General features: G+C 62.3%; 223 protein-coding genes, 2 tRNA genes, 3 pseudogenes, 1 riboswitch and 1 other annotated feature (2 of these 230 only partly in view). Of the genes and pseudogenes, 99 read left to right on the top strand and 129 right to left on the bottom strand.

The features are described 5' to 3' along the window. On the bottom strand, positions 1–1062 hold the 5' portion of the coding sequence (locus tag PU133_RS09710) for a response regulator (protein ID WP_404861559.1). It extends 1953 nt beyond the left edge of the window; only the first 1062 of its 3015 coding nucleotides appear in the window; the start codon lies at positions 1060–1062; its stop codon lies off the left edge, out of view. A gap of 404 nt (positions 1063–1466) precedes the next feature. Here PU133_RS09710 and PU133_RS09705 point away from each other — a divergent pair, with 404 nt between their 5' ends. The 7 genes from PU133_RS09705 (at position 1467) to PU133_RS09675 (ending at position 8801) form a co-directional block, all read left to right on the top strand. Further along, positions 1467–2672 (top strand): glycine betaine/L-proline ABC transporter ATP-binding protein, encoded by a 1206-nt coding sequence (locus PU133_RS09705; RefSeq protein ID WP_404861558.1) that lies wholly within the window; start codon positions 1467–1469, stop codon positions 2670–2672. A gap of 40 nt (positions 2673–2712) precedes the next feature. Then, complete coding sequence (locus tag PU133_RS09700) at positions 2713–3645, top strand: ABC transporter permease (RefSeq protein WP_404861557.1); 933 nt, start codon at positions 2713–2715, stop codon at positions 3643–3645. A 96-nt stretch (positions 3646–3741) separates the two neighbouring features. Next, positions 3742–4791: a glycine betaine/L-proline ABC transporter substrate-binding protein ProX gene (gene proX, locus PU133_RS09695; RefSeq protein WP_404861556.1), complete on the top strand. Its 1050-nt coding sequence runs from the start codon at positions 3742–3744 to the stop codon at positions 4789–4791. A gap of 220 nt (positions 4792–5011) precedes the next feature. Continuing rightward, entirely contained in the window at positions 5012–5827 is an 816-nt protein-coding gene (locus PU133_RS09690; protein ID WP_404861555.1) for an ABC transporter ATP-binding protein, read from the top strand. Next, positions 5824–6528 carry an ABC transporter ATP-binding protein gene (locus PU133_RS09685; protein WP_404861554.1) on the top strand — a complete coding sequence of 235 codons (705 nt, stop codon included), beginning with the start codon at positions 5824–5826 and terminating at the stop codon, positions 6526–6528. The genes PU133_RS09690 and PU133_RS09685 overlap by 4 nt, the downstream gene beginning before the upstream one ends. A gap of 9 nt (positions 6529–6537) precedes the next feature. Continuing rightward, positions 6538–7536, top strand: a complete 999-nt coding sequence (locus tag PU133_RS09680; RefSeq protein ID WP_126009936.1) for a branched-chain amino acid ABC transporter permease — start codon at positions 6538–6540, stop codon at positions 7534–7536. Then, complete coding sequence (locus tag PU133_RS09675; protein WP_404861553.1) at positions 7536–8801, top strand: branched-chain amino acid ABC transporter permease; 1266 nt, start codon at positions 7536–7538, stop codon at positions 8799–8801. The genes PU133_RS09680 and PU133_RS09675 overlap by 1 nt, the downstream gene beginning before the upstream one ends. Before the next feature lie 13 nt (positions 8802–8814). Here the strand turns inward: PU133_RS09675 and PU133_RS09670 are convergent, their stop codons facing one another. After that, the gene (locus PU133_RS09670; protein ID WP_404861552.1) at positions 8815–11073 is read right to left on the bottom strand and encodes a putative bifunctional diguanylate cyclase/phosphodiesterase; all 2259 of its coding nucleotides are present in this window, start codon (positions 11071–11073) and stop codon (positions 8815–8817) included. Positions 11074–11253: 180 nt separating this feature from the next. Further along, a complete protein-coding gene (locus tag PU133_RS09665; protein WP_404861551.1) occupies positions 11254–12459 on the bottom strand; it encodes an ABC transporter substrate-binding protein in 1206 nt (401 codons plus the stop codon). Between the two features lie 444 nt (positions 12460–12903). Between PU133_RS09665 and PU133_RS09660 the strand changes: the two genes are divergently transcribed. Beyond that, positions 12904–14223, top strand: a complete 1320-nt coding sequence (locus tag PU133_RS09660; RefSeq protein WP_126009932.1) for a DEAD/DEAH box helicase — start codon at positions 12904–12906, stop codon at positions 14221–14223. 69 nt (positions 14224–14292) lie between these two features. Here PU133_RS09660 and PU133_RS09655 read toward each other — a convergent pair whose 3' ends face one another. Then, on the bottom strand, positions 14293–15183 hold the full coding sequence (locus PU133_RS09655; RefSeq protein WP_126009931.1) for a DMT family transporter: 891 nt from the start codon (positions 15181–15183) through the stop codon (positions 14293–14295). Positions 15184–15381: 198 nt separating this feature from the next. Here PU133_RS09655 and PU133_RS09650 point away from each other — a divergent pair, with 198 nt between their 5' ends. The 4 genes from PU133_RS09650 to PU133_RS09635 all read left to right on the top strand — a co-directional run bounded on the left by PU133_RS09650 (position 15382) and on the right by PU133_RS09635 (position 19377). Then, positions 15382–16779 (top strand): circularly permuted type 2 ATP-grasp protein, encoded by a 1398-nt coding sequence (locus tag PU133_RS09650; protein ID WP_404864496.1) that lies wholly within the window; start codon positions 15382–15384, stop codon positions 16777–16779. Positions 16780–16786: 7 nt separating this feature from the next. Next, on the top strand, positions 16787–17725 hold the full coding sequence (locus PU133_RS09645; RefSeq protein WP_126013071.1) for an alpha-E domain-containing protein: 939 nt from the start codon (positions 16787–16789) through the stop codon (positions 17723–17725). A 2-nt stretch (positions 17726–17727) separates the two neighbouring features. After that, positions 17728–18522 carry a transglutaminase family protein gene (locus PU133_RS09640; protein ID WP_126009929.1) on the top strand — a complete coding sequence of 265 codons (795 nt, stop codon included), beginning with the start codon at positions 17728–17730 and terminating at the stop codon, positions 18520–18522. A gap of 105 nt (positions 18523–18627) precedes the next feature. Then, positions 18628–19377 carry a peptidase gene (locus tag PU133_RS09635; protein ID WP_126009928.1) on the top strand — a complete coding sequence of 250 codons (750 nt, stop codon included), beginning with the start codon at positions 18628–18630 and terminating at the stop codon, positions 19375–19377. Between the two features lie 4 nt (positions 19378–19381). Here the strand turns inward: PU133_RS09635 and ureG are convergent, their stop codons facing one another. From ureG to ureC, 6 genes are all read right to left on the bottom strand, one after another. Next, entirely contained in the window at positions 19382–20017 is a 636-nt protein-coding gene (ureG, locus tag PU133_RS09630) for an urease accessory protein UreG (RefSeq protein WP_126009927.1), read from the bottom strand. Continuing rightward, positions 20014–20724 carry an urease accessory protein UreF gene (locus PU133_RS09625; protein WP_404864495.1) on the bottom strand — a complete coding sequence of 237 codons (711 nt, stop codon included), beginning with the start codon at positions 20722–20724 and terminating at the stop codon, positions 20014–20016. The genes ureG and PU133_RS09625 overlap by 4 nt, the downstream gene beginning before the upstream one ends. Next, positions 20690–21229, bottom strand: a complete 540-nt coding sequence (locus tag PU133_RS09620; protein WP_404861550.1) for an urease accessory protein UreE — start codon at positions 21227–21229, stop codon at positions 20690–20692. Before PU133_RS09620 ends, PU133_RS09625 begins: the two co-directional genes overlap by 35 nt. A gap of 38 nt (positions 21230–21267) precedes the next feature. Next, positions 21268–21678, bottom strand: a complete 411-nt coding sequence (locus PU133_RS09615; protein WP_126009925.1) for a DUF2177 family protein — start codon at positions 21676–21678, stop codon at positions 21268–21270. Positions 21679–21725: 47 nt separating this feature from the next. Continuing rightward, the gene (locus PU133_RS09610; protein WP_126009924.1) at positions 21726–22172 is read right to left on the bottom strand and encodes a host attachment family protein; all 447 of its coding nucleotides are present in this window, start codon (positions 22170–22172) and stop codon (positions 21726–21728) included. An 86-nt stretch (positions 22173–22258) separates the two neighbouring features. Continuing rightward, on the bottom strand, positions 22259–23971 hold the full coding sequence (ureC, locus tag PU133_RS09605; protein ID WP_404864494.1) for an urease subunit alpha: 1713 nt from the start codon (positions 23969–23971) through the stop codon (positions 22259–22261). A 142-nt stretch (positions 23972–24113) separates the two neighbouring features. Here ureC and PU133_RS09600 point away from each other — a divergent pair, with 142 nt between their 5' ends. Then, entirely contained in the window at positions 24114–24752 is a 639-nt protein-coding gene (locus PU133_RS09600) for a hypothetical protein (RefSeq protein ID WP_404861549.1), read from the top strand. Between the two features lie 32 nt (positions 24753–24784). Here PU133_RS09600 and PU133_RS09595 read toward each other — a convergent pair whose 3' ends face one another. The 4 genes from PU133_RS09595 to PU133_RS09580 form a co-directional block, all read right to left on the bottom strand. After that, positions 24785–25090: an urease subunit beta gene (locus PU133_RS09595; RefSeq protein ID WP_404861548.1), complete on the bottom strand. Its 306-nt coding sequence runs from the start codon at positions 25088–25090 to the stop codon at positions 24785–24787. 11 nt (positions 25091–25101) lie between these two features. Beyond that, positions 25102–25404 (bottom strand): urease subunit gamma, encoded by a 303-nt coding sequence (locus PU133_RS09590; protein ID WP_404861547.1) that lies wholly within the window; start codon positions 25402–25404, stop codon positions 25102–25104. Positions 25405–25435: 31 nt separating this feature from the next. Further along, complete coding sequence (locus PU133_RS09585) at positions 25436–26293, bottom strand: urease accessory protein UreD (RefSeq protein WP_404861546.1); 858 nt, start codon at positions 26291–26293, stop codon at positions 25436–25438. Between the two features lie 98 nt (positions 26294–26391). Further along, a complete protein-coding gene (locus tag PU133_RS09580; protein ID WP_404861545.1) occupies positions 26392–27795 on the bottom strand; it encodes an MATE family efflux transporter in 1404 nt (467 codons plus the stop codon). Between the two features lie 270 nt (positions 27796–28065). Here PU133_RS09580 and PU133_RS09575 point away from each other — a divergent pair, with 270 nt between their 5' ends. Then, entirely contained in the window at positions 28066–29361 is a 1296-nt protein-coding gene (locus tag PU133_RS09575; RefSeq protein ID WP_404861544.1) for a hemolysin family protein, read from the top strand. 27 nt (positions 29362–29388) lie between these two features. Here PU133_RS09575 and PU133_RS09570 read toward each other — a convergent pair whose 3' ends face one another. Further along, positions 29389–29655 (bottom strand): usg protein, encoded by a 267-nt coding sequence (locus PU133_RS09570; protein ID WP_404861543.1) that lies wholly within the window; start codon positions 29653–29655, stop codon positions 29389–29391. A 291-nt stretch (positions 29656–29946) separates the two neighbouring features. On the opposite strand from PU133_RS09570, the gene PU133_RS09565 reads away from it, so the two are divergent. Continuing rightward, complete coding sequence (locus PU133_RS09565) at positions 29947–30261, top strand: co-chaperone GroES (RefSeq protein WP_404861542.1); 315 nt, start codon at positions 29947–29949, stop codon at positions 30259–30261. Positions 30262–30310: 49 nt separating this feature from the next. After that, positions 30311–31939 carry a chaperonin GroEL gene (groL, locus tag PU133_RS09560; protein ID WP_404861541.1) on the top strand — a complete coding sequence of 543 codons (1629 nt, stop codon included), beginning with the start codon at positions 30311–30313 and terminating at the stop codon, positions 31937–31939. Positions 31940–32001: 62 nt separating this feature from the next. Here the strand turns inward: groL and PU133_RS09555 are convergent, their stop codons facing one another. The 3 genes and pseudogenes from PU133_RS09555 to PU133_RS09545 all read right to left on the bottom strand — a co-directional run. Then, positions 32002–32262, bottom strand: a complete 261-nt coding sequence (locus tag PU133_RS09555) for an acyl carrier protein (RefSeq protein ID WP_404861540.1) — start codon at positions 32260–32262, stop codon at positions 32002–32004. 126 nt (positions 32263–32388) lie between these two features. Continuing rightward, a complete protein-coding gene (locus PU133_RS09550; protein WP_404864493.1) occupies positions 32389–33480 on the bottom strand; it encodes a serine hydrolase domain-containing protein in 1092 nt (363 codons plus the stop codon). A 64-nt stretch (positions 33481–33544) separates the two neighbouring features. Beyond that, positions 33545–33943, bottom strand: a pseudogene (locus PU133_RS09545) (transglycosylase SLT domain-containing protein); the annotation flags it as partial. Between the two features lie 275 nt (positions 33944–34218). Between PU133_RS09545 and PU133_RS09540 the strand changes: the two are divergent. After that, positions 34219–34371: a DUF3563 family protein gene (locus PU133_RS09540; RefSeq protein WP_126009911.1), complete on the top strand. Its 153-nt coding sequence runs from the start codon at positions 34219–34221 to the stop codon at positions 34369–34371. A 112-nt stretch (positions 34372–34483) separates the two neighbouring features. On the opposite strand, the gene PU133_RS09535 is transcribed toward PU133_RS09540, so the two are convergent. From PU133_RS09535 to PU133_RS09510, 6 genes are all read right to left on the bottom strand, one after another. Beyond that, the gene (locus tag PU133_RS09535; protein WP_126009910.1) at positions 34484–35602 is read right to left on the bottom strand and encodes a branched-chain amino acid ABC transporter substrate-binding protein; all 1119 of its coding nucleotides are present in this window, start codon (positions 35600–35602) and stop codon (positions 34484–34486) included. A gap of 138 nt (positions 35603–35740) precedes the next feature. After that, positions 35741–36088, bottom strand: a complete 348-nt coding sequence (locus PU133_RS09530) for a DUF6867 family protein (protein WP_126009909.1) — start codon at positions 36086–36088, stop codon at positions 35741–35743. Beyond that, entirely contained in the window at positions 36088–36852 is a 765-nt protein-coding gene (locus tag PU133_RS09525) for an ABC transporter ATP-binding protein (RefSeq protein WP_404861539.1), read from the bottom strand. The genes PU133_RS09530 and PU133_RS09525 overlap by 1 nt, the downstream gene beginning before the upstream one ends. Beyond that, positions 36849–37922, bottom strand: coding sequence for an ABC transporter ATP-binding protein (locus PU133_RS09520; protein WP_404861538.1), 1074 nt, complete (start codon positions 37920–37922; stop codon positions 36849–36851). Before PU133_RS09520 ends, PU133_RS09525 begins: the two co-directional genes overlap by 4 nt. Before the next feature lies 1 nt (position 37923). Further along, positions 37924–39258, bottom strand: coding sequence for a high-affinity branched-chain amino acid ABC transporter permease LivM (gene livM / locus PU133_RS09515; protein ID WP_404861537.1), 1335 nt, complete (start codon positions 39256–39258; stop codon positions 37924–37926). A gap of 1 nt (position 39259) precedes the next feature. Continuing rightward, positions 39260–40183, bottom strand: coding sequence for an ABC transporter permease subunit (locus PU133_RS09510; RefSeq protein ID WP_404861536.1), 924 nt, complete (start codon positions 40181–40183; stop codon positions 39260–39262). Positions 40184–40514: 331 nt separating this feature from the next. Between PU133_RS09510 and PU133_RS09505 the strand changes: the two genes are divergently transcribed. From PU133_RS09505 to PU133_RS09480, 6 genes are all read left to right on the top strand, one after another. Further along, positions 40515–41420, top strand: a complete 906-nt coding sequence (locus PU133_RS09505; RefSeq protein ID WP_404861535.1) for a dihydrodipicolinate synthase family protein — start codon at positions 40515–40517, stop codon at positions 41418–41420. Positions 41421–41424: 4 nt separating this feature from the next. Next, the gene (locus tag PU133_RS09500) at positions 41425–42672 is read left to right on the top strand and encodes an NAD(P)/FAD-dependent oxidoreductase (protein ID WP_404861534.1); all 1248 of its coding nucleotides are present in this window, start codon (positions 41425–41427) and stop codon (positions 42670–42672) included. Positions 42673–42682: 10 nt separating this feature from the next. Then, positions 42683–43690, top strand: coding sequence for a 4-hydroxyproline epimerase (locus PU133_RS09495; RefSeq protein ID WP_404861533.1), 1008 nt, complete (start codon positions 42683–42685; stop codon positions 43688–43690). Between the two features lie 176 nt (positions 43691–43866). Then, positions 43867–44574 carry an ABC transporter permease gene (locus PU133_RS09490; RefSeq protein ID WP_404861532.1) on the top strand — a complete coding sequence of 236 codons (708 nt, stop codon included), beginning with the start codon at positions 43867–43869 and terminating at the stop codon, positions 44572–44574. Then, a complete protein-coding gene (locus PU133_RS09485; RefSeq protein WP_404861531.1) occupies positions 44567–45310 on the top strand; it encodes an ATP-binding cassette domain-containing protein in 744 nt (247 codons plus the stop codon). Before PU133_RS09490 ends, PU133_RS09485 begins: the two co-directional genes overlap by 8 nt. A 33-nt stretch (positions 45311–45343) precedes the next feature. Continuing rightward, positions 45344–46174, top strand: a complete 831-nt coding sequence (locus tag PU133_RS09480) for a substrate-binding domain-containing protein (RefSeq protein WP_404861530.1) — start codon at positions 45344–45346, stop codon at positions 46172–46174. A gap of 15 nt (positions 46175–46189) precedes the next feature. Here PU133_RS09480 and PU133_RS09475 read toward each other — a convergent pair whose 3' ends face one another. Continuing rightward, a complete protein-coding gene (locus PU133_RS09475; RefSeq protein ID WP_404864492.1) occupies positions 46190–47110 on the bottom strand; it encodes a substrate-binding domain-containing protein in 921 nt (306 codons plus the stop codon). A gap of 93 nt (positions 47111–47203) precedes the next feature. Further along, positions 47204–48253 (bottom strand): TRAP transporter substrate-binding protein, encoded by a 1050-nt coding sequence (locus PU133_RS09470; RefSeq protein WP_126009900.1) that lies wholly within the window; start codon positions 48251–48253, stop codon positions 47204–47206. Positions 48254–48471: 218 nt separating this feature from the next. Between PU133_RS09470 and PU133_RS09465 the strand changes: the two genes are divergently transcribed. The 3 genes and pseudogenes from PU133_RS09465 to cysQ all read left to right on the top strand — a co-directional run bounded on the left by PU133_RS09465 (position 48472) and on the right by cysQ (position 50380). Further along, positions 48472–48933, top strand: a complete 462-nt coding sequence (locus tag PU133_RS09465) for a MarR family winged helix-turn-helix transcriptional regulator (protein ID WP_404861529.1) — start codon at positions 48472–48474, stop codon at positions 48931–48933. Positions 48934–48960: 27 nt separating this feature from the next. Then, a pseudogene (gene cysC / locus PU133_RS09460) lies at positions 48961–49563 on the top strand (adenylyl-sulfate kinase); the annotation flags it as partial. Continuing rightward, positions 49556–50380: a 3'(2'),5'-bisphosphate nucleotidase CysQ gene (gene cysQ, locus PU133_RS09455; RefSeq protein ID WP_404861528.1), complete on the top strand. Its 825-nt coding sequence runs from the start codon at positions 49556–49558 to the stop codon at positions 50378–50380. The pseudogene cysC and the gene cysQ, both read left to right, overlap by 8 nt. 9 nt (positions 50381–50389) lie before the next feature. On the opposite strand, the gene PU133_RS09450 is transcribed toward cysQ, so the two are convergent. Then, positions 50390–50962 (bottom strand): manganese efflux pump MntP family protein, encoded by a 573-nt coding sequence (locus PU133_RS09450; protein ID WP_126009897.1) that lies wholly within the window; start codon positions 50960–50962, stop codon positions 50390–50392. A 440-nt stretch (positions 50963–51402) separates the two neighbouring features. Between PU133_RS09450 and PU133_RS09445 the strand changes: the two genes are divergently transcribed. The 5 genes from PU133_RS09445 (at position 51403) to PU133_RS09425 (ending at position 54861) form a co-directional block, all read left to right on the top strand. Continuing rightward, complete coding sequence (locus PU133_RS09445) at positions 51403–51696, top strand: ribbon-helix-helix domain-containing protein (RefSeq protein WP_126009896.1); 294 nt, start codon at positions 51403–51405, stop codon at positions 51694–51696. A gap of 89 nt (positions 51697–51785) precedes the next feature. Then, a complete protein-coding gene (locus tag PU133_RS09440; protein WP_151986202.1) occupies positions 51786–52181 on the top strand; it encodes a VOC family protein in 396 nt (131 codons plus the stop codon). A 76-nt stretch (positions 52182–52257) separates the two neighbouring features. Continuing rightward, positions 52258–52782, top strand: coding sequence for a Twin-arginine translocation pathway signal (locus tag PU133_RS09435; protein WP_404861527.1), 525 nt, complete (start codon positions 52258–52260; stop codon positions 52780–52782). A gap of 14 nt (positions 52783–52796) precedes the next feature. After that, positions 52797–54368, top strand: a complete 1572-nt coding sequence (locus tag PU133_RS09430; RefSeq protein ID WP_404861526.1) for a GMC family oxidoreductase — start codon at positions 52797–52799, stop codon at positions 54366–54368. 37 nt (positions 54369–54405) lie between these two features. Beyond that, positions 54406–54861: an Hpt domain-containing protein gene (locus PU133_RS09425; RefSeq protein ID WP_404861525.1), complete on the top strand. Its 456-nt coding sequence runs from the start codon at positions 54406–54408 to the stop codon at positions 54859–54861. Positions 54862–54874: 13 nt separating this feature from the next. Here the strand turns inward: PU133_RS09425 and mnhG are convergent, their stop codons facing one another. The 9 genes from mnhG to PU133_RS09380 form a co-directional block, all read right to left on the bottom strand. Next, the gene (gene mnhG / locus PU133_RS09420; protein ID WP_126009891.1) at positions 54875–55273 is read right to left on the bottom strand and encodes a monovalent cation/H(+) antiporter subunit G; all 399 of its coding nucleotides are present in this window, start codon (positions 55271–55273) and stop codon (positions 54875–54877) included. Further along, positions 55270–55551 (bottom strand): K+/H+ antiporter subunit F, encoded by a 282-nt coding sequence (locus PU133_RS09415; protein ID WP_404861524.1) that lies wholly within the window; start codon positions 55549–55551, stop codon positions 55270–55272. The genes mnhG and PU133_RS09415 overlap by 4 nt, the downstream gene beginning before the upstream one ends. Further along, the gene (locus PU133_RS09410; protein ID WP_404861523.1) at positions 55548–56033 is read right to left on the bottom strand and encodes a Na+/H+ antiporter subunit E; all 486 of its coding nucleotides are present in this window, start codon (positions 56031–56033) and stop codon (positions 55548–55550) included. The genes PU133_RS09415 and PU133_RS09410 overlap by 4 nt, the downstream gene beginning before the upstream one ends. Next, the gene (locus PU133_RS09405; protein WP_404861522.1) at positions 56030–57646 is read right to left on the bottom strand and encodes a monovalent cation/H+ antiporter subunit D; all 1617 of its coding nucleotides are present in this window, start codon (positions 57644–57646) and stop codon (positions 56030–56032) included. The genes PU133_RS09410 and PU133_RS09405 overlap by 4 nt, the downstream gene beginning before the upstream one ends. Next, entirely contained in the window at positions 57643–57987 is a 345-nt protein-coding gene (locus tag PU133_RS09400) for a Na+/H+ antiporter subunit C (RefSeq protein WP_126009887.1), read from the bottom strand. Before PU133_RS09400 ends, PU133_RS09405 begins: the two co-directional genes overlap by 4 nt. Then, complete coding sequence (locus PU133_RS09395; RefSeq protein WP_404861521.1) at positions 57987–60914, bottom strand: monovalent cation/H+ antiporter subunit A; 2928 nt, start codon at positions 60912–60914, stop codon at positions 57987–57989. Before PU133_RS09395 ends, PU133_RS09400 begins: the two co-directional genes overlap by 1 nt. A 173-nt stretch (positions 60915–61087) precedes the next feature. Beyond that, a complete protein-coding gene (locus PU133_RS09390; RefSeq protein ID WP_404861520.1) occupies positions 61088–61465 on the bottom strand; it encodes a hypothetical protein in 378 nt (125 codons plus the stop codon). Between the two features lie 259 nt (positions 61466–61724). Continuing rightward, the gene (locus tag PU133_RS09385) at positions 61725–63038 is read right to left on the bottom strand and encodes a four-carbon acid sugar kinase family protein (protein WP_404861519.1); all 1314 of its coding nucleotides are present in this window, start codon (positions 63036–63038) and stop codon (positions 61725–61727) included. Then, a complete protein-coding gene (locus tag PU133_RS09380; protein WP_404861518.1) occupies positions 63035–64294 on the bottom strand; it encodes a ribulose-bisphosphate carboxylase large subunit family protein in 1260 nt (419 codons plus the stop codon). The genes PU133_RS09385 and PU133_RS09380 overlap by 4 nt, the downstream gene beginning before the upstream one ends. Positions 64295–64402: 108 nt before the next feature. Between PU133_RS09380 and PU133_RS09375 the strand changes: the two genes are divergently transcribed. From PU133_RS09375 to PU133_RS09365, 3 genes are all read left to right on the top strand, one after another. Continuing rightward, complete coding sequence (locus PU133_RS09375) at positions 64403–65227, top strand: phosphogluconate dehydrogenase C-terminal domain-containing protein (protein ID WP_404861517.1); 825 nt, start codon at positions 64403–64405, stop codon at positions 65225–65227. 69 nt (positions 65228–65296) lie between these two features. Further along, positions 65297–66034 carry a transcriptional regulator NanR gene (gene nanR / locus PU133_RS09370; RefSeq protein WP_404861516.1) on the top strand — a complete coding sequence of 246 codons (738 nt, stop codon included), beginning with the start codon at positions 65297–65299 and terminating at the stop codon, positions 66032–66034. Positions 66035–66194: 160 nt separating this feature from the next. Continuing rightward, positions 66195–67652, top strand: coding sequence for an aldehyde dehydrogenase family protein (locus PU133_RS09365; protein ID WP_404861515.1), 1458 nt, complete (start codon positions 66195–66197; stop codon positions 67650–67652). Between the two features lie 77 nt (positions 67653–67729). Here PU133_RS09365 and PU133_RS09360 read toward each other — a convergent pair whose 3' ends face one another. Next, entirely contained in the window at positions 67730–68488 is a 759-nt protein-coding gene (locus PU133_RS09360) for a FadR/GntR family transcriptional regulator (protein WP_404861514.1), read from the bottom strand. A gap of 192 nt (positions 68489–68680) precedes the next feature. On the opposite strand from PU133_RS09360, the gene PU133_RS09355 reads away from it, so the two are divergent. The 9 genes from PU133_RS09355 (at position 68681) to PU133_RS09315 (ending at position 76940) form a co-directional block, all read left to right on the top strand. Then, positions 68681–69664: a TRAP transporter substrate-binding protein gene (locus PU133_RS09355; RefSeq protein WP_404864406.1), complete on the top strand. Its 984-nt coding sequence runs from the start codon at positions 68681–68683 to the stop codon at positions 69662–69664. A gap of 64 nt (positions 69665–69728) precedes the next feature. Beyond that, entirely contained in the window at positions 69729–70247 is a 519-nt protein-coding gene (locus tag PU133_RS09350) for a TRAP transporter small permease (protein ID WP_404864405.1), read from the top strand. Continuing rightward, positions 70244–71521, top strand: coding sequence for a TRAP transporter large permease (locus PU133_RS09345; RefSeq protein WP_404864404.1), 1278 nt, complete (start codon positions 70244–70246; stop codon positions 71519–71521). Before PU133_RS09350 ends, PU133_RS09345 begins: the two co-directional genes overlap by 4 nt. A 31-nt stretch (positions 71522–71552) precedes the next feature. After that, a complete protein-coding gene (locus tag PU133_RS09340) occupies positions 71553–72302 on the top strand; it encodes a glucose 1-dehydrogenase (protein WP_404864403.1) in 750 nt (249 codons plus the stop codon). A 67-nt stretch (positions 72303–72369) separates the two neighbouring features. Next, positions 72370–73356, top strand: a complete 987-nt coding sequence (gene denD / locus PU133_RS09335) for a D-erythronate dehydrogenase (RefSeq protein ID WP_404864402.1) — start codon at positions 72370–72372, stop codon at positions 73354–73356. Then, positions 73353–74255 carry an L-threonate dehydrogenase gene (gene ltnD / locus PU133_RS09330; protein WP_404864401.1) on the top strand — a complete coding sequence of 301 codons (903 nt, stop codon included), beginning with the start codon at positions 73353–73355 and terminating at the stop codon, positions 74253–74255. The genes denD and ltnD overlap by 4 nt, the downstream gene beginning before the upstream one ends. 2 nt (positions 74256–74257) lie before the next feature. Next, a complete protein-coding gene (gene otnK, locus PU133_RS09325) occupies positions 74258–75514 on the top strand; it encodes a 3-oxo-tetronate kinase (protein ID WP_404864400.1) in 1257 nt (418 codons plus the stop codon). After that, on the top strand, positions 75511–76164 hold the full coding sequence (locus PU133_RS09320; protein ID WP_404864399.1) for an aldolase: 654 nt from the start codon (positions 75511–75513) through the stop codon (positions 76162–76164). Before otnK ends, PU133_RS09320 begins: the two co-directional genes overlap by 4 nt. Positions 76165–76175: 11 nt before the next feature. Then, positions 76176–76940, top strand: a complete 765-nt coding sequence (locus tag PU133_RS09315; RefSeq protein ID WP_404864398.1) for a hydroxypyruvate isomerase family protein — start codon at positions 76176–76178, stop codon at positions 76938–76940. 37 nt (positions 76941–76977) lie between these two features. Here PU133_RS09315 and PU133_RS09310 read toward each other — a convergent pair whose 3' ends face one another. The 3 genes from PU133_RS09310 to PU133_RS09300 all read right to left on the bottom strand — a co-directional run bounded on the left by PU133_RS09310 (position 76978) and on the right by PU133_RS09300 (position 78585). Then, the gene (locus PU133_RS09310; protein WP_404864397.1) at positions 76978–77412 is read right to left on the bottom strand and encodes a pyridoxamine 5'-phosphate oxidase family protein; all 435 of its coding nucleotides are present in this window, start codon (positions 77410–77412) and stop codon (positions 76978–76980) included. 130 nt (positions 77413–77542) lie between these two features. Further along, positions 77543–77619, bottom strand: a tRNA-Arg gene (locus tag PU133_RS09305). Between the two features lie 93 nt (positions 77620–77712). After that, complete coding sequence (locus PU133_RS09300; RefSeq protein ID WP_404864396.1) at positions 77713–78585, bottom strand: D-alanyl-D-alanine carboxypeptidase family protein; 873 nt, start codon at positions 78583–78585, stop codon at positions 77713–77715. Between the two features lie 165 nt (positions 78586–78750). Here PU133_RS09300 and PU133_RS09295 point away from each other — a divergent pair, with 165 nt between their 5' ends. Both PU133_RS09295 and PU133_RS09290 read left to right on the top strand, forming a co-directional pair. Next, the gene (locus PU133_RS09295) at positions 78751–79701 is read left to right on the top strand and encodes a lytic transglycosylase domain-containing protein (protein WP_404864395.1); all 951 of its coding nucleotides are present in this window, start codon (positions 78751–78753) and stop codon (positions 79699–79701) included. An 88-nt stretch (positions 79702–79789) separates the two neighbouring features. Further along, positions 79790–80554 (top strand): SDR family NAD(P)-dependent oxidoreductase, encoded by a 765-nt coding sequence (locus tag PU133_RS09290; protein ID WP_404864394.1) that lies wholly within the window; start codon positions 79790–79792, stop codon positions 80552–80554. Positions 80555–80569: 15 nt separating this feature from the next. Here the strand turns inward: PU133_RS09290 and modC are convergent, their stop codons facing one another. The 7 genes from modC to PU133_RS09255 all read right to left on the bottom strand — a co-directional run bounded on the left by modC (position 80570) and on the right by PU133_RS09255 (position 86243). Continuing rightward, positions 80570–81682 (bottom strand): molybdenum ABC transporter ATP-binding protein, encoded by a 1113-nt coding sequence (modC, locus tag PU133_RS09285; protein WP_404864393.1) that lies wholly within the window; start codon positions 81680–81682, stop codon positions 80570–80572. Positions 81683–81684: 2 nt separating this feature from the next. Continuing rightward, a complete protein-coding gene (modB, locus tag PU133_RS09280) occupies positions 81685–82374 on the bottom strand; it encodes a molybdate ABC transporter permease subunit (protein WP_404864392.1) in 690 nt (229 codons plus the stop codon). A 6-nt stretch (positions 82375–82380) separates the two neighbouring features. Beyond that, positions 82381–83160 carry a molybdate ABC transporter substrate-binding protein gene (gene modA / locus PU133_RS09275; protein WP_404864391.1) on the bottom strand — a complete coding sequence of 260 codons (780 nt, stop codon included), beginning with the start codon at positions 83158–83160 and terminating at the stop codon, positions 82381–82383. Between the two features lie 71 nt (positions 83161–83231). Next, a complete protein-coding gene (locus PU133_RS09270; protein WP_126009769.1) occupies positions 83232–83603 on the bottom strand; it encodes a winged helix-turn-helix domain-containing protein in 372 nt (123 codons plus the stop codon). Between the two features lie 9 nt (positions 83604–83612). After that, positions 83613–84389, bottom strand: coding sequence for an SDR family NAD(P)-dependent oxidoreductase (locus PU133_RS09265; protein ID WP_126009768.1), 777 nt, complete (start codon positions 84387–84389; stop codon positions 83613–83615). Then, the gene (locus tag PU133_RS09260) at positions 84382–85422 is read right to left on the bottom strand and encodes a phosphotransferase (protein ID WP_404864390.1); all 1041 of its coding nucleotides are present in this window, start codon (positions 85420–85422) and stop codon (positions 84382–84384) included. The genes PU133_RS09265 and PU133_RS09260 overlap by 8 nt, the downstream gene beginning before the upstream one ends. After that, the gene (locus tag PU133_RS09255; protein WP_126009767.1) at positions 85422–86243 is read right to left on the bottom strand and encodes an SDR family oxidoreductase; all 822 of its coding nucleotides are present in this window, start codon (positions 86241–86243) and stop codon (positions 85422–85424) included. The genes PU133_RS09260 and PU133_RS09255 overlap by 1 nt, the downstream gene beginning before the upstream one ends. A 75-nt stretch (positions 86244–86318) precedes the next feature. Here PU133_RS09255 and PU133_RS09250 point away from each other — a divergent pair, with 75 nt between their 5' ends. The 6 genes from PU133_RS09250 to PU133_RS09225 all read left to right on the top strand — a co-directional run bounded on the left by PU133_RS09250 (position 86319) and on the right by PU133_RS09225 (position 90963). After that, on the top strand, positions 86319–87560 hold the full coding sequence (locus PU133_RS09250) for an acyl-CoA dehydrogenase family protein (RefSeq protein ID WP_126009766.1): 1242 nt from the start codon (positions 86319–86321) through the stop codon (positions 87558–87560). Then, entirely contained in the window at positions 87557–88528 is a 972-nt protein-coding gene (locus PU133_RS09245; protein ID WP_404864389.1) for an NADPH:quinone oxidoreductase family protein, read from the top strand. Before PU133_RS09250 ends, PU133_RS09245 begins: the two co-directional genes overlap by 4 nt. Before the next feature lie 87 nt (positions 88529–88615). Continuing rightward, entirely contained in the window at positions 88616–89158 is a 543-nt protein-coding gene (locus PU133_RS09240) for a hypothetical protein (RefSeq protein WP_404864388.1), read from the top strand. 54 nt (positions 89159–89212) lie between these two features. After that, positions 89213–89626 (top strand): phage holin family protein, encoded by a 414-nt coding sequence (locus PU133_RS09235; RefSeq protein WP_404864387.1) that lies wholly within the window; start codon positions 89213–89215, stop codon positions 89624–89626. Next, the gene (locus PU133_RS09230; RefSeq protein ID WP_404864386.1) at positions 89610–90605 is read left to right on the top strand and encodes a hypothetical protein; all 996 of its coding nucleotides are present in this window, start codon (positions 89610–89612) and stop codon (positions 90603–90605) included. Before PU133_RS09235 ends, PU133_RS09230 begins: the two co-directional genes overlap by 17 nt. A 160-nt stretch (positions 90606–90765) precedes the next feature. Then, a complete protein-coding gene (locus PU133_RS09225; RefSeq protein ID WP_126009761.1) occupies positions 90766–90963 on the top strand; it encodes a CsbD family protein in 198 nt (65 codons plus the stop codon). A 150-nt stretch (positions 90964–91113) separates the two neighbouring features. On the opposite strand, the gene PU133_RS09220 is transcribed toward PU133_RS09225, so the two are convergent. Then, entirely contained in the window at positions 91114–91911 is a 798-nt protein-coding gene (locus PU133_RS09220) for a response regulator (protein WP_126009760.1), read from the bottom strand. 158 nt (positions 91912–92069) lie between these two features. Here PU133_RS09220 and PU133_RS09215 point away from each other — a divergent pair, with 158 nt between their 5' ends. After that, positions 92070–92261, top strand: a complete 192-nt coding sequence (locus PU133_RS09215; protein WP_126009759.1) for a NepR family anti-sigma factor — start codon at positions 92070–92072, stop codon at positions 92259–92261. Next, positions 92254–92826 carry a sigma-70 family RNA polymerase sigma factor gene (locus PU133_RS09210; protein WP_404864385.1) on the top strand — a complete coding sequence of 191 codons (573 nt, stop codon included), beginning with the start codon at positions 92254–92256 and terminating at the stop codon, positions 92824–92826. Before PU133_RS09215 ends, PU133_RS09210 begins: the two co-directional genes overlap by 8 nt. Positions 92827–92864: 38 nt before the next feature. On the opposite strand, the gene PU133_RS09205 is transcribed toward PU133_RS09210, so the two are convergent. Then, a complete protein-coding gene (locus PU133_RS09205; protein ID WP_199864584.1) occupies positions 92865–93227 on the bottom strand; it encodes a response regulator in 363 nt (120 codons plus the stop codon). Positions 93228–93528: 301 nt separating this feature from the next. On the opposite strand from PU133_RS09205, the gene PU133_RS09200 reads away from it, so the two are divergent. Beyond that, positions 93529–94305, top strand: a complete 777-nt coding sequence (locus PU133_RS09200; protein WP_126009756.1) for a Crp/Fnr family transcriptional regulator — start codon at positions 93529–93531, stop codon at positions 94303–94305. A gap of 90 nt (positions 94306–94395) precedes the next feature. On the opposite strand, the gene PU133_RS09195 is transcribed toward PU133_RS09200, so the two are convergent. The 11 genes from PU133_RS09195 to PU133_RS09145 all read right to left on the bottom strand — a co-directional run bounded on the left by PU133_RS09195 (position 94396) and on the right by PU133_RS09145 (position 103549). Beyond that, positions 94396–94644, bottom strand: a complete 249-nt coding sequence (locus PU133_RS09195; protein WP_126009755.1) for a glycine zipper domain-containing protein — start codon at positions 94642–94644, stop codon at positions 94396–94398. A gap of 133 nt (positions 94645–94777) precedes the next feature. Then, on the bottom strand, positions 94778–95098 hold the full coding sequence (locus PU133_RS09190; RefSeq protein ID WP_126009754.1) for a hypothetical protein: 321 nt from the start codon (positions 95096–95098) through the stop codon (positions 94778–94780). Between the two features lie 116 nt (positions 95099–95214). Continuing rightward, entirely contained in the window at positions 95215–96201 is a 987-nt protein-coding gene (locus PU133_RS09185) for an ABC transporter substrate-binding protein (protein WP_126009753.1), read from the bottom strand. A 13-nt stretch (positions 96202–96214) separates the two neighbouring features. Continuing rightward, complete coding sequence (locus tag PU133_RS09180) at positions 96215–97090, bottom strand: ABC transporter permease (protein WP_404864384.1); 876 nt, start codon at positions 97088–97090, stop codon at positions 96215–96217. Next, entirely contained in the window at positions 97087–97989 is a 903-nt protein-coding gene (locus PU133_RS09175) for an ABC transporter permease (protein ID WP_404864383.1), read from the bottom strand. Before PU133_RS09175 ends, PU133_RS09180 begins: the two co-directional genes overlap by 4 nt. A 12-nt stretch (positions 97990–98001) precedes the next feature. Continuing rightward, positions 98002–98826: an ABC transporter ATP-binding protein gene (locus PU133_RS09170; protein ID WP_404864491.1), complete on the bottom strand. Its 825-nt coding sequence runs from the start codon at positions 98824–98826 to the stop codon at positions 98002–98004. An 11-nt stretch (positions 98827–98837) separates the two neighbouring features. Beyond that, complete coding sequence (gene hydA, locus PU133_RS09165; RefSeq protein WP_404864382.1) at positions 98838–100295, bottom strand: dihydropyrimidinase; 1458 nt, start codon at positions 100293–100295, stop codon at positions 98838–98840. Between the two features lie 155 nt (positions 100296–100450). Beyond that, positions 100451–100675 (bottom strand): type II toxin-antitoxin system PemK/MazF family toxin, encoded by a 225-nt coding sequence (locus PU133_RS09160; RefSeq protein ID WP_404864381.1) that lies wholly within the window; start codon positions 100673–100675, stop codon positions 100451–100453. Then, entirely contained in the window at positions 100672–100890 is a 219-nt protein-coding gene (locus PU133_RS09155) for an antitoxin MazE-like protein (RefSeq protein ID WP_404864380.1), read from the bottom strand. The genes PU133_RS09160 and PU133_RS09155 overlap by 4 nt, the downstream gene beginning before the upstream one ends. A 33-nt stretch (positions 100891–100923) precedes the next feature. Continuing rightward, complete coding sequence (locus PU133_RS09150) at positions 100924–102171, bottom strand: Zn-dependent hydrolase (RefSeq protein WP_404864379.1); 1248 nt, start codon at positions 102169–102171, stop codon at positions 100924–100926. Between the two features lie 52 nt (positions 102172–102223). Continuing rightward, the gene (locus PU133_RS09145) at positions 102224–103549 is read right to left on the bottom strand and encodes an aspartate aminotransferase family protein (RefSeq protein WP_404864378.1); all 1326 of its coding nucleotides are present in this window, start codon (positions 103547–103549) and stop codon (positions 102224–102226) included. A 298-nt stretch (positions 103550–103847) separates the two neighbouring features. On the opposite strand from PU133_RS09145, the gene PU133_RS09140 reads away from it, so the two are divergent. Further along, positions 103848–104525 (top strand): TetR family transcriptional regulator C-terminal domain-containing protein, encoded by a 678-nt coding sequence (locus PU133_RS09140; protein WP_404864377.1) that lies wholly within the window; start codon positions 103848–103850, stop codon positions 104523–104525. Between the two features lie 83 nt (positions 104526–104608). Further along, entirely contained in the window at positions 104609–104917 is a 309-nt protein-coding gene (locus PU133_RS09135) for an EthD family reductase (RefSeq protein ID WP_404864376.1), read from the top strand. On the opposite strand, the gene PU133_RS09130 is transcribed toward PU133_RS09135, so the two are convergent. The 5 genes from PU133_RS09130 to ade all read right to left on the bottom strand — a co-directional run bounded on the left by PU133_RS09130 (position 104914) and on the right by ade (position 112240). Beyond that, positions 104914–105879 (bottom strand): DMT family transporter, encoded by a 966-nt coding sequence (locus tag PU133_RS09130; protein ID WP_404864375.1) that lies wholly within the window; start codon positions 105877–105879, stop codon positions 104914–104916. The two genes, PU133_RS09135 and PU133_RS09130, sit on opposite strands and share 4 nt — an antisense overlap. A gap of 129 nt (positions 105880–106008) precedes the next feature. Beyond that, complete coding sequence (gene preA, locus PU133_RS09125; protein ID WP_126009744.1) at positions 106009–107322, bottom strand: NAD-dependent dihydropyrimidine dehydrogenase subunit PreA; 1314 nt, start codon at positions 107320–107322, stop codon at positions 106009–106011. A gap of 15 nt (positions 107323–107337) precedes the next feature. Further along, positions 107338–108696 (bottom strand): NAD(P)-dependent oxidoreductase, encoded by a 1359-nt coding sequence (locus tag PU133_RS09120; RefSeq protein ID WP_404864374.1) that lies wholly within the window; start codon positions 108694–108696, stop codon positions 107338–107340. 249 nt (positions 108697–108945) lie between these two features. Further along, a complete protein-coding gene (gndA, locus tag PU133_RS09115; RefSeq protein WP_404864373.1) occupies positions 108946–110361 on the bottom strand; it encodes an NADP-dependent phosphogluconate dehydrogenase in 1416 nt (471 codons plus the stop codon). A gap of 88 nt (positions 110362–110449) precedes the next feature. After that, complete coding sequence (gene ade, locus PU133_RS09110) at positions 110450–112240, bottom strand: adenine deaminase (RefSeq protein WP_404864372.1); 1791 nt, start codon at positions 112238–112240, stop codon at positions 110450–110452. Between the two features lie 192 nt (positions 112241–112432). Here ade and PU133_RS09105 point away from each other — a divergent pair, with 192 nt between their 5' ends. The 6 genes from PU133_RS09105 to PU133_RS09080 all read left to right on the top strand — a co-directional run bounded on the left by PU133_RS09105 (position 112433) and on the right by PU133_RS09080 (position 117858). After that, positions 112433–112717, top strand: a complete 285-nt coding sequence (locus PU133_RS09105; RefSeq protein ID WP_126009739.1) for an acyl carrier protein — start codon at positions 112433–112435, stop codon at positions 112715–112717. A gap of 132 nt (positions 112718–112849) precedes the next feature. Then, positions 112850–113353: a 3-hydroxyacyl-ACP dehydratase FabZ family protein gene (locus PU133_RS09100; RefSeq protein WP_404864371.1), complete on the top strand. Its 504-nt coding sequence runs from the start codon at positions 112850–112852 to the stop codon at positions 113351–113353. Then, complete coding sequence (locus tag PU133_RS09095) at positions 113350–114549, top strand: beta-ketoacyl-ACP synthase (RefSeq protein WP_404864370.1); 1200 nt, start codon at positions 113350–113352, stop codon at positions 114547–114549. The genes PU133_RS09100 and PU133_RS09095 overlap by 4 nt, the downstream gene beginning before the upstream one ends. Then, a complete protein-coding gene (locus PU133_RS09090; RefSeq protein ID WP_404864369.1) occupies positions 114546–115826 on the top strand; it encodes a beta-ketoacyl-ACP synthase in 1281 nt (426 codons plus the stop codon). Before PU133_RS09095 ends, PU133_RS09090 begins: the two co-directional genes overlap by 4 nt. Before the next feature lie 60 nt (positions 115827–115886). Further along, positions 115887–116915, top strand: a complete 1029-nt coding sequence (locus PU133_RS09085; RefSeq protein ID WP_126009735.1) for a zinc-binding dehydrogenase — start codon at positions 115887–115889, stop codon at positions 116913–116915. 13 nt (positions 116916–116928) lie between these two features. Then, positions 116929–117858: a lipid A biosynthesis lauroyl acyltransferase gene (locus tag PU133_RS09080; protein ID WP_404864368.1), complete on the top strand. Its 930-nt coding sequence runs from the start codon at positions 116929–116931 to the stop codon at positions 117856–117858. Here PU133_RS09080 and cbiB read toward each other — a convergent pair. Genes cbiB through cobA form a run of 4 tightly spaced genes read right to left on the bottom strand, consistent with a single transcriptional unit; the run spans position 117842 to position 122014 of the window. Next, positions 117842–118828: an adenosylcobinamide-phosphate synthase CbiB gene (gene cbiB / locus PU133_RS09075; protein WP_404864367.1), complete on the bottom strand. Its 987-nt coding sequence runs from the start codon at positions 118826–118828 to the stop codon at positions 117842–117844. The genes PU133_RS09080 and cbiB overlap by 17 nt on opposite strands. A gap of 6 nt (positions 118829–118834) precedes the next feature. Continuing rightward, entirely contained in the window at positions 118835–119860 is a 1026-nt protein-coding gene (gene cobD / locus PU133_RS09070; RefSeq protein ID WP_404864366.1) for a threonine-phosphate decarboxylase CobD, read from the bottom strand. Then, positions 119857–121158: a cobyrinate a,c-diamide synthase gene (locus tag PU133_RS09065; protein WP_404864365.1), complete on the bottom strand. Its 1302-nt coding sequence runs from the start codon at positions 121156–121158 to the stop codon at positions 119857–119859. Before PU133_RS09065 ends, cobD begins: the two co-directional genes overlap by 4 nt. Before the next feature lies 1 nt (position 121159). Beyond that, entirely contained in the window at positions 121160–122014 is an 855-nt protein-coding gene (gene cobA / locus PU133_RS09060) for a uroporphyrinogen-III C-methyltransferase (RefSeq protein WP_404864364.1), read from the bottom strand. 47 nt (positions 122015–122061) lie between these two features. Between cobA and PU133_RS09055 the strand changes: the two genes are divergently transcribed. Together PU133_RS09055 and PU133_RS09050 are read left to right on the top strand one after the other, a co-directional pair. After that, entirely contained in the window at positions 122062–123183 is a 1122-nt protein-coding gene (locus tag PU133_RS09055) for a cobalt-precorrin-5B (C(1))-methyltransferase (RefSeq protein WP_404864363.1), read from the top strand. Beyond that, entirely contained in the window at positions 123167–123934 is a 768-nt protein-coding gene (locus tag PU133_RS09050) for a cobalt-precorrin-6A reductase (protein ID WP_404864362.1), read from the top strand. The genes PU133_RS09055 and PU133_RS09050 overlap by 17 nt, the downstream gene beginning before the upstream one ends. Here PU133_RS09050 and cobM read toward each other — a convergent pair. From cobM to PU133_RS09015, 7 genes are all read right to left on the bottom strand, one after another. Continuing rightward, positions 123929–124708 carry a precorrin-4 C(11)-methyltransferase gene (gene cobM, locus PU133_RS09045; RefSeq protein WP_404864361.1) on the bottom strand — a complete coding sequence of 260 codons (780 nt, stop codon included), beginning with the start codon at positions 124706–124708 and terminating at the stop codon, positions 123929–123931. The two genes, PU133_RS09050 and cobM, sit on opposite strands and share 6 nt — an antisense overlap. After that, positions 124705–126528, bottom strand: a complete 1824-nt coding sequence (cobJ, locus tag PU133_RS09040) for a precorrin-3B C(17)-methyltransferase (RefSeq protein WP_404864360.1) — start codon at positions 126526–126528, stop codon at positions 124705–124707. The genes cobM and cobJ overlap by 4 nt, the downstream gene beginning before the upstream one ends. Next, the gene (cobI, locus tag PU133_RS09035; RefSeq protein WP_404864359.1) at positions 126525–127253 is read right to left on the bottom strand and encodes a precorrin-2 C(20)-methyltransferase; all 729 of its coding nucleotides are present in this window, start codon (positions 127251–127253) and stop codon (positions 126525–126527) included. The genes cobJ and cobI overlap by 4 nt, the downstream gene beginning before the upstream one ends. Next, positions 127250–128524: a precorrin-6y C5,15-methyltransferase (decarboxylating) subunit CbiE gene (cbiE, locus tag PU133_RS09030; protein ID WP_404864358.1), complete on the bottom strand. Its 1275-nt coding sequence runs from the start codon at positions 128522–128524 to the stop codon at positions 127250–127252. Before cbiE ends, cobI begins: the two co-directional genes overlap by 4 nt. After that, complete coding sequence (locus PU133_RS09025; RefSeq protein ID WP_404864490.1) at positions 128521–129195, bottom strand: precorrin-8X methylmutase; 675 nt, start codon at positions 129193–129195, stop codon at positions 128521–128523. The genes cbiE and PU133_RS09025 overlap by 4 nt, the downstream gene beginning before the upstream one ends. 941 nt (positions 129196–130136) lie before the next feature. Then, positions 130137–131432: a sirohydrochlorin chelatase gene (locus tag PU133_RS09020; protein WP_404864357.1), complete on the bottom strand. Its 1296-nt coding sequence runs from the start codon at positions 131430–131432 to the stop codon at positions 130137–130139. 207 nt (positions 131433–131639) lie between these two features. After that, a complete protein-coding gene (locus tag PU133_RS09015; RefSeq protein ID WP_404864356.1) occupies positions 131640–132116 on the bottom strand; it encodes a TerB family tellurite resistance protein in 477 nt (158 codons plus the stop codon). 166 nt (positions 132117–132282) lie between these two features. Between PU133_RS09015 and PU133_RS09010 the strand changes: the two genes are divergently transcribed. Beyond that, on the top strand, positions 132283–133068 hold the full coding sequence (locus PU133_RS09010) for a TSUP family transporter (protein WP_404864355.1): 786 nt from the start codon (positions 132283–132285) through the stop codon (positions 133066–133068). 58 nt (positions 133069–133126) lie between these two features. Here the strand turns inward: PU133_RS09010 and PU133_RS09005 are convergent, their stop codons facing one another. From PU133_RS09005 to PU133_RS08970, 8 genes are all read right to left on the bottom strand, one after another. Further along, on the bottom strand, positions 133127–134284 hold the full coding sequence (locus tag PU133_RS09005; protein ID WP_404864354.1) for a PQQ-dependent sugar dehydrogenase: 1158 nt from the start codon (positions 134282–134284) through the stop codon (positions 133127–133129). 108 nt (positions 134285–134392) lie between these two features. Continuing rightward, positions 134393–135031 (bottom strand): cob(I)yrinic acid a,c-diamide adenosyltransferase, encoded by a 639-nt coding sequence (cobO, locus tag PU133_RS09000; protein WP_404864353.1) that lies wholly within the window; start codon positions 135029–135031, stop codon positions 134393–134395. A gap of 6 nt (positions 135032–135037) precedes the next feature. Continuing rightward, the gene (locus PU133_RS08995) at positions 135038–135427 is read right to left on the bottom strand and encodes a GFA family protein (protein WP_404864352.1); all 390 of its coding nucleotides are present in this window, start codon (positions 135425–135427) and stop codon (positions 135038–135040) included. Further along, a complete protein-coding gene (cobN, locus tag PU133_RS08990) occupies positions 135424–139149 on the bottom strand; it encodes a cobaltochelatase subunit CobN (protein WP_404864351.1) in 3726 nt (1241 codons plus the stop codon). Before cobN ends, PU133_RS08995 begins: the two co-directional genes overlap by 4 nt. A 46-nt stretch (positions 139150–139195) precedes the next feature. Next, positions 139196–140248 (bottom strand): cobalamin biosynthesis protein CobW, encoded by a 1053-nt coding sequence (gene cobW, locus PU133_RS08985; protein WP_404864350.1) that lies wholly within the window; start codon positions 140246–140248, stop codon positions 139196–139198. Between the two features lie 5 nt (positions 140249–140253). Beyond that, positions 140254–140787: a bifunctional adenosylcobinamide kinase/adenosylcobinamide-phosphate guanylyltransferase gene (gene cobU / locus PU133_RS08980; RefSeq protein ID WP_404864349.1), complete on the bottom strand. Its 534-nt coding sequence runs from the start codon at positions 140785–140787 to the stop codon at positions 140254–140256. 4 nt (positions 140788–140791) lie between these two features. Next, positions 140792–141427 carry a HupE/UreJ family protein gene (locus PU133_RS08975; RefSeq protein WP_404864348.1) on the bottom strand — a complete coding sequence of 212 codons (636 nt, stop codon included), beginning with the start codon at positions 141425–141427 and terminating at the stop codon, positions 140792–140794. Between the two features lie 132 nt (positions 141428–141559). After that, positions 141560–141940: riboswitch (cobalamin riboswitch) on the bottom strand. Between the two features lie 47 nt (positions 141941–141987). Next, a complete protein-coding gene (locus PU133_RS08970) occupies positions 141988–143448 on the bottom strand; it encodes a cobyric acid synthase (RefSeq protein ID WP_404864347.1) in 1461 nt (486 codons plus the stop codon). A gap of 192 nt (positions 143449–143640) precedes the next feature. Here PU133_RS08970 and PU133_RS08965 point away from each other — a divergent pair, with 192 nt between their 5' ends. After that, positions 143641–143787 (top strand): hypothetical protein, encoded by a 147-nt coding sequence (locus tag PU133_RS08965; protein WP_164527833.1) that lies wholly within the window; start codon positions 143641–143643, stop codon positions 143785–143787. A 193-nt stretch (positions 143788–143980) separates the two neighbouring features. On the opposite strand, the gene fdhF is transcribed toward PU133_RS08965, so the two are convergent. The 3 genes from fdhF to PU133_RS08950 are packed head-to-tail and all read right to left on the bottom strand — an operon-like array spanning position 143981 to position 149142. Then, positions 143981–146821, bottom strand: coding sequence for a formate dehydrogenase subunit alpha (gene fdhF / locus PU133_RS08960; protein WP_404864346.1), 2841 nt, complete (start codon positions 146819–146821; stop codon positions 143981–143983). 24 nt (positions 146822–146845) lie between these two features. Beyond that, entirely contained in the window at positions 146846–147475 is a 630-nt protein-coding gene (locus PU133_RS08955) for a LysE family translocator (RefSeq protein ID WP_404864345.1), read from the bottom strand. Then, positions 147472–149142: an NADH-ubiquinone oxidoreductase-F iron-sulfur binding region domain-containing protein gene (locus tag PU133_RS08950; RefSeq protein ID WP_404864344.1), complete on the bottom strand. Its 1671-nt coding sequence runs from the start codon at positions 149140–149142 to the stop codon at positions 147472–147474. Before PU133_RS08950 ends, PU133_RS08955 begins: the two co-directional genes overlap by 4 nt. A 179-nt stretch (positions 149143–149321) precedes the next feature. Here PU133_RS08950 and PU133_RS08945 point away from each other — a divergent pair, with 179 nt between their 5' ends. Further along, complete coding sequence (locus PU133_RS08945; RefSeq protein WP_404864343.1) at positions 149322–150368, top strand: glycine betaine ABC transporter substrate-binding protein; 1047 nt, start codon at positions 149322–149324, stop codon at positions 150366–150368. An 84-nt stretch (positions 150369–150452) separates the two neighbouring features. After that, positions 150453–151472 carry a betaine--homocysteine S-methyltransferase gene (gene bmt, locus PU133_RS08940; RefSeq protein ID WP_404864342.1) on the top strand — a complete coding sequence of 340 codons (1020 nt, stop codon included), beginning with the start codon at positions 150453–150455 and terminating at the stop codon, positions 151470–151472. 284 nt (positions 151473–151756) lie between these two features. Here the strand turns inward: bmt and PU133_RS08935 are convergent, their stop codons facing one another. After that, the gene (locus PU133_RS08935; RefSeq protein ID WP_404864489.1) at positions 151757–153328 is read right to left on the bottom strand and encodes a trimethylamine methyltransferase family protein; all 1572 of its coding nucleotides are present in this window, start codon (positions 153326–153328) and stop codon (positions 151757–151759) included. Positions 153329–153634: 306 nt separating this feature from the next. On the opposite strand from PU133_RS08935, the gene PU133_RS08930 reads away from it, so the two are divergent. Continuing rightward, positions 153635–154333 carry a B12-binding domain-containing protein gene (locus PU133_RS08930; RefSeq protein WP_126009705.1) on the top strand — a complete coding sequence of 233 codons (699 nt, stop codon included), beginning with the start codon at positions 153635–153637 and terminating at the stop codon, positions 154331–154333. Between the two features lie 94 nt (positions 154334–154427). On the opposite strand, the gene PU133_RS08925 is transcribed toward PU133_RS08930, so the two are convergent. Next, positions 154428–154589 (bottom strand): entericidin, encoded by a 162-nt coding sequence (locus tag PU133_RS08925; protein ID WP_126009703.1) that lies wholly within the window; start codon positions 154587–154589, stop codon positions 154428–154430. 70 nt (positions 154590–154659) lie between these two features. Between PU133_RS08925 and PU133_RS08920 the strand changes: the two genes are divergently transcribed. From PU133_RS08920 to PU133_RS08895, 6 genes are all read left to right on the top strand, one after another. Then, positions 154660–155283, top strand: coding sequence for a DUF1638 domain-containing protein (locus PU133_RS08920; RefSeq protein ID WP_404864341.1), 624 nt, complete (start codon positions 154660–154662; stop codon positions 155281–155283). A 73-nt stretch (positions 155284–155356) separates the two neighbouring features. After that, positions 155357–155668: a virulence factor gene (locus PU133_RS08915; protein WP_404864340.1), complete on the top strand. Its 312-nt coding sequence runs from the start codon at positions 155357–155359 to the stop codon at positions 155666–155668. A gap of 40 nt (positions 155669–155708) precedes the next feature. Further along, positions 155709–156614, top strand: coding sequence for a methylenetetrahydrofolate reductase (locus PU133_RS08910; RefSeq protein WP_404864339.1), 906 nt, complete (start codon positions 155709–155711; stop codon positions 156612–156614). 49 nt (positions 156615–156663) lie between these two features. Continuing rightward, the gene (locus tag PU133_RS08905; protein WP_404864338.1) at positions 156664–157620 is read left to right on the top strand and encodes a methyltetrahydrofolate cobalamin methyltransferase; all 957 of its coding nucleotides are present in this window, start codon (positions 156664–156666) and stop codon (positions 157618–157620) included. A gap of 79 nt (positions 157621–157699) precedes the next feature. Further along, positions 157700–158071 (top strand): hypothetical protein, encoded by a 372-nt coding sequence (locus tag PU133_RS08900; protein WP_404864337.1) that lies wholly within the window; start codon positions 157700–157702, stop codon positions 158069–158071. Between the two features lie 35 nt (positions 158072–158106). After that, the gene (locus PU133_RS08895; RefSeq protein WP_404864488.1) at positions 158107–160128 is read left to right on the top strand and encodes an ASKHA domain-containing protein; all 2022 of its coding nucleotides are present in this window, start codon (positions 158107–158109) and stop codon (positions 160126–160128) included. A 6-nt stretch (positions 160129–160134) separates the two neighbouring features. Here the strand turns inward: PU133_RS08895 and PU133_RS08890 are convergent, their stop codons facing one another. Then, positions 160135–161028: a LysR substrate-binding domain-containing protein gene (locus tag PU133_RS08890; protein ID WP_404864336.1), complete on the bottom strand. Its 894-nt coding sequence runs from the start codon at positions 161026–161028 to the stop codon at positions 160135–160137. Positions 161029–161147: 119 nt separating this feature from the next. Here PU133_RS08890 and PU133_RS08885 point away from each other — a divergent pair, with 119 nt between their 5' ends. Together PU133_RS08885 and PU133_RS08880 are read left to right on the top strand one after the other, a co-directional pair. After that, positions 161148–161351 carry a hypothetical protein gene (locus PU133_RS08885; RefSeq protein ID WP_404864335.1) on the top strand — a complete coding sequence of 68 codons (204 nt, stop codon included), beginning with the start codon at positions 161148–161150 and terminating at the stop codon, positions 161349–161351. 147 nt (positions 161352–161498) lie between these two features. Beyond that, a complete protein-coding gene (locus PU133_RS08880) occupies positions 161499–162503 on the top strand; it encodes a GlxA family transcriptional regulator (protein ID WP_126009688.1) in 1005 nt (334 codons plus the stop codon). Between the two features lie 49 nt (positions 162504–162552). Here PU133_RS08880 and secD read toward each other — a convergent pair whose 3' ends face one another. The 4 genes from secD to PU133_RS08860 all read right to left on the bottom strand — a co-directional run bounded on the left by secD (position 162553) and on the right by PU133_RS08860 (position 169100). Continuing rightward, positions 162553–165060 carry a protein translocase subunit SecD gene (gene secD / locus PU133_RS08875; RefSeq protein WP_404864334.1) on the bottom strand — a complete coding sequence of 836 codons (2508 nt, stop codon included), beginning with the start codon at positions 165058–165060 and terminating at the stop codon, positions 162553–162555. Positions 165061–165133: 73 nt separating this feature from the next. After that, the gene (locus tag PU133_RS08870; RefSeq protein ID WP_404864333.1) at positions 165134–165535 is read right to left on the bottom strand and encodes a hypothetical protein; all 402 of its coding nucleotides are present in this window, start codon (positions 165533–165535) and stop codon (positions 165134–165136) included. A 73-nt stretch (positions 165536–165608) separates the two neighbouring features. Continuing rightward, the gene (locus PU133_RS08865; protein ID WP_404864332.1) at positions 165609–166505 is read right to left on the bottom strand and encodes a DUF1194 domain-containing protein; all 897 of its coding nucleotides are present in this window, start codon (positions 166503–166505) and stop codon (positions 165609–165611) included. A gap of 84 nt (positions 166506–166589) precedes the next feature. After that, positions 166590–169100 carry an FAD-dependent oxidoreductase gene (locus PU133_RS08860; RefSeq protein ID WP_404864331.1) on the bottom strand — a complete coding sequence of 837 codons (2511 nt, stop codon included), beginning with the start codon at positions 169098–169100 and terminating at the stop codon, positions 166590–166592. A gap of 574 nt (positions 169101–169674) precedes the next feature. Between PU133_RS08860 and PU133_RS08855 the strand changes: the two genes are divergently transcribed. Then, positions 169675–172200, top strand: coding sequence for a hypothetical protein (locus PU133_RS08855; RefSeq protein ID WP_404864330.1), 2526 nt, complete (start codon positions 169675–169677; stop codon positions 172198–172200). 10 nt (positions 172201–172210) lie between these two features. Here PU133_RS08855 and PU133_RS08850 read toward each other — a convergent pair whose 3' ends face one another. From PU133_RS08850 to PU133_RS08825, 6 genes are all read right to left on the bottom strand, one after another. Beyond that, positions 172211–172792, bottom strand: a complete 582-nt coding sequence (locus PU133_RS08850; protein WP_404864329.1) for a DUF924 family protein — start codon at positions 172790–172792, stop codon at positions 172211–172213. Further along, a complete protein-coding gene (locus PU133_RS08845; RefSeq protein ID WP_404864487.1) occupies positions 172789–174780 on the bottom strand; it encodes an acetyl/propionyl/methylcrotonyl-CoA carboxylase subunit alpha in 1992 nt (663 codons plus the stop codon). The genes PU133_RS08850 and PU133_RS08845 overlap by 4 nt, the downstream gene beginning before the upstream one ends. 20 nt (positions 174781–174800) lie before the next feature. Next, on the bottom strand, positions 174801–176408 hold the full coding sequence (locus PU133_RS08840) for a carboxyl transferase domain-containing protein (protein WP_404864328.1): 1608 nt from the start codon (positions 176406–176408) through the stop codon (positions 174801–174803). A 7-nt stretch (positions 176409–176415) separates the two neighbouring features. After that, a complete protein-coding gene (locus PU133_RS08835) occupies positions 176416–176793 on the bottom strand; it encodes a type II toxin-antitoxin system VapC family toxin (RefSeq protein ID WP_404864327.1) in 378 nt (125 codons plus the stop codon). Next, positions 176790–177125 carry an AbrB/MazE/SpoVT family DNA-binding domain-containing protein gene (locus PU133_RS08830; protein WP_404864326.1) on the bottom strand — a complete coding sequence of 112 codons (336 nt, stop codon included), beginning with the start codon at positions 177123–177125 and terminating at the stop codon, positions 176790–176792. Before PU133_RS08830 ends, PU133_RS08835 begins: the two co-directional genes overlap by 4 nt. 61 nt (positions 177126–177186) lie before the next feature. After that, on the bottom strand, positions 177187–178350 hold the full coding sequence (locus PU133_RS08825) for an isovaleryl-CoA dehydrogenase (protein ID WP_404864325.1): 1164 nt from the start codon (positions 178348–178350) through the stop codon (positions 177187–177189). Between the two features lie 270 nt (positions 178351–178620). Here PU133_RS08825 and PU133_RS08820 point away from each other — a divergent pair, with 270 nt between their 5' ends. Then, positions 178621–179808 (top strand): hypothetical protein, encoded by a 1188-nt coding sequence (locus PU133_RS08820; RefSeq protein ID WP_404864324.1) that lies wholly within the window; start codon positions 178621–178623, stop codon positions 179806–179808. A gap of 146 nt (positions 179809–179954) precedes the next feature. Here PU133_RS08820 and PU133_RS08815 read toward each other — a convergent pair whose 3' ends face one another. Both PU133_RS08815 and PU133_RS08810 read right to left on the bottom strand, forming a co-directional pair. Next, a complete protein-coding gene (locus PU133_RS08815; RefSeq protein WP_404864323.1) occupies positions 179955–180314 on the bottom strand; it encodes a hypothetical protein in 360 nt (119 codons plus the stop codon). A gap of 309 nt (positions 180315–180623) precedes the next feature. Then, positions 180624–181388, bottom strand: a complete 765-nt coding sequence (locus PU133_RS08810) for an IclR family transcriptional regulator (RefSeq protein WP_404864322.1) — start codon at positions 181386–181388, stop codon at positions 180624–180626. Between the two features lie 197 nt (positions 181389–181585). Here PU133_RS08810 and PU133_RS08805 point away from each other — a divergent pair, with 197 nt between their 5' ends. Together PU133_RS08805 and PU133_RS08800 are read left to right on the top strand one after the other, a co-directional pair. Further along, entirely contained in the window at positions 181586–182005 is a 420-nt protein-coding gene (locus PU133_RS08805) for a TadE/TadG family type IV pilus assembly protein (RefSeq protein ID WP_404864321.1), read from the top strand. 1 nt (position 182006) lies between these two features. Next, positions 182007–183740, top strand: a complete 1734-nt coding sequence (locus PU133_RS08800) for a pilus assembly protein TadG-related protein (RefSeq protein WP_404864320.1) — start codon at positions 182007–182009, stop codon at positions 183738–183740. Positions 183741–183743: 3 nt separating this feature from the next. Here PU133_RS08800 and PU133_RS08795 read toward each other — a convergent pair whose 3' ends face one another. The 4 genes from PU133_RS08795 to PU133_RS08780 are packed head-to-tail and all read right to left on the bottom strand — an operon-like array spanning position 183744 to position 186836. Continuing rightward, positions 183744–184535: an aldo/keto reductase gene (locus PU133_RS08795; RefSeq protein WP_404864319.1), complete on the bottom strand. Its 792-nt coding sequence runs from the start codon at positions 184533–184535 to the stop codon at positions 183744–183746. Further along, positions 184526–185728: an FAD-dependent oxidoreductase gene (locus PU133_RS08790; protein ID WP_404864318.1), complete on the bottom strand. Its 1203-nt coding sequence runs from the start codon at positions 185726–185728 to the stop codon at positions 184526–184528. The genes PU133_RS08795 and PU133_RS08790 overlap by 10 nt, the downstream gene beginning before the upstream one ends. Next, entirely contained in the window at positions 185725–186276 is a 552-nt protein-coding gene (gmhB, locus tag PU133_RS08785; protein ID WP_404864317.1) for a D-glycero-beta-D-manno-heptose 1,7-bisphosphate 7-phosphatase, read from the bottom strand. Before gmhB ends, PU133_RS08790 begins: the two co-directional genes overlap by 4 nt. Then, complete coding sequence (locus tag PU133_RS08780; RefSeq protein ID WP_404864316.1) at positions 186273–186836, bottom strand: SIS domain-containing protein; 564 nt, start codon at positions 186834–186836, stop codon at positions 186273–186275. The genes gmhB and PU133_RS08780 overlap by 4 nt, the downstream gene beginning before the upstream one ends. 171 nt (positions 186837–187007) lie before the next feature. On the opposite strand from PU133_RS08780, the gene PU133_RS08775 reads away from it, so the two are divergent. The 3 genes from PU133_RS08775 to PU133_RS08765 are packed head-to-tail and all read left to right on the top strand — an operon-like array spanning position 187008 to position 190755. Beyond that, a complete protein-coding gene (locus PU133_RS08775) occupies positions 187008–188006 on the top strand; it encodes a class I SAM-dependent methyltransferase (protein ID WP_404864315.1) in 999 nt (332 codons plus the stop codon). Then, positions 187994–189175: a glycosyltransferase family 4 protein gene (locus PU133_RS08770; protein ID WP_404864314.1), complete on the top strand. Its 1182-nt coding sequence runs from the start codon at positions 187994–187996 to the stop codon at positions 189173–189175. Before PU133_RS08775 ends, PU133_RS08770 begins: the two co-directional genes overlap by 13 nt. Continuing rightward, complete coding sequence (locus tag PU133_RS08765; protein WP_404864313.1) at positions 189172–190755, top strand: hypothetical protein; 1584 nt, start codon at positions 189172–189174, stop codon at positions 190753–190755. Before PU133_RS08770 ends, PU133_RS08765 begins: the two co-directional genes overlap by 4 nt. A gap of 7 nt (positions 190756–190762) precedes the next feature. On the opposite strand, the gene PU133_RS08760 is transcribed toward PU133_RS08765, so the two are convergent. From PU133_RS08760 to PU133_RS08750, 3 genes are all read right to left on the bottom strand, one after another. Then, complete coding sequence (locus tag PU133_RS08760) at positions 190763–190972, bottom strand: hypothetical protein (RefSeq protein WP_404864312.1); 210 nt, start codon at positions 190970–190972, stop codon at positions 190763–190765. Between the two features lie 40 nt (positions 190973–191012). Continuing rightward, a complete protein-coding gene (locus tag PU133_RS08755) occupies positions 191013–191237 on the bottom strand; it encodes a hypothetical protein (RefSeq protein WP_404864311.1) in 225 nt (74 codons plus the stop codon). Positions 191238–191324: 87 nt separating this feature from the next. Beyond that, positions 191325–192218: a LysR substrate-binding domain-containing protein gene (locus PU133_RS08750; protein WP_404864310.1), complete on the bottom strand. Its 894-nt coding sequence runs from the start codon at positions 192216–192218 to the stop codon at positions 191325–191327. A 208-nt stretch (positions 192219–192426) separates the two neighbouring features. On the opposite strand from PU133_RS08750, the gene PU133_RS08745 reads away from it, so the two are divergent. Both PU133_RS08745 and PU133_RS08740 read left to right on the top strand, forming a co-directional pair. After that, positions 192427–193644 (top strand): acyl-CoA dehydrogenase, encoded by a 1218-nt coding sequence (locus PU133_RS08745; RefSeq protein WP_404864309.1) that lies wholly within the window; start codon positions 192427–192429, stop codon positions 193642–193644. Between the two features lie 62 nt (positions 193645–193706). Beyond that, positions 193707–194837 (top strand): CaiB/BaiF CoA transferase family protein, encoded by a 1131-nt coding sequence (locus PU133_RS08740; protein ID WP_404864486.1) that lies wholly within the window; start codon positions 193707–193709, stop codon positions 194835–194837. Between the two features lie 33 nt (positions 194838–194870). On the opposite strand, the pseudogene PU133_RS08735 reads toward PU133_RS08740, so the two are convergent. Further along, positions 194871–195029 (bottom strand): annotated as a pseudogene (locus tag PU133_RS08735) (ATPase); the annotation flags it as partial. 172 nt (positions 195030–195201) lie between these two features. Between PU133_RS08735 and PU133_RS08730 the strand changes: the two are divergent. Then, positions 195202–195633: a hypothetical protein gene (locus tag PU133_RS08730; protein ID WP_404864308.1), complete on the top strand. Its 432-nt coding sequence runs from the start codon at positions 195202–195204 to the stop codon at positions 195631–195633. Positions 195634–195682: 49 nt separating this feature from the next. Here the strand turns inward: PU133_RS08730 and PU133_RS08725 are convergent, their stop codons facing one another. The 5 genes from PU133_RS08725 to PU133_RS08705 all read right to left on the bottom strand — a co-directional run bounded on the left by PU133_RS08725 (position 195683) and on the right by PU133_RS08705 (position 201645). Further along, positions 195683–195955 (bottom strand): curli assembly protein CsgF, encoded by a 273-nt coding sequence (locus tag PU133_RS08725; RefSeq protein ID WP_126009631.1) that lies wholly within the window; start codon positions 195953–195955, stop codon positions 195683–195685. Positions 195956–196009: 54 nt separating this feature from the next. Then, positions 196010–196618, bottom strand: coding sequence for a hypothetical protein (locus PU133_RS08720; protein ID WP_126009629.1), 609 nt, complete (start codon positions 196616–196618; stop codon positions 196010–196012). 24 nt (positions 196619–196642) lie between these two features. Further along, positions 196643–197047 (bottom strand): curli-like amyloid fiber formation chaperone CsgH, encoded by a 405-nt coding sequence (csgH, locus tag PU133_RS08715; RefSeq protein WP_404864307.1) that lies wholly within the window; start codon positions 197045–197047, stop codon positions 196643–196645. A gap of 65 nt (positions 197048–197112) precedes the next feature. After that, positions 197113–200763: a beta strand repeat-containing protein gene (locus PU133_RS08710; RefSeq protein WP_404864306.1), complete on the bottom strand. Its 3651-nt coding sequence runs from the start codon at positions 200761–200763 to the stop codon at positions 197113–197115. Between the two features lie 132 nt (positions 200764–200895). Continuing rightward, entirely contained in the window at positions 200896–201645 is a 750-nt protein-coding gene (locus PU133_RS08705) for a CsgG/HfaB family protein (protein WP_164527828.1), read from the bottom strand. Between the two features lie 946 nt (positions 201646–202591). Here PU133_RS08705 and PU133_RS08700 point away from each other — a divergent pair. Further along, complete coding sequence (locus PU133_RS08700) at positions 202592–203242, top strand: invasion associated locus B family protein (RefSeq protein ID WP_404864305.1); 651 nt, start codon at positions 202592–202594, stop codon at positions 203240–203242. Between the two features lie 89 nt (positions 203243–203331). On the opposite strand, the gene PU133_RS08695 is transcribed toward PU133_RS08700, so the two are convergent. Both PU133_RS08695 and PU133_RS08690 read right to left on the bottom strand, forming a co-directional pair. Further along, on the bottom strand, positions 203332–204255 hold the full coding sequence (locus PU133_RS08695) for an SRPBCC domain-containing protein (RefSeq protein ID WP_404864304.1): 924 nt from the start codon (positions 204253–204255) through the stop codon (positions 203332–203334). After that, positions 204252–204593: a helix-turn-helix transcriptional regulator gene (locus PU133_RS08690; protein ID WP_126009609.1), complete on the bottom strand. Its 342-nt coding sequence runs from the start codon at positions 204591–204593 to the stop codon at positions 204252–204254. Before PU133_RS08690 ends, PU133_RS08695 begins: the two co-directional genes overlap by 4 nt. A 1180-nt stretch (positions 204594–205773) precedes the next feature. On the opposite strand from PU133_RS08690, the gene PU133_RS08685 reads away from it, so the two are divergent. The 7 genes from PU133_RS08685 to PU133_RS08655 all read left to right on the top strand — a co-directional run bounded on the left by PU133_RS08685 (position 205774) and on the right by PU133_RS08655 (position 214852). Then, positions 205774–207024: a glycosyltransferase gene (locus PU133_RS08685; protein WP_404864303.1), complete on the top strand. Its 1251-nt coding sequence runs from the start codon at positions 205774–205776 to the stop codon at positions 207022–207024. 180 nt (positions 207025–207204) lie between these two features. Next, positions 207205–207260, top strand: a sequence feature (sul1 is cis-regulatory element that is thought to sense ions involved in sulfur or methionine metabolism; They are found in Alphaproteobacteria). Positions 207261–207338: 78 nt separating this feature from the next. Next, positions 207339–208820 (top strand): SulP family inorganic anion transporter, encoded by a 1482-nt coding sequence (locus PU133_RS08680; RefSeq protein WP_404864302.1) that lies wholly within the window; start codon positions 207339–207341, stop codon positions 208818–208820. A 95-nt stretch (positions 208821–208915) separates the two neighbouring features. Then, complete coding sequence (locus PU133_RS08675) at positions 208916–210169, top strand: DUF2254 domain-containing protein (RefSeq protein WP_404864301.1); 1254 nt, start codon at positions 208916–208918, stop codon at positions 210167–210169. A gap of 192 nt (positions 210170–210361) precedes the next feature. Beyond that, entirely contained in the window at positions 210362–210832 is a 471-nt protein-coding gene (locus tag PU133_RS08670) for a DUF421 domain-containing protein (RefSeq protein ID WP_404864300.1), read from the top strand. Positions 210833–210953: 121 nt separating this feature from the next. Then, complete coding sequence (locus tag PU133_RS08665; protein ID WP_404864299.1) at positions 210954–212297, top strand: carboxylate--amine ligase; 1344 nt, start codon at positions 210954–210956, stop codon at positions 212295–212297. A gap of 110 nt (positions 212298–212407) precedes the next feature. After that, positions 212408–214393, top strand: a complete 1986-nt coding sequence (locus tag PU133_RS08660; RefSeq protein WP_404864298.1) for a hypothetical protein — start codon at positions 212408–212410, stop codon at positions 214391–214393. A gap of 198 nt (positions 214394–214591) precedes the next feature. Beyond that, a complete protein-coding gene (locus PU133_RS08655) occupies positions 214592–214852 on the top strand; it encodes a DUF6894 family protein (protein ID WP_404864297.1) in 261 nt (86 codons plus the stop codon). 65 nt (positions 214853–214917) lie between these two features. On the opposite strand, the gene PU133_RS08650 is transcribed toward PU133_RS08655, so the two are convergent. The 6 genes from PU133_RS08650 to PU133_RS08625 all read right to left on the bottom strand — a co-directional run bounded on the left by PU133_RS08650 (position 214918) and on the right by PU133_RS08625 (position 221378). Beyond that, positions 214918–215769: a YihY/virulence factor BrkB family protein gene (locus tag PU133_RS08650; protein ID WP_404864296.1), complete on the bottom strand. Its 852-nt coding sequence runs from the start codon at positions 215767–215769 to the stop codon at positions 214918–214920. Positions 215770–215936: 167 nt separating this feature from the next. Then, positions 215937–216362 carry a universal stress protein gene (locus PU133_RS08645; protein WP_404864295.1) on the bottom strand — a complete coding sequence of 142 codons (426 nt, stop codon included), beginning with the start codon at positions 216360–216362 and terminating at the stop codon, positions 215937–215939. Positions 216363–216372: 10 nt separating this feature from the next. After that, positions 216373–219039 (bottom strand): TRAP transporter permease, encoded by a 2667-nt coding sequence (locus PU133_RS08640; protein ID WP_404864294.1) that lies wholly within the window; start codon positions 219037–219039, stop codon positions 216373–216375. Positions 219040–219124: 85 nt separating this feature from the next. After that, entirely contained in the window at positions 219125–220105 is a 981-nt protein-coding gene (locus PU133_RS08635) for a TAXI family TRAP transporter solute-binding subunit (protein ID WP_404864293.1), read from the bottom strand. 499 nt (positions 220106–220604) lie between these two features. After that, positions 220605–220982 carry a DUF1622 domain-containing protein gene (locus tag PU133_RS08630; RefSeq protein ID WP_404864292.1) on the bottom strand — a complete coding sequence of 126 codons (378 nt, stop codon included), beginning with the start codon at positions 220980–220982 and terminating at the stop codon, positions 220605–220607. A gap of 141 nt (positions 220983–221123) precedes the next feature. Beyond that, positions 221124–221378: a hypothetical protein gene (locus PU133_RS08625; protein ID WP_404864291.1), complete on the bottom strand. Its 255-nt coding sequence runs from the start codon at positions 221376–221378 to the stop codon at positions 221124–221126. Positions 221379–221467: 89 nt separating this feature from the next. On the opposite strand from PU133_RS08625, the gene PU133_RS08620 reads away from it, so the two are divergent. After that, positions 221468–221662, top strand: coding sequence for a HEPN domain-containing protein (locus PU133_RS08620; RefSeq protein ID WP_404864290.1), 195 nt, complete (start codon positions 221468–221470; stop codon positions 221660–221662). A 266-nt stretch (positions 221663–221928) separates the two neighbouring features. On the opposite strand, the gene PU133_RS08615 is transcribed toward PU133_RS08620, so the two are convergent. The 5 genes from PU133_RS08615 to PU133_RS08595 form a co-directional block, all read right to left on the bottom strand. Further along, positions 221929–222282, bottom strand: a complete 354-nt coding sequence (locus PU133_RS08615; RefSeq protein WP_404864289.1) for a hypothetical protein — start codon at positions 222280–222282, stop codon at positions 221929–221931. A gap of 24 nt (positions 222283–222306) precedes the next feature. Beyond that, positions 222307–222471 carry a hypothetical protein gene (locus PU133_RS08610; protein WP_404864288.1) on the bottom strand — a complete coding sequence of 55 codons (165 nt, stop codon included), beginning with the start codon at positions 222469–222471 and terminating at the stop codon, positions 222307–222309. 349 nt (positions 222472–222820) lie between these two features. Further along, positions 222821–222896, bottom strand: a tRNA-Lys gene (locus PU133_RS08605). Between the two features lie 68 nt (positions 222897–222964). Then, entirely contained in the window at positions 222965–223915 is a 951-nt protein-coding gene (locus PU133_RS08600) for a PhzF family phenazine biosynthesis protein (protein WP_404864287.1), read from the bottom strand. A 56-nt stretch (positions 223916–223971) separates the two neighbouring features. Further along, complete coding sequence (locus tag PU133_RS08595; protein ID WP_404864286.1) at positions 223972–224688, bottom strand: NUDIX hydrolase; 717 nt, start codon at positions 224686–224688, stop codon at positions 223972–223974. A 245-nt stretch (positions 224689–224933) separates the two neighbouring features. Here PU133_RS08595 and PU133_RS08590 point away from each other — a divergent pair, with 245 nt between their 5' ends. Together PU133_RS08590 and PU133_RS08585 are read left to right on the top strand one after the other, a co-directional pair. After that, a complete protein-coding gene (locus tag PU133_RS08590; RefSeq protein WP_126009582.1) occupies positions 224934–225386 on the top strand; it encodes a BA14K family protein in 453 nt (150 codons plus the stop codon). 69 nt (positions 225387–225455) lie between these two features. Further along, entirely contained in the window at positions 225456–225983 is a 528-nt protein-coding gene (locus PU133_RS08585) for a hypothetical protein (RefSeq protein WP_404864285.1), read from the top strand. A gap of 9 nt (positions 225984–225992) precedes the next feature. Here PU133_RS08585 and PU133_RS08580 read toward each other — a convergent pair whose 3' ends face one another. Continuing rightward, the gene (locus PU133_RS08580; RefSeq protein WP_404864284.1) at positions 225993–226667 is read right to left on the bottom strand and encodes a COG3650 family protein; all 675 of its coding nucleotides are present in this window, start codon (positions 226665–226667) and stop codon (positions 225993–225995) included. A 336-nt stretch (positions 226668–227003) separates the two neighbouring features. Between PU133_RS08580 and PU133_RS08575 the strand changes: the two genes are divergently transcribed. Further along, a protein-coding gene (locus PU133_RS08575) for a hypothetical protein (RefSeq protein ID WP_126009576.1) crosses the window boundary here: on the top strand, positions 227004–227243 show its beginning. 432 nt of this gene lie beyond the right edge of the window; 240 of the gene's 672 nt are visible here — the first part of the coding sequence; its start codon is at positions 227004–227006; its stop codon lies beyond the right edge, outside the window.

The raw sequence follows: 227243 nt of genomic DNA, 5'->3' as shown, positions 1-227243 counted from the left end.
TCCTTTGCGGGCACTCTCGAGAATGTAGGCCTTGGCCTTTTCCGCCTCCTCCCCCTCGCCGTAGTCGCCGCGCTCGGCGCAGTAATCGATTAAGACCACCCAAGGCTTGCCCGGTCCGACCAGTCCACGCGGCACATCAAGGAACTCGTAGAAGCGGTCGTTGGTAAAGAGTATCTTGTTGGCGTCGTAGATCAGCAGGCCCTGCGCCATCGCCTCCGCAGCGTCGTCGAGCAGGCGGACGGTGTCCTTGAGCTTGGCGTTGATCGCTTCGGCGCGCTCGCGATGCTTGCGCACTTCGCTGATGTCGTAATAGCCGATCATGCGGCGGCCGTTCGACAGCGGCGTCACCGAGTACATCAGCGCGACGCCATCCTGCCGCTTGAATTCTCTCGGAGCGACGGCGCCCTGCCGGATCTCGGCGGTTCTGGATGCGACGTAGCTTTCCCAGTCATCGTCGACGACGTCGTAGATCCCGTTGTCGCGGTTGAGGTCCATGAGCTTACGGAACGGGTGCCCAAGGAGAAGCACCGGCTCCAGACGCCAGATGTCGAAGAAGCGCCCGTTGATCAGTTCAATGGTGAGGTCCTGGTCGACCACGACGACTGCCATGGGCATCGCCTCAATGACCTGCCGGAGATCGTCCATTTCTCCGGACTGATCCGGCACGGGAGCCGACGCCGACCCGACATCCTGAAGCAAGGCAGTTGGATCAATCCGGGGATCGTGGCCGACGACGAATAGCGACCCGTCGGTGCATTTGATCCGCGTCAGGGTGAGCACGCGCCGAACCCCGTCCGGACAGACCATCGAGAGCCGCTGGACCTTGCCAAACACGAGGCATCGGCGCTCGGCCTCATCGCGCTCACGATCATAGCCGTCTTCACCGAAGGCTGGATCGCTGGTAGGCATTGCGGATTTGTTGATGGAGGTGAGGAAGGACTGACTGGCCGCGCGATAGCGCATCTGGCCGTCCTTGACGTAGATCAGGTGACCGATCTGCGGCACGTGCGCGATGCCGCGCTCGATCACATCCCTATCGAGATCACCCTCAACAGTCCGCACGCACCACCCCCGCCATCGCCAACCCACAATCGAGCCGGCCGCGCCAACAACCCAAGGGTGAGAATGCCGGTCCGCGCTGAACAAAGCGTTAACCATAGAACGGAACAGTGGAGACCGCAGCGGTTCGAAGCGCACGCGTCATTTTCTGGCCTGATTGCGACATCCCAGGCCGCATTCGGCACGGCGCATCCCCTCTCCTTCTGCAACATTATGTTCCTAATTGATAAAAATCGTGTCCGCCGGTTGCCAGGATGGAATAGAGGCGTTAGGTTCCGCACCAACATCTCCCCTATAGCCTCCGCCAGGCCGCGACTTGCTGATCTGCACTTCGTATCACTGCGCATTATTCGAGGTCTCACCCACTTGTATTGAAGTCCCTCACGGGAAAAGCTTTCACGGACGGTATGGCGAACAAAGTAGAAGCGAAGAATATCTTCAAGATATTTGGAAGCGAGCCCGATCGGGTCTTCGAAATGGTGAGCAAGGGCCACAGCAAGGCGGATATCCACGCCGAGACAGGCCAGACGATCGGCGTCAATGACGCAAGCTTCGAGGTTGCCGAGGGCGAGGTCTTCGTAGTGATGGGCCTCTCCGGTTCCGGAAAGTCCACGCTCGTGCGGATGATCAACGGATTGATCCCGCCGACAAGCGGCCAGATGATGATCGACGGCATCGACGTGGCGTCGTGTTCCGCCGAGACACTGCGCAAGGTGCGGCGCGAGAAGGTCGCGATGGTGTTCCAGCACTTCGCCCTCTTTCCCCACAAGACGGTCGTGGACAATGTCGCCTACGGGCTGAAGGTGAAGGGCCTGCCTGCAGCCGAAAGGCGCGAAAGGTCACTGAAGGCGCTGGCCCAGGTTGGCCTCGAGGCTTATGCGGACAGCTATCCCGAGGAGCTCTCCGGCGGCATGCAGCAGCGCGTCGGATTGGCGCGTGGTCTCGCGACCGAGCCCGAGATCCTTCTGATGGACGAGCCCTTCGGTGCGCTCGATCCCCTCATCCGCCGCGACATGCAGCTGGAACTTCTGGAACTGCAGCGCAGCCTCAAGAAGACGATCATCTTCATCACCCATGACCTGAACGAGGCGCTGATCCTGGGCGACAAGATCGCCATCATGAAGGATGGCAGCTTCGTGCAAGTAGGCACCGCGGAAGAAATCGTGGGCGAGCCAGCCGACGATTACGTCCGCGCCTTCACCCAGGACATCGACCGCTCGCGCGTGTTCGAAGTTGCCGCCATCGCACGCCCGCCGCTCTCCATCGAGATCAGCGCCTCCGTTTCGGAGACATTGGCTCGCATGGAAGCCGAGGACCTGGACGCGCTGTTCGTGACAGACAATGGTACACTGCGCGGGCAGGTCTTTTACCGCGGCCTCTCGGGCGCCTCGAATCCAGGGGCGCTCGCGCAGCACCTCGATCCGAATTTCGCGACGGTGACGCCCGATGCCCACCTGCACGAGCTCTACGGCAAGGCAGCAGCCGGCCGGCCCATTGCGGTGGTGGATGAGACGGGCGCGTTCATCGGCATCGTCGAACCGGGCGACATTTTTCACCAGCTGGTCCGCGGCGAAGAGCATGAGAGTGGTCAAAAGCGTGCAGCAACTGCCTGAGATGGATCGACTGTGCACAAGACAGTGGGAGGCTTGAAGCATGTTCAGCCCATCCGACCTTTTTGAAATCCCCTTCGGCGACTGGGTCGATTCCGCCGTCAAGGACTGGCTCGTCCCCAATTTCAGGCCGTTCTTCCGCTCCCTCCAGGCGCCGATTTCGTTCGTTCTCGATGGGTTGGACGGATTTCTGAATGCGATGCCGATGCTCGTGTTCACGGCAATCCTCGCCTTCATCGCCTGGCGTACGGCCGGCCGCGGGGTTGCCATCTTCACGGCGCTCGCGCTCGTCTTCCTCGACCTGATCGGGGTGTGGGGACAGACCATGACGACGCTCGCCATGATCGTGACGGCTGTGTTCTTCTGCGCCGTCATCGGTGTCCCGGTCGGCATCTTGGCAGCGCGCAGCAACCGGTTCCTCGCCATCCTGCGGCCGATCCTCGACGTGATGCAGACGATCCCGCCCTTCGTCTATCTCGTGCCGATCGTGATGCTGTTTGGCGTCGGCACGGTGCCGGGCGTCATCGCCACGATCATCTTTGCCCTGCCGCCGATCGTGCGCCTGACAAATCTCGGCATTCGCGGTGTGCGGGCCGACCTCGTCGAGGCGGCCTATGCATTCGGCTCCACACCCTCCCAGGTTCTGTGGGAAGTGCAGCTTCCGCTTGCCATGCGCACCATCATGGCCGGCCTCAATCAGACACTCATGATGGCGTTGTCCATGGCCGTCATTGCAGCGCTTATCGGCGCCGGCGGTCTTGGCTTGACCGTCAACACGGGTCTCGGACGGCTGGATGTCGGAACCGCGATGGAAGGCGGCATCGGCATCGTCATTCTTGCGATCATTCTGGACCGGATCACGCAATCCTTCGCCGAGCGCAAGGCGGTCGCCACGCCCTCGCTCGCACAGACGTTCCGCGGCTTTTTCAAGCCGTCGCGGATCGCGGCTCGCACGGCTGACGAAAAGCCCGCCTGACCGCCACGAAAATCGGCCGCCTTCTTGCGGGCGGCACGAAAACCCTCCGCTTGCAACAAGGGGCGGAGACCGACAAAACCCAAAGGGAGAACAAAGATGACAGCTTTCGGACGCCTGCCCCGCCTCTCTGCCAGCGTTGCGGCGGCAGCCCTCTGCTTCGCGGCGGCAACGACCGTTGCCAGCGCTCAGGATGCGCAGCCCGGTGAAGGCGTGACCATCAACATGGCACAGCCGACCTGGGACACGGGCTATTTCTACACGCAGATCTACAAGCAGATGCTCGAAGAGCTTGGCTACGAGGTCGCAGGTCCGAGCGCGCTCGACAACCCGATCTTCTACCAGTCGGTCGCCCAGGGCGACATGGACCTGTGGGTGGACGGCTGGTTCCCGCTGCACAACACCTACGAGGAGACCTTCTCGCAGGGCGCCGAAAAAGTCGGCACGGTTGCCGCTGGTGGCGCACTTGAAGGCTACCTGATCGACAAGGCCACGGCCGATGAACACGGCATCGACAATCTGGAGGATTTCAAGGATCCGGAAATCGCCGCGCTCTTCGACCGCGATGGCGACGGCAAGGCCGATCTCGTCGCCTGCCCGCCCGGCTGGGGTTGCGAAGTCGGTATTGAGCATCACCTCGACGCCTACGGCCTGCGCGATACGGTCAATCCCGTAAAGGCCGGCTACAACGCCTCCATGGCCGATGCGGTCGCCGCCTACGAGGCCGGCGAGCCGATCTTCTTCTACACATGGACGCCGAACTGGACCGTCAACGTGCTGAAGCCGGGCGAAGATGTCGTCTGGATCGAAGTGCCGGAAATCGACCTGCCGGAATCGACCAAGGGCCTCGAAGATGCAGCCACAATGGCCGGCGTCGAGGGCTGCGTGAACGATCCCTGCCAGCTCGGCTTCCCGGCCAACGATCTCGTTCCGGTGGCGAACTCCGAGTTCCTCGAAGCGAACCCGGCGGCGCGCGCGCTTCTGGAAGCGGCGTCCGTGCCGCTGGACGACGTCTTCGCGCAGAACGCCAAGATGTACGAAGGCGAAAACAGCGAAGCCGACGTCGCTCGCCATGCTGCCGAGTGGATCGAAGAGAACCGCGCGCAGGTCGACGAGTGGCTGACTGCCGCGCGCGACGCGGCGTCCTGATCTGAAAACTTCGTGAACTTAACCCGCAAGCGGGCCCTTCGGGGCCCGTTTGCACAAGATTTTGCCGCACGCGAACAGAATCTGCGGCATTTGTGCAGCCGCCCATGGTTTTCGCGGCCTTCCATTGCGAATTGCCCGATGCTAGAGGCATCGCCATCGACGTCCCGGACAGGGGACGCATCCGCGACGAGAAGCGGCCTAAGGCCGCCCACAGGGAACGATGTCAGCGATCATCGAAGTGAAAAACGTGAGCAAGCGCTTCGGCGGCTTCCACGCAGTCAACGACTGCACGCTCTCGGTCGAGAAAGGCTCCGTGACGGGCCTGATCGGCCCGAACGGCGCTGGCAAGTCGACGCTGTTCAACATGGTGGCGGGCACGCTGGAGCCGACGAGCGGGACCATCCTGTTCGACGGCGAAGACGTGACCGGCCTGCCTTCGCACGCGCTGTACAAGCGGCGCCTGTTGCGAACCTTCCAGATTGCGCACGAATTCTCCAACATGACGGTACTTGAGAACCTCATGATGGTGCCGGACAACCAGACAGGCGAAGGCCTGATCGGTGCCTGGTTCATGCCCGGCCGCGTCGGCCGCGAGGAAGAAGCGATCCGCCGCAAGGCCGAGGAAGTGCTGGACTTCCTGAAGATCACCCATGTGAAGACCGAGCTTGCCGGCAATCTTTCGGGCGGCCAGAAGAAGCTCCTGGAACTCGGCCGCACGATGATGACCGACGCCAAGGTCGTGCTGCTCGACGAGATCGCCGCCGGCGTCAACCGCACGCTCCTGAACGATCTCGCGTCCAACATCGAACGGCTGAACCGCGAACTTGGCTACACTTTCTTCGTCATCGAGCACGACATGGACCTGATCGCCAGGCTCTGCGACCCGGTCATCGTCATGGCCGCCGGTTCTGTAATGACGCAAGGCCACATCGCCGACATCCAGAACGACCCGCGCGTGATCGAGGCCTATTTCGGCGGCTCGCCGACGGGCAATGCGACCGTCGCCCACGCCAATCAGGTGGAGGCGCGTCCGTGAGCCTGCTCGAAATCCGCAATCTTCATGCCGGTTACGGCCAGATGACGATCCTCAAGGGGATCGATATGACGCTCGATGCCGGCGAGATCGGCGTGATCGTCGGTCCGAACGGAGCCGGCAAGTCGACGACGCTGAAGGCGATCTTCGGCATGCTGAACATCACCGAGGGCTCGATCCATTTCGACGGGCACGACATCACCGGCATCAGCCCGGAAATGCTCGCCGCCCACAAGATCGCGATGGTGCCGCAGGAACACAATGTCTTCGCGACGCTGACGGTGCACGAGAATCTTGAGATGGGCGCCTATACGCGGCGCGACGACTATTCCCGTGTGATGGACGAGGTCTACGAGATCTTCCCGCCGCTGAAGGACAAGCGGCGGCAGGCAGCCGGCGAATTGTCCGGTGGCCAGCGCCAGATGGTCGCCTTCGGCCGCGCGCTGATGATCGAGCCGAAGCTGATCCTGCTCGATGAGCCGACGGCGGGCCTTTCGCCCATGTACATGTCGGAAATCTTCGACCGCGTGATCGCCATCAACAAGCTCGGCGTGACCGTCGCCATGGTTGAGCAGAACGCCAAGCAGGCGCTTGCCATCGCCCACAAGGGCTTCGTGCTGGCCAACGGCCAGAATTCCTACACCGACACCGGCCGGGCGCTTCTCGACAATCCGGAAGTCGCCAAAAGCTTCCTCGGGGGATGATCGACACCAATGAATGAGCTGGTCTTCTTCATCAACAAGGGCATCCTCGCCGGTGCCATCATCGGGTCGATCTATGCGCTCGGCGCAATCGGCGTCACGCTGATCTTCGGCATTCTGCGCTTTGCCCATTTCGCCCATGGCGACATGATGACGCTCGGCGCCTTCATCGCCTACGTTCTGGCCGCAGCACTCGCCGCCGCGGGTTTCGCGGGCCCGCTGCCGATCGCCATGATGGTGCTGCCGATCGTTATGATCCTCACCGCCGGCATATCGATCGGCATCGACCGGACGTTCTACCAGCCGCTGCGCCGATCCGGTGCAAAAGGCATCGTGCTGGTCATGGCCTCGATCGGCGTGACCTTGATGCTGCAGGGCCTCATTCGCCTGTTCGCCGGCCCGAGCTCGCGTGAGCTTTATTTCAACGAGCCGAAAGACATCTTCCGCATCGAAGTGCCCGGCGCCAACCAGATGATCACGGTGACGGAGCCGCAGCTGGCGCTCTTCATCGTCACGCTGATCTCGGTGATTGCGCTGCACTACTTCCTGTCGCGCTCGCGCCTCGGCAAGGCGATGCGTGCGGTTTCCGACAACCCGTCGCTGGCGCAGGTCACCGGCATCTCCATCGAGACCGTGGTGCGTGCCACCTGGATCATCGGTGGTGGACTTGCGGCACTTGCCGGCACGATGCTCGCGCTGGACGTCTCGCTGAAGCCGGATCTCTCCTTCAACATCCTGCTGCCGATCTTCGCCGCGACGATCGTCGGCGGCATCGGCCAGCCCTATGGCGCGATCGCAGGCGGCTTCGTCGTCGGCTACGCCGAGACGCTCGCCGTGTTCAACTGGTCGGTGCTGCTGCGCCCGATCGCGCGCTGGACCGACAACGCGTTCGAAGTGCCGGCCTCGCTCGCCATCGTGCCCACGGACTACAAGCTGATGGTGCCCTTCGTCCTTCTGATCCTCATCCTGATCTACCGGCCGACCGGTATCTTCAAAGGACGGGTGCTGTGATGACCGATAACCGTCGCGACCTCCTGCTCTTCGCCGGGCTCGGCGTTCTCTTTGCCATCATCTTTGTCACCCAGGGCACAGCATATTCGCTGCGCGTGACGGTGGAAGCGCTGTGCTACGCGATGATCGCCTTCGGGCTTTCGCTGCAATGGGGCACGGCGGGGCTCTTCAATGTCGGCATCATGGGCTTCATCGCCGCCGGCGCCTTCGCCTCGCTCTTCGTGACTTTCCCCGTCAACCAGGCGTTCTGGGATTCCGAAGGCCCTGCCATGCTCGGCGATGTGCTCGTGAAGGTGGCGATCGGCGCGGCCGCCGTCTTCGCCGTGTCGTGTTCGGGCAAGATCGGCCTGCCAAAGCCGCTCGTGACCTTCCTGACGCTGGTGACGCTCGCCGTCGCCTATCTGGTGGTCTCGGCAAGCCTCGATCCCACCGCCCGCTACATCGAACGGGAAGCCGGCTTTGTCGGTGGCCTTGGCCTGCCCGTCTATTTCGGCTGGGCGGCAGCCGGCATCGTTGCCGGTGCTATCGCCTGGGTGGTCGGCAAGATCTGCCTTGGCCTGCGCTCCGATTATCTCGCGATCGCCACGCTCGGCATCGCGCAGATCATCAAGACCTTCCTCAAGAACGCCGACTGGTTGACGCGTGGGACACAGACCGTGTCGCCCCTGCCCTGGCCGGTACCGGGCGCGGCCGAAGTCGGCTTCACCGCGGCACGCGCAAGCTACCTCGTCCTGACGGCAGTGATGCTCGTCATCGTCTACATGCTGCTGCAGCGCGTCTATCACGCGCCCTGGGGCCGCATGATGCGCGCGATCCGCGACAATGAAGACGCAGCCTCCGCCATGGGCAAGGATGTGACCAAGCGCAGGCTCGAGATCTTCGTCTTCGGCTGCGTCTTGATGGGCATCGGCGGCGCGACGCTCATCCATTTCAACACGATCTTCGACCCGAACGGCTTCGTCGACCTCAACCACACCTTCCTGATCTGGGTGATGGTGATCCTCGGCGGACCCGGCAACAATCGCGGTGCGATCTTCGGGGCGCTGCTGGTCTACGTGATCTGGACGATGTCGGAACCGGTGACGCTCGTCATCTTCGACTACATCCGCACGATCGGGCGCGATCTCTTCGGCTGGCAGGCCCCTGCGGACCTGAACAGCCGGGCGCTCGCCATGCGCGTTTTCGTCATTGGCCTGACGATCACCATGGTGCTGCGCTTCGCGCCGAAAGGCGTCATTCCGGAGCGTCTGTCGCGCAAGGCCTAAGGTTGAGGACGGCTCACACCGCCTCGCGCAACTCCCGCCACGCGGCCTCGACCACGGCCGCGGGCTTTGGCCGGCTGAAGAGATAACCCTGCCCGTAATGGCAGCCATGGGCGAGCAAGGTTTCCGCCTGGGTGCCCGTCTCGACACCTTCAGCCACGACCTGTTTGCCGAGCCGCCTTGCGAGCGTCAGCACCGCCTCGACGATTGCCATGTCGGCAGGCGACGTCAGCATCGAGCGGACAAAGGACATATCCAGCTTGATGACGTCGAATTCGAGCTGGCGCAGATGGACCAGCGACGCGTAGCCCGTGCCGAAGTCATCGAACGCGATCTTGATACCGTGGTCCGACAGCCGCTTGAGGCCCGAAGCGACCGAGGTCGCGCCGGTTGACAGAAGCACGCCTTCGGTCACCTCGATCTGGATGTCACCGGGTGCGAGACTGGCATCGGCCATGCTGGAGATCAGCCGGTCGACGAAGCCGCTGCCGATGAACTGGCTCGATGAAACATTGATGGCGATGTTGCCGAAATCAAAGCCGCTGGCCCGCCAGTGCGAGGCTTGCCGGATCGCCTCGTCCATGACGAAGTCGCCGATGCGCCGCGACATCTCGCCATCTTCGAGGACGGGCAGATATTCGCCGGGCGCAGCGTAACGGCCATCCGGCTGACGCCACCGCAGCAAGGCCTCGAACCCGCTGAGACTGCGGTCCATGAGCTTGATCTTCGGCTGGTAGAACAGCGTGAACTCGCCGCGGTCGAGCGCCCTTCGCGCCTCGCTGATGATGTTGAACCGATGGAGCGCGACTTCGTGAAGATCGGAGGAGTAGGTGGCGAGGCAATTGCGCCCCGCCGCCTTCGCCTTGTAAACGGCGAGATCGGCCGATTGCACCAGTTCGAGAGCATCCTGCGTGCAGCCAGGCTCAGCAGGGGCGAGACCGATGGAGGCCGATACCTGGAACGTGATCCCCTTCCAGTCGATCGGTTGCTGGATGACGAGCCGTAAAGCTTCGAGCCGTTCCTTCAAGGTTTCCAGATCGCATTCATCGGCAATCACGAGCGCGAATTCATCACCGCCGGGCCGCACGAGAAGCCAGTCCGGACCACAATGGCTTCGCAGTCTCGTGGCAATCGCGCGCAGGCAGGCATCGCCGGCAGCGTGGCCATAGCTGTCATTGATGGCCTTGAAGCCGTCGAGATCCAGGATCGCGATACCCGTCGTCAAGTGCTTGCGATCCTTGAGATGCTGGTTCGCGGTCCGCAGAAAGTAATTGCGGTTGTAGAGACCCGTCAGCGGATCGCGATTGGCCAGATAATCCAGACGCCCAAGCAGCCGCTTCTCGCGCGTGATATCCTGCATCATGCCGAAACGGCGCACGGGCCGGCCATTCTGGTCGTACTCGAAATCGACCCGGAGGCGCACCCAACGACGGCGGCCCTTCGCCGTGCGCAGGGTGGTTTCGAATTCCAGCGTCTCACGCTTCCGCATCGCTTCGCGCACGGCAACCACGTAGCGCTTCAAGTCCTTCTTGGAATAAAAGCGCGCCATGTGGCTGAAATCGCTGGTCGGACCAATCGGCGTGTGTTCGTCAAGATCGTGGATGCGCTTCAAGATCGCGCTCCATTCGGCCTGATCGGTCAACAGATCGTGGTTGAAGGCACCCATTTCACCGAGCGCGCAGGCTTCGTCCAGCATGCGGTTTTGCAGCGTCAGTGTATGTGACTGCTCTTCGATCGTGCGGGCGGACTGCGCGAGAGACATAGAAAGACGCGCCACGCGCACCGTGTCGCGATGCTGCCTGAGCAAGGCCGTCGCAATGGTTGCCAGCCGCTCCAGCTGCGCCACTTCACGCGATGACAAGGAGCGCGTTTCGGTATCGATGAGGCAGAGCGTGCCGAGGCAGATGCCGGGATCAATCTCGAGCGGAATACCTGCATAAAAGCGCAGATAGGGTGACTGGTGGACAAGCGGATTGCTGCCGAATCTGGCGTCCAGGCTCAGATCCTGAACAATAAGCTGCCTCCCCTGAGCAAGAGTAACGTTGCAGAGCGAATGAAGCCGCGGTGTCCAGCGATCATCATAGCCGGATCGGGAAATGTTCCACTGGACATCCTCGTCTACGATGGTGACCAGTGCACCGCTGACACCAAATATCTCGCTGGCGAAGCTGGTGATGGCGTCGAGATCGGGAAAATCGGATGTGTAGGTAAGGTTGAGCGCGCGAACGGCCTCTAGCCGCTCCACTTCAACCTTGCCGACCGAGCTTATCGTCATGGTTCGCCCCCGCTGCTGTCCATAACAGCTAGCGAGGGTGCGGTTTCGAAAGCGTTACGCGCCGATGCCACAACTTAGCATTTTAGAAGATCCAAAGCTCCAGCCGAAACGAGAAGGGAGCCTGCAGCATCAGCCGCAGGCTCCCCTTCGATACGGGTCGATCCGTAAGCGAAAAATGACTTACGTGGCGGGGCCGACGACGACGAACTCGCCGTTCTCGACCGTCATTTCGTCGAACACGCCGGGCACATCGCCAGCGTCGTCGAATTCGTGGCTGCCGGAAGCGCCTTCGTAGTTGATGTCCTGACCGGCTGCGATCAGCTCGACCGCCTTCTCCCACTCGCCCGGCAGAATGACTTCGCCCGGTTCCGTCGCAATCTCGCGAAGTGCGGTGTTGAGGCCTTCCATTTCGCCGCCGTTCTTCTGCAGAGCGAGTGCGAGCAGGAATGCCGCGTCATAGGACTGCGCGGCGAAGGTTGCGCTCGGATCGAAGCCGGCTTCCTCGGCAGCAGCATCATAAGCGGCGCGGCCCGGCAGTTCCGGGGAGCCCGGACGGGTCGCGATCATGCCATCGGCGCTGGAACCGACGAGCTCGCCAAGGCGGTTGCCCACCATGCCGTCACCGCCGACGAACTGAGAGAAGTCGCCGCCTTCGACGGCCTGGCGAATAAGCGTGCCGCCCGAGCCGTCCACATAAGCGAGCACGACGAGGGCTTCGGCGCCCGTGGACGACAAAGAGCCGATTTCCGCGCGATAGTCGGCCTTGCCGTCTTCATGCGCTTCGGAGGCGAGCACCTGGCCACCGGCAGCTTCGAATGCAGCGCCGAAGGCATCGGCAAAGCCCGTGCCATAGTCGTTGTTCACGTAGGACACGGCAACGCTCGTGATGCCCTTGGCGAAAACCAGGTTGGCGAGCACTTCGCCCTGGAATGCGTCCGACGGCGCAGTACGGAAGACGAGGTCGTTGTCTTCGAGCGTCGTCAGCGACGGCGCGGTGGAGGCGGGCGAAATCATCACGACGCCGCCCGGCACGGCCGCGTTGTTGGCAGCGGCGACCGTTGCACCCGAGCACATCGCACCCACGATCGCACGGACATTCTCGACGTTGACGAGACGGTCGGCTGCGTCCGATGCGCGCGTCGCGTCAACGCAACCATCGTCGCCGATGACCAGCGAGGCCTGGCTTTCATCACCGAAGAAGCCGCCCTGCTCGTTGATCTGGGCGATGGCCAGTTCTGCGCCTGCCACGATCGGCGGCATCAGGCTTTCGATCGGGCCGGTCATGCCGCCGATGAAGCCGATCTTGAAATCCTCCGCCAAGGCTGCCGTCGTCAGGCTCGCTACAGCCACGCCGGTGGCGAGCGCCGTCTTGAATGCTGGCAACATGTAGTCACTCTCCCTGAAATCTGTCGGAGCGCATCGTTCGTGCGTCCGTCCTATCTTTGACTGTCCTTTCAGGCGTCTCTGCCCAAAAGTTGGCCGATCATAGCGATTGGCGTGCATCTGGAAAGGAGGGGTCGAGAATTTCGACTGGTGCTTCTCGCCAGAGCGCTGATCACCTCCCCCGTCTTGACTTTTGTCGAGGAAAAGACGACATGCGGTTCAGCTTTCCCTTTAGGCCGCCAGCGTGAGCGCGCCATTTCGGGTACATGACCCGATCAACAAGGTTTCATAAAGCGGCAGTTCCCAAGAACGGCGAAGTCATTCGTCGCCCTGGCGCTGAAGAAAGCATTTCCAATCCAAGTTCCCATTTCACGCGGGGTTCTTGAAGTCGCCATTCGGACCAAGACGGTTCCGCGTGCGGCTGCCCACGCCTGAAAGGCATGTATTTTGAACGATTTCACTTCGCTTGGTCTTTCCAAGCAGACACTTGCGCCGCTCGTCGCCCTCGGCTTCACCCAGCCGACGCCGATCCAGGCACAAGCCATCCCACTCGTCCTGAAAGGCCACGATCTGATCGGCCTCGCTCAGACGGGCACCGGCAAGACGGCTGCCTTCGGCCTGCCGCTGATCGAAGGCCTGCTCTCGGACGGCAAGAAGCCGGAGCCCCGCGCCACGCGTGCGCTGATTCTTGCGCCGACACGTGAACTGGTCAACCAGATCGCCGCCAATCTGAAGGCGTTCGTCAAGAACACGCCGCTCAAGATCGGTGTCGTGGTCGGTGGCGTATCGATCAACGGCCAGATGCGCATGCTCGACCGTGGCCTCGACATTCTCGTGTCCACCCCCGGCCGCCTGCTCGATCTCGTGGACCGCAAGGCTCTGAGCCTGCACCAGGTACACCGCCTCATCCTCGACGAAGCCGACCAGATGCTCGATCTCGGTTTTATCCATGATCTGCGCAAGATCGTGAAGCTCGTGCCCAAGAAGCGCCAGACGCTTTTGTTCTCGGCAACGATGCCGAAGATGATCGCGGATCTCGCCGACAGCTACCTCACCGACCCGATGCGCGTCGAAGTCTCGCCTCCCGGCAAGGCTGCCGACAAGGTCGAGCAGAGCGTGCATTTCGTCACGGACAAGTCGGCCAAGACGAACCTTCTGATCCAGTGCCTGCGCGCCAACCCGGATGGCCTTGCACTCGTCTTCGGTCGTACCAAGCACGGTTCTGAAAAGCTGATGAAGCAGCTCGTCGCTGCCGGTTTCTCGGCCGCCTCGATCCATGGCAACAAGAGCCAGAACCAGCGCGAGCGCGCCTTGAAGGAATTCAAGGACGGCAAGGTTCGGGTTCTGGTGGCAACCGACGTCGCAGCACGCGGCATCGACATCACCGGCGTCAGCCACGTCTACAATTTCGAGCTGCCGGAAGTGCCGGACGCTTACGTGCACCGGATCGGTCGTACGGCACGTGCCGGCCGCGATGGCATGGCAGTCGCCTTCTGTGCACCGGACGAAATCCGCTTGCTGCGCGACATCGAGAAGCTGATGGGCATCTCGATCGCGGTTGCCAGCGGCACGGCTCCGGCCGATCACGCCCGCCCTGCCCGCGGCAGCGGCAAGGGTCCTGGTCGCGGAAATGGCGGCGGACGTGGCAATGGTCAGCGCCCCGAGCGCACCGGCAACGGCGAGCGCCCGAGCGGCCGTTCGCATCGCCGCGTCGGCAAGGGCAAGCGCGAAGGTTCGTCGCAGGGTGGCCAGCGCCGCAGCGCCTGATCCCTGACGTACAAAGATGATTAAGGCCGTCGCTGAACCAGCGGCGGCCTTTTTCTTTGGCCGGTCGTCTCAGGTAACCGGAGCCTTCGGCTTTCGGTTCGTGAGATAGACGCCGAGCACGACCACCAATGTGCCGATGATCATCGGCAGCGGCAGCTCCTCGCCGAAATAGAGGAACGCCTGAATCGCCACGGTCGGCGGCACCAGATAGATCAGCGATGCCGCCTTCGACACCTGGCCGCGCCTGATGAGGTAGAGCAGAAGCGCAATCGCCAGCAGCGACAGCCCGAAGACGGACCATGCGAGCGCGACGAAGACTTCGAAGTTCCAGACGATCCGCATGTCTTCCAGCAGCAACACGAAAGGCGCGGTCACCACGAACGCGCCAAAATACTGCAGCGTGGCGATGGTGCGCAGGTCGCCTGTCTGGAGATAGCGCTTCTGGTAGAGCGTGCCGGCCGTGACCGCGACCATGGCGACGACGTTGACGATGAGCGGCACCGTGGCGGCTGCGATCTGTTCCGGTTCGAGCGCCATCAGATTCGGCACGATGGCGATCATGAGACCGACGAGCCCTAGACCGATGCCGAGCTTCTGGCTCCCCGACAGTCGCTCACCGACGACGAAAGGCGCGACTGTGGCCGTGAGCAAGGGTTGGAGTGCGGCGATGAGCCCGGACAGCGCGGTCGGCACGCCATGCGCGATCGCCCACCAGACACCGCCGAGATAGATCGCATGCAGGAGCACGCCCGAAAACGTTGCGTGCCACCACTGCGCGCGGGTCTGCGGCCACTGGGCCCGAACGATCATGCAGAACACCACGAAGACCGCGGCGGCGGACACATAGCGCAGGCACAGAAAGAACAGCGGATCGGCGTGCGGCGCCGCATAACGCGCCACGATCCATCCCGTGGACCAGAGCAGCACGAAAAGCGCGGGAGCGATGCGTTCGATTGTCATGGGAGGAGCGGCTCGCAGGCGGAAATTCGCGTCGACCGTTACGCGCGCTGGCGCAACCTGTCAAAGCATGATCAAAGCTTGTGCAACCACGCCTCAGCTTAAGGCATTGTTTTGCCGACGCCCGCAGCCGCTTGCAAAGCCTCCCGCTTTGCTCTTTCATGACTGAAAAGAGGGAGCTTTGATTTGCCGTTCGACGAAATGCTCGATGCCGACGACCGGCCCCGCGGGCCCTATTCGGAGTATATGTCTTGGTACGGCGAGCAGGATCACGCCAGACTGCTGACAAAGTCGCGTGACGCCGAGGCCATTTTCCGCAAGACCGGCATTACCTTCGCCGTCTACGGCAAGGAAGAAGCCGCTGAGCGCATCATTCCCTTCGATATCGTCCCCCGGGTCATCTCCGGTCGCGAATGGCGCAAACTCGCTCAGGGGATCGAACAGCGCGTCGCAGCCCTCAACGCATTTCTCGACGACATCTACCACAAGCAGGAGATCATCCGCGCCGGCCGCGTGCCGCGTCACCTGATCGAGCGCAACGTCGCCTTCCTGCCGGAAATGATCGGCATGCGCCCGCCGGGTGGTGTCTATACCCACATCATCGGCACCGACATCGTGCGCACAGGCCAGGACGAATTCTACGTTCTGGAAGACAATGCCCGCACGCCGTCCGGCGTCTCCTACATGCTGGAGAACCGGGAAACGATGATGCAGATGTTCCCGGAATTGTTTCATCGGGTGCGCGTACGCCCGGTCGAAAACTACCCGATGCTGTTGCGCCAAAGCCTGGAAGCATCCGCACCGCCCGGCTGCGCCGACAAGCCTCGCGTCGCAGTTCTGACGCCGGGGATCTATAACTCCGCCTATTACGAACACGCCTTCCTCGCCGACCAGATGGGCGTGGAACTGGTGGAAGGCCCCGACCTCAGGGTTATCGGCGGTCGCGTCGCCATGCGCACCACCCAGGGCTACAAGCCGATCGACGTGCTTTATCGCCGTGTCGACGACGACTTCCTCGATCCCCTCACCTTCCGGCCGGAATCGGCACTCGGCGTTGCCGGGATCATGGATGTCTACCGCGCCGGCAACATCACGATCGCCAATGCCCCCGGCACAGGCATCGCCGACGACAAGGCGATCTATTCCTACATGCCGGAAATCGTGGAGTTCTATACGGGGCGCAAGCCTCTGCTCGAAAACGTCCCGACTTACCGCTGCTCCGAGCCGGACACGCTGAAATACGTTCTCGACAATCTGGCCGACCTGGTTGTCAAGGAAGTGCACGGCTCCGGCGGCTACGGCATGCTCGTCGGGCCGACAGCGTCGAAAAAGGAAATCAGCGCATTCGCCGCCAAGCTCAAGTCGCGGCCGGGCAATTACATCGCCCAGCCCACCCTGTCGCTCTCTACCGTGCCGATCCTCGTCAAGAAGGGCGTGGCACCGCGCCACGTCGACCTGCGGCCCTTCGTTCTCGTATCGCCGAACCGCATCCAGATCATTCCCGGCGGGCTCACGCGCGTCGCGCTGAAGGCAGGCTCGCTCGTCGTCAACTCCAGCCAGGGCGGAGGCACCAAGGACACCTGGGTGCTGGAGGATTGATGCGATGATGCTTGGACGCACAGCCAACGGCCTGTTCTGGATGTTCCGCTACATCGAACGCGCCGAAAACACCGCCCGCCTGATCGATGCCGGCGTGCGCATGTCGCTGACCGGCACACAGGGCTCGGACGACGAATGGACATCGGTGCTGAAAAGCGCCGGTGTCGAAGCCAATTTTCTCCAGCATTACGAGAACGTGACGGGTCCCGACGCGATCGATTTCATGCTGCGCGACGAGCGCAACTCGTCGAGCGTGCTGTCGGTGATAAACAGCGCGCGCTCCAACGCCCGCATGGTGCGCACCGCCCTCACCCGTGAAGCCTGGGAAAGCACAAATGAGTGCTGGATCGACCTGACCTCGCGGCTGGCGCGGCGCGTCAAGGATGCGGACCTGCCCAGCGTGCTCGACCTGATCAAGCAGCGCACGGGACTGATCCGCGGCGCCTTTCACGGCACGATGTTGCGCAACGAAATTTTTAACTTCTCGCGCATCGGCACCTTCATCGAACGCGCCGACAACACCGCCCGCATCCTCGACGTCAAATACTACCTGCTTCTGCCGGCGGTCACCTATGTCGGATCGTCGCTCGACAACGTCCAGTGGGTGTCGATCCTGCGGTCGGTCTCGGCGCACCGATCCTACGGTTGGGTCTACGAATCCGATCTCAACCCGACGAACATCGCCGACTTCCTGATCCTGAACGGGCGCATGCCGCGTTCGCTCGCCTATTGCCACGAGAAAATCACCAACAATCTCGGCTATCTTGAAACCGAATACGGCACCCGGCACAATGCGCACGACACGGCGCTCGAAATATTAGAGACGCTGCGCAACCGCGATATCCGCGCAATCATCGACGGCGGGCTCCACCAGTTTCTGGAAGACTTCATCCGACGCAACAGCCGTCTCGGCCAAGAGATCGCGGAAGCCTACAGGTTCTATTGATCATGCAAATCCGCGTCAGCCACTCGACCGAATACAACTACAATATCCCTATCTACTACGCGCTTCAGCGCCTGCGGCTGACGCCGCGCTCCGGACGCGGACAAACGGTCGTCAACTGGCAGACCGATATCGAGGGCGCCCGCGTCGAGGTCACCTATGACGACCATTTCGGCAATCTGACGCAGCTTCTGTCGGCCGAAGGCGATCCCCACATGATCCGGATCATCGCCCATGGCGAGGTGGTGACGGAAGACGTGAACGGCGTCTCGGGCCCGCATGTGGGCTTCGCGCCGCTTTGGCTCTATCTGCGTGACACCCACCTGACACGCGCCGGCAAGCCTATCCGGGACTTGGCACGCGCGATACCGGGCAAGGACCCGCTGGAGCGGTTGCATGGCTTGATGGCGACAATCAGCGACAGGGTGGCCTACGAAATCGGCACCACGGACGCCCAGACGACCGCAGAGGAAGCGCTCGAGAACGGCAGCGGCGTTTGCCAGGACCATAGCCATATCTTCCTGAGCGCCGCGCGTTACCTCGATTTTCCATCGCGCTACGTCTCCGGCTATCTCTTGATGGACGACCGTACCGAGCAGGTGGCGACGCACGCTTGGGCCGAAGCTTTCGTCGAGGGACTGGGCTGGGTCGGCTTCGACGCGGCCAATGGCATCTCGCCGGACGAGCGCTACATCCGCATTGCCACGGGGCTCGATTTCGTCGACGTGTCTCCGGTTTCCGGTATCCGCCATGGAAATTCCACCGAGACGCTTGCCGTGGCCATTACGGTGGAGCAGTAATCCAGATCGCGAAATTCGGATGCATCTGAGTCGCGTTGCGGCGCGTATAGGGTGACGAACACGGCCGGGGGTGGCCGGCAATCTGATGGCGGGGTGAAGTAAGCGATGACCTACTGTGTCGGTCTTCGGCTCAGGCGTGGCTTGATGTTCATGTCCGATACCCGGACCAACGCCGGGGTCGACAACGTGTCTTCGTTCAAGAAGATGTACACCTGGGAGCGCAAGGGCGACCGGCTGATCACCCTGCTTTCGGCCGGCAATCTCGCAACGACGCAAACCGTCGTCAGCATGCTGGAAGAACGCCACAAGACCGCCGGCGAGCGCGATCCCGACATCTACGAAGTGCCGTCCATGTTCCAGGCGGCAAAGCTCGTTGGGGATACGGTTCGTTCCGTGATCCGCGAAATTGCGGTTGGTGGCGGCTTCAAGAGTGAATCGAGCTTCGGCGCGACCTTCATCCTCGGAGGTCAGATCGCAGGCGGCGAAAGCCGGATGTACCTGATCTATCCCGAAGGCAATTTCATCGAGGCCACCGACGACAACCCGTTCTTCCAGATCGGCGAGCACAAATACGGCAAGCCGATCCTCGTTCGCGCCTACGACCCCGACATGAGCTTCGAGGAAGCAGCCAAGCTTCTCATCGTGTCGTTCGATTCCACACTGAAATCGAACCTTTCGGTCGGGCTGCCGCTCGACATGCAGACCTATGAGACAGGCTCGCTTAAGCGGGGCGCAGAAAAGCGGCTTCTCGCTTCCGATCCCTACTACCAGGCGATTTCAGACGGATGGTCGGAGGCACTGCGGCAGGCCTTTCAGCACCTGCCGAACTATGAAGGCCTCGAACAGGCCGATTGACACGTCATTCGGCCGCTACCCGACGCGTGAGCCCACCTTCTCGCTCCAGCATGGCGATGATGTCGTCCAAGCCTTTCGCTCGACTGAGATCGGTGAAGACGTATGGTCGCTCGTTGCGACTGCGCCGGCAGTCTTCATCCATCTGCTCGAGATCAACACCCACATAGGGCGCAAGGTCGGTCTTGTTCACGATGAGCAGATCCGAGCGCGTGATCGCCGGCCCGCCCTTTCGCGGAATGTCGCCGCCCTGGCACACCGAAATGACGTAGAGCGTCAGATCCGCAAGATCGGGCGAAAAGGTCGCTGCGAGATTGTCTCCGCCGGATTCGATGAAGACCACGTCGAGATCGGGATGCCGCCGGTTGAGCTCGGCGATGGCCCGCAGGTTGATCGAGGCATCTTCGCGGATCGCCGTATGCGGGCAGCCGCCGGTCTCCACGCCGATGATGCGGTCCTCCGGCAGCGCCTGCATCCGCACCAGCGCCATGGCATCTTCGCGGGTATAGATATCGTTTGTGACGACGCCGACGGAATACTCGGCCGCCATCGCCTTGCAGAGCTTTTCGGTCAGCGTGGTCTTGCCCGAACCAACGGGGCCACCGATGCCGACGCGAAGCGGACCGTGCAGGGAGTGAGTCATGATCGAAAAAGCCTTGAATGCAGAGTTTCGTGTCTAAGTGACATGATTTCGGATCTGAACGTGCAGGAGCCGAGATCATCGAGGCCGGCCTCTGTCGCGCGTTCCGCCGTTGCGGCGATCAATGGCTCAAGCGAGGCCAGCACCCGCACGCCTTCCCGCTGACCGATCGGCGCAAGCCGGAGTGCCGCCTGAATGAGGTTGGAGACGAAGGCATGGGCGAAGGCCGTCAGCGTGTCGGCAAGCGGCACGCCTTCCCGACCGGCAACCAGACCGACAGCCACGGGATAGGCAAGATCGCCCGGCAGTTCGCCCTGATCATCAGCAGTGATCGACGCGCGTGCCCCGGCGGCGTCGAGAAAGGCATCACCCTGCGCCATGGTCTCCAGATGGCGTTCGGCAGACCCGGCCAACGCCTCGGCTAGGTCTCCGAGCTCATCGATCAGCCCGGCATCGGCACCGGACCGCCAGGCCTGTGCAACAAGCACCAAATCGTTCCAGCCGGACCCGTGCGCGACGAGATCGGACAGCCAGTTCTCAAGATGATCGCCGCTGGCGATAGCGCCGGCATCCACGGCGGATTCCAGCCCGTGACTGTAGCTGAAGCTGCCCGTTGGAAAGGCAGGCGACAGCCAAGCCATCAGCCGCATCAGACTGCGTCGCTCGTCCTGCGCCTCAGTGATGGTCATGGTCGTGATGGTGCCGATCATGCGAATGGGAATGGCCGTGGCCTGAGCCGTGCTCGTGATGGCCATGATGGTGGTCCTGCCCGGTCTCAGCGCCGTCATAGGCGCCGCCTTCCGGATCGAAGGGAGCGCTGACCTCCGTCACGACCGCGCCCAAGCCTTCGAGCATCTGCCGGATGACGTGGTCGCGCCGGATCAGGATGCGGTCGTCGAATATCTGGGACGCAAGATGGCGGTTGCCGATATGCCAGGCCAGCCGCAAGAGCGCCTGCGCCGAAGGCTCTTGGGCCCGGACCTCATAGAGCTCTTCCGGCTTGGATCGCACGACGATCACCGCACCGTCAGTCAGTTGCAGCCCATCGCCATCACGCAACAGCACCGCATGGGGTAGATCGAGCAGAAACTCCACGCCGCCGTCGCTCGCAAGCCGGAGACGCCGACGGTTCCGCGCAGTCTCGTCGAGCGTCACGCTATCTTGCGCCTCGCCCGACCATGCGCCCTTTTTGAGGACTGAACTTGCTCGTTCCATCTTCGATCCCAGTCATTGCTACCGGGACAGAAGATGCATCATCCGTGCCAAAGCGAGAAGGCGCGGACGACGAAATAGGTGACGCCGGCGGTAAAGGCACTGAGCGTGGCGCCCCACAGCGTGTCGACCACTGCGACCGTGGTATCGAAACCCTTGATGGTGGAGAGGTTCGTCGCGTCGTAAGTCATGTAGCAGAAGAGACCGAAGAGGAACGCGTTGAACACGGTCAGGCCGAAGCTCTCTGCATTGAGACCAGGCGCGATCGCGAAATAGATCAGGCCGATGACGAAGATGGCATAAAAACCCGCGGCAATGCCGAACCGGGGGCGTTCGAGCAGCAGCGATCCAAGGCGATCCTTATAGAAATCGCGCGCCACATAGCCGAGCCAGATGGCGTCGATCGTCAGAAAGACGACCGCCGCGACGAGGTAGACCCAAACGAATTTCATGACGCTTCCTCAGCCGCGGCGTTGTTGCTCTCAAAGACAGTACGCAGCTAGTGCAGAAGCAGATTTTCGATTTTGTCGATCGAGTGATTTGTCAGCGTTTTCGGGATTTCGCTGATGATGCGATCGAGCACCTCCTGATGCATCGCTTCACGCATCTCTCCGAGGACCTTGGGTGGTGCGACCAGGATCAACTTATCGAAGCGATCGGCATGGGCGTATTTGTAGAGGCGCTCTGCGATCTCCTTCGCGAACCGCTCCTTGCCCAATTGCTGCCAATCGGTTGTCTCGACGCTCGAACGGCCGGGTCCGGCCGATTCATGCACGCGACCGGGGCGATCCGTGCCCTGCTCGCGCGTGGGCGGATTGTCCTGTTCCATCTCCCGGAAAACCTGGAGGTTGGGGTGTTCCGCATCGCCCTCATTGCGCAGGAACAGCGCCTTCTCTCCGTCGGCCACGACGACCCAGCCATCGTGCTTGAGATTGATTCCGCTCATGTTCGACCTCCGTGATTGAATGGAAGGCCAACGTGATGCGGCTGATGAGGTTCCTCATTGATCGAAGTCAGGAATGCGGCATTTGGTCAGAAGAGGAAATAGCGCTGGGCCATCGGCAGCACGGTCGCGGGTTCGCAGGTCAGAAGTTCCCCGTCCGCGCGCACCTCATAGGTTTCCGGGTCCACTTCCACATGCGGCAGCGCATCGTTGAGCTTCATGGAGCGCTTCGAAATGCCACCGCGGGTGTTCTCCACGGCCAGCATGCCTTTTGTAACGCCGAGCCGGTTCTGCAGCCCGTCATCGAGCGCCGCCTGCGATACGAACGTGACCGATGAGGCTGCCGGACCGCCGCCATATCCGCCGAACATCGGCCGGTAATGCACCGGCTGCGGCGTCGGGATGGAGGCGTTGGGATCGCCCATGGGCGCGGCGGCGATCGTGCCGCCGAGCAGCACCATGGCGGGCTTCACGCCGAAGAATGCCGGATCCCAGACGACGAGATCGGCGCGCTTGCCGACCTCGATCGAGCCGATGTGCTTGCTGATGCCGTGGGCGATGGCCGGGTTGATCGTGTATTTCGCGATGTAGCGCTTCACCCGTGCATTGTCATTGTCGCCGGTTTCGCCGGCAAGCCTTCCGCGCTGCCGCTTCATCTTGTCGGCCGTCTGCCAGGTACGGATAATCACTTCACCGACGCGCCCCATCGCCTGGCTGTCCGAGGCAATGATCGAAAAGGCGCCGAGATCATGCAGAATGTCTTCGGCAGCGATCGTCTCCTTGCGGATCCGGCTTTCGGCGAAGGCCACATCTTCTGGGATGGAGGGCGAGAGATGGTGGCACACCATCAGCATGTCGAGGTGCTCGGCGATGGTGTTGACCGTGTAGGGACGTGTCGGGTTGGTCGAAGACGGGATGACGTTTTCCAGCCCGCAGACGCGGATGATGTCCGGCGCGTGGCCACCACCTGCCCCCTCGGTATGAAACGCGTGGATGGTGCGGCCTTTCAGCGCTTCGACCGTCGATTCCACAAAGCCGCTTTCGTTGAGCGTGTCGGTGTGGATCATCACCTGCACGTCGAACGCATCGGCCACCGACAGGCAGCAGTCGATCGCCGCCGGCGTTGTTCCCCAGTCTTCGTGCAGCTTTAGCGCGCAGGCGCCGCCGAGCACCATCTCCTCCAGTGCCTTGGGCAACGAGGCATTGCCCTTGCCGGAGATGCCGATATTCATCGGAAAGGCATCGAAGGACTGGATCATCCGGCCGATATGCCAGGGCCCGGGCGTGCATGTGGTGGCGAGCGTGCCGTGAGCAGGACCGGTGCCGCCGCCGAACATCGTCGTCAGCCCGGACATCAGCGCTTCCTCGATCTGCTGCGGGCAGATGAAGTGGATGTGCGAATCGAAGCCGCCTGCCGTGACGATCTTGCCCTCCCCGGCGATCACTTCCGTTCCGGGACCGACGATAATAGTGACGCCGGGCTGCGTATCGGGGTTGCCCGCCTTGCCGATGGCGGCGATCGTTCCGTTCTTCAGCCCGATGTCGGCTTTGTAGATGCCGGTATAATCGACGATGAGAGCATTCGTGATGACCGTGTCGACCGCGCCATCCGCGCGCGCAACCTGGCTTTGGCCCATCCCGTCGCGGATGACCTTGCCGCCACCGAATTTCACCTCCTCGCCATAGATCGTATGATCAGCCTCCACTTCGATGAAGAGTTCGGTGTCCGCCAGGCGCACCTTGTCGCCGACGGTCGGGCCGAACATGTCGGCGTAGGAAGCGCGGTCAATCCTGGCGGGCATGGCAATGTTTCCCTGGATGCATATTGAAAAGCGAAGCGAGAACAATCACGTTCGACATCGAACCCCGAACTGGGCTATGAGCGCGGCGAGCGCCTTCGGCGCATTTCGAATAGCCACAGCAATCTTTGTCAGGATGGAAAACGTGACCACGACGAGCAGACGAAACGCGCATGGCGGTGTCTCGCACACGGGCAGGCTTTTGGTGGCGACGGTACTCGCCGGAGCACTCGCCTTCTCTGGTCCGGTTCTGGCGCAGAGCTTTGACACCCAGGACCCGTCCGAGAGCATCGCGGACTCGGAGATCTCCGTTGAAGGCACGCGCGCTGCCGAGCGGCTCGAAGACCTGATGACGTCCATCGAGAACCTGCCTGAAAGCGTGGACCGGGTGAAGATCATCACCAACATGGAGCGCATCGACGTCGTCTATCTGAGCGACATGATTGACGGCGGCGCGCCGGCCGAACTTGAAGAGGCGGTCACGGAAAACGCCGAGCGGATCGACGAACTTCAGAACGGCCTGGAAGGCAGCGCGATCTTCTATAACGCGCTCTCCTCGCAGCGGGTGAACATCGCCGATGTCGTGTCCATTCTGCTCGATGAGCCGGATGCCACGATCTTCGTGCGCGGCGTCGCTCCGAACTCGGGCGTCAGCGACGAGACCATCGAAGACAGCGACGAAGCGCCTGCCGAAGACGACGCTGCGATGCCGGCCGAAAGCGATATGCCGGCTGATGCCGATGCGCCGGCTGACACCGAAGAACCCGCCGCTCAGCCGCAATAATCGCGGCGACGGCAACTGGAGGGCGTGGGCAATCAAAGCTTCCCCATGATCTCTTGGCGGAAGCCATAGATGGTGCGGTTGCCGGAAATCGGCACCAGCGACACATCGCGCATCTGTCCTGGCTCGAACCGCACAGCCGTTCCCGCGGCGATGTCGAGGCGCATTCCACGCGTCTTGTCCCGGTCGAACCGAAGCGCTGGATTGGCTTCGAAGAAATGATAGTGGCTGCCGACCTGGACGGGCCGGTCGCCTGTATTCGCCACCGTGATCGTGGTCGTTTCCGCACCGGCATTCAGCTCGATGTCACCTGTGGCCGTGATGATTTCACCTGGGATCATGAGCGCGGCTCCTAGCGGATGGGCTGGTGGACGGTGACGAGCTTGGTGCCGTCCGGAAACGTCGCCTCGACCTGCACGTCGTGGATCATCTCGGCGATGCCTTCCATGACCTGGTCCCGCGTGATGACGCCGGCGCCCGCTTCCATCAGCTCCGCCACGGGACGGCCGTCGCGCGCGCCCTCCACCACGAAATCCGTGATCAGCGCGATCGCTTCCGGGTAGTTGAGCTTCACGCCCCGCTCCAACCGACGGCGCGCGACAATCGCGGCCATCGAGATCAGCAATTTGTCCTTTTCGCGCGGCGTCAAATTCATGTCGATCCAATCCTCAAGCCTCGAAAGCGGCTCATGTCGTCCAAATTTTAGGCAGCCCTGCACGCCCATTGAGCAGGGCGATCAGCGGTATCAGCCGTTTGCGCAGCTCGTAGCTGTCCGGCGCGACGATACGGGCAAGAAGTTTGCCACTTCCACCAACGCGCCAGGCACTGGCTCCGCCGTCGTCGCCGATGATGGTACGCACCGCATCGAGCTGCGTCTCTACCTCGCTTCCGATGACGAGCACGGTCGCAATCGCGCGTGCCCCGTTGGTGACGGCGCGGTGGCCGAGAAGCGCTTGCACATCGCCGTCCATGGCTACGTCTTCGCTATGCACGAGCCGTCCGTCGACCCGAATGCGCCATCGATCGCGATAATGTGCCGCCAGCACGTCCTCGCCCATCGCCTGCCGGCCGAAAACGAGTGGCTCGACCACCAGGAGCCGGGCGTTCGCAGTAAGATCGGCCGACAATGAACGCTCGAAGGAAGAGCGGTCGAAGAGGATCGTTTCCTGCGGCAGGAAAGCGAGGTTGCCGTCATCGGCGATTTCGACGCGGGTTTCGACGCGTGCGGCGGGACCCGTCGTCTTGTAGATGCGTTCGCAGGCTTGCGTGGTCACACTTGCCCCGGCGCCCTGCCCGACGGAAATAGACCAGTTCATGCGGTCGCCGCCCGTCAAGCCGCCGGCGGTGTTGATCAGCACCGCTTCCAGCGGCGCTCCGGGGGCTGCCCTCGGCAACCGGATCTTGGCGCAACCATCCTGATAGAGCACCGCCAGCCGATTGATCCCGCCCGCGCTTTTCACGGCGATGCGGCCATCGCCCCGCGCGCGCTGGAGCGTGGGCACCGTATGTGCGATCGGCAAAGTGTTGGGGCTGATTTGGAGCATGCGCCGCGCAGTTTACCCAACGCTCCTCCATGCGCAACGGCGTCATGCGTAATTTCTGAGCGCAGGGGCTCACTGCATGCAAATTGTGCGCTCGGGCTTCAATCGATGAGCCCGAGCTCTACGCGTTTGCTGAAGCGCAAGGACAGGAAAACGGCGGCAACGGTAAGTCCGGCCGCAAGCCCGAACCAGATGCCCATGGCCCCGAAACCGAGCGGGAAACCGAAGACATAGGCTGCCGGTAGACCGATCACCCAGTAGCTGACGATCGCGATGATCATCGGCATGCGCGTGTCCTTCAAGCCGCGCAGATTGCCCGCTGCCACCGCCTGGATGCCATCGACGATCTGGAAGGCCGCGGCCACGTAAAGCAGCGGCACGGCAAAGGCGATTACCTCGGCGGCGTTCGGATTGGTCTCGTCCATGTAGAAGCCAACCAACACGTCCGGGATCAGCAGGAAGGTCGTCGCTGCGGCAAAGCCGATCGCGGCAGCGAGGATGACGCCCGACCATCCCGCACGCTGCAGTCCTGTCCAGTCGCGTTGGCCATGGGCGACACCGACCCTGACAGTGACCGCGCTGGAGAGCCCCAGCGGGATCATGAACGCGATGGAGGCGAGTTGCAGCGCAATGCCGTGTGCGGCGAGCGGAATGGTGCCGAGCCAGCCGACCATGATGGACGAAGCCGCAAAGAGCCCTGCCTCGGCAATGATCGTCAGCCCAATCGGCCAGCCAAGGCGCACCACGTCGAAGAAGGCCGGCCAGTCGGGACGCCAGAAACGGACGTAAAGCTCGTACTTCTTCAGCACATCCTTGCTGCTCGTGTACCAAAAGAGCCACCCGGCCCCGAACAGATTGGTACCCAGCGAAGCGACGGCCGCGCCCACGATGCCGAGCGCAGGAAAGCCGAAATTACCGAAGATGAAGAGGTAGTTCAGCCCGATATTGAGGAAGACGCCGACGAAGGTCGCCCACATCAGCACATGTGCCTTGCCGACGACGGCCAGATAGGACCGCAGGCCCATCATGATCAGCGCCGGGAACATGGCCCACTGCGCAACGCGCATGTATTCGCCTGCCAGCGCGGCGATGGCCGGCTCCTGGCCGAGCGACAGCAGGATCGCTTCCGTATGCCACAGGGGCAGCATGACGAGCGCGGCAAAGAGCATGAGCACCCAAAGCCCCATGCGCACCGATCGGCGCACGCCGCGGATGTCGCCTCGCCCTTCGGCGTTCGCCGCAACGGGCATCACGGCCTGGGCAAAGCCGACACCGAAGATGAAGACGAGGAAGAACCCCTGCGTCGCCAGCACCGTGGCGGCGAGCTCCGTCGCGCCGAGCCAGCCCACCATCACCGTGTCGCTGATGTTGATCGCCATGTGGCCGAGCTGGGCGCCGATCAGCGGCGTTGCGAGCAGCATGCTCGCGCGCGCATGTCCGAACCAGGTCAGTCCAGGACGAATGGCTGTCTGCTCGACGGCGAGCGCGTCGACGCGGGTATCCATGATAGTCTCCGATAGAAAACGGCGCGCCGGCTCTTGGCCACGGCGACGCAGGCCGCCCTCCTTAACCGAAATGCCACCGGGATGAAACGCTTCAGCGATGACAGTTGTTGATGCTTAGAGAGAGGCTTCGTGAAGTTTCGACCGCGCTTTCATGCGGCAGAGGCAGTTGCACATCACTGGCAGAACCCGTAAATCGTGAAGCGACAGCGGCGGGCCCTCTTGCCGGCAACGCTGCAAATCAGAGGAGCCGGATAGCCGGCAACCCCACCAATGTACCTGCAATTGCTGATCGTGTTCCTGTTGATCCTGCTCAACGGGTTTTTCGCGATGTCCGAAATGGCGCTCGTTTCTTCCCGCAAGATCCGCCTGGAACAGATGGCCGACAATGGCAGCAAGGGGGCCCGCCGTGCACTCAAGCTTGCCGAAGACCCAACGGGCTTCCTTTCCACCGTCCAAATCGGAATCACGCTCATAGGCATCGTCGCCGGTGCCTATAGCGGTGCGACATTCGCCGACCCGCTTGCAAATGTGCTGCGCGAAGTCTCCTTCATCGAACAAAGCGCATTCGCCATCGCGTTCACCATCGTCGTCGCGACCACCACCTATCTGTCGCTGATCGTCGGCGAACTGGTTCCCAAACGCATCGCTCTCAACCATTCCGAAGCGATCGCAAGCTTCGTCTCCGGCCCGATGACGATCCTCGCCGTGATCGCTGCCCCGATCGTCTGGTTCCTGCGCCTCTCCACCGAAGCACTGCTGAAGCTGCTCGGGATCCGGCAGAGCGAAGAAGCGACCGTAACCGAAGAGGAAGTGAAGGCGCTGATTGCCGAAGGCGCCAAGACCGGCGTTTTCGAACATGCCGAACGCGACATGATCGACGGCGTGCTGCGCCTGGCCGACCGCGACGTGCGCACCATCATGGTGCCCCGCCCCGACACCGTCTGGCTGTCAATCGAAGATCCGATCGAGACCATCATGCGGGAAATTACCGAAAGCGGCTACTCCCGCTTCCCGGTCTGCCGCGGTGACGTCGACGATGTCATGGGCATCCTGCACGTGAAGTCGCTCGTCGCGCTCGGCCGTGCGCCGACCCACGCGGAGATCGAGGCAGCCATCGCGACGCCGCTCTACGTCAACGAAACGATGAGCGTGCTGAAGCTGCAGGAGCGCTTCCGGGATTCGCCGATCCACATGGCGATCGTCATCGACGAATATGGCTCCTTCGAAGGCGTCATCACGTCGACGGATATCCTCGTTGCGATCGCAGGCGACCTGCCCGAGCGCGAGGGCGAGGATCTGCCCTACGCGGTTCAGCGTGACGACGGCTCGTGGCTGCTCGATGGCGCAATGCCGATCGACGACGTCGACCGCGTGCTCGCCGGCGTCTCCATCAACCGGGGCGATTTCGCAACGCTGGCAGGGTTCGTGCTGGAATCTTTCGGCTATATCCCGGAAGCTGGCGAGCATTTCGAAGCGCAAGGCTGGCGCTTCGAGGTGGTCGACCTCGACGGTCGACGCATCGACAAGATCCTCGCGGCCCCGATCGGCGACGCCACCGAGGCCTGAGGCTGTTCTTCCAGACGCAATCGCCGCCTAGTGCAGAATGAATTCGCCGTTGACCGTTCGCCACTCGCGCGGTGCGATCAGCTTTTGATGGCTGTATCGTACCGAGTGCAGCAGCCCTTCGAGCGTGGTCTCCCAGAATTTCAGAAAGCCGCGCATCTCGGGAAACTCGGGCGCAAGATCGTATTCCTGCCAGATATAGGTCTGGAGCACGGAAGGATGGTCTGGCAGGCGGTAGAGAATATGGGCGGTGGTCAGGCCATAACCCGCCATCTGCTTTTCGAATGCTGACTGCATGCTTGTCCTCATCATGGCTGTCATCCGATTGCAAAAGTGTGCTCTGCTTCGCGCTTCCCGTCCAGATGGGAATTTCGGCAAGGAATGCCGAAAACATCATCGATTCAGCGTGTTAGCAGCAAGTGAAAGCGAGTGCTGATTTTTTTGCGTGCCCCTCTTGAAGAGGGTTTGGCACGCCACCAAATCGCCTGCCGCGCGGCGCCTTGAAGGGCCGTGCCACGGCGGGACTGCCGACCCGGCGTCCCGACGGAGGAGCTTGAACCTGCATGTTTGTCCCAGGAGGAAAACACGATGAAGTTCCGTCCACTCCATGACCGGATCGTTGTCCGCCGCATCGAAGCCGATGAGCGCACATCCGGCGGCATCATCATTCCCGATACGGCCAAGGAAAAGCCCCAGGAGGGCGAAGTGCTGGCGGTCGGGCCGGGCGCACGCGCCGACAACGGCCAGATCCAGCCGCTCGACGTGAAGGTCGGCGACCGCGTTCTCTTCGGCAAATGGTCCGGCACCGAGATCAAGGTTGGTGGCGAAGACCTTCTGATCATGAAGGAAGCCGACATCATGGGCGTGCTGGTGGCTGAAGAAGCTGCCCGCAGGGCCGCCTGAGGGACCTGCGAATCCAAACGATCAAGGCTGTTTTTGAGGGATTGAGGAAATGGCTGCAAAAGAAGTGAAATTCCATGCCGATGCCCGCACGCGCATGCTGCGTGGCGTCGATATTCTCGCGGACGCGGTGAAGGTGACGCTCGGCCCCAAGGGGCGCAACGTCGTCATCGAAAAGTCCTTCGGCGCACCGCGCATCACCAAGGACGGCGTGTCGGTCGCCAAGGAGATCGAACTCGAAGACCGGTTCGAGAACATGGGCGCGCAGATGGTGCGCGAAGTGGCCTCCAAGACCAACGATCTGGCCGGTGACGGCACCACCACCGCCACTGTACTGGCCCAGGCCATCGTGCGCGAAGGCGCCAAGGCCGTCACGTCGGGCATGAACCCGATGGACCTGAAGCGCGGGATCGACCAGGCCGTCGACGCCGTTGTCGCCGAACTGAAGCGCAACGCCCGCAAGATCGAGAACAATTCCGAGATCGCGCAGGTCGGCACCATCTCTGCCAATGGCGACACCGAGATCGGCCAGTTCCTGGCGGAAGCCATGGAGCGGGTCGGCAATGAGGGCGTCATCACGGTCGAGGAGGCCAAGTCGCTCGACACCGAACTGGAAGTCGTCGAGGGCATGCAGTTCGACCGGGGTTATCTCTCGCCCTACTTCGTGACCAATCAGGACAAGATGCGCGCCGAGCTTGAGGATCCCTTTATCCTCATTCACGAGAAGAAGCTCTCGAACCTCCAGGCGATGCTCCCGGTACTCGAAGCCGTCGTGCAGTCGGGCAAGCCGCTCGTGATCATCGCGGAAGACGTCGAAGGCGAAGCCCTTGCGACCCTCGTCGTCAACAAGCTGCGCGGTGGCCTCAAGATCGCCGCCGTCAAGGCTCCGGGCTTCGGCGACCGCCGCAAGGCCATGCTGCAGGATATCGCGATCCTGACCGGCGGCACGGCTATTTCCGAGGATCTCGGCATCAAGCTCGAGAACGTGACGCTGGAGATGCTGGGCCGCGCCAAGAAGGTCGTCATCTCTAAGGAAGACACGACGATCGTGGACGGCGCCGGCTCGCGGACGGAGATCGACAGCCGGGTTGCGCAGATCCGCGCCCAGATCGAGGAGACCACCTCGGATTATGACCGCGAGAAGCTGCAGGAGCGACTGGCAAAGCTTGCCGGTGGCGTTGCGGTTCTCCGCGTCGGTGGTTCGACCGAGATCGAGGTGAAGGAGAAGAAGGACCGCGTCGACGACGCCCTGCACGCGACGCGCGCAGCCGTCGAGGAAGGTATCCTGCCGGGCGGCGGCGTGGCGTTGCTGCGCGCAGCCAAGGTGCTCGACACGCTTGAAGTCGCCAATCCCGACCAGAAGATGGGCGTCGACATCGTTCGCCGGGCCGTGGAAGCCCCTGCCCGCCAGATCGCAGAAAACGCCGGTGCCGAAGGTTCGATCATCGTCGGCAAGATCCGTGAACAGGCGGATTTCGGCTTCGGCTGGAACGCGCAGACTGGCGAATATGGCGATCTCTACAAGGCCGGCGTGATCGACCCGGCAAAGGTCGTGCGCACGGCGCTGCAGGATGCCGCGTCCGTCGCAGGCCTGCTCGTCACCACCGAAGCGATGATTGCCGAAAAGCCCAAGAAGGACCGCGCCCCTGCCATGCCTGCAGGCGGCGACATGGACTTCTGAGGAGAACGAAAAAATGCGGGCGCCCCTAGGGCGCCCGCATCTTCACTCACGACAGTGCGTGATCATACCGCCTTGGCGGTCAGCATGGCGCGCACGGCCGCCACGATATCGTCCACCGTCTTCAGCGAGTTCCAGGACTCCACGCTGTCGGTCTCGATCTCGATGTCGTATTTCTCTTCCAGTTCCATGACGAGCTCGGCCAACTCCAAAGAGTGGATACCGAGATCGTCCACCATCGACGACCCCGTGATGTCGTCGGCATTCGCGTCGCTGTATTCAGCAATGTGACGGATGATTTCAGTCTTCAGGGTGTCAGTCGTCATCGCGTTCCCTCGGCAAAATGTCGGCCCCCGGGGGTCATGCGACTCCGCCGCCCGCCCCACAAAGGCAAGGTGCTTCAACTGACTGTGCAATGCAACACGGCTAAAGGTTGCAACCGTTAAGACTGGTTAACTTCCACTGGCCTCCAGCACCGGACGCACGAGCCGGTCCTCCACCAGCGCATGCAGGTCGTCGCGATAACCGGAGCGCGCGGATGGCCTGTTTTCCTCCGATGTGACGACGACCGTCATCTCGAGCTCCGGCAGAATGTAGAGCATCTGGCCGCCATAGCCCCAGGCGTAGAAACAATCGACGCCCGCCATGTCCCTCAGGAACCAGCTGTAGCCATAGGCCTCGCCCGAGAAGACGGAGCTGGTGCGGCGCTCCCACGACTCGTCGATCCACTGCTGCGACACAACGCGCTCACCGTCGGGCCCGATACCGCCATTGCGGTACATCTCACCGAACGCCAGCAGCGAACGTGGCGATACGGCCATCTGGTTGCCGCCAAGCGGAATGCCCTGCGGATCGCGCTCCCAGTCGGTCACGCGGAAAGCGCCGTCCATGCCGAGCCATTCATTGGCAAGTTCCATTGTGTCAGCCTCGCCGACGCGCATCAGGATGGCGGAGAGAAGATGGGTACTGCCCGTGGAATAGAGCATCCGCCCGCCGGGATCATCGGCGAAGGGCTCCGCCAATGCGGCACGAACCCAGTCGGAGCTCGCAATCCAGCGACCATAGTTTTCGCCGGATGTGCGGCCGAGACCGGCCTGCATCGACAGGAGATGGCCGATCGTGATCTCTCTGATGCGCGGATCGGCATCATCGGGAATCTTGTCCTCGAGCAGCGGCGCGATTGGCTGATCGACGCCTTCGAGCAGGCCCTTGTCAATCGCTATGCCAACCATCGCGGACACGATCGACTTGGAAGCCGACTTGATGTTGGTCGGAGTCGTGACCGAGCGCCCCTCGAAGCCTTCTTCGATCCAGACCTCGCCATCGCGCGCGACGATCAGGGTGTGAAGACCTTCCAGCTCATCCGCCGCCTGGATAGCGGCTTCCCGCGCTTCGACAAGGGACACAATGGCGGCGGGTGCAACGGCTTCCACATCGGCCGACGGCTCGGACCCGGCATCCTGGCCATGCGCCAGCGCCGAGATGGAAAGGCATGAGAGAAGGACGACGCCGCGAAGCGCGTTCAAACGTGCAGTGTTTTTCATGGTCATGGGCATCACATATGGGAGAGAAACGGCAAGTCCATGCCTCGACCAGGAAACACTGAAATCACGAAGCGCGCAGCCCCGTCTCCACGAGAAGCCCACGGCGCTTGGCGTCGTAATAATAGCCGCGCTGATAGAGGGCGATCGCGCGATCTTCATTGCGGTCGGCGACGATATAGGCGCCGCGCAGATACTTCACCGCATAGCGAAGATTGGTGTCGGCATCGAGCAGGCCTGCGGGTTCGCCGCGATAGCCCATGGTGCGTGCCGTGTCGTGCCGGATCTGCATGAGACCGAGATTGGGGCCGTTGCGCGCTGCCGGATTGTAATTGCTCTCGCGGGCCACGACGCGCCGGATGAGCGATTCCGGCACGCCATATGCCGAAGCATGGGATGCGATGAGCCGATCGAGATCCGATTGCGGAGCGACGGCCGCAGTTTGCTTGGCGGTCTGCCGGCCGGCAGTCTCCTGCCCGCTCGTCGCGCAGGCGGTCAGTGCGCTGCCACAGAGAAGGATGATCAACATTCGTGCGGCAAGACGCATCTGATGGCTCGTCGATGAACACGCCAATGGCGCGGGAAAGCCTTTATTGCTCAATGCTTGCGGCTGAATTGTGGTGATGCTTGTGCCGCACTGCCATGTGCAGGCGCCGCATGGCTCACATGCCGCAATGTCGGTTGTGCATTGCAGCATGGAAGACTATTTCATGGTCAACAACAAGAAGAAGGAAGAAAACCATGAAGAACATGACACGCCGTTTCATCAAGCTCATCAGCGAAGATCCGTGGCGCGACCGGGAATCAGCCTATCTCAATGGCTCGACCTCGATCGTCGACTTGGAAATGCGCATGCGCGAGATCGACAGCGGCCGGTTCCGCAATCGCCTTTAAGACGAGCATGATGCTCTGACAGTCAAAAGCCCGCTGCGATCGTTCGCAGCGGGCTTTTTGTTTTATAGGCGATGGACCGGGCATAAACCTGCCCATCGCACCAATCGCAGGCTTACTGAGCAGCGGCTTCTTCGTAGTAGCCGTACTCGCCGCCGGTCCACTCATACATGACGTAGCCGGGCAGCGTCACGTCGCCCTTGTCGTCGAAGTCGAGTTCGCCGAGAACGGTCTGGAAGGTCCCTGCGTTCAGGGCTTCGACCACACCGTCGAAATCGGTCGAGCCGGCTTCTTCAACGGCAGCGGCCCAAGCCTGGATCGCAGCGTAGGTGTAGAGCGTGTAGCCTTCCGGGTTGATGCCGGCTTCTTCGAACTTCGCGACGACCGGGGCCGCTTCTTCGTTGAGGCGCGGATCCGGGGAGAAGGTCATGAGCGTGCCTTCACCGGCATCGCCCGTGATCGACCAGTATTCGTCGGTGACGAGTGCGTCGCCGGATACGAGCACCGTATCCATGCCCTGATCCGCCATCTGACGCTTCATCAGGCCGGCTTCGGTGTGGTAGCCGCCAACGTAAAGCACGTTGATGCCTTCGTTCTTCAGGCGCGTCACGAGCGCGGTGTAGTCCTGCTCACCGGCGGTGTAAGCCTGATAGAGAGCCGGCTCGCCCCCTGCCTGCTCATAAAACGCCATTGTCTGGTCTGCCAGACCCTTGCCGTATGCGGTGTTGTCGTGAATGAACGCGACCTTGGCATCCGGGAAGTTTTCCATCAGGAACTGGCCGGCAATCTCGCCCTGCTGGTCGTCACGGCCGCAAGTACGGAAAATGCCGGGACCGGGACGCTCATCCGTGAAGGCTGGGTTGGTGGAGGCCGGCGAAATCTGGATCACGCCTTCCTCGTCATAGACGGCGCTGGCCGGGATCGAAGAGCCGGAGCAGAAATGGCCGGCCACAAAGACCGCGCCTTCGCCGACAAGCTGGTTGGCGACCGAAACGGCCTGACGGGCGTCGCAGGCGTCATCACCGACTTCAAGCACGAGCTGTTCGCCGAGAACGCCGCCAGCGGCGTTGATGTCGGCCACGGCCATTTCGGCACCAGCCTGCATCTGTGCGCCGAACGACGCATACTGTCCGGTCATCGGACCAGCGGTCGCGATGACGATATCGGCCGAAGCCATACCGGCAGTTGCAAAAAGCGCGGAAGCGGCCACGCCCGTCATCAGAACTTTCTTCATTCGTTAGTCTCCCTCTGGTGTTTTGCGGCGGAGCACACGCCCCCGTTCCGCTCCCGAAACATCCCTGTGTTCCGGCTTATTTCGGATGCTATTCCCTTTGCCGGCAAAGGCAATCGGGAAAACTCCCGAAAATTTCGATCACGAACCCTGCTTCACCTTCCAGGCGAGTGGACCCGCCTGCTCATTGATCCACGTGTATTGGCGCACCATCTGCCGGGCGCGAAAAAAGCGGTGCCCGACGAGGCCGATCACAACGATGATCGCGAAGTGGATGAGGAAATAATAGAGCGTCAGCAACTCGCCGTCGTAGAGCGCGAAGTTCAGGAAGCGGACCGCGAGCGACACGAGGAAGCAATAGAAGACGAGCAGCCAGATGGGCTGCCAGGTCTTGGCCATGGCCCGCCCGGTCATCCAGGCGGCACCACCACCCAGAAACAGCGTGACGACGATGAAGGCGACGAGCGAATTGTCCCAGAGCACGTCCATCAATGCGCTCCCCCTTCCAGATAGGCAGCCTGGATTTCCGGGCTCGCCAGCAGTTCCTTGCCGGTGCCGGTGATCGAGATCTTGCCGTTGACCATGACATAGCCGCGGTGGGCGAGCTTCAGCGCATGATAGGCGTTCTGTTCGACCAGGAAGACCGTCAGTCCCTCCGACTGGTTCAGATCGCGGATGGCGTTGAAGATCTGCCGCACGATCAGCGGTGCGAGCCCGAGCGACGGTTCGTCCAGCAGAAGCAGCTTCGGTCGGCTCATCAGCGCACGCGCGATAGCCAGCATCTGCTGCTCGCCGCCCGAAAGCGTGCCGCCGCGCTGTCCCTGCCGATCCTTCAATCGCGGAAACAGCGTGTACATCCGTTCCAGATCGCTCTCGAAATGGGTCATGTCGGTAATGCCGGCACCCATTTGCAGGTTTTCCCGCACGGTCATGCGCGGAAAGATGCGGCGTCCTTCCGGCGACTGGGCGATGCCCTTGCGCATAATCTCGTGGGTGGGAACGCGGGTGATGTCCTCGCCCCGATAGATCACATTGCCATGCCGCGCCTGCGGATTTCCGCAGATCGTCATCATCAACGTGGACTTGCCGGCGCCATTGGCGCCGATAAGGCTGACGATTTCACCATCCATGATGTCGATGTCGACGCCCTTCAGGGCATGGATGGCGCCGTAATAGGTATGAACGCCACGCACGGCGAGAACCGGCTCGCTGGCGGGAACGGCCATCGGGTCGCTGACGCTTGCCATGCTCATCGGCCGTCTCCCTTCGGATCCTTGGAAACACTGCGAGCCGACAATTCCTGCAGGGTTTGCGCCGCTTCGGCATCGACAACCTGCACATGGCCCCCACCGCGCTCGGCCGTTTCCTGCCCGACTTCGGCTTCCACGGCGTCGACCTCTTCGTCGTCGACGCCGAGATAGGCAGCGATGACCTTCGGGTCGGAGCGCACGTCCTGCGGCGCGCCGTCGGAAATCTTGCGGCCATAGTCGAGGACGACAACGTGGTCGGAGATCTCCATCACGACGCTCATGTCATGCTCGATGAGCAGCACCGAGATGCCTTCGTCGTCGCGGATCTGGCGCAGAAGCGTGTTGAGCTCGCTGGACTCCTTCGGGTTCAGGCCGGCCGCCGGCTCGTCGAGGCACAAAACCTTGGGGCGCGTGCACATGGCGCGAGCGATCTCCAGGCGGCGCTGATCCCCATAGGGCAGATCGGCGGCGGGATCGTCGGCGCGGTCGATGAGATTGGTCTTCTCCAGCCAGTATTTGGCCAGGTCGATCGCCTCGCGCTCGCCCTTTCGGTATGACGGCAGACCGAAGATGCCGCCGAACGTGTAGCCGGATGCGACGATCAGCGCGTTGTGCTGCGCGACCATCAGGTTTTCGAGAAGCGTCATGCCGCCGAAAAGGCGGATGTTCTGGAAGGTGCGAGCAACCTTCCCGATGGCGGCAATCTCCATGTCGGGCATGCGCTCGAGCAGATAGAGACCGTCATCGGCAAAATAGCGCCGCCCTTCCTGCGTCCGCGCCTCCAGATTGGCGAAGGCAGACGGCGTGTGCGCCATGATCATCCGGCCTTCGGTCGGCTTGTAGAAGCCGGTCAGGCAGTTGAACACGGTCGTCTTGCCGGCACCATTTGGGCCGATGAGTGAAGTGATGTCACCGCGCCCGACATCGAAGGACAGATTGTCGACGGCGACCAGGCCACCGAAGCGCATGGTCAGATGTTCGACGCGCACGACGACATCGGTTTCCCAATTGCGTAGCGTCTGCCGGGGAGCGCCTGCCGATGCAGGCGTGGGAGATAAGGGTTGCAGGCTCATGTCAGTGCCCCTCCCCCTGGCTCACAAGATCGGCAGAGACCGCTTTTCGTTCCTTCAGGAAGACCGTGGGGTTGCGCGTCGACACCAGGCCGCGCGGCTTCCAGATCATGATCAGCACCATCAGCAGGCCGAAGACGAGGACGCGGAATTCCTCGAGGTTTCGGAACATCTCGAAGCCACCGATCATCACCAGCGAGGCGAAGACGACGCCCATCTGACTGCCGAGACCGCCGAGAACCACGATGGCGAGGATGATCGCCGATTCCAGGAAGGTGAAGCTTTCCGGCGAGATGAAGCCCTGACGCGTGGCAAAGAACGCGCCGGCGAACCCGCCGAACATCGCGCCGATCGCAAAGGCCGAAAGCTTGGTGTTGGTTGTGTTGATGCCGAGCGAGCGGCAGGCAATTTCGTCTTCACGCAAGGCTTCCCAAGCACGGCCGATCGGAAGCTTGCGCAGCCTGAGCGTGACCCAGTTGGTGATGAGCGCGAGCACCAAGATGATATAATAGAGGAAGATGATGCGGTGTATCGCGGCGTATTCGAGGCCGAAGAAGTCCGCAAAGCCACCCTCGTCCCGCGTGAAATCCAGGCCGAAGAAGGTCGGACGCGGGATCTGCGTGATGCCATTCGGCCCGTTGGTCAGCTCGAACCAGTTCAAAAGCACGATGCGGATGATTTCACCGAATGCCAACGTCACGATAGCGAGATAATCGCCGCGAAGCCGCAGTACCGGAAAGCCGAGAATGATGCCCCAAAATGCAGCAAGGATGCCCGCAAGCGGAAGGCACACCCAGAAGCCAAGATCGAAATACTGGGAGAGCAAGGCGTAAGAATAGGCGCCGACCGCATAGAACGCGACGTAGCCAAGATCGAGCAGGCCAGCGAGACCGACGACGATGTTGAGACCCCAGCCGAGCATCACATAGGTGAGCACCAGCACGCCGAGGTCGACATAGTAGCGGCTTTGGCCCGGGACCAGCACCATGACGATGAAGGGCAGCGTGACGGCGATGCCGAGCATCAGCGGACCCAGGAACCGCGAGACATGGCCGGCCTTGTTGAAATCCGGCAGCACGTCGGAGAGGCCCTTGGGGCCGCCGGCACGTTTCCAGAAGAAGATGTTGAGCAAGAACCGGCCGACGGCAGTAACAGCTGCCATCCAGAGCACGCGATCCCACTCGGTCGTGATCTGCAGACCGCCGGCACCGGCGTCGGTGCGCAGACCGACGATGATGGAGAACAGGATGAGGGCGAGAACCCCGGCGAGGATGGCGTCTTTGAGGGAAGCCACCACGATGTTTTCTTCGGCGGCAGGAGCCGCGTTCAAGGCAGCCATATCAGACCTTCTCGACTTCGGGTTTGCCGAGCAGGCCCGACGGCATGAAGATCAACACGGCGGCCAGAATGAAGAAGGCAGCCACGTCTTTATATTCCACAGAGAAATAGCCGGACCAGAAGGTCTCGATCAGCCCGATCAGAATGCCGCCAAGCATCGCGCCCGGCAGAGAGCCGATGCCACCGAGAACGGCTGCCGTGAAGGCCTTAACGCCGGCGATGAAGCCGATGTAGAAATCGATCACGCCGTAATACAGCAGGTACATGAAACCCGCGACGGCTGCGAGCGCAGCGCCCAGCACGAAGGTCAGCGAGATCGTGCGATCGACATTGATGCCGACGAGCGAGGCCATCTTGCGATCCTGCTCGCAGGCGCGCAGCGAGCGGCCAAGCGCGGTCTTGTTGATGATGTAAGTGAAGACACCCATCAGCACGACCGTCGTTACCAGGATCAGGATCTGGATGTTGGAGATCTGAACGTCGAAATTGTTACCGTCCATGATCGTGTAGCCGCCGGACACCAGTGGCGGCAGCGGCTTGACGCGGGCGCCCTGCACGATCTGCACGAAGTTCTGCAGCACGATCGACATGCCGATCGCGGTGATCAGCGGCGCAAGGCGGAAGGAGCCTCGAAGCGGCCGATAGGCGATCCGCTCCACCGTCCAGCCCCATGCCGACGTGAAGAGCATCGCCATCAAGAGCACGAGCATGAGCGCCAGGATGAGCACGATGAAGCCTGCCCCGGCCGTGATGCCAAGCGCAACGATGAGGATCATGGCGATGAACGAGCCGACCATGAAGATATCTCCATGGGCGAAATTGATCATGCCGATGATGCCGTAGACCATCGTGTAGCCGATCGCGATGAGCCCATAGATGGACCCCAGCGTCAGCCCGTTGATCAACTGCTGAACGAAATATTCCACTGTGATGTACCCCTCTGGCCGACTTGTCCCGTCGGCTCTGCCGTTCGATCGATCGAGGCTCCCACCACCGCCGATCGTCGTCTGCAATATCAGCTATTAAGATCGCCAATGGGTCGATGAGGTCAATAGAGAAAAACGCCGATTGAAGGCGCTTTGACGGGTCAATCCACCGTCTTGAGCGTCATTTTGCCGCCTGCGAAACGGAATGCTTTGAAACCGGTGTGGAGCCGCCTGGAATCGGGCGCAGCGCTGCAGGGCCGGCCTCTTGCCACTGATCGAGCTTTGGGATTTTCTGCCGGAACCGAAACGCTCGAAGCACCGGAGTCTGGTCATGTGGAGTGGCATCCTTCCCGCTGTAACAACGAAGTTCAAGGAGGATGACAGCCTCGATCATGCGGAGATGGAGCGCTGCTTCGGCCTGCAGATCGATGCAGGCGTCGATGGCCTGATCGTTGCCGGATCGCTCGGCGAAGGCCCGATGCTGACGCAGGAAGAGCGCATCGAGGTTTATCGCACCGCCAAGGCGGCAGCCGGCAAGCGCCCCGTCCTTGTGACGGTTGCGGAAGCATCGACAGCGGCGGCGTGTGCAATGGCGAAGAAGGCTGCGCAGGCCGGGGCGGACGGCCTGATGGTCGTTCCGAGCCCGATCTATCATACCGATGCGCGCGAGACGGAAGCCAATCTGCGCGCCATCGCGGCTGCCGGCGATCTGCCGGTGATGATCTACTCGAACCGAGTCGCCTACCGCGTTGACGTGACTCCGCAATTGATGGCCGACCTTGCCGACGATGCCCGCTTCGTCGCAATCAAGGAATCCTCCGACGACATCCGTCGCACCACCGAGATCATCAATCATCTGGGCGATCGTTACGCCGTGCTGACCGGCGTCGACAATCTGGCTTTCGAGGCGCTTTCGGTCGGCGCAACGGGCTGGGTCGCCGGCCTCGTCGTCGCCTTCCCGAAGGAAACCGTCGCCATCTGGCAGCTGATGCAGGCAGGACGTCGCGACGAGGCGCTCGCGATCTACCGCTGGTTCCGCCCGCTTCTCGATCTCGATGTCTCGACCTATCTCGTCCAGAACATCAAGCTGGCCGAGGCGCTGGCGATCAAGTCCACCGAGCGGGTCCGCGGGCCCCGGCTGCCGCTTGCCGGCGAACGCCGCGCCGAGGTGGAACGCATCATTCGCGATGCGATCGAAACGCGCCCGAGCCTCCCCGCACTGGACATTGCGGCCTGACCCCATGAATGCCGGCCGATACGATATCGCCGTCATCGGCGCCGGCGTGATCGGAACGACGACCGCGCTCTATCTTGCAGAGCGCGGTCTCACGGTTGCGCTGATCGACCGCAAGGGCATTTCGGCAGAGACCAGCGCTGGCAATGCCGGTGCATTCGCCTTTTCCGACATTCTGCCGCTCGCATCGCCGGGCATCATGCTGAAGGCGCCGTTCTGGCTGATGGATCCGACCGGCCCGCTCTCGCTGCCGCCCGCCTATCTGCCGACGATCGCGCCATGGCTGTGGCGGTTCTTCAAGGCAGGCAGCGGCAAGAACTTCGAGCGCAGTATTGCGGCGCAGGCGGCCTTGATGCGTGTGGCCGAGGCCGAGACGGAGAAGCTTCTGGAGCGCACCGGCCTCAAGCACATGATCGTGGCACGCGGCGCACTGCATCTTTACGACAGCGAGCGCAGCTTCAATGCGGCTGCGCGCGGCTGGGATCGGCGCACCGAGTACGGCATCAGTCACCGCCATCTCGACCGCGCCGGCATAGACGCGATCCAGCCGGGCATCGCGCAGAGCTTTCGCCACGGCACCTACGTGGCCGGCTGGTCGAACGTCGCTGACCCGAAAGCCTATGTCGTTGCACTTGGCGAGCGCGCCGTGGCCCAAGGCGTTGATCTGGAAATCGCCGATATCGAACGGATGGCTGTCGAAGATGCGGGCGTCCGCCTCTCCTTCACCGATGGGCGCTCGCTGCTCGCCGCGCAGGTGGTGATTGCGGCCGGCGCCTGGTCGCATCGGCTGGCTGCCTTGATCGGCGACCGGATCCCGCTCGAAACGGAGCGCGGCTATAACACGACGCTGCCCAAATCGGCGTTCGATCTCAAGTGTCAGGTCATCTTCGACGACCATGGCTTCGTGGTCTCGCCGCTCGGCCAGGCCGTGCGCGTCGGCGGCGCGGTGGAGCTGGCGGGGCTCGACCGCCCGCCGAACTTCCAACGCTCCAAGACGATGCTGGCCAAGGCGGCACGGTTTCTTCCGGAACTGAACCCTGTGGGTGGGACGGAATGGATGGGCTTTCGGCCCTCCCTGCCCGATTCCCTGCCGGCCATCGGCCGATCGCACCGCGTGCCCCGCGTGATCCATGCCTTCGGCCACGGCCACCTTGGCCTGACGCAATCGGCGGCAACCGCAAAGCTCGTGGCCGACATCGCACTCGACCGCGAGACGGAAATCCCGCTTAAACCCTATTCACCGGACCGGTTCTGAAAGCATTCCCATGGCGCGCCACTCCTTCTTCTGCATCGACGGTCACACCTGCGGCAATCCCGTTCGCGTCGTTGCCGGCGGGGGGCCGCAGCTTCAGGGCGCAACCATGCTGGAGCGGCGCGCGCATTTCATCGCCGAATATGACTGGATCCGCACCGGGTTGATGTTCGAGCCGCGCGGCCACGACATCATGTCCGGCTCGATCCTCTACCCGCCGACTCGGGCGGACTGCGACGTCGCCATCCTCTTCATCGAGACGTCGGGCTGCCTGCCCATGTGCGGCCATGGCACCATCGGCACGGTCACGACGATGATCGAACACGGGCTGGTCAAGCCGAAGACGCCGGGCATCGTAAAGCTCGACACGCCGGCGGGCCTCGTCACCGCAACCTACCGGCAGGAAGGCGACTATGTTGAAGAGGTGCGCATCACCAATGTCGCGTCCTTCCTCCATGCCGAAGGGCTGACGGCGGACGTCGAAGGCCTGGGCGAGATCACGGTGGACGTTGCCTATGGCGGCAATTTCTACGCCATCGTCGAGCCGCAGGCTGCCTTCTCCGATATCGCCGACGTATCGGTGCAGGACCTTCTGACCTGGAGCCCGCGCCTGCGCGCTGCGCTGAATGCCAAATACGCGTTTCAGCACCCGGAACATGAAGACATCAAGGGCCTGCGCCACGTGCTGTGGGCCGGGGCGGCGCGCGATCCAAAAGCGCATGCGCGCAACGCCGTGTTCTACGGCGAAGCCGCGATCGACCGATCGCCATGCGGCACGGGCACCTCGGCGCGCATGGCGCACTGGGCGGCAAAAGGTCAGCTGAAAGCGGGCGACGATTTCATCCACGAATCGATCATCGGCTCTCTCTTCCACGGCCGCGTGGAGAGTGAGACGACCGTCGGCGGCAAGCCGGGGATCATTCCATCCATCGGCGGCTGGGCGCGCGTCACCGGGCTCAACACGATCTTCATCGACGGTCGCGACCCCTATGCACACGGTTTTTCTCTCGCCGCGCTTTAAGCCGCCTTATCCTAAGACTTTCGCTGCAGCTTTCTCGGCGAAGCCCGCTGCAGCCGGGGATTGTGCCTGCGGCACGATGTCGGCAGCGCTGTGAAAAGCGGCAATTGGCGTTGCGCCTGCGCTTTTCATCCCATATTGTCCACCTCACGTAAGATTAACGGACAAAATAACACGAAATGCAGAGTTTTGCAGACGCGTTCGGCGAAGCCTTTCGGCTGATCGCATCTTTCGATGCCGATCTGCGCGCCATCGTGTTCCTCTCCCTCCAGGTGAGCCTGTCGGCAGTCATCGTCGCCGCGATCATCGGCCTGCCGCTCGGCGCTTTTCTTGCGGTGTCGCGATTTCCGGGCCGCACCGCCATCGTTGTCGCCATCACTGCGCTCATGGGCCTGCCACCGGTCGTGGTTGGCCTGATCGTCTATCTGCTGCTGTCGAATTCCGGAGCGCTCGGGCCGCTGCAGCTGCTGTACACGCCCACTGCGATGATCATCGCGCAGTCACTGCTGATCACGCCCATCATCGCAGCGCTCGCGCGGCAGACGATCGAGGATTTGAACGACGAATATCACCAGCAGATGACCCTTTTCGGCCTGACCAGCGGCCAGCGGCTGGTGACGCTTCTGTGGGATGGGCGATTCTCGTTGATGACGGCGCTGCTCGCCGGCTTCGGACGCGCGATCGCCGAGGTCGGGGCTGTCATCATCGTCGGCGGCAACATCAACCACGTCACCCGCGTCATGACGACGACGATCGCGCTGGAAACCGCCAAAGGCAATCTGGCGCTCGCACTCGGGCTCGGCATCATCCTGGTTTCGATCGCGATTGCCGTGAACAGCCTGGTCTTCGCACTTCGCGGAACTGCGGAGCGCGCCGCCTATGCTTGACCGCACCAACACCAAGGCGCTTTCCGCCACCCCAGTTTCGGGCCACAACCTCAAGATCGAACGCAGCGGCAGGCTACTGCTCGACGTCGAACAGATCGTCTTCTGCGGTGATGCCGTGACCGCCATTCTCGGTCCTAACGGCGCCGGCAAGTCCATGCTGATCAAGACGCTTGCCGGTCTGCAGAAGCCGGACCGTGGAGATGTTTCCTGGAATGGCTCGGCGCCCTCGCGTGACGGCTACCGCAAGGTCGGCATGCTGTTGCAGCATCCCGTGCTGTTTCGCCGTTCGGCGATCGCCAACGTGACCTACGCGCTGAAGCAGGCCGGCCACGGCACCCGTGACGCCCAGGAACTCGCACACGAAGCGCTCGACCATGCGGGCCTCTCCGCCATTGCCGATACCTCGGCGCGCCTTCTCTCCGGCGGTGAAAAGCAACGTCTCGCCATGGCCCGGGCGCTCGCGCTCAAGCCTGAAATCCTTTTCCTGGATGAGCCGACGGCCAGCCTCGATCCCGCCTCGACGCTGCGCATCGAGGAGATGATCGGTGCCGCTGCGAAGGTCGGCACGATCATCGTGCTCGTCACCCATGACATGGCGCAGGCGCGGCGGCTCTCCGAGCGCGTGCTTTTGATGCATCGCGGCCGGATCATCGAGGCTGGCCGCACCGCCGACTTTTTCGATCGTCCGAATACGCCGGAAGCGCGCGCCTTCGCGGCCGGCGAAATCCTTCTCTAACCGACACGAAAAATCCAACGGGAGAAACGACCCATGACCAGACTGACACTGCTGTCCGCAGGCGTGGCCTTCACGCTCGCCGCAGCATCGGCGCTTGCCCAGGAAGACAATTTCATCATCGTCCAGTCGACGACCTCGACGGAAGCGTCCGGCCTTTACGAGCATCTGTTGCCGATCTTTCAGGAAGAAGCAGGCATTGAAGTACGCGTCGTTGCCGTTGGCACCGGCCAGGCGATCAACAATGCCGAGAACTGCGACGGCGACGTTCTGCTGGTCCATGCGACCGCGCAGGAGGAGGCCTTCGTCGAAGCCGGCTTTGGCGTTTCGCGGGAGCCGCTGATGTACAACGACTTCGTCATCGTCGGCCCTGCGGCCGATCCAGCGGGCGTTGCCGGTTCGACCGACGTCGTCGATGCGCTCACCAAGATCGCTGAAAGCGAAGCCATTTTCGCATCTCGCGGCGACGATTCCGGCACGCACAGCAAGGAACTGGAGCTTTGGGAAGTGGCCGGCATCGATGTCGCGGCCGTCAGCGGCAGCTGGTATCGCGAAACCGGCTCCGGAATGGGAGAGACGCTCAACACCGGTATCGGCATGGGCGGCTACGTCCTAACCGACCGCGCGACGTGGATCAACTACGGCAACAAGGGCGAATACACCGTTGCCGTCGAAGGCGACGAAGCGATGTTCAACCCTTACGGCATCATTCTCGTGAGCCCCGAGCACTGCGAAAACGTCAAGGCAGAAGCCGGCCAGACCTTCATAGACTGGATGCTTTCGGATGCAGGCCAGCAGGCGATCGAAGACTACAAGATCGACGGCCAGCAGCTGTTCTTCCCGGACGCAGACCGCAACGAAAGTTGATCGGCCGAAGGGCGGTCACGGGCCGTTGTAGTGAATGGTTCCCGTTTGCGAAACATCATATCCGCCAAGCTGTTCCGCCCGTTCTTGAAACTGCGGTGTGCGGCTGAAGGCGAAGAGTTTTTGCAAGCTCGGCCCGCAGAAATCCCGTCGCCAGGCAAGCAGATCGAACCGCTCTTCGGTGATCGGCACAAAGGCGAGCTTGTGCTGGCGCGCGACGGCCGCGATCCCGAAGCCGAGATCTGCGTCGCCCTGCGCGACCGATTGGGCAAGATCCGTCTGGTTGCGCGCCACGTCGGGCAAAAGGGTGAACTGGCCGGGCGTAAGACCCGCTTCGGCAAGCAGCACCTGGAACAGATCCTGGCTTCCGGCACCCTCCTGGCGAAAGACCACGCGTCGCCCGGCGATATCGGCGATGGAACGGATGGCTGCTTCATGCTCCGGTTTGATGATCAGGCCCTGGCTGCGCTTCGCCCATTCGACGAGCACAACAGGTTCATGGTGCATGTCGAGCGAGATGCGGCGTTCATTGGCATTCGAGCTCGCTTCCTGCTCGGGCGTCCGATGAAAATGGATGCCCGCGGCAACCGCATGCCCCGCCTTCATGCGCTTCAGCCCGTCGGCCGAGCCGTCGTAATAGGTCGCAAGCTCGCTGCCGGAGGCGCGCAGCGCCCAATCGAGAAGCGGATCGTGGCTGCCCGCGACCACGGCTGGATGGTCGCGCAGTGCCGATAGTTCCGCGCCGTAATCGGTGTTCTTTCGCAGCCACGCCATCAGCGCGTCGCGCGGGAAGATCAGCTTTCCCGTGACCTTCGTAACCGGCAGAACGCCTTCCGAGGTCAGATCGTAGAGCTTGCGCTCCTTGATCCTCAGAAGGTCGGCAACTTCCTTGACGGTGAGAAAATCGTGCATGGCTGTGCAACATAACGGCATGACCATGGGCTGCAAGCAGTTTGGGCAGCCAAAGCGTCGCATCCAACGCCGAAATAGTGGCTGGCGCGCCGTAGACGCGCCAGCGAGTATCGCCGTCTCTTACTGCGTGGCTTCTTCGATCAGCGTGCGGGCACGATCGACGATCGCCTGACCGTCCAGGCCGCGGCCGTCCATCTCGGCGATCCAGCTGTCGACGACAGGCTGCGAAGCCTCGACCCAGCGTGCGACCTCTGCCTCGTCCAGGACGATGATCTCATTGCCGGCTTCCTCGGCAATCGCGCGGGCCGGTGCATCATATTCCTGCATCGTCTTGCCGGCGAGAGCGGAGAATTCCAGCCCGCTGTTCTCGTCGATGACGGCCTTGAGGTCATCCGGCAGGCTGTCGTACTTCGCCTGGTTCATGGCGAGCACGAAGGTCGCGACGTAGAATGCCTGTGTGCCGGCAAATTCCGTGTGGCTGTCGACGAGTTCCGAAAGACGCAGCGACGGCGTCACTTCCCACGGCACGACCGCGCCGTCGATGACGCCCTTCGACAGCGACTCCGGAATGGCCGGAACTGGCATGCCGATCGGCGCAGCACCCATCTGCTCGAGGAGCTGCGTGATCATGCGGGTCGGCGCGCGCAGCTTCAGGTCCGCCATGTCCTCAAGCGAACGGACACCATCGCCCTTCACATGGACGAGGCCGGGGCCATGCACCCAGGTGCCTAGGATCTTGATCCCGGCGAAGTCGGTATCCTGCATGTTCTCTTCGAACAGCTGCCAGTAAGCGCGCGACGTTGCTTCGGCGTCGGAGGAGAAGAACGGCAGTTCGAACACTTCCGCCTGTGGGAATCGGCCGGGCGTGGAGCCAGGCAGCGTCCAGACGATGTCCACCACGCCGTCACGCGCCTGGTCGATGAGCTGCGGAGGCGTACCACCGAGTGCCATCGCCGAATACATCTCGATCGCGATGCGGCCGTCGGACGCTTCCTGAACGCGCTCGATCCACGGCTTCAGCACGTAGGCCGGTACGTTCGCCTGCTCGGGCAGGAACTGGTGCAGCCGCAGCGTCACTTCCTGTGCTGAGGCGATGCCTGCCGAAAGAAGCGCGCTGCAGGCGACGAGGCCGCCAGCGAGCATGCTGCGAATGCGTGTGGTCCGTGTCATAATCCATATCCTCCCTGGCGCGGTACTCCCAATGCCCGCGCTCGTCATTGGACATAAGCAGGCACCGAGCGCCCTGCCAACAGCCTAAGACCATCATGGGGCAGGATTTTTGGTGCATGACATGCACAGCGCGCCATTCCTTGCCGCTGATTACTTGTCCCTTCGGGTGAGACTGTTATGCACGGTGGCATGAGATTGCAGGCAGAGCGAACACAGCGATGATGGCTCTTTACGAAATGCCGGGTCACCTGATCCGGCGCATGAACCAGATTTCCGTCGCGACTTTCCTGCAGGAAGCACAGACGGCCGGCTTCGACCTGACGCCTGTGCAGTTTGCGGCGATCTATGCGATCGCCCGGAACGAAGGCATCGATCAGGCGACGCTGTCGAGCCTGATCGCCTATGATCGCGTGACGATCGGCGGGGTGGTCGACCGGCTGCTGACAAAGGGCCTGATTAGGCGCGAAGTCAGCGAAAAGGACCGGCGGGCGCGTGAACTTTACCTGACCGAAAAAGGCCGAGACCTTCTGGAGGCCATGATGCCTGCGGTCCAGAGGGTCCAGGAGCGGATGTTGGAAGGCCTGAGCGCGGAGGAGCGCGCAAGCCTTGTCGTCCTGCTGAAAAAGGCAACGAGCGGCGCGAGTGCGGTTCCGTCCGGCGGGCAGAATGAGGGGGAGTGAAGACGCATGGCTGAGGACATTCCGCCGCGGAGCAACGTCATCCAGTGGCAGAAAACCACGCTCAATCGAACGGATCATGCGCGGTTGATGGGGCAGAAGCCCGCGGTTCTCTGGTTCACGGGCCTGTCCGCATCTGGCAAATCGACCATCGCCAATTTGGTGCAGGTTCGGCTGCACGCGGCCGGCATCAAGACCTTCCTGCTCGACGGCGACAATCTTCGCCACGGCTTGAGCAGCGACCTTGGATTTTCCGCATCCGACCGCGTAGAAAACATGCGGCGGGTGAGCGAGGTCGCGCGACTGATGAGCGACGCCGGACTGATCGTGCTCGTCGCCTTCATCTCTCCGTTCGGATCGGAACGCGAAGCAGCACGGGCGCGCATGGCCGATGGCGAATTCATCGAGATTTTCGTCGACACTTCCTTTGAGGAATGCGCACGCCGTGACCCGAAAGGCCTCTACCGCAAGGCGCTTGCCGGTGAACTCGCAAATTTCACCGGCCTCGATTCGCCCTATGAAACACCCTCGTCTCCGGACATTCACCTCAAGACGGCCCTCACCGGCGCCGAGGCGCTGGCCGACGAGGTCGTCGATCACCTGAAGAACCGGGGCCTGGTGCCCCATGGGTGAGACGAAGGAAATCGATCACGCGGCGGTGCTTGCTATCATGCGTGAGGCTGCGCAGGCGGCAGGCACAGTTCTGGTCAGCATCTTTGCGCAGGGCTACGAAATCCGCAGCAAGTCCGATGGCTCGCCGGTAACCGAGGCCGACACGGCTGCGGAATTGCTGATTCTGGCGGAACTGCACGCGCACTTCCCGCAGATCCCGATCGTCGCCGAAGAGGCGGCGGCCGCCGGAGTGCTGCCGGCGGACCTCGGTCAGCGGTTCTTCCTCGTCGATCCTTTGGATGGCACACGGGAATTCGTGTCCGGTCGCGCGGAATTCACCGTCAATATCGCCTTGGTCGAGCACGGCTGCCCAACAATCGGCGTGGTCGTTGCGCCGGCCCTTGGCCACACCTACTACGGCTCCGACGCAGGCGCCTATCATTTGGATGACAAAGCCGAGCGGACGACTCAGCTGATGGCGGTTTCGACCCGTGACGGTCCCGTCGCCGTGGCGAGCCGGTCGCATCGTGATCCGGACACCAACGCCTATCTCGCCCGCCGCGATATCACGAACTGCGTCAGCATCGGTTCGTCCCTGAAATTCTGCCTGCTCGCGGAAGGCAAGGCCGATGTCTACCCGCGCTTTTCCCGCACCATGGAATGGGACACGGCGGCCGGCGATGCCGTGCTGCGTGCGGCCGGTGGACGGACAACGCTTGCCGATGAAGTCACGCCCCTTACCTATGGCAAGCGCCCCGAACGATGCGAGGACGACCCGCAAGGCTTCACGGCCCCCTTCGCCAACCCGCCCTTCATCGCGTTTGGCCGAGGACGTTAGGCCGAGCGTCTAGCCGATGTGGTCGATGAGGATCATCGTGCCGAGCGCGCAGAGCACGACACCGGCAGCCATTTCGGCATAGCGGCCGAATTGGTTGCCGATCGCCTTGCCGAGCAGCACGCCGGCCGTTGACATCACGAAGGTCGCCATGCCGATGCCGGCGGAGACGACCAGGATCCCGGCAAGGTCCACATCGATGAAGGCGAGCGACAGCCCGACGGCCATGGCGTCGAGGCTTGTCCCGAAGGCTGTCGCGAGCAAGACGAGCGACGAGCCGGAGGCCGCGCGCTCGGCGCCCTCACCTTCTTCCTGGCTGAAGGCATTGTGGATCATGTGGATGCCGACCAGTCCGAGCAGGCCGAAGGCCAGCCAGTGATCCACATGGGCCACCCAGTCACTGGCAGCGATGCCGGCAAGCCAGCCGAGAAACGGCGTCAGCGCCTCGACCAGACCAAACACGGCCCCGATACGCAGCGCACGCCCCAGTTGGGCGCGATCAAGCACGGTACCTCGCCCTACCGCGACAGCAAAGGCATCGATCGACATGGAGACCGACAGAAAGAAAACAGCTGCTGGAGACATTTGCAGGACCGGAGACGGATCGAAAATCGGGGGAACGGGCCGCCCGTCCGCCAACGGTCAGTCATACCCACGGTCTTGCCGGGCCGGCATTGCCGGCTGAACGCGCCACGCCATGAGGGCGATCGTGTTGACGCGCCCCCAAATCGCTTGGTGGCTACTCCCCGATGGCCGGAAGTAAAAATTAGTGGCGAAAATGTCAATAAAAATCATATATTTAAATGAATTTGAGAGGCATTTGCAGAAGCCCGCAATGACGCGCGCTTGCCGCAGCCGCATACGCCCTCGATTTCCGTCCCTCACCTGACGAAAGCGCGCGGAAAGAATGTCGCGTCCGTTTTGATCGTACATGCACCAATGGCGGAGTCGTGCGCGCTCGGGTTTGGCGCTAACATCAACGCAACTCACCTTCAGCCAGGTGAGCCATTTGCGGGAGGAATATCATGTGCCAGGTTTTTGCGGGCCAGGAGCCAACGCGCTACGAATATGTGACGCGCAGGCTTCGGTTAAACGGCCAGAGCACCAGCATCCGGCTTGAACGTGCCTTCTGGGCCATCATCGACGAAATCGCCGCGCGCGATGGTTCGACGACGCCGGCTTTCGTATCGAAGCTGCATTCGGAAGTTTTGGAACTGCGTGGCGAGCCGGAAAATTTCACGTCCCTGCTGCGCTGTGCGTGCCTGATCGAGATGGATCGGCGCACGCCGATGCAGACCAAGGCCGCCGCGGCAGCTTAAAAAGTCGGCGTAGTAGCATTCTACTACCTGAAGGGTCGTCCCTCCTTCCAGACTTCGATCATTGAATCGGAAGAAGGAGGGAAGCCAGAGTGGCTAAAGCCATACACAGCATGATCCGCGTACTCGACGAGGCGCGGTCCGTAGCATTTTACGATCAGGCCTTCGGGCTGAAAGTGGCCGATCGTCTCGATTTCGAAAGCTTCACGCTGGTCTACATGTCGAATGACGAGACCGGGTTCGAGCTGGAACTGACCGTCAACAAGGGCCGCACCGAGCCCTATGATCTGGGCGACGGTTACGGCCATCTCGCATTTTCGGTCGACGACCTGGAAGCCGAGCACAAGCGCTTGACCGATGCGGGCCTCTCGCCCCGCAAGCTGGTCGATTTCGCGCCCGCCGGCGAGGTCATCGCACGCTTCTTTTTCATTGCCGATCCGGATGGATACCAGATCGAAGTGCTGAAACGCGGCGGTCGCTACCTGTAGCGCCGCGCATTCGCCGGTTGCCGCGACGAGGAGTGGAGCCTCGGACCGTCAGCCAGAATTCTGAGGGAGGACTGACATGACTGAGACATTATCGAAAACCGGCATGACGCGGCGCGAGCTTTTGGCTCGTTCCGTGGCTGTCGGCGCGACATTCGTCGTCGGCGCAGACTTCGTCGCCGGCAACGGTGCCGCATGGGCCATGGAAACGACGGCGGTGAAGCCGGAAAGCATGGCCACATTGATTCAGATGGCACGCGACATCTACCCGCACGACCATCTCGCCGATCACTTCTACGCAACCGCCGTCAAGGGTTACGACACCGCTGACAGCTCCCAGGAAATTGAAGACGGCATTGCCGCTCTCGACGCCGCCGCGCGCGGCAAGGGTCATACGGACTACCTGTCGATCGGCTGGGAAAGCGACCGCGTCGAAGTCCTCCAAGGCATGGAGGAGAGTGCCTTCTTCCAGAAGATCCGGGGCGGACTCGTCACCGGTCTCTACAACCAGAAGGAAGTGTGGCCGCTCTTCGGTTACGAGGGCGAGTCCTACAGCCAGGGCGGCTACGTGTCGCGCGGCTTTGACGATATCAACTGGCTGTAGGGGGGAGGCGCACCATGGTTGCCAAATTTGATCTCAACGACGATTCCGTCGTCGTCATCGTGGGTACGGGCGCCGGCGGCGGCGTGCTCGCAAACGAACTCGCCCAGAAGGGCGTCAAGGTCGTGGCGCTGGAGGCCGGCGGACGCCACCTGCCGGAAGATTATCTCAACGACGAGTGGGACGCCTTCGGCCAGCTCTCCTGGCTCGATGCCCGCACGACCAGCGGCGACTGGCGCGTCGCCAAGGACTTTTCGGGCCTGCCGGCCTGGATCGTGAAGGCGGTTGGCGGCACCACCATTCACTGGGCCGGCGCGTCGCTGCGCTTCCAGCCGCATGAATGGAAGGCGCTGACCAATTACGGCCGCGTCGACGGGGCGAACCTGCTCGATTGGCCGATCGACGCCGACGAAATGGCGCCGTGGTACGACCAGGCGGAAGAAAAGCTCGGCGTGACGCGCACGGGCAACCGTCCCGGCCTGCCTGGCAACAACAACTACAAGGTCTTCGAAAAAGGCGCTCTCGCGATCGGCTACAAGGAAGTCCACACCGGTCGCATGGCGATCCAGACCCGCGATGACGGCGATCGCACACCCTGCCAGCAGACCGGCTTCTGCTTCCAGGGCTGCAAATGGGGCGCCAAATGGTCGGCCGCTTATACCGAAATCCCGGCCGGTGAAGCCACGGGTAACCTCGAAGTCCGCGACCGGTCGCACGTCATCAAGATCGAGCATGACGACAGTGGCAAGGTCACAGGCGTGGTCTATGCCGACAAGGACGGCAATCAGCACCTGCAGAAAGCCCGCCTGGTTGCCGTTGCCGGCAACACGATCGAAAGCCCGCGTCTGCTTTTGAACTCCGCCTCCAACATGTTCCCGGATGGCCTTGCCAACTCGTCCGGCCAGGTGGGTCGCAACTACATGCGTCACGTCACTGGATCGGTCTATGCCGTGTTCGACAAGCCCGTGCGCATGTGGCGCGGCACGACCATGGCCGGGATCGTCCAGGACGAGGCGCGCCACGATCCGTCGCGCGGCTTCGTCGGCGGCTACGAGCTGGAAACCCTGTCGCTCGGCCTGCCCTTCATGGCAGCCTTCCTCGATCCGGGTGGCTGGGGCCGCTCGTTCACATCCGCGCTCGACCAGTACGAAAACATGGCCGGCATGTGGATCGTGGGCGAGGACATGCCGCAGGAAACGAACCGCGTCACCCTCAATTCAGAGGTGAAGGACCAGTACGGCCTGCCGGCTCCGAACGTGCATTTCTCAGACCACCCGAACGACGTAGCCATGCGCGATCATGCCTACAAACAGGGGATCGAGATGTACAAGGCGGTTGGTGCGACCCGGGCTTTCCCGACGCCGCCCTACCCGTCAACGCACAATCTCGGCACCAACCGCATGTCGGAGAATGCGCGGGACGGCGTGGTCAACAAGTGGGGCCAGACCCACGACATCCCGAACCTGTTCATCTCGGACGGCTCGCAATTCACGACAGGCGCTGCTGAAAACCCAACCCTGACGATCGTAGCGCTGGCAATTCGCCAGGCCGATCACATCGCCAAGGAACTCAGCGCCGGCAACATCTAGAGCTTCTCCTCCTGCGCAAGGCCGCCCGCAAACGGCCTTGCGCACTTTTTTTGAACTGCACCGGAAAAGTCTGCTGCAACCGCAAAGGCTTTGGGGCGTTCCACCACTCGACAGTTCATTTTTTGCTAAAGTACCTTGCATCTCCATGCGAAGTGCTTTCTCGGGCAAGGAGCTTGCGGTGGTTCGATCTCTGGATGCTTTGAAAGAGCGGTTCATCGAGCGTTTGCACAGCGACCGGAATGCCTTGAACACCATCGCAAAAAGCCACCCCGTCACGTCCCACATTCAGCACCGTGAGATCGCAAAGCTCGCTCATGGGATCGCTGGTGCAGGCGGCTTCTTCGGGTTCGACCACCTCAGCCGACGTGCGTCTGAGATGGAAGCGACCCTCGCGGCTGAAAGCACCGAAGCCGAACAGCGCGAAGCCCTGTCCTCACTGATCCGCGAGCTCGATGCGGTGATCGCGCAGATGAGAAAAGAACGCGCGCTGTGACGGCCGGCGAGCGTTAGCTCACCTCCCCTTCCGAAGGCTTATCGCTCAAGTTCAGATCGACGCGTCGGCCCACGGGTGGAATTCCCGGACGCGCGCTCGAACGGTCGCGATAGATAGCGGCGCGGCCGAGCATCATCAGCGTGACAGGCGTGGTGATCGTGACGAAGGCGGCGAGCAGCAATTCGTGGACCAGGGGGCGGCCCCCGCCCACCAGAAAGAAGATCATCGAGCCGACCGCCATACCTCCCGTGCCCCAGCTGGTCGCAAGCGTCGGGGCATGGATGCGATCATAGAAACTCTTGAGCCGCACCATGCCGATGGCGCCGATCAGCGTCAGGAGCGATCCGATGACCAGGAAGCTTGAAACCAGGATCGCAGCCCAGAGCGGATATTCGACGAGATCGACCGTCATTCGATGACCTCCCCGCGCATCAGGAACTTGGCGAGCGACACGGTTGCGACGAAGCCCAGCATGCCGATGATGAGCGCCGCTTCGAAGAAGATCGCGTTGCCGGTGCGCACGCCGAAGACCAGCAATTGCAGCATGGCGCAGACATAGAGCATGTCGAGTGCGAGAATGCGGTCCTGCGCGCGCGGACCGATGAAGAGCCGGTGGGCCACCAGCATCATCGCCAAGGCGAGGACGATCTGCGAAAACCAGACCGCGACCGTGAGAATGACAACGCTCATTCGAATATCTCCAGGAGGAGCCGCTCATACCGGTTGGAGATGAGATCCAGCCAATGTGATTCATCCTTGAGGTCGAAGACGTGGATGATCAGCGTGCCTTGCGCGGCATTGTAGTCGAGCCAAGCGGTTCCCGGCGTGCTTGTGAGCACGATGGACAACACCGCAAGCGAGGACGGGTTCTTGAGGCGGATCGGCACCGTCATGAAGCCGGATTTGCGGTCGAGCCTTTTGCCGAACAGGATGAGCCGGGCGACATCATAGTTGGACCGCAGGATGTCCACGAAGACCACGCTTGCAAGCGTGACGATGGCGTCGACACGCTTGACCCGGGTGCTCTTCTCACCGAGCGCCTTCAAGGTAAGCGCGCTGCCCGTGCTCACGATAAGTGCCAGCACCGTATGACCGGGCGTCGCGCCGGCCAGCGCGATCCACATGACGAACAGTCCAAGCGTCATGACCGGATAAGGGAAGATCCTGCTCATTCTGCGCCTCCAGCATATGGCGGCACGCGTTCGGCGCCGAGCACCGCATCGAGATAGCCGTTCGGGATGTGGAGATCATTAGCCGTCGCCGCCATCAGGTCCACCGCCGGTCCGGCATAGACCGACAGAAGCACGATCACGACGAGGAGGAACAGCACCGGCGCCACCTCAACGATGGAGACCCGTGGCATGAACGGCTCGACCGGCGCCCAGAAGGTCCGAATGCCTGCGCGAGACAGCGCGATCAGCGCCGTCAGCCCCGAGAAGATGAGCAAGGCCGCTAGCCCAAGACGCATCGTCACCGCCTCCGACATCGCCTCTGCACCCGGCCCGATGACAGAATGCAGGATCGCGAATTTGGCAAGGAATCCTGCAAGCGGCGGCAGGCCGATCAGGACCATGGCGAGGATACCAAAGCCGGCGCCGAGCACCGCGGCCGCCTGCGGCATCGGTCGACCCACCTCCTCTTCCGGATCGACGAACTGGCTGTTCTCGCCAAAGGCTTCCATCGTGACGGACAACATCGCCGACCATGGATCCTGGTCCCGCTCCAGCAACTCGGCAAGCAGGAAGAGCGCACCTGTCGCAAGCGTGGAGGTCACGAGGTAATAGAGCGCGCCAGTCGTGCTCGCGGGTTCTGAGAGACCAAGCGTCGCAAGGATGGTGCCGGAAGAAACCATGACGAGATAGGCCGTCGCCGTGCGGATCGATTGCGTGGCCAGAAGACCGATTGATGCGAAGACGAGCGTGGCGGCACCGCCGATGAAGATGACGAGCGATCCGAAGACCTCGCCTTCCGCCGGCACCAGAAGCGACAGACGGATCAGGGCATAGATCCCGACCTTGCTGAGGATCGCCATGATGGCTGCGACCGGTCCCGCAGATGCGGAATATGCCGGAACCAGCCAGTTCCCGAGTGGCCACATCGCCGCTTTCACCAGGAAAGCGAGGCCAAGCATCGAGAGCCCGACATGCAGACCAGGCGTCGCAAAACCCTCAAGCTCCGCAGCACGCATGGAGATTTCGGCCATGTTCAGGCTGCCGGTCGCCCCGAACACCATCGCGATGCCGATCAGGAAAACGAGAGACGCAGCGAGATTGATGGCGATGTAATGCAGCCCGGCCTTCACGCGCGCCGGTCCCGACCCGTGCAGCACCAGCCCGTAGGACGCGGCCAGCATGACCTCGAAGAACACGAACAGGTTGAACAGGTCACCCGTCAGGAAGGCACCGTTGATGCCGACCAGCATGAACTGGAACATCGAATGGAAATGCGGCCCGGCCTTGTCCCAGCGGGCCGTCGCGAAGACGAGCGCCGGGATCGCAAGCAGCGAGCCGAGCACCAGCATGATGCTCGACAGGCGATCGGCGATCAGGTTGATCGCGATCGGCGCCGGCCAGTTGCCGAGCAGATAGACCAGCGCTGTCGCGTCATCCGACCAGTGGACCCTGAACAGAAGGGTAAGCCCGATCGCAAGCTGGGCCAGGACCGACAGGATCGCAAGCGACGTCTTCAGCCGCCGTTCGCGGTCGTCGAAGAACAGCAGCAAGGCGCCCACGATCAAGGGCAGGATGATCGGCGCGACGATCAGCTGGGGGAATTGTCCGGTCATCGCTCACCCTCCCGGCCATCCACATGGTCCGTTCCGGTCAGCCCGCGCGAAGCGATCAACACGACCAGAAACAGCGCGGTCGTGGCAAAGCTGATGACGATCGCGGTGAGAACGAGCGCCTGCGGAAGCGGATCGGTGAAGGCCGCCGGATCGATGGCGTCACCCCCCGGCAGCACGGGCGGCGCGTTGACCCGCAGTCGGCCCATGCCGAAGATGAAGAGGTTGACGCCATAGGACAGAAGCGCGAGTCCCATCACGACCTGATAGGTCCGCGGCCGCAGGATGAGCCAGACGCCCGAAGCACCGAGCACGCCGATGGCGAATGCAATGACGAATTCCATCAGCTTTCTCCCTGCTCGACCGCAGTCCGCTCGGCCACCGCCCGATCTGGCCGCGCTTTCGGTGCACGCAGCGACTGGTGGGCGATGGCGACCAGCATTAAAACCGTCGAGCCGACCACCAAGCTGAAGACGCCAAGATCGAAGAACAGGGCCGAGGCCGTCGGCACGCCGCCGATGAAGGGGATCTCCGTGTACTGGAAATAGGATGTGAGGAACGGGTAGCCGACCGTGAGCGAGCCGAGCCCCGTCGCCGTCGCCGCCAGCAACCCGAAGCCGATCCACTGGACGGGACGAATGCGCAGGCGCTCCTCCACCCAGCGCGTACCACCGGCGAGATACTGCAGAAGGAAGCCGATCGCCATCGCGACGCCTGCCGCAAAGCCGCCGCCCGGCAGATCGTGACCGCGCAGGAACAGGTAGGCCGCCAGAAGCGTGATCGCGGCGAACATCCAGCGCATGATGACCGACGGCACGAGCAGGTAGTCTTTCAGCGTCTCGCCCACCTCGCGATCGCGCTGGATGCTGTCATATTCGTTCTGTTCGCGCTGCTGGTACGGCAGTTCGGAATTGTCCTCCGCCGGCCGGAAACGGCGCAGCAGTGCAAACACGGTCAGCGCGACGACGGCCAGCACGACGATCTCGCCGAGCGTATCGAAGCCGCGGAAATCGACGAGGATGACGTTGACGACGTTGGTGCCGCCTCCTTCGCTATAGGCGTGCTGCAGGTAGTAGTCTCCGACCGACGGCGGCAGCGGCGTCATCATCATGTAATAGGCGAGCAGAGCCATGCCCGCACCGGCGATGACGGCGATGAAGAAGTCGCGCCCGCGCCGCAGCCGAACCCAGAAGCCATGCCGCTCTATCTGATCGTCGCGCTTCGGCAGCCAGCGAAGCCCGAGAAGGATGAGCACGGTGGTGACGATCTCCACCAGAAGCTGCGTCACACCAAGATCGGGGGCCGAGAGCCAGACGAATGTGATGCAGGTGACGAGGCCCGCAACGCCCAGAAAGATGAGCGCGGCGAGCCGGTGGAATTTTGCCTGATAGGCGGCAGCGATAGCGCAGCCTCCGCCGACCAGCCACATCATGGCGAGAACCGGGTCGACGCCGGAGATGGTCAGTTGCGGCGCGAGATGCCGCGCACCCCACATGGCCCACACACCGGCAAGAATTGCCGCCACCACGATCAGCCGCAGCTGCGGTTGAAGCCGCCGCGTGCCCAAAAAGCGCTCCGCCACACGCGCCCAGCGCCAGCTGACGGCGACGAGAATGCGCTCGAAGATGCGCTGCCCCTTGAGGCGACGGAAAATCGGCGGCCCCTCCTCGCAGCGGTCGAGATAGGATTTCAGCGCCATATAGAGAACGATGCCGCCCAAGAGAGCGACTATGCTCATCGCTAAGGGCAGGTTGAAGCCGTGCCAGATCGACAGGCTGTAGACGGGCGTTGCGTCGCCCAGCACCGAGACAACCGCCGTGTCGAGATAGGAGCCGATGCTTATGCCCGGAATGGTGCCGACGACGAGGCAGGCCAGGACGAGAAGCTCGATCGGCAAGCGCATCCAGCGCGGCGGCTCGTGCGGAACCTTGGGCAGGTCGCTCGCGCGCGGGCCGAAGAAAACCGTGTGGATCAACCTGACCGAATAGGTGACGGCGAATGCTGCGGCGATGGTCGCCACATACGGCGTCAACGTGTCGAGCACCGATGCACGGTGCTGCTCGAGCGTTTCGGCGAAGAACATCTCCTTCGACAGGAAACCGTTGAGAAGGGGCACCCCGGCCATGGCCGCGCTTGCGACCATTGCGAGCGTCGCCGTGATCGGCAGGAAACTGAAGAGCCCGCTCAATCGCCGCATGTCGCGAGTGCCGGCCTCGTGGTCGATGATGCCGGCTGCCATGAAGAGCGACGCCTTGAAGGTCGCGTGATTGACCATGTGGAAGATGGCTGCAACGGCTGCGAGCGGGCTGCCGAGGCTCAGAAGCGTTGTCACCAGCCCGAGATGGCTGATCGTGGAATAGGCGAGCAGCCCCTTGAGGTCGTGCTGGAAAATGGCGAAGTAGGCGCCGATCAAAAGCGTGCTGAGGCCGGCGAAGCCGACGATGAAGAACCACGCATCGGTACCGGAAAGCACCGGCCAGAACCGCGTGAGAAGGAAGACGCCCGCCTTTACCATCGTTGCCGAATGGAGATAGGCCGAAACCGGCGTCGGCGCGGCCATCGCATTCGGCAGCCAGAAATGGAACGGAAACTGCGCGCTTTTCGTCAGCGCGCCGGCGAGGATGAGGAGCAAGGTCGGCAGATATAGATCGCTCGCGCGGATCAGGTCGCCGGACTGAAGCACCACGTCGAGATCGTAGCTGCCGACGATCTGGCCGAGCAGCACCATGCCGGCCAGCAGGCACAGACCGCCCGCTCCGGTGATCGTCAGCGCCATGCGCGCACCGTCGCGCGCCGCCTGGTTATGGTGCCAGTAACCGATCAGGAGGAACGAGAAGATGCTCGTCAGCTCCCAGAACACCGCGAGCAGGATGATGTTGCCGGAAACCACGAGCCCCTGCATCGCCCCCATGAATGCCAGCAGAAGGGCGTAGAAGCGAACGACCGGATCCTTGGGCGACATGTAGTAGCGCGCATAAAGGATCACGAGGGCGCCGATGCCCGTGATCAGCATGGAAAACATCCAGGCGAAGCCATCGAGCCGCAGCGTGAGCGAGAGACCGAGATGCGGTACCCACTCCACCTGATGGCGCACGACCATGCCGTCGGTCACTGACGAATAGGCACTGATCGCAATGCCGAAACAGGCAAGTGCCATGGCACCGGCCAGCCAGTTGGCCGCACTGCGCGATTGGCTCGGCAACAAAGCCGTCAGCAGGCTTCCGAGAAACGGAAGACCGACGAGCAGGATGAGCCATTCACTAGACCACATGGAGACTTACCGGAACTGACGCTTGAAGTGGGGCGGTTAAACGCATCGTACAGGAAGCCTAACGGTTGCAACCACCGCTCGAAAGCGAGGGTCCTTGGCTCCTGCATGCACGTTTCATGTGCCATTCGAAGAGAGAGGCCAAGCCGGCAGCGTTGTTGGACGCTTGGCAAGGCTCAGACGATCGAAGGGGGGCCCCTCGCCGCCGGCGTCACGCGTGCCTGCTCGTTGCCGGCAGGAGTCGGCCCGATCCGCACGATCGCTGTCTCGATCTCCGGCAGCACCAGCGTCACTACCCGCGCCAGGGCAGAGGACGGCACATCGGCCGTCTCGGCTGCGATTGCGTCGAAGCTGACGCTACGGGCGCGATATTCCTGCTCTTGCTTGGGGATGCGGTATTTCTGGGTCAGATCGGCAGAGAGAGCGGCCGACAGGGAAACCGGGGCGAGCCGCTCGGCGATTTCGATGCCGTTCGACGGCTTCGACGGAAGGCAGGCATAGCCGAGCAAGGCGAGAAGCAGCAGCGCATAGGCGGCAAAATCGGTCGCACGCAAGCGGCGCCCCCGTCGCTCTTCCCAATCCGCCCCAATCCTGACCACTCGCCGTCTCTCGAATCTCGCGCTTCCTGAAACCCAATATGCGTCTTTCACAAGGACATCGTCAAATTATGGCAGCTGCGAAGAAAGTGCGCGGTTGCGAATTCAAGGTGCAACCCTTTTAGATTGCAACCAGAATTCTCTAGCGCATAGATCGCAGTATTTGGATTAATGAGGCAGCGGTGCACCGTATAGTCGGGGATGAACCCACGCTCTTTTAGGAGACCATGCCGTCCCGGATTCTCACTAGATAGTCGTCGTTGCCGATCTGGCCGCCCTTCAGCGTCATTTCGATCGTGCCGCCCGTGTAGCGATGGGCGAGGCAGACGGGGGAGCCGGGGGATTGGGTGATGGGGTGGCGAAGCGTCAGGGCGAAGATGCCGAGTTGCGAGAGGGCGTGACTCGATGTGTCGCCACCCGCCACCGCCACCCGGGCGAGGCCTGTTCGGGCGATGATCTGATCGAGCATGTGACCGAGAGCGCGTCCGACCGCGTCGTTCTCGGCAGCGTCGATCGATACGGTGGTGTCGGGGCCAAGTGCCGTGTGCAGGATCGGGCTCTGTCCAGCCTCCAGGGCGGACAGCGCCCGAGACAGCGCAGCATCGATGACGGCATCCGCGTTCATGCCGGAGGCGATGGCGCGGTAATCGACCTCGATGGGCAGGAAGCCGGCGTGCGCAGCCGTCCGGATCTGCCGTTCGGTGGTCGGCGAGCAGCTGCCGGAAACGACGGCAATGCGCGCCTCGCGCTGAAGCGGCTCGAATGAAGGCAGTTCCGGCGAAAGCACGCCGCGGGCCCGCCAAGCGGCGATCAAGGCGTAATCGACGCCGGACGATCCAATGATGAAGGGGCCAAGCCCGCCCTCCCCGGCAAGGATGAGCTCGCCGGCCGCCCGCTGTGTCGCAAGATCGTGCACGTCGAGCAGCACGCCCCGAATGCCCTCGTCGCGAAGTGCAGCAAGGCTTGCCGGCGTGGCTTCGGTGCCGCCAGTCCGCGCGAGCGGCAACTCGGTCTGTCCCGCGAGATGAAGCACGAGATCGGCCTCCCGCATCGGTGTCGCGGGATGGCGGCTCATCACCGGGTGGCGATCGATGCGATAAACCGCGTCGCGATAGCCTGCGAAAAGGTGTCCGAAGAAGGTGTAGCGGCGCAGCTGCGGCACGCCGACGACGATCGCCGCCATGTCCTGGCCGAAGATTTCGAGGCCGATTTCCAGCGCGCGGCCGATCGGGCCCTGGTGCGGCGCGCTGTCGAAGGTCGAACAGACCTTATAGTGGCAGGGCGAAGCGTTCAGCGATTTCAACCAGAAAAGCGCATCCCGCAGCTCCCGATCCATCCAGCCGGGGCTCTGGCTGCGACTGGTTCCGGCGAGGCCAACGGCCCGGCAATGGGCGAAAGGGGCAAACTCTTCGGCGTTCGGCACGCGGGTGAAGAGCACCGTTTCGATGCCGTTCGAAGACAGCGCCTCCATGGCGTCGGTGGAGCCGGTGAAGTCATCGCCGTAGAAGCTGATCAGCGGCGCGCCGCTCATCCGAAGCGGTCTCCGAAGACCTTCAGAGCATCGGCGAGTTCCCTGTGATCCCGCGCATAGTCGGCGGCGGAAATGCCCTTGACCGCTGCCTCTGCCGCCTGACGCAGGCTCGCGACACCGCCGGCGACGCCGCCCGGATGCCCCATGATGCCGCCGCCGGCGCAGTAGATGAAGCCGGTGGTGCCGATCGCCCTGTAGGTCGGCTCGATCTGAACCGCCGTCTGGCCCGACGAAAACACCGGCATCGCCGCAAAACTTGCCCGCTTGCCGCAAAACATCGGCTCAGCTACGGCGCGGGCGGAATCGATGACGCTGTCGTCGCTCTCGCTGAACTTGTTGCCGAGCCCATTGACGTGCAGGTGGTCCGCCCCCGCAAGGCGCCAGAACTTCTGCCAGGCGCGGTAGGACAAACCGATATCCGGCGAGCGCTGGAACAGCCCCCAGCCATTGCGGTGGCAGTGCAGCGGCAGTTGCGCATGCCGCCGGATCGCGCCGAGACCCGCAAGGCCAATGGAATGAAGGCTGACCATCAGGCAGGTGCCGCCTTGCGCCAGCACCAGATCGGCATTGCGTTTCATCTCATCGACTTCGTCGGTGATGTTGAACGCGTACATAACCTTCTTGCCGGTCTTTTCCGCATGAGCGTTGATCACGTCCATCACGGCCCTCACCCGCTCGGCAAGCGGGCAGTGGGGCCCGTTCGCCTGCAGTTCGTCGTCCTTGATGAAGTCGATGCCGCCATCGCAGAGCTGTTGCACGAGGGCCGCCGTCTCGTCCGGAGAAAGACCGACGCTCGGCTTGATGATGGTACCGATCATCGGCCGGTCGGACACGTCGGCGAGCCGCTGCGTGCCCTCGACGCCGAACGCCGGCCCCGGACACGCATCGGCGAACGCGTCGGGAAACGTGACGTCGGTCAGCCGGATGGCGGAGACTTCGGCGAGCTCGAACAGATTGCCGGCGACCGTCGCGAGCGTGTTGGTAAGCGACGGGCCCATATTGGCGAGAGGCCAGGACAGAACGATGCGCCCGCGCTCATAGGCTGTGCCCGGTTTCCGCACCGGCAGCGATGGCTTGTCCCGCACCTCGTCGACAATGACGTCCTCGACATTGGCACCGGCGCGGCTTCTGAGATCATCGGTCTCGCCCGGTAGCCGCATAAAGGTGCCGCAGGACTGTTCGCCTGCTATGACGCGCGCGGCCCTTTCGAGCCCGACCGGGCTCTCGACCTCGTACTCTGCGAACAATCGCGCCATTGCTGAAGCACTCCCCTAACGACGAGCGGAAATATCATCTCATCATACCAGTTGACAACATGATCTTTCCCTTGCAATCGTCCGGCACGAATGAGGGAGGCAAGCAGCATGAAAATCGCTCTGATCGGCGCCGGTGGAAAAATGGGCGTGCGTCTGTCGCGCAATCTGAAGGGCTCGCGCTACGACGTCGCCCATGTCGAAGTCAGCGAGATCGGCCAGAAGCGGTTGCGTGACGAGGTTGGCGCGGAGTGCGTCGCCGTCGACGAAGCGTTGAAGGGTGCACAGGCGGTAATCCTGGCTGTGCCCGACACGGCAATCCGGAAGGCCGGCGCCGATATCGTGCCCAAGGTCGCGCCCGGCACGATCGTCATCGCACTCGATGCCGCGGCCCCGTTTGCCGGGCACTTCCCCGAGCGCGCGGACGTTACCTATTTCGTCACCCATCCCTGCCATCCGCCGATCTTCAACGACGAGACCGATCTTGCGGCCAAGCGCGATTATTTCGGCGGCATTGCAGCGCGTCAGGCGATCGTCAGCGCGCTGATGCAGGGCCCGGAAGAGCATTTTGCCATCGGCGAAGAGATCGCCAAGACGATCTTCCAGCCGATCTTGCGGTCCCATCGCGTGACCGTCGAGCAGATGGCGCTGCTGGAGCCCGGCCTGTCGGAAACCGTCTGCGCGACGCTTCTTGTCGTGATGAAGGATGCGATGGACGAGGTGGTGCGCCGCGGCGTCGACCGGGTCGCAGCACGCGATTTCCTGCTCGGGCACCTGAACATTCTCGCGGCTGTCGTCATGGAGGAAGTCGATGGTGTCTTCTCCGATGCCTGCAACAAGGCCATCGTGAACGGCAAGCCGCGACTCATGCGCGACGACTGGCTCGGCGTGTTCGAGACCCACGAAATCACCGAGAGCATTCGCCGGATCACCTGACGCCGGCCGGCCGTGGATGGACGAACGCAGCGATCCGCTGCAAGTATCGGCTGAAGCAACATTCGGGACATGCTGATCACGATGGAAAAGCTGAACGACCTGGAAGCGATTGACGACCGGATCGTGCGCCGCAAGCTCTCCGACCAGGTGTTCGAGCGCCTGCGTGAAATGATCGTGCGCGGCGAACTCGGAGCCGGTGATCCGATGCCGTCGGAACGCGAACTGATGGAGCGTTTCGGCGTGGGTCGTCCTGCCGTGCGCGAGGCGCTGCAGTCCATGCAGACCATGGGCCTCATCACGATCTCCCATGGCGAGCGGTCGAGGGTCAGCGCCTTGTCGGCCGACATCGCGTTCCGGCAGATGGACGCGGTGGCGAGGCTGCTGCTTTCGGCCTCCCCCGACAATCTCGAGCACCTCAAGGAGGCACGGCGCCTTTTCGAACTCGGCATGGTGCGCATCGCGGCGCAGAATGCGACGGCCGAAGACATCGCCGAACTGACCGATCTCATCGAGAAGCAGCGCAGCAAGATCGATGACCCGAAGGCGTTCATTCGCGCCGACATCGCCTTCCATGCCAAGATCACCCGCATGGCCGGCAACCCGATCTTTGCCGCCGTCGGAGATGCGATGCTGAACTGGCTGTTCACCTATCACACCGACCTGCTGATCTGGTCGGGCCAGGAAGAAACCACCTTGCGGGAACATGCCGCGATCGTCGATCGTCTCGCTGCCGGAGAGGCGGATGGCGCGGCTGACGCCATGCGCGGCCACCTCGATCGATCGGCGGCGCTCTACCGCCACCACTGAAGTCGGTAGCGAGAAATTTGTAAAGCCAATTGACTGATCGGTGCTGGCGCCGATAGTTTTGCTGCGTCGGCAGATGGCACGGAACGCGTGGATCCGATGCATCGATGAAGCGCTTTAAGGCGCTCGGCCGGGAGGACCACGAAACGAGGAGGCCAGCCCGATGCTGGATCAGACATCCGTCACGGCCTATGGCCATCTCATCAACGGTGAAACCATCGACCGCGCGACTGCGGGCGGCATCGACGTACTCGACCCGTCGACCGGCAAGGTTTTTGCCCGTATTCCGAGGGGCGGCGCCGAGGATGTCGATCGTGCCGTCGATGCTGCGCGCAGCGCTTTCGAAGGGGAATGGGGCGCGAAATCGGCGCTGGAACGCGGCCGCATCCTGATGAAGATCTCGGCGCTGATCCTCGAGAATTTCGAGGAGCTGGCAGCGCTTGAATCGCGCGATACCGGCAAGCCGATGAAGCAGGCGCGCGCCGACATCACCGCGACTGCCCGCTATTTCGAGTATTACGGCTCGGCCGCCGACAAGCACCATGGCGAGACGATCCCCTACAGCAAGGGCATGACGGTTCTGGCCTTGCGCGTGCCGCACGGTGTGACGGCGCACATCATCCCCTGGAACTACCCTTCGCAGATTTACGGCCGCTCGGTCGGCGGCGCACTTGCAGCGGGCAATGCCTGCGTGGTCAAACCGGCCGAAGACGCCTGCCTCACGCCGCTCCGCATATCCGAACTGGCTCTGGAAGCCGGCCTGCCGGCGGGCGCCCTGAATGTCGTTTGCGGGCTTGGCACCGAGGCCGGCGCGGCGCTTGCCGGCCATTCAGGCATAAACCACATCTCCTTCACCGGCTCGCCACAGACGGGAACAGCTGTCGCCAAGGCGGCTGCGGAAAACCATGTGCAGGTGACGCTCGAACTTGGCGGCAAGTCGCCTCAGGTAATCTTCGCCGATGCTGATCTGGACGAAGCGCTGCCGGTCATCGTCAACGCGATCATCCAGAATGCGGGCCAGACCTGCGCTGCCGGCAGCCGCGTGCTGATCGAACGCTCGATCTATGACGAGGTCCTGGCGAGGCTTTCGGAGCGCTTCTCGGCGCTGAAGGTGGGCGCAGGCGTCGATGATCTCGACTGCGGCCCCATCATCAGCGCCAAGCAACTGGAGCGGGTCACGTCACTTGTCGACGCCGCGCTGGCCGACGGGGCCAAGGTCGTCGCCTCCGCCGGCATGGCTGAGAATGCGCCTGAGGGAGGATTCTTCTACCCGCCGATGCTGCTCGATGGTGCAGCGCCCGAAAGCCGGATCGGTCAGGACGAGGTGTTCGGCCCGGTTCTGGCAGCATTCCCCTTCGACGATGAAAAAGACGCCATCCGCATCGCCAATGCGACACCCTACGGCCTGACGGCGTCGGTCTGGACGCGGGATGGTGGGCGGCAGATGCGCTGCGCCAACGCCATCGAGGCGGGCCAGGTCTTCGTCAACAATTACGGCGCCGGCGGGGGCATCGAACTGCCTTTCGGCGGCATGAAGCGGTCCGGCTATGGCCGTGAGAAGGCCTTCGAAGGCATGATCAGCTTCACCACCATCAAGACGGTCGTCCTCAAGCACGGCTGACGTTTTCGATGAAATCCCTCCCGGGACGGCGTCGCGGCTACGGCTGCGGCGCCCTTTTTTATTGATCCTGAGCGAACTTAGAAGCCCGGCCGGTTGCTCATCATGCGGATTCGCGCATGCTCGATGTGGTTGCGCATGGCGCGCTTGGCTTTGGTGGCCGCGCCGCCCTCGATGTGCCGGAAAATCTCCTCATGCTCGTCCCTCACCGCTTCGTTGCGGATGAAAGGCTGGAACTGCACCAGGAAGCGCATGAGATTGACCGATCGCGTCACGTCATATTCGAGCGACTTCAGCGTCTGGACGATGCGCGCATTGCAGGTCGCCGTCGCGATCGCCTCGTGAAACGCATAGTCGTGATGATGCAGGATGGCATCCTGCCTCATCGCCTGGTCGAACCGATCGAGCGCTGCCCGCATGCTTTCGATGTCGGAAGGTCCCCGCCGCTTGGCGGCAAGATAGGCCGCCTGCGGCTCGACGATCATGCGCAGTTCGATGCCGGCCAGAAGATCGCCGATGCGCTGCAGCGCGTCGCGGTCCGCCTCGTCGCTCGGCACGCCGTCGACCCGAGCGCCGAGCGCATTCAAGACATAATTGCCCGAGCCCCTCACCGACGAAATCAAGCCATCGTCCCGCAGCTTGTCCAGTGCCTCGCGCAGCACGGGGCGTGACACCTCGAACTGCTTGGCCAGCTCGTTTTCCGAAGGGAGCTTGGCACCGGCTGAGATCATGCCCGTCACGATCGCATGGAACAGGTTCTCATAGACCCGTTCGGACAGCCGCTCACCCTTGTTGTTGGGAAGATCGGCAACGACGATATCGGCGGTCTTGGTCGGCATGGAAAAGTCTTGCTCCTGAAACAGGAATTTCCCGATCGGTGCCGCCGGTCAAGTTCGCGATCCGGCACAAGTCTACTGGCATCCGGAACACGCAATCGAGCAGCGGTTAGAAAGTTGTAAAACAGGTTGACTGGAAATGGGTTCAAGGTCAATGTCGAAGCCAGTGATGACCGAAACTGAGGGAGGAGAACCATGTTTCGTTTTCGCACCATTACGGCTGCTGCCGTATTCGCTATGTCTGCCGGGGTGGCCGGGAGCGCCCTTGCGCAGACAACCTTGAATTTCGCGCACACCACCGCGCAAGGCTCGCACTACAGCGTCGGCGTCCAGGCCTTCGGCGAGAAACTGGCCGAATTGTCGGACGGAAAGTTCGAAATCCGCGAACAGGCCGCGGGCGCGCTCGGCGGTGAGCGCGACATGATCGAGGGCCTGCAGATCGGCTCGGTCGAGCTCGTCTATTCCTCGACCGGCCCGCTGGGCAACTTCGCGCCTGAAACGCTGGTGCTCGACCTGCCCTTCCTCTTCAAGGATTACGCCGCGGCGCGTTCGATCCTCGATGGCGAGATCGGTGACGAACTTCTTGAGGCCGTGAATGCGCAAGGGCTCGTCGCGCTCGCCTGGAGCGAAAACGGCTTCCGCCACATCACCAATTCCAGCCGCGCGATCGATGCGCCAGAAGACCTCAACGGTCTGAAGATCCGCACCATGGAAAACAGCGTGCACATGGAAGCTTTCTCGGCTGCCGGCGCATCGCCGACACCCATGGCGTTTCCGGAAGTCTTCGCAGCCCTGCAGCAGCGCGTGATCGACGGGCAGGAAAATCCGATCCCGATCATCACCTCCGCCAATATGTGGGAAGTCCAGGACCACCTCACGCTCACCGGCCACGTCTATTCGCCGGCCATCATCATCGCGTCGCCGAGCCTGTGGGACTCGCTGTCGGATGAAGAAAAGGCATGGTTCGAGGAAGCTGCCGACACGGCGGTCGCCGCGACCCGAGCCAAGGTCGAGGAAGACGAGCAGACCGGCGTCGCGATGCTGCGTGAACGCGGCATGGAAGTGATCGAAGAGGTTGACCAAGCAGCATTCCGCGAAGCGGTCTCGCCCGCCTACGACACCTTCGTCGGCCAGTATGGCGACGAGATGCTGAAGCGCATTCAGGCAGCGCAGGAATAGTCCTCGGCATCGAAACGATGTGCGAACGGCCGCTCACGCGGCCGTTCCTCACGGAGCTTGTCCCATGCAGTGGTTTCTCGCAATCGAGCGGCGGCTGACGCGCGTCGCGCTGGAGCTTGCGATCCTCGCGCTCGCGATCGTCGTGGCACTGGCCTTCTATCAGGTCGTCACTCGCTTTGTGTTCGGCCACCCCTCCGCTTGGTCGGAAGTGGCCGCCCGTTCGGCGATGATCTGGATGGTTTTCCTGGGCTTCGCCGCCGCGTTCCGCCAGGGCACCATGATCGCGGTCGATTTTCTCGTCGATGTGAGCCCGAATGCATTCCGGCGCGTGCTCTACGTCGTGATCCTCATCGCCTCGCTGATCTTCCTGACCATCCTCATCTGGTACGGCTGGGGCATGACGATGCGGGTGCGCAGCCAGAACCTGGCCGGCCTGCAGGTGACGATCGCCTGGGTCTACGCAGCGCTTCCCGTGGGCTCGGCACTGGCAACGCTCGGCGTCATCGCCCGGTTCATCGAAGTCTGGAATGAAGCCGACACCACAACCAAGGGCGAGCTCAAGGACGTGGAGAGCGCGATATGAACGCCGCCCTCGCCTTTTCGCTGATCACGCTCTTTGCGCTGGCGGTTCCGATCGGCGTTTCGCTGGTGCTTGCGAGCGCGTTCGGCATCCATTTCTTTTCCACGGTTCCGCTGCTCCTGGTGGCGCAGCGCGTTTTCACCAGCCTCGATTCCTTTCCGCTGCTTGCCGTGCCGCTCTTCATCCTTTCCGGCAATCTCATGGCCGCAGGCGGCATCTCCGAACGCCTCGTCGATCTCGCAAAGTCGATGGTGGGCGGCATCCAGGGCGGGCTTGCCTGCACCTGCGTCATCACCTGCATGATCTTCGCCTCGGTCTCAGGCTCGTCCGTCGCGACGACCTTCGCGATCGGCGTCATCCTGATCCCGGCCATGGTGAGGCACGGCTATCCCGTCGGCACGGCAGCTGCCGTCCAGGCTTCGTCGGCCGAACTTGGCGTGCTCATTCCGCCGTCGATCCCGCTCATCCTCTATGGTGTCGCCACCGAGACATCGATCGGCCAGCTCTTCCTCGCCGGCATCGGACCGGGGCTGCTCGTTGCCGCAGCGCTCTTCATCTATCTGCTGATCCTCTGCCGCATCAAAGGCTACGGCAAGGATGATGGGCTCGACAGCCAGCCCTTCTTCCGGGCATTGCGCCGCTCCTTCTGGGCGATTCTCATGCCCTTCATCGTGCTTGGCGGCATCTATGGCGGCGTGTTCACGCCAACCGAAGCGTCGGCCGTGGCCGTGGTCTATGCCCTGGTCGTCGGCATGTTCGTCTATCGCGTGCTGACCCTCCGTAAGATCCACGAAGCGCTGCGCTCGTCGGCGATCTCATCCACCGTCATCATGATCATCATTGCCGGTGCAGGCCTCTTCTCCTTCCTCATCACGAGAAGCGGCCTGCCTTCGATCGTGGCGGAATGGGTGCAGGAGATGTTCACCAACAAGTGGAGCTTCCTGCTCGCGGTCAACGTGTTCCTGTTCATGGTCGGCATGTTCATCGAAACATCGGCTGCGATCCTCGTGCTCGCACCGCTGCTTGCCCCGATCGCAATCGCCTACGGTGTCGATCCGGTCCATTTCGGGCTGATCATCGTCGTTAACCTGGCGCTCGGCATGATCACGCCACCGGTGGGGGTCAATCTTTTCGCCGCCTGCGCCGTCGCCCGCATATCCCTGCAGACGATCATCCCGCCCTTGGTGCCCATGGTGCTGGTCGTCATGGGTTGCGTGCTGCTCGTCACCTACGTTCCCTTCATCTCGCTGGGGCTTGTAGAACTTTTCTATCGCTGACCATCGCGACGACATTCTCGAGGAGACCATCATGAAATTGAAAGACAAAGTCGCACTTATCACCGGAGCCGGCGGCGGTTATGGCGAAGGCATCGCGCATTATTTCGCCCAGGAGGGCGCCAAGGTGCTCGTGGTCGATATTCGCGCCGACGCTGCCGAGACAGTCGCTGCCGCCATCGGCGAGAACGCCTCCGCCTTCACCGCCGACGTGACGAAGAGCGACGACACCAAAGCGATGATCGACGCGGCCGTGGAGCGCTTCGGCAAGCTCGACATCATCGTCAACAATGCGGGCACGACGCACAAGAACCAGTCCATGCTGAACGTTGACGAAGCGACCTTCGACAAGGTCTATGCGGTCAACGTGAAGTCGCTCTACCACGCCGCCATCCACGGCGTGCCCGTGCTCGAACAGAACGGCGGCGGCGTCATTATCAACATCGCATCGACCGCCGGTGTGCGCCCGCGTCCGGGCCTCGTCTGGTACAACGGCTCGAAGGGTGCTGCGATCGCAATCACCAAGTCGATGGCCGTCGAACTCGCCGACCGGAAGATCCGTGTCTGCGGCGTCAATCCGGTGATGGGTGAAACGGGGCTCACCGACCAGTTTCTGCCGGGTGACGACACGCCCGAGACCCGCGCCAAGGTTATTGCCGGCATTCCGCTCGGCCGCCTCTCGCGCCCGCTCGATATCGCGAAAGCCTGTGGCTTCCTCGCCTCCGACGAAGCCGAATTCATCACAGGCGTCTGCCTGGAAGTCGATGGCGGCCGCTGCATCTGATAATGTTTGAACGGGAAGGCTGTTCTATCGGGCAGCCTTCCTTTGCTTTTTCTGGAGTGCGATCGACATGGGCGAATGCCTCATCATCGGCGGAGCCGGCATGCTGGGCCTCAGGCTGGCAAAAGCGCTTGCAGCCAAGGGCGCGATTGGCGGCACGCCACTCGATAACATCACGCTTTTTGATGTGGTCGAGGCGCCGGCCATCGAGGCTGCGATAGAGGTCACCGCTAGAACCGGCGACCTGACGGCACCCGGTGCGGCAGACTCGCTCATCGCGAGCCGCCCGGCGATCATTTACCATCTGGCGGCCATTGTTTCGGGTGAGGCGGAGCGCGATTTCGACAAGGGCTACCGCATCAATCTCGATGGCACCCGCCATCTGTTCGAGGCGATCCGGCAGGAGCATCTGCGCTCCGGCTACTGCCCGCGCGTCGTCTTCTCCTCCTCGCTCGCCGTCTTCGGCGCGCCCCTGCCCGACGTGATCGGCGACGACCAGGTGCTGACGCCGATGTCGAGCTACGGCACGCAAAAGGCGATCGGCGAATTGCTTTTGGCAGATTACACGCGCCGCGGTTTCATGGATGGCATCGGTATCCGCCTGCCGACCATCTGCATTCGGCCCGGCAAGCCCAATGCCGCCGCTTCGGGCTTCTTCTCCAACATCCTGCGCGAGCCGCTGGTGGGCGAAGAGGCCGTGCTGCCCGTTTCGCCGGATGTGCGGCACTGGTTTGCGAGCCCGCGTGCCGCTATCGGCTTCCTCGTCCATGCTGGCGACATCGAAGCCGACAGGATCGGCACGAGGCGCAACCTCACCATGCCTGGCGTAACGGCAACGGTTGCGGAGGAGATCGAGGCGCTGCGCCGCTTGGCAGGTGATGCCGCTGTCGCGCGCATTCGCCACGTGCCGGACGCGGCGATCGATGCCATCATCTCCACCTGGCCGAAAGCCTTCGATGCCACGCGGGCGCTTGGGCTTGGATTTACGCCGGACACGTCGTTTGACGCGATCCTCGACGCGCACATCACCGATGAACAGATCGAGCTGTCCGCATGAGCCGCGTTTTTCTGGTGGGCCTCGGCGCCATGGGCTTCGGCATGGGGCAATCGCTCCTGCGCGCCGGCCATGAGGTCTGCGGCCACGACATCGACGCCGATGCGATGGCGCGCTTTGCCGCCGAAGGTGGCAGGACGGCGGCTCTTAGCGATGCGGCAAGTGAGGCCGACATCGCCGTTCTGGTCGTCGTCAATGCGGCGCAGACCGAGGCGATCCTGTTCGGCGATAACGGCATCGCTAACAGTTTGAAGCAACGCGCCGTCGTCATGTCCTGCGCGACTTTCGCACCAGAGCACGCGGTCGACTTCGAGGCGCGGCTGGCAGAACGCGGCATTCGTTATCTCGATGCGCCGATCTCCGGTGGATCGGCCCGGGCAGCGGAAGGCAAGCTTTCCATCATGGCCGCCGGCAGCGCGGATGCATTCGACCGCGCCCGCCCAGCGCTCGATGCCATGGCGGAGACCGTTTTTGAGCTTGGCGACAAAGCTGGACCCGGTTCGGCAATGAAGATCGTCAACCAGCTGCTCGCCGGCATCCACGTGGTCTCGACAGCTGAAGCCATGGCATTCGGCATCGGCCAGGGGATCGATCCGCACCGCATGATCGAGGTGATCTCCCGTTCGGCGGGCTCGTCCTGGATGTTCCAGAACCGCGCGCCCTACATCGCCGACGGCGATTATCGGCCGCATTCCGCCGTCGACATCTTCGTCAAGGATCTCGGCATCGTGCGCGACATGGCGGAGGCGGCAGGGCTGTCGGTGATGCTCGCGGATGCCGCCTTTGGCCGGTTTGCACAAGCCAAGGAACAGGGTCTTGGCCGGATCGGCGATGTGGCCGTTGCCAAGCTCTATGCACAAGAAGGTGGGATCGCCCTGCCCGATAAGACGACGAAGGACTGACCATGCTGCTCGGCTGCATCGGCGATGATTTCACCGGCTCTTCCGACCTCGCCAACACGCTCGTCAAGAACGGCATGCGCACGACGCAATATTGCGGACTGCCGCAGGCCGATGCCGGAGCGGACGTCGAAGCCGGCGTCGTCGCGCTGAAAACGCGCAGCATCCCGGTCGAGGAGGCCATCGAACAATCCCTGCAAGCACTGGAATGGCTTCAGCGGCAGGGCTGCACCCAGTTTCTGTTCAAATACTGCTCGACATTCGATTCGACGCCTGAAGGCAATATCGGTCCGGTCGCCGAGGCGCTGGCCGATCGATTGGGCGCCCGCAAGGTCATCGTCTGCCCGGCCTTCCCCGGTGCCGGACGCACGCTCTATCAGGGACACCTCTTCGTGCAGGACCGGCTGCTGAGCGAATCCGGCATGGAAAACCATCCACTGACACCGATGACCGATCCCGATATCCGCCGTTGGCTCGGCCTGCAGGTCAAGGGCAGCGTCGGCCATGTGGCCTATGGGCAAGTTGCGGGAGGCGCGGAAACGATCGCCGCGGCCCTTACCCGTGAAGACCAAGCCGGCCATCGCCTGATCGTCGTCGACGCGCTGACCGACGACGACCTCACAGCCATCGGTGCGGCGGCGCACGATATCCCGCTTCTGACCGGAGGCTCCGGTATCGCGACCGGACTGCCCGGCAACTTCCGCAAACGCGGTCTTCTGGCGGATGCACGCGAGGCATGGGAGGGCGTCGACGGTCCGGCCGTTATTCTCTCTGGCTCCTGCTCATCCGCCACGCGACGGCAGGTCGAACATTACAGGCAGACCCACCCGTCTTTCGAAGTGACCGCCGACGCCGTCATGGATAGCAACGTCGATGTCGACACATTGGTGCACTTCGCCGAAAAGCATCGCGATGCCGTGCCGCTGGTCTATTCGTCCGCCGATCCCGCGACCGTGAAAGCCGCACAGGCACGCCATGGCACCCAGGCGCTGGCCCACGCGATCGAGACGCTTTTTTCCGATCTGGCCGGCGCACTCGCTGCAAGGGGTTTCGCCCGCATCGTTTCAGCTGGCGGCGAGACCTCGGGCGCGGTGGTGCGCGGGCTCGACATCGAAGCTCTGCAGATCGGCCCCGAAATCGATCCCGGCGTTCCGGCCATGCGCGTCACCGGAAAGCCGCTTGCGGTGGCGCTGAAATCGGGCAATTTCGGCGCGGAAGACTTCTTTGACAAAGCGGTAATGGCGTTGGGGGCACAAACATGAGCAGCGATGAGGTGAAGGCGCGCGAACTCGTCTGCACACTCGCGCGATCGCTTTTCGAACGCGGCTTGACCGGCGGCGCATCGGGCAACATTTCCATGCGGCTCGCCGACGGTGGCTTGCTGGTGACACCGACCGGCAGTTCCATGGGGCGGCTCGATCCGGCGCGGCTTTCTCACTTCGACGCGTCCGGAACGCTCGTTTCCGGCGATCAACCCACGAAGGAAATGGCGCTGCACAGTGCCTTCTATGAAACGCGCGGCGCGAAGACCGGCGCGGTCGTGCATCTCCATTCAAGCCACTCGGTCGCGCTTTCCATGCTGCCGGAGACCGACCCGGAGAACGTGCTGCCGCCGCTCACGCCCTATTCGATCATGCGGCTCGGCAAGGTGAAGCTCCTCCCCTACTTCCGCCCGGGCGATGCCGCCATGGGCGAGGCGATCCGCGGCCTTGCTGGCAGGCGCAGCGCGGTGCTTCTCGCCAATCATGGCCCGGTCGTCGCCGCAAAGGACCTCGAAGCCGCCGTCTACGCCATGGAAGAGCTGGAAGAAACGGCGCGCCTTGCGCTTCTGACGCGCGGCATGAACCCGCGGCTGCTGAATGACAGCGAGATCCGCGACATCGTCGATACGTTCGACGTCGAGTGGGACTGAGCGCTGACGCCATGCCCCTCGCCTTTTCCGCCAATCTCGGCTTTCTCTTCACCGAATACGATCTGCCCGATGCCGTGCGGGCAGCGCACCGCGCGGGCTTCAAGGCCGTGGAACTGCACTGGCCCTATGCGACGCCTGCGGCAGACCTGCTCTCTGCGCTGCACGAAACCGACCTGCCCGTGCTTGGGCTGAATACAGTGCGCGGGGATGTCGACAATGGCGAGTTCGGCCTTGCCGCCCTGCCCGGGCGCGAAGCGGATGCGCGCGCCGCCATCGATCGGGCGATCCCTTATGCTCAGGCGATTGGCGCGACGAATGTGCATGTGATGGCCGGTCGAGCCGAGGGCGAGGACGCCGAGCGGACTTTTGCAGAGAACCTCGCCTATGCGTGCCAGGCGGCCGACGCCCATGGCATGGGCATCCTCATCGAACCGCTCAACACGCGCGACGTACCCGGTTATTTCCTGACGGATATTGCGCATGCGGCCGACATCATCGACCGCGTCGGCCTACCCAATCTGCGCATCATGGCCGACTGTTATCACATGCAGATCATGGGCGGCGATCTCCTGACGCGGCTGACGCAGCATCTGCCGAAGATCGGCCACATCCAGTTTGCCGCTGTGCCCGACCGCACCGAGCCCGACCACGGCGAGATCGCCTTTCCATGGCTCTTGAACGCGCTTGCCGCCGCCGGCTACGACAGCCCCTTTGGCGCGGAATACAAGCCCCGCGGGCGGACGGAGGACGCTCTGGGGTGGCTGAAGGCGTTTTGAGGCGCCGCTAGCGCGTTCGGATCGCGCGCTGCGCGCCTCAGACGACGATGTCGCCTTCGTCCTCACCATCCCAATAATGAATGCGATCGGCATGCACCTTGATCAGGATCAAGCCCGGCGTATCGACGCCGTTCTCGAACCAACGCTCCAGATCTTTCGTCCAATGCTCCTCGAAGGCGCTCTTGTCGCGGATGAGTTCGGCTGTCCCCTCGATAGCGATGAAAATCGGAGGCTTGCCAAGCCACCCTGCCGACCCTTGAAGCGACATGGAGACTTTGGGGTCACTTTCGATATCCGACACGGTTCGTGTGGAATCGTAGGTGAAGAAATAGCTGTCGCCTTGGAATTCCACATCCCGGTTGTTGCTCATCGGCCGCCCGGCCAGCGCACCATTCTCCGTGCGCGTGAACAACATCGTGAAATCGATGTCGCGCATCGTCTTTGAAATCTGCTCAAGCGTTCGATCGGTCATCGTCGTCTCCAGAAGCGACAGGGGCGAAGGTCTGCCGTGGAGAACTTGCGAACGCCAAATACGTTGCGCCGATGTCGCAAACCAGCGCGAACCACTGAAGTAGCGACAGCATCACGGTTTTGGGAACGATTGGTGCACCCGACAAGATTCGAACTTGTGACCTCTGCCTTCGGAGGGCAGCGCTCTATCCAGCTGAGCTACGGGTGCCGGCGCGAAGCGTGATCCGCGCGGGATTGGTGATAGACGATGGCGCGCTCCGCTTCAATGGGGAATTGGCGAGCGCGTGGGTTTCGCGAAACCTCACCGCCCGCGCGAGGCAAGCGGCATGTAGATCTCGAGCAGCTGGCGCATATGGTCGTTGCGCTCTTTGGCGGTGTTGCCGCCGAGCACGACGGCAACCACGCTGCGGCCGTTGGCCTGGGCGGACGTCGCGAGATTGAAGCCGGATGCGCGGATGTAACCGGTCTTCAAGCCGTCGACCCCGGGCATGGAACCGACGAGCTCGTTGTGGCCGCGGATCGTCGTGCCCCGATAGATGAAGTCCTTGTTGCCGAAATAGCGGTAATATTGCGGGAAGTCGCGGCGCATGGCGAGCGACAGCACGGCCATGTCGCGTGCCGTGGTGATCTGCGCGCTGTCCGGCAACCCGTGGGGATTGCGAAAGATCGTGCTGGCCATGCCGAGCTGGCGGGCCTTGGCGTTCATCACGCCCGCGAAGCCCTCCTCCGAACCGCCCAGATATTCCGCAACGGCGGTGGCGACGTCATTTGCCGACTTGACGACGAGCGAGAGGATGGCTTCCTCAACCGAGAGGGTCTCTCCTGCCCTGAAGCCGATCTTTGTCGGCGGGCGCGCGGCCGCATAGGCCGAAACCGGGATCGGTGTAGTCTCGGTGAAGCGGCGATCGCGCAGACCTTCGAACAACAGGTAAAGCGTCATCATCTTCGTCAGCGAAGCGGGATGGCGCGGCGTATCGGCGCCATATTGATAGAGCACCTGGCCGGAATGCGCATCGACGACGATGGCGGCATATTTTTCCGAAAGTGGCGGCGGGGCTACCGGCGTGGACACCTTTAGCGTCGTGCTGGTACAGCCCGCCAGAAGCACTGCCGCGAAGACGAGCGCGAGGAATCGGCGCAGCGGAACCGGCGCGAAATGAAGGATGGTCTGCAAGCGAACGCCCCGTGCATTAAATCAGAACTGTCGAATATACCGGCGGTGCCTGGCAGATCGACGTGAAGTCGCAGTGTTAGGCCGACAAGATTAAGGCGGCGTTATTCATACTTGCATGAAAAGCTGGAGCGAGGAATTCTTGGGCGAACGAGCTGGCGGATCCCGATGAGCCTCATGCCTTTCTGTCTGCGCGCCCTCATGCTGGCGCTTCTCGTCGCGATCGCGCCGGCACCGGGCGCCAGGGCGGCCGAATTGTCCGCTCAGCATGCTGTGGCCGAAGAGGCACGCTGCAGCTGGCGCCACGCGGTGGCACTGCCGGGCCGCCTGCCGGCCGATATCTGCATCCGCTCAGACCATTTCGCCGAGGACATCTGCCGGACGATCGAGGGCCTGTCCGCAAGCCATGAGCTGCCGGCCGGTTTCTTCGCGCGGTTGATCTGGCAGGAAAGCCGCTTCGATCCGAATGCGGTGAGCCCCGCCGGCGCGCAGGGCATCGCCCAGTTCATCCCATCGACGGCGCGGCTCAGGGCACTCTCGGATCCCTTCAATCCGGCGGAGGCCCTGGCCCGGTCGGCCCATTATCTCGCCGAGATGAAGGACCGCTTCGGCAGCCTGGGGCTCGCTGCGATCGGCTACAATGCAGGCGAGGAGCGCGCGCGGCGGTTTCTGGCGGGCGACACCTTCATGCCGGGCGAAACGCGCGCCTATGTCCACATCATCACCGGGCGCGGCGTCGAGCAATGGCGCGACGATCCACCGGCCGATCTCGATTTCGCGCTCGCCACCGATGTGCCGTTTACCCAAGCCTGCCTGGAGCTCGCGAAGAACAGCCGCATGAGCGAGATGCGGATGGCAGCGGGAGACTGGAAGCCGTGGGGCGTTCAGCTGGGATCGGATTTCTCGCGCGCGAATGCCGAGCGCATCTTTGCCCGCGTCCAGTCGCGCACACCGGCGCTCGCCAGCGAAACGCCCATTTTCGTGGCCGAGCGCAACCGCAGCTTCGGCAGCCGCAGCCGCATCGCCGTGCGCGTCGGGCGCGATACGCGCGAGGAAAGCCAGGCGCTGTGCGCCGACATCAGGCGCGCCGGTGGCTTCTGCCTGGTCGTGCGCAACTGACGCCACGTTCTTTGGCGCAACGGAAGCTTGCAAGCGTCGCGGTAACGCCGATAGAACCCGTCCAACGAAATGACGAGGAGACGGGATCATGGACATCACTGGAGTAGCGGCAATCGTCACCGGCGGCGCGTCCGGGCTCGGTGCGGCAACGGCACGGGCACTGGCGAAAGCGGGCGCCAAGGTGGCCCTCGTCGATCACAACGAAGCAGGTGCCATAAAGGTCGCCGACGAAATCGGCGGAATCGGCATCGGCTGCGACGTCTCAAGCGCCGAGCAGGCCGAAGACGCCCTCAAGCGTGCAGAAGAGGCTAACGGCCCGGCACGCATCCTCGTCAACTGCGCCGGCATCGCGCCTGCCAAGAAGGTTCTATCGAAAACAGGCGTCATGCCGCTCGACGAGTTCCGCAAGGCCATCGAAGTCAATCTGATCGGCACGTTCAACTTCCTGCGCCTCGTGGCAGAGCGCGCGGCCAATCTCGATCCGGTGTCGGAAAGCGGCGAGCGTGGTGTCATCATCAACACCGCGTCCGTCGCCGCCTATGAAGGCCAGATTGGCCAAACGGCCTATGCCGCATCCAAGGGTGGCGTGAAGGCGCTGACGCTGCCGGCCGCGCGCGAGTTCGCGCAGATCGGCATCCGCGTCTGCTGCATCGCGCCGGGCATTTTCGAAACGCCGATGCTGCTCGGCCTGCCGGAGCCGGCGCAGAAAAGCCTCGGTGCCTCGGTGCCCTTCCCCTCGCGCCTCGGCAAGCCGGACGAATACGCCAAGCTCGTGCTTGCCATTCTCGACAACGAAATGCTGAACGGCGAGACGATCCGCCTCGACGGCGCGCTTCGCATGGCGCCGAAATAAAGCACACTCTTCGGCTCAGACATCATCCTGGCGATAAGTCTGAGCCGGGCGATCGATCGCGATCGACTTGACGAGAACGAAAACCGGCCTGCCTTCGGCGAGCCCGAGCTCGGCGACGGCCATGCGCGTGACGCGGGCGCGTACGCCGACACCCGCCACATCCACCAGCACTTCCGCATAGGCCGTATCGGCCTCTGCCGCCACTTGGCGCACGGTGCCTGAGAGAACATTGCGGATCGAAAGCCCGCTCGGCCGCTCCGTCGCGAGCGCCACGTCGCGGGCACGCAGCCGGACCTTCACCATCTGGCCGATCGCGCCGTCGATGCGCGGAACGAGGAGCCGCTGGCCGCGATGATCGAGCTTGGTCATCGCCCACTCGGCATCATGGCCGACAATCTGCGCCGTCAACGTGACACCTGCCTCGAAGCGGCCCGTGAGAGGCCCGAGATCGATGCGCGAAAGAACCTCCTCGACTGGCCCCCTGGCGGCGACGCGACCGGCTGAGAGCACGATCATCCGGTCGGCCAGTTGCCCGACCTCTTCCACCGAATGGGTGACGTAGACGATCGGGATCGAGAACCGGCGCGGCAGGCTGGCGATATGCGGCAGGATCTCGGCTTTTCGCCTGCCATCGAGCGCCGCGAGCGGCTCATCGAGCAGCAGCAGACGCGGCCGCGAAAGCAGCGTTCGGGCGATGGCGACGCGCTGGCGTTCGCCGCCGGACAGCGCCGTCACCGACCGGTCGAGCAGCGGTGCAAGATCGAGCGCATCGACGACATCATCGAAAGTCGGCCTGTCACCGATCTTGCGCGAACGATAGTCGGCGAAAGCGAGATTGCCCTTCACCGAGAGATGATCGAAGAGCCGCGCATCCTGAAACACATAGCCGACGCCACGCCGTTCGGTCGGCACAAATTGCCCCGTGGCGCTGTCCTGCCAGATGTCGCGGTCGAAGCGCACATGGCCGCTCGCTTCGCGGTCGAGACCCGAGAGAATGCGCAGAAGCGTGCTCTTGCCGCAGCCGGAATGGCCGAAAAGCGCCGTGATGCCGGCAAGCGGGATCGCCTCTTCCACCTTCAGATCGAAGGCGCCGAAGCGGCGCGCGATGGCAATGTCGAGCATCGCCATCGTCAGACCGTCTTCAGCGGAAAGCGGCGGTTGAGCGTATAGACCGTCATCAGCACGACGAAGGAAAAGACCAGCATGATGGCCGAGAGGACATGCGCCTCCGCATAGCGCAGCGTTTCCACATGCTCGTAGATCGCAATCGAGATGACGCGCGTCTCGCCGGGAATATTGCCGCCGACCATGAGCACCACGCCGAACTCGCCGACCGTGTGGGCGAATGTCAGTACGATCGCCGTGAGGAACCCGCGCGCTGCAAGCGGTGCGGCAACGAAGAAGAAGCGGTCGAGCGGCCCCGCCCGCAAGGTTGCAGCTGCTTCGAGCGGCGCCTTTCCAACCGCTTCGAATGCAGCCTGCAGCGGCTGCACCATGAAGGGCAGCGAATAAAATACGGATGCGATCACGAGACCGATGAAAGAGAAGGTCAACGTCGTGTCGGTCAGGCTCACCCAGAACGCGCCGAGCGGCGCGCGCGGGCTCATCAGAACCAGCAGATAGAATCCGATGACGGTGGGCGGCAGCACCAGCGGCAGTGCCGTCAGTGCCTCCACCACCGGCTTCAGGCGCGCGCGCGTATGCGCCAGCCACCACGCGAGCGGTGTGCCGAGCACGAGCAGCACGAGCGTCGTGACGGCAGCAAGCTGCATCGTGAGAATGAGCGGGCCGGGATCGGGAAGCGGGATTGAAGACAGCATCAGGCCCTATTCTGTGGCGTAGCCATAGTCTTCGATAATGGCCTTTGCCGGCGCGCTGGCAAGATATGCGATGAACGCAGTCGCAGCCTCATTGTCCGCGCCGCGCCCGGTGACGACCGCATCCTGGCGGATCGGCTCATAAAACTCCTGGGGCACGTCCCAGCGGCTGCCGGGCTGCTTATTGGAAGGGCTGAGCACGTAGGACAGCGCGACGAAGCCGGCTTCCGCATTACCGGTCGAAACCATCGCGTGGGTCTGACCGATGTTTTCGCCGCGCACGATCTTGGGCTCGAGCGTCTCCCAAAGACCGAGCGCTTCCAGCGTCTGGCGCGCTGCCAGCCCATAGGGCGCGACATCGGGATTTGCGATCGCGAGTGCACGGAAGGCGTTGGCTTGAAGGAATGCCGCGCCGTCATCTCCGATCAGCGCGCCGTCAGTGCTCCACAGCGTCAGCTTGCCGATCGCATAGGTGAAACGCGTTCCCTCGGCCGCACCCCCTTCGGCTTCCAGCTGCGCGACGGTGCGCTGGTCTGCGGAAAGAAACACGTCGAACGGCGCACCGTTGATGATCTGCGCATAAAGCTGCCCGGTCGACCCTGCGGAGATCCTCAACGTGTGATCGGTTTCTGCTTCAAACGCATCGACGAGAACCTCGGCCACCTCGGCAAAATTCGCGGCAACAGCAAGTGTCGCTTCCGCCGCGCGCGCGGACTGTGCGCCTATCACCGCAGCAAACGCGAGCGCGCCGACGGCGAAACGGCGGAGCATGGCAGGCGATGTCAGCATGGGAAAAGTTGCCCGATAGGTTTTCACGAACATATCGGCAGGGAACCAGAGATAAAGCGGCCGCGCAACCGTTATTTCCGTTCGGACATATCGGAGAGCATCGCCTTCAGTTGCTTGACCTCTGCGACGCTCTCGGCGACCAGCCGCGCCTCCATCTGTCGGTAGAGCGCAAGCGCCGCCTCCCCGGCTTCAGTCAGCACGGCGCCGCCGCGCTCTGAGCCGCCCTTGGATGTTTCGACCAGTGGCTTGGAGAAGTTTCGATTGAGCGTTTCAATCAGCGTCCAGGCGCGCTTATAGCTCATACCCATGCGCCGGCCCGCCGCTGCGATCGAACCAGTCTCGCGGATCCCATCAAGCAGGTCCGCCTTGCCGGGCCCGAACGCGATGTCGGGGCCGAGCACGATGCGCAGCCTGACGGTCGGATCGCTCTTCGAATGGGTCATCGACAAAACCTAGCCAGCGGTGATGCCGCCGTCGACATTGAATGTCTGGCCGGTGATGAAGCTCGATGCAGGTGACGCCGCATAGAGCACGGCTTCGACCACGTCCTCGACGCTCGCCAGCCGCCGCATCGGGATGCCTTTTGCCAGAAGATCCACGTCCGGGCCGCCTTTCGTGATCGTCTCGGTCACCATCGCGGTTGGGGAAAATGTCGGGCAGATCGCGTTGACCCGCACGCCATGGCGGGCATTCTCGAGCGCCGCCGATTTCGTCAGTCCGACGACGCCGTGCTTCGCCGCCGCGTAGACCGCGAGCCCATTGGCGCCGATGACGCCGGCAATGGAAGCGATGTTGACGATGGCGGAGGGCCGGCCCGTCTCGGCAAAGCGCAGGCGCATCGGCGGGAGTTGATGCCGCATGCCATGGATGACGCCCATAAGATTGACGGCGATCAACTGCTCTGCTTCCGCTGCCGTCACCTCATGCAGCGGCTTGAAGGCCGTCGCGATCCCGGCATTGTTGATGGCGACATCGATGGCGCCGAACCGGTCGAGCGCCGCAGCGACAAGACATGCCGATGTCTCTTCGTGAATGATGTCGCCGCTAAGCAGCACCGTTTCGCAATCCAGCCCGGCTGCGCTTTCGGCAAGCAGCGCCTCGTCGCGATCGGCAAGAACGAGACGCGCTCCCGCATCGCCAAAGCGCTTCGCCATCGCCTGCCCGAACCCGCCGGCCGCCCCGGTGATGAGGACGACAGCGCCTGCGAACGGTCCGCACCGCTCACCCATTGCGGATCACGTCGATCGCCTCAGAAGCGATCAGCGGGATCGCGCGGCCCATTTCGCGCGCGCGTTCCGGATTGGACGCATTGCCGTCGACAGCGCGCCTCAGCACGCCCTGCAGGATCGCGCCGAGGCGAAAGAAGGCGAAGGCCAGATAGAAGCGCCAATTATCGATGCGATCGATGCCACGCAGCCGGCAATAGGTCGCGACGTAGTCCTCTTCGCTCGGGATGCCGAGTGCGACGCGATCGAGACCACCAAGCCCTTTGAACGTGCTGTCATGCGGCAGCCGCAACTGCATGCACTGGTAGGAGAGATCGGCGTAGGGGTGGCCGAGTGTCGACAGCTCCCAGTCGAGAACGCCGAGGATCGTCGCGCTGTCCCTGGCAAAGATCATGTTGTCCATGCGGAAGTCGCCATGCACCAGCGACACCTGCCCATCATCCTTCGGCAGGTTTTCGGACAACCAATCGATCAGCGCGTCCATGTTGGTAATGGGATCGATGACGCTTGCGCGGTACTGCTCGCTCCAGCGCTTCAGCTGGCGCTCGAAATAATTGCCGGGCCGCCCGAAATCGGAAAGACCGGCAGCGTCGATGTCGACATCGTGCAGCGCGGCCAGCGCCTCGACCATCGCGTCATAGATTGCCTGACGTTCCTGCGCGGATAGTTCGAGCAGCGCCGGATCCCACAGGATACGGCCATCCAGATGCTCCATGACGAAGAACATCCGGCCGATGACGGAGTCCTCCGGCGAGAGGTAGTGGACCCTTGGAACCGGCACAGCCGTGCCGCCAAGCGCGCGCATGACGCGGAACTCGCGATCGACCTGATGCGCGGATTTCAAGAGCTGCCCGGGCGGCTTGGCGCGCAGCACGAAGCGGCGGTCCGCGGTGACGATCAGATAGGTCGGGTTCGACTGGCCAGTGTTGAACTTGCGCATTTCGCTGATGCGGCCGAAGCCCGCGATCTCGCCGGCGAGGACCGCTTCCAGCGCATCGATGTCCGGCATGTCCACGATATCCGTCGCCGCCGCCATCACTGGAAGTCCTTGAACAGTCGGTTGCTGTCATGCGCGGACATGCCGCCATCGAGCGGCAGGATTGCGCCCGAGATATACGCGCCCGCCTTCGAGCAGAGATAGAGCGTGGCGCCTGCGATATCGTCCGGCGAACCGATGCGCCCCAGCGGCACGCCCCGACCGACGATGTCGGCCTTCTCATCCGTGCCGGTGGCAAATGCCGTCATCTTGCTCTGGAAAGGCCCAGGCGCGAAGGCGTTGACGGTGATGCGACGTGCCGCGAATTCATTGGCGAGAATGCGCGTGAGGTGATGCACCGCTGCCTTCGACGCCGAATAGGAATAGGCGCCATCGGCGAGCGGCACCGTTCCCATGACCGAGCCGAGATTGATGACACGTGCCGGGTCCGCATCGCTGGCAGCCTTGTCGAGCAGCGGCAGGAGGTCACGCGTCAGCGTGAAAAGACCCGCGACATTGACGTTCATCACTTTCTGCCAGGCGGCATGAGGAAAGGTCTCGAGCGGCTCGCCCCAGGAAATACCGGCATTGTTGACGAGGATATTCAGACGGTCGGTGCGCTGCGCCAGTTCCGCCGCAAGCGCCTTCACGCCCTCCTCGCTGCCGACATCGCCGGCAAAGCCTTCCGCCCGTCCGGGCGCGCCGAGGCCATTGAGCTCTTCCGCGACCGCTTCGCAGTCCGCGCCCTTGCGCGAAGCGATGTAGACATGCGCGCCGCCCTGGACGAGCGCCGTCGCAACCATGCGTCCGATGCCGGTTGCACCACCCGTCACGAGCGCCGTCTTGTCCTTGACCGTAAAGAGGTCCTCCAGATAGGCCATATGCATCCTCCGCCTTGTCCTCATCGATCCTTAGTCGATGGAGACAGCGAAGGACAACCGAGGAGGAAGGATGAGATGGGCGCCATGGACCTTGGAATGACGGAACGGCTCATCCCGATCCACGCTGCGGTGAAGCAGATGATCGAAGAGGAGATCGCCCCGCTCGACGAGGAATTTCTGGCGGAAGTCGGCAACGGTGATCGCTGGACGCACACGCTGCGCCAGAGCGAAATCCTCTCCTCATTGAAGGCGAAGGCGCGCGAGCGCGGCCTCTGGAATTTTTGGCTGACCGACAGCGAGCGCGGCTTCGGCCTGACGACGGTCGAATATGCCTATCTGGCCGAGGAAATGGGCAAGTCGCACCTGGCGGCAGAGATCTTCAACTGCGCTGCGCCTGACACCGGGAACATGGAAGTGCTCGAACGCTACGGCTCGGATATACACAAGGAGCGCTGGCTGAAGCCGCTGCTTGCCGGTGACATCCGCTCGGCCTATCTGATGACGGAGCCGGACGTCGCGTCCTCAGACGCCACCAACATCGCCATGCGCTGCGAACGCGATGGCGACCACTATGTGCTGAACGGCGAGAAATGGTGGGCGTCGGGCGCCGGCGATCCGCGCTGCGCCGTTTACATCGTGATGGTGCGGACCGGTGGCGAAGACGCACCGCGCCACCGCCGCCATTCCATGCTGGTGATCGACGCGAAAACGCCCGGCATAGAGAAGCTGCGGGCCATGGAAGTCTATGGCGATGACGACGCACCACACGGGCATCTGCACCTGCGTTTCAGCGATGTGCGCGTACCGGTCGAGGACCTACTCGTGGACGAAGGACGCGGCTTCGAGATCGCGCAAGGCCGGCTGGGGCCTGGCCGCATCCACCATTGCATGCGTGCCATCGGCCAGGCGGAGCGTGCGCTCGAACTCATGTGCCGACGCGCCGTCGAGCGCGAAGCCTTCGGCAAACGCCTGTCCGATCTCGGCGCCAACCACGACATCATCGCCGAATGCCGCATGGAGATCGAGATGGCGCGGCTTCTCTGCCTGCGCGCCGCCTTTGCCATGGACCAGAAGGATGCAAAAGCTGCAGCGCCCTGGATCAGCCAGATCAAGGTCGTAGCGCCGAATGTCGCGCTCAAGGTCGTCGATCAAGCGGTGCAGATGTTTGGCGGTCAGGGCGTGTCGCAGGACACGCCACTTGCGCGCATGTGGACGCATCTGCGCACGCTGCGTCTTGCCGATGGACCAGATGCTGTCCACCGCCGCCAGGTGGCGCGCAACGAACTCGCCCCTTACCGCGAAGGATCCGCCAAATGACCAGCGCCATCGTCTGCCACGCCTTCGGCCCGCTCGAACAGTTGCGACTGGAGACAGTCAAGCTGAAGGCGTTGGCCGCGGGCGAAGTGCAGGTCAAAGCGGAAGCGATCGGCGTGAACTACCCAGACGGGTTGCTGGTGCAGGGCCTCTACCAGATGAAGCCGCAGACGCCGTTCACCCCCGGCATGGAAGTCGCCGGCACGATCACGGCCTTGGGCGACAATGTCGACGGCTTTGCGATCGGCGATCGCGTCGCGGCACTGCTCACCACCGGCGGCTATGCGAGCGAGATCGTGACCGATCCCGCCAATCTGATCGCGCTTCCCGAGCACGTGTCGTTCGATGACGCCTGTGCCCAGCTCTGTGCCTATGGCACGTCGCATCATGCGCTGAAGCAACGTGCGTCACTTCAACCGGGCGAAACGCTGCTGGTGCTGGGTGCTGCGGGTTCCACCGGCATTGCCGCGATCCAGATTGGCAAGGCGATGGGCGCACATGTCATCGCGGTCGCATCGAGCGAGGACAAGCGTGCGCTGGCGAAAGCCAATGGCGCCGACGTCGTGCTCGGCTATGACGGCCTGAAGGATGCGGTGAAGCAGGAGACCGCCGGCCGAGGTATCGATGTGGTCTTCGATCCGGTTGGCGGCGATGCCTTCGACACGGCCACGCGTTTGATGGCGCGGGGCGGCCGGTTGCTCGTCGTCGGGTTCGCCTCGGGGCGCATTCCGACTTTTCCCGTCAACCTGGCACTCGTGAAGGAGTTTGCCGTGATCGGCGTCTTTTGGGGCAACTTCATCGCCAAGGAGCGCGCAATTTATCTGGAGAACATGCGCGAGCTTTTCGCCTGGCATGCGGATGGCCGCGTCAAGCCGCATATCGGCGATAAGCGCCCGCTCGCCGACGCTGCAGAAGTTTTGAGCGAAATTCTGCAGCGCGGCGCGCGTGGCAAGACGGTGCTTGTTCCCTGATAAATGACGCCCCGCAGCCTTACATAAGCAAATGTGGAACAAGTCATCTTCCGTCGCGTTGAGGGGGCAACGAAACGGAGGCGGACGATGCCCACGAAAGCAAGTATTGAGCGCACGGCAAACGAAGTATTCGAGACCGTGGAAGATCAGGTCGGCCGCTTTGCCGGCAAGGCCTACGAGACTGGACGCGCGCAGGCTGAAGCCGTCGTCGACGAACAGCGCAATGCATTCAAGAATTTCTGCATAACGATCGTGCGCGCGCTTCGCCGCGGCGGGGACGAGCTGCGCGACGAAGGATATGCGACCGTCGCCGGCATGGTGGACGATGTCGCCACCAAAGCGGAAGAGATGACCAGCAACGTGGACGATCTCGACATGCGCTCCGCCACGCAGCGCGTCGAAGACTTTGTGCGCGAAAAGCCATTGGTCGCTTACGGCGCGCTGGCAATCGCAGGCTTCCTTGTCGCCAACACCCTGCAGTCCGCCGCGCAGCACCGCCAGCAGCGCAACATCGCAGCGCCGCGTCCGGCGAGCACACGCCAGCCGCAATCGCGCACGCCACGTGGGTCAGCCAGCGCGAAGTCCGTAGGGACGACCACCCGCAGGCGCACGGCAAAATCGACCGCCTGAGGCACATGACGCGTTGCGTACCCGGCAGCTTTATTGCCGAGCATTGAGAGAACGATGACCGATCCACAACGACCGATCCAACCGCCATCGCTGATCCAGAACCTCAGGGCTCTGTTCGAAGATACGATCGATCTCTTCCGCAAGGAGATCGAACTCGCAAAGGCGGAGTTTTCGGAGAAGTTGTCGCAGGCACAGAGCGGCCTGACGATGATTTTTTGCGGACTGCTGCTGTGTGCCGTCGCAACCTTCCTGCTTGCTCAGGCGTTGGTTACATGGCTCGCGATTTACCTCGGCCCGGCCGGCGCGGCACTCGCAATCGGTGCTGCGGTCCTTTTATTCGGTGTCATCGCTCTATGGATCGGAGCCGCCCGGCTTAAGCCGCAAAATCTGAAACCTGTGAGAACCATTCGCGCCACGAGCGAGAATGCGACCCAATTCAAGGAGACCTTCAATGACAAAATCAAGTGAGCGTATCGAAGAAGAAATCGACGGCCTGCGTGAGCGTATGAAAGACCGGATCGACACTACGGCCCGCGAATTCTCGCCGAAGGCACTGGCTGCTCGTGTCACCGGCCAGGAAGACCCTTCCGCCAGCGAGATGCTGGATTGGGCCGTGCAGAAGGCACGCAACAATCCGCTTTCGACAGCTTTGGTAGCGCTCGGCCTGCTTGGCCTCGCAACCCAGTCCAACGAGCGCACGCGCCTTCTATCGCGTCGTGACGTGGACAAGGGGACGCAGCGGATTCGCGGCTATGCATCCAAGGCGTCCGATACCGCCCGGGGCTACATCCATGATGCCGCCGATGTCGCTGTCGAAGCAGCTGACGACGCCGTGCACTACGCCCGCGAGACCGCCGAGAGCGCGAGCCGCGCCGTAACACGTTCGGCCCATGATGCAGAACTCGCAGCACGTCGTGCAGCCCGCTATTCTGCCGACACCACGCAGGAAGGTGTCGAGTGGGTCAAGCGTAACCCGACTGCAACGGGCCTGTTCGCGCTGGCGATCGGCGCTGCGGCAGCTTCCATGTTTGCTGCTCGCCGCAACCAGGACCCGGTTCTCGCTGCCCTTTCCGACGACAGCGATGATGATGCCCCGATCCCTGCACGTCGCGCACCTGTAAAGCGCGCGCCGCGCAGCGCGCCAGTTGCAGCAACTTCCGCAGCTGGCACCACACGCAAATCGACGCGGAAATCTGCGTCGGATCAGCCGGCAACCACCACGGCGCGCAAGCGTTCGGCCGCAGCATCGTCGAAGACGGCAGCCGCTGGCGCTTCGGAAACCGTACGCAAGGCGCGCCAGACCCGAGCCCGCAAGACGCCGGCCGCCCACAAGGCATCGACGTCGACGGCTTCTAGCGGCAATGGCAACAACGCCGCATCGACGACGAACCAGTCTTCCGCTCCGGCAACGACGGCTTCGACAACGTCCAACCCGCAGGTGCATTGATCGCGGGTTCACCGACGGTCGGCTCAGCAGAAAGCCCGGTTTCCACCGGGCTTTTTCTTTGGTCGGAGCGGCCGATTGTCGGAACACCCTCTCGTCTGAGACGTTTTCAAGATGAGGAAGCCGACGACGAGCTTCCGACCAATAAACAAGGAGATGCCTAATGAACTGGGACATCATCGAAGGTAAGTGGAACGAGTTTCGCGGCAAGGCCCAGCAGCAGTGGGGCAAGCTCACGGACGACGATCTCGATCGCGCCAAGGGCAGCCGCACGGAACTCGCAGGCCTCATTCAGCAGCGCTACGGCGTCGCACGCGACGAAGCTGAGCGTCAGGTCGATGAGTGGCGCTCGCGCCACTAGCAGTCATTAGGCTTAGGCCAGCGCGAACGCCGCTCGTCATCACGGGCGGCGTTTTCGTTTTGCTGCAGGTCTTGATGCGGGAATAGAAAAAGCCCGATGCGATCGGCGATCGCATCGGGCTTTGGCAATCCAAGACCTGTCCGAAACGCGTCAGGCCGCGGACTTTTTGTCCGACTGACGATTGAAAAACAGCGCCTGGCTGATAAGTGCGCGAACCATGTCGGGCTGGAACGGCTTGGTGACAAGGAATGCCGGCTCCGGTCGCTTGCCCGTCAGAAGCTGCTCGGGATAAGCCGTGATGAAGATCACCGGAACGTCTGTTTCTTTAAGAATGTCGTTCACGGCATCGATGCCGGAGCTGCCGTCGGCCAGCTGGATATCCGACAGAATGATGCCCGGCTTCTTCTTCGCGAAGAGTGCATTGGCTTCCGCATGGGTGCGCGCAATGCCGGTGACCGAATGGCCAAGATCGATGACAAGGTTTTCGATATCCATCGCGATCAGCGGCTCGTCTTCGATGATCATGACATCGGTGGCAACCTGCTGTGCAATGTCACGCGAGGCCTGGACGAGCAGCTCGGAAAAATCGTCTTCGGACATGGAGAGAATTTCGGCGCCTTCCGACTTCGAGAAGCCTTCGACGGCAACGAGAAGAAATGCCTGGCGCGGCAGCGGCGCGATCATCTGAAGGTTATGATCGCTCTTTTCCATGCCACCGAGACCGGAATGCGGGGTGACATTGACCTCGATGGACTTCCAGATCGTCGCAAAAGTTTTATAGAGGCCGATCTTGGCATCGTTGCCGCGGGGAAACAGATCGACATCGGCAATAAGCGCCTCGAGCACTGCAGTGACATAGGCGTCGCCGCTGCTCTGGGAACCGGTAAGCGAGCGTGCAAAGCGCCGCAGGAATGGAAGGTGCGGAGCAAGCTCGGCAGCTAAAGACATATGGAACTCCCTCGAATGGGCGCGCTGTGGAAAGTCGAATGTGCGTCGCCGGGTGATAAACAATCGAATGTCAAAAAAAGTTCCCTATAGGTCGGAACAATTTTCAACAAGCTGCGTTGCAGGGCTGCGAGTAGGGGTCGGAAAGGATACCATTGCATATGAATTCTACGAAGAGTGAGGGATCCGGTGGCGCAGCGTCGCAGCGGCCGCTGGATGATCTCTCGTCATCACAAATCGGTAAGCGCCTGAAGTCGATGTACGACGAAGTCGCGCAAGAACCTGTCCCCGATAAGTTCATGGACCTGCTCGCCAGCCTGGAGCGTGCAGAAAAGGACCGCTCGAATGGGTGAGCCTGATCCCGCCGACCTGTCGGCGTTCCGAAAGGATCTTCTGGCCGTTGTTCCCAACCTGCGCGCGTTTGCAATGTCGCTGATCGGCTCGGCCGACAGAGCGGATGACCTCGTGCAGGAAACGCTGATGAAGGCGTGGGCGAAGCAATCGAGCTTCGAGCGCGGAACCAATCTCAAGGCCTGGCTCTTCACCATTCTGCGCAACGAGTTCTATACGCAGATGCGCAAGAAAGGCCGTGAAGTTTCCGACGCCGACGGCATCCATGCCGCGCGCATGGCCGGGCATCCCGAGCAGATGGGTCACCTCGATCTGCAGGACTTTCGCAAGGCACTTGAGCTGCTGCCGGCCGACCAGAAGGAAGCGATCATCCTCGTGGGTGGTTCGGGCTTTTCCTACGAAGAAGCGGCCGAAATCTGCAATTGCGCGATCGGCACGATCAAGAGCCGCGTCAGCCGTGCACGCACGCGCCTTGCCGAGTTGATGAGCGTCGAAGCCGAGGATGAATTCGGCCCTGACGCCGTCACGCGTCAGATCATGACCGGCTCGAGCCGATCGAACATCTAGACGGTTCAGCCGGATCCGACGGTCCGGCTGCCACTCCCCTACCGATTCTTCAGTAGATCCTGGATGACCTGCTTGAGCCTGTCGAAATGATAGGGCTTCTCGAGATAAGGCACGTCCGGAAATTCGGTCGCGACCTCTTCCGGCTTGGCGTAGCCCGAGGTGAAGACGAACGGAATGCCGCGCGCCTTGATCGTCTTGGCGAATTCGATCGAATTTCCGTCCGACAACGACAGGTCCAAAACGGCCAGATCAAAACGGTCGGACCGGTTGATGGCTTCGATCGCCTCGACCAGATCCTGGAATATCACGACGCTGTTGGCACCCAATTCCAGCAATGCCTGCTCCGCCTCATACGCGATGAGAAACGCGTCTTCCAGTATGAGAGCAGACAAATTGGACAAGGGACCGCCACCTTCCGGGGGCAAATTCATTTATGAAGAACCTATTAACTGGAAATCGTCACCGATGTAACGTGCCGCCCCTTCCCCGGTCTTTTACTTATGACATAGCAATTGCCGGCGCAATTGGGCATCTGGTCTTGAGGAACACGAATTTCGCAGTTGCACACATGCGCGAAGCGGCAACACGAAGCTCGTGGCTTTCCGCGACAAAAGAAGTGTGATCGGAAGCCAGGCACATGCTATCAGTGTGCTTGGTAGGGGCACGGGGTGTGCCGCCGGGTTTGGGCATTAGCGGTTTAGAATGGCGACGACCATCAAGAGTGCGACTTCAGCCGCCATGAGCGCGGCCGTTCATCGGCTTGCCAACACCGTTCTCTTGAACGAAGAGGAAGTCGACTTCTTCGAACAGCTCCAGATCAACCGCGTGGCATATCAACGCGGCGAGGATCTGGTGGTCGATGGCGACGATTTCCGCGTCTGCTTCCTGGTGCGCCGCGGATGGGCCATCAAGTACAAGATCACCAAGGCCGGACGTCGCCAGATCATCGGCGTTGCCCTGCCCGGAGACTTCATCGGCCTCCATATCAATTTCCAGAGGCGCGCGTCCTATTCGGTCGCAGCGCTGACCGAACTGGAAACGGCCGTGATCGAGCCGATCCGTCTCCTCGAAGTCTATCAGAAATACCCGGTACTTGCCTCGGGTCTCGACTGGATGTCGGTCCGCAACTTCAACATTCTCAGCGAACACAATGTCTCGCTTGGTGCACGACCAGCGAGCCAGCGCATTCTGCATTTCATGCTGGAGCTTTGGTGCCGCCTGCGTGCCATCGGCGAGGCCGACAAGGACGGTTTCAAGCTGATGATGACGCAGGAGCAGATCTCCGACACGATGGGCTTGTCGCTCGTTCACACCAACAAGAATCTGCGCAAGCTTCAGCGCGAAGGCCTGTTGTCTATGAACAACGGTATCGTAGGATTTCCCGATCCTGCGCGATCGATCGAATATGCGGATTTCGACGAGCGTTTTTTGGAGAACTTCCAGGAGAGCCGGCTGGTAGCAAGCGCACTGTCCCGCTGAGACACCGGGCTGCGCCTATTTCCTCAACTGAGCGCATAAAAAAACGCGCCGCATTTCTGCGGCGCGCTTGAACGTGATCTGAAATCGATATCAGCAAGCAGCTGTATAGCGGCGGCCGTAGCGATCTTCGTAGATGCACTGGTTGTTGTTTTCAGACGCGCGGCCGATCAATGCGCCGCCGACTGCGCCTGCTGCACCACCGATCAGAGCACCATCAGTGCCACCGACTGCCGCACCGATTGCTGCGCCGCCAACGCCGCCGACAACAGCGCCCTGCTGCGTCTGCGTGCATGCTGCGAGCGGGAGGGCGAGAAGGGCGACTGCGAGTGTTTTTTTCATGATTTTTGTTCCCAATAACCGAAACTGGAGCGGAGATTTCCGCGGTTGACCGATTGCAAGACCGGGAGCCCACACTCCCCTCCGGCGCCTAGCATCGCACTCGAAACGCGAAAGTCGCCGAATGGTTCCGTACTTACTGACGCGATGTTTTTGTCAGCGCAACGTCACTCGACGCATAGAGCGAATCGCCTGCTACTACATCGACCAGAAGCTCGCCGCTGGTGTTGAAGTCCCACGCTACGATCGCGTCCTGTTCGAAATCGGCAGGATCGACGACTGCACACTGACCATAGACGACGGGATGATCGTTGCTTATGCTGCGCAGCACTGGCTCCATGTCCTGTTCGCACATCTGGACCGTTTCATAACCGACGGTCGGCGCTGAAAGTTCGCGGCATTCGATGTCGCCGTGACCACATCCGATAAGCACCATAATCGCTGCAATATGTTCCATCGGTCCGTCCTCTCATAGGATCGTTTCGATGGAAAAATGCAGCCGGCGGGACTTGGTTCCGCCGGCTGCCCGGAAATCAAACCGATGTCAAGCGCCCAGATGCAGGCGCTCGTCTTTTAGAGCTGGTCGGTGACGACGGTCGAGAACGCGCCTTCCGGTTCTGCGGTGATGGCCGGATTGTCTGGCGAAACCGCATTCAGCAGCGTCTGAACCGTCTGCTCATAGGCAGCCTCGTCCAGTGCTGCACTGTCGCCCACGAGCGCTGCCGCTTCTTCGACCTGGTAGACCTGGCTTTCGAGCGTGAGCGCGCCGGACATGTCGTTCTCCAAAACGATCTCGGCGGCCTCCTGCGGGTTTTCCTTGGCATGCTCCCAGCCGCGCATGGAAGCGCGGACGAAGCGCACCATCTTGTCGACGAAAGCTTCGTCGGCGAGATCTTCCTCCAGCACATAGATGCCGTCTTCCAGCATGCCGACGCCTTCATCGAGGAAGTTGAAGACGGTCAGACTGTCTTCCGGAATGCCGGCATCGAGGATTTGCTTGTACTCGTTGTAGCGCATGGTGGAGATGCAGTCGGCCTGGCCCTGCAGCAGCGGGTCTGCGGAGAAAGCCTGCCGCAGCACTTCGACGCCCTCGTCGCCACCTTCCGTGGAATAGCCGAGCTTCGCCATCCAGGCATAGAACGGATACTCGTTGCCGAAGAACCAGACACCGAGCGTCTTGCCCGGGAAGTCTTCAGTGGTTTCGACACCACTTTCCTCGGAGCAGACCAACTGCAGTGCCGAGCCCTGGAATGGCTGGGCGATGTTCACCAGTGCCACGCCGCGCTCGCGCGCAGCGAGAGCAGCCGCCATCCAGGTCGTGATCACGTCGGCGCCACCGCCGGCGATCACCTGCTCAGGCGCGATATCCGGACCACCCGGGTTGATCGTCACGTCGAGGCCTTCCTCTTCGTAATAGCCGAGATCCTTGGCGACCAGATAGCCGGCGAACTGGCCCTGGTTGACCCATTTCAGCTGGAAGGTCAGCGGCTCGAGATCCTGGGCATGGGCGCCCGTCATCATCAGGCCGGCGAGTAGCGTGGAGGCGAGAAGTTTCTTCATTGTGCCATTCCCCTTATTGTCCCGTCCGCCCACCACGGACCGACGGATGCCAGAAGGTGACGCGCCTCTCGATGAGCGCGATCAACCCGTAAAAAAGCGAGCCGGCAAGCGCGGCAACCGCGATCTCGGCCCAAACCATATCCACCTGCAGGCGCCCGATGGCGGACGATATGCGGAAGCCCATGCCGACGATCGGCGTGCCGAAGAATTCCGCCACGATCGCGCCAATCAGCGCCAGCGTCGAGTTGATCTTCAGCGCGTTGAAGATGAACGGCCAGGCGGCCGGCAGACGCAACTTGAAAAGCCCCTGCCAGTAGCTCGCCGCATAAGTGTGCATCAGGTCGCGTTCCATCGCGTTCGCGGCAGCCAGTCCGGCGACGGTGTTCACCAGCATCGGGAAGAACGTCATGACCACCACGACGGCTGCCTTCGACTGCCAGTCGAAGCCGAACCACATGACCATGATCGGCGCGATGCCGACGAGCGGTAGCGCCGAGACGAAGCTGCCGATCGGCAGCAAGCCAAGCTTCAGAAACGGCGAACGATCGATCGCGATGGCAAACACCAAGCCTGAGGCGCAACCGATGGCGTAGCCGATAAGAACCGATTTCAGGAAGGTCTGGCGGAAATCAGCCCACAGCGTCGGCACGGAGCTAGTGATCTGCGCCCAGATCGCGCTTGGCGGTGGCAGGAGAACCGGCGGCACGTTGAACCCCCGTACCAGGCCTTCCCACAATGCAAGCAGCGAGACCCCGAAGAGGATTGGCACGACGAGATTGATCGCGCGGCGTGCCCCGGCCTGTCGCGTTTCGACCCGCACGAGATATTCGTTGGCCGCCCAGCAGCCCAGCCACACGACAAGCGCAAATATGATCCAGCCTGCGTTCATGGCCGCACTCCCATGCGCCTCAGCACGATGCGCTCGACGATACCGATCACGAAGATCAGCGTCGCGGAAAGTGCTGCTGCCATGAAGAGTGCCGCCCAGATCTGCGTGGTCTGGCCATAGTAGCTGCCGGCAAGCAGGCGCGATCCGAGACCACCGGCTGCACCGGTCGGCAATTCGCCAACGATCGCGCCGACGAGACTTGCCGCGACACCAACCTTCATCGAGGTGAAGAGGTAGGGCATGGCGCTTGGCCAGCGCAGCTTGCCGAACACCTGGCCCGGCGAGGAATGGTATGTGCGCATGAGATCGAGCTGCAGCGCATCGGGGCTGCGGAAGCCCTTCACCATGCCGACGACGACCGGGAAGAACGAAAGATAGGTGGAGATCAGCGATTTCGGCACGAGTCCGGTCAGACCGATCGATGCGAGAACGACGACGATCATCGGCGCGATCGCAAGGATCGGGATTGTCTGCGATGCGATCAGCCACGGCATCAATGATCGGTCGACTGCGCGGTTGTGCACGATCAAAATGGCCAGCGCGATCCCGAGCACCGTGCCCATGACGAATCCGAGAAGCGTCGCCGACAACGTGATCCAGGCATGGTAGACAAGGCTGCGGCGCGAAGTGACATCCTGCATCGCCACCGAATTCCACAATTCGACCAGAACCTGATGCGGTGCCGGCAAGACCGGCCGATCCTGCGCGAATGTACCGGCGACGAACTGCCAGATGGTCCAATCGGCCTGCCCTGCCCGGTCGAACACCTGCAGCTGCCACCGGGCATTGAGCCAGATGGTGCAGGCATACCAGATGACGAGGATGGCAAGCACCATCGTCGCCACCGGTACAGCGCGGCCTTCGGTCAAGCGGCGGCGGGGGGCGGTAACAGCCGTCATTGCACGCAACGCTCAATCATAGCTGTGCCCTGCCCTCAGCCCATCGCGGACGCGGGCAGCAATAGCGAGGAACTCCGGCGTCTCACGGATTTCCAGCGGACGATCGGTGCCAAGGTCGCAATCGATCACTTCGTGGATCCGGCCCGGCCTTGGGCTCATCACCACGATTTTCGTCGAGAGGAACACGGCCTCGGGGATCGAGTGCGTGACGAAGACAACGGTCTTTTGCGTCTTCGCCCAGAGCTTCAGCAGTTGTTCGTTCAGATGATCGCGAACGATCTCGTCCAATGCGCCGAACGGCTCGTCCATCAGCAGCATGTCTGGATCGAAGGATAGCGCACGCGCGATCGACGCACGCTGCTGCATGCCGCCGGACAGCTGCCAGGGAAACTTGTTTTCGAAGCCGGCGAGATCGACCAGCGCGAGATTGTCGCGGATGCGCGTCTGCCGCTCTGCCGCGCTGAACCCCATGACCTCCAGCGGCAGCGCGATATTCTTCCCGATCGTGCGCCACGGGTAGAGTGCCGGCGCCTGGAAGACATAACCGTAGGCCCGCGCCTTGCGTGCCGCTTCCGGACTGAGACCGTTGACCGAGATGGCGCCGCCGGTCGGCTGTTCAAGATCGGCGATGACGCGCAGAAGCGTGGTCTTGCCACAGCCGGACGGTCCGATGAAGGACACGAACTCGCCTTGTCGAACCGTCAGATTGATCTTCGACAGGGCATGGACTGGCCCGTCGCCGGTCTGGAAGGTGAGATCGAGGTCGCGCGCTTCGATGACCGGCTTGCCGAAGTTCGCCGGCACTGGATCGCTCTTCACTGTCGTGTGTCCGGGCATTGCCACGTTCATCAGACCCCGCTCGCCGGAATGCCGGTGCGTTCGACCTTGCGTGGAGCGGTCAGTTCCTTCCAGGTGGACAGCGCGCGGTTGACCGGCTGGTCGGGCTTGCGCGCCACGAACTGCCCGTGACCCATGCGTCCTTCGAAATTGCCGTCGCGCACCGCGACATGGCCGCGCGTCAGCACGAAGCGTGGCAGGCCGGTGACTTCGACACCCTCGAACACGTTGTAGTCGATCGCAGAGGCCTGGGTGTCGGCAGCGATCGTCTTCTTCGCCTTGGGGTCGAGCACGAGGATATCGGCATCGGCGCCGACGAGGATCGCGCCCTTCTTGGGGTACATGTTCATGATCTTGGCGATGTTGGTGGAGGTGACGGCCACGAATTCGTTCATCGTCAACCGGCCTGTCGCGACACCCTTGGTCCAAAGCAACGGCAACCGGTCTTCAAGCCCTCCCGTGCCATTCGGGATCTTGGTGAAATCGCCGACCCCATAGCGCTTCTGCTCGGTCGTGAACGCGCAATGGTCCGTCGCGACCACCTGCAGAGACCCGGCGGCAAGACCAGCCCACAGGCTGTCCTGATGCTGTTTGGACCGAAACGGCGGCGACATGACGCGCCGCGCCGCATGATCCCAATCCGGGTGCTGATATTCGGTCTCATCCAGGACGAGATGCTGGACGAGCGGCTCGCCATAGACACGCTTGCCGAGCTGGCGCGCACGGCGGATCGCCTCATGCGCCTCTTCACACGATACGTGCACGATGTAGAGCGGAACGCCGGCCATGTCGGCGATCATGATCGCCCGGTTGGCCGCCTCGCCTTCCACCTGCGGCGGGCGGGAATAGGCATGCGCTTCCGGCCCGTTATTGCCTTCTGCGAGCAATTTCTGCTGAAGCGAGGCGACAACATCGCCGTTCTCGGCATGGACGAGCGGCAGTGCGCCGAGCTCGGCGCAGCGCTGGAACGAGGCGTACATCTCATCGTCATTGACCATGAGAGCGCCCTTGTAGGCCATGAAATGCTTGAAGGTGTTGATGCCCTTCTCGCGAACGACCGTCTCCATCTCGTTGAAGACCTGCTCGCCCCACCAGGTGACCGCCATGTGGAACGAGTAGTCGCACATCGCCTTGGTCGATTTGTTGTCCCAGGCCTGCAGCGCCTCGAGCAGCGACTGCCCCGGCGCCGGCAGGCAGAAATCGACGACCATCGTCGTGCCGCCCGACAGAGCCGCCCGGGTACCGGTCTCGAAATCATCGGACGAATAGGTGCCCATGAAAGGCATTTCGAGATGCGTGTGCGGGTCGATGCCGCCCGGCATCACATAGCACCCCGTCGCGTCCAGCACCTCGTCGCCCGAAAGGTTGGCCCCGATCTTCGTGATCACCCCGTTCTCGATCAGCACATCGGCTTCATAGGTGAGATCGGCGGTGACGACCGTGCCGTTCTTGATGACTTTGGTGGACATGCGGGTTGGCCTCTATCGTTCGTCACTAAGGTTTCGCTGAATCGAGAAGATCGGTGGCAGCAGATCAAGAATTGCGAGAAGACCTCGATCGATAGCCATCATCTGGCCATCGGTCAGCCGTCCGATCGGTCCCCGAACCTTGTCTGTCGGAAACGTCAGATCTTATCGATTTGGACATGCGACGTTTCTCGAAGATTGTTTTCCTGACTGGGTTCGATCAAGATCCTGAGATGATGGGTCTGCTCGCCGTCTGTCGTCATGAAGCAGACGATGACGCTGCTCAGCAGTCGCTCGAGCCGGCTGTTCTGGATGACGACGGCAGGGCGCGGCTTGCCGAAACTTCCAGGGGCCGAAACGATGACCACATCGCCTCGCCTCATCTGTCTAGATCTTGCCAGAGGTCGGCAGCAAAGGCATCGAGAGTGGCGTTCATGTTGGTCCGTTCATCCGACTGCCGGATAAGCCGGCAGTCTTCCTCAATCTGCATCCAGAACTCGTCGGACCAGATATCCGGAAGCCACACACTGACCTCGCGATACCCTTCCGCAATCAACTTTGCGCGCTCCTCTTCCGTCAGCTCTCTTGGCCGTCCCATGACTGCCTCCGTCGATCCAATTGGCGTGCCAGTCTACTCCACGATCTCCGCAGTCTCCACGACCGCATGGAAAAGCACGTCGGCGCCGGCTTTCGCCCATTCTTTTGTAATCTCTTCGTCTTCGTTGTGGCTGAGGCCGTCGACGCAGGGGCACATGACCATCGCGGTTGGCGCAACGCGGTTGATCCAGCAGGCGTCGTGACCGGCGCCCGATACGATGTCGCGGTGGCTGTAGCCGAGACGTTCGGCAGCGCTGCGTATGGCGGAAACGCAACCGGCATCGAAGGTGACGGGATCGAAATGGCCGACCGCTTCCATGTCGATGCCAAGGCCAAGCTCTGCCGCAATTTTCGGCGCCTCTGCCTCCAATCGTGCCTTCATCGCATCGAGCGTCGCCTGATCGGGCGAACGGAAATCGACGGTGAAGACGACCTTGCCGGGGATGACGTTGCGGGAATTCGGAAATACCTCGCAGTGACCGATTGCACCGACGGCGTTCGGCTGGTGATCCATGGCGATGGTGTGCACGAGCTCCGTGATGCGCGCCATGCCGAGGCCGGCATTCCGCCGCATCGGCATCGGCGTAGAGCCGGTATGAGCGTCTTTCCCCGTTAGCGTTATCTGCAGCCACCAGAGGCCCTGGCCATGCGTGACGACGCCGATGTCCTTGCCCTCATTTTCGAGGATCGGGCCCTGCTCGATGTGCAGTTCGAAGAACGCCTTCATCTTGCGCTGACCGATCGGCTCTTCACCCTTCCAGCCGATGCGCTCCAGTTCGTCGCCGAACTTCGAGCCCTTAGCGTCTGTGCGCGAAAGTGCCCAGTCGAGGTCGTGGATTCCGGCAAAGACACCGGAAGCGAGCATCGCGGGGGCAAAGCGCGTGCCCTCCTCGTTCGTCCAGTTGGTGACGACGATCGGATGCCTGGTCTTGATGTCGAGATCGTTGAGCGTGCGGATGACTTCGAGCCCGCCGAGAACGCCCAGCACGCCATCATACTTGCCGCCGGTCGGCTGCGTGTCGAGGTGGCTGCCCACATAGACCGGAAGCGCGTCCGGATCGGTGCCTTCGCGGCGATGGAACATGTTGCCCATCTCGTCCACGCCCATGGTGAGGCCCGCCTCGTCGCACCAGCGCTTGAAGAGGTGCCGTCCCTCGCCATCCTCGTCGGTCAGGGTCTGGCGGTTGTTGCCGCCGCGCAGGCCAGGGCCGATCTCGGCCATGTCCATCAGGCTGTCCCACAGGCGATCGCCGTCGACGCGCATGTTTCCAGCAAGTGCCATGGCCAGTCCTTTCAGTATGCAAGATAAAGCGGATCAATATCGGCGGGCGCCGTCAGTCCAGCGACGTCAGAATGTCCTTCAGCGTGTCGAAGATGAAGTCGATCTGGCTCTTCTCGATGATGAGCGGCGGTGACAGCGCGATGATGTCACCGGTCGTGCGGATGAGCAGGCCCGCATCATATGCCTTGAGGAACGCCGAGAAGGCGCGCTTCGTCGGCAGCCCGGCGATCGGCTCCAGTTCGATGGCACCGATCAGGCCGATCGAGCGCAGGTCGATGACATGCGGCAGGCCTTTCAGCGAATGGAGCGCATCGGCCCAATAGGGTGCGAGTTCGGCAGCCCGCGTGAGCAAGCCCTCTTCCTGGTAAGTGTCGAGCGTGCCGAGTGCTGCGGCAGACGCGATCGGATTGCCGGAATAGGTATAGCCGTGGAAGAACTCGATCAGGTGCTCCGGCCCGGTCATGAAGGCATCGTAGATGTCCTTCTTCACGAACACCGCGCCCATTGGAATGACACCGTTGGTCAGCCCCTTCGCCGTCACCATGATGTCCGGCGTCACTCCGAAATAGTCGGCGGCGAACGGTGTGCCGAGCCGGCCGTACCCGGTGATGACTTCATCGAAGATCAGAAGAATGCCGTGCTGATCGCAGATTTCGCGCAGCTTTTTAAGGTATCCCTTCGGCGGGACAAGCACGCCGGTGGAACCGGCCACCGGCTCGACGATGACGGCAGCAATGGTCGAGGGATCGTGCAGGGTCGTGATCCGCAGCAGGTCGTCGGCCAGTTCCGCGCCATGCTCCGGCTCGCCGACCGTATAAGCGTTGCGGTCGAGATCATGCGTGTGGCGCATGTGATCGACGCCCGTGAGCAGCGTTCCGAACATCTTGCGATTGGTAACGATGCCGCCGACGGAAATGCCGCCGAAATTGACGCCGTGATAGCCGCGCTCGCGCCCGATCAGGCGGAAGCGTGAGCCTTGGCCCTTGGCGCGTTGATAGGCGATCGCGATCTTCAGCGCGGTATCGACCGACTCCGAGCCCGAATTGGTGAAGAAGACGTGGTCGAAGCCTTCCGGCGTGATCTGAGTCAGGCGCGAGGCAAGCTCGAACGCCTTTGGGTGGCCCATCTGAAACGCGGGCGCATAATCGAGCTCACCCGCCTGCTGGCGGATGGCCTCCACGATCTTCGGGCGGTTGTGACCGGCATTGCAGCACCAGAGACCAGCCGTACCATCGAGCACCTGGCGGCCATCGGATGTGGTGTAATGCATCCGGTCGGCCGACACGAACATGCGCGGCGCCTGCTTGAACTGCCGATTCGCCGTAAACGGCATCCAGAAGGCTTCAAGATTGTTGGTTCTCACAGGTGCGCTGGCCATGAGCGGCATGCCTCCCGCATGGACGCGGCTGTGCGCCTGCCGCCATGCCTTGAAATGTTGATCCCCTGGCCAATCCGCCCGTCCCGCGCAAGCGGAGGTCTTTCTTTGCGAAGACCTTCAAAAACTTGACTGATTGGTCAAAATGTACGCTAGAAGAGCAGCATAGGCCGGTCAAGCCCGATTTCTGCAAGCCGCCGCTTGAGCCACAGACGCGTGTCCTGGCATGCGCCCGGGGCGTAATATCCGGCCAGAGATCGGCGCTGGTCGACAGCCTTTCGGACGGCTCGGGGGAGTGGCAATGGACGTTCGTGCGAAGCCGAAATCGCGCAAGTCGCGGCTGTCGGAAGACCAGCAGCCGGCTGAAAAGCGCACGCGCATCCAGGCGATCAACCGCGGCCTGATCATCGATGCGGCGCTCGACATCTTCTCCACCTACGGCTTTCGCGGATCGACGATCGACCAGATCGCGGAAAAGGCCGGCATGTCGAAGCCGAACCTCCTCTATTATTTCCCGCGCAAGGACGACATCTACGTCACCGTGCTGGAAAAGACGCTCGAGGAGTGGCTCGATCCCTTCGAGGCGATCGATCCCGACGGCGATCCGATCGAGGAACTGCGCCGCTACATCACGCTGAAGCTCGAAATGTCAGCGCGCAAGCCCGAGGCGTCACGGCTCTTCGCCAACGAGATCCTGCACGGCGCACCGCGCATCGGGAATTTTCTTGAAACCCATCTGAAGAAGCTGGTGCGCGAAAAGGCTGCGGTGCTGTCACGCTGGACCAGTGAAGGCCGGCTTGCTCCTGTCGATCCCTATCATCTGATCTTCAGCATCTGGGCGATGACGCAGCACTATGCGGATTTCGACGTGCAGATCCGCGCCGTGCTCGGCCATCAGGTCGACCAGCCGGGCCACCATGAGCAAACCGCGCAGGCGGTGCTGACCATTCTCCTGAACGGCATCCGTCCGCGATCCTGAAATCTCGACCCGCACCAAGGTCGCGATTGTCCCGGTCGTCGACCGCTGCAAGAGTGTGTAAGCACCCCGGGGAGGATCCGACCATGGCCAAGCTCATCGCGCTCTACAAGAAGCCTGCCGATACCGAGAAATTCGATGCGTATTATCGCGACACGCACATTCCGCTCGCGAAGACCATTCCAGGCCTGACGAACTACGAGATAAGCACCTCGTCGATCGCGACGCCTGAAGGGCAAGCGCCCTATTACCTGATCGCAATGCTGTCTTTCGAGTCGCTCTCGGCGATCAACGAGGGACTGCAGTCTCCGCAGGGACAGGCAACGGCTGCAGATCTGGCCAATTTTGCCGATGCAGGCGTCGATCTCATCTTCTTCGACGACGAAAAAGTCTAATCGGCCGCGACAACGAGCACCACGAGGCCAAGCACGGTCACGAGTGCGCCGGCAAGCACGCTCAAAGTCGTCCACCCTGCCCCGGACAAGCCTTCCAGCACGATGATGATGCTTGGAATCAGGTAGGAATAGCCGAACACCTTCGAGACGGGCAGACGCATCGACGCGTATTGCAGAAGGAAGAAACTCACCCCCGTCGCGAAGATCGCGAGATAGACGACCGTCAGCCACACGATGCCCGGCAAATTCGCCCAGTCGGTGCGCGCGATCTCGCCGGCGCCGTAGATGATAATGCAGAGCGCCGTGCCAAAGAGCGTCCAGAACGTGAAGTAGACGATGGGCTCGCCCCGATTGAACTTCTTGACGAGCGGCGCGTAGATCGCGTGTGCGACGCAGCCGATGAAGAAGATCGCCTCTCCCGTGCCGATCTGGAAACCGAGCAGCGCGTCGAGGCTTCCGCCAAAGATGACCCAGACGGCACCGGCGCCGGCGACCAGCAGGCTGATGAGCACGACTGGACTTGCCTTCTGGCCGAGCAGCAGGAAGCCGAAGCCGGCGCTCATGAAGGGGATGAGCGTGAAGACGGCGCCGCTCGAAACGGGGCTCGTCAGGCCGAGCGAGATGAACATGGTGACGAAATAGATCGCCATCAGGGCGCCCAGCACCAGGTAGCGCCATGGCGCCCGCGGCACGGACAAGAGCCGGTGCGGCGTTCCCCGCAGAAGGAGTGCCGCCGCCACCGCCATGATGGCGACGCCGATGGCGAACCGGATGGCATTGAGAGCCACCGGCCCGATGTGCGGCGCCGCCCGCGAGCCGAGCGAGAACGATATCGCGACGATCAGCGCGAAGCCGACCATTGCGAGATGTCCAAACAGCTTCTCCTGCCCAATGGCGTAGCTGGTGGTGGCCGGCCGAACCGGACTGTCGGAGATCGAGGCCTGCTGGATATCTGTGCGCATGGCTGATCCCTAACCGGCTTCGTGAAGCGATGCCAGATCGTTAGCAGCTATGCGTGTGGCAAAACGCAAGGAGCCCCGGCGATCACACCGGGGCTCGAAAGTCTTTTTGAAGGAGAACGACGCGTCCGCTTACTCGGCAGCTTCCTTGACGGCCATCGGGTTGTTCGGGTGCTGCGTCCAGTTGGCGTAGTTCGGGTCGATCGGACGACCGGTCCGCGGATCGGCGCCGGCAACGAGCTGCTCCATCGTGATGCAGTCTTCCACCGGGCAGACATTGACGCAGAGATTGCAGCCGACGCACTCGTCGTCCATGACCTCGAAATGGCGCACACCATCGACCATCGAGGTGATGGCCTGGTGCGAGGTGTCCTCGCAGGCAATGTGGCAGCGGCCACACTTGATGCACAGATCCTGGTCGATGCGCGCCTTGGTCACGTAGTTGAGGTTGAGATACTGCCAGTCCGTGACGTTCGGCACCGCCATGCCCTGGAAGTCCGAGATCGTGCGGTAGCCCTTCTCGTCCATCCAGTCGGAAAGCCCGTCGATCATTTCCTGCACGATCTTGAAGCCGTAGGTCATAGCTGCCGTGCAGACCTGCACGGTGCCGCAGCCAAGTGCGATGAATTCGGCCGCATCGCGCCAGGTGGTGACGCCACCGATGCCCGAGATAGGCAGGCCGCGCGTTTCGCCATCCCGCGCGATTTCCGCCACCATGTTGAGCGCGATCGGTTTCACCGCCGGGCCGCAATAGCCGCCATGCGATCCCTTGCCGTCGATCGACGGTTCGGGCGAGAAGGTGTCGAGATTGACCGACGTGATCGACGAGATCGTGTTGATCAGCGAGACCGCATCCGCGCCACCGCGCTTGGCTGCACGAGCCGGATAGCGAATATCCGTGATGTTCGGCGTCAGCTTCACGATGACCGGCAGGCGCGAATACATCTTGCACCATTCGGCGACCATCTGGATGTATTCCGGCACCTGGCCGACGGCGGCACCCATGCCGCGCTCGCTCATGCCGTGCGGGCAACCGAAATTGAGCTCGATCCCGTCTGCGCCCGTATCTTCGACGCGCGGCAGGATCGCCTTCCACTCGGCTTCCTCGCAGGGAACCATGATTGAGGCGATCATCGCGCGGTCCGGCCAGCGCCGCTTGACCTCGGCGATCTCGCGCAGGTTCGTCTCAAGGTCGCGGTCGGTGATGAGCTCGATATTGTTCAGGCCGAGCAGGCGCCGGTCCGGACCCCAGATCGCGCCATAGCGCGGGCCATTGACATTGACGACCGGAGGCCCTTCCGAGCCGAGCGTCTTCCAGACGACCCCGCCCCACCCGGCTTCGAAGGCGCGCTCGACATTGTAGGCCTTGTCGGTCGGCGGCGCCGACGCCAGCCAGAACGGATTGGGCGACTTGATGCCGAGAAAATTGGTGGAAAGATCAGCCATTGTCTCGTCCCTTTCTCAAGCGCCCATCAAGGCGGCGTGGATGTCCATGGCGGCGATCTTGCCGTCTTCGACGGAAACGACCGTCAGGTCCTCGCCTCCGAAGATGCAGTCACCACCGGCCCAGACCTTGGCGAGAGATGTACGCCGCTTCTCGTCGGTCAGGATGCGGCCCTTTTCGAGCCGGATGTCGGTGCCGGCGAGCGGACCGGCATCCAAGGTCTGGCCGATTGCTTTGAAGACCTGGTCGGCCGGCAGGATCATCGTCTCGCCGGTACCGATGAGCTGACCGTTCGGCTGCGCGGTGTATTCCAGTTCGATACCGACGATCGCGCCGCCCTCGCCGCGCAGGAGCGACTTCGGCTTCAGCCAGTGACGGATCGTGACGCCGGCGGTCTTGGCGACTTCCTGCTCGTATTCGGAGGCATTCATCGCTTCCTGGCCGCGGCGGTAGCAGATCGTCACGTCTTCGGCGCCGAGCAGCTTCACCTGCGTCGCGACGTCGATCGCCGTCATGCCGCCGCCGATGACGACTACGCGGCGGCCGACCGGCAGCGAGGCAAGATTGTCGGTTTGGCGGAGCTTTGCGATGTAGTCGACCGCATCGATGCAGCCTTCGGCATCCTCGCCTTCGAGGCCCAGATCGTTCACGCCCGGCAAGCCCATTCCGAGGAAGACGGCATCGAAATCGGCCGTCAGATCCGAAAGAGCGATGTCGCGGCCAAGCGCCGTCGAAGCCTTGATCTCGATGCCGCCGATGCCAAGGATAAAGTCCAGTTCCGCCTGGGCGAAGCCGTCAACCGACTTATAGGCAGCGATCCCGTATTCGTTGAGGCCGCCGGCCTTTTCGCGGGCATCGAAAACCGTCACGTCATGGCCAAGCGCGGCAAGACGATGTGCGCAGGACAGACCGGCCGGACCGGCGCCGACGACCGCGACCCGCCTGCCCGTCGGTTCGGCCCGCGTAAACGGATGCGTCGCAGCGGTCTCCATCAGATGGTCCGTCGCGTATCGCTGCAACTGACCGATCTTGACCGGCTTGCCTTCCGCCACTTCGCGCACGCAGACCTCTTCGCACAGCGTCTCAGTCGGACAGACGCGGGCGCACATGCCACCCATGATGTTGGATTTGAGGATGGTCTTGGCCGCGCCCGTAGGATTGTCGGCGGCGATCTGGCGGATGAACAGCGGAATATCGATCGAAGTCGGACACGCGTTCATGCACGGCGCATCGTAGCAGAAATAGCAGCGATCGGCCTCTACGAACGCCTCGTGGCGATCGAGCGGCGGATGCAGGTCGGAGAAATTCGTCGAATACTCCTCGGGCGCGAGCCGGCCAGGCTTCACGTCCCGTGCAGCTGGCACGGAAATCGTCATTGTTCCACCTCGGGTTCAGCCGGTGGCGCCCTCGGTCATCCGCCCGGTCCCACCCCGATGCGTGCCGATTTTTTGTGGGTCTGCCGATCCGGCGTTTTCTTGTTGCGGTGAGAATGAGCGGAAAAATTTAAGGCGTCAATTTTTTTATCATCCGATCAAAAAATTCTTCGCGCCGTGTTCCCGCAAACGAAAACGGAGCCCTGAGGAGGCTCCGTTCAGTGCAGTCTGCACGTGTGTTCTGCCTGCCCGTCAGGCGTTCCATTGCCCGTGGTGCGGGCCCGATCCGTCGAGCCGTTCGAAGCCATGCGCCCCAAAGAAATCGCGCTGCGCCTGGATGAGATTGGCCGTGCCGCGTGCCTGCCGATAGGTATCGAAATAGGCGAGCGCCGCCGAAAGCGCCGGCGTCGGTATGCCGGAGGTCGCCGATAGAGCGACGATCTTGCGCAGGCCGACGGAAGCGTCCCTCATCATCGCCGAGAACCGCGGCGTGACGAGAAGGTTGGCTGTCCCGCTCTCAGCCTCGAAGGTGGCGGCGATCTCGTCGAGGAATTGCGACCGGATGATGCAGCCGGCGCGCCAGATCCGAGCGATGGTTGCGAGCGGCAGGTCCCAGCCGTGGTCGGCGGATGCGCCAGCCATCACCGCGAACCCTTGGGCATAGGCCGCGATCTTCGCTGCCAGCAAAGCCTGCTCGAGCTGGTCGATGATAGCCGGCCGGTCGATCGACGCATCGAGCGGCTCGATTGGCCCGAAGACCTGTTCGGCCGCTTCGCGTTCCGCCTTCATGGCCGACAGGATGCGCGCCGCCACCGCTGATTCGATGGTGGTCGCGGCAACGCCGATCATCTGCGCCTCGATCGCCGCCCAGCGTCCCGTGCCCTTCTGGCCCGCACTGTCGAGGATCTGGTCGACCAGCGCGCCGCCTGTCTCCGCGTCCTTGGCCGCGAGTGCCTTCGCCGTCACCTCGATCAGATAGGAATTGAGCGGTCCTTCGTTCCATCGCGCGAAGATGTCGGCCATTTCGGCCGGGGCCATGCCGAGTCCATCGCGCATGATGCCGTAAATCTCGGCGATCATCTGCATGTCGGCATATTCGATGCCGTTGTGGATCGTCTTGACGAAATGGCCGGCGCCGTCGGCTCCGAGATGGGCGACGCAAGGCTCGCCTTCGAAACGGGCAGCGATCGCCTTCAGCATGGGCTCGACACGAGCGTAAGCCTCTGCCGTTCCGCCAACCATGATCGAGGGACCGTGACGGGCCCCCTCCTCACCGCCGGACACGCCCATGCCGATAAAGGTGAGGCCGGAGTCTTCCAGTTCCTTCGACCGGCGCACCGTATCGTGGAAGTTGGCATTGCCGGCATCGATGATGATGTCGCCCGCCTCCAGCAGGGGCCTAAGCGCCGCGATCTGCTCGTCGACCGCCGCCCCTGCCTTCGTCATGATGATGATCGGCCGCGGCGCACGGATGGCGCCGACAAGAGCTTCCAGCGAGCGGCAAGGAACGATCCGGTCCTTGAGCGCTCCGGCTTCGGTATGGAAGGCATCGACCTTCTCGATCGTGCGGTTGGCGACTGCGATGGTGCTGGCGTTTTCAGCGATGTTGAGTGCGAGATTGCTGCCCATCACGCCAAGGCCGATCAGGCCGATTTCTGCTTGAGACATGTCTTCGATCCGTTGATTTCCAACCAACTAAATGGATTTAGACGGTCGAATCGCAACCCCGCTCATGCATCTGTGATGAAGAACAAGCTCAGACGAACAGCTCCACGAACTCGAATTTGCGCACGTCGACCAGACCGAGATCGGAAATGCGCAGTTCGGGGATGACGACAAGCGCCAGCAGCGAATGCTGCATATAGGCATTGTTCAGCGTGCAGCCGCATTCGGCCATGGCATCGACCATGCGCTGCGCCTTCTCGGCCACGATCTCTGCGGGCTCGTCCGACATCAGGCCGGCGATCGGCAGTTCGACAAGCGCGATCTCCTTGCCGTCCTTGAAAACGCAGATGCCGCCGCCGACTGCCGCCAGCCGGTTCGCCGCTTCCGCCATGTTCTCCTTCGACGTGCCGACGACGATCATGTGGTGGCTGTCATGGGCGACGGTGGATGCGACAGCGCAGGCGCCCTTGTAGCCGAAACCGGAGACGAAGCCGTTGACGACGCCGCCGGTCGCGCGATGCCGCTCCACAAGCGCGATCTGGCAGACATCGCGGTCGCGGTCGCCACGGACGAGACCGTCACGCACCGGCAACTCCACCTGAAGCGCCCGCGTCGGTGCCTGGTTCTCCACCATGCCGATCACATTGGCGGTGACGATATCCGCGCCCTTCGGCGCGTGAATGTCGAAATCGACCGACACCAGGGCACGGCCGAGCTTGACCGTATCGCGCGCGGTCTTCGGATAGTCGAACGCCACGCGCTCGACCGTGCAGATACCCTTTTCCGCAGCAAGCACGCCGCGTGCCAGCACCAACTCCACAGGCAGCGTCTCAAGGTCGGAGGTGAGGATCAGGTCGGCGCGTCGGCCAGGCGTGATCGATCCGAGCTCGCGCTCAAGCCCGAAATGGCGCGCCGTGTTGATCGTCGCCATCTGGATCGCCTGCATCGGCGATGCACCACATTCGATGGCGTGGCGCACGACCCGGTTCATGTGCCCGTCATTGACCAGCGTTCCCGAGTGGCTGTCGTCGGTGCATAGGATGAAATTGGAGGCATCGAGGCCCTTTTCGGTCACGGCCGTGATCTGGCTCTTCACGTCGTACCAGGCCGATCCGAGCCGGAGCATGGCGCGCATGCCCTGGCGAACACGCGCGATCGCGTCCTCTTCCCGCGTGCCTTCGTGATCGTCGGCCGGGCCTCCGGCCACATAGGCGTGGAAGGCGGAACCGAGATCGGGCGAGGCATAGTGGCCGCCGACCGTCTTGCCGGCATTCTGCGTCGCGGCGATCTCACCCAGCATTTTCGGATCGGCATTGGCAACGCCCGGAAAATTCATCATCTCGCCAAGCCCGATGATCTGCGGCCAAGCCATCGCTTGCGCCACGTCATCCGGCGTAATCTCGAAGCCCGTGGTTTCGAGCCCAGGCGCCGACGGCGCGCAGGACGGCATCTGAACATAGACGTTGATCGGCTGGAGCACCGCCTCGTCGTGCATCAGCTTCACGCCGGCAAGACCGAGAACGTTGGCGATCTCGTGCGGATCTATGAACATCGAGGTCGTGCCATGCGGCAGAACGGCCCGCACGAACTCCCCGACGGTCAGCATGCCCGACTCCACGTGCATGTGCGCATCGCAAAGCCCCGGCACCAGATAGCGCCCGTCGGCATCGATCACCCGCGTGTCGGGCCCGATCATCGCCGAAGCATCGGGGCCGCAATAGGCGAATCGCCCCTCGGCGATCGCGATATCCGTCGCCTCGATGATTTCGCCGGAATGAACATTCACCCACTGGCCGTTGCGGATCACCGTGTCGGCAGGTTCGCGACCGGCGGCCACGCCGATCAGGCGGCGGGCGGCTTCAGGCCAAGTCTTGATCGTCATGGGAGCTGTCCTTCCGGCTGACACGTCTTCATCGTCGCTTGAAGCAAGCGATACGCCAGTTCGCATGTGCACGTAAACACGCGCAGCACGGCGATCCTGTCGCTGCCCGTGAAAGGCCCCGGCGGCCATTGGCAATCCGTCGGCTTTTCCCTATAGCTCCTCCGCAAAACGGCATCAGATGAGGAATTCTTCGTGTCCGCCACCTTCGACAAAGTCGCCGACATCATCGCGGAAACCAGCGAAATCGACCGCGACAAGATCACGCCCGAAAGCCACACGATCGACGATCTGGGCATCGACAGCCTCGACTTCCTCGACATCGTCTTTGCGATCGACAAGGAATTCGGCATCAAGATCCCGCTTGAAAAGTGGACCCAGGAAGTGAATGACGGCCAGGTTTCCACCGAAGAATACTTCGTGCTGAAGAACCTCTGCGCCAAGATCGACGAGCTGCGTGCCGCCAAGGCCGCAAGCTGAACCCTGGAGTGATTTCGCTTTTCTTCGAATCGCTCAATGACTCCAAGTTTTTGATTTGACGCGCTTCCAGGCGGTGAACCGGTATCCACTTTGCCTGGAAACGCTCTAGCGCCTCGAATGGGCGGAGCCGGGATGCTTCTTGAATATTTCCAGATGATCGATAGCGTCGAAACGGTCGATCTCGAAGGCGGCAAGCTCGCTGCCCGCTCCACCACGCCCGAAAAGAGCCCCGTCTTCGAGGGCCATTTTCCAGGCCTGCCGCTCGTGCCGGGCGTCCTCCTGATCGAGACGATGGCGCAGGCGTCCGGCTATCTCATCCTGGCCAAGACCAGTTTTGAATCGATGCCGTTCCTCGTATCCGTGGACAAGGCGAAGCTCCGCACATTCGTCGAGCCGAACACGCCGCTGTCGGTCGCAGCAACGCTGGTGCACGAAGGCTCTGGCTTTGCCGTGATGAAGGGCACGATCGAACGCGAGGGAAAGCGCATTGCCGATTGCGAGCTGAAGCTGCGCATCCTGCCCGCCGATAATGCAGTGCTTGCTGCCGAGGTGAAGAAGCGCGCGCTTGATATCGGCTTGATGGACGCCATCACAGTGGATCGTGCCGCACGCACAGTCTCTGGAGACGCCACATGAACACTACACCGCAACGGGTCGTGATCACAGGCATCGGCATCGTCACAAGCCTTGGTGTCGGCCGCTCCGCGCATGAAGCACTGCTCGCCGGTACCACATCGCCGGAGCCGGTCGTCGACAGTGCGCGCTATGCGCCCTATTCCGTGCACCCGCTGCCTGAAATCGACTGGTCGGCGCAGATTCCGAAGCGCGGCGACCAGCGCCAGATGGACGACTGGCAGCGCCTCGGGGTCTTCACTGCAGGCCTGGCGCTCGAAGATGCCGGGCTGAAGGACGACGCGGAAGCGACTGCGTCGATGGACATGATCGTCGCGGCCGGCGGCGGCGAGCGTGATCTGACCGTCGACACGCTGATCATCGACGAGGCGGCGAACCACAACGATCGCGAACGGCTTCTCAACGAAAAGCTGATGACGGAACTGCGCCCGACGCTGTTTCTGGCGCAGCTTTCGAACCTGATGGCCGGCAATATCTCTATCGTCCACAAGGTCACGGGCTCGTCCCGTACCTTCATGGGCGAAGAGGCTGCCGGCATTTCGGCCGTCGAAACGGCGTTCGCGCGGATCCGGGCGGGCCAATCCACCCACGCGCTCGTCGGCGGCGGACATGTAGCAGAACGTCCCGACATGCACTTCGTCTTCGAAGCCATCCAGGCGCTGGCACAGGGCGACTGGCAGCCGCTCGCCGCGCGCTCCAACCAGGCCGGCGGCGGTATCGTGCTCGGTTCGGCAGCCTGCTTCCTTGTGCTGGAATCGCTGGACCGGGCAACTGCCCGCGGTGCAACGATCTATGCGGAAATCGAGGCTGTCGAAGGGGACCGTGGCTCGCGCGATGACGAGGGCCTCGAGCGCCGTTTACAACGCATGATCGACGGCGCGGCGACACCTGATCTCATCGTTTCGGGCGCAAGCGGCCTCGTCGGCATCACCGAGCGCGAAGCGTCGGTCTGGCGCAACAGCTTCCCCGATGCGATCCTGCGGCGATACGCCAACGCCGTTGGCCACGCGCTGGAAGCCCAGTTCCCAATTGGCCTTGGCCTTGCAGCGCTCGCTTTGAAGGCGGATGGCGCGATCGCGCCGTTCGAGGCCGACGACAAAGCGCTCGACAAGCCGGTCGACACCGCGCTCGTCACAACGGTTGGCTATGTGCGCGGCGAAGGCGTCGCTCGTCTCTCCCGCGTCGGAGGCAAGGCATGACATCCTATCGCGATCACAAGGGCCGGCCGATCGTTGCCGTCACCGGCATGGGCATCGTATCCTCGCTCGGACGCGGCAAGGCCGACAACTGGCAGAAGCTTTCAGGCGGCGTGTCGGGCATCCACCCGATCTCGCGCTTCCCGACCGACGGATTGTCGACGAAAATCGCGGGAACCGTCGAATTCGTCAATGTGCCGCTGATCAACGCGACCGAGATTTCTTTCGCCATGGCGCGAGAAGCGACCGAGGAAGCGCTCGCCGAAGCAGGCTTGTCCGGTGAATTCGGCGGCCCGCTCTTCCTGGCGGCACCACCGATCGAAGCCGAATGGTCGACCCGATTCGGTTATGCCGACATGGCACGCGCGATCGAGGCCGAAGGCAACGCCTATGAGCGCTTCAACGCCGTGCTGCGCGAGCGCGCCGACCCCGATCTGCACCAGGCCGTCCTTTTCGGCACGATCTCCGAGCGGCTCGCCGACAAGTTCGGCACACGCGGCCTGCCGGTCACGCTGTCCACCGCCTGCGCTTCTGGCGCAACGGCGATCCAGCTCGGCGTCGAGGCGATCCGCCAGCGCCGCACCGACCGTGCATTGACGGTTGCAACGGACGGGTCTGTTTCGGCGGAATCGCTGGTCCGCTTCTCGCTCCTCTCGGCGCTGTCGACCCAAAACGATCCGCCGGAAAGGGCATCGAAGCCTTTCACCAAGGACCGCGACGGCTTCGTACTGGCGGAAGGTGCGGCAACGCTGGTGCTCGAATCGCTGGAAAGCGCGGTTGCCCGGGGCGCGCGCGTGCTCGGCATCGTCGCCGGCTGTGGCGAGAAGGCCGATCATTTCCACCGCACCCGCTCCTCACCCGATGGTGGGCCGGCAATCGCGACGATCCGCGAAGCAATGGCCGATGCCGGGCTCGACGCGAGCCAGATCGGTTACGTGAACGCCCACGGCACCTCGACGCCAGAAAACGACAAGATGGAATATCTGGCGATCTCGTCGGTCTTCGGCGACCACCTGCCGAACGTGCCGGTCTCGTCGAACAAATCAATGATCGGCCATACGCTGACGGCGGCCGGTGCGATCGAAGCGGTTTTCTCGCTGCTGACGATAGCCAACGGTACGCTGCCGCCCACCATCAATCACGACAATCCGGACCCGGCGATCGATCTCGACGTCGTGCCGAATATCAAGCGCGACAAGGCCGTCACCAGCGTTCTGTCGAACTCCTTCGGCTTTGGCGGGCAGAACGCCTGTCTTGTCATGACGGCAGAACCGGCCTAACTGACCGGCCAATCATCCGAAAGACCGAACAGGCGCCTTGAAAGGCGAAGGTATATCCGCATGCGTGCCCTCCAGCTCATCGAAGACCGCAAGCTCGAAATCGCCGATATCGCACCGCCTCCCCCGCCGACCCATGGCGAAGTGACCGTGCGCATCCGCGCCGTCGCGCTGAACCACATCGATGTCTGGGGCTGGCGCGGCATGGCCTTTGCCAAGCGCAAGATGCCACTCGTCATCGGCGCGGAAGCTGCCGGCGAAGTGGAAACGGTCGGCCCTGGCGTCGGCCATTTGCAGCCGGGCCAGATCGTGGCGATCTATGGTGCGCGCACCTGTGGCCTTTGCCGCCACTGCCGCGCAGGGCGTGACAATCTCTGCGAAAACGTGTCCGGCGTGCACGGCTTCCACCTCGATGGCTTTGCGCAGGAAAAGGTCAACCTGCCCGCACGCCTGCTTGTCCCTGCCCCGCCCGGCGTCGATGCGGTGGCGGCCGCGCTCAGCCCCGTCACCTTCGGCACGGTCGAGCACATGCTGTTCGACAACGCCAAGCTTGAGCCGGGCGAAACGATCCTCGTCCATGCCGGCGGCTCCGGCATCGGCACGGCGGCAATCCAGCTTGCCAAGAAGATGGGCTGCACCGTGATCACCACGGTCGGATCGGACGACAAGATCGAGAAGGCGAAGGCGCTCGGCGCCGATCACGTGATCAACTACCGCGAAGACCGCTTCGAGGGCGTGGTGCGCAAGCTCACGAAGAAAAAGGGCGTCGACGTCGTGTTCGAGCATGTGGGCGCCGATACCTGGGCCGGCTCCATGCTCTGCCTGAAGCGCGGCGGCCGCTTGGTCACCTGCGGCTCGACCTCGGGCGTTTCGACGTCGATCAACCTCATGCACGTTTTCCAGCAGCAATTGCGCATCATCGGGTCCTTCGGCTGCCGCATGGAGAACATGGCGGACGCGATGGAGAAGATGGCGCGCGGCATCGCGCATCCCGTGATCGACACGGAAGTTGGCTTTGACGATCTCGACATGGCCCTGAAGCGCATGGAAGGCCGGCAGGTCTTCGGCAAGATCATCCTGAAGATCGATTGACGGGCACGCTCGCTTGAAGCTCTTCATCACCCGCATCGTTCTGGCGCTCAAGAAATTCGGCGACTGGGCAACGGCGCAGCTGATCTTCGGCCTGCTCGGGCTTCTGCAGATGCTGCCGACGGCGAAGGCGATCGATTTCGTCGATCGCATGGCACGGCGCATCGGCCCGATGACCTCGCGCCACAAGCTTGCGATGGAAAACCTGCGCCGCGCCTACCCGGAAAAGACCGAAGCCGAACGCGAGGACATCGCGCGCGACATGTGGGGCAACATGGCCCGCCTTGCCGCCGAATACGTGTTTCTAGACGATTTGTTCGACTACGACCCGAATGCGGGCAACACGGGCACCATCGAAGTATCCGGCACGGACATCTTCCTGGACCTGCGCGACAATCCCCGCCCCTTCATCGTCTTCACCGCCCATACGGGCAATTTCGAGCTTTTGCCGATCGCGGCTTCGGCCTTCGATCTCGACGTGACGGCGCTCTTCCGGCCGCCGAACAATCGCTATGTCGCCGAGCGCGTCATGAAAGCGCGCCAAAGCCGCATGGGCAAGCTGGTCGCCTCCAATTCGGGTGCCGCCTGGACCCTGGCGCGCACGCTGGAAGACGGCGGTGCGGTTGGCATGCTCGTCGACCAGAAGTTCCACAAGGGCGTGACGACGCAGTTCTTCGGGCTGCCGGTCAAGACCAACCCGCTGCTCGCCAAGCTGCAGCGGCAATATGATTGCGAGGTCTACCCCGCTCGCTCGATTCGCCTGCCGAACGGTCGCTTTCGCCTGGAAATCGAGCCGGCCGTCACGATCCCCAAGGACGCCAACGGCAATGTGGACGTCGCCGCCACCGCGCAGATGCTGAACGACAAGGTGGAAAGCTGGGTGCGTGAATATCCCGGCCAGTGGCAGTGGTTCCACGATCGCTGGGCGATCAAGCACGAACTGTAAGTCCGGCGATCACCGTCAGAACGAGCAGCGCCGAGCACGCGGCGCCGTAAATGCGGATCGCGCGATCGATATCGGCCATCGTGCACATCCGGCCGGCGGCATTGAGCATGGGCTCGGCGACACGCTCGCCGCCATAGGTCCGAGGGCCGGCAAGCGCCACATCGAGCGCACCCGCCATCGCCGATTCCGGCCAGCCGGCATTGGGCGAGCGGTGCAGCTCGTGATCCATCAGGGCGATTTTAAGCGCCCGCCGCGCCGCGCTCAAACCCGCCTGGACGAAGGCGCCGGCGGCGATCAATGCGGCTGAGAGCCGCGCGGCCGGCCAGTTCGCCCAATCGTCGGCAATCGCGGAAGCGCGACCGAAATCGATGTGGCGGACGGAGCGATGGCCGATCATGCTATCGGCCGTGTTGAGCATCTTGTAGGCGAGGATGCCCGGAAGGCCGAGAAGCGCATACCAGAAGGCCGGCGCAACGACGGCATCGGAAAAGTTCTCAGCAAGGCTTTCGATCCCCGCTCGAGCAACGCCTTTCTCATCGAGGGTCGCCGGATCACGGCCGACGATCATGGAAACCGCGAAACGCGCGCCCTCGAGACCGCCGGTGCGATAGCCGATCGCAACCGCCTGGACATGATCCGAGAGGCTCTTTTGCGCGAGAAGCACCGCAACCACGATCAATTCGAGCAGCACGCCGACGAAGCTGGCATGCGCGAACATCAGCGACAGTGTGGCGCCTACGACGACTGAAGCAGCCAACAGCGTCCCGATCACGAGCCGGCCCGCGAGGCGACGTGACGCAGGCCTCGCCCCCTCTGGATTGAAACGCTTGTCGGCAAAACCGATCGCCTTGCCGAAGATTACGACTGGATGCGGCAAGCGCCGCCATAGCCAGTCGGGGTCGCCGACGAGACGGTCGAGAAGAAGTGCTGCGGCAAGGATGAGCAATTGCCGTTCAAGATCAATGATCATGGCCGGTCAGGATTTCGGTATGGCAGGAAGTTTGGAAAGCGCATCGGCAAGACGCTCAGCCTCGGAGGCATCCTTCGTCAGGCCGAAACGCAGCCAGTCGGCGCGATAGTCGAAGGCACGAACGAGGACATGCTGACGGCAGAGATGCGCGTAGATTTCCGAGGCCGCAGGATGCTGGACGAGCAGGAACAGCCCGCCATCGCCGATGATGGGAAGACCGGCCCGGTCGAGGACATTTCGCGTTTCTCGGTGACGAGCCCGGATTGCCTCGCGTACCGACGCGACCTTGACGCGATCGGCCATCAGATCGGCAGCGATGGCGAGTGCCGGACCCGACACGGGCCAAGGCCCCATCATCGCCTCGATCGTCGACAGGCGTGCCTCGTGCGCAATGACGAAGCCGAGGCGCAGACCAGCCAGGCCGAAGAATTTGCCGAAGGAGCGCAGCACGATCAGATTGTCGCGCGATCCGGCATCGCCAGCCACGCTTTCGATCGGGTCGGTGTCGGCGAACGCCTCGTCCACGATCAGCGTTCCACCCCGCACAGCCAGCCGGTCGGCTGCGGCGAGAATGTCCGCGCGTGGCAGAAGCCGCCCATCGGGGTTGTTCGGATTGACCACGACGATCGCATCCGCGTCCGCTTCGAGCGCATCATCCGCCGACTGTTCGTCGACCTGCCAGCCGCTCGCGCGAAACACGCGGGGATATTCGTTATAGGTCGGCGCGGCGATCACCATGCGCCGACCACCAGCCAGAAGCCGCGGGAGCATCTGGATCGCGGCCTGCGTTCCGGGTACCGGCAAGGGCTGCGCATGATCGTCCGGCACACCGTAATGCAAGGCAGCAGCGGCACGCGCGGATGCCGTGAGATCGGCATCCGGAAGGCGCTGCCAGATATCGCCAGGGGGCCAAGCAAATTCCGCCGGCTGCGGGTTAATGCCGGTGGAAAGATCCAGCCAGTCGCGCGGCTGGCCGCCGAACAGTCGGCAGGCAGCGGCAAGCCCGCCGCCATGGCGCGGCAAAGCACTCATGCGTCACCCGCAAGATCGATCAGGTGCATGAAGGAGCCGGCCACGCGCCCACGCCGCAATCCCACCTGTCCCAGATCGGCGCCGAGCGCGTCTGTCGCTGTGAAGAGCCGGTCGCCCTCCTCCCGCACGATCGTCGCATAGTGAAACTCATGCGCGGTCAGGCGCGTAGTGAAGGGCGCGCCCGCAAGCGGCGTCAGCACGCGGTAGCCGAGATGGCGCCGTCGCTGCGCAAAGCTCGTCACCAGCGACAGCATGCCGAGCATGGGATGCTCGACGCCGTCGGCATCGAGGAGGCCGTCGCCCAGAACCATGTAGCCACCGCATTCTCCAAAGATCGCCGCGCCCCGGTCTCGCGCGGCAATCATTCCGTTACGAAATTGCGTCGCCGCAGCGAGCTCCCCCGCATGCAGCTCGGGATAACCGCCCGGCAGGCAGATGGCGTCGCAATCGGCCAGCGGAGCTTCGTCGGCGAGCGGCGAGAAAAACGAGATCTCCGCGCCGCGCCGCCGCCAGCCGAAGAGCATGTGCGTATAGGCAAAAGCAAAGGCGATATCCTGCGCGACGGCGATGCGTTGTCCCGGTGGCGGCAGGCGATGAATATTGGCTTCGCTTTCCGGCTGCCGGAAAAGCCCGGCTGCGCGCAGAACGGCATCGAGGTCGATGCCGGCCGAAACCGCATCGGCGGCGCGCTCGATGAAGCCTTCGAGCGCTTCGTGTTCTTGCGCCTGGACCAGACCGAGATGCCGCTCGGGCAGTTTCAGGGCTGGGTCGCGCATCAGAATACCGAAAACGGAAATGCCCGCGCGGCCGAGCGCATCCCGCAGCATCGCCCCATGGCGCTCGCTCGCGACATTGTTGAGGATCACGCCAGCGATCATCACACCCGCGTCGAAGCCGGCAAAGCCTCTGACCAACGCGGCGATAGAATGCGACATTTTCGATGCGTCGACGACGAAGACGACCGGCAGCCGCATCAGTCGCGCGAGATCGCCGGAGGAGCCCCGCCCGTCGGCGGCGGCGTCGAACAGCCCCATCATCGCTTCCACGACGAAAAGCTTGCCGCCCGCCATCTGCAGGCTGGCATTGGCAAGCATGAGTTCCGGCCGCATGGCCCAGGGGTCGTAGTTGAAGCAGGCGGAACCGGCAGCCGCCGCATGAAATGCCGGGTCGATATAATCCGGCCCGGCCTTGCCCGGCGCAAGCGCAATGCCGCGCCGATTCAAAGCACGCAGGAGCCCGAGCGTGACAGTCGTCTTGCCCTGCCCCGAACTCGGTGCTGCGATCAGGAACCCAGCCATCTCAACCGGCGTCCCGTTTCTGGTCGCTGCGGTCGCCCATCGGGTCTGCGGTCAGCGTCTTGCCCTGAAGCGCGCCCAGCCAGTCGAGACCTGCGCGCAGGCGAACCACTTCGCCGAGGACGACGATTGCCGGCGGCGCGAGCCCGGCATCCTCAAGCGCCGGAAGCGCCTGCCCGAGCGTGGTGACGAGAACGCGCTGCTCGGCCGTTGCGGCGTTGCAGACGAACGCCATAGGCTCGTCTGCGCGGCGACCGGCTTCCAAAAGCTTTTCCACGATGACGCCGATATGCTTCATCGCCATGTACATGACGAGCACCGGCGATCCCTTGGCGACAGCGTTCCAGTCGATCCGGTCCGGCACGAGGCCGGAGGAGTCATGGCCGGTGAGAAAGGTCACCGTGTGGTTCGTCTCGCGGTGGGTCACGGGAATGCCCGCATAGGCCAGACCGCCTATGCCCGACGTGATGCCCGGCACGATGCGGAACGGGATCTGTTGTTCGACCAGCGTCAGCGCCTCTTCCCCGCCGCGCCCGAAGACGAACGGATCGCCGCCTTTCAATCTCAGCACCCGCCGCCCGGCGCGCGCCAGTTCGACCAGCCTGAGCGAGATGTCCCGCTGCTTCGGCGAAGGCTTTCCCCCGCGCTTGCCGGCAAAGATCATCTCGGCACCCGGCCGTGCCCATTGCAGGCACGTTTCATCCACCAGCGCATCATGCACGACCACATCGGCCTGCATCAGCGCATGGACTGCAAGCATCGACATCAGGCCGGGATCGCCCGGGCCTGCGCCGACAAGCCAGACATGACCCGGCAGAAGCTCGGGCAGGCCGGCAAAGGGCGATGGTGCTTGCCTCAAAGGCCGGTCTCCTTTCCCCGTGCCGGGCGCTCGCCTATAAGCGAGCCATGGTCGACGACGCTACAGCCCGCGGCAAAAGAAGCAAGCCAGCCGGCGACGGCGGGACAGCGCCTTTGCGACGTGGCTGGACGACGGGTGCCTGCGCCACCGCCGCGACGAAGGCGGCGCTGACCGCGCTCCTCACCGGCACATTTCCAGATCCCGTGACGATCCGCCTGCCAAAGGGTGAAGAACCCGCTTTCCCGCTCGCTGTCGAAAGGCTTGGCGACGATGTTGCGTCCGCTGGCATCGTCAAGGACGCGGGCGACGATCCGGACGTGACCCATGGCGCGACGATAATCGCGTCGGTCCGTTTTCTCCCCCAAGGCGCCGGCGTCGTCTTTCGTGCCGGTTCCGGCGTCGGCATGGTGACGAAGGCTGGACTGCCGGTGCCTGTCGGCGAAGCGGCGATCAACCCGGTGCCCCGCGCCATGATGCGGGCGGAAATCGAGGCGCTGTGCACGGAGCATGGGCGTTCGCCGGATGTGGAGGTTACGATCTCCGTGCCCGGCGGCGAGGCGATTGCGGAAAAGACCTGGAACCCGCGGCTCGGCATCGTCGGCGGGCTTTCGATCCTCGGCACGACGGGTATCGTCCATCCCTTTTCCTGCTCCGCCTGGATCCACTCCATCCATCGCGGCGTGGATGTCGCGCGCGCCGAGGGGCTGACTCATGTGATCGCGGCGACCGGTTCGACCTCGGAAGCCGCGGCCCAGGCGATCTATGGGCTTCCCGAAATCGCGCTGATCGACATGGGCGACTTTGCGGGAGGCCTGCTCAAATATCTGCGCGTGCACCCAATCGAGCGGCTGACGATCGCCGGCGGTTTCGCCAAGCTGACGAAGCTTGCGCAAGGTGCGCTCGATCTGCATTCGGCACGCAGCAAGGTCGACATGGCATTCCTCGCCGATCTTGCGGGACACGCGGACGCCGAATTTCGCGAGCGGATTCTGAATGCCAATACGGCGTTGGAGGTACTTGAATTGACCCGGACTTCCGGCATCGATCTTGCTCCGATGATTGCCGCGCGCGCCCGCCGGACGGCTATTGAAACCTTGCGCGGCGCGGCGGTGAATATCGAGATTATCGTCACCGATCGCCAGGGAGACATCCTTGCGCGCAGCGCCTGAAACGATCCTGATCCTCGGCGGGACGCGCGAAGCGGCCGAGATTGCGGCAAGGCTCGCCGAGAGCCGCAAGGCCCGCATCGTCACTTCGCTTGCAGGACGGACGCGCGAACCGAAACCGGTGGCTGGCGAAACCCGGATCGGCGGCTTCGGCGGCGCGGACGGTCTTGCGGCATATCTCCAGGACAATGCCGTCGATCTCGTGATCGACGCGACCCATCCCTTTGCCGGCACGATCTCGGCCAATGCGCGGCGAGCGGCGGATCTCCGCGCCATCCCGCTCATCAGCCTTGCGCGCCCTGCCTGGGACGCTGTCGACGGTGACCGCTGGCAGCGCGTTGCGACCATCGCGGATGCCGTTGCCGCCATCCCTGAAGGTGCGACCGTGCTTCTCGCCCTCGGCCGCCAGCATATTGCACCCTTTGCCGACCGCGCCGACGTGACCTTCGTCATCCGCATGGTGGACAAGCCCGAGGCCGACCTGCCCTTTGCGCGTTTTGTACTCGTGCTTGGCAAGCCAGATCTCGACGTTGCAGCCGAGGAGGCGATGCTGGTCGCCCATGGCATTGCATTGATCGTCTGTCGCAACTCCGGTGGCCGGGGCGCATATGCCAAGATCGAAGCCGCGCGCCGGCTCGGCCTGCCGGTCATCATGATCGACCGTCCTGAGCAGCCCGTCGGCCTACACACATATGCGTCCGTCGAGGCGCTTCTCGGTGCAGGTCTCTTGCGAGGGCTCGCCGACCCATCATGAAGCCGCCCGCTGCTTCTTGCCCCGATTGCGCAGCACATGGGCATAAGAGGCGTCGTACAGTGCGGAATCCCGGAACTCCACCTCGCCGAACACCTTACCGACCATGACGAGCGCCGTGCGGGTGATCTTCGCCTCGCGCACCGCATCCTTCATGCCGGAAAGCGTGGTACGGATATAAAGCTCGTCGGGCCAGGTGGCGCGGTAGGCGATCACGACCGGGCAATCCGCGCCGTAATAGGGCTCCAGCGCCTCGCGGATATAGACGAGGTTCCGGATCGAGAGATGGATGGCGAGCGTGGCGCCGGAGCGGCCAAGAATTTCCAGTTGCTCGCCCTCGGGCATGGCGGAGGCCTTCATGCCGGTGCGGGTGACGATCACCGTCTGCGCGATTTCCGGCAGCGTCAGCTCCGTCTTCAGCTTCGCGGCGGCAGCGGCGAAGGCCGGAACGCCAGGCACGATCTCGTAGTCGATGCCGAGAGCATCGAGCCGGCGCATCTGTTCGGCAACCGCGCCGTAGATCGACGGGTCGCCGGAATGAACACGCGCGACATCCTCCCCTCGTCCGTTCGCGGCCTCGATCTCGGCAATGATCTCATCGAGATGCATCGGCGCCGTATCCATGACGCGCGCGCCTTCCGGTGCGGCCTTCACGATCTCCTCCGGCACCAGCGAGCCGGCATAGAGGCAGACGGGGCAGCGCTCGATGAGCCTGAGCCCCCGCACGGTGATGAGATCCGGTGCGCCCGGCCCGGCTCCGATGAAATAGACCGTCATGAGGATGATCCCATCGCTGTTCCCGCCTTTCCGGCGTAGCCGCGCGGCGTGTAGACCCACAGGCGCCCGTCGCCCGTTTTGACCGTTCGGGTTTCCGACGAGCCGACGATCACCACCGTCAACATGTCGACATCGTCGATCTGAAGCTCCGCGAGCGGCACGACCCGCACGGTTTCGCCCTCGCGCCCGAGATTGGTGGCGAGCACCACGGGTGTATCCGCCGGCCGATGTTGCAGCAGCACGTCGCGGGCATGCGCAAGCTGCGTGCGCCGGCGCTTCGAGACCGGATTGTAGAAGGCGATCACGAAATCACCCTCCGCCGCTGCCTTCACGCGCCGCTGGATGTCTGCCCAGGGCGTCAGAAGATCCGACAGCGAAATCGTGCAGAAATCATGCCCGAGCGGCGCACCGACGCGCGCGGCTGCCGCCTGCAGAGCGGAAATACCCGGCGACACGACGATCTCGATCCGCCGCGCCGCATCCGTCAGCCCCGCCTCACCGCCGGCCTTGTCCAGAAGCTCGAAGGCAAGCGTCGCCATCGCGTAGATGCCGGCATCGCCCGAACAGACGAGCGCAACGGTCCGCCCGGTGCTAGCAAGCTCCATCGCATGGCGCACGCGCAGTTCCTCCGCGCCGAGATCGAAATCATGCCGCATCTTGCCATCTGCGAGGCGCCCAAGCAGGTCGATATAGAGGCCGTAGCCGACAAGATCGGTCGACTGCTCCACCATGCCGCTCACTTCCGGCGAGCGCCACGCGTCGCTGCCGGGCCCGATGCCGACGATGAAGAGCGTACCCCGCGCCCGCCCGATCGTTTCGGCGTCCAGAGGGGCGATCGCCCGCCCGATGGCGGCCGTGACGGCGCGGGTCTTGCGCTTCGGGACGATGAGCGCGCCTTCCGGACCCACAGCTGCGAGCGCCGCGCCTTCGGCCACGCCGTGACAGCCGACTTCCGCAAAGACGATATCGGATGGATTTTCGAGCCGATGCGCTTCGGCTTCGAGCGTCGCCGCATCGAAAAAGCGCGCCGGCACGCCGAAATGCGCGGCGACGGCGTGGATTGCGGTCTCATCCGCCTTGAGACCGAGCGAGGCCACAGCCGCGAGACTCTTCGGAGCGAGCCCGGCGGATGACAGCGCGTCATCCGCGAGAGCGATGGCTTCGGCGGCAGAAGCGCCGCGCTCGCAACCCATGCCAAGCACGAGCGTCGCGGGATGATAGACGAGTTCCCGCGGCCCCGGCTTCCGGGCGGTGTCCGTCACGCTCAGGGTGATGTCACCACCGGCATCAAAGGGCAGACGGCTCTCCTGCAACCAGTCGGCCTGCCCTTCGAGGCGAACGGAGACGCCGGCAACGAGATCGGCCATGACGGCACGCGCACCTTCCGGATTCGCCAACCGGTAGCCCTTGGGCGGATCGTCGAGCGCGACGCCGAAGCGCAGATCGCCGGCTGTCGTGATCGCCACGTGGGCGGAGAGTGCAGCCGCGATAGTCCGGCCGAGATCGTTGGCGCCATGGTGCCCGCCGAGAAGCGGAACGACGCTCGCGCCATCCTCGGAAACAACGACGACCGGCGGCTCGGCCTGCTTGTCAGAAAGATGCGGCGCCAGAAGTCGGATGATCGCACCGGTCGCCATGAGGGCTATGATCGGCCGGCCTGCCCGGTAGAGCGCTGCGAAATGGGCACCCGCGTCCTCGAACGGCAGGTCACTGCCGTCCACCCTGCGTGCAAGCCCGTGGATTTCACCGCCGATCTGGGTGGCGATCTTGGACGCCAGCGGCACCGCATGGGTCGAAAGGATGACGATCGCGGGCTTCATCGGTTCGATCCCGTGAGATCGGTGATCCAATGCTCGGCACCCTTGTAGACGAGAATCATCGAGAAATAGGGCGCTGCATCTTCGGTGACTGCGCCGAGCGGCAAGACGCGCTCGGATGTGAGCGTGACGCGTTCGAGATAGAGGCTTGCGGCCTCCAGATTCAATGTCTGAAGCAATTGCCTGATCCGGTTGAAATGGCGGCCGATCTTGATGATCGCGAGTGCGTCGGCGGCCTCGATCCGTGCCTGAAGCGCGGCATCGTCGAGCGGCGCCGGCAGCACCGTCAGCACGTCGTTGCGCGCGGCAAGCGGCCGCCCGGCAGCGGCGGCAGCGGCGACCATGGAAGATACGCCGGGCACGATCTCAATCCGATGCGCGCCGGCGAGCCGCTCGAAGAGATACATGAAGGAGCCGTAGAAAAACGGATCGCCTTCGCACAGCACCGCGACGTCGTCTCCCGCGGCAAGCGCCGCGCCGATCTCATCGGCCGCCTTGTCGTAGACCGCGCGAGCCGGGAAGCGCTCGACGCGCATCGGCACGACGATCGGAATTTCGCGCTGCTCGGGTTTGAGAAAACTTGCAACGATCGAGCGCGCAAAGCTCTCGCCGCTGTCCGGCGCAGGATACGCGACGACGGGTGCCGCTATGAGGATGCGATGCGCCTTCAGTGTCAGGAGTTCCGGGTCGCCGGGACCGACACCCAGCCCGTAGAGCGTGCCGCTCATGGTTGCTCTCCGCCTGAATCATCCGCTGACTTCGTCACCGACCAGAGCGTCACCGGCATCAACGGCTTCCAACCCATGAAGCGGCCGACTGGCTCGGCCCGCGAGACGGCCATGCGCACGAGATTGCCACCAAAGCGGGCGTGTAGATCGAGAAGCCGCGCTTCGCTTTCCAGCGTTACGGCGCTCGCCACGAACCGACCGTTGCCACGAAGCGCCGCCCACGCCGTCTCGAACGTCCCATCCGTTGAAATTCCTCCGCCAATGAAGACGGCGTCGGGCTGAGCGAGCCCCGCGAGCCCCGAAGGTGCACGGCCTTCGACGATCGACAGATGCGGTACGCCGAGCGTCTCGGCATTGGCGCGGATCATGGCGAGCCTTCGCTCGACCGGCTCGATCGCAATCGCTCGGGCGAGCGGCGCAGCCCGCAGCCACTCGACGGCGACCGACCCGCAGCCGGCACCGACATCCCACAGCAAACGACTGCCGCCGGGCCGCAGATGCGCCAGCACCGCCGCGCGGATTTCGCGCTTGGTCATCTGGCCGTCGTGCTCGAAGGCATCGTCGGGAAGGCCCGACATCGGCCCGTCGATCATAACGCCGGCATCTGCGATGCAGGTGATCGCCAGCGTGTTGAAGTCCGCGAACAGTTGGCCTTGCGCCTCCCTCGCTTCCAGATCGACGATCCGCTCTCTCGGTCCGCCGAGATGCTCCAGCACCGTCAGCCGTGACGCACCATAGCCGGCGCGTGCCAGTATCGCCGCTGCCTCCTGCACCGTCTGGCCATCGGAGGTCAGCGCCAGAATGCGTTGCCCGTCGGCCAGATGCGCGGCAAGGCGAGCGACGGGTCGTCCGTGCAGTGAAATACAGGCGACATCCTGCAGCGGCCAGCCAAGCCGGGCAGCCGCCAGCGAGAAGGCCGAGGGTGTGCCGATGATTTCCATCTCGGCAGGCGCAACGTGGCGGGCAAGTGTCGAGCCAATGCCGAAATGCATCGGATCACCCGTTGCGAGGATAACGAGGGGAGAGCCGCGTCGGGCGAGGATGGCGATCAACGTCGGCTCGAAGCCATCGCTCCAGTCGAGGATAGCCTTCCCAGCAAGATCGAGGCCCGACAGCGCATCGAGCACGCGACGCGCGCCGAGAAGCGCCTCAGCTTCGGCAATGGCTGCGGTGGCCCGCGGAGAAAGCCCTGCGACGCCCTCCTCGCCGATCCCGATGATGGTAAGCCATGGCGTTGTCCTATCGGCAGGTTTTCCATCCGCTGCGCTCATCGACCGGCCTCCAGCGCCAGTGCATTGACGGCGGCCGAGGCCATGGCGCTGCCGCCGCGCCGGCCGTGAACCGTGATGAACGGTACCCCGTGGGGTCGGCTTGCGAGCGCTTCCTTCGATTCCACAGCACCAACGAAGCCGACTGGAATTCCGATGATGAGCGCCGGCTTCGGCGCACCCGCCTCGATCAGTTCCAGAAGCCGGAAGAGCGCGGTCGGCGCGTTGCCGATCGCGACGATCGCGCCGTCCAGACGCGGCAGCCAGAGATCCACCTGTGCGGCCGACCGCGTCGTCCCTTGCTTCTTCGCCAGGACGGGTACCGAGGGATCGTTGAGCAGGCATAGCACCTCATTCTCGGCAGCGAGGCTCCGCGAGATGATGCCGTGACGCACCATTTCCACGTCGCACAGGATCGGCGCTCCCGCTCGAAGCGCAGCCCGCCCAGACGTCGCAGCATCGTTTGAGGCCGCGATGGAGGCGACGAGATCGACCATGCCGCAGGCGTGAATCAATCTCACAGCAATCGCGTGCAAATCGCTGGGCAGCTTCGAGAAATCGGCTTCGTCCTCGATCGTTGCGAAGGAGCGGCGATAGATTTCGTCGGGATCGCGGACATAGTCGAAGGGCTGCGAATTCGATGGGGCGTCGGCCGATTTCGGCGCATCGGCGATCGGCGCTGACGCGACTTGAGGCAGCACGCGGGCAACCGAAGTCGACCCGGCCCGCGCGAGTGTCGATCCGACGATCCAGCCCTCCTCTGAGAGCACCGCGGCGCGATCAGTCTCAGAAAGGCTGTCGGGCGCAGCAAGATGCGGCTCCAGCGCATCTTCGGCGTCGAGCGATGCGAAGGTTTCCACCACGGTGCGCACCTGTGCTGCGTCCAGGCAGGGCTCGTCTGGCTTTTGGGTAATAGGTAGCAGCGAAGGATAGATCTCGGTGATGACGATCGGTGCATCCAGGTCATCGGCGAAACCCGTCTCAAAGGGCCAGACCCTGATCTTGCCGGCAAGGCCGGGATGCCGCCGCAGGCGTTCCAGCCCCGCAATACCAACAAGACTCTGGCTGCCGACGGCGCCAGCGCCAGCGAGCTGCCACAGCGTCTTTGCGCCCGGCAAATGCCGTTCGATCACGCGCCGCTCGGAGATGCTCCCGGCCTGAAAGCCCGCCTTCGTCCGCGAAAGTCCGACATGCTCGGTCTTCGTTCCGTTGCCCCAGAACTGCACGCCGTGTTCCGGCAGAAGCCTGCCGTTGAGACGTGCCGCGACGGCAAGCCGGTTCGAGGTATTATCGGGGCCATCGATGATCTCATCGGCGAGATGCGCCCAGATCGCGTCCCAACGCGCGCTTCCGGTCAACTGTTCGGCGGTCCCCTGCGGATAGCCGAAGGCGAAATCGAAGCCGGCCATCAGGCGCAGCCCCGACGTCGCGCAGTCCCGCATGGTCTCCGCAATGCGTTCAAGCGCAGCGTGCCGCGTCGGCAGATTGTCGTTCCAAAGAAGCGTGAAGCCGCCACCCTCGCGCACGCCATAGGCGATCCAGATCGAATCCTCGCCGAGCCTCGGCACGTTCGCCGCCGACCAGTCGGCCATCAGATAGGCATCGAAGAGCGGCATCAGCGACCGCCCGTCCCCTTCGGCTTCTCCATGGAGCGCGGCCCCAGCGGATGATCCGCATGGGGATAGGGATGGTGATGATGCGCATGCCCATGGTTATGATCGTGGCCATGATCGTGGTCGTGGTCATGCGAATGGTCATGGCTGTGATCGTGGTCAGGCCCATGACGATGGTGATGATCATGGTCGTGACCATCATGGTGATGGTGATGATGCTCGTGATCGTGGTGATGGTGGCTGTGCTCATGGACGTGCCCGACAGGCCCCAGAGCGGCCGGTTGCGCATGGCTGTGCACCGGTGTGAACGGCAGGCCGTGGACGCGACAGTATTCCGGATCGCGGCAGGAGGCATCGCAATCGCCCTCGCAGGGGCAGTTTTCCAGCCCACCGCCAATGCCTTCCACATGGTGGTGGTGGCTCTCCTGCGGAAGCCCGACTTCCGCTTCGAAGCCCAGCACCTGCTCGCGATATTTGCACATCTGGCAATTCATCAGCGCCTGGCCGTCGAGGATTTCCTGCACGCGGTCCTGGAACGTGTCGAGCACGAGCGGGTGGTCGTTGAGATAGGACGCCTTGACGAACTGGATGTCCGGATGCCGTTCGGCGACCGCATCCGTGTAGCTGTAGATCCGCTTCACGAGCACGCCAGTGAAGAGGAAATAGGGAAAGACGACGATGCGGCGGTAGCCGAGCCGTGCCGCATGATCGAGGCCGGGCTCGACGAGCGGAAACGTAACGCCCGAATAGCAGGTCTCGCCCCAACCGAAGCCCATGCCCTCCCAGATCATGCGCATCACCTTGGTGACGTTGGAATTGGCATCCGGATCGGAAGCGCCGCGGCCGACGACCATCAGCAGCGTGTCGTGGCGATCGACAGGTCCATGGGCGGCATCCGCCTCGGCAATGGCTTCGGCGATTCGGTCGCCGGCAGCCCGGATCATCTTGAGATCGACCCCGAGTTCGCGCCCGTAATGGATGACGACGTCGCGATGCTCCGCCTGGTAGGTGTTGAGTACGGAGGGAATGTCATTTTTGGCGTGGCCGGCCGCAAACAGCATGCCGGGCACAGCAAGAATCTTCGTGGCCCCTTGAGCGCGCAGCGAATCAAGCCCGGCCGAAATCACCGGATTGCAAAATTCGAGATAGCCGTATTCGACCGGCACGCCCGGATAGCGCGCGCGCAGACCCTCCGCGACCGTGGAGAATTCCCGCGCCGCATTCTGGTTGCGGCTGCCATGGCCGCAGACCATGATGCCGATCGTTTCTTTGGAGGGGTCAGCGCGGAAGGCGGTCATGGGCGGCGGCTCTCGGTTGGAACGCAAATCCGCACGCAACGCCCGCCGCGCCGGATGACGGCGCGGTCTGAAGCTCTGACAGCTTCCGGAATCGACCCCGGATTTCGGTCGGTCTCACCGGATTTTCTCTCAGCCCGCATCCATCGATCGGGCGCCATCGTGCCCCGCGAAGCTAGTCGAGCCCACCTTCCCGGTCAAACGAAAGGCTCAGGCTTTCTGGTGATTTTGTACAGGTGCCGGCTGCCATTCCTGCGACGAGAGACCGAGGGCCGTCCGGGCATCTGAAATAAATATCTGCGCTTGGCGGTTGGATTTGCCGGGCTCCGCCTCTCCATCGCTCGACACGGACGCGATCTCCATCATGAGGTCGACGAGGCGCCGCCGCTGCTCCGTCGGCAGTTGGTTCAGCGAGGCGATGTGCGCTTCCGCGTCGTCGCGCCGCTGCCACCGCTCCAGATAGCTGTGCAGCGCCGTCATCTCTTCGGACAAAACGCCGAACTGCCGGCCGCAGATGTCGGAGAAGACGTTCATTTCCTTTTCGCGCACGATCCCGTCCGCCAGGATCGTGCGAAACAGCAGGAGCATCTGCGCCACGATCTGCGGTTTGGAATCGAGCCTGCGGGCGAGTCGATTGCACCGGCGGCGATGGGTCAGCGCAACTCCCAGATTGCGGAGCAGTTTCATGATCGACCGCGGCCGCCTGCAAAAGCGATCGCGCCCCAATGCGCCGCCTCAAACGAACCGGCCTGCGCGCACAAGCCGATTCGGGGCATGCGGACCGCCGACACCATTGCCGCCGCGTCCAGGCTCTGCCATAGGCGATCAAAACACACGGGCGCGGCATTCTCCATTGGAAGACATCTTATCCACAGCGACGTTGATCCTCGTGGTCGCCGCATTCCTTGCAGGTTTCATCGATGCCATCGCGGGCGGTGGCGGGCTGATCACCGTGCCGGCCTTGCTGCTGGCGGGCGTTCCGCCAGTCGAATCGCTCGGCACGAACAAGCTGCAATCGCTGTTCGGCTCGGCTTCCGCGACGATCGCCTATTCGAAGAAAGGCCATGTCGACCTGAAGAAACAGTGGCGCTGGGCGGTCTATTCCTTCGTCGGCGCTTGCGCAGGCGCGCTTCTGGCAACCGTGATGCCCGGAATCGTGCTTGCAACGCTGCTGCCGGTACTGCTGATCCTGATCGCGCTGTATTTCGCCTTCAAGCCGGATCTCAACGACGTCGATCGTGCCGAACGCATGCGCCCTGCTCTCTTCGGCGTGCTTCTGGTTCCACTGATCGGCTTTTATGACGGCCTGTTCGGACCGGGAACCGGATCGTTCTTCATGCTCGCCTTCGTGGCGCTCGCCGGCTTCGGCGTCCTGAAGGCGACGGCCCACACCAAGCTCTTGAACTTCGCATCCAATCTCGGTGGCTTCGTCGTCTTCGCCTTGATGGGCGTTGTCTATTGGAAGATCGGGCTTTTGATGGGCGTCGCGCAGTTTACCGGTGCGCGGGTGGGCGCGGGTCTCGCGATGAAGAACGGGGCGAAGCTGATCCGCCCGCTTCTGGTGCTTGTATGCATCGCGCTTGCCGTGCGGCTGCTGATGGATGCCGACCATCCGATCCGGACGTTGATCGGCTATTGAAATAAGAAGTGCCACCACGCGGACGCGGTGGCACTGATGCTGGTTGGCCGTCAGACGATCAGTCTGCCGGGGAAATGCGCAGGATCTGCCCGTTGGCTTCGTCGGTCAGCACATAGATCGACCCATCCGACCCTTCGGCGACGTCACGGATACGCAGGCCCAGATCTTCCAGGTAGCGCGCCTCTTCCGTGGCTGTGTCGCCATCGACAGCGACATGGACGAGCGCCGTCGAGGCCAAACCGCCGACGAAGATGTCGCCCTGCCAGTCTGGGAACGCTTCGCCCTGATAGAAGATCATGCCCGAGGGCGCGATGACCGGCGTCCAGGTCAGGATCGCATCGGTCACGCCTTCCATCGTCGCTTCACCTTCATTGATCGGATCGCCCGAATATTCGACGCCCTCGGTCACCAGCGGCCATCCATAATTGTTGCCGGCCTCGATGATGTTCAGTTCGTCGCCGCCACGCGGGCCATGTTCGATTTCCCAAAGCACGCCGGTTTCGGGGTTGAGCGCTGCGGCCTGCACGTTGCGGTTGCCATAGGAGAAGATTTCCGGGAGCGCTTCGGCCTGATCGACGAATGGGTTGTCCTCCGGCACGCTGCCATCGGTGTTGATGCGCACGACCTTGCCGAGATGGCTGTCGAGATCCTGCGCCTGGCCGCGGAACTCCGCGTCGGATCGTTCGCCGAGCGTGACGTAGAGCAGGCCGTCATTGTCGAAGACCAAACGCGAGCCGTAATGCGCGGTGCTCGGCAGCTTCGGCTGCTGGGAGAAGATGACCTCGCCTTCCTCAAGCGCGGTGCCGTCATCGGACAGGCGCGCCTTGAAAACGGCAGTCGAGTTGGTGCCGTCGGGGCCAGGCTCCGCAAAGCTCAGATAGATCAACCGGTTCTCGTCGAAGGCTGGATCGAGCGCAACATCAAGCAAACCGCCCTGGCCACGGGCATCCACTTCCGGCGCGCCCGAAATCGGCTCCGACGGCGCCCCGTCGGCACCGATCAGCAGAAGGTCGCCTTCCTTTTCGGTGACGAGCCAGGTGTCGTCCGGCAACTGAACCATGCCCCACGGCTGACCGAAGCCCGATGCAACCGTCTCGACCTGGATCGAGCCATTGCCCGTGTCATAGGTCTCGTTCACCTGCGCCCAGACCGGAGCGGCAAAAGCGAGAGCCGTCGAAGCTGCGATGGCGCGGATATAGGTGGAACTTTTCATCATCTTCCTCGTCACGATTGAAGTCGAAGACGCAACCGTGACATGCGCCGACCCGTTCCGTGAAAAAGACGACGACGGTTTCACATCTACGTGAAGTGAGGGAACAAACGCTCAGAACTCGATGCCAACCTGCGCTTTGACGCCGGATCGGAACGGGTGCTTGATCATTTCCATTTCGGTGACGAGATCGGCGAATTCGATCAACTCGTCTTTCGCGTTCCGTCCAGTGATGATCACGTGCTTCATCTCAGGTTTCGCCTTGAGCACGTCGATGATCTCCTGAAGCGGAAGATAGTCGTAGCGCAGCACGATGTTGAGCTCGTCGCACAAGACCATGTGATGCTCGTCGTCGAGGATCATCGCCTTTGCCTTTTCCCAAGCCGCCTCAGCCGCCGCGATGTCACGCGTGCGGTCCTGCGTTTCCCAGGTGAAGCCCTCGCCCATGGTGGCGAGCGTCACCTGATCGGGGAACTTGTCGAGCACGTTGCGCTCGCCCGTTCCCCACTTGCCTTTGACAAACTGGACGACGCCGACCTTCATCCCGTTGCCGAGCGCGCGGAAGACGAGGCCGAATGCGGCCGTCGACTTGCCCTTGCCCTTGCCCGTGTGGACGATCGTCAGCCCCTTCTCGATCGTCTTGGTGGCGATGATCTTGTCGCGCGCGGCCTTCTTCTTCTTCATCTTCTCCGCGTGGCGCGCATTGAGCTCTTCTTCGCTCAAACCGGCCAGCTTCTCGGACTTTTCAGCCATCTTCCATCAATCCTCTTTGGGCAACGTGTCGCCGACGACGAGCCAGGGCAGATGCTCGCCATAGAAATCATGCTTTTCGATCTGCCAGTCGTGGTCGTCCTCGAAAGCGGCGAGAAGCAGGTGATAGTCACCGTGAAGATCGTCGTGGCGGTACCAGATGGGTGATCCGCACTGCCCGCAAAAGGCACGCTCCACGTCAGGCGAAGAGCGGAAAGTCTGCGGCGCGGCGCCGGCGAAACGCACCTGAGCCTCCGAAAACGATGCGAAGGCGGCGACTGGGGCCGACAGCGCCCGGCGGCAGGATTCGCAATGGCAGAATGATACCCATTTCGGATCGCCCGACGTCTCGAACCGAACCGCCCGGCAAAGGCAGCGGCCTTGTCTGGTCTTCGTCACGACGCATCCTCCATGAGTTTGGCCAGATCGAACTTGGCGGAATTGCTTTTCGGCGTCCACATGCCGCGGTCGATCGCTTCCATGAAGCGGGCTGAGGTTTCCTTCAGCGCCTCCGCATTCTTCTCTCGCATGAAGTCCCGAACGTCTTCATCCACCAGGAAGGCGTGATAGGCGAGTTCGAAGTGGTGGTTGCGCACCGCGCCCGTCGTCGCGGCAAAGGCGAACATGTAGTCGACGGTCGCGGCAATCTCGAAGGCGCCCTTGTAGCCATGGCGCATCACGCCGGCGATCCATTTCGGGTTGACCACGCGAGCCCGCACGACCCTGCCGATCTCTTCCTCCAGCGAGCGGATCACCGGCTTTTCCGGCCGTGAATGATCGTTGTGATAGACCGCCGGGCGCGCGCCCTTCAGCGCTTCGACCGCCGCCGTCATCCCGCCTTCGAACTGGTAGTAATCGTCCGAATCGAGCAGGTCGTGCTCGCGGTTGTCCTGGTTCTGGACAACCGCCTCCACAGTGCCGAGCCGCTCTTCGAAGAGGCCGCGTTCCGCGATGCCTTCGGCCTGCGCCCCATAGGCATAAGAGCCCCAGACGAGATAGGCTTCGGCGAGATCGGCACGCTCCGCCCAGCCTTTTTCGTCGATGAGCGCTTGCAGCCCCGCGCCATAGGCACCGGGTTTCGACCCGAAGACACGATAGCCGGCGCGCTTCATCGCGGCTTTCTCCTCCATCCCCTGCGCCTTGAGGGCCTTGGCTTCGGCCCGCATCCGGGTCGCGATCGGGTTCTCCGCCGCATCCTCATCCAAAGCGCCCACCGAGCGGACCGCCTTGTCGAAGAGCGCGATCTGGTCAGGAAACGCATCACGGAAGAAGCCGGAGATCCTGAGCGTCACATCGACCCGCGGCCGCCCGAGCATCGCCGGTGGAATGATCTCGTAGCCGGTTACTCGGCGCGACGCGTGGTCCCACACGGGTTTCACGCCGATGAGCGCCAGCGCCTGGGCAATGTCGTCGCCGCCAGTGCGCATGTTGGACGTGCCCCAGGCGGTGATGCCGAGCGAGGTCGGCCAATCGCCATGATCCTGCGCATAGCGCGTGATCAGGAGCTCCGCCGACTTGCGGCCGAGTTCCCAGGCGGCCGGCGTCGGCACGGCGCGGCTGTCGACCGAATAGAAGTTTCGCCCGGTCGGCAGAACGTCCGGCCGTCCCCGCGTCGGCGCTCCGGATGGTCCGGGCGGCACGAACCGCCCGTCAAGCGCCGCAAGCGTGCCGGCGATTTCGGCCGGCCCCGATGCGACAATGGACGGCTTCAATCTTGTCTCGAGCTCCTGAAGAACGGCTCGGGTCGCCGTCCAATCGGCCAGGCAGTTGACTTCACCGCGCACGAGCCTCGCCGCCAGTAGCTCGATGCGCTCGACGGTATCGCCGGCGGTGCGCCAGGGATCGGGCGTTAGATCGGCAAGAATTGTTGGCTTCGAGCCTTTCCAGACTTCGGCCATGTCGCAATCGAGCGGGTCGAATTCGAGAACAGCATCCAACGCGATCGCCCGCTGCAGGCTTTGATCACCGCCTTCACCCTGAGCGCGTGGCACGCGCGCCAGAGCAACCGTCAGGTCCGTCAAAAGCCGACCCTCAGGCGCGACGCCAAACACATGCAGCCCATCCCGGATCTGCATTTCCTTCAGGTCGCACAGATAGGCGTCGAGCTTTTCCAGCGCCGCGTCGTCGCCGTCGCCGTTTGCGATGCCGGCGTCATGGTCGAGGCCGATATCGCGTACGAGATCGAGAATCTGGCGTTTGAGAAGCCTGATCCGGCGTGGATCGGTGCCGAGCGCCTGGTAATATTCGTCGACCAGCGCCTCCAGATCCTTCAACGGCCCGTAACTCTCGGCGCGCGTCAGCGGCGGGGTCAGATGATCGATGATAACCGCAGACGAGCGGCGCTTGGCCTGCGTCCCCTCGCCTGGATCATTGACGATGAACGGGTAGACATGGGGCGTCGGCCCGAACACGGCTTCCGGATAGCACCGGTCCGAAAGCGCCAGCGCCTTGCCGGGCAGCCATTCGAGATTGCCGTGCTTTCCCATGTGGACGATGGCATGGGCGCCATAGACCGTGCGCAGCCAGGCATAGAAGGCGATGTATCCATGCGCCGGCACGAGATCGGGCGCGTGGTAGGTTTCCTTCGGATCGATGTTATAGCCGCGCGCAGGCTGGATGCCGACGACCGTCTCGCCGAACCGCATCAGCGGCAGCGCGAAGCGGTCGCCAAGGATGAACGGGTCCTGCTCCAGTGCACCCCAGCGGGCGACCACCTCTTCCTGAATCGATGCGGGAAGTGTTGCGAAGAACGCCTTGTAATCATTGAGCGCCATCGTCTCGCGAATTTCGCGGGCATCGACGGCGGCATTGGTCGGCCCGGCCATCAGCGCGGTGATCAACGCATCGCCATCGGCAGGCAGATCGTCGACCACATAGCCCGCGCCTTGCATCGCCTTCAGCACTTCGATGGTGCCGGCCGGCGTATCCAGGCCGACGCCGTTGCCCAGCCGCCCGTCACGGTTCGGATAATTGGCGAGCACGATCGCGACGCGGCGGTCGGAGGGTGCAGTTCGGCGCAAGCGCGCCCAGTTCACAGCAAGGTCGGCCACAAAATCGATGCGGTCTGCCAAAGGCTCGTGCGCGACGATATTCGCCTCGACCGTCTCATCGTACCGCTCGGCCGATTTGAACGAGACGGCACGCGACAGGACCCGCCCGTCTACTTCAGGCAACGCCACATGCATTGCAAGATCGCGTGCCGACAGCCCTTGCGCCGACGCTTCCCACGCAGATCGCGCCGACCCGGAGAACACCACCTGAAGCACCGGGGCGCCGGTTGATTCCAGCACGGTCCCTTTGGTTTCACCGCCCGGCGCCGAGACGGCGAAACCGGTGGCATTAATGACGACGTCCGGCGGCGCCTCGGCAAAGCTTCGTTCGACGGCAGCGATCGAAACGGGGTCTTTGAGGCTGGAGACGTAAAGCGGCGTGACGGCGAAGCCTCGAGCTGCCAGCGCGTCGACCAAGGCTTTCACCGGCGCCGTCTGCCCGCTTTGGACAAGTGCGCGGTAAAATACGATGGCCGCGATGCCCCTTTTCCCTGTCCCCTCGACAGGCTCGGGATACGGGGAGACCGGAGCCAGCCACACCCCCGCACGCATGAGCGGAACCGCCTCGCCCGGTCTCGGCGCACCATCCACCATCGCTGCGGCGTAATCGAGCAAGCCGCGTGCGTTATCGGCTCCGCCTTCATTGAGGAACGCCCAGAGCGCGTTCCGGTCCGCCGGGGCAACGGTCGAATAGCGATCGAGACCGGGATCAGCTTTGTCGTCACCCGGCAGAACAACGAGCGCGATGCCCTCGCGCGCCGCCGTCGCCAGCAGTGCATCGAGCACATAGGCGAAATAGCTGGCGCCGCCGAGCGCGCGCACGATGATCAGCCGCGCATGGCGCGCCGTGCGCTCTATATAGGTATCGACCGACATCGGATGCTTCAGCGTCATGAGGCTGGCGACGCGGACCGAGCGGTGAGAGGCCCCGCCGGCGGCCTTGGCAGAAGCGATTGCCGCCAGCTCCGTATCGGCAGCCGACAGGAACAGGATGTCGCCCGGCGTCTGGCCGAGATCGATCGCCTCGTCTGCGTCGGCGATCGATCCCTTCTGGCTCAAAAGGAGGTGCATGGCCGCCGTCGCCTGCAGCCGACACAGCGTGATCGACGTTTTGATGTCATCGCGCGGCATCCTGCAGGGCTGCGGTGATCGCCGCCTCGTCGAGTCCATCGTGAAGTCCGATCACGACGAGGCGTGTCCCGCGCTCCTCTCCTGGCTTCCAGGCGCGGTCGAAATAGCTGTCGACGCGGCTCCCGACCGCCTGCACCACAAGCCGCATAGGCTTACCTGCGACATCTGCGAAGCCTTTGAGCCGCAAAATGTCGTGGGTGGCGATGATGTCCCTCAGCGCTTTCGAAAAGTGATCGGGTGCAGCGACAGCGCCCAGATCGACGACGAAGCTGTCGAAATCGTCGTGATCGTGCTCCTCGCCATTCTCATGCTCGATCTCGTGATGGGATCGGCGATTGGCGATGTCGCTTTCGGTGCCGACGCCGAGACCGAGCAGGACAGCCGCCGATACCTCGCCACCGGATGCTTCGATCATCTGCGGCTTGCGGCTGGTACGCGCCGCCACATCGTTGCGCACAGCGCTGAGACCCGCCGCATCGACGAGATCGCTTTTGTTCAGGATGATGAGGTCGGCCGCAGTCAGCTGATCCTCGAAAAGCTCCTCCAGCGGGCTTTCGTGATCGAGGCTCTCGTCGGCGGCACGGAGCGCATCGACACGGTCCTCGTCATCGGCGAAGCGCCCGGCTGCAACCGCTGCGCTGTCGACGACGGTGACGACGCCATCGACCGTCACCCGCTCCTTGATGCCCGGCCAGTTGAAGGCGTTGACGAGCGGTTGCGGCAGCGCGAGGCCCGAGGTTTCGATGACGATGTGATCCGGCAGCCGGTCGCGTTCCAGGAGCTTTTCCATCGTCGGGATGAAATCGTCGGCGACCGTGCAGCAGATGCAGCCATTGGTCAGTTCGACGATATCATCTTCGCTACAGGTTTCGGCACCGCATCCTTTGAGCACGTCGCCATCGACGCCCAAATCGCCGAATTCATTGATGATCAGCGCGATGCGGCGACCTTGCGCATTCATCAGCAGGTTTCGAATGATCGTCGTCTTGCCGGCGCCGAGAAAGCCGGTGATCACCGTTGCCGGTATCTTCGATTGCATGGGAACTAACCCTTCATTTTGAGCGGCAGGCCGGCGGCGACGAAGTAGACTTCGCCTGCGACCGCAGCGATTTTCTGGTGCAGGCGCCCCGCGTGGTCGCGAAAGGCGCGCGCCATGGAATTTTCCGGCACGATGCCGAGGCCGACCTCGTTGGAGACGAGGATCACGCGACCGGGCGGGCTGGCGAGGAGCGAGACGAGATCGTCGAAAGCAGCGTCCATCGCGGCATCGCCCTGCTCTTCCATCATGAGATTGGTGACCCAGAGCGTCAGGCAATCCACCAGCACGACGCGGTCTGGCCGGATGTGCTCGCGCAGCACCCCGGTAAGCGAAAGCGGGCAATCATGGGTCACCCAGTCCGCACCGCGATCGACCCTGTGCCGTGCGATTCTCGCCCGCATCTCGTCGTCGAAGGCCTGCGCGGTCGCGACGTAATGGCGAGGAAGGCCCGTTCCCCGCGCCAGCTTTTCGGCATAGGCCGATTTGCCGGAGCGGGCCCCGCCAAGGACGAAGACCGCCCCGTTTCGCTGTTCGGCCATGTGGTCAGGCAAGACCGATGGCCGCAAGCACATGCTCGCCGACGAGCAAGGCTCCGACGCCTGCCACGACACCGCCGGAGATCCGCAAAGCGACATTGTCGGCGGTTCGGCCCGCCGCGAACAGTGCCGTCACGGCGAGGCCAGCACCGATCGCGCTCAGATACTGAGTGGCTGCAAAGCCCGCGAGATAGGCGAGAACCGGCGTCGTTTCGGCTCCGAACACGGCTTCGCCATAGGCGTGACCATGAAAGAGGCCGGCCAGCGCGAAGACGGCAGCGTAGGCGGCCGGAGCGTAAACGCGGCCCGAAAGCAGCATGATGCCGAGCACCGCGACCGACAGCGCGACCATGACTTCCACGAAGGGCAGACCGAGCGCTGCGAGGTGGACAAGCGTGCCGAGAACAGTCGCGCCAATGAAGAAGAGCGGCATGGTGAAGCGATGGCGCGTGAGCGTGGCCGCAATACCGACGGCGATGATGAACGCCAAATGGTCAAGCCCGATGATCGGATGCCCGATGCCGGACAAAAGACCTGCAGAGAAGGTTGAGGGCGTCTCGCCGCCCATTGGATGGTGGGCGTAGGCAGACGAGGCAAGCACAGAAAAGATTGCGGCTGCTACGCCGCGCTTGAAGACGATCATGAAGACAACTCCCGTGTCAGATAGGCCGTGAAGGCCTCTGAACAGCGTGTTCGCCTGACCGCGCAGTCTCCCCCATAGACCGGTGTCCCCCGGCAACGAGACTGTTGGCCAAGAGCGGAACACCCCGTCCCTCTAGGTTCGATGTCGACAGGCAGGTCTCCTGGCTCGTGGCTGCAGCACCGGACCGAAGGTCCGGTGCAACGGCTTGTCCCTCACCTTCCCGGAGCTTGCGGCGGCTGCGCCAGCGGACGATTCGTAGACAGGAGGCGTCCAGCCGTGGTTCTGCGCGGTCGCCACTCCAGTGGCTTTTCCAGTGATTGAGCTTCTAAGGCCTGCCCTGCACCATGCCGGGCATCGACCAACGAGACGCAATCGCCGGATGGGAAAGCCTCGCCACTCTACAGTCGCGGGGTCGGCTGCGATCAAGGCGCCCGAATTGGGTCCACCCCTCGCATTCCCTTTTCATCCCCGAACGCCAATGGCGCTCAGGAAACCTTTCGATGCACTAGAGATAGGCGTGGCGTGCGATCGGTGTCAATCGCGTTCGAGCGCTTCGCGCATCAGACAGACGCGGCCGAACCGAGAAGCCCGTCGACATCGAGCACCTGTTCCAGCCGCGCGGCGATGGCGTCGAGAGCGGCGTCGACACCCTGCGCATAATTGTCTGCTCCGGCTTTGACACCGAGTGTCGCGAGATAAGCGCGGCGGAACCCGTCGGCGGCGAAAAGCCCGTGCAGATAGGTACCCATCACACGCCCATCGGCCGTCGTGGCGCCATCCGGTCGGCCGTCGATCACCACCGGCGCGCAGGCCGCATCCGGTCCCTCGCTGACGCCGAGGTGGATTTCATATCCCTGCAACGGCTCATCGAATACCGTCGAATGGGCGGAGACATTTCGTACGATCTTGTCAGGCGCCATCACCGTATCGACGTCGAGCAACCCGAGCCCCTCGACGCGCGATGGTGCGCCTTCGAGCCCAAGTGGATCGGCGACGCTGCGGCCCAGCATCTGGTATCCGCCGCAAATGCCGACCACGTGGCCGCCGCGGCGCACATGACGCGCAAGATCGAGATCCCATCCATTCGCCCGGAAAGCGGCCAGATCGCCGATGGTGGATTTCGAGCCGGGCATCACGATCAGGCCGGCATCGTCCGGCAAGCGTTCGCCGCTGCGCACATAGACCAGATCGATCTCAGGCTCTGCCGAAAGCGGATCGAGATCGTCGAAATTGGCGATTCGCGACAGAACGGGTACGGCAACCTTCAGCGCCCGCGCCGATCCCGCCGCCAATCGCTCGAGCGCCACGGAATCCTCAGCCGGCAATCGGGCCGTCTCGGCCAGCCAGGGTACGACACCGAAGCTTTGCCAGCCGGTGAACCGAGTGATCGCCGCCAGCCCCTCGTCGAAGAGACTGACATCACCACGAAACTTGTTGATCAGATAGCCGCAGATCATGCGCCGGTCTTCCTCCGGCAGTATGTGATGCGTCCCTACTATCGAGGCGATCACACCGCCCCGGTCGATGTCGCCGACGAGCACCACCGGCACGCCGGCCTTCGTCGCAAACCCCATATTGGCGATATCGCCGGCGCGCAGATTGATTTCGGCCGGCGAGCCAGCGCCTTCGACGAGGACAAGATCGCAATCCTGCGTGAGACGCGCAAAGCTCTCCATCACCTTTTCGAGCAGCTGCGGCTTCAGCGCCTGGTAGTCCCTGCCCCTTGCCTTGCCCACGACGCGGCCGTGAACGACGACCTGGCTTCCCGTCTCGCTTTCCGGCTTCAACAGGATCGGGTTCATGTGGATCGAAGGTGGCGTACGGGCGGCCAGCGCCTGCAGCCACTGCGCCCGCCCCATCTCGCCGCCATCCTCCGCGACGGCGGCGTTGTTCGACATGTTCTGCGGCTTGAACGGCCTGACCCGGAGGCCACGGTTTGCTGCAAGCCGGCAAAGCCCCGCCACCAGAACGGTCTTGCCGACATCCGAGCCGGTTCCTTGCAACATCAGCGCTTTTGCCAAACGACTGTCTCCGGTGCATTTGGGCTTCCCTAGCATCGGGCAACGCAGCCGTCATGGTGCAGTTTGGTCGACGAGCCGGGCAATCCCCCAACAATCATTTTTGCGACATTTGGTGGCGCTGGCATGTCGGCGGCGACGCGGCGACAAGCTTATATGCGTTGCACGCGTTTCCAGCCCTTAAGAGTGAATTGCATGCGTGACTTCCTGAACAATCTGCGTCGCCGCTTTGCCGGGGCCAATCGCCCTGCCGCATCTGCACGTCCCCACGATTTTGTGCTGCGTCACCAGATCGAGTGCGGCCCGTTCAACACGAGACGGCACCGCTTCTTCGACATCTGACGGCGACCGGAAGGTCAAACAAAAACAGCCGCGCCTGCTTCATGCAGGCGCGGCTGTTTTTGTAACTGGAGGCGCTAAAGGGCGGGCCGCTCCGGGACGCGAGACCTTTTCCGGAGCTTCGGCGGCGTTTATCCCCCGCACGTGAAGTCTTACGCGGATATCGTTACCGGAGGGTTATTTAGAGATTAAGCGATTATGAATTGGGCAATTCTTTCGTTAACGACGAACTGCCTCGATTCTCGCCAAGAGCCGCTGTTTCAGTATCCGCAAGGCCTATGCGCGCGGCACAATATTTGAACTCCGGAATTTTGCCGAACGGATCCAACTGCGGATTCGTCAAAACGTTGGCCGGACTTTCGTTGAAGCAGAACGGCATGAAGATCATACCATCTGCGACTTCCCGATCGGCGCGAAGAAGCGCTTCAACCGTTCCCCGACGCGTCTCCACCTTCACCATCATGCCCTGTCGCATACCGCGCCGCTCGATTTCGCGCGGGTGCATCGAGGCGATGCCTTCCGGCTCGATCGCATCGAGCACGCCGGCGCGCCGCGTCATGGCACCGGTGTGCCAGTGTTCAAGCAGCCGCCCAGTGGTCAGCACGAGAGGATAGTCCTCGTCTGGAACTTCGTCCGGCGGCAAAAGATCGGCCGGCACGATCTTGCCGCGGCGATCCTTCGTCGGGAAACCGTTGCTGAAGATGATCTCGTTGCCCGGGACATCCGGACCGTCGGCCGGATAGGTCACGGAGCCTTCGCGTTCGACACGATCCCAGCTGATGTTCTTGAGCGACGGCATGACGGAAGCCATCTCGGTATACACCTCCGAGACATGGCCGTAATGCCAGTCGAGACCGCACGCCCTGGCGAAATCCTGGATGATCTCCCAATCCTGCCGCGCGTCGCCCGGCAAAGAGATGGCCGGCCGGCCAAGTTGAACCTGCCGGTTCGTGTTGGTGTAGGTGCCGAGCTTCTCGGCATGGGCGGAGGCCGGCAGGACGACATCGGCGTGCCAGGCGGTTTCAGTGAGGAAAATGTCCTGCACGACGAGATGATCGAGCCTGGCGAGTGCCGCGCGGGCATGGATCTGATCCGGGTCCGACATGGCCGGGTTTTCACCCATCACATACATGCCGCTGATTTCGCCGTCATGGATGGCGTCCATGATCTCGACGACGGTCAAGCCGCGCTTGGCATCGAGCGGCCGGCCGTATAGATCCTCGAATTCGGCCCGGATATCGGCATCTTCCACCGAGCGGTAGTCCGGATAGACCATCGGGATGAGGCCCGCGTCGGAGGCGCCCTGCACATTGTTCTGGCCGCGCAGCGGATGCAGCCCGGTTCCTGGACGGCCGATCTGGCCGGTGATCAGCGCCATCGCGATCAGGCAGCGCGAGTTGTCGGTGCCGTGCGTGTGCTGCGAGATGCCCATCCCCCAGAAGATGATCGAGCGTTCCGACTTGGCATAAAGCCGCGCCACGTCGCGAATGGTCGTCGCCGGCACCGCGCAGACGGGCTCCATCGCTTCTGGCGTGAAGTCCTTCACCTTCTCCTTCAGCGCTTCGAAGCCGCTGACATTGGCCTGGATATATTGCTCGTCATAGAGCCGCTCGGTGATGATGACATTGAGCATCGCGTTGAGAAGCGCGACGTCCGTGCCGGGCTTGAAGACCAGCGAATGGCTCGCATGGCGCATCAAGTCCTGCTTGCGCGGATCGATGACGACGAGCTTGCGGCCCTGTTTCGCGGCCTGCTTGAAATAAGTCGCGGCCACGGGGTGGTTCGTGGTCGGGCGCGCGCCGATGACGATGATGCAATCCGCTTTCAGCGCATCGTTGAACGGCGCCGAGACCGCACCCGATCCGACGCCTTCCATGAGCGCGGCAACCGAAGACGCGTGGCAAAGCCGCGTGCAGTGATCGACATTGTTGGTGCCGAAGCCCTGCCGGATAAATTTCTGGAAGAGATAGGCTTCCTCGTTCGAGCCCTTGGCCGAGCCGAAGCCGGCGATGGCCTGACCGCCGCGCGCATCGCGGATTTTTGTAAGCCCGCTAGAAGCGCGCTCGAGCGCCTCCTCCCACGTCGCCTCGCGGAAGACCGTCAGCGGGTCGGCGCCCTTCAGGTTGATGTCGCCACGCTTCGGCGCATCGTCGCGGCGGACCAGCGGCTTCGTCAGACGGTCCGGTGAACGCACATAATCGAAACCGAAACGGCCTTTGACGCAAAGCCGGTTTTCATTGGCTGGCCCGTCACGACCGTCGACCTGAACGATCACGTCGTCCTTGACGCGCACCGTCGTCTGGCAGCCGACGCCGCAGAACGGGCAGACGGAATCCACAACCCTATCGAACTGCTCGACGGTCCGTGTCCGAGCGTCATCGTCCATCAGGGATTTCTCGTAAAGCGCGCCCGTCGGGCACGCCTCGACGCATTCGCCGCAGGTGACGCAGGTGGAAAGCCCCATCGGGTCGTGGATGTCGAAGACAGGAACCATGTGGCTGCCGCGTTCGGCCATGCCTATCACGTCGTTCACCTGCACCTCGCGACAGGCGCGTACGCAGGCGTTGCAGGCAATGCAGGCGTCGAGATTGACCGCGATGGCCGGATTCGACACGTCGTGCAGCAGTTCGGTCGTTTGATGGTCGAATTTCGAGCGCAGCCGATCAGAGCCGGAGATGCCCATCGATCCCGCCCACTGCCAGAAGGATGACTGGTCGTCCGGGCCGGCATCTTGCGCAGGCATGTCGGAGGCGAGCATCTCGAACACCATCCGCCTGGCCTTGTCGGCCCTGTCCGTCTGGGTTTTGACCTCCATGTCGTCCGTCGGCTTTCGGATACAGGAAGCCGCAAGCGTCCGCTCGCCATCGATCTCCACCATGCAGGCCCGGCAATTGCCGTCCGGCCGGTAACCGACCTTATCCAGATGGCAAAGATGCGGGATGCGCGTGCCTTCGCGCTTCGCCACCTGCCAGATCGTCTCGCCCTCGGCAGCTTCAACCGCCTTGCCGTCGAGCATGAACCGGATTGTTTTCGACATGGGACAGGCTCCGTTCGAAAGATCTCAGCGTGACAGAAGCAGTTGTCCGCCGACGAGACAGAAGAATGCGCCGAAGGCGGCTTCGAACCACCGCATCAGTCGCTTGTAGGTGCCCATTACGGCTTTTGATGAGAAGACGAAGACATAAGCGCCGTAAATGCTGGCGGAGGTGAGCCCCGCCACGATGCAGAAGCCGAGGATCACGCCCTTCGACGCGCCGGACGACAGCACGAATGTTGAGATCGACGCCCAGAAGAGCGCCGATTTCGGGTTGAGCAGGCAAACGGTTAGCCCACGGCGAAACGCTGCGGCGGGCAAAAGCGCTCTGCCATCAGGCCGAATGGCGCCGGGGACATTGCGCCACGCCGCCAACAAGCCGCGCACGCCGAGATAAAGAAGATACAGGCCGCCGCCGATCTTCAGCACCAGCAGCAAAGGTGGGTAGAGTGCGAAGACCACGGACAACCCGAAACCTGAAGCGAGCGACCAAAGGAAAGACCCCGTCGCAATTCCCACCGCCGTATAGAAGCCGATAGCGCGCCCGTTTCCGAGCGCGGTGGAGGCGGCGGCAACAAGGTTGGGGCCGGGCGCGGCAATAGCGACAGCGAGCGCGGCCCAGGCTGTGAAGAGTATCCTGAAGGCTTCGTCGCTCACCCCAGATCCTCTCGAAAATGCGTCAGAAGATGGTTCACCGGGTTTGGCGCCGCTTGCCCCAGCCCGCAGATGGAGGCATCGCGCATCACGGATTCGAGGTCGCGCAGCGTCTCTTCATCCAGATGGCCGGGACGCTTAAGGAGCTCCACCATCTTCTCCGTGCCGGACCGGCATGGCGTGCACTGGCCGCAGCTCTCGTGCTTGAAAAACTCGAGGAGGTTGATGGTGGCCGCCTTGATGTCGTCCTGGTCGGACAGGATGACGACCGCATGGCTGCCGACGAAACCGCCGAGCTTCGCGAGTGCGCCACCGAAATCCAGAGGCACGTCGTCCATTGAGGCAGGCAGGATGCCGCCGGAGGCGCCACCCGGCAGGTAGGCCTTGAAACGGTGCCCCTCGGCCATGCCGCCGCAATGCTCGTCGATCAGTTCGCGCACGGTTATGCCGGCCGGTGCAAGCTTGACGCCGGGATGCTTGACCCGGCCCGAGACGGACCATGAGCGCAGGCCCGGGTGATCCGGCTTGCCTTGCGCGGCGAACCACTCGCCACCCTTCTCCACGATATCGCGCACCCACCAGAGCGTTTCGACATTGTGGTTGAGCGTTGGGCGACCGAACAGGCCTTTCTCGGCGATATAGGGCGGCCGGTGCCGCGGCATGCCGCGCTTGCCCTCGATCGATTCGAGCATCGCGCTTTCTTCGCCGCAGATATAGGCGCCGGCACCACGCCTGAGCTCGATGAAACCGCGCTCGATGATCCCCGCCTCCTCGAGCGCGGCGATCTCGCGGCGCAGGATGGCGAGAACCGCCGGATATTCGTCGCGCATGTAAAGATAGATGCGCTCCGCCTCGACCACATGCGCAGCGATCAGTGCGCCCTCGAAAGTGCGATGCGGATCGCTTTCCAGATAGAACCGATCCTTGAAGGTGCCGGGCTCACCCTCATCTCCATTGATCGTCATCAGACGCGGGCCCGGATACCCCTTCACGATCGACCACTTCTTGGCGGTTGCAAATCCCGCGCCGCCGAGCCCCCGCAGATTGGCAGCGGACAGTTCTTTCACCAGGTCGTCGAGGCTCGTCTGCCCGGCGCGGACACGTTCCAGAAGCGTGTAGCCGCCGAATTCGCGGTAGGCATGCAGGCCGATATAATCCGGCTGCAACGCATCGATCGCGCCCTCGTCCGCCATAGCCTTCAGGCCGTCTGCGGTGGCGTGATCGACCTCCCGGTCTCCGATGCGGGCCGCAGGCGCGCTCGCGCAGCGCCCCATGCACGGCGCGCGCACGACGCGGACGAATCGGCCATCGACCGCTTGCTTCGTCGCCTCGATCAGGGTCTCGGCCCCGGCCATCATGCAGGAAAGGCTGTCGCAAATGCGGATCGTCAGCGGCGCCGGTCGCGGCTCCCCTTCGCGCACCACGTCGAAATGGTCGTAGAAGGAGGCGACTTCGTAGACCTCCGCCTGCGACAGACGCATCAGCTCGGCGAGTGCCTGGAGGTGAGACGCCGGCAGGCATCCATGGGCATCCTGGATGACATGCAGATACTCGATCAGCCTATCGCGGACGAGCGTCTGTCCGGCGAGCAGATTTTCGACATCCAACAGTGCCGCATCATCCAGCGCCCTGCCCTTCGGCGCATCCGCGCGCCTTTTACCAACAGCCATCGACAGTTCGAACTCCTCGCCAATTCCACCGGCACTTGTCATGCGTCGGGCCGTTTCACGCAACAGCAATGTCGCGAAAAAGGCACAGAGCCGTGCCAAAGTACGCTACACACTCGTGAAAGGATGCCCTTCAGCGACCTCGATGGCGACGATCGCGACCCCGGGTAAGAAATGATCCGATGAGACATCTGCGCCTGTCCCTGGCCCTGACGACACTTCTCGGCCCCACGCTTTCCGCGCACGCACAGGAGAACGGGGAACCGACCGGTGATGCGCCGCCGAGCGCCGTCTGCGGTGAGGTGTCGATCGCAGACCTCAACTGGCCCTCCGCAACGTTTTTCGCCCATCTCGACGCGATCATCCTCAACGAAGGCTATGGCTGCGACATCAGCCTGATCCCCGGCGATACGCTGTCGACGCTGACCAAGATGGTCGAGGATGGCACACCCGACGTCTCCCCGGAAACCTGGATCAACTCCGCCCGCGACATGCTCGACGAGGCGGTCGCATCACGCGACCTGCATTATATGGCGCCGGCCTTTGCGGACGGCGGCGTCGAAGGCTGGTGGATACCGGCCTACGTCGCCGAGGCCCAGCCGGACATCAAGACGGTCGCCGATGCGCTGAAACGCCCCGATCTTTTCCCCTCACCAGACAACGACGGAATGGGTGCGGTCCACACCTGTCCGGAAGGCTGGAGCTGCGAGGTCACGACGGCCAATTTGTTCCAGGCCTACCAAGCCTCCGACAAGGGCTTCGAACTGTTGCCGGCCGAAGATGGTGACGCGCTGGAAGCGTCGATGGCCGAAGCCTTCGCCGAACAGCGCGGCTGGCTCGGGTATTACTGGGCGCCCACGGCGGCACTCGGGCGCTACGATATGGTGAAGCTGAATTTCGATGCGCCGTACAACGATGCCGAATGGCATGGCTGTACGACCGATCCGGAATGCCCGGCACCGCGCATCACATCCTGGCCGCGTTCTGAGGTCTACACGGTCGTCACCGACCAGTTCATGCGCCGCGGCAACGGCGCTCTGAGCTATTTGCGCACGCGCTCGCTCGGCAATGACGTGTTGAGCGACGTGCTTGCCTACATGGCCGACAACAATCTGGACGGCGAGGCGACGGCGATGGCCTTTTTGCGCGAGAACGAAGCGATCTGGGCCGATTGGGTCGGCCCGGAAGCAAAAGCCAAGATCGATGCATCCCTCGCCGAGGCCGATTAGCACCGCGCCGAGATTGACGATTGCAATGACATAAAGACATCTTTATATCGTTACATGTCTTTCGCAAATCGTCAGGATGTGTCCATGCCCGTTGCCAACCCGCTCGCCGATCTCATCGCTGAAAAAGGCGTTCTGCTCGCCGACGGCGCGACCGGCACCAATCTCTTCGCCATGGGCCTGGAAGCCGGCGACGCGCCCGAGCTTTGGAACGAGGACCAGCCGGAGAAGATCCGGAAGTTGCACCGCGACTTCGTCGATGCCGGCTCGGATATCATCCTCACCAATTCCTTCGGCGGCACACGCCACCGTCTCAAGCTGCACCACGCCCAGGACCGGGTGTTCGACCTGAACAAGCGTGCCGCCGAGATCGCGCGCGAGATTGCCGATGCGGCTCCGCGCAAGGTGATCGTCGCCGGTTCGGTCGGCCCGACGGGCGAACTCCTGATCCCGCTTGGCGCGCTGTCCTATGAAGCGGCCGTGGAAGCCTTCGTCGAGCAGATGGAAGGCCTGAAAGCCGGCGGCGCCGATGTCGCGTGGATCGAGACCATGTCGTCGGGCGACGAAATCAAAGCCGCCTGCGAGGCTGCCAACAAGGTCGGCATGCCCTACACCTACACGGCCTCCTTCGACACGGCCGGCAAGACGATGATGGGCATCCACCCCAAGGACATCCACGGCCTCGAAGGAGATGTCAGCGAAAAGCCCGTTGCCGTCGGTGCAAATTGCGGCGTCGGCGCATCCGATATCCTGTCGTCCCTGCTCGATATGACAGCCGCCAAGCCCGACGCCGCGATCATCGTCAAAGGCAATTGCGGCATCCCGGAATTCCGCGGCTCGGAAATCTATTACTCGGGTACGCCGCCACTGATGGCCGAATACGCCAGACTGGCCGTCGATGCCGGCGCCACGATCATCGGCGGCTGCTGCGGCACGGCCTGCGATCACTTGAAGGCGATGCGCGAGGCGATCGACACCCACAAGAAGGGCGAGAAGCCGAGCCTGGAAGCAATCGTGGAAAAGGTCGGCCCGTTCCGCAACAAGACCGCCGGCACCGGCGAAGACACACCCCAGCGCGAACGCCGCGGCGGCCGCCGCAAAGGCTGAGTGGCGCGAATTTCCGGGCCTCCTCGTCCTTCGACAGGCTCAAGATGAGGAGGATTGGGGTGCTGCGTGCCACGACGAGCCTCGGCCAATGCAACGGCAGAAGACTCGATGTCCATCGACCATCGGGCAAATGCTCATCCCTCATCCTGGCCCCGTCAATGGACGAAGCCCCGATGCAGCTTTTTCCGCTGAGTTTACCCCTGCATCAAGGATCGCCAGACGGCTTTGTGGATCAGATGACTGACGGTTTCTCGACCACCTTGCTCCCTGGCGACGGGAGCCTTTCAGGTGAAGGCATCGGGCATCGATTCCTTCCGCTGGCGGACGAAGGCGAGCAGCGCCTCGTCGATGCCGGCGTCGAGTTCCGGTGCCTGGTAGTTCTGGAGCCAGGACCGGCAGAGCGCGTTGGCGCGCGTTTCGATCCGCTTCTCGCCCTCGGCCAGCCACTGCTCGTAGGAATTGTTGTCGGCCAGGTTCGATCGGTAGAACGCGGTCTGGAAATTGGCTTGGGTATGCGCGCAGCCGAGATAGTGGCTGCCTGGGCCAACTTCGCGAATGGCATCCATCGCCTGGCCGCTTTCGGAAAGATCGACGCCTTCGGCCATGCGCTGCATCATGCCGAGCTGGTCGATGTCGATCATGAACTTCTCGTAGGACGAGACGAGCCCGCCTTCGAGCCAGCCGGCGGCGTGGAGCACGAAATTGGTGCCGGCCAGAAGCGTGGTATTGAGAGTGTTCGCGCTTTCATGCGCAGCCTGCGCATCGGCGACCTTGGAGCCGCAGAGCGAACCGCCGGTGCGGAAGGGCAGATTGAGCCTGCGCGCCAGCTGGGCCGCACCGTAGGAGACGAGCGACGGTTCCGGCGTTCCGAATGTGGGCGCACCGGACTGCATCGAGATGGACGCGGCGAACGTTCCGAACACGACCGGCGCGCCGGGCCTGATCAGCTGCGTGAAAGCGGCACCGGCGAGAACTTCGGCCAGAACCTGCGTCAGCGTACCGGCAACGGTCACGGGGCTCATGGCGCCGGCCAGGATGAAGGGCGAAATGACCGTCGCCTGGTTGTTGCGCGCATAAACCTTCGCGGCACCGAGCATCGTCTCGTCGAAGACCATCGGCGAGTTGGCGTTGATCAGATTGATGACGACGCAGTTCTGATCGACGAAATCGGCGCCGAACAGGATCTTGCACATCTCGACCGTGTCTTCAGCCCGTTCGGGCGCAGTGACCGATCCCATGAAGGGTTTGTCGGAATAGCGGATGTGGCTGTAGACCATGTCCAGATGGCGCTTGTTGACCGGAATATCGACCGGCTCGCAGACCGTTCCGCCCGAATGGTGCAGCGCAGGCGCCATATAGGTCAGCTTCACGAAGTTGCGGAAATCCTCGATCGTCGCATAGCGGCGCAAACCTTCGAGATCCCGCACGAAGGGCGGGCCGTAGACCGGTGCGAAAACGGTGGCCTTGCCGCCGATCTGGACCGAGCGCGCGCCGTTGCGGGCATGCTGCGTGAAGGTGGAGGGCGCCGTCTTCAGCAGTTCACGGCACAGGCCCTTGGGAAAATGCACCCGCTCGCCGCGGACGTCGCATCCGGCATCCTTCCAGAGTGCGAGCGCTTCCGCGTCGTCGCGAAACTCGATGCCGACTTCCTCGAGCACGATATCGGCGTTCGATTCGATGAGCGCGAGCCCTTCCTCGTCGAGCACCTCGTATTCGCGGATGCGCCGCTGGATGTATGGGCTGGAGGCACCTGGGCCGCCGCCAGAGCGCATGGCCCGTCGGGCCGCAGCACCGCGTCCCTCGCCGCGCCCACGCCGGGAAGGAGCCGCGGCATCCTCCGCGCCCGTGCTGCCCATGTCGCCCAGAGGCGCTTCGCTCGACTGGTCCATGACCGGAAGACCCTTGCTCTATCGTATCGCTATGACGGACTGTCCGCCCTGCGGTTGGCGCGATGCTATCCACTTGGCCAGGTGCTGCATGTGCAGACTGCGCCAAGCAATGGCGTTTTGAAGACATTCAGGAACGGCACACCCCGTCGCATTTCGCACGGCGCCATGTCGCTCTTGAGGAACCGGATTTTGACCTTTTCCGGCGATATCTGTACCGATCAATCCATGCGCGTCCAACGCGCATTCACGAGGTGAAGGGCCAAGGCTGTAGCAATGTCCGAAGATGATATCATCCTTTCCGAACTGGCCGACGACGAACTCGTGCTTCAGATGCACGACGATCTTTATGACGGTCTCAAGGAAGAAATCGAGGAAGCGACCCGCATCCTGCTCGATCGCGGCTGGCAGCCTTACGAGGTTCTGACGGAAGCGCTGGTCGAAGGCATGCGAATCGTCGGCGAAGACTTCCGCGACGGCATCCTGTTCGTTCCGGAAGTGCTGTTGTCGGCGAACGCCATGAAGGCGGGCATGTTCATTCTCCGCCCCTTGCTCGTCGAGACGGGCGCGCCGAAACTTGGCAAGATGGTCATCGGCACCGTCAAGGGCGACATCCACGACATCGGCAAGAACCTCGTCGGCATGATGATGGAAGGTGCGGGCTTCGACGTGATCGACCTCGGCATCAACAATCCGGTCGAAAACTATCTCGCGGCGATCGAAGAGCACCAGCCGGATATCGTCGGCATGTCGGCGCTTTTGACGACCACGATGCCCTACATGAAGGTCGTGATCGACACGATGAAGGAAAAGGGCATTCGCGACGACTTCGTCGTTCTCGTCGGCGGCGCACCGCTGAACGAGGAGTTCGGCAAGGCTGTCGGCGCTGACGCTTATTGCCGGGATGCGGCAGTGGCTGTCGAAACTGCCAAGGAATACATGAAGCGCCGCCACAACCAGGCTCAGTCGGCCTGATATCGCCGGTCAGACTGAGAGACGCTCAATAAAAAAGGGCCGCACGGTGGAGCGGCCCTTGGCAAGCGTGGCCGGAGCGATCCGGCGCGTCATCTTAGTAGGTTGCAGCAGCGTCGACGTTGGCAGCAGCAGACTGCGTGGCGTCAACCGTGTTGGCCATGTCTGCACCGGCGCCGCGAATCGTGTTGCCACATGCGCTGAGCGAGAAGATCGCTACGAGAAGGATGGCTGCGCGGCCGAGTGTTTTGGAAGTCATTTTCTGTCCCTACTCTCAATGGGCGCCCCCGGCAGGGATGCGCGTCGGTTAAGCAATGACGCAGAAACGCATGAAAGTCGAAAAGGTTCATTTGATTGCGTGCGGCGCGCTCGCTCGTGAGATTATGGTTATCCGCGAGCAATCGGGGCTGACGCATCTCGACGTCCACTGCCTTCCAGCCATCTGGCACAATCATCCGGAGAAGATCGCGCCGGGCGTCAAAGATGCCATCGGCAAGGCTCGGAAGGCCGGCTTTACACACATTTTCGTGGCCTATGCCGATTGCGGCACGGGTGGCGCATTGGACAAGGTGCTCGCGGAAGAAGGCCTGGCGCGGATCGCAGGCCCCCATTGCTATGCTTTCTTCCTGGGCAATGCCGTGTTCGAAGCCCGAGGCGACGAGGATATGACCTCGTTCTTCCTGACGGATTTCCTGGCTCGGCAATTCAAGGCGTTCGTCATCGAGCCGTTGGGGCTCGATCGCCACCCGGAGCTGCGCGACGCCTATTTCGGTCATTACGAGAAGATCGTCTATCTCGCACAGACCGACGACGCCGAGCTCGACGAGAAAGCCCGAGAGGCTGCCGACAGGCTTGGGCTTGCCTATGAGCGACGTCTGACGGGCTATGGCGAGCTTGCCGATGCGGTGCTGGCGGCCGGCGCACCACCACAATTTGCGTCACGTCGCATTTGATCCATTGCGACGTCGCGGGGCAGCCAGCGGCACGCCCGATTCCCAATCACAGTCATTTCCAAGGAGCATATGCATGGCCGACCGCATCGTCGTCTACTGGCGCGACATCCCGGCGCAAGTCATCGTGAAAAAGGGCCGCAAGGCTGCAAAACGCGAACTTTCGCTGAGATTTACCGAGGCCATCGACATGTGTGCGATGCGCTCGGGCGCCCATGGCACGGACGACTACCTTGCCGATTGGCGCAAGGGCGACCCGCAGGCCGTCTCCGACGATCTCGAAGCCGAGGCGGACAAGGCCGCGGCCGAGCTGGAAGATACATATACGCGGGAGCGGCTGGTCGCTCTCGTCAAAGCAGGCGGTTCGGAAAGCGATACGGCTTCTTGAAGAGCCGATCGACCGCAGCCGCTGGAATAGGGAAAGCAGCATGAACGCGGTCATCGGATTGAAGCAGCATCAAAGTACCCATATCGCCGCCTCGATCGAAGTGGCGCCGAAGCAGGCCATCGAATCCGACGACCTGCCCGGCCTCTTTCCGCAAGGCACCCGCGTCTACATCACCGACATCGGCACCGCGACCGGTGAGATGGTCGCTGCCGCAAGCCGCGTCCGCAGTCTCGGCTACGAGCCGGTGCCGCATTTTGCCTGCCGGCGCCTGACCACGCGGACAGCGCTGACCGACCGCGTCGAGCGCCTGTCCCGCGAAGCCGGCGTAAGGGATGCGCTCATCATCGGCGGAGGGCTCGAGCGCCAGGCGGGCGAGTTTTCATCGAGCATGGAAGTTCTCGAAACTGGTCTTTTCGACCGCTTCGGCTTCACCGATCTCGGCGTCGCGGGCCATCCTGAAGGCAGTCCCGAATTCAACGAGGAAGTGGCGCTGCATGCGCTGCGCCTGAAGAAATCCTTCGCTGAGCGAACTGGCGCGCGCATGCGCATCGTCACCCAGTTCGGCTTCGATGCGGAACGCTTCATCGACTGGAGCGAAGGCCTGCGCACGGAAGGCATCGACCTTCCGGTGCATCTCGGTGTCGCCGGCCCCGCCAAGATCACGACGCTGATCAAATATGCCGCCCTTTGCGGCATCGGCAATTCGGTGACGTTCCTCAAGAAGAATGCGCTGGCGCTGACGGCGCTCGCCACCAGCCACTCACCGGAAACGGTCGTGGGACCAATCGAGCGGCATGTTGCGGCCACGCCTCACTCGGCGATCAAGCAGATTCACGTCTTTCCCTTCGGCGGCCTGAAAAAGTCGGCCGAGTGGCTTGAACATCGTGGCTCTTGGGATATAAAGACATCTTTATATCCTTCTATGCCTCTGACAGCGGAACGTTGATTCCGATCTTTCGCTAATCAGACGGCACAGGCCCGACCGAGGAGCATCCATGTCGCGCACCATCATCGCATCGGCGACCCGTGAGATCATCATGGGCTTCGACCAACCCTTCTGCGTGATCGGCGAACGCATCAACCCGACCGGCCGCAAGAAGCTCGCGGCCGAGATGGTGGCCGGCAATTTCGAGACGGTCATAAAGGACGCGCTCGAACAGGTCGCGGCCGGCGCCACGATGCTCGACATCAATGCCGGCGTCACCGCGGTCGATCCCAACGCGACCGAGCCGGACCTGCTGGTGCACACCCTGCAGATCGTCCAGGATCTGGTGGACGTCCCGCTATCGATCGACAGCTCCGTCACTGCCGCCATCGAAGCCGGTCTCAAGGTCGCCAAGGGCCGTCCCCTCGTCAATTCCGTGACGGGCGAAGACGAGAAGCTCGAAGCGATCCTGCCGCTGATCAAGAAATACGACGTCCCGGTCGTCGCCATTTCCAACGACGAAACAGGCATCTCGGAAGATCCGGACGTGCGTTTCGCCGTCGCCAAGAAAATCGTCGAGCGCGCGGCCGATTACGGCATCAAGGCGCATGACATCGTCGTCGACCCGCTGGTCATGCCGATCGGCGCGATGGGCACAGCGGGCCTCCAGGTCTTCAAGCTCGTTCGGCGGCTGCGCGAAGAGCTTGGCGTCAACACGACCTGCGGCCTGTCCAACGTATCCTTCGGCCTGCCGCACCGTCACGGCATCAACGCCGCCTTCATTCCCATGGTGATCGCGTCCGGCATGACCTCGGCCATCATGAACCCCTGCCGTCCGCAGGAGATGGAAATGGTGCGCGCCGCCAATGTTTTGAATTCCACCGATGCCAATTGCTACAACTGGATCATGAAGTATCGGGACCACACGCCGTCGGCTGCGGCGGATGCAACGTCTGCCGGCAACACGGTTGCGGCTTCGGCCGGCGGCCGGCGCCGTGGTGGCCGTGCAGCCCGCATGGGAAGCTGATACTCTTCTTTTGCTCTGGGAGGAGCTTTAACCGCTTTCGGCCATTGTCGATGTGCCAAGGAAACAGGACCCCTCCCCGATGACGCGTTCTCGTTCACGCAAGACACCAGCAGTTCCGGTCGGTGCCCACGCCGATCTCGCCACACTTGCGTTCACCGCACCGTTCGTCATCGCGTCGCGCATGACGGGCATGTGGCTGAACGTGCTGTCGCCCACGGCCAAGGGCGACCGTGAAAACTCCATGATGGTCAACGAAAAGGTGCTCGCCGGCTTTGAAAGCATTGCGGCGATGAACCTGTCGATCGCCAAGCAGATGACGGATGCCGCGATGGCGCCCCTTTCGGGCATGACGCCGCGCCAGTTCGATCCGCAGCTGGTGTTTGCCGCATCGCTTCGACCCTACGCCAAGCGCGTCACCTCCAACGCGCGGAGACTGAGCAGGAAATCGTGAACGCACACGCAAAGCCCGACCACCTTGTTCTCTTCATGCCATCCGGCCGTCGCGGGCGCTTTGCGCCCGGCACGCCGGTGCTGGAGGCCGCGCGCGAACTCGGCGTCTATGTCGAGAGCGTGTGCGGCGGTCGCGGCATTTGCGGCCGATGCCAGGTGGAGGTCCAGGAAGGCCGGTTTGCCAAGCACGGCATCACCTCCTCCGTCGATAACATCTCCGCGTTTTCGCCGAAGGAAGAGCGCTACGCCGAGAAGCGTGACCTCAAGGAAGGCCGCCGCCTCTCCTGCTCCGCGACGATCCAGGGCGATCTGGTGGTCGACGTTCCGCAGGACGTCGCTATCAATGCCCAGGTCGTTCGCAAGGATTCCGACGGTCGCGTCATCGAGCGCAATCCGGCGATCCACATGTGCTATGTCGAGGTCGAAGAGCCGGACATGCACAAGCCGCTCGGCGACCTCGACAGGTTGAAGGTCGCACTGGAGCGCGACTGGGGGGTCAAGGATCCTGACGTCGACACTCATCTGCTCGCAACCGTCCAGAAGACCCTGCGTGAAGGCAACTGGACCGTCACGGCTGCGATCCACCGTGACCAGCCCACCGATCGACCGCGCATCATCGCCATCTATCCGGGCCTCAAGAACGAAGCCTACGGCATTGCCTGCGACATCGGTTCGACGACGATCGCGATGCACCTCTCCTCGTTGCTTTCGGGCCGCACGGTTGCGTCGGCAGGCGCGTCGAACCCGCAGATCCGCTTCGGCGAAGATCTGATGAGCCGTGTCTCCTACGTCATGATGAACCCGGACGGCCGGGAAGCGATGACCACGGCCGTTCGCCAGGCGCTGAACGAGCTCATCGACAAGGTCTGCGCCGATGGCGGCATCGAGCGGTCCGACATCCTGGACGCGGTCTTCGTCGGCAACCCGATCATGCATCACCTTTTCCTCGGCATCGACCCGACCGAGCTCGGCGGCGCGCCGTTTGCGCTGGCCGTTTCCGGCGCGGTATCGCTCAAGGCCTCGGAAATCGACCTGCCGATGAATGCTGGAACGCGCGTCTACGTGCTGCCCTGCATTGCGGGCCATGTCGGCGCGGATGCAGCGGCCGCCACGCTGACCGAAGGCCCGCATCGCCAGGACGAGACGATGCTGCTCGTCGACATCGGCACCAATGCGGAAATCGTGCTTGGATCGTCGGCACGGGTCGTGGCCGCGTCCTCGCCCACCGGCCCCGCCTTCGAAGGCGCGGAAATCTCCTGCGGCCAGCGCGCAGCTCCCGGCGCGATCGAGCGCGTACGCATCGATCCGGAAACTCTCGAGCCGCGCTTCCGCGTCATCGGCATCGACGCATGGTCCAATGAGCCGGCGTTCGCCGAAGCAGCCGGCGACAAGAAGATCACCGGCGTTTGCGGCTCCGGCATCATCGAAGTCATCGCCGAGATGTATCTCGCGGGCATCATCTCCGAAGACGGCGTGATCGACGGCGCGCTCGCCGCGAAAAGCCCGCGCATCGTCGAAAACGGCCGAACCTTCTCCTACGTGATCCAGGAGGCCGAACCGCGGCTTATGATCACCCAGACCGACGTGCGCGCGATCCAGCTAGCCAAGGCTGCACTCTATGCTGGCGTAAAGCTCTTGATGGACAAGCTCGCCATCACCGAGGTCGACCGCATCGGGCTTGCCGGCGCGTTCGGCTCGTTCATCGATCCGAAATACGCCATGGTGCTCGGCCTCGTGCCGGATTGCGATCTGGACAAGGTGAAGGCCGTCGGCAATGCTGCCGGTACCGGTGCTCGCATGGCCCTGCTCAACCGCGACCATCGCCGCGAGATCGAGCGGACCGTCACGGAGATCGAGAAGATCGAGACCGCGCTCGAGCCTAAGTTCCAAGACCATTTCGTCGCCGCCATGGCCTTGCCGAACAAGATCGATCGCTTCCCCAAACTCAGCGCCGCCGTGACGATGCCGCCACGCAAGACGCTCGGTGATGCGGATGGCGACGACGGTGCAACCCGCCGCCGCGGCGGCAGAGCGGGCGGACGACGCGCGCGGGGGTGACGCGTCTCAAAGCTTCTCGTTCAGCGTCGCCAGCGTTGCCCGCAGATGGTCGGCTGCGGCGAGAACCGGGGCGGATGCGTTTGGCGCGACGACCATGATGATGTTGTAGGTGCCGAGCTCCGGCAGCCCGTCCTTGGCACTCAGACAGACCAGATCGTCGGCAACGAAGGATTTGGGCAGCGGCGCGATCGCCAGATCGGCGAGAATCGCGGAGCGTTGGCCGGCGGTGTGCGAACTCATATAGGCGATCCGGTACTTGCGGCCCTCGCGGCTCAGCGCATCGAGCGCACGCAGGCGCCAGGCGCACCCCTCTTCCCACATCGAAACGGGCAGCGGATCGCGCAGATGGGCCGAGCCCCCGCGCGCACCGGCCCACACGATGTTTTCGGTAAGCAGCACCTCAGAGCCAGCAGGCGTCTGCACGCTCGAGCAGGTCATCAGCGTCAGGTCGAGCGTCCCGTCGTCGAGCCGCTTCTGCAGATTGACGCTCTGGTCGATCACGACATCGACGGCGATTGCCGGATGGGTTTCGGCAAAACGCTTCAGCACATGGGGCAAGACCCGCTCGCCGTAATCATCCGGCGAGCCCAGACGCACGACGCCTGAGATATCCGGCGTGATAAACTTGGACACCGCCTCACGGTTGATCGCCAGCAACTGCCGCGCATAGCTGAGCAGGATCTCACCATCGCCGGTCAGCGTGACATTGCGTGCATCGCGAATGAACACCGGCCGCTTCAGCGTCTCTTCCAGCTTCTTGATCTGCATGGAAACCGCTGACGGGGTCCGGAAGACGGCATTGGCCGCCGCCGAGAAGCTCTTTGTCTCCGCAATTGCAACGAAGGTACGCAGAACATCGAGCTCAAGAGTTGGCAGTGGATGATTCAGCGGAGCGTTCATGATCAATTTCTCTTCACATAGAGATCACTTCATTTCGATTGATTGAACTCCAAGCCACGATCATAGTCAACATCAAGGGTCGCGACCTTTCGAATATTGAACCCGAAAGGAACCCAAAAATGGCCTATCATCATCAAAACGACGCCCTTGGCGGCGTCTCCGCCTGGATTTCATCCATCTTTGCCGACATCGGACGCCGGTGGGCCGACAAGCGAGAGCGAGCGCGAAAGGCGTGGATGCGGCACCTGACAGAGGTGGAGATTTCCCGTCTGCCGCCGGAAGTGCGCAAGGACATCGGTTGGCCGACGCGGCACTTCGACTGACATGATCGAACCGCCGTTTAGGGCGCACCTAAATTTCGAGGTGCGCCCGCTTCACAGCCATGGGGTGCTATGCCAAATTCTGCGGCGCAACGCCTGATGCGTCGTCGGCTGGCGAGCCGAGGCCGTCGGCCCCACTGGATTGCCGTCATGGCCAGCACACAGAGCCGCATCAAGCGGTCCATCGTCTTCTTTCTCGTTCCCGATTTCTCCATGCTGGCCTTCTCCACCGCGATCGAGCCGCTCAGAATCGCAAACCGCATGCTCGGTTACGAATGCTACCGCTGGCGCCTCGCCTCCACGGAGGGCCAGCCGGTCTGTGCCTCGAACGGCGTCGAGGTTGCCGTCAACACGTCGCTCGCCGATGAGCGGCGCCACATGACCGGCGAGATGAAGCCATCCATGGTGTTCGTGTGTGCGGGCGTGAACGTAGAAAAATTCAACAACAAGACGGTCAATGCCTGGCTGCGCGAGGAATATCACCGCGGCATCGCCGTCGGCGGTCTCTGCACCGGCGCCCATGTGCTGGCGAGTGCCGGCCTGCTTTCCGGCAAGCGCTGCGCCATCCATTGGGAAAACCTGCCTGGCTTTGCCGAGGCGTTCCCGAAGGCCGATGTCTACGCCGATCTCTACGAGGTCGATTCCAACCTCTACACCTGCGCGGGCGGCACCGCCGCGCTCGACATGATGATCAACCTGATCGGCGAGGATCACGACGATACGCTCGTCAATCGCATCTGCGAGCAGGCGCTGACCGATCGGGTGCGCTCTCCACACGATCGCCAGCGGCTGCCGCTTCGGGCACGCCTCGGCGTCCAGAACTCCAAGATCCTCTCCATCATCGAACTGATGGAAGCGAACCTCTCCGAGCCGCTGTCGCTGATCGAGATCGCGCGCTATGCCGGCCTGTCGCGGCGCCAGATCGAGCGGTTGTTCCGTCATGAAATGGGGCGCTCGCCTGCCCGCTATTACCTGGAAATCCGGCTCGACCGCGCCCGCCACCTGCTCGTCCAGTCCACCATGCCGGTCGTGGAAGTGGCCGTCGCATGCGGGTTCGTGTCGGCCTCGCATTTCTCCAAATGCTACCGCGAACTCTATGGCCGCTCGCCCCAGCAGGAGCGTGCGGATCGCAAGCTGCTCCTGAACGCAGCCTGACGGGACATCGGGCGGCGCGATCGTCGCACCGCCCGATACTCATTGAAGCCTACTCCGCAGGCAGCGGCAGCGCATCCACCTGTCGCGCACGACGCCTGCCTGCCCAGTCACCCAGCAAGAGCAGGATCGGCGCTGCGATGAAGATTGACGATGTGGTGGCCACCACCACGCCGAACACCATCGGGATCGCGAAGTTTGCGACCGAGTTGCCGCCCCAGATCGCCAGCGGAAGGATCGCCAGGAATGTGGTCAGCGAGGTGAACACGCATCGCAGCAGCACCTGGTTGATCGACATGTCGATCACGTCGCGCAGCGGCATCTTCTTGTAGAGCCTGAGGTTCTCGCGCATCCGGTCATAGACCACCACCTTGTCGTTCACCGAATAGCCGATGATCGTCAAAAGCGCGGCAATCGCCGTCAAGTTGAAGTCGAGCCCCGTCAGCGCGAAGAAGCCGACGGTCTTCGTCGTATCCAACACCAGCGTCGCGATCGCACCGACGGCGAAGTACCATTCGAACCGCCACCAGATGTACACGAGCATGGCTAGGCTCGCGAGCACGACGGCAATCACGCCGTTGCGGGCAAGCTCGCCGCTCACCTTCGGCCCGACGACTTCGGTCCGATCGACGCTCGAGCCCGGATCGAGCTCGGCCATCTTGGTGCGTACCTGGTTGATGGCAGACGTCTGCGCCGCCTCCCCGCCTTCCTGCCGCGGCAGGCGCACAAGCACCGATTGGCCGTCACCAACCGTCTGGAGAGAAACCTCACCCAGTCCGAGCTCGCCGAGGCCCGACCGCAGAGCCGCAAGATCCGTCGACTGCGAGGTCGAGACCTCCGCCTGGATTCCGCCCGTGAAGTCGATGCCGTAGTTCAGGCCGGGCTTCATGAAGAGCACGATCGAGGCGATCGACAGGAAGATCGACATGCCGATGCCGAGATAGCGTGCCTTCATGAAGCGGAAATGCGTCTCGCGCGCCTTGAACCGGAATGGCGAGCGGATCGTCAGCGTCTTCAACTTGCGCCGGCGAACCACCTCCGTCATGGCGATGCGCACGACGGCGACCGCCGTGAACATGGACAGCACGATCCCGATCAGCATCGTGACCGCAAAGCCGCGCACCGGCCCCGTTCCGAACATGAACAGGAGCAGTGTCGCGATCAGCGATGTCACATTGGCGTCGACGATGGTCGAATAGGCCCGGTTGAAGCCCTGGTCGAGCGCCGCGAAAGCGCTTTTGCCGCGCGCGGCCTCCTCCTTGATGCGTTCGTTGATCAGGATGTTCGCATCGACCGCGATGCCGATGCCGAGGATGATGCCGGCGAGGCCAGGCAACGTCAGCGTCGCGCCGAGGAAGCCGAGAGCGCCGAGCGTGAGGATGACGTTGAGCAGGAGTGCGCCGCTCGCAATCAGGCCCCAGCCGCCATAGAGCCCCACCATGAGGCCGACGACCAGCACGAAGCCTGCGATGCCGCTAATGATCCCCGTGCGAATGACATCCGCCCCGAGGTCTGGCCCGACGGTGCGTTCTTCGATGACGGTCAGCGGTGCGGGCAGCGCGCCGGCCCTCAGCAGTGCGGAAAGCACGACCGTGTCTTCCACCGTGAAGGAACCGCTGATCTGGCCGGAGCCGCCGGTGATCGGCTCGCGGATGACCGGAGCGCTCAGCACCTTGCCGTCAAGAACGATGGCGAAGGGCCGGCCGACATTCTTCTGGGTGATCTCCGCAAAGCGTTGCGTGCCGACGCTGTCGAAGCGGAACGAGACGAGCGGTTCATGCGTCCGCTGGTCGAAGCCGGCGCGCGCATCGACGAGCCGTTCGCCGCTGAGCGCCACGCTGTCTTCGATCGGATAGGAGTTGCCCTCCTCATCCTGAAGCGTGCTGATGCCCGGGCCGCTCTGCGAACCAGCGACCATGTGGAAGGACATCTGCGCGGTCGAGCCGAGCAGTTCGCGCAACCGCGTCGGGTCCTGAAGACCGGGCAACTGGACCATGATGCGGTCACTGCCGACGCGCTGGATTGTCGGCTCGGCGACGCCCACCTGGTCGACGCGCTGGCGCACGATCTCGAGGCTCTGGTCGATCGCCTGGTTGATGCGATCGTCAAGACCAGCCTGGCTGAGTGTCAAGGTAAGCTGCGTTCCGTCGCGGGCGACGAGGATGTCGTTCGTCGGCGTGAAGCCGCCTGTCTGGACAGGAGTGGCGAGGCCCGAGACGAGGGCTTCGACCCGGCCGGCCATTTCGGCATCCGGTGTTTCGATCACGACAGCATCACCCTGCAGGCGGGGCGTTATGCCGGAGATCTGTTCCTGGCGCAGCAGGCGGCGCGTTTCGTCCTGAAGCCAGGTCAGGCGGTCGTGTTTCAATGCCGGCGCATCAACTTCCAGAACGAGATGCGATCCGCCCTGCAGGTCGAGGCCGAGCGTGACGTGCTGGTTCTGCAGCCAGTTGGGAAGCATGCCGAGCTTGTTCGGCGGCACGAAATTGGGAAGCGCGGCGATCAACCCGCAGATGATGATCAGGGAATAGATGGCGAGTTGCCATTTGGGCGTACGCATGGATGGATCCTTGCATGCACCGTCATCGCCGCAGGGCAAGTAGCCCGCAGCGAGATCGTTCGGTGCAATTCCGTCAAAGGGTGGCGGAGGTCAGGATCGTGGCAGGCGGCGCCCGCGCATCGGCGTGAGACGCAAGTCGGGGACGGTGGACCGACGCAAGCATTGCTGCGCCGACCGCATGGTGGAAAATGTCAGAGTGCTGATCGGGCAGCGTGGCCGATGCAAGGTCGGGCGGAGAGCCGTCCTTGCCATGGTCGTTGCTGCGCGGCTGGATCGCGTAATGCGACGTGGCGAGCAGCGGATCGAATTCAAAGGGTGTTCCCGGCGCTGCCTCGGAGCCGATGGCTGCGAGGCGGGGCAGCGGATCGATACGCGACTGCTCGACCGCAAGCAGCGAGAAGGCGAGCGCAAGCGTCGCTGCGAAAAACGCACCGACGGCAGTCGTCCAGCCCTGCTTGCGAGGAGTCTCGTTCATTTCAAACGTCGCGCTTCGTCGGAACACGCATCACATAGCGCTTCGCGAGCCCGCTGCCAAGGAAGCACCTCACTCAGGGCACGCTCCATATCTGCCTGCGATCATTCCAGATCCGCTCCCCGATCAGGCAATCGACGTCGCTGGCCGGATTGGACGCCTGGGCAGAAATGACAGGCGGGACATCCCTCGCCTGCCGCAGGTTCGTGAACCCAACGGGATCAATCGGATCGCCGGGCATCGCTCCAGCGAGTTCCAGCACCAGCTTGCGCCGCACCGCCTGCGGAAATTCCTGCCAGGAGGTCACCGGGATGACGAAGGCACCGCCTCCGCCGATGACACAGTCGGCGAAATAGCCATCGAGATTGTCGATCGCATAGCCCATCGTCTCGCCGGGCGCGTTGGTCATCAGGGGCAAGCCGTTGATGGTGATGCCGGCTTCGACCGCTCGATCACGGGCAAGTGTCACCGGAGCGCCCTGGTTGTTCGGCCCATCGCCGGAAATATCGATCACCTTGCGCAGGCCTTCGAACGCATTCTCGTCGAAGAGCTGCGACGAGAAGCTGATCGCTCCGGAAATGGACGTGCGGCGGAAATGGCGCGGTGTCCCGCGCTCCAGCGCATCGGCAAAGGCATGGGCGGCTTCGGCGCTGTCGATCAGCGTCCATGGGACGACGATTTCCTGCGAGCCCATGCCGGCCCATTCGACGTAGGTCACAGCGACGCGGCCGTAGCCGCCATAGATGATCGCCTCGATCACCTCTTCGGAGCGAAAGGCGCTCGCATAGCCATCGCGCTGGATAATCTGCTCTTCGAAATCCATCGACCAGGACGCGTCGACGGCGAGAACCAATTCGACATCGACGGTGTTGTCTTCCTGCGCGAGTGCAGGCGATGGGAGACCCGATCCAAACGTGTGAAAACCCAGCGTCAGCGGAAGGGCCCACAACCAGCCTCTGATTGTGCCCGGCATGCCCTTCTGTGATTGGACAGACAAGCGCATGCCGGAAGCATGCCTGAAGGCGAGGTCACCGCAAAGGGTGCAACCCGCTTATCCTCAGGCCCGCAGTTTCACATTCTCGGCATCATAGGGGCTCTCGGCGATCACCCGCGCCTGATGAATCCGACCCAAGATCTTGATTTCAAGAGCGGTTCCTTCAGCCGCACAGTCGGGCCTGACCATGGCGAGCGCAATCGACTTTCCGATGCGGAAGCCGAAGGCGCCATGGGTAGCGCGGCCGACGAGCTCGCCGTCCCGGTAGATCGCTTCGTTGCCGCGCGCATCGGCATCGGTCACGCCATCCACCTCAAGCGTCACGAAGGTCCATTTGAGGCCGGCATCCTTCGCCTTGACCACGGCATCGCGGCCGATGAAATCGCCCTTCTCCGGCTTGATGAAGCGATCGAGCCCGGACTCGTAGGCATTGTATTCGATGGACAATTCCCGCGGGATCAGACGGTAGGATTTCTCCACCGCCATGGCGGTCATCGCGCGGATACCGAACGGCTTAATGCCGAATTCGGCGCCCGCCTCCATGAGCCGGTCGAAGATCGCGATCTGCTGCTCGATCGGGTGATGCAGTTCCCAACCGAGCTCGCCGACGAAATTGACCCTGAGCGCATGCGCCGTCGCCGCCCCGACATTGATCGCCTTGCCGGAAAGCCAGGGGAAATCGGCATTGGCAAGGCTGGCACGGGTCAGTTTCTGCAGCACGTCGCGCGAGCGCGGACCGGCAAGGACCAGCACGCCCCACTGGGTCGTCATCGGCATCATCTGCACCGAGCCATCTGTCGGCAGCAGCTTCATCAGGATGTCGTGGTCGTGCGCCTCATAGGCGCCGGCCGAGACGAGATAGAAGCCCTGCGGCTGGCGATAAACGGTGAATTCGGAACGAACGCCACCGTGCTTCGTCAACAGATGGCAAAGCGCGATACGGCCGATCTTCTTCGGCACAGCATTGGCGAGGATGGCGTTCAGCCAGGCCTCCGCGCCGGGGCCGGAAATCCAGCACTTTGCAAAAGCCGACATGTCGAGAACGCCGACATTCTCGGCGACGTTCTTCACCTCGTTGCCCACATGCTCGAAATAGTTGGAACGACGGAACGACCAGCGCTCCACGATCCGTCCGTCCTCGAGCGGCGCTGCGTGATTGTGATTGGTCAGGACATCGACGCCGACGCCGATCTCTTCGGCAGGCACCGCATAGCCTTCCGGCGCGAACCAGTTCGCCCGCTCCCAGCCATAGACGGACCCGAAGACCCCGCCGAGGCTCTTCAGCCGGTCATAAACGGGCGTCGTCTTCAGCGGACGTGCGGCACCGCGCTCCTCGTCGGGATAGTGCATGGTGAAGACGTTGGCATAGGCTTCCTCGTTCTTTTCCTTGAGGTAGCCTTCGGTCGCATAGGGACCGAACCGGCGCGGGTCGACGCCCATCATGTCGATGGTCGGTTCGCCGTCGACGATCCATTCGGCGAGCTGCCAGCCGGCACCGCCCGCGGCCGTGATGCCGAAGGAATGGCCCTCATTAAGCCAGAAATTCTTGAGCCCCGGCGCCGGGCCGACAATGGGCGAACCGTCCGGTGTATAGGCGATAGCGCCGTTATAGACCTTCTTGATACCGACTTCGCCGAAGGCCGGAACGCGCGTGATCGCCGTCTCGATATGCGGCATCAGCCGGTCGAGGTCTTCCTGGAAGAGTTCGTATTCGCTGTCGGCACTCGGGCCATCGACATAGCAGACCGGCGCGCCCTGCTCGTAGGGCCCGAGCAGCAGGCCGCCATTCTCCTCGCGCATGTACCAGGAGCTGTCGCTCTCGCGCAGGACGCCCATTTCGGGAAGCCCCTGCTTGCGCCGCTCGACGATCGCAGGGTGCGGCTCGGTCACGATGTACTGGTGCTCGACGGGAATGACCGGCACGTTAAGGCCGACCATGGCACCGGTGTTGCGTGCGAAGTTCCCCGTCGCCGAAACGACGTGCTCGGCGACGATGTCGCCCTTGTCGGTGCGTACAAGCCAGCTGCCGTCCGGCTGGTTCTCGATCGCGGTCACCGTCGTGTTTCGATAGATCGTGGCGCCTCGGTCGCGGGCACCCTTGGCCAGCGCCTGCGTCAGGTCGGCCGGCTGGATGTAACCGTCATCGGGATGCTGGATCGCGCCCAGGATGCCGTCGGTCTCGCAAAGCGGCCAGATCTCCTTGACCTCTTCGGGCGTCAGAATGTTGAGCGGCACGCCGATGGTCTCGGCAATGCCCGCATAATACATGAACTCGTCCCAGCGATCCTTGGTGCGCGCAAGGCGGATGTTGGACACTTTGGAGAAGCCGACATTCATGCCGGTTTCCTCCTGAAGTTCCTGGTAGAACTTCACCGAGTATTTGTGGATCTGGCCGACCGAATAGCTCATGTTGAAGAGCGGCAGCAGGCCCGCCGCATGCCAGGTCGAGCCGGACGTCAGCTCCTTGCGCTCGATCAGGACGCTGTCTGCCCAACCCTTCTTTGCGAGATGGTAGAGCGTCGACACCCCGACGACGCCGCCCCCAATGACCACCGCGCGCGCTCTGTCCTTCATTGATTCTGAACCCCGATATCCGAATTGTCGTCACGCCTTGAGGCGATGGATCGTGCGTCCGAGTGGGCCACACGTTTGACCGACTATGCAAGGGCTCTGAGCCGCGCAACAGCCTGTTTGCGACACGCCGATCGATAGGCGCGACGAGCTTGCGACGAAGGTCCGTTGCCGGGCTTCCCGTTGCCGCCTTTAATCCTGAAGTGGCGGATGTGGGACCATTCGGAGAGCCATGATGCAACGGCGCACATTCTTGGCGACGAAGGCTTGGGCTGATGTCGACTGCACTCTTGTGTCCGCAAGGCGGCTGGCCGGTTTCGTCGCAGCGATGATGAGCCTGTGCGCATTGCTCACGCCCGCGACCGCTCAGGCGCAGGCGCAGGCGGAACCGGCCCCAGCAACACTTAGCGGGCGTTGGAGCGGCACGTACACCTGCTTACAGCCCGAAAGCTCCACCTTCGAGCTGACCTTATCCACTGGCGACACCGGCCCGACGGGCCTCTTCACGTTCACCCTGCCCGACGGCCGAGAGGGCTCTTACGCGGTGCTTGGCAGACAGGCGGCCGATGGACGTTTCATGCTTCTCCCATCCGACTGGGTGGAACGACCGAGCGGCATCCAGGCGCTGACGCTCCAGGGCAGCATGCACGACAACGGCTTGGTGATCAGCGGCACAATGCCGGGATGCGGCGGAACCGAGAATTTCGTGGGACGGCGTCTCGACGAGAGCGGAGCGCAGACCCAAGCTTCGGTCGACTTCGATTTCGCGCCGGTGTCGGGTGGCGCGGCGGCCGGCACGTGGCGCGGCGAAATCGTATGCGGTCCCAGGCAGCGCCCGGAAACCGTGCCGCTTACCGCAACGATCTTGCAGGACGGCGAAGGTCTTGTCGCCAAACTTGCCTATGACGGCCCAGTCTTCCCGCCCTCCCCCGTGATCATGACAGGCAACGTCATCGGCACGACGGTCGGCCTGCAGCAACTGATGAAGCTCGACAATTCGAATCGCAGCCTGAAGGACGTATCAGCGCGCCTTGATGCCGCAGGGCAGACGCTTGCGGGGACCGTGGGCCAGAACGGTGCACGATGCCGCGACTTCCAACTCACGCGAACCGGCGATCCGCAGATGCCGGATGTTGGTGCGGCGCTTGCCGGCAATTGGGCGGGCGCGACGGACATTTCGCCGATGGACCGCCTGGAAACGAGCTACCTTCTCGTCCTCGCCCATAACGGCAAAGCTCTCCAGGGCGAACTGCGGCTGGGGCATCCGGCAAACCGCCCCGTCGCCGAACAGGACAAGCTCGTCATTTCTCTTGCCCCGATCCACGCCGAGGGCGCTAAGATCGTCATGGCGCCGATCGGCGCGCGGCTCGCCGAGGGTATTCACCGCCCTCAGAATTCCCAAAGCGCGGTGCATCGCCACTGGCTGATCGTGATGCCGGAAACAGTCGGCGAGGAACTTGGCGTTCGTGTCGTGCAGGGAGGCCGTTTTTCGGAAGAGATCAATCGCGTTGCCGAATTAGGCGATCGACATGCGCGGTTTTTCCGGAGAGTGGATGCTGCTGTACAATCCGCCATGACAAGCGGAGAAACGCCTCCGAAGCGGTTCGGACCGGGTATCGGTGGCGCCTTTGCAGCGGCCTCGTCAATGCAGCGCCAATGCCAAATGCTCGCCGATTGGGCCGCACCGTTCAATGGCGACGACCTGGACCGGCAGAGCGTCGAAAACGCGCTGAAAGCCTTGCTGCCGATCTTCGAAGACAGCGTCTTCGAACCGGTTTTCGGCCTGCCCTATATGTTCATGACCGATCCGGTGGAACGCCGGGAGATCGGCTTCTTCCTGCAGCGCGATTGCCCGCGACGGTTCGGCATCGAGATCGCAAACGTCGCCTCCATTGCTCATGCCTTCACGCTGCAGAACGCTTATGCAGGCATCACCACGGCGATGATCGACCGTCGGGAGTCGGTCGCCTGGATCGACGCCACGGTCAAGGAATTGAGCGCCATGGGCGAAGATACGGCGGCAGAGACGCGTCTTGCTACAATTCGCCTCGACGCCGCAGATCGGCTGGACGACGTGACCGCCGAGGAAGCGGCGCGCTTCGAGACCGCCTATGCGGCGCGCAGGGACCGTATCGAAATAGGCCTTTTGTTCGATCGCATCGCCCGCGCCGAAGCCATGACGGACGATGAAGCGACGCTCGCGGAATTGGCCGAAATCGTCGAGGCCGTTGCACAATCTCCAATGGAAGGTGACGAGCATCGATCGGCAATGGAGAGGATCGGCACAAAGGCTGCCCAGATCACCGCGCCCTTGATCGCCGCCATACGCAGCGAGGAGGCGGAATTGGGGATGAACCTGGCTGCGCTCTCGGCGTTGAACGGGCTGGAGCAACGCACGACCTTCCTGACCGATCTGCGTAACCGCGGGTTGCCGATCGCCGGTGTCTCGGAACTGTCGATGGAGCTTTATCAGACGCGGAATAGCCTGCTGGACAGCATGGAGGTTGCCGGGGAATTCCAGGCCTATCTGACTACGATCGAGCCGGGCGACAATGCCCGCATGCGCGTGACCAACGCGGCCTATCTCTACCTGACGCCGGAAGAACTGGCCGGCGGCGCGCCGTTTTACGCCCAGATGCTGGAAACGACGATCTTCTCGCTGGAACAGGCATCGATGGAAATCGTCGACTCAAGCGGCCCAACGGCGGTTGATGCGGTCGGCTCCAGCAATTCGGGTCAACCGAGCGCCAAGGACATGGCGATGGCCATCCTTGCCCACTACCGGCAGGGAACAGCCAACTTCAATGGGATGGGAAGCATGTTTCCCGACGATCCTTTCGGTCAGCCCAACCCGTTGAACATGATCGGTGAAGCGATGAACCAAGTGATAGGCGAAGTGAACCTAACGCTTGCCTATTTTGAGAAACTGGGCTGCGCGTCGGCAAGTGGAGCCGGCCAGGCGGGCTACAATTGCGATTACATTGCAGAGATCAGAACCGACAACGCGATGCTTGGTATGGTTCTGCCACAGGCGGAGATACGCAATTCCGGGCGATTTACCGCCGCGCGCGGTGGCTGGATGTACCTGCCAGACCTCGAATAGACGCGCAGCTTCAAAAACCGGAGCCGGGCTTTTCCAGGTAACGTTGCTCCGCCGGCGTCGAAGTTCGACCAAGGATCTGATTGCGGTGAGGAAAGCGGCCGAACTCGACGATGACGTCGCGGTGTGCCTGGGCGTATTGCGTGTAGGTCTCGTCGCCGAGCTCGCTGATCATGCTGACGGCACGGTTCTGGTCGGCAAGGTTTTCCGAGTGTTCGAACGGCATGTAGAAGAACACGCGGCGGTCATCCGCGACGGCCTTGTCGAGCCCGGCATCGACCGCACGGCGCGCTTCCCGCAGCGCGAGGCCGTCCGTCGCAAAGGCAAGCGGCGTGTCCCGGTAGATATTGCGGGGAAACTGGTCGAAGACGATGATCAGCGCTAGCCGCGCATCTGCGTCGACACGCCAGCCATCAAGGATGCGCCGAGCAAGCGACAGATGCGTGGCAGCGAATTTTTCGCGAATGATTGCATCGGTTTGATCGCTTTTCTTGAACCAGTCTTCCGGCGTCAGCGTGTCGAACCAGAAATCGAGGATGTCCACGGGCGTTGCCATCGATCCCGCTTCGTCGCTTGGTGCAGACTTGGCACTCATGCCGGCTTCTCCTCTTCAGCCAACCGGAGAAGCATCGTACCCTCGCTGACCTGTGCACCCTCGCGGTGGAAGATTTCCGCGATCACACCGGCCCGTGGCGCCGCAAGCGTCATCTCCATTTTCATCGCTTCCATCACGACCAGGATATCGCCCTTTTCGACCGGCGCATCCGCACCCTTGAAGATTTGCTTGACCACGCCAGGCATGGGCGCGCGCAGCACGTCCTCGCCCGCACCTTCGTCCTCTCCAGCATGGAGTTCGTCGACGATCGTGAACTCGGCAACCGCATGATCTCGAATGATCGCGATGCGGCCGCTTCCCTGAACCACACGAATGGTCACCGCATGCGCGCCGTCGACCAGCCTGAATACACCCTCCCCCGCTTCGATCAGCTGAAGGTCGACCGGCGGATCGTCCTCTTCGGCAACACGGTAGCGATCCTTGCCGAGTTGCGCGACGCGCAGGCTCCGCTGCTCGCCAGCTTGGGAAAGCACAACGTCCCGTTCGGGCGCGCCCCACAGAAGCCAGGGGCCCAGATCGTCGAAAGGATCGCCGCTCTTTCGAGCCTGCATTCCGGAAGCCAGTATGGCAGCAGCGGCCCGCGCCATCGGCGATGGGCTTGGCGTTGCCGTCAATTCTCCAAGCTCGCGATCGATCAGCCCGGTGTCCACCTCGCCTTCCGCGAAACCAGCGTGGGACGCAAGCGCATGGAGAAAATCGAGATTGGTGACGGTGCCGACGATTTCGGTCTGCACGATCGCATCCTGCAAACGCGAGAGTGCCTCGGCGCGATCGGCCCCGTGTACGATCAGCTTGGCGATCATCGGGTCGTAGAAGGGCGTGATCGCATCGCCAGCGGCAACACCACTGTCGACCCGCACCGACGCTTCCGGAAACTTCAGATGCGCGATGGTCCCGGTGGCTGGCATGAAGTTCCTGGCCGCATCCTCGGCGTAAAGGCGCGCCTCGAATGCCCAGCCATGGATCGACAATTCGTCCTGCCGCTTCGGCAGCGGTTCACCGGCCGCCACACGCAATTGCCATTCGACCAGATCGAGCCCGGTGATCATTTCGGTCACCGGATGCTCGACCTGAAGCCGCGTGTTCATTTCCATGAACCAGAAGCGGTCCGGCCTGAGGCCCTCGGACGCATCGACGATGAATTCCACCGTGCCCGCACCAACATAATCGATCGCCTGCGCGGCCTTCACCGCTGCCTCGCCCATGGCGGCGCGCATTTCGGCTGTCATGCCGGGCGCCGGCGCTTCCTCGATCACCTTCTGATGGCGCCGCTGGAGCGAGCAATCGCGCTCGAAAAGGTGCACGACATTGCCATGGCTGTCGCCGAAGACCTGGATCTCGATGTGGCGCGGTTTGGCCACATATTTCTCGACCAGCACGCGATCGTCGCCGAAGGAGGCGCGCGCTTCGCGCTTGGCCGATGACAGGGCATCGGCAAATTCCGCTTGCCGGTCCACGCGCCGCATGCCCTTGCCGCCGCCACCCGCCCGCGCCTTGATGAGCACGGGAAAACCGATCTCGTTCGCCTTGCCGGCGAGGATTACCAGCTCCTGCGCGTCGCCATGGTAACCGGGAACGACCGGCACCTTGGCCCGCTCCATCAGCTGCTTTGCGGCATCCTTGAGCCCCATGGCGCGGATCGCCTTGGCCGATGGCCCGATGAAGGAGAGGCCCGCCGCTTCGACCGATTCGACGAACTCGGCATTCTCCGACAGGAACCCGTAGCCCGGATGGACCGCTTCGGCGCCGCTTCTGAGCGCGGCCGCGACGATCGCATCGGCGCGTAGATAGCTTTCCGACGATGGCGCCGGGCCGATGCCCACTGCCTCGTCGGCAAGCTTGACATGCAGCGCATCGCGGTCTGCGTCTGAATGAACGGCAACCGTCTTTATGCCGAGCCGGCGCGCCGTCTTGATGACCCGGCAGGCGATCTCACCACGATTGGCGATCAGGATTTTTTTGAAAATAGCCATACTGAACGCCTCCGTCACATCCTGAACACGCCGAAGCGCGTTTCCTCGATGGGCGCGTTGAGCGCTGCCGAAAGTGAAAGCGCGAGCACGTCTCGCGACTTGGCGGGATCGACGATGCCATCGTCCCAAAGCCGTGCAGAGGCATAGAGCGGGTGCCCCTGCGCCTCGAACTGTTCGATGATGGGGCGCTTGAACTCTGCCTCATCGTCGGCTGGCCAGTCGCGACCCTGCCGCTCCAGCCCGTCGCGGCGGACCGTTGCGAGCACGCCCGCCGCCTGCTCGCCGCCCATCACGGAGATGCGGCTGTTCGGCCAGGTCCAGAGGAAGCGCGGTGAGTAGGCGCGGCCCGACATGCCGTAATTCCCGGCCCCGAACGATCCGCCGACCAGCATGGTGATCTTCGGCACCTTCGTCGTCGCGACGGCGGTGACGAGCTTCGCGCCATCCTTGGCGATGCCGCCCGTTTCGTATTTCTGACCGACCATGAAACCGGTGATGTTTTGCAGAAAGACCAGCGGAATGCCGCGCGCGGAGCAGAGCTCGACGAAATGCGCGCCCTTCAGCGCGCTTTCGGAAAAGAGCACGCCATTGTTGGCGATGATGCCGACCGGCATGCCGTGGATATGCGCAAAGCCGCAGACGAGCGTTGTGCCGTAGCGCGCCTTGAACTCGTCGAAACGCGAACCGTCGACGATGCGCGCGATCACTTCGCGGATGTCGTAGGGCGTGCGCAGCCCGACCGGCACGATCCCGTGAATTTCCTCGGGATCGTAAAGCGGCGGTTCCGGCGCTTGTAGCGCGACGGTTTGGGGCTTGCGGGCGTTGAGATTTGCGACGGCACGGCGCGCGAGGGCAAGCGCATGCGCATCGTTTTCGGCCAGATGGTCCGCGACGCCCGAGAGCCGAGTATGAACGTCGCCGCCGCCCAGATCCTCCGCCGACACGATCTCACCGGTTGCGGCCTTCACCAGCGGCGGCCCAGCAAGGAAGATCGTGCCCTGATTGCGCACGATGATGCTTTCGTCCGACATCGCGGGCACGTAAGCACCGCCCGCCGTACAGGAGCCCATGACGACCGCGATCTGGGCGATGCCCTTCGCAGACATGTTCGCCTGATTGAAGAAGATGCGACCGAAATGGTCCCGGTCCGGGAAAACTTCGTCCTGGTTCGGGAGATTGGCCCCACCAGAATCGACGAGGTAGACGCATGGAAGTCCGTTCTGCTCGGCGATCTCCTGTGCCCGCAGATGCTTCTTCACGGTCATCGGGAAATAGGTGCCGCCCTTCACGGTGGCGTCGTTGCAGACCACCATGACCTCGCGGCCTTCGACGCGCCCGATGCCCGTAATGACGCCCGCCGACGCGATGTCGCCGCCATACATGTCGTGCGCCGCGAACCGCCCGATTTCCAGGAAGGGAGAGGATGGATCGAGAAGCCGAACGATGCGCTCGCGCGGCAGAAGCTTGCCGCGCGCCGTGTGGCGTTCGCGCGCAGCCAGCGGCCCGCCCTCGCCGATGCGCTCGGCAATCTCCGCCGTCTCGGCCACGAGCTCCGCCATGCGCGCCCGGTTATCGCGGAAAGCCTCCGAGGCGGTCGACAACTTCGATTGAATGACGCTCATGGAAACCTCAGCGGATGAGTTCGATGCGGCAGCCGACCTTCAGGTCTGCCCATTTCCGATCGGCGGTGACCGCGGTCGCATTATCGCGGATTGCCAGCGCCAGGCAGGCACGGTCGCCAAGCGAGAGGCCTTGGTGACGCGTGAGGCTGCGAAGCTCACCGGCTAGCACAGCGAGGGTATCGTCGAAGGGTACACTCGGAACTTCAAAGTCGCGATAGTTTGCAAGAGCGAGATCTCTGTCCATCCCCCGATCCGCCTGTCGCGCAATAACTTCGACCACGTTGACGGTCGAAATAACTGCACCATTGAGCGCAGCGACAGCCTTCTCGATCCCCGGCTCCTGGAAGATGATGGCCAAGAGACAGGACGAGTCCAAAACCATCATTCGTCTTCGCCCCACATCGCCAGGCGTTCGGCCAGAAACTCGTCGACCACGCTTTCCCCGGGCTTCTTATATGGCGCGGACCGCTCCTGAATGCGCCGAATGTTGTCGAGATAGGAGCGCACACGCAGTTCGCCGTCTACAACATGGCAGATCAGCATTTCACCAGGCTTGATACCCATTTCGTCGCGCATGAATGCCGGAATGACAAAGCGCCCCCCCTCGCCGAGCTTAACGCGTTCGCGCTTGGGCGGCAGCTTCATGAGCTCTTCACGCAACGCCGCGTATTCGGCTTGCTGTTCTTCGGAGCCTCTAGGCGTGTCGCTGTCGGACATCTGCTGCCTCGCTGCTATGGCACGTTGTAATAAATATGCCATGACTCGGCAAACCTGCCAATCACGCCGTTTCCGCAAACATCTCCCTACCGATCAGCATACGGCGGATTTCGCTTGTTCCTGCGCCGATTTCGTAGAGCTTCGCATCGCGCAACAGGCGGCCGGTGGGATAGTCGTTGATGTAGCCGTTGCCGCCGAGCGCCTGGATTGCCTCAAGCGCCACCTGCGTCGCCTTTTCAGCCGCGTAGAGAATGCAGCCGGCGGCGTCCTTTCGGGTCGTCTCGCCGCGATCGCATGAGGCGGCGACAGCATAGACATAGGCACGGCAGGCATTGGTGATGGTGTACATGTCTGCGAGCTTGCCCTGCATCAGCTGAAACTCGCCGATCGCCGTGCCGAACTGCTTGCGCTCGTGGCTGTAGGGAACGACCACGTCGAGCGCCGCCGCCATGATGCCGAGCGGGCCACCGGCAAGCACCACACGTTCATAGTCGAGGCCCGACATCAGGATCCGGACGCCCTGCCCCTCTTCCCCGAGCACGTTCTCGAACGGCACTTCGCAGTCTGCGAAAACGAGTTCGCAGGTGTTGGAGCCGCGCATGCCGAGCTTGTCGAGCTTCTGCGCGGTGGAAAAGCCGCTCATCGTCTTCTCGATCAGGAACGCCGTGATGCCACGCGGGCCGGCGGCAGGATCGGTCTTGGCGTAAACGACGAGCGTATCGGCATCCGGACCATTGGTGATCCACATCTTGTTGCCGTTGAGCACGTAGCGGTCGTTCTTCTTCTCTGCCCTGAGCTTCATCGAGACGACATCCGAGCCCGCACCCGGCTCAGACATCGCGAGCGCGCCGACATGCTCGCCCGAGCAGAGCTTCGGCAGATAGGCTTCCTTCTGCGCAGTGGTCCCCCAACGGTTGATCTGGTTGACGCAGAGATTGGAATGCGCGCCGTAGCTCAAGCCTACCGAGGCAGATGCCCGCGAAATCTCCTCCATCGCGATCACATGGGCGAGATAGCTCATGCCCGTCCCGCCGAAATCCGGATCGGCCGTCATGCCGAGAAGGCCGAGCGCCCCCATCTCCTGCCAGAGATGAGCCGGGAACTCGTTCTTGCGGTCGGTTTCGTCCGCAACCGGCGCGATTCGGTCGCGCGCAAATCGCCTCACCGTCTCGCGAAGCTGGTCGATCTCCTCGCCGAGACCGAAATTCATGCCGCTGTCGAACATCGCCGCATCCTCCCTGATGCGATGAAGGAGTACCCGGCCATCGCCGATGCGGCAATGCGTGATGCCAAAACGCTCCGGTGCATCGCATTGCTGAACGGCTTCATCGATGCGGAATTCTCCTCTTCGCCGCTTAATCCCGCTTTGGGACGCCGGGCCCGATCATCCCCATGCAGAAATGGTTCTGCGTCACCTGCTTGCAGGCGGCAACTCCGAAGTCTCCCGTCGCATCAAAGCGGCGGGAGACGAGCCAAACGATGGAATTCTGGATCGATGCGCCTGCACCTGACGGCACTGCTGATGGCGACGGTGGCGGGCGGCGGCGGCCTGGCAACGGCGCAGGAACAGACCGTCGTCCGCGAAGATGCGGTGACCGGCGCCAAGAGCACAGCGACGATCCTCCAGGAAATGATCGTCACCAACAATGCCTTGGACGGTCCTTTTGCAGTGACCGACACGATCTTCCACCTGCGCGGCGCGCTTGCCCATGAGCGGGACACAGCGATCGGCAAAATCGACCTCGGCATCACGCTCGAGACATTCGAGCATCGAGACGTTGAATTCGAGACCGATCGCAGCGCCAATGTCACCGCCGCATTGACCCGCGAGATCGGCGAGCTGTTCGTGCTGAAGACGTCGCTTGGCTATCTGGCGGAGAGCACCGGAGACGATCTCGATCTCGGCGCCGTCATCATCGGAACGCGCACATTCGGCCAGACTTTCGCGGGCGAGATCGACCTGCGCGGCCAGCTTACACCGCGCACCGCGATGGCCGTCGTGCTTTCCGGCAGCCATGAGGATGTTTCCGATGCGAAGCTCGACGCAGGGCTCGGCACACTAAGGCTTTCGCCGGATGTGAACCGCGCACGCACCGGCTTGATCGTCACCCATGCTTTGCCGGCCATGGTGCTGCGCCTCACCGGGCGGTTCGACGTCGTCGACATACCTGAAGACGACGCCTTCGCGGTCGGCTCACGCGCTGTCACGCTGACGACCGGAGCCACTCTTCCCAATGTTCTGGGCTTTGCCGTCGATGGCGAAGCTGGCTTCACCCATGTCTCTGACGCAATCGGCTTCACGGATCGCGTCTATCCCGTCTACGCACTCACAGTCGAACGGCGGCTTTACGGAATATCGGCAAGCTTCAGCCTCAAGGGCTCGATCAACACCGTCGACACGGACGATCCGCTGGGTTCCTACGTCCATCGCGCCGAACTGGAACTGTCGCGACCGGTGATCGAGCGATTGACCGGCAGCATCGGCATCTTCGGCGAGTTGCGCGACAATCTGGCGATCGGCAACGAGGAAGAGGCGTCGGGCATCTACGTCGCTCTTGCCTTCGATCCCACCTCTCGCATTTCGTTTCTCATGCGGGTCGATGTCAGCGAGATCAATCGAACCGTTTTCGACATCCGCGAGAGCACGGTATCCGGCACGTTCGGCGTGCGCGTCAGCCTTTGAGCTGTGGAAACGGCAAGGGCCGGACGCGAAGCTTGTTTCGCTTCGCGTCCAGCTTTCTTCAGTGGGTAACGTGTCCCCGTCGAAATCTATCGATGCCGCTGTCCGGCCCGGCGATGGAGACGCATTGCCCGCTCAGGCGATAGGGCCTAGCGGCGCAGAAGCCGCTTGACCGGGCCGTTCTGCGAGCCCTTCTGCAGGATCCCGTTGTCACCGCCGAGGATATTGACGCCGGACAGGATGCCGTTGCCATTGAGCAGGCCGTTGCCGTTCAGGATCGAGTTGCGGCTGAGGTCGTTGCCGCTCGCGATCGCTGCACCATTGAGGATGCCGCCGTTCAGCACACCGCCGACATCGACGCTGGGCGAAACGTTCAGCAGCTGCTTGTTGGTCGAGGTGTAGCTCTGGCTGCCATAGCCGCCGCCCTTGCCCCAGCCGCCGGCATGGGCAGCCGTGGCAGTGGTGGCTGCGAGCAGCGATACGACGACGAGCTTGATTGCACTGTTCATGGATACTCTCCTCACTCAGGGTTGAATTACTTGCAGACAACAACTCCTGATGTGAGAACGCCACGATGATGCCGATCTGGCAACCGGCAACAGCAGAACAGCGCGCATAACGGAATATTAAGCATAATCTTCGTGCTTAATATTCTGCATACAGCAAAGAGAACCTCCGAGATCACGCATGAATACAAGCAATTCGATTAAATATTGAATCATCTGACAAAAGAAATCGGCGCAGCGGTCAGGCTGCGCCGAAGGTGGCCGTGGGGCGGGGAATATCGGCTGAGGATTGAGAAGTGGCGCAGTTCGCGTTCAGCGCGCTGCGGCGTATCGGGCGGCACGCATGTGCAGCTTCAATGCCGAAGCTTCGTTGGCGGCGGAAAGCAGCGAACCGACGGTCACATCGGCGATGCCGCCCGTCTCGGTCGGACGGCAATAGACCGTAATCGCGGCACAGGCCTCGCCGCGCGCATCGAGAACGGGGGCAGCGATCGTTGCCGTCATGCTGCCTGGCGCTGGCGGAAGCGCCGCATAGCCACGGGTGCGAACCCCCATTGCAATTGCATTCGCGTCGATCGCGCTCCCGGTCTGCACCATGGCCGTTTCGCGGGCGACCAGATCGCGTGTCGCGTGCATCGGCAGGAAGGCCATGAAGACCTGTCCCGCGGCCGAGGCTGTCAGTGGTTGCGTTGCGCCGAGGCGAACCGGGGAGACCAGCCGGGTAACGGGTTGCTCCGCCCAGATGCAGATCGGCCCGGCAGGCCCCATCACATCGATGCTCACGGCCACATCGAGCCGCTCGGCCAACGCCCGCACCGTGTCGCAAGCGCGCACGACAGGATCAGTGTTCTCGAGTGCTTCAAGCCCAAGCGCGATCGCCGTGGCGCCCAGCCCGTAAAGCCGCGTGCGCGGATCCTGCACGATCATCCCCTCCTGGATGAGACTGCGCAGATAGCGATGCGCCTTGCTGGGCGGCAGTTTCGATTGATACGCGATCTCCTTCAGCGTCAACGCCGCTCGTCTGCCCACGAAGGCTTGAAGAATCGAGAATGTGACGCCCACCGACTTGATCACCATGACATGCCCCTCAAATTGTGCCTCGCTCGCAATACAACCATTAACTGCATTTCGCGTTAATGCAACCTTAGCGGATGCTGATCTGCCAATTCAACGATTTGCAACGCATGGCCTCATGCGCAACAATATGCAATCTGAAGTAGAATAATGGTTTCCCACAACTGGCATCATGGGCCCATTCAATGGATGGGACCGCCATGCTTCACAAAGGACTTTTCTTGCGATGCCGAAAGGGAGGTGCGGCGATCGAATTCGCCATCGTCGCGCCGCTGTTTATCCTGACGCTCCTGACGCTGGTGGCCTACGCCATCTATCTCAACACCGCCCATGCCGTGCAGCAGATCGCGGCAGATTCGGCCCGCATTGCCGTTGCCGGCCTAAACGAGGAGGAAAGGCTGCATCTTGCGCGCAGCTATGTATCCTCCGCTGCGATCTCCTACCCGTTCATCGATGCAGCGATGATGGACGTGGATGTCGGGGATGACCCGGAACCGGGACAGTTTACCGTGCGCCTTTCTTATGATTCCGCCGGCCTGCCGATCTGGAACCTCTTCACCTTCACCATGCCCGAGACGCGGATAGAACGGTACGCGACGATCCGGATCGGAGGCATCTGAGATGGCTGCAGGGAGGACGTTTCTGGCGCGTCTTGCAGCGAACCGGCGCGGCAACGTGGCGATGATCGCGGCAGGTGCCCTGCCGCTCGTTGCCGGATCGCTGGCTCTTGCCGTCGATTACGGCAAGCTCACGCTGGAGCGGCGCACGCTGCAGCAGCATGCCGACCTCGCAGCGATCATCGCCGCATCCAACGCAACAGACCGCATGGGCGCCGTGCGTCAATATCTCGCTTCCAACAATCTCGACTACGTGATCGCCGTCGAAAACGGCTTCGTCGACATCGAGGGGAAGCATCTGGCGACCGTGCCCGACGATCGGCAGGGTATCCTGCGGATCGAGCCAGGTGTGTATCAACCTTCATCCGAACTGGAGGTCGGTGCACGCTTTCGTGCAGTGGATGCCACGGCGACATCGAACGCCGCGCGCGTCGAGATAAGTAGCCCGGGCACCTTGCATTTTGCGGCGCTCTTTTCGCAACCGCCGCGGCTGAGCGCAGTGGGCACAGCACATGCCTCCGCACAGGCTGCGTTCTCCATCGGCTCGCGGCTCGCCAGCCTCAACGATGGCATCGCGAACCAGGTTCTTGGCGCCATGCTCGGGTCGCGCATCGACCTGAAGCTGATGGATTATAACGCGCTGGCCAGCGCCGACATCTCGCTGCTTTCCTTCATGGATGCGCTTGCCACCAATCTCTCATTGGATGCCATCACTTACGACGAGCTTTTGAATCGTTCTGTCAGCATCGGTCGCATGGCGACGGTCCTTTCCTCGCTCGAAGGTCTGTCGCCACAGGCATCTGCCGCACTGCGGTCCCTGGTGACGGCGCTCGGCACCAAGGAGACACCAATCGCGCTTTCGGCGTTTCTGGATGCAGGACCGGTGGGCCGCGCAGCTGTCGGCGCAGCACAGGGCCTGGCCGTGAAGGCCAATGCGCTCGATATCCTGTCGGCCATGGCTTCCATCGCCGGCGCTGGCCGCCAGATCGCACTCGATGTCGACCAGACGCTGCCGGGGCTTGCCTCCGTTTCGCTGAAGCTCGCGGTCGGCCAGCCACCGGAAGGCAGCGCCTGGATTGCCATCGGCGAGCGGGGCGCAACCGTCCGAACCGCGCAGACGCGCCTTTCCCTCGATGTGAAGGTGCTCGGCACGGGCGCCATATCGGCCTTGCATGTGCCGCTTTATCTGGAAGTTGCCTATGGCGAGGCGACGCTGTCGTCTATCGACTGCGGTGCCACCCGCTTGCCTCGCAGCGTCACCTTAGACGCTCGTCCCGGCGTCCTCGAAGCCGCGATCGGCAAGGTCACCGCATCATCCTTTACGGATTTCACCCGCGACCCGACGGTTGCCAAGGCCGCTCTCGTCGATCTGCTGCTGCTCAAAGTGAAGGCGGCCGCCCATCTCGAAGCCGCCAATATCGACACGACGGCGCTTCGCTTCTCCGGCGACGATATCGCCAGGGGCGCGACAAGGACGGTCAATACGCGCGATCTCACCCGCTCACTGACACTGTCTCTCCTGGAGCGGCTGCAGCTGGAGGTCGATATTCTCGGCCTGGGTCTCGGTCTCGGCAACGTTCAAGCCGTCACAAAGCTCGTCACATCCCTGCTCGCAGGGGTGAGCGCGCCGCTCGACCAGGTTCTGCATTCCACGCTGCGGTCCGTAGGCGTTTCGGTCGGCGAAGCGGATGTCCGCGTGACGGGCGCCGAATGCAATCGCGCCGTGCTCGTTCAATAAGGTCTACGCGTTGAGTGCGCGGCTGGCGGCTTCCACATTCTGGGCAAGGTGGTGCGGGTCGATCGTCCCGACGACCAGAGACGACACGCCGGGATGACCGAGGATCATCCGGAAGCTTTCGGCAACCGGATCGTCGCTTTGCGAAACGGCATGGCCGGAGGCGAGCGGCTTCTTGATGAGAACACCCTTGCCGCTGATCGCTGCCGCGTCGATGACCGGCAATTCGTCCCGATAGGCGAGATTGTGCGTGACCATCACGCAGTCGCTTGCCGCAAGCGCACGCAGCCCGCCCTCAATGGTTTTCGTCGACATGCCCGTCGCGCGGATCTTGCCCTGCGCCTTGAGGCGCTCCAGCGTATCCAGCGCGCCAAACCGGTCGATCACATCGAGATCGTCGCCATTTGAGTGAATGAGCACGATGTCCAGCCGGTCCGTTCCAAGCTGCTTCAGGCTCCGCTCGACGCTCAGCGTGATGTGTTCGCGCGAAAAGACATAGTGGCTTTGTCCGCTGGCCACGTCGAATTCCTCGCCGGCCTTGGAGCAGATCAGCCATTTGTCGCGCTGGCCTTTGAGCAGCGCACCGAGCCGCTCCTCGGACGTGCCATAGGCCGGCGCCGTATCGATGAGGTTGATGCCGAGATCGGCAGCGAGCGCCAAGAGTGACGCCGCCTCCGCATCGCTCGGCAGCCGGAACGGCTTCGGCAGTTTCAGCCCTGCCGTGCGGCCGAACTTGACTGTGCCGAGCGCGATCGGGCTGACGCGCAGCCCCGTGGTGCCAAAGTCTCTCAAGTCCATTGGATCGTCTCTTTCCAGGGCAAGCGCGCAATTTTGGGTCGCGGCAGGTCGGAAAGGCGGGACCAATCGACCGCGACTTGCGCACCCTCGCCCAACCGCGCACGAAGTTTGCCGAGCGCCAGTCGCGCGAGTTCCGGCGCCAGCGCCAGCTTCGTCGGCCAGGCGACGAGGCAATTGCCGACCTCTTCCAAAAACGCGCCATCCGGACGCGCACCGCCCGGCTGCAGCGGTTCGGCGCGATCGATGCGCAGCGTCGCCCATTCGGCTTGGAACGGCCGAAGCTGCGGCAGGAGCCGGTCGATCGTCTCGCGGGCCACAGCGATCTGCTGATCTTCCGTTCTCTCCACGCCCGTTTCAGCGAGCCCGCCGCCGAGATACCAGACGACGTGGCCATCGCTCGACGGATGGCTCGTCACGGTGAGGAGCGGGCTGCTGGACATGCCAATGCAGTGGCCGAAAAGCGGAAGATCGACCGTGTGGCGTGCCACCACCATGTGCAGCGGCCGCCGCTGCAATTGCGGGCGTACGATGTTGAGGCGCGCGGCAAGAGCCTCGTGGCCGGCACCGGATGTCAGGATAAGAGCACGCGGCTTGAGAACGAGCCCGTTCTCAAGGCTGATGCTGCTGACATTGCCGGCATCATTGAAACCATATGACATCGTCTCGGCGGCAGCGCGGATGATGCGATCCTTGAGCGGTGCTGCCAGTGTCTCAACCAGCGAAGGCATGTCGAGCACGAACTCGTTGAGACGATAGACCGACCCACTCGCATCCGGCAGTTGAAAGATAGAGGGTTTGTCTTGGTCGTCGACGCGGTCGACGCGGGAGCGCATGGCCTTACTCGCGAAGAACGACGTCACCTGCGATGTCAGCGATCCGGCAGACCAGAGATAGGTGGCATCGGAAAGCTCCCGCACGCCTTGGAGATCGAGCTCGCCTCGACCCTTCAGGCAATCGCGCCAGAGGTCCGGCATGCGGCCGATCGCATCGGCAGCAGGCGTCATCGCACCGCTCAGCGCGTATTTCGTGCCCCCATGGATGATGCCCTGGGCGTATCGGGTCTGCCCACCACCAAGCGCGGTCTTCTCGATCAGCACCGCGCTCAGGCCATCCTGTGTCGCGCGATTGAGGAGCCAGAGACCGGCGACACCACCGCCGATGATGACCAGGTCGAGTTCCATCGGTTCGCTCATGCGCCGCTCTCCGCGATGACGTGTTCGGCGAAACGGGCCAAATCGTCGAAAATCAGTGTGTTTTCCGGGAGGCTCGACCGATCCTTTTCCGTTTTCAAGCCCTTGCCGGTTCGCACAAGCACCGGCCGAAAGTCGCGCGAAATGCCTGCCTGCAGGTCGCGCAGGCTGTCGCCGACGAGCCAGCGCTCATCGATGTTATGCGCGCCGAGCCGGTCCAGTATCTCATCGATCATCCCCGGCAGCGGCTTGCGGCAGGCGCAGCCGTCGCCTGGCTCATGCGGGCAAAAGGCGATGTGTGCGATCGCGCCGCCCGCCTCTGTCACCGCCTCCTCCATGCGCCGATGGATGGCCTGAAGCGTCTCGAGCGAGAGATAGCCCCGCGCGATGCCGGACTGGTTCGTGGCAACCGCGATGGTGTAGCCGGCCTGGGCCAGCCTGGCGATTGCATCGATGCTGCCTTCGATCGGCCGCCATTCGTCGACGGACCGGATGAAGGCATCCGAATCATGATTGATGACGCCGTCGCGATCGAGGATGACGAGCTTCATGACGTGGCGAACCGCCGGTCCATGTCTTCGCAGATCCAATGCCCGATGAAGAGATGCGCCTCCTGCACGCGCGCCGTTTCACTCTCCGGCACGGCGAGAAGATGATCGGCCGTTTCGGCAAGCTTGCCGCCGCCCCTGCCCGTCCATGCCCATCCCGCAGCACCGACGGACCTGGCCGCAGCGAGACCGGCCATGATGTTTGCGCTATTGCCCGATGTGGAGATGCCGATCACCGTGTCGGCGGGGCCGCACAGAGCCTCCACCTGACGGGCAAACACCGTTTCGAAGGCGTAGTCGTTGCTGTGCGCCGTCAGGATCGAGGTGTCGACCGTCAGCGCGAGAGCCGGCAGCGGTCGTCGTTCAGCCCGGTAGCGCACGACGAACTCCGCGGCCAGATGCTGGCTGTCGGCCGCACTTCCGCCATTGCCGAAGAACACGACCTTGCCGCCCGAGCGGATCGAGCGCTCGATCTGGTCGGCCAGAGCCACGACCTGGGCCTCCAGCGCGCCCAATTCCGCAAACAGGCGCCGATGCCGTTCCAGCGCGTCGAGAAATGACATGAATGGCTCCCGATGATGCCGCCTTCTGGGGGCGCGAGACAGTTAACTGCCACGCGAAGTCGGTGCAAGCCGCGCTGCTTGCGTTGCGATTGCCGCGACACTGGTGCTATCGAGTGTTTCGGGCATAGATCCAGCGCCATTGTCGCGCCCGTTGCAATTGGTAGAGCCGAGATGCGAACCGTTCCAAGACCACACTGCATCGCCTGCGGCAGCTCGGGGACCGAGCTCTACAAGGATCTGCCAGACAGGCTTTTTTCCGCGCCCGGCACGTGGACGATCAAGCGCTGCGACAATGCCCAGTGCGAGACACTGTGGCTCGACCCGGCGCCGGCCCCGGAGGATCTGGGCGAGATTTACGGCGATTACTTCACCCACGGCAAGTCGGATCGGAAGCTTTCGAAAGCCAAGAGGGCTTATCTCGAAACGCGGTATGGCGCGAAGCCCACGGGCGCAACCGATCGCCTTCTGGCTGCGCTATTCGCCACTCGGCGCCGGCGCAAGATGGAGATCGACGATCAGGTTTTTCATCTGAAGCGCGGTTCAGGACCGCAGCGCGTGCTGGATGTCGGGTGCGGCAGCGGCGATGCGCTCTGGACGCTGTCGGAGCTCGGCTGGGAAACCGTCGGTGTCGAATTCGATGCGAAGGCGGCCGAAGCTGCTCGCGCCAAAGGCCTGACTGTCCATGTCGGCGATATCACGGAGCAGAATTTTGCCGATGCATCGTTCGATGCCGTGACGCTCAGCCATGTGATCGAGCATCTGCCCGATCCACACACGACGCTGAGAGAATGCCACCGCATTCTCAAGCCCGGTGGCTCGCTGACGATGCTGACGCCAAACGCTGGCGGCCTTGGGCATCGCATTCACAAGGTCGACTGGATGGCGCTCGATCCGCCCCGCCATCTCAACATCTACACCGTCGACAGCATGAAGCGGCTTGTGGCCGATTGCGGCTTCGCCAATGCCGAGGTCACCAGTTCCGCATCGGGATCCGACCGGATCGCGATGACGAGCAGCGCGATCAAGAAAGCTGGCCACGCCGACCTTGGCGCGAAGCCCGGGTTCCTCGTCAAGCGCATCGCCCGCCTGCAGCATGCGCTCCAGGCGGGATTGGTGAAGGTGAACGGCAAGCTGGGCGATCAACTGGTGGTCAAGGCTTGGAAGACATAGAAGCGCAGCGCGAGCCGCAAACTGTCGAAACGCGCGGTGCCGTCCACCGGCTCGACATTGCGATCGCGATCTTTCGTCTCGAGCCTGCCGGCGGGCTGGAGATCCACGCGCTCCGCCTTGCCGAAGACCTGGCCGCGCGCGGCCACCGCGTGACGATGGTGACCACCCGAGCCACGCAGGTCCCGTCGGGGATCGAACTGCATCGGATTGAGCCACGCGGCTTCACCAACCATGGGCGGATCGCTGCTTTCGCGCAGGACATGGCCCGGGAGACGGCGGGGAAGTTCGATCTCGTCATCGGCTTCCAGCGCATGCCTGGGCTCGACGTGCTCTTTTGCGGCGACTGGTGTTTTGCCGACCGGAACCGGCAGTGGTGGAAGGCCCTTTCGCCGCGCGCCAGAACGCTCGGAGCGCTCGAAAGGGCCTGCTTCGGACGCGGCAGCGACACGCTGCTGCTCCTGCTCGCCAAACCGCAGGCCGAAGCTTACCGGCGCAATTACGATACCGAACCGGAGCGCATCATCATCCTGCCGCCGACGCTCGATGCGAAGCTGATACCGCACAACATCGATGTCTCGGAACGCGCTGCCTTGCGGGCAACACTTCGCTATCGCCCTGACGAGATCGTATGGCTCTGGCTCGGCCTGCATCCGCACACCAAAGGGCTTGATCGGGCGGTCGAAGCTTTGGCGCTCACGCCGGCCGCGCGGCTCGTCGCTTGCGGGCCTGATCCGGAAGGCCGGAAGATTGAGATCATCGGAAAAAAGGCGCAAGCTCTCGGCATCGCTGACAGATTGACCTTGCACGGCCTGACCAAAGGCGACGCGCTGAAGGATCAGCTGCGCGCCGCGGACCTTTTGATGCATCCGGCCAGGCTGGACGTGACAGGCATGGTCATCGCCGAAGCGCTCGCCGCCGGCCTTCCCGTCATCGCCACCGCCAACTGCGGCTTCGCGCCACTCGTCGAAGAAGCAGCAGCGGGCATCGTCGTGTCGTCGGAGGCATCACCGCGCGAGCTGGCCGAAGCAGGCTCAGCCGATAAGGCGACACTCACGCGCTGGTCGCAATCCGCCAAAGACTATGTCGCGCGAACCGATTTGAGCACGGGCATGGCCGTCGCAGTCAAAGCCATCGAAACACTTGCACGCCGAAAGCGATCGCAACCGTGAGCGCCGGTCTTTTCATCGTCGCACCGAACAATGTCCCGCAAACGTCCGGGTCCGACGATCTCGCAAAGCTGACGGCACTTCTGGAGACGAGGCCTGAACAGTACATCGCGGTGCCAGCCGGATCGGCGGTCGCGGCTTGCGCCCAAGCCAAATCAGTCATGCTGGATCGTCTCGCAACGTATCCCGTGGATCTTCTCATAGCCGTCGATGGTGCTGGCCGGCGCGAACGACGCATGCTGGTGACGGAGGGACTGCGATTCCTCGACCCGACGGCGGAACTGCCGGTCGTGATGAATCGGCTGTCGGCACTTGCGGCCCTCAAGAAGCCGGTCGTGGCCGCTTGCGGTGAGAATTGGCGCTGGGCTCTGGTGCGCGCTATCGCCGAAATGGGCCGGCTTGAGGCACTGATCACCGGGCTCAAGCTGCCGAAGCGGCCTCTACCGGTCGTGCCGATGGCCCTGCTCGATCTGTTTGCAAATGGCGGAACGGAAAGCCGGCCAGCTCCGCGCATCCTCGTCGTCGGCCGTATCGAGGCCTCCGTCAGCCTCTATTTCGATGGCCTTCCGCCTGAGACTGCGAGCATGCTGCGCTTCATCGAAGCCGAAGCCCTGGTCGCGAATATCGCGTTGCTTGAAACGGTCGACGCGATCATCATCGTGCGCGATCTCGAACGCTGCCACGACCTTGGCCTTCTCAGCGTGATGGCCCAGCTTGAAATTCCGCGGGTCTGGTTCATCGACGACAATCCGTTGGTACTGGCGCGCGAGGATTATCACTGGGCCTTTTACACCAGAGAACGACTCACCCGCCTGCTTGAGGGCTTTGCCGGCATTTTCGCCTCGACCGATGCGCTTGCAGACGCCCTACGGCACCTGCACCAGCAGGTTACCGTCTTCCCGCCTGTGCTGGATCGCCGTCTCATTTCGCCAGCTGAGCCCGTGTCGGAAGAGCTGACGGTCGCGCTCGCCGGCGGCGGGTTTCGTTCTGAAGCGTTTCAGCGAGATATTCTCCCCGCACTGCATGCCGTGCAAGCCGACAAGCCCGTTCACCTGGTGGCGCCAAAGAGCTTTGCCGCCCCGCCGCAACAAATGCCGAAAACAACGTTCCTTGAGCCCAGGCAGTCCTTTCCCCAATTCGTCCGCGCATGGCGACAAGGAAAGCCCAACGTCCTCGTCCACCCCAGATCGGCGACGGAAAACGCGCCCCACAAGACGCCCAATGCCTTGCTTGTCGGGCTTTATCTGGATGCGGTGCCGATCGTTCACGCCGATGAACCAGCTTATGTCGCCTTGCCCGAGCACCCGGGTTTCGTGAAGGCTCGGACCGGAAGGGAGTACCAAGCGGCGTTTACCGAGCTGATGGACCCAGTCGCACGTCGTACACGCCTTGCAGCACTGCTTGAGCTTTGCGAAAGCCTCTTCGGTGGAAAAACCAATGAAGCGGCGTTGGTGAGGTTCATGGGATCAAGCCGACCGCCCCTACCGATAACCAAGGCCTTGAAGCTCGGTCTTCCCTTCCGCCGCGCAGCGGGACGCATCGACCGCCTTTTCCGTCAGGCGCGGCATAAGCTGCGCCGCTGATCGCCTGCTATTTCTTCTTGGCCACGCCGGGGTCGTCAGAATCGAGCGGCCAAGTCGCGTCACCCTCTTCCTTGCCCGAAAAGACACGCGGATCGGCGCTGGCGACGCCGTTATTGTCGGAATGGCGCTTGCCCTTGGCAAACTGCCCGGAAATTTCCTTGCTGCGGGTTTTGGGCTCCGCCCCAGCCGTCTTTGGCGTTTTTGCGCTCGTGGCCATTGTGGTCTCCCTGCTCTGGCTTCGCCAATCGCGCCTGAGGTCAGCGTCCGCCATTCACGCAAACGAAAGGCCGTCCGTAAAGCGGCCGGTTCGCCATCACTTGTGCCAGTGCGTGCAGCGGCGGTTGCGGGCTTTCATCGGGGTTCGGGTTGGGCATCTCGTCCGGCAGCCTGTCGGGTTCCGGCTCCTGGATCGGCGGCTCTTCGGGCAGCGGCGGCTGGTTTGGCTCTTCGTCTGGCCTGGTAGGTCTTGCTGGATCGGACACAAGCGGTCTCCTTTGTCGCTTATGCCTCCAATTGGCGAGCGGCCGAACTGTTCCGGTATGTCCGTTCAAATTTAATGATCGGTCCGGTCAGCTTTGCCCGATCTCCCCGATCAACCACGCGCGAAACGCGGTAACGGCGGGGTTGCTGCGCGAGCGCTCCGGCGAGATCAGCGCATAGGTTTCGCCGGTCACCAGCCGATGGGGTGACGCGGCAACAAGCGTGCCGCGGTCGAGCGCGTCGCGTGCAATGAGTTCCGGAATGAGCCCGACGCCGAGACCAGCGGCGGCGGCATCGAGAATCATGTCGAAATGATCGAAGCGCGCACCGCGGGTCATCCGGCGCGGATCGAGCTCCCGTTCGCGAAACCAGTCGAGCCAAAGCGTCGGCCGCGTGGACTGTTGCAGCAGCGGCAGTTGCTGAAGGTCGCGATCATCGAGGCTCGCGCCTTTGGCAAGAACACGCGGCGATGCGACGATCACCATCTCTTCCCGCAAGAGAGCCACGAGATCGGCGCCCGGCGGCTCGTGCTGGCTGCGCATGATTGCCACGTCGAAAGCTTCCTGTGCGAAATCGACCGGCCGAAGCCGCGCCGCGATATCGAAGTTCACGTCCGGCATGGTAGCGGAAAATGCCGCCAGCCGCGGGATGAGCCAGCTGCGGCCGATGCTCGGCAGCACCGCCAACCGCAGCACGGAAGAAGCGCCGCCGAACGCAATCGCCGAGGCAGACGCGTTACGCAAATCGTCCAGGAGCGGCTCGGCGCGCTCGAGCAGTACGCCGCCCGCGCGCGAAAGCACGAGCCGGCGCCGCACTCGCTCGAAGAGAAGAACGCCGAGGCGATCTTCCAGAGACGAGAGCGAGCGCGAAATGGCGCTCTGAGTCAGATTGAGATGTTCGGCCGCCTGCACCGTCGTGCCGAACCGCGCGCAGGCAACGAAGGCCTCCAGTTCGCCCACGCTCGGTACATAGCCCTTCGACATCGCTCGCCCCTCTTCTAACCGCCGGTGATCATATTTGCGCATAGGGAATAGGCGATCGGACGCGCGCCGCACCATGCCTGCTAGCACTATAGCCGCAAATCGAATGTTCGCGTCACATGGGTTGATGAGAAATCATCATTTTCTTTGGCTTGCCGCATCGCTTACAAATAACTCCAGATTTGCACGCGATGCATAAGGAGGATTTCCGATGACCGAAGCTTTGAAGGCAAAAGATCGCCCGGACGGCGCTGCTGGGTTCCAGTGGGACGACCCGTTCCTGATTGATGATCAGCTGACCGAAGACGAGCGGATGATCCGCGATGCGGCGGCAGCGTTCGCCGCTGACAAGCTCGCGCCGCGTGTCGAGCAGATGTACATGAACGAGGAAAGCGATCCGTCGATCTTCCGCGAAATGGGTGAGAACGGCCTGCTCGGCGTCACCGTGCCGGAGGAATTCGGCGGTGCGGAAGCCTCCTATGTTGCCTACGGTCTCGTTGCCCGCGAAGTCGAGCGTGTCGATTCCGGCTTCCGCTCCATGATGAGTGTCCAGTCGTCGCTCGTCATGTATCCGATTTACGCCTATGGCGATGACACGCAGCGCCGCAAGTACCTGCCGAAACTCGCCTCGGGCGAATTCATCGGCTGCTTCGGCCTGACCGAGCCCGATGCCGGTTCCGATCCCGGCGGCATGAAGACGCGCGCCAAGAAGATCGATGGCGGCTATCTCCTCTCCGGCTCGAAGATGTGGATTTCCAATTCGCCGATCGCCGACGTCTTCGTCGTCTGGGCGAAATCGGAGGCGCACGACGGCAAGATCCGTGGCTTCATTCTCGAAAAAGGCATGAAGGGCCTCTCCGCGCCGAAGATCGGTGGCAAACTCTCGCTGCGCGCGTCGATCACCGGCGAAATCGTCATGGACGGCGTGGAAGTGCCGGAGGAAAACCTGCTGCCGAACGTCTCGGGCCTGAAGGGTCCCTTCGGCTGCCTCAACCGCGCCCGCTACGGCATCTCCTGGGGCGTTCTCGGCGCGGCGGAAGATTGCTGGCACCGTGCCCGGCAGTATGGCCTCGACCGCAAACAGTTCGGCAAGCCGCTCGCCGGCACGCAGCTTTACCAGAAGAAGCTCGCCGACATGCAGACGGAGATCACACTCGGCCTGCAGGCGTCGCTGCGCGTCGGCCGCCTCATGGATGAAGGCCGCATGGCGCCGGAGATGATTTCGATCGTCAAGCGCAACAATTGCGGCAAGGCGCTCGATATCGCCCGCCAGGCACGCGACATGCATGGCGGCAACGGCATCCAGATCGAATACCAGGTCATGCGCCACGCGCAGAACCTCGAAACGGTCAACACCTATGAGGGCACGCACGACGTTCACGCGCTGATCCTTGGCCGCGCCCAGACCGGTATTCAGGCGTTCTTCTGATCATGACCCTAAGCAACGACAACGAAGCGGTCGAAGCTGAAGCCCGGCCGCTTCGAGGCAGCGTGCGCAAGCCGCTCGAAGGCGTCCGCGTCGTCGAACTGGCACGCATCCTTGCCGGCCCCTGGGCCGGCCAGGTGCTCGCCGATCTCGGCGCCGAAGTCATCAAGATCGAGGCGCCGGAAGGCGACGACACGCGCGGCTGGGGCCCGCCCTTCGTCAACCGCGCAGACGGTGCCCGCGAAGCGGCCTATTTCCATGCGGCCAACCGCGGCAAGACGTCGATCACAGCCGATCTGAAGAGCGAAGAGGGTCGCGCCCGCGTGGTCGACCTCGTGCGCAGCGCCGATGTGCTGATCGAAAACTTCAAGGTTGGCGGACTCGCGAAATACGGCCTCGATTACGATAGCTTGAAGGCCGTCAACGAGCGCCTGATCTATTGCTCGATCACCGGCTTTGGCCAGACGGGCCCCTACCGGCACCGCGCCGGGTACGATTTCATGATCCAGGGCATGGCCGGCATCATGGATCTGACCGGCGACCCCGAAGGCGAACCGCAGAAGATGGGCGTCGCCTTCGCCGACATCTTCACCGGGCTTTACAGCGTCATCGGCATCGAGGCCGCTTTACTCGAACGCAGCCGCACCGGCAGCGGCTGCCACATCGACATGGCGCTCTACGATTGCATGGCAGGCGTTCTCGCCAACCAGGCGATGAATTACCTCGTGTCCGGCAAGGCTCCGAGGCGGCTCGGCAATGCCCATCCCAACATCGTGCCCTATCAGGTCTTCCAGGTCGCAGACGGCCACCTCATCGTGGCAGTCGGCAACGACCGCCAGTTCCGGGCGCTCGCCGAGATCATCGGTCTGGCAGCGCTTGGAACCGATCCATCCTACGCCACGAACGAGGCCCGCGTTGCCAATCGGGACGCGCTGATCGCACTGCTCGCCCCCGCGATCGCACGTTTCGAACGGGACGCGCTTCTTGCGCTTCTCGAGGAACGCTCCGTACCGGCAGGCCCGATCAACACGGTCGCCGACGTCTTCGCGGATCCCCAGATCCTCGCGCGACAGATGAAGATAGAGACCGCCGACACCCAGGGCACGCCGATCCCTGGAATGCGTATGCCGATCCTGTTCGACGATATGCCCGCCATCGCCGGGCGCCCCGCCCCAAGGCTCGGGCAGGACACCTAAGCTTCGCCGCCGCTCGCAGCCGGCGGCCGCCGGTCAGAGCGCGCCCACGAAGCTCTCCAGCTTGCCAAGCGTATTATGGCCGAGCTCGATCGCACCGAAGCCGCATGCCTCTTGGAATTCGGCTTGCGTGCTGAACATCATGCCGAGCGTCACCAGTGTCGATCCGTCCTGCTCCTCGAACGAGGCCGGTGCGGCTGTGTTTCGGAGATCATGCAACCATCCCAGACGACGCCTGCGCAGCGCGCGAATTCACCGCGCCAAATGATGCTGTCGATGCACACAGCCTTTCATGTCGCCGCAAATAGCTAAAATTGTGCCGGAAATATAAACGGTATGAAAACCATTCAAATTCACGTCTTTTTAGATGAGAGGTGCCTATACTGCAATTGTAATCGGGGAGAACAAAATGAAAAAAGTACTGATACCAGCATTTGCAGTAATGGCTCTTGCAACCACTGCAAACGCCCAGCCCATCTCATCGCCCGCTTATATTCAGCAGATCAACCCGTCGAGTGCATCCGTGCAGCTGACGACCAGCCAGTTGATGACACCGATCATCAACCTCGTCTCACAGATGCCGGAACTCACACCGCGGGGCCCCGGCAATCTGGGACTCGTCTGGCAGGACGGCACGAACAACAACGCGACGATCGATCAGCGCGGCAGCCAAAATGTTGGTCTTATCCGCCAGATCGGCATGGACAACGTTGCTTCCATCAGTCAGCGCGGCATCGGCCATCAGGCCATGGTCTTCCAACAGGGCCGCAACAACGTCGCGATCATCCGCCAGCGCTAGAAGCGCGTGGCGGATGGTAATCTGCGGTCGATCAGAGCGCTTGGCGTGATCAGTTGGCGCTTGGGATGAGCGGAACTTCTGGAACCGGAACCGGTGTTGGATCTGGCTGCGGGATACCGCCGAAGTCCGGGAAATCTATGGAGAAGCCGGGCGAGCCGCCGCCGGCAGTTTGGGCAGTAGCCTGCGACAGCAACCAGTTGCCGTTCAGCGGGTCACCGCCGAACGATGGATTTATGGGCCGATAGACCAGCTCGGAGGCATGAACAGCCCCGATGCTGCTCAGCAGAACTGAAGTTCCGACGACTGCAGCAAGAATCTTCATTGTTTAAGTCTCCGAGAAAAACCTGGCGAGCTTGGGTAGCCTTGCCAGTATCGTTCAATACGCTCTTCTATTCGGTAGCACATACATTCTGCCAGGCACAATGACGACGTTGGCGTTGCTGAGACCGTTCAGCCCGCTCGGCATCATGAAATTGCCTGATGACGGCGTCTGGATAGCCACCACATTCGTGTTGACGGAATTGCGGACGTCGAGCACGCCCGCAAGGTTGCTGCCGACCTGGACGTACCCAACATTGTTGTTGTTCCCCGACACGCCAACAAGCTGAAAATTGTTGTCGCCCCGGCTTGCCTGAACAACGCTGTTGTTCGAACCGCCCTGAACGAGAAGCAGCGCCGAATTGTGCCCGTCGATTGCTTGAACCGCACGATTGCGCGAACCGCTTTGATCGATCAGCGAGGCGCTGCTGTGCCCCTCGATGGCCGATGTGGCGGCATTGTACGAACCAATTTGTTGGATCGAGGTCGTGTTGCCTGCCTGACCGCTAACGAACGGATTGATCGGCTCCATCAATTGACCGACGATGGCGGGAGTGGGTACCCCGCTCTCGGGAGCTGTCGGCAAGAGTTCCAGCGCAGATGCACCGCTTATACCCATCAGCAACCCTGCAATGGCTCCAGTCAGCGCACTCTTCCAGGTTTTCATGTTCCGTCCCCTTTTCCCCAAGCCTCAAAGCCGGATAGAGTGCTCATCGAGTTCAACGTCAGTCTGTAGGCGACAGAGCGGCGTGCCGTCGTTCGCAATGACTGCCATCTCGATGGCGACCCGCGAGGGTTTGTCGACCGTTATGACGATCGCGCCCAACGAGCCATCCGCAAAGCGATTGGTCTGACTGGTCTGGCTGACACCCGAAGCCGATCGCTTCGTAACCGCAATTTGAACACTGCCTGCCAAGGCCTCAGACGTTTCGATAAAAGGCCGCAATCGAGCAAAGTTGGTTCCATCGATCTCGACGCCACATGCGGCAATGCGAGAATTGAGGATGTCCCCGTCGATGGTCTGGCCGTTTATCGAAGCGCCACTTGCGCCAGTCGAAAGAAGGAGGCCCGTCAAGAGCAGCGACATGCCGGTCATCAGAGCCTCCCCTTTGTCGGTCGATACCGGCGCGGGCTGACCGCCCGCGCCGGTATCGTGATTGCTTAGTTCTGGATCACGGCAGCGACGTTGCCGCGACCCTGCTGGAGGACCAGCGAGTTTTGGCCAGTTCCGCGCTGCGTCACCGAAGCCACGTTTGCGCTCGTGCCAGCACCTACGCCGTTCTGGAGAATAAGCGAGTTGTTGGACGAACCAGCCTGATCAACCAGTGCGTAGCTGAAATCGCCAGCCTGGATGACCGTCGACGACTGCGCCGTACCCGTTTGCATAATGCCGGCGCCGGAATTGCTCGCGTTCTGAACGATGAGCGAGGTGCTTCCGAGGCTTGCGATCTGCTGAGTCGATGCGAAGTTCTCCGAACCGTTCTGGAGCGTGAGCGACGCATTGCCGACACCGCCGGACTGAGTGGTCACGGCGCCGTTGCCACTGCCATTCTGGATCGTGCCGGCAACCGAAGCGGCCGTCAGCGACTGGCTGGTAATGGCGGCGTTGCCTTCACCAATCTGAACCGTGGCCGCGATGGCACCGATCGTTGCCGTCTGTGCGTTGGAAGCAAAGTTTCCATCACCGATCTGCGCCACTCCGGCCAGCGAACCGGCAGCGACGAGCTGGCTGTTCAGGCCGGTATTGCCGTCACCAACCTGCACGATACCGGCGGCAGACGCGACGGTTGGTACGCTGATTTCACCGAGTGGGTTGACGAACGTCTCGTCAAGCGACACGTCAGTCGACGCCTGCGAATAGCGCAGCGGATCATTGACGAAAGTGCCGATAAACCGCGAGGACAACTTTACACCCGTGCCACCATCCAGCTGAGGAGCATAGAGCGTTCCGCTCTGCTGCAAGGTAAGCATCGCAGGCGAAACCAGCTGGCCGACCTGAGTGTTGGATGCGGCATTGCCATTACCGATTTGTGCGATCACAGCAACAGAATCCTGTGCAGGTGCAGCACCACTCCCCGAAAGCGTGCCAGGCTGGGCAACGAGACCCAACAGGAACGGACCGACATCTGGGTTGGACTGATTTGGACCTACCACGAGTAGATAACTCGGCAACGAAACGTTTGTGGTCAGATCGTAACCAGGAACGACCGTGCTGACCGTCTGGAACTCACCCTGCGTGTTGAACGCACGGTTGTCGTTACCGACCTGGATGATGCCGCCGAGAACGCCCGAGCTGTTGGCCTGCTGGAGGTTACCGGCCACGTTGCCCGAACCGAACTGGCCGATCAGTGCGGTGGAGTCGTCGACGCCATCCTGGATGTTCCAGGCAAGGTTGTCGGAGCCGCCCTGCAGGATCGCTGCCGAGACATTGTTGCCTTCTGCCTGGGTATTGGCAGCATCATTGTCCAGGCCGAGTTGAACGATCAATGCATCCGAATTTGTGATATCGGACTGAGCGTTCAGGCCCGTATTGTCAACGCCACCCTGGACGATGACGGCCGATGTCGGATTGACATTGCTCTGCGCATTCACGGCAGTGTTGTTCACGCCGGCCTGCAGGATGCCTGCCGACGAGCCAGCTTCAGCGCCCGACTGCACGTTCGTCGCCGTGTTGTCGGCACCGAGCTGAATGATGCCGGCTTCTGCACCGGCTGAGCCTGCGAACTGAGTGTTGCTGCCGAAGTTGTTGTCACCTGCCTGAATAATGCCGGCCGAATTGGCGGAACCGGCATCCTGAAGGTTGACGGCTTCGTTGTCAGCACCTGCCTGGATGATGCCAGCTTCGTTGCCATCGCCACCAGCCTGAGCGTTCGTGGCTACGTTGTCTGCGCCTGCCTGAATGATGCCGGCCGAATTCGCTGCACCTGCGTCCTGCAGGTTGACAGCTTCGTTGTCCGCACCCGCCTGGATGATGCCGGCTTCGTTGCCATCACCACCAGCTTGCGCGTTCGTTGCTTCGTTATCTGCACCTGCCTGGATGACGCCAGCTGTATTGTTCGCACCGTCGAGCTGGAGGTTGGATGCCAGATTGTCGGCACCGAGCTGCAAGATCGCTGCATCATTGTCCAGCCCAGCAACCTGAACGTTCGTTGCAGTGTTGTCGGCACCCGCCTGGACCAGCCGAGCGCCCTTACGCGCACCACCGGTCTGGAGATTCGTACCTTCGTTGCCGACGCCAGTCTGAACAATCGCACCGCTGTTGTCAGCGCCGCCGTCCTGCAGGTTCGTCGCCGTGTTGCTATCGCCAAACTGTGCAATGCCGGCAGTATTGCCTGCTCCGGCACTCTGCGCGTTCAGGCCGGTGTTGGAGACACCTGCCTGCAGAATGTCGGCCTCGTTGTTGCCGCCTTCCACCTGTGCAGATTGGACATTAGTCGCACCATTGTCATTGCCAAGCTGCACGATCGAGGCGTTTGCACCCGTTTCGACAGCCAAATTGGCCGCGCCGACCTGGCTGTTGAGAGCGGTGTTGCCGTTGCCGGCCTGGAGGATCGAAGCCTGATCGCCAAACCCGTCCTGGGAGTTGTTGGTCGCCGCGTTGCCATTGCCGACCTGCACGGTTGCAGCCTCGTTGCCCGTGCCGTCGCGGCTGACGTTCAACGCCGTGTTGTCATCGCCGAACTGGGCAATCCCGGCAACGTGATTCGTACCACCGGTGTGGAGGTTAAAGCCGTCATTGGCATCGCCGCCCTGGATGATAGCCACAGTGCCGTTGGTGCTGGAATTCTGGTTGTTGACGGCAAGGTTGCCTTCACCAACCTGCAGCGTGCCTGCCTCGTTGCCGAGGCCCATGCTGTACTGATTGACGACGCCGGCGCCGAAAGGCTCATAGAAGTCGACCGTTTGCGTGTTGAGCGCAACGTTACCCGTGCCGCCCTGGGCAATTGTGGATTCCGAACCGTCCTGGCCTTTCTGAAGAACGGTTGCGACGTTTTGCGAGCCGCCCTGAAGGATGCCCGAGAAGGAATTGGCCGTCGGATTGACCGCACCTGCAACCTGCGTGTTGAACGCAAAATTGCCCACTGCAGCCGCATCAGGATTTACCTGGATGATGCCGGAGTCATTGCCGTTACCGGTCTGCTCGTTCTGAGCGACGTTGGCGAAGCCGCCCTGAAAAATTGCACCGCGGTTGGAGCCGGTCTGAAGGAACCTGTTGACGATGTTGTTGTCGCCGAACTGGGCGATGCCACCGACGTTGGAGTCAACCTGCAGGAACTCACCGCCGATGAAGTTGCCCGTGCCGAGCTGCATCGTGCCGAGATCGTTGTTACCGCGCTGCGCATCCGAGCCGCCATCCGCGTTCAGCGGGGCAAGATACGGAAGAAAGATGTTACCGTCGCCAAACTGGTAAACGAAGGCACGGTTGGTCCCCGCCTGCGAAAGATAGGCAAGATTGCTATTGTTCAGCTGACCGATGAATGCCTGGTTGGCTGTCTGCGCATTTGCTGCGCCCATAGCCAATGGCACCATGGCGGCGCTCGCCATGAGTAGCTTCTTAAATGACATGAATGTCTCCCAAACGAATTTTTGACCCGCGGGAACACCCCCCGCCCCGGCTCGCCCATCGCGCTTTTCGGCGAGGGTTAACGATCGGTTAATACCAGACACAAAGTCCAGACCGCAAGTCGAAACGCTTTCAAAACTGTTAAATGGTAAATTGCGACAGGATCTATAAAGCCATAGTGAGACAAAAATAGCACATAGGCCAAGCCTGCTTCGGGTTGAAACACTCTGGGGAAATCGATGCGTCATTTTGGGCCAGCCCGTTCCAGTACAGGCGTACCGGATGCGGATGACGCAATTTTATTGCAATGCCACAACGCAGAACGGGGCCGCAAAAGGCCCCGTTCTTACTAATTCAATAGAGTATTATTACTTACGAATTTAGGATCCGCGCGGAAGCGTGCGGGCGTAGGTCGTCGTGAAGTCCTGGATCAGCTTTTGCTGCGCAGCACTGTCGCTGAGGGTCCATAGCCCGTTTTGTAGCCCCTCAACGATCAGAGAGTAGACTGCGAGCTCTATGCTTTCTCTCACTGCGAGGTGGCCCGGGTCGTTGTAGGAATTGCCAGCTTCGATCTCGAGCAGCTCTTCCGGGGCCGCGAATTTATAGGCGCCACCGCGCATCATGTAAGAATAGATTTGCTTCGACGTCGTGGTCGACGCGAGAACTTCGCCCGTCTGGACGCTGACAGCGCGCAAGGAGATCGTCACGAGATCCGAGCGATACTGGACGTCGCCTCCGATGCCGAGGAAGCGCGCACCGGCCCCCCCTGTACGTTCGTTGGAATCGTAGCCGACAATCCCACCCTCGAGGATCAACCCGGCAAATCGCACAGGCGGGAGGTTTGCAGCGCCAGGGCTATAGGCGCGCTGAGTGTTCTCGATCAGCGTGCGCTCCTGAACCAGGTTCTTCAGCCCACCTCGCTCAACGACCCTGAACCATTGCCCATTGCCGGTCGACTTCAGGACGTCGATCAACAAATTGGCGCCGCCCTGGGTTACGGCGCGGCTGTATTCGGCAAAATTGTCGTTGGGCTTGGCCTGACCCGTCAGATCCGGAAACTCATAAATGGCCACATCGACGGGCTGCGCAGGCGCCGGTACCTGCTCGATCTTCAGCGTCGTTTTCGTCAATGACTCAAGCTGTGCCGGTGGCGTTGGAAGCTGTTGACCCGTAGCGCACCCCGCAAGTGCGAGACTCGCCAGCACCAACGCGCTGGTTATGCTTGCATGACCCATGTGTTCCCCTGCCCCAGTAGTCGCATAACGACGTTCAACACAAAGACTAGCGCCTGGCTCCCCCGGAAAAGCGGGTCTGTTCAATAACACGGACGCAATCTAACTCGTCGCCAATACCGGTTCCGTGCCTACGAAACAAGCTGATCGCCTATGACTCTTTGCAGGTTAGCTTAACGGGAAAGCACTGTTGCACAACAGCAACGGGCGCTTTTGAGTGTGTGACTAAAGCAAGGGCAGCGTCGATCAACACTCGGCGACACAGTCACTCATTGAGTAGAGCGTGCTGGTCGATACTGTATTTCGGTAAGCTCGCGTGCGGCTCAGGGCTATTGGGCACCGACTCCCGCGCCGACATTAGGAAAACGCTCAGCCCCTTGAGGCTGAGACAATGCCAATGCGACGCCTGCACCGACATTGGGGAAGACGGGCCCTCGCAACTGAGGTTCGATCGTCCTCGCAACCCTTGGCGCTGGCGGCTCTCTGCGCACGGCTGGACGTGGCGGCGGCACCGGGCGGGCGCTTTCGGGAAGCTGCATGATATATGCGCCGCCCTGAGCAGGCAGACTATCGATCCGGCCCAATTGGCCGCGCGACGAGGGGTCAACTTGGTTCACATAAGCGTCCGAGACTTGAGCAGCGCTCCCATTCACCGATGCGAAAAAGAGCGCAATCATCGAGACCCTTCGAAACATTTCTGCACTCCAACCCTGCCCCAGTCTTCGGCTAATACCAATGCGTCTCCCCTCAAGCAATGGCTCGAAGTTCTTGCTGTTCAATTTAAAACGATTGCGTATACACCGGTTTCGAGTAAATGCTTTTACGTCTCGACTGGGGGTAATGCGTGGTGCGCTTCAAATCTGCAATCAAGTTGACCGTAATGGCCAGCCTTTTGTCGGCTGGCTCGGCAATCGCGCAAATCAACCAGAACGACGGGCCTCTTGTTGCACCTATTCAGCCAGAACCAACCGTCGGGCTTCCCGAACAGGCGCCCGCGCCAGCACAGCCCGTGCCCATAACGCCGGCACCCGCCGCAAGACAACCTGCGCGATCCAGCACGCCGCCAGCGGCCCCTTCGGCAGAGACAGCCGAAGCAGATTCATGGCAGCTGGAATGCCTCGAACGCGAGACTGAATCCCGCTTGTGTCAGGCGATACTGCGCTCGCGCGTTGGCGAGCAGATCGCCATGGTGCTTGCTATTGCGAAGAACCCTCAGGACGACGCCGTGAGCCTCCAGATGGCGTTGCCGTTAGGTATCGACATCCAGCGTGGGGCAATCTTGACGGTCGACGACTTCCAAGAGACCTTGATGCCGTCGCGGTGCACAGCTCAGGGCTGCCTTGTAGAGACAATTGCTTCTGCAGAGTTGGTTGACGCGCTTATGTCGGGAAATGCCGGTGGCGTCCGCGTCTTCAGCACAGATGGCCAGACGATTGATCTGCCAATGTCGCTGCGGTCCGCAGCTGCCATCTTCTCGGAAGCCGGACTAGACTAGTTCTCCTACACTCCGGCTACGCAATATCCAGCCTCACGACTGAAGCGGCCTTCTGCACACGCGACTGCGCAGGAAACGGCGGCCGCCGGTCACAACGCGCCGACGAAGCGTTCGAGTTTGCCAAGCGTCTGATGGCCGAGCTCGATCGCACCGAAACCGCGTGCCTCTTGGAACTCGGCTTGCGTGCTGAACACCATGCCGAGCGTCACCAGTGTCGATCCATCCTGCTCCTCGAACGAGGCCCAGGCATCGGCATGTTTCGGTCCATTCTCGCCCCAGAGCAGCTCGTAGGAGAACCGCTCCTGCGGCAGGATCTCGCCGTAGCGATGATGGTTGGGATAGATGGTGCCGTCCGGCCCGATCATGTCAAACACCCATTCGCCGCGGGACCTGAGATCGATGCGTGCCGTGCGGCAGGAGAAGCCATCGGGACCCCACCAGAGCGGCAGTGTCTCGGGGTTCATCCACGCGTTCCAGACGGTGCTGCGCGGCGCGCGAATGCGCTTCTGCAGCACCATGGTGCGTTGGGCGGTGCCGGCGAGATTGTTCAGGCCGGCACTGAACCCCGCGCGGTAGCCTTCTTCCATATCGGCAGCGAGCGAGGAAAGTTGCACGGTGACGGTGACACGGCTCGTTTCACCGAGATCGGTAAAATCGGCTGTGACCAGCGCCGCCGACTGCGTTGCGCCCTCGCGCGAGACCACCTCGTAATTCACGCTGCGGACCTCTGTGACGAGGTCCAGCCAGCCGCATTCGCATCGCGTATCCGCCTCCCCCGCCACCTTGCACAGCGAAATCTCGCGCCCGCCGACGCGCGTGTCGGCCTCGACAAATTCGACCGTCACGGATGGCATCGGCGCTGCCCAGACCGCACGGGCGGCCGGCGCCGTCCAGGCCTGCCACAAGGTGGCCACCGGCGCGCTCACCACTCGCTCGAAAGTCAGCGTCGCAAACCGGCCGCTACGGTCTTCACTGGGCAAAGTGGGCGTCTCAAGCGTCTTGGACTGTGTCATCGTTCACGCTCCTTCATCACATCCATCACGAAGGCATCGAGCCGATCCAGACGTGCCGCCCAGACCGCCCGCTGTTCCTCCATCCAGGCACGGGCCGGCTCCATGGCCTCCGGCCGGATCGCGCAGGTGCGGATGCGCCCATCCTTCGATGTCGAGATCAGCCCCGCTTCCTCCAGCACGGCAAGATGCCGCATGATGGTCGGCAACCGCAGCCCCGTCGGCTCCGCCAGATCCGTCACCCGCGCCGGCCCCTGCGCCAATCGGGCCAGCATCGAACGACGCGTAGCATCCGCCAGCGCGTGAAAGAGCAGAGAGAGATCCGGATCATGCTTAGCCATACAGCTAACTATCCACGCAAATCGAAGATTGGCAAGCAAAAACTTCGTCGATCGGCTAAGTGACAGCAGGCAGCGCCTGATTGCTCGATAAAGATCGGGTAAAAAAGCATGCCAAACGCGCTGGAAGACAGCGTCTGCGTTTCGGTGTGAGTATCATTGAAAAAGAGAAAATGGTGGGTGGTGTAGGGATCGAACGGCGCGTCCAATAGTAAAAAAATCAAATACTTGGTGCGCTTTTTAGAAAATTTGCGTAGCACTTTTGCGTAGCAGATTTTCTTGAAGCCGGTTGCAAAATTCTGGTCTATGTGGCTGGCTCATTGAAGTGCGCCGAGAGTTTCGCACAAACGTAGATTGCAGGCCACGCGGCGACGAACAGGGCCAACGCAACCCACGCCGCCGGGTCGCCCCGCCGGAGACCTTCGACAATCTCTTGTGCGTCTCCGTAGATCGAAATCCATTTCAGGTAGATCGCGCCACCCGCGCCCCATAGCGCTGTCGCCACCACGATTGCTTGTACGCTCGTCAGTGATGTGTCTCCCTGTTGAGAAAAATGAACGGGTAGGCATGGACCAGCGCTTCGTCGAAGAAGTCGCCGTCGCCCTTGCTCTCAAACTGGATACTTCGCGCCATCCGCCAGACGTCGCGTTCTTGCTCGTCGGGTGAAGCACTCGCGAACTCTAAGGTCCTTGATATCCCCAAGTGAGCGGATCGATCCGAAGAGCAAATTGCCCCGACACCAAGGGGCAACACAAGCAGTTTACAAAATACATGTAGACTGAAAATTGGTTTCTACATCGTCAAACAAAGTAAGCTCTCTTAGTAAACCAGCAACGTAGCCCCTAGCGGGCTAGGATTTTCTTCAAGAACGTGAGACAGTTTGGCATCACGTCCAGCGAGGCCGTGAAGGGCCGGCCAGCCCGATTGAACCCAGCCCGCCGTGTCTGTGTTCTCTCCGGGCACGGCGGGCGGGTCGGGCTTCTGCCAGTCTCTGGTAAGGGCGCCCAGCGTGCGCCTGGAAGGCTCGAACGGGGTGGCTAGCCGCCTATCAGCTTTTCTGAGGACTTCGGAGAAAGCGGACATTGTCAATTGGGCACAGTTGGGGCCGTATCCGGACTGTCGGCTCTTCGTTTCGGTCTCGGAGTAAGCAGACATTGCGCGTACTCTGATTTATGTTCCAGCCATGCGGATCGCGATCCATACGCTCGGCACACGTGGCGATGTTCAACCCTATGTCGCGCTTGCTCGAAGCCTGATGGCCCGAGGCCATCAGGTTCAGCTCGCAGCTCCCGTCCAGTTTTCCGAATTCGCCGCTGCTCACGGTGTTAGCTCTAGAGGCCTCCCCGCGGAATTTCTGGCGCTGCTGAACACGGCCGAGGGGAAAGCAGCTGTCGCTGGAGGGAAAGGGTTCAGCGCCGGCTTCAAGCTCTTGAAAGAAGTCCGACCGTTGATGAGGAAGCTGCTCGATGGCGAGTGGCAGATGGCGAACGACTTCAGCCCGAATATGATCCTCTATCACCCGAAGTCGATTGCGGCGCCTTATATAGCCAGTGCTCTAGACGTGCCGCATGTGCTGGCGTCCCCCGTCCCCGGCTTGACACCGACCTCGGCCTTCCCGTCGCCTCTGCTTCCCTTCTCGTCACTGGGCCCATTCAATCGGGCCAGTCATTCGCTCGCGATCCACGCGGCCGAACTGCTTTTCGCACGGGAGTTGAAGGCTTGGAGAAAAGGGACGCCTGGGCTTGACGATCAACTCAAGCGCAAGTCACGTGCAGGTACGCTTTACGCTTATAGCCCGGCAGTGCTTCCCAAGCCCGACGATTGGGGGCCGGATGTTCTGGTCACTGGCTACTGGTTTCTCGACGAGCCTGGCTGGCAGCCCGATCCGGATCTGGAGGCGTTTCTCGACGCTGGGCCGCCGCCGGTCTATTTCGGGTTTGGCAGCATGCCGGGGCTCGACCCGGAACAGTTGACCGGGATAATCCTTGATGCCCTCGCCGTGACCGACAAGCGGGGTCTGCTGGCGGTTGGCGGCGGCGCGATAGACCCCGGCAAAATGAGCGATCGCGCCTTTTTCGTCAAAGGTGCACCGCATGATGTGCTTCTCCCCAGAGCATCGGCGGCCGTCCACCACGGCGGTGCCGGGACGACCGCTGCCTCCTTACGGGCGGGCCTGCCGACACAGATCATCCCGTTCTTCGGGGACCAGCCCTTTTGGGGGAGACGGGTTGAATATCTGGGAGCCGGCCCTGCGCCTCTGGACCGAAAGACATTGAACGCACCCCTGCTGGCCCAGGCATTGATCGCGATGGACGACCCGGCGATGCGATCTCGGGCGAACGCACTCGGTGCTGCGATCAGAACGGACCGTGGGATCGAGACGGCTATCGATTTCCTGGAGCGTGTAGGCTCCCGAGCAAGCAAGGCATCTTGACGCCATTGGATGCCAGCCGGTGGTTCATTGGAGCAACATCGGGGTGCATCGCCTGTCAACACCGCTGAGCGTCAAAAGCGCGGTTTCATAAAACGGGCGAGCCGTCAGCGGCTCATTAGCTCTTCGCGCTCGGGCGCGGGTTGTCATCTGGCCCGATGTGGCGTTATGAGGCGTCATCCATCAGGACCCGGTGAAATTCCGGGTGGCTCTTCCGGCCGCCGATCCGCCGGACAACTAGATCAAATACCGTCTCCCGGTGCGACCCTTCTCTCAGAAGAGGCCGCTGGTTTGGTTCTCTCATCATCTGGATTTTCATGACCTCCTTGTCCGCTTACCGCGCGCAATGGTTCGGCAATGTGCGCGGCGACCTGCTTTCTGGCCTCGTCGTTGCCCTGGCGCTTATTCCCGAAGCCATCGCCTTTTCCATCATCGCTGGCGTCGACCCGCGGGTCGGCCTCTATGCCTCGTTTTCGATCGCCGTGCTCATCGCCTTCGTCGGTGGACGTCCGGGCATGATCTCGGCTGCCACCGCTGCGACTGCGGTGCTCATGGTCACGCTCGTGCGCGACTACGGACTTCAGTATCTGCTGGCCGCCACCGTTCTCGCGGGCCTGCTGCAAATTCTCTTCGGCCTGCTGAAGCTTGGCGCGCTCATGCGGTTCGTCTCGCGCTCGGTGATGACAGGCTTCGTCAACGCACTGGCGATCCTGATCTTCATGGCGCAGATTCCCGAGCTCGTCGGCGTTTCGAACCTGACTTACGTCCTGGTCGCCGCTGGTCTCGCCATCATCTATCTGTTTCCGTATCTCACCAAGGCGATCCCATCGCCGCTGGTCTGCATCGTGGTGCTCACGACCTTGACCATCGTCTTCGGCCTCGACGTTCGAACCGTGGGCGACATGGGCGAGTTGCCGTCGACCCTGCCGGTCTTCCTGATCCCGGACATTCCGCTGACCTTCGAGACCCTGATGATCATCCTGCCCTATTCGGCGGCAGTTGCGGTGGTCGGCTTGCTGGAGTCCATGATGACGGCGCAGATCGTGGACGATCTGACTGACACGCCATCAGATCGCCATCAGGAATGCATCGGCCAGGGCATTGCCAATACGGCCACCGGCTTCATCGGCGGCATGGCGGGTTGCGCCATGATCGGGCAGTCGATCATCAATGTGAAGTCAGGCGGACGCGGTCGGCTTTCAACCTTCGCAGCCGGCATCCTCCTCTTGTTCATGATCCTGGTGCTCGGCGACCTCGTCAGCCAGATCCCGATGCCGGCGCTCGTCGCCATCATGATCATGGTCTCGATCGGCACCTTCTCCTGGTCCTCCATCGTCAATCTCAAGGATCATCCGCGCTCCTCATCAATCGTCATGCTGGCGACTGTCGTCACCGTCGTCTTCACCCATAATCTTGCCTATGGCGTCCTTATCGGCGTGTTGCTGTCGGGCATCTTCTTCGCCTGGAAGATCGCGCAGCTGTTCCGTGTCTCCTCCACACCCAGTGACGACGGGCGCCACCGGACATATACGGTCGACGGTCAGCTCTTCTTTGCTTCAACCGAAGACTTCATGGCGGCCTTCGATTTCAGGGAGGTGCTGGAAAAGGTCACGATCGACGTCTCGCGCGCCCATATCTGGGACATCTCGAGTGTCGCTGCCCTCGACATGGCTGTGCTGAAGTTCCGGCGCGACGGTGCCGACGTCGAGATCGTCGGCATGAACAAGGCAAGCGAGACGATCGTCGATCGCCTTGCCATTCACGACAAGCCAGGCGATGGCCTGAACTTAAGAAATTAAGAGCTGCGCACGGCTGGTCGAAAAGCGCTACGTCTGCTGCTATCTCCCGCTTCCAACGGCAAGGGAGGCAATTAGGAATTTAGGGAGATACGAAAATGACGTCGAAACTGGGCTGGATCCTTCGGCTCTTAACGAGACGATTGTGGTTTCGTAGCACCCTCATTTCATTGCTGGCTGTGGTGTCGGCGCTACTTGCCATATTTGTGGGGCCTTACATTCCCTATGAAATATCCGCATCAATCGGCGCTGACGCGGTTGATAACATCCTGACGATCATCGCCTCGTCGATGCTTGCAGTAACCACGTTCTCTGTCAGTTCAATGGTGGCCGCCTATTCCGCGGCGACGACGAATGTGACACCACGCGCCACCAAGCTTCTGCTTCAGGACGCCACTTCGCAAAATGTCCTTTCGACTTTTGTGGGCTCATTTCTCTTCAGCTTGGTTGCGATCATCACGCTCGCGATGGGGGCTTACGGGGAACAGGGCCGCGTCATCCTATTCGTGGTTACGATATTCGTCGTACTGCTCATCGTCGTCACTCTCTTGCGCTGGATCGACTATCTGACACGCCTCGGGCGTGTCGGCGAAACGACATCGGCAGTCGAAAAAGTCACGGCAGAGGCTTTGAACAACCGCCATGTCCAGCCCTATCTCGGCGCAATGTTTCTGGGAGACGAAGCCGACATCCCAGCGTCCGCAGAGCCGGTGAATTCCACCGAAATCGGCTATGTTCAGCACATCGACATGGAGAGACTACAAGAGATCGCCAAGGATTGTGAAACCATCCTCTATTCGCTTGCCCTACCCGGTACCTTTGTCGACACGCGACGACCCCTAGCGCGCATTGCATGTGAGGATGAGGCCATTCGCTCAGCCGTCCGCAATTGCTACACGTTGGAAACCGAACGATCTTTCGATCAGGATCCCCGATTTGGGATGTCTGTACTGGCGGAAATCGCGCAGCGCGCACTGTCACCCGCGGTCAATGATCCCGGCACTGCAATTGATGTCATTGGAAGAAGCGTTCGGCTGCTTACAATCTGGAGCGAGCCTACCGATCGCGACGCCGTCCGATATCCAAATGTCCGGATGAATTCTGTGAAGCTTGGAGAGCTGTTCGACGATGTTTTCAGCCCCATCGCACGAGACAGCGCGTCTCTGGTGGAGGTCCATGTCCGATTGCAGAAAGCTTTGGCGGCGCTCGCGGCTCTTCCCGATCCTCGATTTCGTATCGAAGCGGCTCGACACTCCCGGCTGGCTCTTCTCCGGTCTATACCGGCGATGTCTCTGGACCAAGACAGGCAAGCAATCGACCAGGCTGCGGCAGAAGTTGCGCGGTACGCATGACTTTGTCATCGCCCAACAGCGTAGCTGCTGGGCATCAAATGTCCGACCCCCAAACATCGAAATTTCAAATAACAGTTTGATTGTTGAACCTGCGATGGATCTGCCAGTTCAGTCTTTGGATCGACCGTGAAAGCGGCTCGAGGATCATCGGCGAATTGGCGTTGGAGAAGCATTTTAATGGATTGGTCGGAAATGTTTTTTCAGAACTGGTCAGGAATCGTCCGCACGGTTGTGGTCGGCTCGCTGGCATATGCGTCGTTGGTCCTGTTCCTGAGAATTTCAGGAAAGCGGACTCTTGCCAAACTCAACGCATTCGATCTCGTTGTCACAGTCGCGCTCGGTTCAACGCTGTCTGCCATCATTCTTCAGGAGTCCATTGCCCTCGCTGAAGGTGCAATCGCCCTTGCCCTGCTGATCCTCTTGCAGTTCCTTGTCACCTTTATGTCCGTCCGATCGGGCCGCTTCGCCTCCGCACTCCGATCTGAGCCTGCCTTGCTTGCGCGGGACGGCCAGTTTTGCTCCTCGGCAATGAAGCAGGAACGCGTCACGCAGGACGAGGCACTAAGTGCTGTGCGGGCTTCCGGCGGCAACGATATCGATGAGGTTGCCATTCTTATTCTCGAAAGCGATGGCACCATGAGCGTTGTCATGCGCTCGAAATGACCTTGGCTTCTTCGTCGTCAATTGTTTCGGTCGCAGAACCACATCTCGCAGAGCAGCTACAAAGCTCGGCGACGATCTCCTTTCGATAGTTTTGACTGTCGAACCAATATTCTCCTAACCATTGCCTCTTTGTGGGAAATTTGCGTTACTTTTCTCATCATGCTACGTAAATCCAGCATATTATAATTCGACAATCAAATCAAATTACGGCCTCTCTAGGGCCGGGCTGGGAGATCGTATGACTGCAGCACATCCCGAAAAGGGCTATGTCGCCATTCTTGGATGGAGCCTCAAGGCAATCGAGGCGATCGCGAAATTTGACCGCCGTTATATCGTTGTCGCACCATATTGGGCCGAAGAGTACGCAACCGCCAACGATATCCCGTTCATCAAATGGGATTTCGAGCGGCTTAACGACCGCTCGCATGAAATTGCGCAGACGCTCAAAGACATGGGCGTCGACGTTGCCATCCCGCTGTTCGAAGAAACCGTGGAGTGGGCAGGCGCCATCAATTCCGTTCTTCTCGGCAATCCGCGTCTTCTTGGGCAATCGATGCTGTTTCGCGACAAATCATTGATGAAGCGCCGGGCACAACTCGGCGGTATCCGAGTGGGCATCTTCGAAGAGGCGATGGACAAGTCCGATGTCATTCGGTTCCTAAAGCGCGTCAACCAAACGCTGCTGAAACTCGAAGGCGACGTGAACGATCCGATCCACATGAAAGCCTTCGACAAAGCAGGCTGTCTCGGGCACCGCGTGATCAGGACTGCCGACGACGTCGATGCGATTTCAGACGACGAGTTTCCCGCTCTCTTGGAATCGCATTTGGACGGCTGGGAATTTGCGGTGGAAGCCTGGATCAAGGACCGAAAAATCCAGTTCCTCAACATATCGGAGTATGTGACGCTTGGTTATTCTGTCTTTGTGCCCGCCACGCCTGAACTGGAAAAGTGGCGCGGCCGCATTACGGAACAGATCGAGAAGCTGATCGAAGTTTTCGATATCGATTTCGGCTTCATTCATCCGGAATACTTCGTGACGAATGACGGCACACTCTATTTCGGTGAAGTGGCCTATCGTCCGCCAGGGTTCAATGCCTTCGAGCTGATGGAACGAGCGTATGGCTTCAACGCCTATCAGGCGTTGGTGCTCGCCTTCGATCCGAAATCGACACAAGAAGAATTGGATGCTTTCTTCCCCGAGCCTGTCACTGGCGCAAAGGGACATGCTGGCTGTTTTGGCGTCTATCCGCGTCGGCGAGTGGTCAGCGAGCTGCAGATCCCCGATGAAACCGAAAATCATAGCTATTTCGAGTTTCACGAATTGGCGCCGCCGATGGAGCAAAAAGTTACCAAGCGCACAGCATTCGGGACCCATTGGGGGTTGGTCTACTTCTTCGGCAGCGACGCGCACCAAATGCGGGACCTGCTGAAACGACAGGAAGAGCTGGATTTTTACGTCTAGCGATTGCTTCGTTCTCTGGCGCAAGTCGCTATCGATCGACACTGAGCCCTGCGGCATGCTGGACAAACCGTCCACAGGGCGGAACCGCAAGCCACAGGCACGGAACGTTGATGAACCATCTGGAAATGACACGGCGACCGCTCGCCGAAACTGTCGGACAGTTCGACCGCATGCTCGAGCAATTGGAAAATGCATCGTCCTTCGCGAAGGCCAACTATCAGGGCCGTTTGCTCGACGTCGCTCGCAGGATCATGGTGAACGATGGTGGACTGGCTGTACTGCGTGACAGAGCGGCCAGAGCGGATGCTGCAGGCTTGTTTGCTGGCTCCGATTGGGACCGTCCGGAAGCTCTCTTGCCCGGTCTGGTCGGCGGTACGTTGAGAGATGGTCCGCTTCAAACCAAGATGCTTGAATGCATGAGCCTCCTGCGTTTCGGCGCAGTCGCCAGCGGTTCATATCGAAAGACCGGACTGACCGCTGAGGCAGCATCGGAATTCTTGGCCAAGGTGTTGGCGCTCAACCTCGCCCGCATATTCGGTACAAGCGACGAAGCCAGCCGGGCGTCCGCCGGGTCTCTCGATCCAGCAGTAAACCGCCTCTTCTCGACTTTGCTCGAAATCGTCGGACCGATGACCATCCAGGAGAAGCTCGTGGATGAGGTCCATCGTGTGCTTGCCCAGCGTCCAATCCAGATCGACCACATCAAAGGGATGATTGCCCAAATCGCGGTGACAGGATCGAATGCCAACTTTCCGCAATCGCACCTGTCCGATCGGGCCAAGCGGCTTGTCGAGGCCGCGTTTTCCCCGACCTCTTTATGCGCCGATGACCCCGGCCTAAGCCGCTACGGAGACCGCCTCTCTTCAGCAGACGACGAAACGCTCAAGCTCGAAGCCGAAACGCTCGCCAAGCGCATGCATGAAACAGGCATCGTCTCCGACTATCATCCCGCATTCGTCCGTTGGGCGGTCGACCACCAAAGCGACGAGCTTCTGGGCAGAGCACTTGCATTGAGCAGCACCGGGCTCGATGCAATGCGATGCTATTCGGCGCTCACCCACGACCTTATCCGTACTGCGGTGTTTCCCGAAACCGCGCAGGCGGTGTTGGGTCTGGCGCTCATGCTGGAGCGAGGGATCCTGTATTCACCACCTGTCGCCCCGTCGTTCTGGCGAATGCTCGATCTGAACATTTGCAACCCTGTGCAGACGGTGCTGTCCCAAAGGTTCGGCACAAGGGTTGAGCCGAGGGCATACCTCGTCGCCGGGCTGCTGCAGATGCTTGGCTTGCCGCTCGGCGTGGGTCAGGGCAACAATCCAACCTGCCAATCAGCCCGAGCGCTCTCTCTTTGGGCGTTGAATGATCCGGACTACCTGCTGCATATCGTGGCCCAAACGGCGCTGCACGATAATCTCATCATGCACTTCGAGGGGCAGCGGATCGAAAGCAAAGATCTGGGGCACGGCTTGGTTACGACCCCCGTGCTGGACACCGACCCGATATCAGCCATCCTCGTGCCTCACCTGGATAAGCTTTATGCGGAAATGGGCCGTCGCTGCGGGAACCGAGGTGAGGATCCCCATCGCTGGATCAACCCTGAATTGCATGGTTGGTGGGTGGGGCGCGATTTCCATATCGCCGTCGACGTCAACAGCGGGCTTTTAGCGGAGCACCGAAATTTCGTAAGCCGGTTTTGCGCTGCGTATCACCCAACATGGAACGGCAACCAGCAGATCGTTCACCCGCAGCCGATCGGGATAGCTGCGACGACGAACACGGGAACGTTTGTAGGATGGCACGCCATCAGCCTGATCAGGGTTTCGCTGGACCAAGATGGAGTGATGCGCGTTTATTTTTACAACCCCAACAATGACAGTGGCCAGGATTGGGGAAACGGCACCGTCGTGTCGACGGAAGGTCATGGGGAGCGCTTTGGTGAAGCCTCTCTGCCTTTCGAGCGGTTCGCGGCTCATGTGTACATCTTCCACGATGATCCCATTTCAGCCGGGGACTGCTCCATCGTGCCAGCCAGCCTGGTCGATAAAGTAGTCGCATTGACTGCAGCCGGATGGGGGATGTCCCGCCAGCCCGAATAGGCCACCGCTTCGACACCCAGCGCATCAACCGGCCACCGGTCGATCTCATCCCCGCTCACTGCGGGATCCAGAAGGCTCAAAACGAGAGCCATAGGATATGCCAATTTCCGGAACAACTCATATACCCAGCCATTTCCTTTCTATGAGATCAAGGCGAGGCCTCGTCCGATAATGGGCTCGCCCCAACGGGAGAAGGAAATGGCCAAGTATTTTTTCGACGTCGTGGATGGAACGCGCATCGCCAAGGATGATCAGGGTCTGCAGATGGTCGACCTTCAAGGAGCGCGTGCTGCAGCAATGAATACCGTTGGCCAGATCACACGCGAGATCCTGCCAGACGGTTCGCGGCGTCACGTCGTCGTCAAAGTGAGGGACGAGGAAGGGTCCTACGTCTACGAATGCACCGTCGATTCCCAAGGGGCGGACTGCCGGGCGTTCGACGACGAGCCAGTTCTCTGACGCGATACTGGTGCGGCGGACACAACATATTCTTCGATGTGAATTCTCGGATTGGCTGGGCATCTTTACCGAGTATCGGCGTAGCCGCGGACTCCCGCGTAAGCCTTCGTAACTTCGGCGCCGAACAGCACGATCTGGGATGAGTAATAGATCCAGAGAAGTATCGTGACGATCGACCCAGCCGCCCCGTATGTCGATGCGACCCCGCTGCTGCCGATGTAGAAGGCGATCAAGAACTTGCCGAGCGTGAACATCAGCCCCGTCAGCAGCCCGCCGACCCACGCATCATGCCACGTTACCGGCACATCCGGCAAAACCTTGAAGATTGCCGTGAACATTGCACTAGCGCTGGCGAGGGCCAACAGCGAATTGAACGCGAACAAAACCACTGACCAGCCTGGAAGCTTCTCGCCAAGATAGGTACCGACTGCTGTGAGGCCTGCGTCGATGACCAGCGAGACCAGCAGCAGAAATCCGATCCCTATGACGAAGGCGAAACTCATCAGGCGGCTGCGTGCCAACGCCAGTCCCCAATGGCGAGCAGGCGGGGCTTTCCAAATCAGGTTGAGTGCGTCCTGCAATTGCACGAAGGCGCCGGTCATCAACACGAGAAAAGTCACCGTCCCGACAATCGTCGCGATGATACCGCTTCCTGTGTCGCGCGTATTCGCCAACATGGCCTCGAGCGCCTCCGCGCCCCGCGGACCCAAAAGTCCGCCTAACTCTCCCACGAGAGCGCCTTGGGCCGCTTCCTGGCCGAACACCAATCCCGCCACGGCAACGGCTGTCAGGAGCATGGGAGCGAGCGCGAAGAGCGTGTAGAACGCGATTGCCGCGCCAAGACTCAACGCTCGATCGTTCAACCAACCCTGCGCGGCCGATATTGCAACTTCTCTGACACCTGACAATCCGATCAAGACCATCCTCCGAGCAAATGTAGGCTGGTACCAGGTCAAACGCATTCGCGACCGGTCCGCCCGCCGAGTGCGGGAACGGGCCTCTTCATCCGGCGAACGCTCAAGTGTGTGCGCAAGTTGCGACGCGACTGAAGTCCGAGCTCAGCAGTGTTCGTTTCGTTCGCAGATTACCGCACAACAAGAACTGAGATCTTCGCGTGTCGCACGACGCGGGCGGCATTCGGGCCGATGAGGAAATCTTCCGGGCCTGGCGTGGCAGCGGCGAGAATGATCAGGTCAGCCATGGCGACATCCGCGTAGCGCAAGATCTCTCGATAGATCGACCCATGCCCGACGATATGACGGTGGCGGATGTCGGCCGGCACGTGCGCCTTGGTAAAGGCGTGCAGCAGACCGTCCATGTGCTGGATCGCCTGTTGCTCATGCTCCTTCGGGAAGAAGCCGCCGACGATCGCCATCCCGTAGTCAGGCACGACCGTCATCACATGCAGTCGGCAACCGAAGACCTTGGCGTAATCGATCGCCGTGCTCAGTGTCTTCTCGGCCATCACCTTGTCGCCGAGATCGAGAGAAACGAGGATTTCGCTGTACATCGTCGTCCCCTTACCTGGCTTGCGGGTTGCCGAAAAGCGTGCCGCCCCGTCGGCGCTGGGTGAAGAACACCAGCCCAAACAGCAGAAAGCCTGGAATGTACATGATCTCGCGCGGGAGACGTTCGGCTGGAACCTCGACGCGGGTGATCTGGACGGGCGGATCGGTATAGAAGTCGAGGTCACCGAGCGTCCTGCCCGCGAGGCTGTTGAGGTCGAGCGGCTCATCCAGCGCCACACGCTCGCCATCCAGCATCGCCATCAGGCCGATCGCTTCCTCAAACCGCACTTCGCCTGGTGCGCCCGCTTCGCCGAGACCGAACGCCATGGTTCGGCTGACGATCGTGTCCGGATTATCGAAATCGGGACCCGATATCTCAAGACGGATTTCGCCACCGTCCGGCGCTGCTTCGACGACTTGGAACACCTGCTGCGGCGGCACGGTGTCGTAAGGTGCCTGCACGAGATCAAGGAAAAAGCCGGGGCGCAGCAGCAGGAACGTGACGAGCAGCAGGATCGCGGATTCCCAGATGCGGCTGCGCGCCATGAAGAATCCTTGCGTCGCAGCCGCGAAGATCAACATAGCAAAGGTTGCCTTGATGAATATCCAGATGGCGCCTGCAACGCCGACGTCGATCAGCAGGAGATCCGTGTTGAAGACGAAAATGAACGGCAGGAGGACCGTACGGAGGGAGTAGAAGAACGCCGTGAAGCCGGTCTTGATCGGATCACCGCCCGATACGGCAGCTGCCGCGAACGAAGCAAGGCCGACCGGTGGCGTCACATCGGCCATGATGCCGAAATAGAAGACGAACATGTGCGCCGCAATCAGCGGGATGAGCACGCCGTTCGCCGCACCGAGTTCGACGATGACAGGCGCCATGAGCGACGACACGACGATGTAGTTCGCCGTGGTCGGCAGGCCCATGCCAAGCACCAGGCTGATGATGGCGGTGAAGACCAGGATCAGGAAGATATTGCCACCCGACAGGAATTCGACGAACTCGGCCATGACCTGGCCGATGCCGGTCAGCGTGACGGTCCCGACGATGATGCCGGCTGCAGCGGTGGCACAGGCGATGCCGATCATGTTGCGGGCGCCGAGAATCATGCCCACAATGAGATCATCGAAGCCTTCGCGCATGGCGCGGCGCGTCTCGTCAGACTGCATACCCCGGAAGAAGGCTTTGAGCGGCTTCTGCGTGATCGTGATCACGATCAGCGTCATGACGGCATAGAACGCCGACAGGCCGGGCGACAGGCGCTCGACCATGAGAAACCAGACCAGGACGAAGAGCGGGATGAGGTAATGAAGGCCCGTCTTCAGAACTTCCGATGCGATCGGCAATTCGACCACTTCTGCATCGGGATCGTCGATTTCCAGTTCCGGCGACTTCGCCGCATACCAGATCAGCGCCACATAGGCGCCGAGCAGGGACAGCAGCAGAACCGGCGCAGAGATGGCCGGAACGAGCCAGCGCACGAACGTAATCGCGTAATAGATCGCACCAACGATCAGCACGATCGAAAGCATGACGATCAGTGTCCGCAGCAGCGCTTCGCGTCCCGACCGGTCGACACGCTTCGGCAGCGCCGGCATGTCGTTGCGCACCGCTTCAAGGTGCACGAGGTAGAGCAGCGCGATGTAGGAGATCAGTGCCGGCAAGAACGCGTGGCGGATGACGTCAATATAGGGAATGCCGACATATTCCACCATGAGGAAGGCAGCAGCGCCCATCACCGGCGGCATGATTTGGCCGTTGACCGAACTTGCGACTTCGACCGCGCCGGCCTTTTCCGACGAGAAGCCGACACGCTTCATCAGCGGAATCGTGAATGTGCCGGTGGTCACCACATTGGCGATGGACGAGCCGGAAATAAGACCCGTCATCATCGATGCCAGCACGGCCGCCTTGGCGGGACCTCCGCGCAAATGTCCGAGCAGGGCGAAGGCGAGCTTGATGAAGAAGTTGCCGGCCCCTGCCCTGTCCAGCATCGAGCCGAACAGTACGAACAGGAAAACGAAGGCTGTCGATACGCCAAGCGCGACCCCAAAGACGCCGCCGGTCGACAGCCACATCTGATCCATGGCGCGAGAGAAGGAGGCTCCGCCCCAGCGGATGATGTCCGGGACGAGCGTGGACGAACCGAAAAACACATAGGCAAGGAAGATAACAGCGACGATGACAAGCGGCGGCCCGAGCGCGCGGCGCGTGGCTTCCAGTAGCAAGAGCATGCCGATGCCGGCCGCCACGATGTCTTGCGTTATCGGAAGGCCAGGTCGGCGTGCCAGGTCACGGTAGAAGAGGAAGATGTAGAGCGCGCAGAATGCGGCCGCCAGCGCCAGGACCCAGTCGAGCAGCGGTATGCGATCGCGTGGCGAGCTGGCAAAGGCCGGGAATGCCATGAAGGCCAGAAACACGCCGAAAGCGAGGTGGATCGAGCGGCTTTGGGTGTCGTTCAGCACCACCTGCAAGCCGGTCGCCTGTGCGATCATGAATGGCAAAGGCGACGCAATGTAGATTTGGAAGAGCGACCACAACAGCGCCACGCCGGCTATGACAAAGCCCGCCGTTCCGGCGGGATTGCGTGCACCCGTGTCGGTCGCCGCTACGAGATCCTGGAGATCGTCATCGTTCATGCTCTTGCGGGCGTCGACGTCCCGGGTACCATCGCTCATGGCGCGTCTTTCATCGTGGAGGCGGCTTATGCCGATAAAGCGATATGAACGCGCGGCGCTCTCGCCGCGCGTCCGAAGGCCCTGACTATTCGATCAGGCCGGCTTCTCGGAAGTACCGCTCGGCGCCGGGGTGCAGGGGAGCCGAATTGCCCTCGTTCGCCATTGCGGATGCTTCGAGGTTCTCAAGCGCCGGGTGCAGGCTCTTGAAGTCTTCGAAATTGTCGAAGACGGCCTTGACCAGCTGATAAACAACTTCCTCGTCCACGTTGGCCGAGGCGACGAGTGTCGCGCCGACGCCCATCGTGGTGATTTCTTCGTCGTTGCCGCGGTACATGCCGCCGGGGATCGTTGCTGCGGTGTAGTACGGATACTGGTCGAGCAGCGCCTGAGCCTCTTCCCCATCGACATTGACGATAACGCTGTCGCAGGTCGTGGTGGCTTCCTGGATGGCGCCTGCCGGATGCCCAACGGCATAGGCGAAAGCATCGATGTTGTTGTCACACAACGCTGCGCTCTGCTCGGCAGGCGCAAGCTCAGCAGACACGGCGAGGTTTGCAGTCGTCCAGCCACGCTCTGCCATCAGGAGATCCATCAGCGAACGCGTGCCGGAGCCAGGCTGGCCGACATTGACCCGCTTGCCTTCGATGTCGGCGAAGGATTCGATGCCGGCATCGGCGCGAGCGACGATCGTCAAAGGCTCATTGTGGAGCGAAAAGACTGCCCGCAGATCTTCCTGGGCGCCGAGCTCTTCGAAATCAGCCTCGCCATTGTAGGCGTTGTACTGAACGTCCGACTGAGCGACGCCGAAATCGAGTTCGCCGCCACGGATGGCGTTGACGTTGTAAACGGAGGCCGCGGTTGATTCCACCGAACAGCGGATGCCGTGCTCGCGTCGGTTCTGGTTCATCAGGCGGCAGATGGCGCCGCCGACCGGATAGTAGACGCCGGTGACGCCGCCTGTGCCGATCGAGATGAATTGCTGGTCCTGGGCAAGCGCAGTGCCTGCACCCAGCGTCGCGGCAAGAGCGGCGGCAACGCCGGTCATGTGGATCTTGGTGAGGGTCATTCGTGTCTCCCGTTAGTCTGTTCTGCAGCACTTTCAATGCGCGTCTGCTTGGCGCCGGAGCTTTCGAGGTCGTAGACCTCGCCACATAACGGATTATTTTCAGCCGCATTTCAAGTTTTACGCAACATCAGCGGGTCGGAATGTCAGCTCATCAGTTTCGCTCGTGGTGAACTGCCTTCCGGATCCCAAAAATAGATCAAGGCGAGTCTTTTTTCGTCCTACCGAACGTTGCTGTGTTGGGGGCTGATCCGAAACAATGCGTTTTGGGCGCCGCTGGCCGAATAGCTGCTGACCTGCGGCCGATCTCAACGGCGGCTTGCGAGCCTGTTGCAGCCGCTCCTTCGCGCCAAAACGGGCTGGTTAGGCCCGGACGTCAATCATGTTCCTGATGTGCCCCCCGAATTGCCAGTTGGGCGCACTTCCGATGTTCTTCCTAGGCGCGAAAACCTCGCGGAGGTGGGGATGCAAGCCGGAGGCTGATTGCGTCAAAACCGAAGCATCATTTGGATGTCGCGCGCTCCAGAGGATGTTCGGCGTCGGCGCGTTGCCACGGCCATCGACCTTCGATTTCCACTTCAAGAGAAAGGCTCAAAAACGTCCGTACCAGGATAAGCGCTCCGAGCGTTGCGACTTTCTGCAGGGTCGGTTCAATGGCGACGGTCGCGATGATGTCGGCTGCAACCAAGAATTCCAACCCAAGCAAAATTGAGCGTCCGAGCCGCGCCCGCATGGCCCGGAACGGCTGATCCTGCACTCCAGAGAGTAGCGCCATCCCGAAAGCGACAACAGCGTAGACAGCGCCGACGATGATCGCGGCAATTCCTGCATATTCGAGCGCCGCTATAACGATCTCGAGTTGCCCAGCCTTTTCCAACATTCTGCCGCCCCTCTTTCTATGGCAAACAGAGAAGCTCGCGGCATAGTTCCAAATTTTCCACGAAGACAAGTTGGAGCAGCACAAGGTAGATCAAACAACCCAGGTCCAGCGCCCCCCTCAAGGCTGCTCCGGAGCACAGTGCTAGCCGGCGGCGTCCGACAGATATTCTTCGAGGTTCCGAATGATGTCTTCCACGAACTGCCTATCCCCCTCGGCTTGAGGGTCCGCCAATTCCGGACTGGCCGCTAGCGAATTACCGGCAAGCATCTCGACCGTGTCGTCATCCTGCATCATCCATCTAAGGCAGGCTTCAAGCCGTTCGGTGATCTCGCTCTCGCGCGCTGAACCTGAAAGAAATCGATTTCGATACCAGCCACGAAGCTCGGCTATGTCCATGTCATCGGGCTCCTGTTCGACTTTCGAACTTATGGTAGCCAAAGGTGTTCCGACGCGCCAAGTGATCACTCCTCGTACAGCACACTCAGTTGCAGGCGTTCTTCAACGATAAGACACGGCGGCGGGTACCGGAGAGTGCCGAGAAGCTACTCGACCAAAAATTAAATCGCCGCAATGACATCGTTCATGGCGACCTTACTCTCGTTGTCAATCAGACCGAGATTGAGGAAACTTTGGCATTCTTCCGCGCGCTTATCGCGGCGCTTGATCAGCTGGTGCGTTAACAGTGCCAGGTCATCCCTCCATTCTAGTGGGGGCGCGTTTCAACCCATAGGGCGGAAATCGTGCTGAAAAAACATTCGCGACCGATACTGGCGTTCTGAGCATGGAATGGGTTGGTTTGGATCCACTGGCATCAAGAGCGATGCCACGAGAACCTGCACTGGTCCCTTTAAGTCGTGGACTTGACCGGTCGATCGCAACTGGACAATCAAGCGTCGTCTTCGGACTGACTGATCCTGGAGAACAGCTTGTCGTGACTGACGTCTGATCAGTTCCAGACATCAACTGCGCGACTTGTGAACGCCCTCTTGGGGGCAACATCCGTCACGAATTCTGACCATAGATTGCCTCCAAGCTTGCGCTTCGCAAAGGCACCAGCCATGCTCAGGTATGCCTTGAGCACTGCAGCCATGTCGTCAGCGAAGCCCGAGAGTATCGTCTCCGTCGCCGAACCATAGGCGAGAAAGAGCGCCTCCCGATAATTCGCTTTTCCCCGATACCGAGATGCCTGATGAATGAAGCCGATGGACTTCTTTTGAAGACGTTCGTCACGAAGCTCTCGAGCGGCCTTTGTCCGGAAATCGGTCACGCCTAAACCCTTGAACTGGGAAGTTTTGATCAAATCCTCCTTCGCCCGCCACGCATACTAGGCGGCAGAGCCGGAGAGATATTCGGCAGCAGCGCCAAAAGCTTCAGCCGGGGTCGCTGGCTTCCAGAGCAGCTTGCCCGTGCTACCTTGCCTGTAGAATGCGACCTCCGGCTTGTAGGTGACCTCGACTAAGCTGCTTACCCGCCAACTGAAGGGGGACATGGCCAGCTCGCGGTTGGCGATCTGTTCGTCCCACAGCCGAGCCGTCCCAGCGTGATCTTCCTGGAAGGAGCCAGACTGTGCCGCGGTCATGGCGCTGGCAGCATTGGTGATACCATAGTACCAACCGAGGATGCCGACGCGGGCATAATCAGACGCTCTCGATCCACACTGGAATTGCTCGAGAGGGCATCCTCAAACGGATCTGGTAAATGCCCCCACGCTTGTGCAATTACAGCTGTTTTCGTGCCACGCTAGCCCCACTATGTGTATCAGTGTTGTGTAGCACAATTGAAGCGCAACCCCTTGGAGATCAAGGGGTCAGCGCAAAATCAGCAGCTTAGGAGAATGGTGGTGGGTGATGTAGGGATCGAACCTACGACCCGCTGATTAAGAGTCAGCTGCTCTACCAACTGAGCTAATCACCCACGGGTCCAGCCTTTCGGGCCGGAGTTGGGCGCGTATAACGTCGATCCGCGGCCCTGTCCAGCCCCTGTCACACATAAAGCAAACCTTCCGCAACCCGAACGGCGGCTCCGCCCAGGCGAGCGCGGGTGATGCGGCCAGCCGTCACATCCATGTGCAGGTGGATCTTGGAAGGGCGGCCCATCTCGATGCCCTGTTCGACAATGCGGATGTGATGGCCGTCCAGCAAGTCGTCGAACGCGTTGACGGCACCTGCGAGCGCGGCAACCGCGGAACCGGTGGCGGGATCTTCCGGCGTGCCGGAGCATGGAGCGAACATCCGGGCGTGGAAATCGGCAGAATGATCGATGCCGCCCCTGCAATAGACGAAGGCGCTCGCCAGGATGCCTTCGTCTATGGGCGCAAGTGCCTCCCATCGCGCCGGGTCGCACTGGCAATTTTCAGCAATCGTCCGGTCACGCACGGGAATGAGCACACAGGGCACGCCAGCGCTCCAGACGGAAACGACATGGTTCTCGAAGCCGACACTGCCCGGATTGATGCCGAGCGCATCCGCGACCTGGTCCCGCTTGACGATGCAATCCACTTGCCGCGGCAGACGGGGCAAATCGAACTCGGCAAATCCCGCCGGCCGGTCATCGACCGCGTGGTTGCGCATGCTGACGACGGCCCGGATATTGCCGGCGCGTTCTTCGAGCATCAGCACCGTATCGCAATGGCCTGCGCCGTTTTCGGTTGAACCATTGCGCCGATGCGCGAGCGCAACGGCGGCGCCAACCGTCGGGTGGCCGGCAAAGGGCAGTTCCTGCACAGGCGTGAAGATGCGCAGATGCGCCGTGTGATGTGCGTTTTGAGGCGAGAGCACGAACACCGTTTCGGAGAGGTTGAACTCGGCAGCGATCCCCTGCAGCGCCGCGTCGTCCAGCCCGTCCGCCTCGAAGACGACAGCGAGCGGATTGCCCGCGAGCGCCCGGTCGGAAAAGACATCGAAAATCGCATATGGCCGTGCTTGCGACTGCATCCCCACGTCGCGCGCCTCCTCTTTTCGGCTTCTTACCCTCTCGGTATGGCCATCCTTCAACGTTTTGAACCGAAATGCCAGTGCAGGAGCTCCACCATGTAGAACTGGTAGTCGGAGCGCGGTGCGTCCTCCGCGCCGACAGAAAAGACGTCATCGATTTCCGGGTCGGCCTCGGCGTCGATATGAGCGCGCACCCGAGCGACCAGTTCTTCGGCCGTCATGTCGAAGAAGAAGCGCCGGACGATGACGACGACGCCGCCGATCTCCACCATGCCGTACGCTGCCTCGGCCTCAGCGCTCGCAAGATCGAGCCCTGTTTCTTCCAGCACCTCACGCCGCATGTTGCCATCGATGTCGACCTTATCCCCAACGACGTCGCTGAGGTCGAGTGAACCGCATGGGCTGTAGACGAGGCCGGCATTGGCGGTCCTTCCCGCCATGCGGCTCAGGATCACGCGGTTGTCGCTGGAGACGAGGAGAGCGGAGCCGAAGAGGTGCCAGCAGCCTTCGACTGGCCGCTCCTTGAGAAAAAGCAGCAATGCCGAATAGGGCACGCGATGCGCAACCGTGGTCAGCCGGCCGTCTTCGATGTCCATCGTGGAGTGGAGCATGACGGTTCCGTTGAAGAGAGCTGGATTGGTCCGTTGCCTCTGCTGCCAGGCCTCTTCTGCCGCGTCTCGATGCGCGATCTCGAAGGGGTGCGGCTCGGAAGACATGGCGATGGAGATCCGTGAAAGCGGAATGACCGTGCCGCTCGTCCGCTCGATTGTCATGGATAAAGCTCCCTACCCGCCAATCACACGCCTTTGGGCGCAACGGCGAAGATGCCGGTTGACTGACAAAAGCATGCAGGCCCTCCTTTCCATTGCCACGTTTTTGCTGCAACCTTTTGGAACCGGCTCCCAAAAAAGACGTTCATAAAATCGCCGGACAAGCGAAGGGACTTTCGCAACCGCCTCCTCTCCCACCCCGGCATCGGACACAGAGGAGCGAATTTGCATTGCTCGGGAGACAAGGCATGCGCGCCTTCCTATCCATTTTGAGTGCAGTCGCGATTGCCGCGACACTTCTACTACCCTCGACCGTGACAGCCCGTGCGCAGGACCGCGGCTTCGGTAATCTCGTGACTGAGGTCCAGTATCGCGACGGGCGGCGTTGGCGGGATGATCGCCGGTGGCGTGATGCGCGTCGCTGGCATCACCGCGACCGTTATGCGCACCGCCCACGTCATTACGGCCCGCGTTACCGTCGTGGACCGTCGGTCGACATCATCATTGGTGGCGGTGGCTACTACCGCCCTGCTCCGCGCTACATTGCGCCTCCACCCATCCGTCCGGTTCGTCCAGGCTACGGGCTGAATTCGGCTCATATCGATTGGTGCTACGCGCGATACCGGTCCTACCGTGCGTCGGACAACACGTTCCAGCCCTATCACGGCCCTCGGCGCTCCTGCATCTCGCCTTACGGCTGATTATCAAAGCCAGATGTGCTAGGATGAAAGCGGGTCATCGACCCGCTTTCATTTTTTCGAGGAGTGGTCATGGCTTCACTCGCGCGACGGTCGCTTCTGCCTGCGATGTCGCAGGAGACCGCACTGCTCTGGGCGTTTTTCGCAGGGCTTCTTCTCTGCGGGATGCTCTATGGCGCGCTTTCCCTCTTGCGCGATGATGGCGCCGACAGGCCCTATCTGAAGATCCTCGGGTCGAGCTTCATTCTGAATTACCGCGTATCCGATATCTATATGGGTTTTTCGGCAGCCGTCGATCGCCCCATCCCCATCGGCACGGTGCTCCAGGCGCGTTTCGAAGATCCCCTCGGCGGACCACCCTATCTGGTGGAAGAAAGGATAGGCGTTCCGGACCGGCGGATTTCGTTGCGCAGCCCCTCACTGTCCGGCATCGTGGCCGGCAAGCCCTATGGGGTCGATCTGCTTCTGCTGGACCGGGAGACCGGGGAGCCTTTCTGGGAACACCGCTTCACGGTGACGTCCGAGGTCGATGGATCCGTGGTTCCGGACGCGCCGCTGACGATCGGACCCGGCTACCAGCGTCCAGTACCAGCGCGATGAACGATTGGCTCAGTTCTGCGCGGCCGGCGCGATGGAGCAGCAGCCGCTCAGGCCCGTCGCCGTATCCCCGCTGTCGATCACGATCGTCGTCGCAAGCCCGAACATCCTGTCCGACATACCGTCCGAACAGGCTTGAGGCATCACTACCGCCGTCATCGACTGTTCCTGCCGCTCGCCAAGAATGATCCAATGCGGCGACGGGCTGTTCATGGCCCCCGTCACGTGGCGGATCGAAAACAGCGTGCCGTCGGGATTGTCTGGCGTGTTGTAGGTTATGGAAGTTCCCGCAGCCACCACCGACCAGAACGGCTCGGTTCCGAAGCATGCGAGCCGCTCCGGCAGCACACCGGACTGCGGGGCGCCGGCTTCCCGCTCCAGAAACCGTGCTGCGACCCATCCGCTGGCCTCGTTACTGTTGATCTGCAGCCAGTTGCCCCGTCGGCTGACAACTTCGATGCCAGCCGACTGTGGTGGAAGCCTGCCAATGATGTCGGCGTTCGATCGCGGCTCCAGCCGGATGTTGAGTTCGTCGCCCGGTTCGACCCCCGTCACTGCGTAGAGCGCCGGAAGCGACTGATCGTCCTCGAGAACCTCCGCGACACTTGGCGCGGCGAGACACAGTGCCGCGAGCAACAACGACGTTGACACAAGGTGAACTGGTCGGCGAAAGGAAGTCGGTATCATGGCGGCAAGTCTATCCGCGCGCAGCACCGTAGACAATGCGATGCTTCATCTGCCGAAGGCACCTGCCGCGATTTCGCCTGATTCTCGCCTCAATCGCCGATTTCTACGCCTTTGGTCCGCGTCGTAACTGGCAAAGACACCGACCAAAGTCCACGGACTGAAGTCGGACATTCGAATATGTTAATGCACGAAACCCAATGTTTGCGCCCTTAAGAAGCTGAAATGACTTCGGTCTTTTTGTCAGCGGGATCCTGCCCGGTTTTCGCACGTGTTCTGCCTCATCGCATCGCGACAATTGCTGCACTGCACAGGGGGATAACCACGGAGAGACAGAGAATGAACTTGGACAGCCTGTTACTGGCACTGAGCGGCGATGTGGTGCTCGCCGTCAAGAATGCCACCCGCTTCGCGCATTTCATCGGCCTTGCCATCGGATTGGGCGCGGCCACCATGCTTGACCTCATGCTGCTGCGCTTCGTCGGGAGCCGCCGCATCACCTTTCACGATTGGCAGATGATCGATTTCGGCGCGCGGCTGGTCAGCTTCGGTCTGATGCTGCTCTGGATCACCGGCATC

It is taken from the genome of Georhizobium sp. MAB10 (assembly GCF_045012825.1).
GTDB lineage: Bacteria > Pseudomonadota > Alphaproteobacteria > Rhizobiales > Rhizobiaceae > Georhizobium > Georhizobium profundi.
Note: the sequence above shows the minus strand (reverse complement) of the source record. Positions and strands in the feature narration are given on the sequence as shown.

Excerpts from the sequence above, each read along its gene's own strand:
- PU133_RS09705 (WP_404861558.1), top strand. The coding sequence starts at position 1,467 with ATGGCGAACAAAGTAGAAGCGAAGAATATCTTCAAGATATTTGGAAGC.
- PU133_RS09700 (WP_404861557.1), top strand. The coding sequence starts at position 2,713 with ATGTTCAGCCCATCCGACCTTTTTGAAATCCCCTTCGGCGACTGGGTC.
- proX (WP_404861556.1), top strand. The coding sequence starts at position 3,742 with ATGACAGCTTTCGGACGCCTGCCCCGCCTCTCTGCCAGCGTTGCGGCG.
- PU133_RS09690 (WP_404861555.1), top strand. The coding sequence starts at position 5,012 with ATGTCAGCGATCATCGAAGTGAAAAACGTGAGCAAGCGCTTCGGCGGC.
- PU133_RS09680 (WP_126009936.1), top strand. The coding sequence starts at position 6,538 with ATGAATGAGCTGGTCTTCTTCATCAACAAGGGCATCCTCGCCGGTGCC.
- PU133_RS09675 (WP_404861553.1), top strand. The coding sequence starts at position 7,536 with ATGACCGATAACCGTCGCGACCTCCTGCTCTTCGCCGGGCTCGGCGTT.
- PU133_RS09670 (WP_404861552.1), bottom strand. The coding sequence starts at position 11,073 with ATGACGATAAGCTCGGTCGGCAAGGTTGAAGTGGAGCGGCTAGAGGCC.
- PU133_RS09665 (WP_404861551.1), bottom strand. The coding sequence starts at position 12,459 with ATGTTGCCAGCATTCAAGACGGCGCTCGCCACCGGCGTGGCTGTAGCG.
- PU133_RS09655 (WP_126009931.1), bottom strand. The coding sequence starts at position 15,183 with ATGACAATCGAACGCATCGCTCCCGCGCTTTTCGTGCTGCTCTGGTCC.
- PU133_RS09650 (WP_404864496.1), top strand. The coding sequence starts at position 15,382 with ATGCTCGATGCCGACGACCGGCCCCGCGGGCCCTATTCGGAGTATATG.
- PU133_RS09645 (WP_126013071.1), top strand. The coding sequence starts at position 16,787 with ATGCTTGGACGCACAGCCAACGGCCTGTTCTGGATGTTCCGCTACATC.
- PU133_RS09640 (WP_126009929.1), top strand. The coding sequence starts at position 17,728 with ATGCAAATCCGCGTCAGCCACTCGACCGAATACAACTACAATATCCCT.
- PU133_RS09635 (WP_126009928.1), top strand. The coding sequence starts at position 18,628 with ATGACCTACTGTGTCGGTCTTCGGCTCAGGCGTGGCTTGATGTTCATG.
- ureG (WP_126009927.1), bottom strand. The coding sequence starts at position 20,017 with ATGACTCACTCCCTGCACGGTCCGCTTCGCGTCGGCATCGGTGGCCCC.
- PU133_RS09625 (WP_404864495.1), bottom strand. The coding sequence starts at position 20,724 with ATGATCGGCACCATCACGACCATGACCATCACTGAGGCGCAGGACGAG.
- PU133_RS09620 (WP_404861550.1), bottom strand. The coding sequence starts at position 21,229 with ATGGAACGAGCAAGTTCAGTCCTCAAAAAGGGCGCATGGTCGGGCGAG.
- PU133_RS09615 (WP_126009925.1), bottom strand. The coding sequence starts at position 21,678 with ATGAAATTCGTTTGGGTCTACCTCGTCGCGGCGGTCGTCTTTCTGACG.
- PU133_RS09610 (WP_126009924.1), bottom strand. The coding sequence starts at position 22,172 with ATGAGCGGAATCAATCTCAAGCACGATGGCTGGGTCGTCGTGGCCGAC.
- ureC (WP_404864494.1), bottom strand. The coding sequence starts at position 23,971 with ATGCCCGCCAGGATTGACCGCGCTTCCTACGCCGACATGTTCGGCCCG.
- PU133_RS09595 (WP_404861548.1), bottom strand. The coding sequence starts at position 25,090 with ATGATCCCAGGTGAAATCATCACGGCCACAGGTGACATCGAGCTGAAT.
- PU133_RS09590 (WP_404861547.1), bottom strand. The coding sequence starts at position 25,404 with ATGAATTTGACGCCGCGCGAAAAGGACAAATTGCTGATCTCGATGGCC.
- PU133_RS09585 (WP_404861546.1), bottom strand. The coding sequence starts at position 26,293 with ATGCTCCAAATCAGCCCCAACACTTTGCCGATCGCACATACGGTGCCC.
- PU133_RS09580 (WP_404861545.1), bottom strand. The coding sequence starts at position 27,795 with ATGGATACCCGCGTCGACGCGCTCGCCGTCGAGCAGACAGCCATTCGT.
- PU133_RS09575 (WP_404861544.1), top strand. The coding sequence starts at position 28,066 with ATGTACCTGCAATTGCTGATCGTGTTCCTGTTGATCCTGCTCAACGGG.
- PU133_RS09570 (WP_404861543.1), bottom strand. The coding sequence starts at position 29,655 with ATGCAGTCAGCATTCGAAAAGCAGATGGCGGGTTATGGCCTGACCACC.
- PU133_RS09565 (WP_404861542.1), top strand. The coding sequence starts at position 29,947 with ATGAAGTTCCGTCCACTCCATGACCGGATCGTTGTCCGCCGCATCGAA.
- groL (WP_404861541.1), top strand. The coding sequence starts at position 30,311 with ATGGCTGCAAAAGAAGTGAAATTCCATGCCGATGCCCGCACGCGCATG.
- PU133_RS09555 (WP_404861540.1), bottom strand. The coding sequence starts at position 32,262 with ATGACGACTGACACCCTGAAGACTGAAATCATCCGTCACATTGCTGAA.
- PU133_RS09550 (WP_404864493.1), bottom strand. The coding sequence starts at position 33,480 with ATGAAAAACACTGCACGTTTGAACGCGCTTCGCGGCGTCGTCCTTCTC.
- PU133_RS09540 (WP_126009911.1), top strand. The coding sequence starts at position 34,219 with ATGAAGAACATGACACGCCGTTTCATCAAGCTCATCAGCGAAGATCCG.
- PU133_RS09535 (WP_126009910.1), bottom strand. The coding sequence starts at position 35,602 with ATGAAGAAAGTTCTGATGACGGGCGTGGCCGCTTCCGCGCTTTTTGCA.
- PU133_RS09530 (WP_126009909.1), bottom strand. The coding sequence starts at position 36,088 with ATGGACGTGCTCTGGGACAATTCGCTCGTCGCCTTCATCGTCGTCACG.
- PU133_RS09525 (WP_404861539.1), bottom strand. The coding sequence starts at position 36,852 with ATGAGCATGGCAAGCGTCAGCGACCCGATGGCCGTTCCCGCCAGCGAG.
- PU133_RS09520 (WP_404861538.1), bottom strand. The coding sequence starts at position 37,922 with ATGAGCCTGCAACCCTTATCTCCCACGCCTGCATCGGCAGGCGCTCCC.
- livM (WP_404861537.1), bottom strand. The coding sequence starts at position 39,258 with ATGGCTGCCTTGAACGCGGCTCCTGCCGCCGAAGAAAACATCGTGGTG.
- PU133_RS09505 (WP_404861535.1), top strand. The coding sequence starts at position 40,515 with ATGTGGAGTGGCATCCTTCCCGCTGTAACAACGAAGTTCAAGGAGGAT.
- PU133_RS09500 (WP_404861534.1), top strand. The coding sequence starts at position 41,425 with ATGAATGCCGGCCGATACGATATCGCCGTCATCGGCGCCGGCGTGATC.
- PU133_RS09495 (WP_404861533.1), top strand. The coding sequence starts at position 42,683 with ATGGCGCGCCACTCCTTCTTCTGCATCGACGGTCACACCTGCGGCAAT.
- PU133_RS09490 (WP_404861532.1), top strand. The coding sequence starts at position 43,867 with ATGCAGAGTTTTGCAGACGCGTTCGGCGAAGCCTTTCGGCTGATCGCA.
- PU133_RS09485 (WP_404861531.1), top strand. The coding sequence starts at position 44,567 with ATGCTTGACCGCACCAACACCAAGGCGCTTTCCGCCACCCCAGTTTCG.
- PU133_RS09480 (WP_404861530.1), top strand. The coding sequence starts at position 45,344 with ATGACCAGACTGACACTGCTGTCCGCAGGCGTGGCCTTCACGCTCGCC.
- PU133_RS09475 (WP_404864492.1), bottom strand. The coding sequence starts at position 47,110 with ATGGTCATGCCGTTATGTTGCACAGCCATGCACGATTTTCTCACCGTC.
- PU133_RS09470 (WP_126009900.1), bottom strand. The coding sequence starts at position 48,253 with ATGACACGGACCACACGCATTCGCAGCATGCTCGCTGGCGGCCTCGTC.
- PU133_RS09465 (WP_404861529.1), top strand. The coding sequence starts at position 48,472 with ATGATGGCTCTTTACGAAATGCCGGGTCACCTGATCCGGCGCATGAAC.
- cysQ (WP_404861528.1), top strand. The coding sequence starts at position 49,556 with ATGGGTGAGACGAAGGAAATCGATCACGCGGCGGTGCTTGCTATCATG.
- PU133_RS09450 (WP_126009897.1), bottom strand. The coding sequence starts at position 50,962 with ATGTCTCCAGCAGCTGTTTTCTTTCTGTCGGTCTCCATGTCGATCGAT.
- PU133_RS09445 (WP_126009896.1), top strand. The coding sequence starts at position 51,403 with ATGTGCCAGGTTTTTGCGGGCCAGGAGCCAACGCGCTACGAATATGTG.
- PU133_RS09435 (WP_404861527.1), top strand. The coding sequence starts at position 52,258 with ATGACTGAGACATTATCGAAAACCGGCATGACGCGGCGCGAGCTTTTG.
- PU133_RS09430 (WP_404861526.1), top strand. The coding sequence starts at position 52,797 with ATGGTTGCCAAATTTGATCTCAACGACGATTCCGTCGTCGTCATCGTG.
- mnhG (WP_126009891.1), bottom strand. The coding sequence starts at position 55,273 with ATGACGGTCGATCTCGTCGAATATCCGCTCTGGGCTGCGATCCTGGTT.
- PU133_RS09415 (WP_404861524.1), bottom strand. The coding sequence starts at position 55,551 with ATGAGCGTTGTCATTCTCACGGTCGCGGTCTGGTTTTCGCAGATCGTC.
- PU133_RS09410 (WP_404861523.1), bottom strand. The coding sequence starts at position 56,033 with ATGAGCAGGATCTTCCCTTATCCGGTCATGACGCTTGGACTGTTCGTC.
- PU133_RS09405 (WP_404861522.1), bottom strand. The coding sequence starts at position 57,646 with ATGACCGGACAATTCCCCCAGCTGATCGTCGCGCCGATCATCCTGCCC.
- PU133_RS09400 (WP_126009887.1), bottom strand. The coding sequence starts at position 57,987 with ATGGAATTCGTCATTGCATTCGCCATCGGCGTGCTCGGTGCTTCGGGC.
- PU133_RS09395 (WP_404861521.1), bottom strand. The coding sequence starts at position 60,914 with ATGTGGTCTAGTGAATGGCTCATCCTGCTCGTCGGTCTTCCGTTTCTC.
- PU133_RS09385 (WP_404861519.1), bottom strand. The coding sequence starts at position 63,038 with ATGAGCGGCGCGCCGCTGATCAGCTTCTACGGCGATGACTTCACCGGC.
- PU133_RS09380 (WP_404861518.1), bottom strand. The coding sequence starts at position 64,294 with ATGGCGCGATTGTTCGCAGAGTACGAGGTCGAGAGCCCGGTCGGGCTC.
- PU133_RS09375 (WP_404861517.1), top strand. The coding sequence starts at position 64,403 with ATGAAAATCGCTCTGATCGGCGCCGGTGGAAAAATGGGCGTGCGTCTG.
- nanR (WP_404861516.1), top strand. The coding sequence starts at position 65,297 with ATGCTGATCACGATGGAAAAGCTGAACGACCTGGAAGCGATTGACGAC.
- PU133_RS09365 (WP_404861515.1), top strand. The coding sequence starts at position 66,195 with ATGCTGGATCAGACATCCGTCACGGCCTATGGCCATCTCATCAACGGT.
- PU133_RS09360 (WP_404861514.1), bottom strand. The coding sequence starts at position 68,488 with ATGCCGACCAAGACCGCCGATATCGTCGTTGCCGATCTTCCCAACAAC.
- PU133_RS09355 (WP_404864406.1), top strand. The coding sequence starts at position 68,681 with ATGTTTCGTTTTCGCACCATTACGGCTGCTGCCGTATTCGCTATGTCT.
- PU133_RS09350 (WP_404864405.1), top strand. The coding sequence starts at position 69,729 with ATGCAGTGGTTTCTCGCAATCGAGCGGCGGCTGACGCGCGTCGCGCTG.
- PU133_RS09345 (WP_404864404.1), top strand. The coding sequence starts at position 70,244 with ATGAACGCCGCCCTCGCCTTTTCGCTGATCACGCTCTTTGCGCTGGCG.
- PU133_RS09340 (WP_404864403.1), top strand. The coding sequence starts at position 71,553 with ATGAAATTGAAAGACAAAGTCGCACTTATCACCGGAGCCGGCGGCGGT.
- denD (WP_404864402.1), top strand. The coding sequence starts at position 72,370 with ATGGGCGAATGCCTCATCATCGGCGGAGCCGGCATGCTGGGCCTCAGG.
- ltnD (WP_404864401.1), top strand. The coding sequence starts at position 73,353 with ATGAGCCGCGTTTTTCTGGTGGGCCTCGGCGCCATGGGCTTCGGCATG.
- otnK (WP_404864400.1), top strand. The coding sequence starts at position 74,258 with ATGCTGCTCGGCTGCATCGGCGATGATTTCACCGGCTCTTCCGACCTC.
- PU133_RS09320 (WP_404864399.1), top strand. The coding sequence starts at position 75,511 with ATGAGCAGCGATGAGGTGAAGGCGCGCGAACTCGTCTGCACACTCGCG.
- PU133_RS09315 (WP_404864398.1), top strand. The coding sequence starts at position 76,176 with ATGCCCCTCGCCTTTTCCGCCAATCTCGGCTTTCTCTTCACCGAATAC.
- PU133_RS09310 (WP_404864397.1), bottom strand. The coding sequence starts at position 77,412 with ATGACCGATCGAACGCTTGAGCAGATTTCAAAGACGATGCGCGACATC.
- PU133_RS09295 (WP_404864395.1), top strand. The coding sequence starts at position 78,751 with ATGAGCCTCATGCCTTTCTGTCTGCGCGCCCTCATGCTGGCGCTTCTC.
- PU133_RS09290 (WP_404864394.1), top strand. The coding sequence starts at position 79,790 with ATGGACATCACTGGAGTAGCGGCAATCGTCACCGGCGGCGCGTCCGGG.
- modC (WP_404864393.1), bottom strand. The coding sequence starts at position 81,682 with ATGGCGATGCTCGACATTGCCATCGCGCGCCGCTTCGGCGCCTTCGAT.
- modB (WP_404864392.1), bottom strand. The coding sequence starts at position 82,374 with ATGCTGTCTTCAATCCCGCTTCCCGATCCCGGCCCGCTCATTCTCACG.
- modA (WP_404864391.1), bottom strand. The coding sequence starts at position 83,160 with ATGCTGACATCGCCTGCCATGCTCCGCCGTTTCGCCGTCGGCGCGCTC.
- PU133_RS09270 (WP_126009769.1), bottom strand. The coding sequence starts at position 83,603 with ATGACCCATTCGAAGAGCGATCCGACCGTCAGGCTGCGCATCGTGCTC.
- PU133_RS09265 (WP_126009768.1), bottom strand. The coding sequence starts at position 84,389 with ATGGGTGAGCGGTGCGGACCGTTCGCAGGCGCTGTCGTCCTCATCACC.
- PU133_RS09260 (WP_404864390.1), bottom strand. The coding sequence starts at position 85,422 with ATGGCGGCGGCGACGGATATCGTGGACATGCCGGACATCGATGCGCTG.
- PU133_RS09255 (WP_126009767.1), bottom strand. The coding sequence starts at position 86,243 with ATGGCCTATCTGGAGGACCTCTTTACGGTCAAGGACAAGACGGCGCTC.
- PU133_RS09250 (WP_126009766.1), top strand. The coding sequence starts at position 86,319 with ATGGGCGCCATGGACCTTGGAATGACGGAACGGCTCATCCCGATCCAC.
- PU133_RS09245 (WP_404864389.1), top strand. The coding sequence starts at position 87,557 with ATGACCAGCGCCATCGTCTGCCACGCCTTCGGCCCGCTCGAACAGTTG.
- PU133_RS09240 (WP_404864388.1), top strand. The coding sequence starts at position 88,616 with ATGCCCACGAAAGCAAGTATTGAGCGCACGGCAAACGAAGTATTCGAG.
- PU133_RS09235 (WP_404864387.1), top strand. The coding sequence starts at position 89,213 with ATGACCGATCCACAACGACCGATCCAACCGCCATCGCTGATCCAGAAC.
- PU133_RS09230 (WP_404864386.1), top strand. The coding sequence starts at position 89,610 with ATGACAAAATCAAGTGAGCGTATCGAAGAAGAAATCGACGGCCTGCGT.
- PU133_RS09225 (WP_126009761.1), top strand. The coding sequence starts at position 90,766 with ATGAACTGGGACATCATCGAAGGTAAGTGGAACGAGTTTCGCGGCAAG.
- PU133_RS09220 (WP_126009760.1), bottom strand. The coding sequence starts at position 91,911 with ATGTCTTTAGCTGCCGAGCTTGCTCCGCACCTTCCATTCCTGCGGCGC.
- PU133_RS09215 (WP_126009759.1), top strand. The coding sequence starts at position 92,070 with ATGAATTCTACGAAGAGTGAGGGATCCGGTGGCGCAGCGTCGCAGCGG.
- PU133_RS09210 (WP_404864385.1), top strand. The coding sequence starts at position 92,254 with ATGGGTGAGCCTGATCCCGCCGACCTGTCGGCGTTCCGAAAGGATCTT.
- PU133_RS09200 (WP_126009756.1), top strand. The coding sequence starts at position 93,529 with ATGGCGACGACCATCAAGAGTGCGACTTCAGCCGCCATGAGCGCGGCC.
- PU133_RS09195 (WP_126009755.1), bottom strand. The coding sequence starts at position 94,644 with ATGAAAAAAACACTCGCAGTCGCCCTTCTCGCCCTCCCGCTCGCAGCA.
- PU133_RS09190 (WP_126009754.1), bottom strand. The coding sequence starts at position 95,098 with ATGGAACATATTGCAGCGATTATGGTGCTTATCGGATGTGGTCACGGC.
- PU133_RS09185 (WP_126009753.1), bottom strand. The coding sequence starts at position 96,201 with ATGAAGAAACTTCTCGCCTCCACGCTACTCGCCGGCCTGATGATGACG.
- PU133_RS09180 (WP_404864384.1), bottom strand. The coding sequence starts at position 97,090 with ATGAACGCAGGCTGGATCATATTTGCGCTTGTCGTGTGGCTGGGCTGC.
- PU133_RS09175 (WP_404864383.1), bottom strand. The coding sequence starts at position 97,989 with ATGACGGCTGTTACCGCCCCCCGCCGCCGCTTGACCGAAGGCCGCGCT.
- PU133_RS09170 (WP_404864491.1), bottom strand. The coding sequence starts at position 98,826 with ATGCCCGGACACACGACAGTGAAGAGCGATCCAGTGCCGGCGAACTTC.
- hydA (WP_404864382.1), bottom strand. The coding sequence starts at position 100,295 with ATGTCCACCAAAGTCATCAAGAACGGCACGGTCGTCACCGCCGATCTC.
- PU133_RS09160 (WP_404864381.1), bottom strand. The coding sequence starts at position 100,675 with ATGAGGCGAGGCGATGTGGTCATCGTTTCGGCCCCTGGAAGTTTCGGC.
- PU133_RS09155 (WP_404864380.1), bottom strand. The coding sequence starts at position 100,890 with ATGGGACGGCCAAGAGAGCTGACGGAAGAGGAGCGCGCAAAGTTGATT.
- PU133_RS09150 (WP_404864379.1), bottom strand. The coding sequence starts at position 102,171 with ATGGCACTTGCTGGAAACATGCGCGTCGACGGCGATCGCCTGTGGGAC.
- PU133_RS09145 (WP_404864378.1), bottom strand. The coding sequence starts at position 103,549 with ATGGCCAGCGCACCTGTGAGAACCAACAATCTTGAAGCCTTCTGGATG.
- PU133_RS09140 (WP_404864377.1), top strand. The coding sequence starts at position 103,848 with ATGGACGTTCGTGCGAAGCCGAAATCGCGCAAGTCGCGGCTGTCGGAA.
- PU133_RS09135 (WP_404864376.1), top strand. The coding sequence starts at position 104,609 with ATGGCCAAGCTCATCGCGCTCTACAAGAAGCCTGCCGATACCGAGAAA.
- PU133_RS09130 (WP_404864375.1), bottom strand. The coding sequence starts at position 105,879 with ATGCGCACAGATATCCAGCAGGCCTCGATCTCCGACAGTCCGGTTCGG.
- preA (WP_126009744.1), bottom strand. The coding sequence starts at position 107,322 with ATGGCTGATCTTTCCACCAATTTTCTCGGCATCAAGTCGCCCAATCCG.
- PU133_RS09120 (WP_404864374.1), bottom strand. The coding sequence starts at position 108,696 with ATGACGATTTCCGTGCCAGCTGCACGGGACGTGAAGCCTGGCCGGCTC.
- gndA (WP_404864373.1), bottom strand. The coding sequence starts at position 110,361 with ATGTCTCAAGCAGAAATCGGCCTGATCGGCCTTGGCGTGATGGGCAGC.
- ade (WP_404864372.1), bottom strand. The coding sequence starts at position 112,240 with ATGACGATCAAGACTTGGCCTGAAGCCGCCCGCCGCCTGATCGGCGTG.
- PU133_RS09100 (WP_404864371.1), top strand. The coding sequence starts at position 112,850 with ATGCTTCTTGAATATTTCCAGATGATCGATAGCGTCGAAACGGTCGAT.
- PU133_RS09095 (WP_404864370.1), top strand. The coding sequence starts at position 113,350 with ATGAACACTACACCGCAACGGGTCGTGATCACAGGCATCGGCATCGTC.
- PU133_RS09090 (WP_404864369.1), top strand. The coding sequence starts at position 114,546 with ATGACATCCTATCGCGATCACAAGGGCCGGCCGATCGTTGCCGTCACC.
- PU133_RS09085 (WP_126009735.1), top strand. The coding sequence starts at position 115,887 with ATGCGTGCCCTCCAGCTCATCGAAGACCGCAAGCTCGAAATCGCCGAT.
- cbiB (WP_404864367.1), bottom strand. The coding sequence starts at position 118,828 with ATGATCATTGATCTTGAACGGCAATTGCTCATCCTTGCCGCAGCACTT.
- cobD (WP_404864366.1), bottom strand. The coding sequence starts at position 119,860 with ATGAGTGCTTTGCCGCGCCATGGCGGCGGGCTTGCCGCTGCCTGCCGA.
- PU133_RS09065 (WP_404864365.1), bottom strand. The coding sequence starts at position 121,158 with ATGGCTGGGTTCCTGATCGCAGCACCGAGTTCGGGGCAGGGCAAGACG.
- PU133_RS09055 (WP_404864363.1), top strand. The coding sequence starts at position 122,062 with ATGGTCGACGACGCTACAGCCCGCGGCAAAAGAAGCAAGCCAGCCGGC.
- cobM (WP_404864361.1), bottom strand. The coding sequence starts at position 124,708 with ATGACGGTCTATTTCATCGGAGCCGGGCCGGGCGCACCGGATCTCATC.
- cobJ (WP_404864360.1), bottom strand. The coding sequence starts at position 126,528 with ATGAAGCCCGCGATCGTCATCCTTTCGACCCATGCGGTGCCGCTGGCG.
- cobI (WP_404864359.1), bottom strand. The coding sequence starts at position 127,253 with ATGAGCGGCACGCTCTACGGGCTGGGTGTCGGTCCCGGCGACCCGGAA.
- cbiE (WP_404864358.1), bottom strand. The coding sequence starts at position 128,524 with ATGAGCGCAGCGGATGGAAAACCTGCCGATAGGACAACGCCATGGCTT.
- PU133_RS09020 (WP_404864357.1), bottom strand. The coding sequence starts at position 131,432 with ATGACCGCCTTCCGCGCTGACCCCTCCAAAGAAACGATCGGCATCATG.
- PU133_RS09015 (WP_404864356.1), bottom strand. The coding sequence starts at position 132,116 with ATGAAACTGCTCCGCAATCTGGGAGTTGCGCTGACCCATCGCCGCCGG.
- PU133_RS09005 (WP_404864354.1), bottom strand. The coding sequence starts at position 134,284 with ATGATGAAAAGTTCCACCTATATCCGCGCCATCGCAGCTTCGACGGCT.
- cobO (WP_404864353.1), bottom strand. The coding sequence starts at position 135,031 with ATGGCTGAAAAGTCCGAGAAGCTGGCCGGTTTGAGCGAAGAAGAGCTC.
- cobN (WP_404864351.1), bottom strand. The coding sequence starts at position 139,149 with ATGCACCTCCTTTTGAGCCAGAAGGGATCGATCGCCGACGCAGACGAG.
- cobW (WP_404864350.1), bottom strand. The coding sequence starts at position 140,248 with ATGCAATCGAAGATACCGGCAACGGTGATCACCGGCTTTCTCGGCGCC.
- cobU (WP_404864349.1), bottom strand. The coding sequence starts at position 140,787 with ATGGCCGAACAGCGAAACGGGGCGGTCTTCGTCCTTGGCGGGGCCCGC.
- PU133_RS08975 (WP_404864348.1), bottom strand. The coding sequence starts at position 141,427 with ATGATCGTCTTCAAGCGCGGCGTAGCAGCCGCAATCTTTTCTGTGCTT.
- PU133_RS08965 (WP_164527833.1), top strand. The coding sequence starts at position 143,641 with ATGCGTGACTTCCTGAACAATCTGCGTCGCCGCTTTGCCGGGGCCAAT.
- fdhF (WP_404864346.1), bottom strand. The coding sequence starts at position 146,821 with ATGTCGAAAACAATCCGGTTCATGCTCGACGGCAAGGCGGTTGAAGCT.
- PU133_RS08950 (WP_404864344.1), bottom strand. The coding sequence starts at position 149,142 with ATGGCTGTTGGTAAAAGGCGCGCGGATGCGCCGAAGGGCAGGGCGCTG.
- PU133_RS08945 (WP_404864343.1), top strand. The coding sequence starts at position 149,322 with ATGAGACATCTGCGCCTGTCCCTGGCCCTGACGACACTTCTCGGCCCC.
- bmt (WP_404864342.1), top strand. The coding sequence starts at position 150,453 with ATGCCCGTTGCCAACCCGCTCGCCGATCTCATCGCTGAAAAAGGCGTT.
- PU133_RS08935 (WP_404864489.1), bottom strand. The coding sequence starts at position 153,328 with ATGGGCAGCACGGGCGCGGAGGATGCCGCGGCTCCTTCCCGGCGTGGG.
- PU133_RS08930 (WP_126009705.1), top strand. The coding sequence starts at position 153,635 with ATGTCCGAAGATGATATCATCCTTTCCGAACTGGCCGACGACGAACTC.
- PU133_RS08925 (WP_126009703.1), bottom strand. The coding sequence starts at position 154,589 with ATGACTTCCAAAACACTCGGCCGCGCAGCCATCCTTCTCGTAGCGATC.
- PU133_RS08920 (WP_404864341.1), top strand. The coding sequence starts at position 154,660 with ATGAAAGTCGAAAAGGTTCATTTGATTGCGTGCGGCGCGCTCGCTCGT.
- PU133_RS08915 (WP_404864340.1), top strand. The coding sequence starts at position 155,357 with ATGGCCGACCGCATCGTCGTCTACTGGCGCGACATCCCGGCGCAAGTC.
- PU133_RS08910 (WP_404864339.1), top strand. The coding sequence starts at position 155,709 with ATGAACGCGGTCATCGGATTGAAGCAGCATCAAAGTACCCATATCGCC.
- PU133_RS08905 (WP_404864338.1), top strand. The coding sequence starts at position 156,664 with ATGTCGCGCACCATCATCGCATCGGCGACCCGTGAGATCATCATGGGC.
- PU133_RS08900 (WP_404864337.1), top strand. The coding sequence starts at position 157,700 with ATGACGCGTTCTCGTTCACGCAAGACACCAGCAGTTCCGGTCGGTGCC.
- PU133_RS08895 (WP_404864488.1), top strand. The coding sequence starts at position 158,107 with ATGCCATCCGGCCGTCGCGGGCGCTTTGCGCCCGGCACGCCGGTGCTG.
- PU133_RS08890 (WP_404864336.1), bottom strand. The coding sequence starts at position 161,028 with ATGAACGCTCCGCTGAATCATCCACTGCCAACTCTTGAGCTCGATGTT.
- PU133_RS08885 (WP_404864335.1), top strand. The coding sequence starts at position 161,148 with ATGGCCTATCATCATCAAAACGACGCCCTTGGCGGCGTCTCCGCCTGG.
- PU133_RS08880 (WP_126009688.1), top strand. The coding sequence starts at position 161,499 with ATGGCCAGCACACAGAGCCGCATCAAGCGGTCCATCGTCTTCTTTCTC.
- secD (WP_404864334.1), bottom strand. The coding sequence starts at position 165,060 with ATGCGTACGCCCAAATGGCAACTCGCCATCTATTCCCTGATCATCATC.
- PU133_RS08870 (WP_404864333.1), bottom strand. The coding sequence starts at position 165,535 with ATGAACGAGACTCCTCGCAAGCAGGGCTGGACGACTGCCGTCGGTGCG.
- PU133_RS08865 (WP_404864332.1), bottom strand. The coding sequence starts at position 166,505 with ATGCCGGGCACAATCAGAGGCTGGTTGTGGGCCCTTCCGCTGACGCTG.
- PU133_RS08860 (WP_404864331.1), bottom strand. The coding sequence starts at position 169,100 with ATGAAGGACAGAGCGCGCGCGGTGGTCATTGGGGGCGGCGTCGTCGGG.
- PU133_RS08855 (WP_404864330.1), top strand. The coding sequence starts at position 169,675 with ATGCTTCTCCCATCCGACTGGGTGGAACGACCGAGCGGCATCCAGGCG.
- PU133_RS08850 (WP_404864329.1), bottom strand. The coding sequence starts at position 172,792 with ATGAGTGCCAAGTCTGCACCAAGCGACGAAGCGGGATCGATGGCAACG.
- PU133_RS08840 (WP_404864328.1), bottom strand. The coding sequence starts at position 176,408 with ATGAGCGTCATTCAATCGAAGTTGTCGACCGCCTCGGAGGCTTTCCGC.
- PU133_RS08835 (WP_404864327.1), bottom strand. The coding sequence starts at position 176,793 with ATGATGGTTTTGGACTCGTCCTGTCTCTTGGCCATCATCTTCCAGGAG.
- PU133_RS08830 (WP_404864326.1), bottom strand. The coding sequence starts at position 177,125 with ATGTCCGACAGCGACACGCCTAGAGGCTCCGAAGAACAGCAAGCCGAA.
- PU133_RS08825 (WP_404864325.1), bottom strand. The coding sequence starts at position 178,350 with ATGTTCGACAGCGGCATGAATTTCGGTCTCGGCGAGGAGATCGACCAG.
- PU133_RS08820 (WP_404864324.1), top strand. The coding sequence starts at position 178,621 with ATGCGCCTGCACCTGACGGCACTGCTGATGGCGACGGTGGCGGGCGGC.
- PU133_RS08815 (WP_404864323.1), bottom strand. The coding sequence starts at position 180,314 with ATGAACAGTGCAATCAAGCTCGTCGTCGTATCGCTGCTCGCAGCCACC.
- PU133_RS08810 (WP_404864322.1), bottom strand. The coding sequence starts at position 181,388 with ATGGTGATCAAGTCGGTGGGCGTCACATTCTCGATTCTTCAAGCCTTC.
- PU133_RS08805 (WP_404864321.1), top strand. The coding sequence starts at position 181,586 with ATGCTTCACAAAGGACTTTTCTTGCGATGCCGAAAGGGAGGTGCGGCG.
- PU133_RS08800 (WP_404864320.1), top strand. The coding sequence starts at position 182,007 with ATGGCTGCAGGGAGGACGTTTCTGGCGCGTCTTGCAGCGAACCGGCGC.
- PU133_RS08795 (WP_404864319.1), bottom strand. The coding sequence starts at position 184,535 with ATGGACTTGAGAGACTTTGGCACCACGGGGCTGCGCGTCAGCCCGATC.
- PU133_RS08790 (WP_404864318.1), bottom strand. The coding sequence starts at position 185,728 with ATGAGCGAACCGATGGAACTCGACCTGGTCATCATCGGCGGTGGTGTC.
- gmhB (WP_404864317.1), bottom strand. The coding sequence starts at position 186,276 with ATGAAGCTCGTCATCCTCGATCGCGACGGCGTCATCAATCATGATTCG.
- PU133_RS08780 (WP_404864316.1), bottom strand. The coding sequence starts at position 186,836 with ATGTCATTTCTCGACGCGCTGGAACGGCATCGGCGCCTGTTTGCGGAA.
- PU133_RS08775 (WP_404864315.1), top strand. The coding sequence starts at position 187,008 with ATGCGAACCGTTCCAAGACCACACTGCATCGCCTGCGGCAGCTCGGGG.
- PU133_RS08760 (WP_404864312.1), bottom strand. The coding sequence starts at position 190,972 with ATGGCCACGAGCGCAAAAACGCCAAAGACGGCTGGGGCGGAGCCCAAA.
- PU133_RS08750 (WP_404864310.1), bottom strand. The coding sequence starts at position 192,218 with ATGTCGAAGGGCTATGTACCGAGCGTGGGCGAACTGGAGGCCTTCGTT.
- PU133_RS08745 (WP_404864309.1), top strand. The coding sequence starts at position 192,427 with ATGACCGAAGCTTTGAAGGCAAAAGATCGCCCGGACGGCGCTGCTGGG.
- PU133_RS08730 (WP_404864308.1), top strand. The coding sequence starts at position 195,202 with ATGAGAGGTGCCTATACTGCAATTGTAATCGGGGAGAACAAAATGAAA.
- PU133_RS08725 (WP_126009631.1), bottom strand. The coding sequence starts at position 195,955 with ATGAAGATTCTTGCTGCAGTCGTCGGAACTTCAGTTCTGCTGAGCAGC.
- PU133_RS08720 (WP_126009629.1), bottom strand. The coding sequence starts at position 196,618 with ATGAAAACCTGGAAGAGTGCGCTGACTGGAGCCATTGCAGGGTTGCTG.
- csgH (WP_404864307.1), bottom strand. The coding sequence starts at position 197,047 with ATGACCGGCATGTCGCTGCTCTTGACGGGCCTCCTTCTTTCGACTGGC.
- PU133_RS08710 (WP_404864306.1), bottom strand. The coding sequence starts at position 200,763 with ATGACGCATCGATTTCCCCAGAGTGTTTCAACCCGAAGCAGGCTTGGC.
- PU133_RS08695 (WP_404864304.1), bottom strand. The coding sequence starts at position 204,255 with ATGACACAGTCCAAGACGCTTGAGACGCCCACTTTGCCCAGTGAAGAC.
- PU133_RS08690 (WP_126009609.1), bottom strand. The coding sequence starts at position 204,593 with ATGGCTAAGCATGATCCGGATCTCTCTCTGCTCTTTCACGCGCTGGCG.
- PU133_RS08685 (WP_404864303.1), top strand. The coding sequence starts at position 205,774 with ATGCGGATCGCGATCCATACGCTCGGCACACGTGGCGATGTTCAACCC.
- PU133_RS08680 (WP_404864302.1), top strand. The coding sequence starts at position 207,339 with ATGACCTCCTTGTCCGCTTACCGCGCGCAATGGTTCGGCAATGTGCGC.
- PU133_RS08675 (WP_404864301.1), top strand. The coding sequence starts at position 208,916 with ATGACGTCGAAACTGGGCTGGATCCTTCGGCTCTTAACGAGACGATTG.
- PU133_RS08670 (WP_404864300.1), top strand. The coding sequence starts at position 210,362 with ATGTTTTTTCAGAACTGGTCAGGAATCGTCCGCACGGTTGTGGTCGGC.
- PU133_RS08660 (WP_404864298.1), top strand. The coding sequence starts at position 212,408 with ATGAACCATCTGGAAATGACACGGCGACCGCTCGCCGAAACTGTCGGA.
- PU133_RS08655 (WP_404864297.1), top strand. The coding sequence starts at position 214,592 with ATGGCCAAGTATTTTTTCGACGTCGTGGATGGAACGCGCATCGCCAAG.
- PU133_RS08645 (WP_404864295.1), bottom strand. The coding sequence starts at position 216,362 with ATGTACAGCGAAATCCTCGTTTCTCTCGATCTCGGCGACAAGGTGATG.
- PU133_RS08640 (WP_404864294.1), bottom strand. The coding sequence starts at position 219,039 with ATGAGCGATGGTACCCGGGACGTCGACGCCCGCAAGAGCATGAACGAT.
- PU133_RS08635 (WP_404864293.1), bottom strand. The coding sequence starts at position 220,105 with ATGACCCTCACCAAGATCCACATGACCGGCGTTGCCGCCGCTCTTGCC.
- PU133_RS08630 (WP_404864292.1), bottom strand. The coding sequence starts at position 220,982 with ATGTTGGAAAAGGCTGGGCAACTCGAGATCGTTATAGCGGCGCTCGAA.
- PU133_RS08625 (WP_404864291.1), bottom strand. The coding sequence starts at position 221,378 with ATGGACATAGCCGAGCTTCGTGGCTGGTATCGAAATCGATTTCTTTCA.
- PU133_RS08610 (WP_404864288.1), bottom strand. The coding sequence starts at position 222,471 with ATGTCCCCCTTCAGTTGGCGGGTAAGCAGCTTAGTCGAGGTCACCTAC.
- PU133_RS08600 (WP_404864287.1), bottom strand. The coding sequence starts at position 223,915 with ATGCAGTCGCAAGCACGGCCATATGCGATTTTCGATGTCTTTTCCGAC.
- PU133_RS08595 (WP_404864286.1), bottom strand. The coding sequence starts at position 224,688 with ATGACAATCGAGCGGACGAGCGGCACGGTCATTCCGCTTTCACGGATC.
- PU133_RS08590 (WP_126009582.1), top strand. The coding sequence starts at position 224,934 with ATGCGCGCCTTCCTATCCATTTTGAGTGCAGTCGCGATTGCCGCGACA.
- PU133_RS08585 (WP_404864285.1), top strand. The coding sequence starts at position 225,456 with ATGGCTTCACTCGCGCGACGGTCGCTTCTGCCTGCGATGTCGCAGGAG.
- PU133_RS08580 (WP_404864284.1), bottom strand. The coding sequence starts at position 226,667 with ATGATACCGACTTCCTTTCGCCGACCAGTTCACCTTGTGTCAACGTCG.